Annotated in this window: 214 protein-coding genes, 4 tRNA genes, 6 pseudogenes and 2 riboswitches (2 of these 226 only partly in view); of the genes and pseudogenes, 143 read left to right on the top strand and 81 right to left on the bottom strand. The window is 41.4% G+C overall.

Features of this window, described 5'->3' with window-relative positions:
• Nucleotides 1–370: the 3' portion of an alpha/beta fold hydrolase gene (locus ABIS04_RS19400; RefSeq protein ID WP_350432144.1), read on the top strand. The gene continues 494 nt to the left of window position 1, outside the view; 370 of the gene's 864 nt are visible here — the last part of the coding sequence; the start codon falls outside the window, past its left edge; the stop codon is at nt 368–370.
• Nucleotides 371–433: 63 nt separating this feature from the next.
• Here the strand turns inward: ABIS04_RS19400 and ABIS04_RS19395 are convergent, their stop codons facing one another.
• Nucleotides 434–820 carry a VOC family protein gene (locus tag ABIS04_RS19395; protein ID WP_350432143.1) on the bottom strand — a complete coding sequence of 129 codons (387 nt, stop codon included), beginning with the start codon at nt 818–820 and terminating at the stop codon, nt 434–436.
• Nucleotides 821–1,041: 221 nt separating this feature from the next.
• Nucleotides 1,042–1,698: a 3,4-dihydroxy-2-butanone-4-phosphate synthase gene (ribB, locus tag ABIS04_RS19390; RefSeq protein ID WP_137224197.1), complete on the bottom strand. Its 657-nt coding sequence runs from the start codon at nt 1,696–1,698 to the stop codon at nt 1,042–1,044.
• Nucleotides 1,699–1,794: 96 nt separating this feature from the next.
• Nucleotides 1,795–1,969, bottom strand: a riboswitch (FMN riboswitch).
• Nucleotides 1,970–2,243: 274 nt separating this feature from the next.
• On the opposite strand from ribB, the pseudogene ABIS04_RS19385 reads away from it, so the two are divergent.
• Together ABIS04_RS19385 and ABIS04_RS19380 are read left to right on the top strand one after the other, a co-directional pair.
• A pseudogene (locus ABIS04_RS19385) lies at nt 2,244–2,779 on the top strand (thioesterase family protein).
• Between the two features lie 115 nt (nt 2,780–2,894).
• Nucleotides 2,895–3,584 carry a DNA-3-methyladenine glycosylase I gene (locus ABIS04_RS19380; protein ID WP_350432142.1) on the top strand — a complete coding sequence of 230 codons (690 nt, stop codon included), beginning with the start codon at nt 2,895–2,897 and terminating at the stop codon, nt 3,582–3,584.
• A gap of 10 nt (nt 3,585–3,594) precedes the next feature.
• Here the strand turns inward: ABIS04_RS19380 and ABIS04_RS19375 are convergent, their stop codons facing one another.
• Nucleotides 3,595–4,203: a TetR/AcrR family transcriptional regulator gene (locus ABIS04_RS19375; protein ID WP_350432140.1), complete on the bottom strand. Its 609-nt coding sequence runs from the start codon at nt 4,201–4,203 to the stop codon at nt 3,595–3,597.
• Nucleotides 4,204–4,308: 105 nt separating this feature from the next.
• On the opposite strand from ABIS04_RS19375, the gene ABIS04_RS19370 reads away from it, so the two are divergent.
• The 6 genes and pseudogenes from ABIS04_RS19370 (at nt 4,309) to ABIS04_RS19345 (ending at nt 13,457) form a co-directional block, all read left to right on the top strand.
• Entirely contained in the window at nt 4,309–5,412 is a 1,104-nt protein-coding gene (locus ABIS04_RS19370) for an MBL fold metallo-hydrolase (protein WP_350432139.1), read from the top strand.
• Between the two features lie 325 nt (nt 5,413–5,737).
• Nucleotides 5,738–6,886, top strand: coding sequence for an efflux RND transporter periplasmic adaptor subunit (locus tag ABIS04_RS19365; RefSeq protein ID WP_137224207.1), 1,149 nt, complete (start codon nt 5,738–5,740; stop codon nt 6,884–6,886).
• Nucleotides 6,887–6,895: 9 nt separating this feature from the next.
• Nucleotides 6,896–10,051, top strand: coding sequence for an efflux RND transporter permease subunit (locus ABIS04_RS19360; protein ID WP_350432138.1), 3,156 nt, complete (start codon nt 6,896–6,898; stop codon nt 10,049–10,051).
• Between the two features lie 416 nt (nt 10,052–10,467).
• Complete coding sequence (locus tag ABIS04_RS19355; RefSeq protein WP_140235452.1) at nt 10,468–11,007, top strand: hypothetical protein; 540 nt, start codon at nt 10,468–10,470, stop codon at nt 11,005–11,007.
• A gap of 379 nt (nt 11,008–11,386) precedes the next feature.
• Nucleotides 11,387–12,007, top strand: a pseudogene (locus tag ABIS04_RS19350) (lytic transglycosylase domain-containing protein); the annotation flags it as partial.
• A 91-nt stretch (nt 12,008–12,098) separates the two neighbouring features.
• Nucleotides 12,099–13,457 carry a M28 family peptidase gene (locus ABIS04_RS19345; protein WP_371833655.1) on the top strand — a complete coding sequence of 453 codons (1,359 nt, stop codon included), beginning with the start codon at nt 12,099–12,101 and terminating at the stop codon, nt 13,455–13,457.
• A gap of 359 nt (nt 13,458–13,816) precedes the next feature.
• Here the strand turns inward: ABIS04_RS19345 and ABIS04_RS19340 are convergent, their stop codons facing one another.
• Nucleotides 13,817–14,662: a 23S rRNA (adenine(2030)-N(6))-methyltransferase RlmJ gene (locus tag ABIS04_RS19340; RefSeq protein ID WP_140235450.1), complete on the bottom strand. Its 846-nt coding sequence runs from the start codon at nt 14,660–14,662 to the stop codon at nt 13,817–13,819.
• 128 nt (nt 14,663–14,790) lie between these two features.
• Between ABIS04_RS19340 and ABIS04_RS19335 the strand changes: the two genes are divergently transcribed.
• Together ABIS04_RS19335 and ABIS04_RS19330 are read left to right on the top strand one after the other, a co-directional pair.
• The gene (locus ABIS04_RS19335) at nt 14,791–15,567 is read left to right on the top strand and encodes a class I SAM-dependent methyltransferase (protein ID WP_350433479.1); all 777 of its coding nucleotides are present in this window, start codon (nt 14,791–14,793) and stop codon (nt 15,565–15,567) included.
• 690 nt (nt 15,568–16,257) lie between these two features.
• Nucleotides 16,258–18,204, top strand: coding sequence for a S9 family peptidase (locus ABIS04_RS19330; RefSeq protein ID WP_350432136.1), 1,947 nt, complete (start codon nt 16,258–16,260; stop codon nt 18,202–18,204).
• A 606-nt stretch (nt 18,205–18,810) separates the two neighbouring features.
• Here the strand turns inward: ABIS04_RS19330 and ABIS04_RS19325 are convergent.
• Nucleotides 18,811–19,071, bottom strand: coding sequence for a hypothetical protein (locus ABIS04_RS19325; protein ID WP_350432135.1), 261 nt, complete (start codon nt 19,069–19,071; stop codon nt 18,811–18,813).
• The gene (locus ABIS04_RS19320) at nt 19,037–19,297 is read right to left on the bottom strand and encodes a type II secretion system protein (RefSeq protein ID WP_350432134.1); all 261 of its coding nucleotides are present in this window, start codon (nt 19,295–19,297) and stop codon (nt 19,037–19,039) included. Before ABIS04_RS19320 ends, ABIS04_RS19325 begins: the two co-directional genes overlap by 35 nt.
• Before the next feature lie 335 nt (nt 19,298–19,632).
• Here ABIS04_RS19320 and mog point away from each other — a divergent pair, with 335 nt between their 5' ends.
• The gene (gene mog, locus ABIS04_RS19315; RefSeq protein WP_350432133.1) at nt 19,633–20,166 is read left to right on the top strand and encodes a molybdopterin adenylyltransferase; all 534 of its coding nucleotides are present in this window, start codon (nt 19,633–19,635) and stop codon (nt 20,164–20,166) included.
• Nucleotides 20,167–20,241: 75 nt separating this feature from the next.
• Here mog and ABIS04_RS19310 read toward each other — a convergent pair whose 3' ends face one another.
• From ABIS04_RS19310 to ABIS04_RS19295, 4 genes are all read right to left on the bottom strand, one after another.
• A complete protein-coding gene (locus ABIS04_RS19310) occupies nt 20,242–20,466 on the bottom strand; it encodes a hypothetical protein (RefSeq protein ID WP_350432132.1) in 225 nt (74 codons plus the stop codon).
• Nucleotides 20,467–20,570: 104 nt separating this feature from the next.
• Nucleotides 20,571–21,704 (bottom strand): ABC transporter permease, encoded by a 1,134-nt coding sequence (locus ABIS04_RS19305; RefSeq protein WP_140235447.1) that lies wholly within the window; start codon nt 21,702–21,704, stop codon nt 20,571–20,573.
• Nucleotides 21,704–22,438, bottom strand: coding sequence for an ATP-binding cassette domain-containing protein (locus tag ABIS04_RS19300; RefSeq protein WP_137224244.1), 735 nt, complete (start codon nt 22,436–22,438; stop codon nt 21,704–21,706). The genes ABIS04_RS19305 and ABIS04_RS19300 overlap by 1 nt, the downstream gene beginning before the upstream one ends.
• Before the next feature lie 2 nt (nt 22,439–22,440).
• Nucleotides 22,441–24,039 (bottom strand): alpha/beta fold hydrolase, encoded by a 1,599-nt coding sequence (locus tag ABIS04_RS19295; RefSeq protein WP_350432131.1) that lies wholly within the window; start codon nt 24,037–24,039, stop codon nt 22,441–22,443.
• 94 nt (nt 24,040–24,133) lie between these two features.
• Between ABIS04_RS19295 and ABIS04_RS19290 the strand changes: the two genes are divergently transcribed.
• The 6 genes from ABIS04_RS19290 (at nt 24,134) to ABIS04_RS19265 (ending at nt 30,099) form a co-directional block, all read left to right on the top strand.
• Nucleotides 24,134–24,511, top strand: a complete 378-nt coding sequence (locus ABIS04_RS19290) for a GntR family transcriptional regulator (protein WP_137224248.1) — start codon at nt 24,134–24,136, stop codon at nt 24,509–24,511.
• 44 nt (nt 24,512–24,555) lie between these two features.
• Entirely contained in the window at nt 24,556–25,425 is an 870-nt protein-coding gene (locus ABIS04_RS19285; protein ID WP_350432130.1) for an ABC transporter ATP-binding protein, read from the top strand.
• Nucleotides 25,422–26,714 (top strand): ABC transporter permease, encoded by a 1,293-nt coding sequence (locus tag ABIS04_RS19280; protein ID WP_350432129.1) that lies wholly within the window; start codon nt 25,422–25,424, stop codon nt 26,712–26,714. Before ABIS04_RS19285 ends, ABIS04_RS19280 begins: the two co-directional genes overlap by 4 nt.
• A gap of 163 nt (nt 26,715–26,877) precedes the next feature.
• The gene (locus ABIS04_RS19275; protein ID WP_350432127.1) at nt 26,878–28,671 is read left to right on the top strand and encodes a long-chain fatty acid--CoA ligase; all 1,794 of its coding nucleotides are present in this window, start codon (nt 26,878–26,880) and stop codon (nt 28,669–28,671) included.
• A 131-nt stretch (nt 28,672–28,802) separates the two neighbouring features.
• Nucleotides 28,803–29,591, top strand: coding sequence for an Mbeg1-like protein (locus ABIS04_RS19270; RefSeq protein ID WP_137224256.1), 789 nt, complete (start codon nt 28,803–28,805; stop codon nt 29,589–29,591).
• 121 nt (nt 29,592–29,712) lie between these two features.
• Nucleotides 29,713–30,099 (top strand): acyl-CoA thioesterase, encoded by a 387-nt coding sequence (locus ABIS04_RS19265; RefSeq protein ID WP_371833654.1) that lies wholly within the window; start codon nt 29,713–29,715, stop codon nt 30,097–30,099.
• A gap of 3 nt (nt 30,100–30,102) precedes the next feature.
• Here ABIS04_RS19265 and ABIS04_RS19260 read toward each other — a convergent pair whose 3' ends face one another.
• Both ABIS04_RS19260 and ABIS04_RS19255 read right to left on the bottom strand, forming a co-directional pair.
• On the bottom strand, nt 30,103–30,360 hold the full coding sequence (locus tag ABIS04_RS19260; protein ID WP_350432126.1) for a GNAT family N-acetyltransferase: 258 nt from the start codon (nt 30,358–30,360) through the stop codon (nt 30,103–30,105).
• 52 nt (nt 30,361–30,412) lie between these two features.
• Complete coding sequence (locus ABIS04_RS19255; protein ID WP_140235441.1) at nt 30,413–30,835, bottom strand: thioesterase family protein; 423 nt, start codon at nt 30,833–30,835, stop codon at nt 30,413–30,415.
• A 139-nt stretch (nt 30,836–30,974) separates the two neighbouring features.
• Here ABIS04_RS19255 and ABIS04_RS19250 point away from each other — a divergent pair, with 139 nt between their 5' ends.
• Nucleotides 30,975–32,021, top strand: coding sequence for a hypothetical protein (locus ABIS04_RS19250; protein WP_350432125.1), 1,047 nt, complete (start codon nt 30,975–30,977; stop codon nt 32,019–32,021).
• Nucleotides 32,022–32,084: 63 nt separating this feature from the next.
• Here ABIS04_RS19250 and mtnC read toward each other — a convergent pair whose 3' ends face one another.
• Nucleotides 32,085–32,765, bottom strand: coding sequence for an acireductone synthase (gene mtnC, locus ABIS04_RS19245; RefSeq protein ID WP_137224266.1), 681 nt, complete (start codon nt 32,763–32,765; stop codon nt 32,085–32,087).
• A gap of 213 nt (nt 32,766–32,978) precedes the next feature.
• Here mtnC and ABIS04_RS19240 point away from each other — a divergent pair, with 213 nt between their 5' ends.
• Nucleotides 32,979–34,178 (top strand): alpha/beta hydrolase-fold protein, encoded by a 1,200-nt coding sequence (locus ABIS04_RS19240; protein ID WP_350432124.1) that lies wholly within the window; start codon nt 32,979–32,981, stop codon nt 34,176–34,178.
• A gap of 162 nt (nt 34,179–34,340) precedes the next feature.
• Here the strand turns inward: ABIS04_RS19240 and ABIS04_RS19235 are convergent, their stop codons facing one another.
• The gene (locus ABIS04_RS19235) at nt 34,341–36,218 is read right to left on the bottom strand and encodes a DUF885 domain-containing protein (RefSeq protein WP_350432123.1); all 1,878 of its coding nucleotides are present in this window, start codon (nt 36,216–36,218) and stop codon (nt 34,341–34,343) included.
• Nucleotides 36,219–36,396: 178 nt separating this feature from the next.
• Between ABIS04_RS19235 and ABIS04_RS19230 the strand changes: the two genes are divergently transcribed.
• The 3 genes from ABIS04_RS19230 to ABIS04_RS19220 all read left to right on the top strand — a co-directional run bounded on the left by ABIS04_RS19230 (nt 36,397) and on the right by ABIS04_RS19220 (nt 38,005).
• Nucleotides 36,397–36,636 (top strand): YdcH family protein, encoded by a 240-nt coding sequence (locus ABIS04_RS19230; protein WP_350432122.1) that lies wholly within the window; start codon nt 36,397–36,399, stop codon nt 36,634–36,636.
• 562 nt (nt 36,637–37,198) lie between these two features.
• Nucleotides 37,199–37,483, top strand: a complete 285-nt coding sequence (locus tag ABIS04_RS19225; protein ID WP_350432121.1) for a hypothetical protein — start codon at nt 37,199–37,201, stop codon at nt 37,481–37,483.
• A gap of 138 nt (nt 37,484–37,621) precedes the next feature.
• Complete coding sequence (locus tag ABIS04_RS19220) at nt 37,622–38,005, top strand: hypothetical protein (RefSeq protein ID WP_137224274.1); 384 nt, start codon at nt 37,622–37,624, stop codon at nt 38,003–38,005.
• Nucleotides 38,006–38,117: 112 nt separating this feature from the next.
• Here the strand turns inward: ABIS04_RS19220 and ABIS04_RS19215 are convergent, their stop codons facing one another.
• From ABIS04_RS19215 to hutI, 3 genes are all read right to left on the bottom strand, one after another.
• A complete protein-coding gene (locus ABIS04_RS19215; protein WP_350432120.1) occupies nt 38,118–39,779 on the bottom strand; it encodes an amidohydrolase in 1,662 nt (553 codons plus the stop codon).
• A 184-nt stretch (nt 39,780–39,963) separates the two neighbouring features.
• Nucleotides 39,964–40,737 (bottom strand): haloacid dehalogenase type II, encoded by a 774-nt coding sequence (locus tag ABIS04_RS19210; protein WP_371833653.1) that lies wholly within the window; start codon nt 40,735–40,737, stop codon nt 39,964–39,966.
• 276 nt (nt 40,738–41,013) lie between these two features.
• On the bottom strand, nt 41,014–42,243 hold the full coding sequence (gene hutI, locus ABIS04_RS19205) for an imidazolonepropionase (RefSeq protein ID WP_350432118.1): 1,230 nt from the start codon (nt 42,241–42,243) through the stop codon (nt 41,014–41,016).
• A 693-nt stretch (nt 42,244–42,936) separates the two neighbouring features.
• Between hutI and ABIS04_RS19200 the strand changes: the two genes are divergently transcribed.
• Nucleotides 42,937–44,220 (top strand): mechanosensitive ion channel family protein, encoded by a 1,284-nt coding sequence (locus tag ABIS04_RS19200; RefSeq protein ID WP_137224283.1) that lies wholly within the window; start codon nt 42,937–42,939, stop codon nt 44,218–44,220.
• A 162-nt stretch (nt 44,221–44,382) separates the two neighbouring features.
• On the opposite strand, the gene ABIS04_RS19195 is transcribed toward ABIS04_RS19200, so the two are convergent.
• From ABIS04_RS19195 to ABIS04_RS19175, 5 genes are all read right to left on the bottom strand, one after another.
• Complete coding sequence (locus tag ABIS04_RS19195) at nt 44,383–44,958, bottom strand: lysophospholipid acyltransferase family protein (RefSeq protein ID WP_350432117.1); 576 nt, start codon at nt 44,956–44,958, stop codon at nt 44,383–44,385.
• Nucleotides 44,959–45,136: 178 nt separating this feature from the next.
• Nucleotides 45,137–45,604 carry a DUF2489 domain-containing protein gene (locus ABIS04_RS19190; RefSeq protein WP_350432116.1) on the bottom strand — a complete coding sequence of 156 codons (468 nt, stop codon included), beginning with the start codon at nt 45,602–45,604 and terminating at the stop codon, nt 45,137–45,139.
• 94 nt (nt 45,605–45,698) lie between these two features.
• Complete coding sequence (gene yihI / locus ABIS04_RS19185) at nt 45,699–46,247, bottom strand: Der GTPase-activating protein YihI (protein ID WP_137224289.1); 549 nt, start codon at nt 46,245–46,247, stop codon at nt 45,699–45,701.
• Between the two features lie 55 nt (nt 46,248–46,302).
• Entirely contained in the window at nt 46,303–46,965 is a 663-nt protein-coding gene (locus ABIS04_RS19180) for a class I SAM-dependent methyltransferase (protein ID WP_350433478.1), read from the bottom strand.
• Between the two features lie 831 nt (nt 46,966–47,796).
• Complete coding sequence (locus tag ABIS04_RS19175; RefSeq protein WP_137224295.1) at nt 47,797–48,420, bottom strand: cytochrome c; 624 nt, start codon at nt 48,418–48,420, stop codon at nt 47,797–47,799.
• Between the two features lie 263 nt (nt 48,421–48,683).
• On the opposite strand from ABIS04_RS19175, the gene yihA reads away from it, so the two are divergent.
• Nucleotides 48,684–49,346, top strand: coding sequence for a ribosome biogenesis GTP-binding protein YihA/YsxC (gene yihA, locus ABIS04_RS19170; protein WP_140235428.1), 663 nt, complete (start codon nt 48,684–48,686; stop codon nt 49,344–49,346).
• A gap of 658 nt (nt 49,347–50,004) precedes the next feature.
• Here the strand turns inward: yihA and polA are convergent.
• Nucleotides 50,005–52,761, bottom strand: coding sequence for a DNA polymerase I (gene polA / locus ABIS04_RS19165; protein WP_350432115.1), 2,757 nt, complete (start codon nt 52,759–52,761; stop codon nt 50,005–50,007).
• A gap of 531 nt (nt 52,762–53,292) precedes the next feature.
• On the opposite strand from polA, the gene elbB reads away from it, so the two are divergent.
• Nucleotides 53,293–53,946, top strand: coding sequence for an isoprenoid biosynthesis glyoxalase ElbB (elbB, locus tag ABIS04_RS19160; RefSeq protein ID WP_140235426.1), 654 nt, complete (start codon nt 53,293–53,295; stop codon nt 53,944–53,946).
• 113 nt (nt 53,947–54,059) lie between these two features.
• On the opposite strand, the gene glpG is transcribed toward elbB, so the two are convergent.
• The 5 genes from glpG to ABIS04_RS19135 form a co-directional block, all read right to left on the bottom strand.
• Complete coding sequence (gene glpG / locus ABIS04_RS19155; protein ID WP_350432114.1) at nt 54,060–54,911, bottom strand: rhomboid family intramembrane serine protease GlpG; 852 nt, start codon at nt 54,909–54,911, stop codon at nt 54,060–54,062.
• Nucleotides 54,908–55,216, bottom strand: coding sequence for a thiosulfate sulfurtransferase GlpE (glpE, locus tag ABIS04_RS19150; RefSeq protein WP_137224309.1), 309 nt, complete (start codon nt 55,214–55,216; stop codon nt 54,908–54,910). Before glpE ends, glpG begins: the two co-directional genes overlap by 4 nt.
• A 109-nt stretch (nt 55,217–55,325) precedes the next feature.
• On the bottom strand, nt 55,326–56,351 hold the full coding sequence (gene tdh / locus ABIS04_RS19145) for an L-threonine 3-dehydrogenase (RefSeq protein WP_137224311.1): 1,026 nt from the start codon (nt 56,349–56,351) through the stop codon (nt 55,326–55,328).
• 108 nt (nt 56,352–56,459) lie between these two features.
• The gene (locus ABIS04_RS19140) at nt 56,460–57,653 is read right to left on the bottom strand and encodes a glycine C-acetyltransferase (protein WP_350432113.1); all 1,194 of its coding nucleotides are present in this window, start codon (nt 57,651–57,653) and stop codon (nt 56,460–56,462) included.
• A gap of 334 nt (nt 57,654–57,987) precedes the next feature.
• Nucleotides 57,988–58,644: a TetR/AcrR family transcriptional regulator gene (locus ABIS04_RS19135; protein ID WP_137224315.1), complete on the bottom strand. Its 657-nt coding sequence runs from the start codon at nt 58,642–58,644 to the stop codon at nt 57,988–57,990.
• A 117-nt stretch (nt 58,645–58,761) separates the two neighbouring features.
• On the opposite strand from ABIS04_RS19135, the gene waaA reads away from it, so the two are divergent.
• On the top strand, nt 58,762–60,024 hold the full coding sequence (gene waaA, locus ABIS04_RS19130) for a lipid IV(A) 3-deoxy-D-manno-octulosonic acid transferase (protein ID WP_350432112.1): 1,263 nt from the start codon (nt 58,762–58,764) through the stop codon (nt 60,022–60,024).
• Between the two features lie 76 nt (nt 60,025–60,100).
• On the opposite strand, the gene ABIS04_RS19125 is transcribed toward waaA, so the two are convergent.
• The gene (locus ABIS04_RS19125) at nt 60,101–60,829 is read right to left on the bottom strand and encodes a 3-deoxy-D-manno-octulosonic acid kinase (protein ID WP_350432111.1); all 729 of its coding nucleotides are present in this window, start codon (nt 60,827–60,829) and stop codon (nt 60,101–60,103) included.
• A 109-nt stretch (nt 60,830–60,938) separates the two neighbouring features.
• Here ABIS04_RS19125 and ABIS04_RS19120 point away from each other — a divergent pair, with 109 nt between their 5' ends.
• Both ABIS04_RS19120 and ABIS04_RS19115 read left to right on the top strand, forming a co-directional pair.
• Nucleotides 60,939–61,973, top strand: a complete 1,035-nt coding sequence (locus ABIS04_RS19120) for a glycosyltransferase family 9 protein (RefSeq protein WP_350432109.1) — start codon at nt 60,939–60,941, stop codon at nt 61,971–61,973.
• Between the two features lie 77 nt (nt 61,974–62,050).
• Nucleotides 62,051–63,043 (top strand): glycosyltransferase family 4 protein, encoded by a 993-nt coding sequence (locus ABIS04_RS19115; RefSeq protein WP_350432108.1) that lies wholly within the window; start codon nt 62,051–62,053, stop codon nt 63,041–63,043.
• A gap of 64 nt (nt 63,044–63,107) precedes the next feature.
• Here the strand turns inward: ABIS04_RS19115 and ABIS04_RS19110 are convergent, their stop codons facing one another.
• The 5 genes from ABIS04_RS19110 to ABIS04_RS19090 form a co-directional block, all read right to left on the bottom strand.
• The gene (locus tag ABIS04_RS19110; protein WP_140235418.1) at nt 63,108–64,247 is read right to left on the bottom strand and encodes a glycosyltransferase family 9 protein; all 1,140 of its coding nucleotides are present in this window, start codon (nt 64,245–64,247) and stop codon (nt 63,108–63,110) included.
• 1 nt (nt 64,248) lies between these two features.
• On the bottom strand, nt 64,249–65,031 hold the full coding sequence (locus ABIS04_RS19105; protein ID WP_350432107.1) for a glycosyltransferase family 25 protein: 783 nt from the start codon (nt 65,029–65,031) through the stop codon (nt 64,249–64,251).
• A gap of 91 nt (nt 65,032–65,122) precedes the next feature.
• Entirely contained in the window at nt 65,123–65,971 is an 849-nt protein-coding gene (locus ABIS04_RS19100; RefSeq protein ID WP_350432106.1) for a glycosyltransferase, read from the bottom strand.
• 42 nt (nt 65,972–66,013) lie between these two features.
• Nucleotides 66,014–66,967: an ADP-glyceromanno-heptose 6-epimerase gene (gene rfaD / locus ABIS04_RS19095; protein WP_350432105.1), complete on the bottom strand. Its 954-nt coding sequence runs from the start codon at nt 66,965–66,967 to the stop codon at nt 66,014–66,016.
• A gap of 52 nt (nt 66,968–67,019) precedes the next feature.
• Nucleotides 67,020–68,021, bottom strand: a complete 1,002-nt coding sequence (locus tag ABIS04_RS19090) for a glycosyltransferase family 9 protein (RefSeq protein WP_350432104.1) — start codon at nt 68,019–68,021, stop codon at nt 67,020–67,022.
• A 508-nt stretch (nt 68,022–68,529) separates the two neighbouring features.
• Here ABIS04_RS19090 and ABIS04_RS19085 point away from each other — a divergent pair.
• The 3 genes from ABIS04_RS19085 to ABIS04_RS19075 all read left to right on the top strand — a co-directional run bounded on the left by ABIS04_RS19085 (nt 68,530) and on the right by ABIS04_RS19075 (nt 71,404).
• Nucleotides 68,530–69,282 (top strand): glycosyltransferase family 25 protein, encoded by a 753-nt coding sequence (locus tag ABIS04_RS19085; protein ID WP_140235414.1) that lies wholly within the window; start codon nt 68,530–68,532, stop codon nt 69,280–69,282.
• A 108-nt stretch (nt 69,283–69,390) separates the two neighbouring features.
• Complete coding sequence (gene coaD, locus ABIS04_RS19080) at nt 69,391–69,897, top strand: pantetheine-phosphate adenylyltransferase (RefSeq protein ID WP_140235413.1); 507 nt, start codon at nt 69,391–69,393, stop codon at nt 69,895–69,897.
• A gap of 61 nt (nt 69,898–69,958) precedes the next feature.
• Nucleotides 69,959–71,404 carry a capsule assembly Wzi family protein gene (locus ABIS04_RS19075; RefSeq protein ID WP_371833652.1) on the top strand — a complete coding sequence of 482 codons (1,446 nt, stop codon included), beginning with the start codon at nt 69,959–69,961 and terminating at the stop codon, nt 71,402–71,404.
• Nucleotides 71,405–71,508: 104 nt separating this feature from the next.
• On the opposite strand, the gene mutM is transcribed toward ABIS04_RS19075, so the two are convergent.
• The 8 genes from mutM to ABIS04_RS19035 form a co-directional block, all read right to left on the bottom strand.
• Nucleotides 71,509–72,324 (bottom strand): bifunctional DNA-formamidopyrimidine glycosylase/DNA-(apurinic or apyrimidinic site) lyase, encoded by an 816-nt coding sequence (mutM, locus tag ABIS04_RS19070; protein WP_350432103.1) that lies wholly within the window; start codon nt 72,322–72,324, stop codon nt 71,509–71,511.
• Nucleotides 72,325–72,332: 8 nt separating this feature from the next.
• On the bottom strand, nt 72,333–72,791 hold the full coding sequence (locus ABIS04_RS19065; protein ID WP_140235410.1) for a hypothetical protein: 459 nt from the start codon (nt 72,789–72,791) through the stop codon (nt 72,333–72,335).
• A 150-nt stretch (nt 72,792–72,941) separates the two neighbouring features.
• Nucleotides 72,942–73,928, bottom strand: coding sequence for a GTP 3',8-cyclase MoaA (gene moaA, locus ABIS04_RS19060; RefSeq protein ID WP_140235409.1), 987 nt, complete (start codon nt 73,926–73,928; stop codon nt 72,942–72,944).
• 8 nt (nt 73,929–73,936) lie between these two features.
• Nucleotides 73,937–75,751 carry a bifunctional molybdopterin-guanine dinucleotide biosynthesis adaptor protein MobB/molybdopterin molybdotransferase MoeA gene (locus tag ABIS04_RS19055; protein ID WP_350432102.1) on the bottom strand — a complete coding sequence of 605 codons (1,815 nt, stop codon included), beginning with the start codon at nt 75,749–75,751 and terminating at the stop codon, nt 73,937–73,939.
• A 17-nt stretch (nt 75,752–75,768) separates the two neighbouring features.
• The gene (gene mobA, locus ABIS04_RS19050) at nt 75,769–76,359 is read right to left on the bottom strand and encodes a molybdenum cofactor guanylyltransferase MobA (protein WP_137224358.1); all 591 of its coding nucleotides are present in this window, start codon (nt 76,357–76,359) and stop codon (nt 75,769–75,771) included.
• Nucleotides 76,343–77,092: an ATP-binding cassette domain-containing protein gene (locus ABIS04_RS19045; RefSeq protein WP_371833610.1), complete on the bottom strand. Its 750-nt coding sequence runs from the start codon at nt 77,090–77,092 to the stop codon at nt 76,343–76,345. Before ABIS04_RS19045 ends, mobA begins: the two co-directional genes overlap by 17 nt.
• Before the next feature lies 1 nt (nt 77,093).
• Complete coding sequence (locus ABIS04_RS19040) at nt 77,094–77,801, bottom strand: ABC transporter permease (protein ID WP_350432101.1); 708 nt, start codon at nt 77,799–77,801, stop codon at nt 77,094–77,096.
• A complete protein-coding gene (locus ABIS04_RS19035) occupies nt 77,798–78,562 on the bottom strand; it encodes a substrate-binding domain-containing protein (protein WP_371833651.1) in 765 nt (254 codons plus the stop codon). The genes ABIS04_RS19040 and ABIS04_RS19035 overlap by 4 nt, the downstream gene beginning before the upstream one ends.
• A gap of 354 nt (nt 78,563–78,916) precedes the next feature.
• Here ABIS04_RS19035 and ABIS04_RS19030 point away from each other — a divergent pair, with 354 nt between their 5' ends.
• Nucleotides 78,917–80,305 (top strand): sigma-54 dependent transcriptional regulator, encoded by a 1,389-nt coding sequence (locus ABIS04_RS19030; protein WP_137224369.1) that lies wholly within the window; start codon nt 78,917–78,919, stop codon nt 80,303–80,305.
• Nucleotides 80,306–80,325: 20 nt separating this feature from the next.
• Entirely contained in the window at nt 80,326–82,449 is a 2,124-nt protein-coding gene (locus tag ABIS04_RS19025) for a cache domain-containing protein (RefSeq protein WP_350433476.1), read from the top strand.
• A 573-nt stretch (nt 82,450–83,022) separates the two neighbouring features.
• On the opposite strand, the gene ABIS04_RS19020 is transcribed toward ABIS04_RS19025, so the two are convergent.
• Nucleotides 83,023–83,703: a 7-cyano-7-deazaguanine/7-aminomethyl-7-deazaguanine transporter gene (locus tag ABIS04_RS19020; RefSeq protein WP_350432100.1), complete on the bottom strand. Its 681-nt coding sequence runs from the start codon at nt 83,701–83,703 to the stop codon at nt 83,023–83,025.
• A 316-nt stretch (nt 83,704–84,019) separates the two neighbouring features.
• Nucleotides 84,020–85,378, bottom strand: a complete 1,359-nt coding sequence (locus ABIS04_RS19015; protein ID WP_350432099.1) for an isochorismate synthase — start codon at nt 85,376–85,378, stop codon at nt 84,020–84,022.
• A 350-nt stretch (nt 85,379–85,728) separates the two neighbouring features.
• Between ABIS04_RS19015 and ABIS04_RS19010 the strand changes: the two genes are divergently transcribed.
• Together ABIS04_RS19010 and ABIS04_RS19005 are read left to right on the top strand one after the other, a co-directional pair.
• Nucleotides 85,729–86,922, top strand: coding sequence for an HD-GYP domain-containing protein (locus ABIS04_RS19010; RefSeq protein WP_350432098.1), 1,194 nt, complete (start codon nt 85,729–85,731; stop codon nt 86,920–86,922).
• 260 nt (nt 86,923–87,182) lie between these two features.
• The gene (locus ABIS04_RS19005; protein ID WP_350432097.1) at nt 87,183–87,365 is read left to right on the top strand and encodes a hypothetical protein; all 183 of its coding nucleotides are present in this window, start codon (nt 87,183–87,185) and stop codon (nt 87,363–87,365) included.
• A gap of 68 nt (nt 87,366–87,433) precedes the next feature.
• On the opposite strand, the gene ABIS04_RS19000 is transcribed toward ABIS04_RS19005, so the two are convergent.
• Nucleotides 87,434–88,372, bottom strand: coding sequence for a putative sulfate exporter family transporter (locus ABIS04_RS19000; RefSeq protein WP_350432096.1), 939 nt, complete (start codon nt 88,370–88,372; stop codon nt 87,434–87,436).
• Nucleotides 88,373–88,518: 146 nt separating this feature from the next.
• On the opposite strand from ABIS04_RS19000, the gene ABIS04_RS18995 reads away from it, so the two are divergent.
• Nucleotides 88,519–89,952 carry a sigma 54-interacting transcriptional regulator gene (locus ABIS04_RS18995; RefSeq protein ID WP_350432094.1) on the top strand — a complete coding sequence of 478 codons (1,434 nt, stop codon included), beginning with the start codon at nt 88,519–88,521 and terminating at the stop codon, nt 89,950–89,952.
• A gap of 195 nt (nt 89,953–90,147) precedes the next feature.
• Complete coding sequence (ccoG, locus tag ABIS04_RS18990; protein ID WP_350432093.1) at nt 90,148–91,611, top strand: cytochrome c oxidase accessory protein CcoG; 1,464 nt, start codon at nt 90,148–90,150, stop codon at nt 91,609–91,611.
• 116 nt (nt 91,612–91,727) lie between these two features.
• Here the strand turns inward: ccoG and ABIS04_RS18985 are convergent, their stop codons facing one another.
• Complete coding sequence (locus ABIS04_RS18985; RefSeq protein ID WP_350432092.1) at nt 91,728–92,246, bottom strand: malate synthase; 519 nt, start codon at nt 92,244–92,246, stop codon at nt 91,728–91,730.
• Between the two features lie 147 nt (nt 92,247–92,393).
• On the opposite strand from ABIS04_RS18985, the gene ABIS04_RS18980 reads away from it, so the two are divergent.
• Nucleotides 92,394–93,929, top strand: coding sequence for a DUF3612 domain-containing protein (locus tag ABIS04_RS18980; protein WP_350432091.1), 1,536 nt, complete (start codon nt 92,394–92,396; stop codon nt 93,927–93,929).
• A 76-nt stretch (nt 93,930–94,005) separates the two neighbouring features.
• On the opposite strand, the gene ABIS04_RS18975 is transcribed toward ABIS04_RS18980, so the two are convergent.
• From ABIS04_RS18975 to ABIS04_RS18955, 5 genes and pseudogenes are all read right to left on the bottom strand, one after another.
• Entirely contained in the window at nt 94,006–95,346 is a 1,341-nt protein-coding gene (locus tag ABIS04_RS18975; protein WP_350432090.1) for a HAMP domain-containing sensor histidine kinase, read from the bottom strand.
• Complete coding sequence (locus ABIS04_RS18970) at nt 95,310–95,987, bottom strand: response regulator transcription factor (protein WP_350432089.1); 678 nt, start codon at nt 95,985–95,987, stop codon at nt 95,310–95,312. Before ABIS04_RS18970 ends, ABIS04_RS18975 begins: the two co-directional genes overlap by 37 nt.
• 43 nt (nt 95,988–96,030) lie before the next feature.
• Nucleotides 96,031–96,789, bottom strand: a pseudogene (locus tag ABIS04_RS18965) (hypothetical protein).
• Nucleotides 96,790–96,814: 25 nt separating this feature from the next.
• A complete protein-coding gene (locus ABIS04_RS18960) occupies nt 96,815–97,624 on the bottom strand; it encodes a hypothetical protein (RefSeq protein ID WP_350432087.1) in 810 nt (269 codons plus the stop codon).
• Between the two features lie 179 nt (nt 97,625–97,803).
• Complete coding sequence (locus ABIS04_RS18955; protein ID WP_350432085.1) at nt 97,804–98,661, bottom strand: hypothetical protein; 858 nt, start codon at nt 98,659–98,661, stop codon at nt 97,804–97,806.
• Nucleotides 98,662–98,993: 332 nt separating this feature from the next.
• Between ABIS04_RS18955 and ABIS04_RS18950 the strand changes: the two genes are divergently transcribed.
• The 5 genes from ABIS04_RS18950 to ABIS04_RS18930 all read left to right on the top strand — a co-directional run bounded on the left by ABIS04_RS18950 (nt 98,994) and on the right by ABIS04_RS18930 (nt 105,595).
• The gene (locus ABIS04_RS18950; RefSeq protein ID WP_350432084.1) at nt 98,994–100,514 is read left to right on the top strand and encodes a flavocytochrome c; all 1,521 of its coding nucleotides are present in this window, start codon (nt 98,994–98,996) and stop codon (nt 100,512–100,514) included.
• A 29-nt stretch (nt 100,515–100,543) separates the two neighbouring features.
• Nucleotides 100,544–100,903, top strand: a complete 360-nt coding sequence (locus ABIS04_RS18945; protein ID WP_350432083.1) for a cytochrome c3 family protein — start codon at nt 100,544–100,546, stop codon at nt 100,901–100,903.
• Nucleotides 100,904–101,346: 443 nt separating this feature from the next.
• Nucleotides 101,347–102,591, top strand: coding sequence for a hypothetical protein (locus tag ABIS04_RS18940; protein ID WP_350432082.1), 1,245 nt, complete (start codon nt 101,347–101,349; stop codon nt 102,589–102,591).
• Between the two features lie 121 nt (nt 102,592–102,712).
• The gene (locus ABIS04_RS18935; protein ID WP_350432081.1) at nt 102,713–103,837 is read left to right on the top strand and encodes a hypothetical protein; all 1,125 of its coding nucleotides are present in this window, start codon (nt 102,713–102,715) and stop codon (nt 103,835–103,837) included.
• Nucleotides 103,838–104,293: 456 nt separating this feature from the next.
• Nucleotides 104,294–105,595 carry an anaerobic C4-dicarboxylate transporter gene (locus ABIS04_RS18930; RefSeq protein ID WP_350432080.1) on the top strand — a complete coding sequence of 434 codons (1,302 nt, stop codon included), beginning with the start codon at nt 104,294–104,296 and terminating at the stop codon, nt 105,593–105,595.
• Nucleotides 105,596–105,628: 33 nt separating this feature from the next.
• Here the strand turns inward: ABIS04_RS18930 and ABIS04_RS18925 are convergent, their stop codons facing one another.
• Nucleotides 105,629–106,495, bottom strand: coding sequence for a LysR family transcriptional regulator (locus ABIS04_RS18925; protein WP_350432079.1), 867 nt, complete (start codon nt 106,493–106,495; stop codon nt 105,629–105,631).
• Between the two features lie 120 nt (nt 106,496–106,615).
• On the opposite strand from ABIS04_RS18925, the gene ABIS04_RS18920 reads away from it, so the two are divergent.
• Nucleotides 106,616–107,257 (top strand): TetR/AcrR family transcriptional regulator, encoded by a 642-nt coding sequence (locus tag ABIS04_RS18920; protein WP_350432077.1) that lies wholly within the window; start codon nt 106,616–106,618, stop codon nt 107,255–107,257.
• A 332-nt stretch (nt 107,258–107,589) separates the two neighbouring features.
• Here the strand turns inward: ABIS04_RS18920 and ABIS04_RS18915 are convergent, their stop codons facing one another.
• The 10 genes from ABIS04_RS18915 to ABIS04_RS18870 form a co-directional block, all read right to left on the bottom strand.
• Nucleotides 107,590–109,680, bottom strand: coding sequence for an EAL domain-containing protein (locus ABIS04_RS18915; RefSeq protein WP_350432076.1), 2,091 nt, complete (start codon nt 109,678–109,680; stop codon nt 107,590–107,592).
• Nucleotides 109,680–112,025 (bottom strand): ATP-binding protein, encoded by a 2,346-nt coding sequence (locus tag ABIS04_RS18910; protein ID WP_350432075.1) that lies wholly within the window; start codon nt 112,023–112,025, stop codon nt 109,680–109,682. The genes ABIS04_RS18915 and ABIS04_RS18910 overlap by 1 nt, the downstream gene beginning before the upstream one ends.
• On the bottom strand, nt 112,022–112,555 hold the full coding sequence (locus ABIS04_RS18905) for a YfiR family protein (protein WP_350432074.1): 534 nt from the start codon (nt 112,553–112,555) through the stop codon (nt 112,022–112,024). The genes ABIS04_RS18910 and ABIS04_RS18905 overlap by 4 nt, the downstream gene beginning before the upstream one ends.
• A 10-nt stretch (nt 112,556–112,565) precedes the next feature.
• Nucleotides 112,566–114,608, bottom strand: a complete 2,043-nt coding sequence (locus ABIS04_RS18900; RefSeq protein ID WP_350432073.1) for a TonB-dependent receptor — start codon at nt 114,606–114,608, stop codon at nt 112,566–112,568.
• A gap of 371 nt (nt 114,609–114,979) precedes the next feature.
• The gene (locus ABIS04_RS18895; RefSeq protein WP_350432071.1) at nt 114,980–115,516 is read right to left on the bottom strand and encodes a YfiR family protein; all 537 of its coding nucleotides are present in this window, start codon (nt 115,514–115,516) and stop codon (nt 114,980–114,982) included.
• 10 nt (nt 115,517–115,526) lie between these two features.
• A complete protein-coding gene (locus tag ABIS04_RS18890) occupies nt 115,527–117,563 on the bottom strand; it encodes a TonB-dependent receptor (protein WP_350432069.1) in 2,037 nt (678 codons plus the stop codon).
• Between the two features lie 503 nt (nt 117,564–118,066).
• Nucleotides 118,067–119,248 (bottom strand): NAD(P)/FAD-dependent oxidoreductase, encoded by a 1,182-nt coding sequence (locus ABIS04_RS18885; RefSeq protein WP_350432067.1) that lies wholly within the window; start codon nt 119,246–119,248, stop codon nt 118,067–118,069.
• Between the two features lie 125 nt (nt 119,249–119,373).
• Entirely contained in the window at nt 119,374–120,390 is a 1,017-nt protein-coding gene (gpsA, locus tag ABIS04_RS18880; protein WP_137224433.1) for an NAD(P)H-dependent glycerol-3-phosphate dehydrogenase, read from the bottom strand.
• A gap of 3 nt (nt 120,391–120,393) precedes the next feature.
• The gene (gene secB, locus ABIS04_RS18875) at nt 120,394–120,867 is read right to left on the bottom strand and encodes a protein-export chaperone SecB (RefSeq protein WP_140235392.1); all 474 of its coding nucleotides are present in this window, start codon (nt 120,865–120,867) and stop codon (nt 120,394–120,396) included.
• Nucleotides 120,868–121,072: 205 nt separating this feature from the next.
• Nucleotides 121,073–121,507, bottom strand: a complete 435-nt coding sequence (locus ABIS04_RS18870) for a rhodanese-like domain-containing protein (RefSeq protein WP_350432064.1) — start codon at nt 121,505–121,507, stop codon at nt 121,073–121,075.
• 253 nt (nt 121,508–121,760) lie between these two features.
• On the opposite strand from ABIS04_RS18870, the gene gpmM reads away from it, so the two are divergent.
• The 3 genes from gpmM to ABIS04_RS18855 all read left to right on the top strand — a co-directional run bounded on the left by gpmM (nt 121,761) and on the right by ABIS04_RS18855 (nt 125,440).
• Entirely contained in the window at nt 121,761–123,302 is a 1,542-nt protein-coding gene (gpmM, locus tag ABIS04_RS18865) for a 2,3-bisphosphoglycerate-independent phosphoglycerate mutase (RefSeq protein ID WP_350432062.1), read from the top strand.
• Nucleotides 123,303–123,312: 10 nt separating this feature from the next.
• Nucleotides 123,313–124,446, top strand: coding sequence for a peptidoglycan DD-metalloendopeptidase family protein (locus ABIS04_RS18860; protein ID WP_350432060.1), 1,134 nt, complete (start codon nt 123,313–123,315; stop codon nt 124,444–124,446).
• 277 nt (nt 124,447–124,723) lie between these two features.
• Nucleotides 124,724–125,440, top strand: a complete 717-nt coding sequence (locus ABIS04_RS18855) for a divergent polysaccharide deacetylase family protein (RefSeq protein WP_350433475.1) — start codon at nt 124,724–124,726, stop codon at nt 125,438–125,440.
• Here ABIS04_RS18855 and ABIS04_RS18850 read toward each other — a convergent pair.
• Together ABIS04_RS18850 and ABIS04_RS18845 are read right to left on the bottom strand one after the other, a co-directional pair.
• Nucleotides 125,415–125,870 (bottom strand): Rrf2 family transcriptional regulator, encoded by a 456-nt coding sequence (locus tag ABIS04_RS18850; RefSeq protein WP_350432058.1) that lies wholly within the window; start codon nt 125,868–125,870, stop codon nt 125,415–125,417. The two genes, ABIS04_RS18855 and ABIS04_RS18850, sit on opposite strands and share 26 nt — an antisense overlap.
• Before the next feature lie 35 nt (nt 125,871–125,905).
• Nucleotides 125,906–126,157, bottom strand: coding sequence for a YkgJ family cysteine cluster protein (locus tag ABIS04_RS18845; protein ID WP_350432056.1), 252 nt, complete (start codon nt 126,155–126,157; stop codon nt 125,906–125,908).
• Nucleotides 126,158–126,468: 311 nt separating this feature from the next.
• On the opposite strand from ABIS04_RS18845, the gene rihA reads away from it, so the two are divergent.
• The 9 genes from rihA to ABIS04_RS18800 all read left to right on the top strand — a co-directional run bounded on the left by rihA (nt 126,469) and on the right by ABIS04_RS18800 (nt 135,546).
• Nucleotides 126,469–127,410 carry a pyrimidine-specific ribonucleoside hydrolase RihA gene (gene rihA, locus ABIS04_RS18840; protein ID WP_350432054.1) on the top strand — a complete coding sequence of 314 codons (942 nt, stop codon included), beginning with the start codon at nt 126,469–126,471 and terminating at the stop codon, nt 127,408–127,410.
• 328 nt (nt 127,411–127,738) lie between these two features.
• Nucleotides 127,739–128,647 (top strand): ribokinase, encoded by a 909-nt coding sequence (gene rbsK / locus ABIS04_RS18835; protein ID WP_350432052.1) that lies wholly within the window; start codon nt 127,739–127,741, stop codon nt 128,645–128,647.
• 181 nt (nt 128,648–128,828) lie between these two features.
• A complete protein-coding gene (locus ABIS04_RS18830; RefSeq protein WP_350432050.1) occupies nt 128,829–129,692 on the top strand; it encodes an alpha/beta fold hydrolase in 864 nt (287 codons plus the stop codon).
• A gap of 120 nt (nt 129,693–129,812) precedes the next feature.
• A complete protein-coding gene (locus ABIS04_RS18825; protein ID WP_350432048.1) occupies nt 129,813–130,634 on the top strand; it encodes a metalloregulator ArsR/SmtB family transcription factor in 822 nt (273 codons plus the stop codon).
• Nucleotides 130,635–130,705: 71 nt separating this feature from the next.
• Nucleotides 130,706–131,716 carry an ArsJ-associated glyceraldehyde-3-phosphate dehydrogenase gene (locus ABIS04_RS18820; RefSeq protein WP_350432046.1) on the top strand — a complete coding sequence of 337 codons (1,011 nt, stop codon included), beginning with the start codon at nt 130,706–130,708 and terminating at the stop codon, nt 131,714–131,716.
• Nucleotides 131,717–131,722: 6 nt separating this feature from the next.
• On the top strand, nt 131,723–132,934 hold the full coding sequence (gene arsJ, locus ABIS04_RS18815) for an organoarsenical effux MFS transporter ArsJ (RefSeq protein WP_350432045.1): 1,212 nt from the start codon (nt 131,723–131,725) through the stop codon (nt 132,932–132,934).
• A gap of 391 nt (nt 132,935–133,325) precedes the next feature.
• Nucleotides 133,326–133,499 (top strand): DUF1328 domain-containing protein, encoded by a 174-nt coding sequence (locus tag ABIS04_RS18810; protein ID WP_350432044.1) that lies wholly within the window; start codon nt 133,326–133,328, stop codon nt 133,497–133,499.
• A gap of 141 nt (nt 133,500–133,640) precedes the next feature.
• Nucleotides 133,641–133,835: a hypothetical protein gene (locus tag ABIS04_RS18805; RefSeq protein ID WP_350432042.1), complete on the top strand. Its 195-nt coding sequence runs from the start codon at nt 133,641–133,643 to the stop codon at nt 133,833–133,835.
• Between the two features lie 67 nt (nt 133,836–133,902).
• Nucleotides 133,903–135,546: a diacylglycerol kinase family protein gene (locus ABIS04_RS18800; RefSeq protein ID WP_350432041.1), complete on the top strand. Its 1,644-nt coding sequence runs from the start codon at nt 133,903–133,905 to the stop codon at nt 135,544–135,546.
• Between the two features lie 551 nt (nt 135,547–136,097).
• On the opposite strand, the gene ABIS04_RS18795 is transcribed toward ABIS04_RS18800, so the two are convergent.
• Entirely contained in the window at nt 136,098–136,436 is a 339-nt protein-coding gene (locus tag ABIS04_RS18795) for a hypothetical protein (RefSeq protein ID WP_350432040.1), read from the bottom strand.
• 75 nt (nt 136,437–136,511) lie between these two features.
• Here ABIS04_RS18795 and ABIS04_RS18790 point away from each other — a divergent pair, with 75 nt between their 5' ends.
• Nucleotides 136,512–136,721, top strand: coding sequence for a hypothetical protein (locus ABIS04_RS18790; protein WP_350432039.1), 210 nt, complete (start codon nt 136,512–136,514; stop codon nt 136,719–136,721).
• Between the two features lie 36 nt (nt 136,722–136,757).
• On the opposite strand, the gene ABIS04_RS18785 is transcribed toward ABIS04_RS18790, so the two are convergent.
• Together ABIS04_RS18785 and ABIS04_RS18780 are read right to left on the bottom strand one after the other, a co-directional pair.
• Nucleotides 136,758–137,150 (bottom strand): hypothetical protein, encoded by a 393-nt coding sequence (locus ABIS04_RS18785; RefSeq protein ID WP_350432038.1) that lies wholly within the window; start codon nt 137,148–137,150, stop codon nt 136,758–136,760.
• Nucleotides 137,151–137,228: 78 nt separating this feature from the next.
• Nucleotides 137,229–137,810 carry a hypothetical protein gene (locus ABIS04_RS18780; RefSeq protein WP_350432037.1) on the bottom strand — a complete coding sequence of 194 codons (582 nt, stop codon included), beginning with the start codon at nt 137,808–137,810 and terminating at the stop codon, nt 137,229–137,231.
• 451 nt (nt 137,811–138,261) lie between these two features.
• Here ABIS04_RS18780 and ABIS04_RS18775 point away from each other — a divergent pair.
• Nucleotides 138,262–139,340, top strand: a pseudogene (locus ABIS04_RS18775) (IS110 family transposase).
• Between the two features lie 495 nt (nt 139,341–139,835).
• Here ABIS04_RS18775 and ABIS04_RS18770 read toward each other — a convergent pair.
• Both ABIS04_RS18770 and ABIS04_RS18765 read right to left on the bottom strand, forming a co-directional pair.
• Complete coding sequence (locus ABIS04_RS18770; protein WP_350432036.1) at nt 139,836–140,459, bottom strand: AbiV family abortive infection protein; 624 nt, start codon at nt 140,457–140,459, stop codon at nt 139,836–139,838.
• A 1,147-nt stretch (nt 140,460–141,606) separates the two neighbouring features.
• Nucleotides 141,607–142,968, bottom strand: coding sequence for a sigma-54 dependent transcriptional regulator (locus ABIS04_RS18765; protein ID WP_350432035.1), 1,362 nt, complete (start codon nt 142,966–142,968; stop codon nt 141,607–141,609).
• Nucleotides 142,969–143,221: 253 nt separating this feature from the next.
• On the opposite strand from ABIS04_RS18765, the gene ABIS04_RS18760 reads away from it, so the two are divergent.
• The 5 genes from ABIS04_RS18760 to ABIS04_RS18740 all read left to right on the top strand — a co-directional run bounded on the left by ABIS04_RS18760 (nt 143,222) and on the right by ABIS04_RS18740 (nt 146,172).
• Entirely contained in the window at nt 143,222–143,722 is a 501-nt protein-coding gene (locus ABIS04_RS18760) for a hypothetical protein (protein ID WP_350432034.1), read from the top strand.
• 172 nt (nt 143,723–143,894) lie between these two features.
• Entirely contained in the window at nt 143,895–144,455 is a 561-nt protein-coding gene (locus tag ABIS04_RS18755; protein ID WP_350432033.1) for a BON domain-containing protein, read from the top strand.
• A gap of 159 nt (nt 144,456–144,614) precedes the next feature.
• A complete protein-coding gene (locus ABIS04_RS18750; RefSeq protein WP_350432032.1) occupies nt 144,615–144,782 on the top strand; it encodes a hypothetical protein in 168 nt (55 codons plus the stop codon).
• 129 nt (nt 144,783–144,911) lie between these two features.
• The gene (locus tag ABIS04_RS18745; protein ID WP_350432031.1) at nt 144,912–145,496 is read left to right on the top strand and encodes a TetR/AcrR family transcriptional regulator; all 585 of its coding nucleotides are present in this window, start codon (nt 144,912–144,914) and stop codon (nt 145,494–145,496) included.
• Between the two features lie 151 nt (nt 145,497–145,647).
• Nucleotides 145,648–146,172 carry an NlpC/P60 family protein gene (locus tag ABIS04_RS18740; protein ID WP_350433474.1) on the top strand — a complete coding sequence of 175 codons (525 nt, stop codon included), beginning with the start codon at nt 145,648–145,650 and terminating at the stop codon, nt 146,170–146,172.
• Nucleotides 146,173–146,272: 100 nt separating this feature from the next.
• Here the strand turns inward: ABIS04_RS18740 and ABIS04_RS18735 are convergent, their stop codons facing one another.
• Nucleotides 146,273–149,410, bottom strand: a complete 3,138-nt coding sequence (locus ABIS04_RS18735) for a multidrug efflux RND transporter permease subunit (RefSeq protein WP_350432030.1) — start codon at nt 149,408–149,410, stop codon at nt 146,273–146,275.
• Between the two features lie 12 nt (nt 149,411–149,422).
• On the bottom strand, nt 149,423–150,658 hold the full coding sequence (locus tag ABIS04_RS18730) for an efflux RND transporter periplasmic adaptor subunit (protein ID WP_350432029.1): 1,236 nt from the start codon (nt 150,656–150,658) through the stop codon (nt 149,423–149,425).
• Between the two features lie 410 nt (nt 150,659–151,068).
• On the opposite strand from ABIS04_RS18730, the gene ABIS04_RS18725 reads away from it, so the two are divergent.
• The 3 genes from ABIS04_RS18725 to birA all read left to right on the top strand — a co-directional run bounded on the left by ABIS04_RS18725 (nt 151,069) and on the right by birA (nt 154,031).
• Nucleotides 151,069–151,689, top strand: a complete 621-nt coding sequence (locus ABIS04_RS18725; RefSeq protein ID WP_350432028.1) for a TetR/AcrR family transcriptional regulator — start codon at nt 151,069–151,071, stop codon at nt 151,687–151,689.
• Between the two features lie 366 nt (nt 151,690–152,055).
• Nucleotides 152,056–153,072, top strand: coding sequence for a UDP-N-acetylmuramate dehydrogenase (gene murB, locus ABIS04_RS18720; RefSeq protein ID WP_350432027.1), 1,017 nt, complete (start codon nt 152,056–152,058; stop codon nt 153,070–153,072).
• Nucleotides 153,069–154,031, top strand: coding sequence for a bifunctional biotin--[acetyl-CoA-carboxylase] ligase/biotin operon repressor BirA (gene birA, locus ABIS04_RS18715; RefSeq protein WP_137224519.1), 963 nt, complete (start codon nt 153,069–153,071; stop codon nt 154,029–154,031). The genes murB and birA overlap by 4 nt, the downstream gene beginning before the upstream one ends.
• A gap of 37 nt (nt 154,032–154,068) precedes the next feature.
• On the opposite strand, the gene coaA is transcribed toward birA, so the two are convergent.
• Nucleotides 154,069–155,019, bottom strand: a complete 951-nt coding sequence (gene coaA / locus ABIS04_RS18710) for a type I pantothenate kinase (protein ID WP_140235377.1) — start codon at nt 155,017–155,019, stop codon at nt 154,069–154,071.
• Between the two features lie 222 nt (nt 155,020–155,241).
• Here coaA and ABIS04_RS18705 point away from each other — a divergent pair.
• From ABIS04_RS18705 to rplQ, 45 genes and pseudogenes are all read left to right on the top strand, one after another.
• Nucleotides 155,242–155,317, top strand: a tRNA-Thr gene (locus ABIS04_RS18705).
• A gap of 6 nt (nt 155,318–155,323) precedes the next feature.
• A tRNA-Tyr gene (locus ABIS04_RS18700) sits at nt 155,324–155,408 on the top strand.
• Between the two features lie 34 nt (nt 155,409–155,442).
• A tRNA-Gly gene (locus tag ABIS04_RS18695) sits at nt 155,443–155,516 on the top strand.
• Nucleotides 155,517–155,525: 9 nt separating this feature from the next.
• Nucleotides 155,526–155,598 (top strand) — tRNA-Thr (locus tag ABIS04_RS18690).
• A 116-nt stretch (nt 155,599–155,714) separates the two neighbouring features.
• Nucleotides 155,715–156,899 carry an elongation factor Tu gene (gene tuf / locus ABIS04_RS18685; protein ID WP_137224523.1) on the top strand — a complete coding sequence of 395 codons (1,185 nt, stop codon included), beginning with the start codon at nt 155,715–155,717 and terminating at the stop codon, nt 156,897–156,899.
• A gap of 268 nt (nt 156,900–157,167) precedes the next feature.
• Nucleotides 157,168–157,539, top strand: coding sequence for a preprotein translocase subunit SecE (secE, locus tag ABIS04_RS18680; RefSeq protein WP_137224526.1), 372 nt, complete (start codon nt 157,168–157,170; stop codon nt 157,537–157,539).
• A gap of 10 nt (nt 157,540–157,549) precedes the next feature.
• Nucleotides 157,550–158,101, top strand: coding sequence for a transcription termination/antitermination protein NusG (gene nusG, locus ABIS04_RS18675; protein ID WP_137224529.1), 552 nt, complete (start codon nt 157,550–157,552; stop codon nt 158,099–158,101).
• A gap of 128 nt (nt 158,102–158,229) precedes the next feature.
• Nucleotides 158,230–158,658 (top strand): 50S ribosomal protein L11, encoded by a 429-nt coding sequence (gene rplK / locus ABIS04_RS18670; RefSeq protein ID WP_137224532.1) that lies wholly within the window; start codon nt 158,230–158,232, stop codon nt 158,656–158,658.
• A gap of 4 nt (nt 158,659–158,662) precedes the next feature.
• Nucleotides 158,663–159,364 carry a 50S ribosomal protein L1 gene (rplA, locus tag ABIS04_RS18665; RefSeq protein WP_137224534.1) on the top strand — a complete coding sequence of 234 codons (702 nt, stop codon included), beginning with the start codon at nt 158,663–158,665 and terminating at the stop codon, nt 159,362–159,364.
• 274 nt (nt 159,365–159,638) lie between these two features.
• Entirely contained in the window at nt 159,639–160,139 is a 501-nt protein-coding gene (rplJ, locus tag ABIS04_RS18660; RefSeq protein ID WP_137224537.1) for a 50S ribosomal protein L10, read from the top strand.
• 54 nt (nt 160,140–160,193) lie between these two features.
• On the top strand, nt 160,194–160,559 hold the full coding sequence (rplL, locus tag ABIS04_RS18655; RefSeq protein WP_137224540.1) for a 50S ribosomal protein L7/L12: 366 nt from the start codon (nt 160,194–160,196) through the stop codon (nt 160,557–160,559).
• A gap of 234 nt (nt 160,560–160,793) precedes the next feature.
• Nucleotides 160,794–164,825 (top strand): DNA-directed RNA polymerase subunit beta, encoded by a 4,032-nt coding sequence (gene rpoB / locus ABIS04_RS18650; RefSeq protein WP_137224542.1) that lies wholly within the window; start codon nt 160,794–160,796, stop codon nt 164,823–164,825.
• Nucleotides 164,826–164,907: 82 nt separating this feature from the next.
• The gene (gene rpoC / locus ABIS04_RS18645) at nt 164,908–169,134 is read left to right on the top strand and encodes a DNA-directed RNA polymerase subunit beta' (RefSeq protein WP_137224545.1); all 4,227 of its coding nucleotides are present in this window, start codon (nt 164,908–164,910) and stop codon (nt 169,132–169,134) included.
• 177 nt (nt 169,135–169,311) lie between these two features.
• The gene (gene rpsL, locus ABIS04_RS18640; RefSeq protein WP_137224548.1) at nt 169,312–169,686 is read left to right on the top strand and encodes a 30S ribosomal protein S12; all 375 of its coding nucleotides are present in this window, start codon (nt 169,312–169,314) and stop codon (nt 169,684–169,686) included.
• Between the two features lie 82 nt (nt 169,687–169,768).
• Nucleotides 169,769–170,239 (top strand): 30S ribosomal protein S7, encoded by a 471-nt coding sequence (rpsG, locus tag ABIS04_RS18635; RefSeq protein WP_124729270.1) that lies wholly within the window; start codon nt 169,769–169,771, stop codon nt 170,237–170,239.
• Between the two features lie 79 nt (nt 170,240–170,318).
• Nucleotides 170,319–172,415, top strand: a complete 2,097-nt coding sequence (fusA, locus tag ABIS04_RS18630) for an elongation factor G (RefSeq protein WP_137224551.1) — start codon at nt 170,319–170,321, stop codon at nt 172,413–172,415.
• Nucleotides 172,416–172,484: 69 nt separating this feature from the next.
• Nucleotides 172,485–173,670 (top strand): annotated as a pseudogene (tuf, locus tag ABIS04_RS18625) (elongation factor Tu).
• A 354-nt stretch (nt 173,671–174,024) separates the two neighbouring features.
• Entirely contained in the window at nt 174,025–174,336 is a 312-nt protein-coding gene (gene rpsJ, locus ABIS04_RS18620) for a 30S ribosomal protein S10 (RefSeq protein ID WP_124729273.1), read from the top strand.
• 27 nt (nt 174,337–174,363) lie between these two features.
• Nucleotides 174,364–175,002 (top strand): 50S ribosomal protein L3, encoded by a 639-nt coding sequence (gene rplC / locus ABIS04_RS18615; RefSeq protein ID WP_137224555.1) that lies wholly within the window; start codon nt 174,364–174,366, stop codon nt 175,000–175,002.
• A gap of 17 nt (nt 175,003–175,019) precedes the next feature.
• Nucleotides 175,020–175,625 carry a 50S ribosomal protein L4 gene (gene rplD, locus ABIS04_RS18610; protein ID WP_137224558.1) on the top strand — a complete coding sequence of 202 codons (606 nt, stop codon included), beginning with the start codon at nt 175,020–175,022 and terminating at the stop codon, nt 175,623–175,625.
• Complete coding sequence (gene rplW, locus ABIS04_RS18605; RefSeq protein WP_124729276.1) at nt 175,622–175,924, top strand: 50S ribosomal protein L23; 303 nt, start codon at nt 175,622–175,624, stop codon at nt 175,922–175,924. Before rplD ends, rplW begins: the two co-directional genes overlap by 4 nt.
• A 16-nt stretch (nt 175,925–175,940) precedes the next feature.
• Entirely contained in the window at nt 175,941–176,765 is an 825-nt protein-coding gene (rplB, locus tag ABIS04_RS18600; protein WP_137224560.1) for a 50S ribosomal protein L2, read from the top strand.
• Nucleotides 176,766–176,779: 14 nt separating this feature from the next.
• Nucleotides 176,780–177,058, top strand: coding sequence for a 30S ribosomal protein S19 (gene rpsS / locus ABIS04_RS18595; protein ID WP_006083596.1), 279 nt, complete (start codon nt 176,780–176,782; stop codon nt 177,056–177,058).
• Between the two features lie 15 nt (nt 177,059–177,073).
• Nucleotides 177,074–177,406, top strand: coding sequence for a 50S ribosomal protein L22 (rplV, locus tag ABIS04_RS18590; RefSeq protein WP_011635644.1), 333 nt, complete (start codon nt 177,074–177,076; stop codon nt 177,404–177,406).
• Nucleotides 177,407–177,418: 12 nt separating this feature from the next.
• Nucleotides 177,419–178,108: a 30S ribosomal protein S3 gene (gene rpsC, locus ABIS04_RS18585; protein WP_011635645.1), complete on the top strand. Its 690-nt coding sequence runs from the start codon at nt 177,419–177,421 to the stop codon at nt 178,106–178,108.
• Between the two features lie 11 nt (nt 178,109–178,119).
• Nucleotides 178,120–178,530 carry a 50S ribosomal protein L16 gene (rplP, locus tag ABIS04_RS18580; protein ID WP_137224563.1) on the top strand — a complete coding sequence of 137 codons (411 nt, stop codon included), beginning with the start codon at nt 178,120–178,122 and terminating at the stop codon, nt 178,528–178,530.
• Nucleotides 178,530–178,721 carry a 50S ribosomal protein L29 gene (rpmC, locus tag ABIS04_RS18575; protein WP_137224566.1) on the top strand — a complete coding sequence of 64 codons (192 nt, stop codon included), beginning with the start codon at nt 178,530–178,532 and terminating at the stop codon, nt 178,719–178,721. The genes rplP and rpmC overlap by 1 nt, the downstream gene beginning before the upstream one ends.
• Nucleotides 178,721–178,969: a 30S ribosomal protein S17 gene (gene rpsQ, locus ABIS04_RS18570; RefSeq protein WP_137224568.1), complete on the top strand. Its 249-nt coding sequence runs from the start codon at nt 178,721–178,723 to the stop codon at nt 178,967–178,969. The genes rpmC and rpsQ overlap by 1 nt, the downstream gene beginning before the upstream one ends.
• Nucleotides 178,970–179,146: 177 nt before the next feature.
• Nucleotides 179,147–179,515, top strand: coding sequence for a 50S ribosomal protein L14 (gene rplN / locus ABIS04_RS18565; RefSeq protein WP_011635649.1), 369 nt, complete (start codon nt 179,147–179,149; stop codon nt 179,513–179,515).
• A gap of 10 nt (nt 179,516–179,525) precedes the next feature.
• Nucleotides 179,526–179,840, top strand: a complete 315-nt coding sequence (gene rplX / locus ABIS04_RS18560) for a 50S ribosomal protein L24 (protein WP_124729279.1) — start codon at nt 179,526–179,528, stop codon at nt 179,838–179,840.
• Between the two features lie 13 nt (nt 179,841–179,853).
• Nucleotides 179,854–180,393 (top strand): 50S ribosomal protein L5, encoded by a 540-nt coding sequence (gene rplE / locus ABIS04_RS18555; RefSeq protein WP_137224571.1) that lies wholly within the window; start codon nt 179,854–179,856, stop codon nt 180,391–180,393.
• Nucleotides 180,394–180,403: 10 nt separating this feature from the next.
• Complete coding sequence (gene rpsN / locus ABIS04_RS18550) at nt 180,404–180,709, top strand: 30S ribosomal protein S14 (RefSeq protein ID WP_137224574.1); 306 nt, start codon at nt 180,404–180,406, stop codon at nt 180,707–180,709.
• 24 nt (nt 180,710–180,733) lie between these two features.
• Nucleotides 180,734–181,126: a 30S ribosomal protein S8 gene (gene rpsH, locus ABIS04_RS18545; RefSeq protein WP_137224577.1), complete on the top strand. Its 393-nt coding sequence runs from the start codon at nt 180,734–180,736 to the stop codon at nt 181,124–181,126.
• A gap of 10 nt (nt 181,127–181,136) precedes the next feature.
• Nucleotides 181,137–181,670, top strand: a complete 534-nt coding sequence (gene rplF, locus ABIS04_RS18540; RefSeq protein WP_137224580.1) for a 50S ribosomal protein L6 — start codon at nt 181,137–181,139, stop codon at nt 181,668–181,670.
• A gap of 10 nt (nt 181,671–181,680) precedes the next feature.
• The gene (gene rplR / locus ABIS04_RS18535; RefSeq protein ID WP_011635655.1) at nt 181,681–182,031 is read left to right on the top strand and encodes a 50S ribosomal protein L18; all 351 of its coding nucleotides are present in this window, start codon (nt 181,681–181,683) and stop codon (nt 182,029–182,031) included.
• A gap of 12 nt (nt 182,032–182,043) precedes the next feature.
• On the top strand, nt 182,044–182,547 hold the full coding sequence (gene rpsE, locus ABIS04_RS18530) for a 30S ribosomal protein S5 (RefSeq protein ID WP_137224583.1): 504 nt from the start codon (nt 182,044–182,046) through the stop codon (nt 182,545–182,547).
• Nucleotides 182,548–182,553: 6 nt separating this feature from the next.
• A complete protein-coding gene (rpmD, locus tag ABIS04_RS18525; protein WP_137224586.1) occupies nt 182,554–182,736 on the top strand; it encodes a 50S ribosomal protein L30 in 183 nt (60 codons plus the stop codon).
• Nucleotides 182,737–182,740: 4 nt separating this feature from the next.
• Nucleotides 182,741–183,175 carry a 50S ribosomal protein L15 gene (rplO, locus tag ABIS04_RS18520; protein ID WP_137224589.1) on the top strand — a complete coding sequence of 145 codons (435 nt, stop codon included), beginning with the start codon at nt 182,741–182,743 and terminating at the stop codon, nt 183,173–183,175.
• Between the two features lie 7 nt (nt 183,176–183,182).
• Entirely contained in the window at nt 183,183–184,523 is a 1,341-nt protein-coding gene (gene secY, locus ABIS04_RS18515) for a preprotein translocase subunit SecY (protein ID WP_137224592.1), read from the top strand.
• A gap of 23 nt (nt 184,524–184,546) precedes the next feature.
• On the top strand, nt 184,547–184,660 hold the full coding sequence (gene rpmJ, locus ABIS04_RS18510; RefSeq protein WP_011635659.1) for a 50S ribosomal protein L36: 114 nt from the start codon (nt 184,547–184,549) through the stop codon (nt 184,658–184,660).
• A gap of 116 nt (nt 184,661–184,776) precedes the next feature.
• Nucleotides 184,777–185,133, top strand: a complete 357-nt coding sequence (gene rpsM, locus ABIS04_RS18505; protein WP_011635660.1) for a 30S ribosomal protein S13 — start codon at nt 184,777–184,779, stop codon at nt 185,131–185,133.
• Nucleotides 185,134–185,150: 17 nt separating this feature from the next.
• Entirely contained in the window at nt 185,151–185,543 is a 393-nt protein-coding gene (rpsK, locus tag ABIS04_RS18500) for a 30S ribosomal protein S11 (protein WP_011635661.1), read from the top strand.
• 32 nt (nt 185,544–185,575) lie between these two features.
• A complete protein-coding gene (rpsD, locus tag ABIS04_RS18495) occupies nt 185,576–186,196 on the top strand; it encodes a 30S ribosomal protein S4 (protein WP_137224595.1) in 621 nt (206 codons plus the stop codon).
• A 24-nt stretch (nt 186,197–186,220) separates the two neighbouring features.
• Nucleotides 186,221–187,210 carry a DNA-directed RNA polymerase subunit alpha gene (locus ABIS04_RS18490; protein ID WP_101033750.1) on the top strand — a complete coding sequence of 330 codons (990 nt, stop codon included), beginning with the start codon at nt 186,221–186,223 and terminating at the stop codon, nt 187,208–187,210.
• 40 nt (nt 187,211–187,250) lie between these two features.
• Complete coding sequence (gene rplQ, locus ABIS04_RS18485; protein ID WP_011635664.1) at nt 187,251–187,646, top strand: 50S ribosomal protein L17; 396 nt, start codon at nt 187,251–187,253, stop codon at nt 187,644–187,646.
• 739 nt (nt 187,647–188,385) lie between these two features.
• Here the strand turns inward: rplQ and ABIS04_RS18480 are convergent.
• Both ABIS04_RS18480 and ABIS04_RS18475 read right to left on the bottom strand, forming a co-directional pair.
• A complete protein-coding gene (locus ABIS04_RS18480; protein ID WP_140235375.1) occupies nt 188,386–190,299 on the bottom strand; it encodes a methyl-accepting chemotaxis protein in 1,914 nt (637 codons plus the stop codon).
• A 232-nt stretch (nt 190,300–190,531) separates the two neighbouring features.
• A complete protein-coding gene (locus ABIS04_RS18475; RefSeq protein ID WP_140235374.1) occupies nt 190,532–192,181 on the bottom strand; it encodes an electron transfer flavoprotein-ubiquinone oxidoreductase in 1,650 nt (549 codons plus the stop codon).
• A gap of 232 nt (nt 192,182–192,413) precedes the next feature.
• A riboswitch (molybdenum cofactor riboswitch) is annotated at nt 192,414–192,546 on the top strand.
• Between ABIS04_RS18475 and moaA (ABIS04_RS18470) the strand changes: the two genes are divergently transcribed.
• The 13 genes from moaA (ABIS04_RS18470) (at nt 192,534) to ABIS04_RS18410 (ending at nt 201,768) form a co-directional block, all read left to right on the top strand.
• Nucleotides 192,534–193,514 carry a GTP 3',8-cyclase MoaA gene (gene moaA / locus ABIS04_RS18470; RefSeq protein ID WP_350432025.1) on the top strand — a complete coding sequence of 327 codons (981 nt, stop codon included), beginning with the start codon at nt 192,534–192,536 and terminating at the stop codon, nt 193,512–193,514. Its footprint overlaps the riboswitch before it by 13 nt.
• Nucleotides 193,515–193,605: 91 nt before the next feature.
• Complete coding sequence (moaC, locus tag ABIS04_RS18465; RefSeq protein WP_137224605.1) at nt 193,606–194,082, top strand: cyclic pyranopterin monophosphate synthase MoaC; 477 nt, start codon at nt 193,606–193,608, stop codon at nt 194,080–194,082.
• Nucleotides 194,083–194,146: 64 nt separating this feature from the next.
• A complete protein-coding gene (gene moaD / locus ABIS04_RS18460; RefSeq protein WP_137224607.1) occupies nt 194,147–194,395 on the top strand; it encodes a molybdopterin synthase sulfur carrier subunit in 249 nt (82 codons plus the stop codon).
• A 1-nt stretch (nt 194,396) separates the two neighbouring features.
• The gene (moaE, locus tag ABIS04_RS18455) at nt 194,397–194,867 is read left to right on the top strand and encodes a molybdopterin synthase catalytic subunit MoaE (protein ID WP_350432024.1); all 471 of its coding nucleotides are present in this window, start codon (nt 194,397–194,399) and stop codon (nt 194,865–194,867) included.
• A 39-nt stretch (nt 194,868–194,906) separates the two neighbouring features.
• Complete coding sequence (gene modA, locus ABIS04_RS18450) at nt 194,907–195,755, top strand: molybdate ABC transporter substrate-binding protein (RefSeq protein ID WP_350432023.1); 849 nt, start codon at nt 194,907–194,909, stop codon at nt 195,753–195,755.
• On the top strand, nt 195,755–196,435 hold the full coding sequence (gene modB / locus ABIS04_RS18445; RefSeq protein ID WP_137224613.1) for a molybdate ABC transporter permease subunit: 681 nt from the start codon (nt 195,755–195,757) through the stop codon (nt 196,433–196,435). The genes modA and modB overlap by 1 nt, the downstream gene beginning before the upstream one ends.
• On the top strand, nt 196,416–197,522 hold the full coding sequence (locus ABIS04_RS18440) for an ABC transporter ATP-binding protein (protein ID WP_140235370.1): 1,107 nt from the start codon (nt 196,416–196,418) through the stop codon (nt 197,520–197,522). The genes modB and ABIS04_RS18440 overlap by 20 nt, the downstream gene beginning before the upstream one ends.
• 170 nt (nt 197,523–197,692) lie before the next feature.
• On the top strand, nt 197,693–198,169 hold the full coding sequence (locus ABIS04_RS18435; protein WP_254693629.1) for a hypothetical protein: 477 nt from the start codon (nt 197,693–197,695) through the stop codon (nt 198,167–198,169).
• 13 nt (nt 198,170–198,182) lie between these two features.
• Nucleotides 198,183–198,860 carry a response regulator transcription factor gene (locus ABIS04_RS18430; RefSeq protein WP_140235651.1) on the top strand — a complete coding sequence of 226 codons (678 nt, stop codon included), beginning with the start codon at nt 198,183–198,185 and terminating at the stop codon, nt 198,858–198,860.
• A gap of 67 nt (nt 198,861–198,927) precedes the next feature.
• Nucleotides 198,928–200,169 (top strand): HAMP domain-containing sensor histidine kinase, encoded by a 1,242-nt coding sequence (locus tag ABIS04_RS18425; protein WP_137227387.1) that lies wholly within the window; start codon nt 198,928–198,930, stop codon nt 200,167–200,169.
• A gap of 38 nt (nt 200,170–200,207) precedes the next feature.
• Nucleotides 200,208–200,885, top strand: a complete 678-nt coding sequence (locus tag ABIS04_RS18420; protein WP_350432021.1) for a TIGR01621 family pseudouridine synthase — start codon at nt 200,208–200,210, stop codon at nt 200,883–200,885.
• Between the two features lie 452 nt (nt 200,886–201,337).
• Nucleotides 201,338–201,505 carry a YqaE/Pmp3 family membrane protein gene (locus ABIS04_RS18415; protein ID WP_137224622.1) on the top strand — a complete coding sequence of 56 codons (168 nt, stop codon included), beginning with the start codon at nt 201,338–201,340 and terminating at the stop codon, nt 201,503–201,505.
• Nucleotides 201,506–201,612: 107 nt separating this feature from the next.
• Nucleotides 201,613–201,768, top strand: a complete 156-nt coding sequence (locus ABIS04_RS18410; RefSeq protein WP_140235368.1) for a DUF2986 domain-containing protein — start codon at nt 201,613–201,615, stop codon at nt 201,766–201,768.
• An 84-nt stretch (nt 201,769–201,852) separates the two neighbouring features.
• Here the strand turns inward: ABIS04_RS18410 and moeB are convergent, their stop codons facing one another.
• Nucleotides 201,853–202,623, bottom strand: coding sequence for a molybdopterin-synthase adenylyltransferase MoeB (gene moeB / locus ABIS04_RS18405; RefSeq protein WP_350432020.1), 771 nt, complete (start codon nt 202,621–202,623; stop codon nt 201,853–201,855).
• Nucleotides 202,624–202,630: 7 nt separating this feature from the next.
• Nucleotides 202,631–203,887 carry a gephyrin-like molybdotransferase Glp gene (gene glp, locus ABIS04_RS18400; RefSeq protein WP_350432019.1) on the bottom strand — a complete coding sequence of 419 codons (1,257 nt, stop codon included), beginning with the start codon at nt 203,885–203,887 and terminating at the stop codon, nt 202,631–202,633.
• Between the two features lie 133 nt (nt 203,888–204,020).
• Between glp and ABIS04_RS18395 the strand changes: the two genes are divergently transcribed.
• A complete protein-coding gene (locus tag ABIS04_RS18395; RefSeq protein WP_140235365.1) occupies nt 204,021–204,317 on the top strand; it encodes a GIY-YIG nuclease family protein in 297 nt (98 codons plus the stop codon).
• A 98-nt stretch (nt 204,318–204,415) separates the two neighbouring features.
• A complete protein-coding gene (locus ABIS04_RS18390; RefSeq protein ID WP_350432018.1) occupies nt 204,416–205,306 on the top strand; it encodes a hypothetical protein in 891 nt (296 codons plus the stop codon).
• Between the two features lie 38 nt (nt 205,307–205,344).
• Here the strand turns inward: ABIS04_RS18390 and ABIS04_RS18385 are convergent, their stop codons facing one another.
• The 4 genes from ABIS04_RS18385 to hslR all read right to left on the bottom strand — a co-directional run bounded on the left by ABIS04_RS18385 (nt 205,345) and on the right by hslR (nt 210,489).
• Nucleotides 205,345–207,198 (bottom strand): M14 family metallopeptidase, encoded by a 1,854-nt coding sequence (locus ABIS04_RS18385; RefSeq protein WP_350432017.1) that lies wholly within the window; start codon nt 207,196–207,198, stop codon nt 205,345–205,347.
• Between the two features lie 196 nt (nt 207,199–207,394).
• A complete protein-coding gene (locus ABIS04_RS18380; protein WP_350432016.1) occupies nt 207,395–208,936 on the bottom strand; it encodes a phosphoenolpyruvate carboxykinase in 1,542 nt (513 codons plus the stop codon).
• Nucleotides 208,937–209,204: 268 nt separating this feature from the next.
• Nucleotides 209,205–210,065 carry an Hsp33 family molecular chaperone HslO gene (hslO, locus tag ABIS04_RS18375; RefSeq protein ID WP_137224641.1) on the bottom strand — a complete coding sequence of 287 codons (861 nt, stop codon included), beginning with the start codon at nt 210,063–210,065 and terminating at the stop codon, nt 209,205–209,207.
• A gap of 25 nt (nt 210,066–210,090) precedes the next feature.
• On the bottom strand, nt 210,091–210,489 hold the full coding sequence (hslR, locus tag ABIS04_RS18370) for a ribosome-associated heat shock protein Hsp15 (protein WP_137224643.1): 399 nt from the start codon (nt 210,487–210,489) through the stop codon (nt 210,091–210,093).
• Between the two features lie 262 nt (nt 210,490–210,751).
• On the opposite strand from hslR, the gene gspC reads away from it, so the two are divergent.
• The 12 genes from gspC to ABIS04_RS18310 all read left to right on the top strand — a co-directional run bounded on the left by gspC (nt 210,752) and on the right by ABIS04_RS18310 (nt 222,354).
• Nucleotides 210,752–211,666 carry a type II secretion system protein GspC gene (gene gspC / locus ABIS04_RS18365; protein WP_350432015.1) on the top strand — a complete coding sequence of 305 codons (915 nt, stop codon included), beginning with the start codon at nt 210,752–210,754 and terminating at the stop codon, nt 211,664–211,666.
• Between the two features lie 24 nt (nt 211,667–211,690).
• A complete protein-coding gene (gene gspD, locus ABIS04_RS18360) occupies nt 211,691–213,823 on the top strand; it encodes a type II secretion system secretin GspD (RefSeq protein ID WP_140235361.1) in 2,133 nt (710 codons plus the stop codon).
• Nucleotides 213,824–213,830: 7 nt separating this feature from the next.
• A complete protein-coding gene (gene gspE / locus ABIS04_RS18355; protein ID WP_371833650.1) occupies nt 213,831–215,375 on the top strand; it encodes a type II secretion system ATPase GspE in 1,545 nt (514 codons plus the stop codon).
• 3 nt (nt 215,376–215,378) lie between these two features.
• Nucleotides 215,379–216,611, top strand: coding sequence for a type II secretion system inner membrane protein GspF (gene gspF / locus ABIS04_RS18350; protein WP_137224651.1), 1,233 nt, complete (start codon nt 215,379–215,381; stop codon nt 216,609–216,611).
• Nucleotides 216,612–216,712: 101 nt separating this feature from the next.
• On the top strand, nt 216,713–217,147 hold the full coding sequence (gene gspG, locus ABIS04_RS18345) for a type II secretion system major pseudopilin GspG (RefSeq protein WP_137224653.1): 435 nt from the start codon (nt 216,713–216,715) through the stop codon (nt 217,145–217,147).
• Between the two features lies 1 nt (nt 217,148).
• Nucleotides 217,149–217,721 (top strand): type II secretion system minor pseudopilin GspH, encoded by a 573-nt coding sequence (gene gspH, locus ABIS04_RS18340; RefSeq protein WP_137227388.1) that lies wholly within the window; start codon nt 217,149–217,151, stop codon nt 217,719–217,721.
• Nucleotides 217,714–218,166 carry a type II secretion system minor pseudopilin GspI gene (gspI, locus tag ABIS04_RS18335; protein WP_140235358.1) on the top strand — a complete coding sequence of 151 codons (453 nt, stop codon included), beginning with the start codon at nt 217,714–217,716 and terminating at the stop codon, nt 218,164–218,166. Before gspH ends, gspI begins: the two co-directional genes overlap by 8 nt.
• On the top strand, nt 218,147–218,863 hold the full coding sequence (gspJ, locus tag ABIS04_RS18330; RefSeq protein WP_350432014.1) for a type II secretion system minor pseudopilin GspJ: 717 nt from the start codon (nt 218,147–218,149) through the stop codon (nt 218,861–218,863). Before gspI ends, gspJ begins: the two co-directional genes overlap by 20 nt.
• On the top strand, nt 218,863–219,849 hold the full coding sequence (gspK, locus tag ABIS04_RS18325) for a type II secretion system minor pseudopilin GspK (RefSeq protein ID WP_350432013.1): 987 nt from the start codon (nt 218,863–218,865) through the stop codon (nt 219,847–219,849). Before gspJ ends, gspK begins: the two co-directional genes overlap by 1 nt.
• A 50-nt stretch (nt 219,850–219,899) precedes the next feature.
• On the top strand, nt 219,900–221,105 hold the full coding sequence (gene gspL, locus ABIS04_RS18320) for a type II secretion system protein GspL (protein WP_350432012.1): 1,206 nt from the start codon (nt 219,900–219,902) through the stop codon (nt 221,103–221,105).
• A gap of 1 nt (nt 221,106) precedes the next feature.
• Nucleotides 221,107–221,583, top strand: a complete 477-nt coding sequence (locus ABIS04_RS18315; protein WP_137224663.1) for a type II secretion system protein M — start codon at nt 221,107–221,109, stop codon at nt 221,581–221,583.
• Between the two features lie 9 nt (nt 221,584–221,592).
• Nucleotides 221,593–222,354: a type II secretion system protein N gene (locus tag ABIS04_RS18310; RefSeq protein ID WP_137224665.1), complete on the top strand. Its 762-nt coding sequence runs from the start codon at nt 221,593–221,595 to the stop codon at nt 222,352–222,354.
• 156 nt (nt 222,355–222,510) lie between these two features.
• Here the strand turns inward: ABIS04_RS18310 and yrfG are convergent, their stop codons facing one another.
• Nucleotides 222,511–223,176, bottom strand: coding sequence for a GMP/IMP nucleotidase (gene yrfG / locus ABIS04_RS18305; RefSeq protein WP_350432011.1), 666 nt, complete (start codon nt 223,174–223,176; stop codon nt 222,511–222,513).
• Between the two features lie 249 nt (nt 223,177–223,425).
• Between yrfG and ABIS04_RS18300 the strand changes: the two genes are divergently transcribed.
• From ABIS04_RS18300 to ABIS04_RS19665, 4 genes and pseudogenes are all read left to right on the top strand, one after another.
• A complete protein-coding gene (locus tag ABIS04_RS18300; protein ID WP_350432010.1) occupies nt 223,426–223,920 on the top strand; it encodes a GNAT family N-acetyltransferase in 495 nt (164 codons plus the stop codon).
• Nucleotides 223,921–224,201: 281 nt separating this feature from the next.
• Nucleotides 224,202–224,840 carry a phage tail protein gene (locus ABIS04_RS18295; protein WP_140235352.1) on the top strand — a complete coding sequence of 213 codons (639 nt, stop codon included), beginning with the start codon at nt 224,202–224,204 and terminating at the stop codon, nt 224,838–224,840.
• Nucleotides 224,841–226,669: 1,829 nt separating this feature from the next.
• A pseudogene (locus ABIS04_RS19670) lies at nt 226,670–230,476 on the top strand (beta strand repeat-containing protein); the annotation flags it as partial.
• Between the two features lie 12 nt (nt 230,477–230,488).
• Nucleotides 230,489–230,686: the beginning of an Ig-like domain-containing protein gene (locus ABIS04_RS19665; protein WP_371833649.1), read on the top strand. 1,098 nt of this gene lie beyond the right edge of the window; 198 of the gene's 1,296 nt are visible here — the first part of the coding sequence; the start codon lies at nt 230,489–230,491; the stop codon falls past the right edge of the window.

Raw genomic sequence — 230,686 nt, 5'->3', positions numbered from 1 at the left:
TATTGCCGCTGATTTAGCAAAAAATAATAAAATAGATGCGCTGGTTTTACACGGTTCAGCAACTAATGCCGACGACTGGGTTGATGAAAAAACACCGTGGTATATGGCACCGTTTATGACTTTGGAAATGTCAGAAGATTTTCGTAAAACAGATAATAAGCAAGTGGTAGCGCAATATTATCAAGGGCCATTATTGGTGATTGCGGCAGAAGATGATGAAGAAGTCCCGCCTGAATTGTCTGAAAAACTGTTTGTAGCTAGTCAGTCAGCCAATAAGCAGTTAATTATGGTGCCCAACGTTGGCCATCAAGGCATGTTAGACGATGCCAATACCATGAGTCAGTATCAAACGTTTATTACTGCATTGTGATTTAGTTTGTCTCCAAGTTAATTTCACATGGATGTGAACAGATTCATTAAGCCACAATAGTTGCTATTGACCTAAAGGTGGCTGCCATAACTCCACTTTATTACCTTCAGGATCGATCACCCACGCAAACTTGCCGTATTCAGATTCGTCTATTTTATCGAGGACATTACAGCCTTCTGTTTTGAGGGCTACGACGACAGCGTGAAGGTCTTCAACGCGGTAGTTGATCATAAATGGGGCTTGGCTTGGGGAAAATTGGTCGCTTTTATCTGAACTTACCGCCCAGATAGTGGTTCCACCAGTGGGCTTGTCATTTGAGTCGCTCCAAGAAAAAGCCGCGCCGCCCCATTCCTGAACATCAATGCCGAGATGACGCTTGTACCAGGCTTGCAATGCAGGAGCATCTTTTGCTTTAAAAAATATGCCGCCGATACCAGTGACTCGTTTCATGTGAACCTCCGATGTTATCTTTTTAAAATTGATTTACTTATATTAAGATGTTGTTTTTTTTATTTGGATTAGTTAATTTCAAATCAAGTCTTTCGTTATTTTTTATAACCGCAACAATTTTAAACATAAAAAAAGAGGTGCTTTGCACCTCTTTTTTGTGTCATTCCATTTTCATTCGCAGCCGATAAATATCTCGCGATGAATGACGCCTTGGTAACACATTACGCCAATTTTAAATCGTACTGATTGCGGTACATCACCATGTCTTCTATGGTCAATACGGGCATATTATGTTTGCGACCAAAAGCGACAATTTCTGGCGCTTTGGCCATAGTGCCATCTTCGTTGGTTAATTCGCATAAAACACCAGCGGGCATTAATCCTGCCATTTGCATTAAATCAACCGTGCCTTCCGTATGTCCACGGCGAGTCATTACGCCGCCAGCGCGAGCTCGTAATGGGAATACATGCCCTGGATGAGCTAAGTCAGAAGCTTTAGCGTCGCGGTTTGCCGCTGTTTTAATCGTGGTAACACGATCTTGAGCTGAAACACCTGTTGTTACACCAAGCTTTGCTTCTATAGAGATGGTAAAGGCGGTTTGATTGGCACTGTTATTATTAACAACCATCGGTGGTAATTGCAGTTTATTCGCGTGCTCGTCGGTTAAACATAAACACACAATGCCGCTGCATTCGCGGATCATTAATGCCATTTGGACGTTGGTTAAATGCTCTACTGAATAAATAACGTCGCCTTCATTTTCGCGGTCTTCATCGTCTAGTAATAATACGCCTCGACCTTCTCTTAATGCGGCTAATGCGTTTTCTACACGAGTGATCGGTTCGCCAAATACGGCAAGTAGTGATAGCTGATTCATGGTTGTACTCCTAAAATGACCAGAATCAGGGCTTTAGTAAAGAGGGATATAAATCCAAAACAAATTGCACCTAAAAGCCGAAGCTTATCGATGTATCTCTATTCTCTCTCATCCGGACTATAACCGTCGGCTCTGGACTGTTAGGCTTTACCCGTTTAAGAGTTATAGCCTATGTCACCAGATCTGCTGACCTCGACGAATCGAGCGCTCGCGGGCTCACTTTTTCAAGTATACCGCCGGTGGGGAATTGCGCCCCGCCCTGAGAATTATAAACAATAAGTTTGTGTTAAATAATGGGAGCTTAAAGTGTGACTCCCCAAAATACACGCAACTATGGTAATCAGTTCAGATTAAGATGAAAAGGGGGATCGGTCGCATTAATGTAATAAAGCATTGCTAATGACTGTTTTATGAGAGGAACAATACTATTTCTCACTCACTTCAAGTATGACCTTGGCATATTATGTGTCGAATGAAGTGAACGTGCTTGCTCGCTGGTATGACCTTTGTTAGCCTGTTGCGCTTACATTAGGAGTAAATTGTTCATGAACCTGTATTTTCGTTTTATTTGGTTGTTTTTATGGCGAATAGGTCATTGTCAAAAAAAAAAGTAAGTTTTTTAGGTACTAGCCGCATTAATTATCGTGTGTTGCCGTTAGATTGTGATATCAATTTGCATTTAACCAACTCTCGTTATCCTGCTTTTTTTGATTTAGCACGAACCTATTTGATTGCCGAATTAGGCTTGATGAAACAGTTTTTAAAAAATAAATGGTTACCCATAGTCAATGCTGCAGAATTTACTTATATCCGCGATATCAAACCGTTTGAAAAATTTACCATCGAAACTAAAATGGTCGGGTGGGATGAAAAGTACTTTTATATTGAACACCGTATTCTTACTAAGCGTGGTCTGCATTGTATTGCCCACGTTCGCGGGGTATTTATGTGTCGAGGCAAGCAAGTTCCTGTTGAAACCTTAATTGCAGCAGCTGGATACACTGATGACATGCCTGAAATGCCACCAGAAGTCGTTAAGTGGAAACAGTTTTTACAACTTAAAAAAGAGCGTAATATTTAATCTCCGAAAGTTGAAATATATTCCAAAGTAAACTGAATTGCTGGCTGTAACGTATCTGTGGCTCAATGTTGATATATTATTTTGCCGTGTCGTTGATTTATTGTGAGGATATTGTGTGGCGAAGCTAGAAAAGTTTAATGATATATGGTCGCGCGCTTGTGAACGTAAAGGTGGTCCAGAAGCGGTAACGTCATTATTGCCAAAAACCTTAATGGCTGATGATATTCGCGAATATTCAGATGCCATTTTATTGTCAGCGCTCAGTAAGCAAGTCTTTCAAAGTGGCTTTGTTTGGCGGGTTGTTGTCAACAAATGGGCTGCTTATGAAAAAGCCTTTTTTGACTTTGAGCCGATGAAGGTTCTAATGTTATCACCTGATCAAATTCAACAACGTGCTAGCGATCCTGGATTAATTAGACATCAAAAGAAAACCCAAGCCATTGTTGATAATGCCTACATGATCCAACGTATTAGTGAAGAGTATGGTAGTTTTGCGGAGTTTATTGCTCAATGGCCAACGGATAATATTACCGGTTTATGGCAATCACTTAAAAAGCGTGGCACTCGTCTAGGCGGTAATACCGGGCCTTATTTTTTACGCACTATAGGCAAAGATACTTTTTTACTTACCCAAGATGTACAGGCATATTTAACAGGGCATAAGGTGGTAGACGCGGGTTTTACATCGCAAACCGCTTTGCGTCAGTCCCAAGCGGCGTTCAATCAATGGCAACAAGAATCGGGCATGAGCTTGGCGCATATTAGCCGAGTTATTTCGCTTGGTGTTGGTGATAATCGGGTATAGCTTAATGTACTTATGCTTGATATCGAGATAAGAACATAACAACGATGGACGAAGCTACCTCATCTTTTTGTTGGTCATTTAATGGTTTTTCTATTTGAAATATTAAAGGCCAAAAACATTGACCCTTAATCAAGCTTTGTAATTCTGCTTGGGCTTGTTCAACATTAGTTACATTTAATCGAGCATCTTGAATTGCCGCTTTTATCCAACGAAAAGTGGCCGTTTCTTCCTTGATTATTTTTTGTATTTCTTCTTGTATTTCAGTCGTATAAAATAAATTTCCAATCACCATTCGTGATACTTCAATGTGTTCTTCTGATTGAATGTAATCAATATCTATTCGCACCAACTGTTGCAGTTGATCCGCCAAAGATTGATGTGAATTGTATACTAAAGAAGGTTGAGCTAATGCTTGCTTCCATAGGTCGGTCATTAAGCTTATGACCAAAGATTCTTTTGTCGCAAAATGATTGTATACCGTACGTTTAGATACCTCAGCCACTTCGGCTAATTTATCCATACTAGTAGCTGTAACCCCTAATTCTTTAAAGGTTGTTCTGGCTGCTTCAATAATCGCGGCACGTTTAATTTGGCTACGAGTTTGTTTTTCTGTATTCATGATAATCACGACAAAGGATTTATTTGATATATTTTACACTGAGCAGTTTACTTTTCAATGGGAGATTATTAAACTACACCGTGTAGTATACTTGCTGGTGTCAAAATGAAGGTTTTATCAGGTGTTATCATTGTTTTTATGGTGCTCGCAGCCATTATTTGGTTAACAAAAATTGGGACGGCAAACAAAAATAATAAACCATTTACCAATAGCGAAAAAGCATACCAAGCTGGTTTAAGTAGTATATGGCCGATTGCCAAAGCTTATTGGAAAACGCAACGTCAGGCACCAGCCCCTAAAGATGCCGTTCCTTTGATAGCATTAACAGCAGATATATTGGCACAATCAACAGAAGATGCAGTATATCGCTTAGGCCATTCAACATTATTGATGCGTATAGACGGCGAATACTTATTAATTGATCCGGTATTCAGCGAACGAGCATCACCCGTACAGTGGGCTGGTCCAAAACGATTTCATCAATCACCCATTAGCATTGCTGATTTACCGGCGATAAAAACCGTTATTATCAGCCATGACCATTACGACCATCTTGATAAAGCTGCAATTGAACAATTGGCTGCTAACGTTCAGCATTTTGTGACGCCACTTAACGTCGGTGAATACTTAACCGCTTGGGGAGTTGACCCTATTCAAGTGACCGAACTGGAATGGTGGCAATCTGTTGAATTAAATGGCCTAAGTATTACTGCAACCCCGGCACAACACTTTTCTGGCCGCGGCCTATTCGATCGTAACCAAACGTTATGGGCGAGTTGGGTGATCCAAGGGATAAAACACAAAGTATTTTATAGTGGTGACAGTGGCTATTTTAACGGTTTTAAACAAATAGGTGAGCGTTTTGGCCCCTTTGATCTGAGCATGATTGAAACGGGGGCTTATAATGAATTATGGAGCGATATTCATATGTTGCCAGAGCAGAGCTTACAAGCGCATATTGATGTTAAAGCCAAAGCAATGATGCCCGTTCACAATGGCACGTTCGATTTAGCATTACATGATTGGTTTGAACCATTTGAGCGCATTAATCTGCTAGCCAAGCAGTATAATGTCACCTTACTAACACCAAAATTTGGTCAAGCAGTCATGTTGGCCGACCCACAAGCTAATGAGCTGTGGTGGCATGCCATTATGGTTGATCCTAAAAAGATGGATGAATTAAATGAGGTTGTCACGAGTAACCACTAAATTATTATATTCATAGTGCATACAATTAAGTTGTGTGAGTCAAAAACGATTTTACCAACATGTTATTAAACAGTGAATTTAATGAGGTGTTCGGTCTGGTTTGTTTGATTATTTATTCAGATATCACAATCAATTAACAAATTAACTATAGATAACGTAAACTTATTATTTATTTACAATTTAATATCTATTGTTAAGTTGTTTGAATTTTATACCTATGCGATAAAGAACCCAGAAATTTTTATAGATTAATAATTAGCTATTATCAAATAAGCAGCTCAAAATTAAGCATGCCATATTGATATAAATCGGAGTAGGAGCAACCATGCATAAAGCATTGAAAGTCGCTGCAGTAATATCTGCAGCATTATGGATTACCGCTTGTGGTCAAGGGGATGAAAATGCCCAGGCGCAACAACAACGTCCACCTACTCCAGTTGGTGTGATGACTGTTGAAGCAGTTTCACAAGCTATTAAGGTTGAATTACCTGGCCGTAGCCGCGCTTTTTTGGAAGCCGAGGTGCGCCCACAAGTATCAGGAATTATTACTAAACGTGCCTTTGTTGAAGGTACCGAAGTAACACAAGGTCAGTCACTTTATCAAATTGATTCTGCCACTTATAAAGCTGCATTAATCAGTGCCGAAGCCGATTTAGCCAGTGCCAAAGCTTCGTTAGCATCAGCTAAAGCTAAAGCTGCTCGTTATGCACAATTGATTAAAACTAATGCAGTGAGTAAGCAAGATTTTGACGAAACAGAAGCGGCTTACAAAGAAGCACAAGCAGCAGTGACTGTGGCTAAAGCAGCCATTAATACAGCAAAAATTAATCTTGAATATACAGAGGTAAAAGCACCGATTTCTGGTCATATTGGTAAGTCGTCTGTGACTGCTGGTGCGCTCGTTACCGCAAATCAAAGTACAACACTCGCGACCATTCAACAGCTTGATCCGATTAATATCGATATTGTTCAGTCAAGTGCGCAACTATTACGTTTAAAAGCCAATTTGCGTTCAGGCCAGTTATTGAAAAGTGACAATGCTAAAGTGACCTTAATGCTTGAAGATGGCAGTACTTATGAGCATGAAGGTATATTGCAGTTTGCCGAAGTTAATGTTGATGAAACCACTGGTTCAGTCACATTACGTGCCGAGTTCCCTAATCCTGATGGCACATTGTTACCTGGTATGTACGTTCGTGCGATATTAAATGCTGGCCAAGACCCTCAAGCTATTTTAGTACCACAGCGCGCTATTACGCGTAATAGTAAAGGTCAAGCCGTCGCGATGCTCGTTGATAAAGACAATAACGTTGAAATGCGCGTGGTAAAAACCGCCGAAGTAATTGGCAATCAATGGCGTATTGTTGATGGCTTAGCTGCGGGAGATAAATTAATTGTCGAAGGGTTACAAAAAATTCGCGCAGGCGCACCCGTTTCACCACAAACATTAACGGCTGACCAACCACAAAAGTAGGGATAAATTATGGCTCGCTTTTTTATTGATCGCCCTATCTTTGCTTGGGTGATTGCATTATTAATTATGCTCGCAGGTGTACTAGCCATTAAAGGCTTACCCATTGCACAGTATCCGAGTATTGCACCGCCAACCGTGGTGATCAGTGCTTACTATCCAGGTGCTTCGGCTAAAACCATGGAAGATACGGTCACTCAGGTGATTGAACAGCAAATGACTGGCTTGGATCACTTACGTTATATCTCCTCCACCAGTGATAGTTTTGGTAATACCAAGATTACCTTAACGTTTAATGCAGAGGCCGATCCTGATATTGCCCAAGTTCAAGTTCAGAACAAGCTACAAGCTGCTACACCATTGTTACCGACTGAAGTTCAACAACAAGGCGTAAAAGTTAACAAGTCCAGTTCTGGGTTTTTAATGGTATTAGGTTTTGTGTCTCAAGATGGTTCAATGGGAAAAAGTGACATTGCTGATTATGTTGCTGCCAACATTCAAGACCCAATGAGTCGCGTACCTGGAGTGGGTGAACTCACGCTTTTTGGTGCGCAATATGCTATGCGAATTTGGTTGGACCCGCTGAAATTAACCCAATACAACTTAACCAGTATTGATGTTACTACGGCGATTGGTGAGCAAAATGCGCAAATTTCAGCGGGTCAGTTAGGTGGTGCGCCATCGCTTGCTGGTCAAGAACTTAACGCGACAGTGACAGCTCAAAGTCGTTTACAAACACCTGAGCAATTTAAACGTATTATTCTTAAATCTGATTCGTCAGGGGCAAATGTTTATCTTGAAGATGTCGCTAAAGTTGAACTCGGTGCAGAAAGTTACGCGGTCACTTCTTATTATAATGGTAAACCCGCGTCAGGTTTAGCTGTTAAATTAGCTACCGGTGCCAATGCACTGGACACAGCTACAGGCGTTAAAACCAAAATTAATGAGATGAAAGCATTTTTCCCGCAAGGGCTAGAAGTCGTTTATCCCTATGATACTACCCCATTCGTAGAGCAATCAATTGAAGGTGTTGTGCATACATTGATAGAAGCCGTTATATTGGTATTCTTGATTATGTATCTGTTCTTGCAAAACTTTAGAGCAACGCTTATTCCTACTATTGCTGTACCTGTGGTATTGCTAGGTACGTTTGCTGTGTTATCAGCAGCAGGTTTTACCATTAACACGCTCACCATGTTTGCGATGGTATTAGCTATTGGCTTGCTGGTGGACGATGCCATTGTTGTCGTAGAAAACGTTGAACGAGTCATGTCTGAAGAGGGCTTAAGTCCTGTAGAGGCCACTCGGAAATCAATGGATCAAATTACCAGTGCCTTGGTTGGTATCGGATTAACCTTATCGGCGGTATTTGTTCCTATGGCCTTTATGTCGGGGTCCACAGGGGTAATTTATCGTCAGTTCTCCATTACTATTGTGGCCGCGATGGCTTTATCAGTATTTGTGGCAATTGTACTGACACCAGCATTATGTGCCACGATGTTGAAACCCGTTAAAAAAGGTCATACCTACGCTGAAACAGGCTTTTTTGGCTGGTTTAACCGTAAGTTTGATGCTCTTACTGTACGTTATGGGAATACTGTAGGCGGTATTATTAAGCGTTCATTCCGTGCCATGATGGTTTACGTTGTGTTGGTTATCGCAGTGGCTTGGATTTTCTTGCGTATGCCAACCGCTTTCTTACCCGATGAAGACCAAGGTATCTTGTTTACCCAAGCTATTCTACCTACTAACTCGACCCAAGAAAGTACTGAAAAAGTGTTGCGAAAGGTGTCTGACTATTACCTAAATGACGAGAAAGACATTGTTAGATCCGTGTTTACCGTATCCGGCTTTAGTTTTGCGGGTTCAGGTCAAAACATGGGTATCGCGTTTGTTGGCTTAAAAGATTGGTCTACCCGTGAAGCGCCTGGTGAAGATGTGAAATCGTTGGCAGGTCGAGCAATGGGACGCTTTATGCAAATTAAAGAAGCCCTAGTATTTGCTTTTGTACCGCCATCAGTTATTGAGCTGGGTACCGCAAATGGTTTTGACTTGTATTTAAAAGACTTGAGTGGCCAAGGTCATGAAAAGTTAATTGAAGCTCGTAATCAACTGTTTGGCTTAGCAGCGCAAAACCCGAACTTAGTTGGGGTAAGGCCTAACGGTCAAGAAGATGCGCCTATGTATCAAATTCATTTAGATCATGCCAAATTACGTGCATTAGATATTGATATTAGTAATGCAAACACAGTGTTGGCCACTGCGTGGGGTGGCTCTTACGTCAATGACTTTATTGATCGCGGCCGCGTGAAAAAAGTCTATGTGCAAGGCGAAGCCAAATACCGCATGCAGCCAAGTGACTTAGACTCTTGGTATGTGCGCAATAGTAATGGCGAAATGGTACCATTTTCGGCTTTTGCTACTGGTTCATGGGAGTATGGTTCACCACAGCTACAACGTTTTAACGGTGTTCCAGCGGTTAACATTCAAGGCGCAACGGCACCCGGTTACAGTACTGGTGATGCTATGGATTCACTTGAAGAAATGGCTAAACAACTTCCGCCTGGATATGCTTTAGAGTGGAATGGTTTATCCTATGAGGAACGTTTATCGGGTAACCAAGCGCCAAGTTTATATGCTTTATCGGTATTAATCGTGTTCTTGGTGTTAGCGGCACTGTATGAAAGTTGGGCAATACCATTATCCGTTATTTTAGTGGTTCCTGTTGGGGTTATCGGTGCGCTAGTGGCCATGAGTAGTCGCGGCTTATCTAACGATGTATTTTTCCAAGTGGGCTTGTTAACGACAGTGGGACTGGCAACTAAAAATGCTATCTTGATTGTTGAGTTTGCGAAGGAATACTACGAGAAAGGGTCTGGCTTATTTGAGGCAACCTTACATGCAGTTAGAGTGCGTTTACGTCCTATTTTAATGACCTCACTGGCATTTGGTTTAGGAGTTCTGCCGTTAGCGCTTAGTACGGGCGTCGGTTCTGGTAGCCAAAATGCCATTGGTACTGCTGTAGTGGGCGGTATGCTATCGTCGACATTCTTAGGTATTTTCTTTATTCCGGTGTTCTTTGTGGTCGTTGAAAGTATTTTCAGCAAGCGTAAAAAACCGACCGAGGAAGAAGAGGAAATTGTTGATAACGATAGAAAGTCGGTTTAATTTGTAAATTCGATTAAGAAAAAGCCCAGTTTTGCTGGGCTTTTTTGTGCCAATAATAACAATATTAACCTAAGCATTAATAAACTTATTAACAAGCATTAAGTGATCATTTCAAAAGAGTATTTTGTTCATTTATAGTAACGAAACTTAAATAGTGTTTAAAAAATACTCATGAAAAATTAGCATTAGGCATTTGAAAAAATTGACTATTAAAATTTTAACTGTGTATTTAATACCCTAATACTCATTATTATTTATGTTATGCTTAAAATCTTAATTAAAACAGGTTTTTAACATCTTTTTGAACATGGTAAGTACTTTTGTGGTTACTTTTTAGCGAAGATATCGCTGATAAAGATGAACTTTTAATTAAATTATGATTATTATAGTGAATAACAAGAATAAAGGATGACACCATGCCGGCGCTGTTTATTAGCCTTATTTTAGCCGCTATTCTGGCTTATCTTTGGTATGCCAGTTTACTTAAAAAACGCACTTCAGCCATTGAAGCGCTAAAAGTGATCGACTCAAAAATTGATAAAAGACTGACATTGTTTACCGAGCTATGTCAGGAAAAACCTTCTTATCCACGTCCTTTGACAGATGACCAACAAGCCCAATTACAGCACCTGAAACAGCTACAACCTCAGTATGATTGGGATCAGCCTATTGAAGAATCAAATGTGGCTGGTGGCTCCTTGTCTGTATCGATAGCAGCTTGGCAACAAATTGACCAAGGTTTAGAGGCATTGTTAACCACTGTGAACAAAGACAAATTGTGTGCCGACCAGCTTGCCGAGTATATCCAGTTAGAGCTCGACTTTGTGCATGCGGAAGACTTTTATCGCAAAGCTGTAGAGGAGCTAAACAGTGGTGTAAAAATTTTCCCTGGTTCGGCAGTTGCTAAATTTGCTCATATCGCGCCGATGCCGATATTTGATCAAGTGAAGGAATAACCTCATGAAATGGCGTAATCGACAGACGCTATGGGGTATCGCTACGTTGCTGGCTTGCGTTTTTGTACCTATGCATGTACGAGCCAAGCAAGTGATTTACCCTGCCGTGGAAGACGTTGAAAAGCCGCAAATCAAAGCTAAGTATATTCCTGAGCAAGCTGCAGTAAAGAAACAGTTGTCGTTACAGCAATCTCAAACTTCCACCGCTGAAAATCGCCTCGAGCCAACTATTGATACATATAACGTGTTGAGTCGCCGCAACACTGAGCCAATCGATGAGCAATCAATTAATGATCAGCTGTCGTTGAATGCTGGTTATGTGGGCGATAAACAGAAACCGCGTACCTTAACCAACAATTATTCGTTAATGAAAACAGGCACAGTATCGAGTAAGCCTCGTGTTAAGGCCAATTATTCTGAAAATGGTCTTGTCAGTGATTTAGGCGTTGAAAAGCGTAAAGTGTTTCAATACAAACAAACCAATGGGGTGATGGTGTTTAGCGATCAGCAACCGCTGGATGCAGACTATCAAGTGTTATTGTATGAATGTTTTGCTTGTCGAGTCGATTCTGTTATCGATTGGTATAAGATCCCACTATTTACCTCACATTTTGCTACCGACGTGGCTTTAGCTGCGCGGCAGTATCAGCTTGACCCTGCGCTCATTCGAGCTGTAATTCATGCAGAATCAGCATTTAAAATCGGCGCTTTATCCAAAGCTGGTGCCCAAGGGTTAATGCAATTAATGCCTGGTACTGCTAGTGATATGGACGTCGATGATCCTTTTAATGCTCAACAGAATATTCGTGGTGGCAGTCGTTATCTTGCGCAGTTATTAAGCCAATTTAACGGCGACATTGACCTTACTTGTGCGGCATACAATGCCGGCCCAACGACGGTTATGCAATACCGCGGTATACCTCCCTATCCTGAAACACAAGCTTATGTGAAGCGGGTGAAAATATTATTAAAACGCTACCAAAAAGCATTAGCCAGTTAATTTAAGGTATTTATTAATGAACCATTTAATTCATAAAGTACAACCTAAACGCGTTAAACTCAGTCGTAATAACGGTTATTGTTTAGCTGGTATGGCTGGGTTGCTGATATTGGGCGCTGTAACCGTGCCAGCATTTGCTGCAGACAAATCATCGTTTGTTGCCCCATCACAAGAAGATGTGCGTTTATACGACATTGCTACCGCACCACAAGCTAAGCGTATTGAACAAGATATTCGTACTTTAGTCGGTTTTGGTACTCGGCATACCTTGTCTGATACAAAATCTGACACCCAAGGTATTGGCGCCGCTAGACGTTGGATTGAAGCTGAGTTTAATCGTATATCCAAAGAGTGTGGTGGTTGTTTAGAAGTGGTGACGGTTGGTGACACCGTTCAAGGCAAGCGAATCGCGAACCCAACAGAAGTGGTTAACGTTATCGCTATTCAGCGCGGTAAAACGGATCCTAACCGTGTAGTGATGATGAGCGGCGACATTGATTCGCGTGTTAGTGATGTGCTGGATGCCACCTCAATTTCTCCTGGTGCTAACGACAATGCATCGGGTGTAGCTGGGGCATTAGAAGCTGCACGAATATTATCAAAATACCAATTTAACGGCACTATTGTTTATGCTGCATTGTCGGGTGAAGAACAAGGTTTGTATGGCGGCAATATTTTAGCTGACTATGCCAAAGCACAAAATTGGCAGGTTCAAGCAGTATTAAATAATGACATGATTGGCAATATATCTGGCATTAATGGCGTGATGAATAACAGTAGTGTACGGGTGTTTTCTGAAGGTGTACGTTTTACCGAAACGGCAGATGAAGCTAAACAAAGGTATTTTAGTGGCGGCGAAAATGATTCAGCTTCGCGCAATTTAGCCCGTAAAATTAAGTCGCTAGCCGACCAGTACATGACTAATTTAGAGGTGATGCTCGTGTATCGACTCGATCGTTTTGGTCGTGGTGGACATCATTTACCGTTTAATCAGGCTGGTTTACCTGCTGTGCGTATTATGGAAACCAACGAAAACTATAATCGTCAGCATCAAGATATTCGTGTCGAAAACGGCATTGCTTATGGCGATGTGATTGAAGGGGTGGATTTTGATTTTACTGCCAAATTGACCTCGCTTAATGCGATTAGTTTAGCGTCACAAGCATGGGCACCAGCACCACCAACTAAAGTAACTGTTGCAGGGCAAGTATCACCAAGTACCAAGTTAAGTTGGGCTGATAGTGACGATAAAACGGTCGTTGGTTATCGCGTATATTGGCGATTAACTACTGTACCGGAATGGACTCATAGTCGTTATGTCGGCAAGGTTAATCAGTTCACGCTAGATAATATGGTAATCGATAATTATTTGTATGGTGTCGCGAGTGTCGCCGCCAATGGCAATGTTAGCCCTGTGGTATTCCCTGGTGCGGCAGGCGCGTTTTTTTAAGTAATGCTCAGTCATACGTCAATAAATAACATCAAGGTCGTGGCGCTTCGCCCACACCCGACCAAGAAGGGAAAAACTGCTTCCCCCTCTTGGATCTCCCCCGCAGCTCCGACAAAGTGTTGATCCTCATAGCATAATAAAAATCGCCTAACGGCTCAGATGGTACATCCATGTACCCCTGAGCCTGTGCCATCATCCATGATGTCACTACGGCATTTTCATCACGCTATTTCGGACACTTCGGACGGAGAACCATTGAGCCTGCAGGTTAATTCCATTTGAAATTTGTGTGTTATTTCAATAAAGATAGTTAGGATCTGATACGACAATAAACTCACATCTTTTGCGGGTAGAAAGTCTTACTCGCCGACTTCCCACTTTACGCTAATGCTTCCGTCGGCACCGCCTAGTAAAGGCGCTAAATAATCCAATGTTTCTTTGGCGAGTTCATCCAATTGCCAAGGCGGATTAATTACCCATAAACCTGCTGCTGTCATACCAAACTCGTCACTGTCGGCGCTAATGCCTTGCTCAATACGCAGTTGTTTCTTAATGCCACTATTTTTAAGCAGGGTTAACATTGCTTCTGTTTGCTCACGTTTAACAACGGGATACCATAAAATAAATGTGCCTGTTGCAAAGCGTTTGTGGGCTTTTATGATAGCTTTAGCCACATCTTGATAGTCAGTTTTCATTTCATAGCTAGGGTCAATTAATATTACACCACGGCGCTCTAATGGCGGTACCGCGGCAATTAATCCCTGTAAACCATCACCTTTAATCACTTTGACTTGTTTGTCTTCAGCAAAATAGTCTGCTAACAACTCATGGTCAGTACCATGCAGTTCGTGTAACACCATACGATCTTGTGGACGAAGCTCAACATCTACAATAGCCGGTGAGCCAGGGTATACCGTTAACTCGCCATCAAACTCAGCGTTAAAGTGTTGCACTGTTTCAACATAGTTGGCCAATGCAGTGGGTAAATTAGTGTGGTCCCATAATTTGGCAACACCCTCTAAATACTCGCCAGTTTTTTGCGCAAACTCATCGGTTAATGAGTAGGCACCTGCACCTGCATGAGTATCGATATACACATAAGGTTTATCTTTTTTCTGCATCGCTTTTAATACTTGAATAAGCATTGAGTGCTTAAGCACATCGGCATAATTGCCTGCATGATAACCGTGACGATAACTGAGCATGGGTATTTCCATTAACTAATGAGACAGCAAAACTGTGTAATCGCCACATTATAAGTGGTCTAGCGCACGAGGTATAGGTGTTCACTGGTGATGGCTTTTGGCATAATGGCGTAGTTTCTTATATTGGCATGGTAATCATCTTGTTGCAGACACCTATCTTCTTTAATCAGCAGTATCCTTCATTAGTCGACATCGCCCAGCGTTGGCAGCTTGTGTGGGACAAAGACGCCGCGTTTGAATTGCGTTTTGAGAAAAACTGTTTAAGTTTGCATAAGCGAGATGAACCTAAGCTCGACGGTATTAGTGTTGACTTTGTGTTTGGAGCTGTGGCGCATCGTCGCAAATTTGGTGGTGGTCGAGGTCAGTCTATTGCCAAAGCGGTTGGGCTAAAGCAAGGTGTCACACCTACTGTAGTTGATGGCACAGCAGGGCTTGGTCGAGATGCTTTTGTATTGGCCAGTTTAGGTTGTAAGGTCATTATGGTTGAACGTCATCCCGTTGTGGCTGCATTGCTTGAAGATGGTTTACGCCGAGCTTACGAAGACGCCGAAATAGGCCATTGGATGCGCGATCTTATGAGCTTATTTCATGGCTCAAGTATTAGTGCATTAGCTGATGCCGCTCAGTCATCTGGCACCGAGATCGATGTCGTTTACCTCGACCCTATGTACCCGCACCGCGAAAAATCAGCCCTGGTTAAAAAAGAAATGCGCGTGTTTCAAACCTTAGTCGGAGCCGATCTTGATGCCGATGGGCTGTTAGCACCCGCTATGGCACTCGCCACTAAGCGCGTGGTGGTAAAACGCCCTGATTACGCTGAAGACTTAGACGGTGTTAAACCTAGTATGGTTATCGCAACCAAGAAAAACCGCTTTGATGTATATGTAAAATCCGCAATGAAATAGCTTTTTGTAAAGTAGACTCATTTTTATTCGTTATTACAGATTAAATTCAGATTTGTAGTAGCCGAGGCCGACCAACATACTTTGTTCCATTCTGAATTTGTGCTGTTTCTGCTAATAAGTTTTGATGCCCTTGACCAAGATTACCTAATGGGCGCATGTCCCATCATGCTGAAAAATAAACATTACTCGGCATAGCCGTTTCTAATCAATGTTTATCATTTTTTATGTTGTGAGTACTTTAGCTCTATAACAATGTCTATGGTGTTCTGTTAAATGACAATGTTGTCATATAGGTTGCGGGTGCGACACCTCAGATTAGATGCTTTTAAGCGTTTACCGCAAGAATAAAACTCAATGGAAGTGCTGCTTGTTGAAGATGAACAAAAAATTGCGGATTTTAGCTGTGAAGAACTGTGCACAAAAAATTCCTTATTTCTTCATTGTTTTAAATGTTATAAAATAGATGCGATTATGATGCGGTATTGATTCTTTGATAACCTATCTTGTTGTTAATATTAATATAACTCTATGGATGTATGATTATTGTAGTTATATGTAAAGGGTGTAGTGTTGACCTTAATTTTTCAGGTTATATCGTTATAAATATAAGTAATGGCTCAAAGTCATAAATTCAATACAAATTTATCTTGATCTTGCTACTTCGCTTTTAAGAATATAAATGGAGGTTTAATGATGTTTTGGAATAAAAATAATGGATTAATTTTGCGGAGTAACTTTAAAGATTTTCTTTTATATTTTGTCTTGTTGTTTGCATTTAGTTCAAGCAACGTTTTTGCGGTAAGTGTTAATGACTTTTCTCGTGCCCCTGAGTTTTATAATGTCAAAATATCGCCCGACGGTAAACACCTTGCTATTTTGGTTAACACTGAAGGACGTAAGACATTAGCTTTTTTAGATACTAAAACCTTTAACGTAACCTTTGCACTTAGTAGTGAAAAGCATGATCAAGTTGCTGATTATTATTGGGTGAACAATGAGCGAGTTGTGATCCAAGTTGAGCAGGTTCGTGGGGCGCTCGAAAAGCCACTTGATTATGGCGAAATTTATTCTGTAAATTTTGATGGTTCAAAAGGGTTAATGGTATTTGGCTACCGCAGTAAAAACCCAACCGCTCAAGGGGGGTTTCTGATTGATCTTCTTGAAGGTGATGATAAGCATGTATTGATTTCTAAACGTGCATTAAGTCGTAGAACCGACGTTTTTTCAGAAGTCACTAAGTTGAACATCTATAGTGGTAAAGCGCGTAAAGTGAAGCGTGCTCCCATCGTTTATAGTGAGTTTTTAATAGACCATGAAGGATATCCTCGTTTTGTATCTGGATTAGACAAAAATTACCGAACTCATCTTTATTACTCATCAGGTAAGGGAGATTCATGGAGCCAGTTTGGTGAAGACTTTGATGGAGAATTCCAGCCAATTGCATTTTCGTCCGATAATAATAGTATTTATGCGCTAAAAAGTGACGATGGTGGCCCGAAAGGACTTTATCACTATGACTTATTAACAAATAAGGAGACTGAGCTTTATCGCAGCACCATGGTCGATCCAACTTATGTCATAAGCTCCCAACTGAATGAAGTTTTTGGTCTGCGTTTGGATGAGGATTACCCTAATTATCTGTATCTGCAACCAAGCTCTGTTGAAGCTAAATTACATCAGTCACTTGTACAAGCTTTTAATGGTGACACTGTATTAGTGACCAGTGTCACGGCTGATGACAAACAAGCCATAGTACATGTGAGTAGTGATCGTAATCCTGGTGTGTTTTACCTTTTTGACACCGATACAATGAAAGCACGTCATTTACTAAATGCTCGAGGTTGGATAAAACCGAGTGAGATGGCGATGACAGAGCCTTTTAGAATTAAGACTAAAGACGGTTTAATTTTGAATGGGTTGATGACTTTACCAAAAGGGAAAGATAAAAATTTACCAACAGTTATCTTACCTCATGGCGGTCCACATGCTCGTGACTATTGGGGTTTTGACCCAATTGTACAGATGCTTGCAAGTAGAGGCTACGCAGTGGTACAAGTGAATTTTCGTGGTTCTACAGGGTATGGCAAGTCTTTTGAAAAGGCTGGTTATGGTAATTGGGGAACAAAAATTCAAGATGACATAATGCTAGCAACCCAATATGCAATTCAACAAGGCGTGGCAGATGAGAAACGAATGTGTATTTTTGGCATTAGTTTTGGTGGTTACAGCGCTTTGCAGAGTGGAGTTCGCTTTCCTGACACGTTTAAGTGTGTAATTGGTTATGCAGGTGTTTATGATTTGGAGATGCTTTATAACGAAGGTGATGTTACATCGATGACTTGGGGTGATGCTTTTTTAGATGAAACTCTGGGTAGCGATAAAGCCGTTCAGCGAGCACAATCACCGGTTTACTCTGTCAATAAACTTAAAGCTCCAGTGTTAATTATTCATGGTGAAGATGATGAACGAGCACCAATCGAACATGCAGAAGCGTTAAAAGCAGCGCTGGATAAAGCTAATCAACCATACGAGTGGCTGGTTAAGGATAATGAAGGGCACGGTTTTTACAAAGAGGAGAATATCCAGGAAGTCTATGAGACGATACTTGCTTTTGTAGATAAGTACATTGGCCATTAGTGCCTATTATATTTAAACATGAGGCATCATTTTAACGAAGTTGATTCGGTGCCTCTGTATAAAATATCCAGTCTAATAAACATTGTTAACTTCTATTTTCAAATGATGTCATAACGAATATAAGTTTCTTATCTCTATTTAAATTTATCTGATTTTATTGTTAATTTTAAATCACGATTCTTTCGTGATTTCTAGAACCTAGTTTTTGGGATCTAACATGTCTATGCGAAGTCATATAAAGTGCGATCTTCATCGTAAATAGGCGAGTGTTTTTTACTCTTGTTTGTAAGTAAAATCCGAATGTAACAAACCTTGAACCGATATTGAGTTCTACATAGTCGTGGCCCGATAAACTCACGCCAATTCGTTTGGATTAAATCAATAAAAGCTTCAGGTGATAAAGAGCCTGTTTACAACCTCTCTGAATGACACTTGTACAATATCTTTCTAACAAAGTGGTGTGCAAATAGATATCTCGCTAGTGAGGTATCTATTTTTTCTCTTTATGGTAAATCAAATGGCACAGATAATATTTGTCGCATAAATGGCAATGAGAATGGCTTTTTCACCGTTTACTATTGCCTCAATTACCTTATTTGATGAACTCTAACAACCGGTAGTGGTAAGACTATAAAATGTTGGTTCAGACGGATCCGATGAACTTGCCAAATAACGCAAGCTACAGTCAGCAAAAGATGTAAATCCCTTAGGATAAATAGATACAGATGGATTCGTTCCTGAATTATAATACACAGCCCAATCGGCAGTAATATCAGTCTTCGATGGGTCTACTACCACCTCAAACGAACCATCAAGCGCTTTTACAACATTATCAATAACCCAAGGTGGTACTAATCGTTTCCCCATTCAATGTCACCGAACCCGGATCGAGCTTTTCTTGACCAGACAACACGGCTTTTGAATACACTAAGGTATTGGCCGACTTCAATACGCCTTGTAAGCCATTCAAATTGGCAATAAGAGCATCGCTTTTCAGGTTAATAAACTTGGGCGCTGCCACTACAGCCAAAATCCCTAAAATAATAATCACTACCACTAATTCAATAAGGGTAAAACCGCGCTGTTTATTCATGCGTATGTTCTCTCATGTTATGCTGAAACCTAGCCAGTGAAAAATATTGTCGAATCAAGCGCAAATTTATGTGGCTCACCCTCTGGTGGGGCTAAGAGGTTAATAAAGTCCGTCGAACCCAGCTAATGAACTAAGTGACTGTTTGATAACCGCTTACTATCCTGAACAGAAAATACATTGTAATGCATAATCAGGCGTCATCGCTGTGCTAGAAAGCAATTTTTTGAACAGTTACCGATATATCAGTATACGATTTTGTGAACGTCGATTTTTTTGTTAGATTGTGCGCATATAATTGCATTACTGCATTTACCCCACATAAGGGAAAGTTAACCATGAGCAAAGCTAAAATCGGCATCGTAACGGTTAGTGATCGTGCCAGCGCTGGCGTATACGAAGACTTGTCTGGAAAGGCCATTATTGATGTACTGAATGAATATTTAACCTCGGAATGGGAACCTGTCTATAAGGTTATTCCTGACGAAGGTGATGTTATTGAAACCACATTGATTGATTTAGCCGACAACCAAGATTGCTGCTTAATCGTCACTACTGGCGGAACCGGCCCAGCAAAGCGCGATGTGACGCCAGAAGCGACCGAAGCGGTGTGCGATAGAATGATGCCCGGCTTTGGTGAGTTAATGCGTGCAGAGTCATTAAAATTTGTCCCTACGGCTATTTTGTCACGTCAAACTGCGGGTTTACGTGGAGATTCGCTGATTGTGAATTTACCGGGCAAACCTAAGTCTATCCGCGAATGTTTAGATGCCGTTTTCCCTGCAATTCCGTATTGTATCGACTTAATGGACGGACCATTTTTAGTCTGTGACGAAGCAGTGATAAAGCCATTTAGACCTAAAGCAAAATAATAACTAACTTGATTAAAAATGCCGTCTAAATTTGACGGCATTTTTATTCGAACTTATTGATCTTCCTCATTTATTCTATAGCCGTTTAAACTGCTGCTTTAAATCAAAATCACTGTCGGTAACCAGTTTCTCTAACACTTGCACTCGTTCAATCAGCGCTTGGTTTTGTGCTTGTAGATCGCTAACGCTACCCATGTCAGCTCGTTGCTTATTTTTCATATAATACTTAAACATTTCAGATGCCGTGGTGCCAACCACAATAATGAAGACCAGTGCGATGATGGCTAAATCGTTGTCCATAATGACTCCTTATTTATGCGTTTTATTAAATTTATTGTATTCATGATTTTGCTTGTGTTACTAACCCAACCTTATTTCAATGCGATAAGGTTGGGGTTCTATCGTTATAGCCCAAAGACGACTTTTTCACTCTTAAGTGATTTTTCTAAGCCTGCGGCTAATGCTATCGCAATGATCAGTGTGGTCACTGATGAAATAATTAACTGCATCATTGGAATTTCACGACCTTTAATAAAGTCCATTAATGCTTGCTGCTGGCCAGATACTGGTAACCACTGCAATACGTCTGGGGCAATGTTGTAACTGGCTGCCATTGACAATGCCAGTGGCACAAATAACACCATGGTTAAGTATGATTGCGCCTCTTTAAAGGTTTTGGCCATAAACGACACATACAATTGTAAAGTGGCGGCCATCAATGCGACGGGAATGCCTACGAGGAACATTAAGCCCATAAAGTCTTGGCTAATGTTGATGGTAAAGCCGATTTCTTGCCACGGTACAAAGGGATAAGCCACTTTTGATACCAGCAAAATCAAGATTAATCCGAGCAGAGCAAAACACGTAACAGCAATGATTTTACCGATGACTAATTCGCGGGTGCTCATTGGGTGGCTTAACAATAATGCTAGTGAATTACGCTCACGCTCACCGGCACTGGTGTCGATAGCGAGGTTCATGCCGGAAATAAATACCGAGTACATCATGGTGAAAATGGCGATGCCTAAAATCATTCCACCTTTAGAGTCTGGTGTGGCTTTATCTTCGATATTAACCTTCAACGGCTGGGTGATACGTGGATTAATACCGCGTGCAATTAAGCGAATACTGCCCATTTCTGCGCTATAGGCTTGCAGTTGACGCTCTAGTCGACGAATTGATTTTTGCAGCTTCTCATCTGAATTGTCGGCTATTAATATCACTTCAGCTTGTTTAGCTTTGGCCATGTTGGCGGCGTAATCGTCACTAATCGTTAAGATTATTTTATTCGCTTGTTCATCTTCACCATGGTTGATGCCGTTATTACTTAAGTAGCGCACTAAATCTGGAGCGTTATCGGCATTGTTAATATTGATATTTAAATCTTCTGGGCTAGACAGTTGGCCAATTAATACCATAAACATGCCGCACATGATCAGCGGCGTACCAATGGCATAATATAAACCAGCCATAACCGATCGTTTATCTCGTGCGGCGTCGATGAGTTCTTTGCGCACCATTGCGAGTATCATTTTCATTATGCTGCAATCCCTTCGTCAGTACCGATAAGTTCGATAAATGCATCTTCTAGCGAGTCTTTACCTGTTTGCTGACACAATTCGTCAGGGCTACCAATAGCAACAACTTTGCCATTAGCCATTACGATTACTCTGTCACATAAGGCGGCGACTTCTTGCATCACGTGGCTTGAAAACAACACACAATGACCTTCAGCTTTGAGTTGCAATAAAATGTCACGCAATAAACGGGTACTCATGACATCAAGTCCACGAGTGGGCTCGTCTAATATGATGTTACTTGGCTTGTGTACTATCGCTTGTGCTAATGCCGTTTTCATTCGTTGGCCTTGGGAAAAACCTTTGCAGCGACGGTCGCTAATGTCTTCAAGCTTGAGCTGTGCAATCACATCGGCAGTGGCTTCTTTAGCTTGTTTACGCGACATGCCGCTGAGTTCAGCAAAAAAGGTAATGTATTCACGTGGGGTAAGGCGCTCGTACAAACCAAAAGGGTCTGGGAATAAACCTAATTGCTTTTTGGCTCCTATTGGATCGACAGCCACATCAATATGATTGACGGTGGCAGTGCCAGAGTCTGGTTTAAGTAAGCCAAACAAGGTACGTAAACAGGTCGTTTTACCGGCACCATTGGGGCCGAGTAAACCCGTAATTTGACCATTTTCAGCGCTAAAGCTTAAATCATCTAGAGCCTGCACATCGCCAATTTTTTTAGTTAAGTTTGCAACAGTAATCATGACTATTCCTTATCCGCAGCGGTATTCGCTGATGCTGTTGTTTCTATGTCTGTGGCCGTGTCGACAACCGGCAGCACTTCTACGGTGTTAGCGTTGAGATAAAAGCTACGACGCACATCTTTTTGTAAGCATTCTGCATCGATATCTTTTACTGAACCTTGTTCGACTAACTGGGCCACTAAATCATTGCCACAGCTTTGTCCCGCTACACCGTGGGTTGCGTAAGGTGCGATGAAGTGTTTTGAGTTGGTGAGTTTCTCTTGTGCTAAAGCGCCCCAATTGGGTGGAGTAGCTGGGTCTAACTCGCCAGATAACAATAAAGTGGGTAGATCACTGTGAATGGGTTCACTAAAGTTGTCATCAACAGGCTGTATTGGCCAAACCTGGCAGGTTTTTTCTAACCCTTCTAACATGTTGCCACTGATGTACGATTCTTTCGCATCTTTACGCATTTGATCTGTAATGCGGTGAATGTCTTCGCCACACACCACGGATGCATGCATGCCCATAGCAATACCTGTGCTGTCAGCTGTTAAAGCGTAAATACCTAATATTGGTTGGTAATTACCTTGTGACGCTTGATGAATAGCATGGGGGATCAGTGCACGGATGTTTGCCATGTACATCGCCATTCTAATTGCGCCGCTAAACTTACCGCGGGTGAGTAGAAAGTCGCTGAGTTCATCTGTTTGGGGGTCACGTACTTGTTGGTTTATCGGTGCGGTGGCGAGCAGTTGGTCGACTTTATTGTATTCGTCAGCTAAATCAGGAAACTGTTGCTGGCAAGCGGGTGTGCTTTTACAGTCGCGCCATAACACATTTAAACCACGCTCTATTGAATCACCAATGGCTACAACACTTTGTTGCATCGGTACCACGCCATCTAATGTCACGGTTAGTAAGGCTTCTGGGTAATGACGCATATAAAGCTGTGCCATACGTGTTCCGTAGGAAATACCGTATAAATGTAGTTTTTGATAACCTAAATATTCGCGTACTGCTTCGAAATCTTTTAACGCGGTATTACTACCGTATTGACTTACATCTGCATCAATTTGACCTAAGCATTTTTCTGTCATGGCGATGATATCGAGGTCGTCATCATTAATGCTAAGCATCACAGAGGTATCATCGTCGCAAGATAAAATGTTCGACTGACCTGTACCGCGTTGGTCAATCAATAAAATATCACGCTGCTGGCGAACTTTGGTCAACATGCGATTAAAGCCTGCGGCATTTTCAATAGCAGATTGACCTGGACCACCAGCAATGGCGAGTAAAGCTTCATCTGGATGAGTATTTTTAATCGCAGGTAAAATAGCAAAATGAATATCAATTTGCTTACCGTCTGGTAGCTTAGGGTTTTCTGCTACCGTTATTTTACCGCATTGTAATTGCTCATCTAAACCGTCTAAGTAACAAGCGCTGGTTTTAGCCGGTTCGACCACATTGGCTTCCGATGTATCAGCAAAGCTATTGTTGGCAAGTAAAATAGCAATAGCAACCGCGAGCCATCGACTAGTATGCGTTGCCGATTGGCATAAATCTGGACGAACAATCCGCTTGGCTAAGTCGGTGTTGATAAACTTCCTGTTGATCATCGGAACGTTTCCTTTTTGCATTTCATGACGATTATGATACCTTAGCATCTAGTGTATGAGTGTATCAATGAATTAATACAGTTGTTAAAGGCTAATGTTAGAATTAATAAATGTCAACCCCAGCAGCGGCGAACCCATTTACCGACAGTTGCACGATCAAATCGTGCGCTTAATTGTCGGCGGGCAATTGCACCCCGAAGATGTTTTGCCATCAGTGCGCCAACTTGCCGAACATTTAGCGGTAAACCCAATGACGGTATCACGAGCCATGCAGCAACTTGTCGACCAAGGTTGGGTTGAGCGTCGTCGTGGTCAGCCGTCACGTGTGGCTGCTAGAACCGCAGCTAATAATGATTCTGGCAGCAGTTTACTGGCTCCACAATTAACTGCATTGGTTGAGCAAGCACGACAATTAGGGGTCGATTATGACCAGTTACAAGCATTGTTGGAACAATTTTGGAATAAAGAATAGCGATTGCTGAGCTAATTTTTAAAGACATCATTTAGGAAGTCGATATGGAAGCCGAAGATAAGCCCGTTTTATGTTTTAATCATGTGAGCAAAACCTTTGCCAGCAAAGATAAATCTGCAGCAGGCCAAACTGTGTTGGCTGAACTGTCGATGACACTTTATCCTGGCATGGTAGTCGGATTATTAGGTCAAAATGGTGCGGGTAAATCAACGTTAATGCGTTGTGCATTGGGTATTCTCGATATCGACAGCGGAGAAATCACCACGTTAGGTGAAACACCTGCAACCTTGTCAATACCAGCCAAAGAATGCATCGGTTATGTGCCACAACAGCCTTTTGGTTATGAAGGCTTCACTATAGATAAAGCGTTAGAATTGCACCGCAGCTTCTATCCAAACTGGGATATGGCACTCGAACAAGATTGGCTTAACCGTTTTGATTTGGATGTCACTCAAGCGGTGCAAAAATTATCAGTGGGTCAGCGTCAGTCGCTGGCATTGATTATGGCCATGGCGTATCGACCAACCTTATTATTACTCGACGAACCCGTTGCTAGCCTTGACCCTATTGCCCGGCGTCAGTTTATGAGTGACTTGTTCGATCTCGCACTCGATTCGGGTTCTGCTGTGTTATTTTCATCGCATATCACCTCAGATTTAGAGCGTGTTGCCAGCCATGTTGCCCTGATTAAAAAAGGCCAACTGGTACTGTTTAAAGAAATCGACGCCCTGCGTGAAGAGGTTAAATTACTCAACTTAACCGACAACGCCCAGTTACCGTCACATTATAAAATATTGAGCCAAACCGGACAAAGTGTGCTGGTGGATACTCAAGGCAACCCATCAAATATTACGGGTGTGCAGAGTGAAAAATCACTCAACCTAGAACAGTTATTTATGGAGCTGCATCGATGAATCAATCGCTGCAAAATAGCCAGCTTTCATCATGGCGTAAACCTTACCGTGGCATGTTGCGTTTATGGTTATATGACTTAGGCTGTGTCAGCTTTATTGCCACAGCAGGGCTTGGCCTTGCGCTGGGGATTCTGTGTTTAGTCATAGGTAAAACTGATATTGTCAGTTTAGTTTTTTCAATGGCCACAGTCTCTACAGCGGCAGCAATAGCGTGGCAATTAAATCGTTTAGCAGCATCCGAGTTGACCGGTCTAATACCTAGTTATCAACAGCTCGTACTCGTTCAGGCGGTTACCATCGCAGTGGGTATGTTATTGATACAGCTATTGGTCTGTATTGCTTTTGCTGCTTATGATGTCATCCCCAGATTGCTGCTAGGGATAGTTGTTAGTTTACTGTTTATATGGGCTTGTTTATGGCGCAGTAACAGTTTTCATTTATCGTTTTTACTCTTCGTTTCCGTGCCGTTTATCGATAATCTCGCGTTTCATATTCCAACCTGGCTAATGTTGGCAACGATTGCAGCTCTGTTGTTTAGGGTGATTCCCTTATGCCGCCAACTCAGCTGGAATAATGAGGCGCGCGTGGTGCACCTCAATGCAGTGCAAATGGGCTGGATGTGGCTGCCAAGTATAAAAGGATTCACTTGGATTACTCGTGTGGAGAGGCTGTTTCACCCAATGAACTTTTTTATCGGCCCAGTGTTAACGGTTATGTTGTTGTGTTTGCCATTAATCACCCTCGGATTAATGTTGCTGTCGTGGCTGTTTGATATTGATGTACCGTCATTATTTCTATTGGCGCAATTTAGCGTGATCAGTTGTGCCATTGTACATTGGAGCCGAATTCAACGTTGGCGAGCCGCTGAAACCCTGTTTTTATTGCCTAGTTATAGTGGTCTGAGTGGATTGCGCAATGCATTTTATCGTAGCCAATATCGTTTTATTGCTGTGTTAATGGTTATGGTAAGCGTGCTCTGTTTTATAAATAGCTTAATTGATCCTCAATATGATGGGGTATTTATACTGCATTTAGGGCTAAGCACTTTTTGGGGCTGTGCGATTATGTTGGGCATAGGTTCGGCAAGTCGTAATAGCCTGCAAGCCACAGCGGCAATGCTAATAGTGTTAGTTCATTCTGTTGTGGTGTCGCTGAGCTTTGCCGCTTTAAGAGATGGTAACAGTATTTTTGTGTGGCTAGTTATTGATGCGGCACTGGTACTTATTGGTATTGGCGTATTAGCGTGGGGCAAAAAACGTTTGTGGATAAATGGTATTACTACACCTTAATTCTGTTGGTTAATTTAGCGGTTTATGGATCTAGCAGCTTATCAGTTTAGTATATGAACGTGACCTTTAGCTCAAAAATAGAGCAAAAGCTCTTATGATTTGTCGCTGCTTAATGTAGAATACAAAAAGCGGAACACTTGTAAGCTAAAAAGGTCACTGTTATATGTCACTAAATCAATATCACGTCGTTAGACTTCTACAACAACAAAGCCAATCTTTAGGTGGTAATATTGCCCTTGAAGGCTTTGATATGCCTGCTCCTTGGCATACGGTGACGTGGGGTGCATTTAATACGATTACAGACTCTGTCGCACAGTTGTTAATTGAATTTGGTTTACAAGTGCAAGATAAAGTAGTTATTTTAGCCCAAAACTGCCCGCAATGGACTTGTGCCGATATCGGTGCCCTTAAGGCGCGTAACGTGGTGGTGCCTGTGTATCCTACTAGCTCGATTGATCAAGCCGTATTTATTGTTAACGATGCTCAGGCAAAATTAATTTTTGCTGATAACCAACAACAATATGACATGGCATGTGCCATTGCCGCACAAGCTGAATGTGTGCAACACATTGTTGTGTTTGACGCTAATGTGACCCTTAATGCCGATAATCATATGTATTTTGATCACGTATTAGCCGCGCAATTTAATCCCCTTATTACGGATGAACTCAATACCAGATTAGCGAATACCAGCTTAGATGATTTATTCACGCTGATTTACACCTCTGGTACTACAGGTAATCCTAAAGGTGTGATGCTCGACTACCGTAATTTTGCCTCCATGATTAACCAACATGACAGCGAGTTACCTTTCACTTCGGGTGATGTGTCATTAGCCTTTTTACCGCTAAGCCATGTATTTGAGCGCGGTTGGAGCATGTATGTGTTATGTCGTGGTGGCCATAATGTGTATTTAAATGATACTCATCGCATTAAAGAAGCTCTAATTGCGGTTAGACCACATAACTTATGTGCCGTGCCGCGATTCTTAGAAAAGATATACAGCGCCGTACACGATAAAGTCAGTAAAGCCTCTAAACCAAGGCAAGCACTTTTTGCTTGGGCGATGGCAGTAGGTAAACGTCAGTTCGAAGTTAACCAAGGCCGTGCCTCTGGAAGTTTATGGTTAAGTGCACAGTGGAAGTTGGCTAACAAGTTGGTTTTTAGCAAGCTACAACAAGTATTGGGTGGCCGTTTAAAGTTTATGCCTGTTGGTGGTGCTGCACTCGATGTTAATGTTGGCAGCTTTTTTCACAGTATTGGTGTACCAGTTTTGTGTGGTTATGGCATGACAGAAACCTGCGCTACGGTAACCTGTAATACTTTAGATAATCGTGTGCCAGGATCAAACGGTAAGCCGTTAGATGCCATGGAAATTAAGCTAGGCAAAGACGATGAAATATTGGTGCGTGGCGAAACGGTAATGCGCGGTTATTATAATCGCCCTGAAGATACCGCTGAGGCCTTTGAAGACGGCTGGTTAAAAACCGGTGATGCTGGTCGTATTGATGAACAAGGTAACTTATATATTACCGATCGCATTAAAGAATTAATGAAAACCTCTAACGGCAAATATATTGCCCCGCAACGAGTTGAAGGTAAGGTGGCGTGTTGTCCGTTTATCGAGCAAGTCGCCATTATTGCAGATGCACGTAATTATGTATCAGCACTTATTGTGCCCGCTTTTGAAGCCTTAGAAGCTTGGGCTCTGGCCCAAGGTATTCATGTTGAAAACCCAATTGATTTGTTGCGACACTCACAAGTGGTAGCACATTTTGAGCAGCGCTTAAAAGAGTTACAGCATGAATTAGCCGGTTTTGAACAAATCAAAAAATTCACCTTATTGCATGAAGCATTTTCGATGGAAGCAGGTTTAATCACGCCAACATTAAAGCTGCGCCGTAAAATGATTTACAGTAAATATCATACTGAAATTAACGCCATGTATGGTCATTGATATCGAGTGATTTAATCATAAAGGGATGCCACATGGCGTCCCTTTTGTTATTGAGAGATCGCTAGGATTCACAGAAATGTCATCTGTTTGTCTTATGCTCCAATCAGTCTTACCTGACCGATAACATCAATGTGAAAAAGCTCAAACGCTACCAATATGAACGTTATGCGGTGTTGTGCAAGGTAACGTATCAAACCGACTTTGATCCGCAATATTTAGGGTTCTCACGCGACAATTATGTCGAAATAGCCAATCGTTGGGGACATATCTGCGCGCGAGTGTTGTGGCGTGATGATCATCCTGAAGTGCTGGTGGTATTTCGTGGTTCGCAAACTGTACATGAATGGTTAATCAATCTGCTCTGCCTGCCTAAAGTGAAACAGTTTGACGACTGCTATTATCACGTCCATTACGGTTACGATTATTTATTGGAACAGCTTAGCAATCCTATATCACCAGAGTATCTGGATGATAAAAGTATTTTTCAGCAACTGTATACCATTGTTAATCCACTTATTTCATTGGGTAAACGCATTACATTGACTGGACATTCGTCTGGCGGCGCAATGGCTATTTTGGCGGCTGATAGATTAGAACGACAGTTTCCAAAATCGATTAAACGGGTCGTGACCTTTGGTCAACCGGCACCAGGATTTCGGAATTTCCAACGTCAATATTTATTACATCGGCGAACCTACCGTATTTGCTGCGGGGTAGATATTGTCACGTTTTTACCACCATTCCCGGGGCTTTTCTGCCATGTTGGGCGAATGCTGTGGCTGCATAATGAACGTATATACGACAATATTTCCCCACTAAAACGTTTTTTGCTCAGCTTTACTAGTTGGTTGTTGTCACCATTTGTATCGCACTACATGCATAAATATATCCGCGATAAAGATTTTTTTGATGACCTATAACAACTTGAGTCGTTAGAATGGGACAAAGGTGTTTTATCCATCAAGACTAACGTCAATGGACTTATAGTCATCATATTAAAATAATAATAAAGGAATTTTTGTGGCAGATACTCAATTTAGCATGAACTTGAAACCACGTTTTTGTGAAACCGATGCGTTAGGACACATTAATAACACAGTGATCCCTGTGTGGTTTGAAGCCGCTCGTGAGCCGATTTTTGAAATCGTTAACCCCGGGCAAGACCTAACCAAGTGGAACATGATTATTGCCGGTTTTACCATCGCCTTTACTGCGCCAACGTATTATGGCGAGGAGGTAATTGTAAAAACGCACATTAGCCGTTTAGGTAACAGCAGTTTTGATATATTACAAAGCTGTTGGCAGCACGGTAACAAAACCGCCGAAGCGACTACCACCATGGTGCATTACAATTATCAAACCGAAAAAAGTGAACCACTTGCTGACGATGTACGTCAACAATTGGCTGCATTAACAGGCACAGTTTAAGCGTTAACGTAAAAACTTGACCACATAACTGCAGCTTGCACTAATGTTAAGCTTTTGTGCTTTAGCCCAAGCCAATCCTGTGCGCACCAACTTTTCGGCAATGCCTTGGCCGCGTAACGTAGGTGGTACAAAGGTGCGGTGAAAATCGATATTTTGACCGTCTAAGCGATATTCAAGCATGGCTTCGACGCCTTGAGTGACAATCACAAAACGATGTTGGCTAGCTTGGTGTAGCACTGTCACGGTATTCTGGTCACTCATAGACGTGTCCTGCTATTTTCGCATGATTAATGTATGTATCGTATGTGCAGCGCTATTCATGTTGTTTTAGGGCTTCAAGTAATGCTGGGGTTAATTTGGCTTTTTGACCCGTTTTAAAATTAAACATCACCACTTTTGCCCAACCGATAGTGGTAACCGCTTGCTGTGCTTTGCTGAAAACGGTGTAATGCATAACAAAGCGGTCTTCACTGATATCGCTGATCTTAACACCAACAATGATGGCGTCCGGAAACGTTAGTGGACGCTTAAAGCGGGCATTGGTTTCGCTAAGTACTGGACCTACGCCAGTAGATTTAAGATCGCCAAGTAAGTTAATTTGATTAAAGAAATCGAGACGAGCGGTTTCAAAGTACTTAAAATATACAGAATTATTAACATGTTGCAGTGCATCCATTTCACCCCATGCAACTTGTATATCTGTGCTGATAGAATGTTGAGCTAAAAAGTCATTCATGGCGGTTCTCTGTTATGAATTAATAAATTAAACGCTTGTTTAAATCTTATCTGTTAATTTAACAGTCTGGCTGATGAACAGCAAGGGACAGTGGCTATTTGCCGTCGGTGTAGCCAGTAACCTCATAAGGATTTTCACCTTGGGAAAAGAGACTTTTTTAACAACATCAAGTTTATGGATATCCTCGTGTTGGGCGGTGTTTTGTTCACGGTTTACCGAGTTACAAACTAAACTGAGTTTTCCGCAAAAATTATACTTGGTGGCAATAATATTACTGTTCACCACAGACTCTGTCGTGTGGGTTGCGATGATAAGCGTGATGGCGATGTCGATTGAGTTTTGGCATTTGTTTGAGCGTATGTGGCACAGTTTGGCAGGCAAAGCAGTGTTATTACTGTTTTATGCCATTGTGGCCAATTTTGCCTTGGCTAGCTCAAGCTCAGTGGTTAACGATGTGGTTGGCGTTGCAGCCAGTAGTTTTAATTACACCCATAACTTCGCCATTTTGCTCTACATTCCTGCATGGAGTGTGGTAATGAGCTGTATTGTACTGTTATTACTACAGCTTGTTTTTCCGTTAATGTTTGGCATTTCTTTTATACTCCGTCCTTTTGGTGTGAAAAACTTTCGTCTGATTAATCACGTACATTTTCATCGTACAACCTTTTGGGTGCGAGTGATTCTTGCTGCGGTGGTGTTGTACCACCTTGCTATGTTGATGGACCTTTATGGCCAAGTTGAAAAAGCGTTGGATGACCCGCAGGTTGTGCAATTAGTTGAAGCAGAAACCGAAGAGGAAATACTTGCAGATGATGGTTCTGCTTTAGCGGTTAAAGGTCAAGACAAGGACAAAGATGAATCCATTGACAAAAAAGCTGAAGAACCACCAGTCATTAAAACGGCTGACGAGCTAGTTCGCGAGCAAGAACTTGAGGCAATTGATGAGATAGCAAAACAGCCTTATAACCATTTACGCAGCCAGTATTTTACCAGTGTACGTAAAGCTATTGCGTTGTTCGCCTTTCAATTAGAGGCTAATACCAAATCACGGTGTAAAAAATTACCTTTGTCGCATGTGGTTGAGCTTAATGATTATGAAATCCTGGAGATAACTCCCGATATCAATGCTGAATACGGTTATCATTTTGAAGTAAAAAAATGTATCTCACCTGCATTCCCCAGTTAATAGATTTGCTACAGACATAAAAAACGACCTGAAAGGTCGTTTTTTATGTTGAGTAGAAAAGTATTAATCGAAAGTTAATTCGCTAAAACTGCTGATTTTTCTACATTTAGCTTGGCGTTGATCTGCAAAACGGACCATTTGGCAAGTCGTCATTCCTGCGGCTTCTGCGGCTTTTAGCTCTTCAGCGACATCTGACACAAATAAAATTTGCTTTGGCTTCAAACTAATCGTATTACAAATATTACAATAGGCTTGTTTGTCTAATTTATTACCGGTGCGGGTATCAAAATGACCATTGAAAGACAGGGTTAAATCACCTGACTCGGTATGGCTAAAAAGCAGTTTTTGCGCTTCAACTGAGGCAGATGAAAAACTATAAATGCGAATACCTTTTTCTTTGATTCGTTCAATGCTGTCTATAAAGTCAGGATAAATGTGGCCAGTAAACTCTGCGCGGTTATAACCCTGTTTCCAGATGAGTCCTTGCAGTGTTTTTAAAGGAGTAATTTTACGGTCTTCATCGATCCATTGTTGCAGAATCTCAGTTACACGCTCGAGTGTGGCATCTGGCTCTAGGGCAATATCTTTAATATCGCTAATACAATAATCAACTATTACGTTATGTTGATTTTGTTCAAGAAAGTTAGCCATCTCTTTTCGTGAGTAAGGAAATAACACATCTTGAATAAAGTTAAGATCGGTAGTGGTACCGGCGGTATCAACGATAATAGCTCTAATACTCATATGATTTGTTACTCCGAAAACAATTAATTAGCTTATTGATGATCCTAAGCTTTATTGACGGCTAAGGCTAGTGCTATTCGTGATATAGCATCGATACAAGGTGACTTTTAGTGCAAGGTGTGAACTATATTAGATAATGTTAAATTGCCTTGTTTAGGAAGGTCTGTTAGGTTCGAATATTGCTCAACGCTTAAGTCTGACAAGGAAGCTAGTATGCTAAAAATTGGGATTGGTCATTTTTTCAAATGGCCAAAAGTATCGCGAAAAAGTATACCTATATACACGTTATTACTGAGTTTTTTTCACGTTAGTCTAGTGTTTGCTACAGATGTATTGCCGCAGCAGACTACCGAAACCCTGAGCGTGAAATCCATTTTATTTAGCGAGAAAGTCGATTTTTTGGTGACCTTGCCGAACGATTATTTAAAACAAACCGATAAGCACTATGTGGTGTTATTTGACTTACATCCGCGCAGCCATTTGTATTTAGCAGGCATGCACGATTGGATGAGCCATAACGGCGGCTGGCCGTGGTTAGAAACCATTATTGTTACCGCGCCCGACGGCCACCAAGGCTTGGGAAAGTTAAAACAGGGTGCGATAGAGCAGCAAGGCGATCAAGCACTATTGGACTTTTTTGAGCAAGATTTATTGCCCGCAATTGATAAACGTTATCGCACCAATGGCTTTCGTATTTTTAACGGCTTTACTGGCAATGCAGGTTTAGTGCTCTACAGCTTAATCAATCGTCCTAGTTTATTTAATGCCTATATTGCTGCCAGCCCGGTGTTATCAACAGACTTTGCCTATGTGCTCAATGATGCGTCTAAAAAGCTCAAAAACATGCAAGGCAAACCAAGATTTCTATTTATTAGCACCAGTGATAGCGGCTTTGAGCAAAGGCAGCTGGATTCGTTTGCTAAGCTTGAAGATATTATTCAAACCCATGCCAATCATAAATTGAACTATCAAATCAAACGTTTTGACGGCAGCTATTATATGACCCAACCTATTTTGGCGACGGCGTTGGGCATCGAGATGATATTTAACGATGTTCACACTGTTTTAGCGGCTGATTCAGAAGTATCTCAACAAGGAACGAAAGCAATTCTAGCCTACTATAAACGTTTGTCTGATGAGGTTTATGGCTTTGATGTGCCAGCAATTGATTCGCTGTTAGCCTTAGGTAATAGTTTAGTTAAAGCTGCACCACAGCAAGCGATTGGGGTTTATCAAGATACGCTGAAAGCCTATCCTAAAGCGCATTCGGCCTACCATGAGTTAGCCAGTGTTTATGCTGCTACAGGTAAAATGACTCAGGCTATCGAAGCTGAACAACAAGCGTTAGCGAGTACCGACCATCCGTTTTATCAAAACAAATACACTAAGCAATTAGCTGAGTTTCAAAAATAAGTATTTCAAAACTAAGCGTGTCAAAATCAAGCTAAACCAAACGATAAAAATGATAAATGACAATAAAGCCACAGTACGAGTGTTCGCCCTGTGGCTTTATTGTGTAACCTGCTCAAACACTATTATTCTGAGCTGAGGTTTAGTATTCCTAGTCGAGATTGATTACGCAGCAGTTTCGCTGGCTAACCACTGATTAATTTTTTGCTCCATTAAATCTAATGGCAAGGCGCCATTTTCTAATAAGCGATCGTGGAACACTTTAATATCAAACTTATCACCTAAAACTTGTTTGGCTTTTGCGCGTAGTTCGATAATTTTCAGCTCACCTAACTTATAGCCGAGTGCTTGGCCCGGCCAAACGGCATAGCGTTCAATTTCGCCTGTGGCTTCCGACAAATGAATACCTTCGGTAGCAACAGAATAATCAATGGCTTGTTCACGGCTCCAGCCTCTGGCATGTATGCCGGTATCAACCACAAGGCGAACCGCACGATGTAGCTCTGACTGCAAACGGCCAATGTTGTCGATAGGATAATTTGCATAAATGCCCATTTCGGCGGCTAAACGCTCGGCATATAAGGCCCAACCTTCGCCTGCAGCATTGGAATAAAATACTGTACTTAGTAGCGGCAGTTCATCAGATAAGCCAATAATGGTTTGTAAATGATGGCCTGGATTAGTCTCGTGGTAGGTCAAGGTTTGTAATGAATAAGATGGCAGTGATGCTGTGTCATACAAGCTGATCCAGAAGGTGCCTTTGCGTGAACCGTCTTGTGATGGTGCATCATAAAATGCGCCACTAGTCGAAGCGGCGCGACTTTCTGGTACAGCTTCAATGGCCACATCTTGATTAGGTAAACGCCCAAACCAGTCTGGTAATTTTGCATCAACTAAGGCTAAGTCGGCTTGAATATCGGCCATTAGCTGTTGCTTGCCTTCTGGAGTATTAGGGTAAAGATATTGTGGGTCGTTGAGTAACACTTGCATGCGCTCACCGACGGTACCGTCAACATAACCGACTTTTTTGAGTAACCCGTCCATTTCGGTAGTAATACGGGCCACTTCCGTTAATCCGAGTTGATGAATTTCATCGGCAGTTTTGGTCGAATTGCCTAAATGTTGGATCAGCGATTGATATAACTTCGCCCCTTGGGGTAAACGACCAACACCAGCTTCATGAGTTGCTTTTGGGCGCACCGCTTCTAACGCTGCAATCAGTTGGCGGGTGGCGGCATAGTATTTAGTGTCAACTAACTCGGCAGCAGACTTTACCAACGTATCGCTATTATCTACTTTGGCTGCGTTAAGTTTAGCGTTAAAGCTGGTCACTAAAGGATGGCTGTTTGCTGGGCCACTGATTTGAGCTTGTAACCCGCGTAGGGTGTTATCAATGACAAAGTCTGGTGGAATGACGCCCATCGATACATCGTGATTGAGTTTATCGACCAATGTGCCCATGGCGGCAGGGTACATGCTTAAGCGGGTTAAATAAGCCTCGGCTTCGGCAGTATTGGTGACGGCAAATTTGTCTTCCATATAACCGGGGAATTCAATTTGTAAACCAGATAAGTGGTTAACAGCATAAGGTAAAAACCATACGCCGTATTCACCTAACACGTTGCCATAATTAACCACTTGAGCTGGTAATAAAGCGCCTTTCACTTCAGACTTTATCGCGTTTAAGCTGATTGTTTCAGAGGGCGTTAAGCTTGCTTCATCAATATCGTTGAGTTGGCTCAGTATTGATTTAAGTCCTTTGCGACGGTGGGTTTCACCAGATGGACTGTAGTCGGTGAGTTTAGACATCACATTGGCGTTGATACTGGCATCACTCACGCCGTAGTAAGTGGCAACTTCGGGTCTGAGTACAAAATAGTCTTTAGTGATTGATGCGACTTGTTGTTTTAGACTGAGCTTGGTGGCTGTTTTGCTTGCAGTGTTATCTGTGGTTGTAGAGTTTGAATTATTGTCAGCGGTGGTGGAGTCAGTGCAAGCGCTGACGAGCAGGCTCAACATAATGACATGGATAATTTTTTTCATTAATTACTCATTAGGTTTACGTGGCATTCAGGTTGGAATATGGTTATATCCTAACAGTTCTTAAGATTAAGCTCTTACAGTTTTTATGAGCATGTATTGTGAAGTAGTAGTGTCAGTTTGACGATAGGGTTCAAATATGGTCTAACGGGCTTAAGTTTAGTATGAAAAGGAGAGGGTTATGTTAGGTGAAAACCATGCGTTATTAGTAGATTTTCCTGAGTATCAAGACAAAATTAAATCGTTAACTGCTAGTGATGCTGAGTTCGCAACTGATGCGAAGCGGTATCATGATTTAGATACTGAAATACGTAAGCTGGAGTTACAGAATACGCCAACAAGTGATGAGTTTATTGAAAAAGCAAAGCTTGACCGTTTGGTATTAAAAGACAAACTGTATCAGCAGTTTACTCAAGCTTAATTCGTTTATTTAGTCTTTTTTGGCCATGTGATCATCTAGGTGGTGACGTGGTCAATTTTTGCTGCTATCTCAGTAACTCTTGTTTGTTTTTTTATCTTTGATTTATGGCCTACGGCCACATCAGCTTTTTCAAACTTCGTTTGAATTAAGGTCGCAAGGTTCCACCCTACACGGACCAAAAGGGGATCAACCGCAATCCCCTCTTGGATCACCCCTGCCGTTCCGGCAACATTTTCGCTTTTTAACCAAACAACAGCAGCGAAAAAATTGCGACGGAAATTGATCCAGCTTTTAACTTCGTTTTAGTGTTCTTCCGCCTTATTCGAAAATGCTAACGCTTCCGATGGGGCGTCCCTTCCCCTCGAAAGCTAGCTGGCCGTCCATGGCCAGCTCACGTCATTTTCTTCAACGGCCTCAATGTAGTAGGAACATGAAGAGATATAACTGCTTTACATCGAAGACATAGCAAATGTAGGATGTATATTAATCAATAACTTAAATGTCCAACTTTATTTGGTTAGCAGTTCAATAAGTTGTTAACAGTAAAAGGAGTTTACATCTCGTGAAGTATGCAATTATACCTCTAGTTCTTGTTTTAGCTGGTTGCGCTCAAAACTCAGGTATCATTCCAATGGGCGGTGACACTTATATGGTTTCTCGTCAAGCCGCTACAGGTTTTACTGGTATGGGTACGCTAAAAGCAGAGGCTATGACAGAAGCGTATGCACAGTGTCAAAAGTCAAAAAAAATGGTTAAGGTTCTAGAAACTATTGATGCAAAACCGCCATTTATATTTGGTAACTTCCCTAAAACTGAAATTCGTTTTAAGTGTATTGAAGAATCATAATCTAGCAAATTACTGTTAACAATTTGATGAATCAGGACAAATAACAGTTGGATTTTGCTCCTACGTCGCTTATTTTAGCCAACATATTATTTTCCTCTTAATGAGGCGTTGGTATGTTCACTAATAAAGGAATATTTCGTGGAATCAGAATTTCAAAACCAATTTTGTTATGTATCTACGCTAGAACATCAAAGTACATTTTATGGAAAGTATATTTATCTATACACCGACAAAGGTCAGCTTTCGCTTACAGATGATGGTTTAGAATACCTAGGTAAAAAAATTAATTATTCCATTACTCGTAGCTCAATAAAAAATATTGAAATATCTCACTACTCTCGGGTTGCAAAACCTTTTAAGTTAAACTGTATTAAGATTAGTTATATAGTTGATTCAGTTGAAAATACTATTTATTTAACACCAACAGGTTCAGGTTTTACTCCTATTTATAAAACCAATCAGTTAGTAAAAAATTGGTTCTCTAAATTAATGGAAATTATGCCTGAGTTACAAAATACCTAACAAATATGAGCTCCCGCAAGTCTTTAGGTATTAGCCTTAACGCGTTTCCCCTTAAAACGCGTTAGACCAATTCTACTTGTCTTACTTATCAACCAACCATTCTCAATGTTGCTTACTCTTGTGCAAATACCTTGCGGCCGTTTACCCAGGTGGCGATGACTTTGTTTTGCCAGATCTGTGGTGAGTCGACTGTAAAATAGTCATCTTCAACTAGGATAAAGTCTGCTTTTTTGCCGGGTTCTAATGAGCCTAATAACTGCTCTTGATGGCCTGCGTAGGCGGCGTCGATGGTGAAGCTTTTGAGCGCTTCGATGCGCGAGAGTTTTTCAGTGGCGAGCCAGCCGTCTAGTGGTTGGTTTACATGATCTTGGCGAGTGACTGAAGCGTGCAATCCAAAAAATGGGTTGGGTGATTCTATCGGAAAGTCTGAACCATTGGCGATGACAGCATTGGCGTTTAACAGTTTGCGCCACGCATAAGCACCAGCTAGACGGGCTTTACCTAAACGGTTTTCGGCCATATTTTTGTCGCTGGTGGCGTGGGTTGCTTGAATCGATGCGATAACCCCAAGTTTGGAAAAACGCGGTATGTCGGCTAAATCGAGAATTTGTGCATGTTCAATACGATGGCGTAATGCTTTTGAGTCTGTTGCTGCAATGGCAGTTTGGTATTTATCGAGTACCACTTGATTAGCATTGTCGCCAATGGCGTGGGTGTTGACCTGAAATCCCGCTTTCATCGACAGTAAAATCAGTTTGCCGAGTTGATCGTCTGAATACAGCATTAATCCTTTATGGCCGGGTTGATCTGAATATTCTTTGATTAACGCTGCGCCGCGGCTGCCAAGCGCGCCATCTGCCGATATTTTTACACTGTCGACTTTAAACATGTTATCGGCAGTGGTGATGTGGCCTTGTTTTAAAATGGTTGTAAAGCGAGGGTCTTCAACAGACAGCATGCCATTTACGCGTACGCTCATGGCATTGTTAGCTGCTAATTGTTGGTATGCTTTGATGTTGTCGATGCTGATACCAGCATCGTGCACACTGGTGAGTCCGTATGACGCTAGGCTGTCCATTGCGAGGGTTAAAGTGGATTGTAGTTGCTGCTGGTTAAGATCGGGGATGATGTTAAATACCAAGTTCATCGCATTGTCGATTAACACGCCGGTAGGATTACCTTGCTCGTCTTTAACAATTTCACCACCTTCAGGTGCCATAGTTGTTGAGGAAATTCCCGCGAGTGCTAACGCCTTGCTGTTAACCCAAATGGCATGACCGTCAACTCGGCCAAATGACACTGGGTTAGCACTAAAGGCTTTATCTAGGCTTTCTTTCGTTGGGAATTGTTTGCTGTTCCATAACTCTTGGTTCCAGCCACGGCCCATTAGCCAACCGTCAGTCGGGTTGTTTTTACTAAATGCTTGTGCTCGTTCTACGGCTTGTTGTTCGCTACTGGTGTTGGTTAAGTCTGCGGTTAACAAACTCAAACCATAACTCAGCACATGGCCATGAGCATCGATTAATCCGGGCAGCAGGGTTTTACCTTTGCCATCAATTGAGGTGATATCAGTTGCACTAGGTAAGGCTTGGTTTAAGGTAAATAGTCGATCAATTTTGTCGTCAGTAAATTGGATAGCATTAAAGGTTTGCAGTTTCCCGTCAACGAGCGTGTAACCATTAACGTGATGCACCAGTGTGGTTTGTGCCATGGTGTTTGCGCTTACACTAGCAAAACATAATGCCACTGATAGCGCTAAATATGCCTTTCTCATTTGTTTTCCCTTTTAATGCGATGATTAATCTACATTCATTAAATGTTAATTAATCGTTAATGGCAAGGGGCAGTGCAAGTGGTCTTGAGGGGGAATATTGATACAGCAGTGGAGGAGGCCATATACAGGCCCTAATTCTGTTTACATTTATCGCCCAGCATTGGCTGGGCGATAATCGTTAAGACTACTTAAATTTAGCTAAAGTGCTGGCCAGTTCATTCACATCCAGTACGTTGTAGTCTGGTTGTGCTGCTAGCGGGAACAACACCTTGCCTGGGCGACGAATAAAAGCGGTTTGTAAGCCTGCTTTATTAGCACCATCAATATCCCAACCGTGTGCGGCAACCATTAATGCTTCACTTGCATTAACGCCTAAATCTTTAATGGCCCACTGATATGTTTTTAAATGCGGCTTAAATACCCCAACAGATTCTATGCTTAAGTTGGCATCAAAATACTGGCTTAAATTAGCATTTTTAAGCTGTAAGGTTACACCCTCTAATGATGAGTTAGTTAAGGTCACGAGTTTGTAACCTTGAGCTTTTAATTTAGCTAAACCTTCCGCAACATCTGGGTGAGCCGGTAATGAACGAAGTGGCGTTAGAATGGCGGTTTTAGCTTGTTCTGGTGTGATGGCAATACCGTTGATTTCGGCAACCATTTGCAGTGAGGCAACGCCAATGCTGCCAAATGTTTGGTAATCACCAGTGGCAGACACAACTAACGAGTGGTGTAACATAGTTGAGAACCATAAAGGCAGTAAATCTTCACGGCCATTAAGCGCTGCGCCAACTGATTTGCGCATATTTTCAAGATCTAACAAGGTTTCATTTACATCAAAAATGATCACTTTAGGCTTAGTTAGCTGTGGTGTTTCGGAGTTAACAGATTCATTAGCGAACACAGTGCTGCTGTGGAGCAGAACAAATGCAGTAGCAAGCGACATTAAAGTACGGATTTTCATAATACCTCTGACAATTTGGGTTAGGTCGAAATGGAGAAGATAAACTTGAGCAATACGACTACTCAAACAATAATCAATAACAAAAAACATTTTGAACGTTCGTTCATAATCAGTATAGCCTAAATGAAATTGATCTTAAAATCACCATATTATTGGTTAATTTATTATTGAAGAGGATTTAACAAGACTGTTGAGTGGTAATTTTATGGCTACAATCTCGTCGTTAGCATGTGTATAGCGCTAACAACGAGTAGCCGTTAATCGAGCGGATTAATGTGGTAATGCAACCACTTGACCGCTTTTTACTACGGTTTGACACGGGTTCACCCCGTAAGCATAGGCCAGTTGCGCCGGTGTGGTGATGTCCCATAAACAAAAATCTGCTTGCATGCCTGTGGCAAGATGACCCACATGATTATCAATACCTAAGGCCTTGGCGGCATTTATAGTCACACCTTGTAAGGCTTCTTCTGGGGTTAATCTAAATAACGTGCAGGCCATATTGAGCATTAATAAGGTGGAGCAAATAGGGGATGAAACAGGATTAAAATCGCTGGCAATTACCATTGGTACCTTATATTGACGCAACAAATCTATTGGCAGTAATTGGTTTTTTCGTAAAAAGTAATACGTTCCTGGTAACAAGGTTGCGCAGGTACCACTTTCGCTAATGGCTTTAACACCTGCTTCGTCTAGACACTCAGCATGATCGACCGATTTAGCCCCAAGCTTGGCCGCTAATGTGCTGTCACCCATATTGGTTAATTGCTCTGAATGCAGTTTAATATGCAGGCCAGCCCGTTTAACCGCCGTTAATACTTGCTCAGTTTGCTCAAGATTAAAGGCGATATTGTCACTAAATACATCAATCGCATCCGCAAGGTTTTCGGCAATTACCGCGGGGAGCATGTCGTTGATGACCAAGTCGATATAGGCGTCAGCATTGTCTTTATATTCTGGCGGAATCACATGTGCACCCATAAAGGTGGTGCAGACATCAATATGATGATGCTCGCCTAATTCGCGTGCGACCCGCAGTAGCTTAAGCTCGGTTTCGGTGTTTAATCCGTAGCCGGATTTAATTTCAACCGTGGTGACGCCTTCTCTGGCTAAGGCGTTTAAGCGTTGTCGTCCCAGTTCAAACAATTCGATTTCGTCTGCATCACGACAAGCGTTGACGATCGAGATAATGCTGCCCGCACAAGCTATTTCGGTATCTGTCGCGCCTTGTAAACGCTGTTCAAATTCGTTAGCGCAATTACCGGCAAACACCAAGTGGGTTTGTGAGTCGATAAGCCCTGGCGTTATCCAGCCGCCTTTGCCTCTGTAAATTGGTGTTGCCAGTACATCAAATTCAGGCAGATCACTGCGTGGGCCAATCCAAGCAATTTTTCCGTCTTGGATTGCAATAGCCGCTTGAGATATTACGCCGTAAGCCCCTTCGATATTGGCATCCATGGTCGCCACATTTACATCAATCCACACTTGATCCCACGACATAACATTCCTTACAAATCGGTTAATGTAAAACAATACTGGTATATTCAAGCTAGGATGAATGATGTGTTTTTAAACAGCAATGTTTTGTTATTTAAAAAACGAGAGTGGCTAGGGCCTGTTGATCTTTGCTGGTTGAATTTTGTTCGAGTTAAAAACGTTTTAATCGAGGCGAATGGATTGATGCCTAGTCATCTAAGCAAAATCTATTCAACAAAGAGTAAAACGTTTTTAGCAGAACCCTTCGGGCAGCGTTTGTTGGCCATTTTTACGGCGTTATCGACTTTTTATGTAGAATAACTACACCTCAAAGTCTCTGCCGCGCAATTATAAATGTGAGTAATGGCCAGAAATTCGCTGCAAAAACAACCTTGAAAGATCAACAGACCCTAATAAGTTGATGATAAATTCGATAATGGACTACAAGATTGTTTTTATTATTTTGTCTCATCCATGAGTAAAATGAAGGTTTGTATTATCTGTTATGGGTATCATCCCACAGCGCCTAACAGTTAACATCATAGTGAAAATAGAGGCTTGGATTTATATTTAGCCTATCGGCGGATAGTGTTGAGGTTTAGTTAACGTTCTCTATCAACACAGGGCATAATGAGCTACGAGTGTTTGATTATTTTTATGCGGTTTAATTTAAGTCTCTTGATTGTGTAAGAGGCAAAAGTGGCTAAGGATTTGTTTGTGAATACAGAAGTGCGGATTGAAATTGCAGCTTGGTTAACCCGATTAGGTGTTAATAGCCAGCCAACAGATGGATTGGCGACCTCAATATTGATTTTTGCCTGTTTACTGGTTGCGGGTATTAGTTATTTCATTGCACATCGATTTGTGGCACATGGGATTAATATGATGATCCGTCGGTCCTCGGTGAAGTGGGACGATATCTTTATGCACTTTAATGTGTTTGAGCGAGTCGCCTTACTTGTGCCTATTGGGATTCTTGATTTACTGCTACCTATCGTACTTACCTCACATGATGTTGCCAGTATGGTTATTGATCGCTTGCTGAGCTCATTATTGGTGTTGTTTATTTTACGAGCGATTTATAGCGCACTCAATGCTGCTGATAAAATCGCTGATATGAATCATATTAATCGACGTTTACCGGTAACTAGCTTTGTTCAATTAATTAAGTTATTTCTATTTTTTATCGGCTTAATTATTGTATTTTCAATTCTAGCCGACCGGTCACCCATATATTTCTTTAGTGGCTTAGGTGTGGCTACTGGTTTGGTCATGTTGGTGTTTCGTGACACTATTTTGGGCTTTGTCGCTGGAATTCAACTTGCCGCCAACCGCATGGTGAGCAAGGGGGACTGGATCCAAATGGATAAATATGAAGCAGATGGAACAGTGGAAGATGTTACTTTAACGACGGTCAAAGTTCGTAATTGGGACAATACGCTTACCATGATCCCCGCTTACGCCTTAGTGTCGGATGCCTTTAAAAACTGGCGTGGTATGTCTGAATCAGGTGGTCGACGGATAAAGCGTTCTATAAATATTGATGTAAATAGCATCCAGTTTTTAAATGATGCTGAACGTATTCGCTTAGGTAAAGTGAATTATTTAAAAGAATATTTACCACAAATATTTAGTGAGATCAGCGCTGCTAATGCCAATATTAGCGATATTGATATGAAGGTAAATGGTCGTCATTTGACTAATATCGGGACATTCAGGGCGTATTTACAAGAGTACCTACGTCGGCATGATAAAATACACAAAGACATGACATTGATGGTGAGGCAACTAGCCCCCACTACGGAAGGTCTACCGATTGAATTGTATATTTTTACTAATGATATTCGTTGGACTTTTTACGAAGCGATTCAAGCAGATATTTTTGATCATATTTTTGCGATATTACCTGAGTTTGGTTTACGGGCATTTCAAATCCCGACAGGCACAGATATTCGCAGCATTAAGCACTGCGAAGAGCAACACGCTGAAGAGCAACATTGATAAACCATTGGCGCTGATGTCGTTGTTTGGGCGATATCAGCGTACGTTAATCGATTAATGGTATCGAATAGCAAATCAGCATTACGTCTATCTAAACACCAACCTTAGGTGATAACAATTTGTTAGCTTATAAAGGCTCGATAGTACACTTAACGAATCAAATCATCCGTTTCGTTCTGGTGTGGATTTTAGCTGATACATAGGAATCGCTTTTGGATGGCAGCCTTCAATCGTTCTATAAAAATCCATTAATTGATTTATGTCGATTTCGATATTGCCCGTGGGTGTCATCGGTGCTGATAGCACTATGGTTTTTCGGCCAAAATCTAAACCAACAGGCACAATATTCACATCTGATTTCACTGCAATATGATAAAAACCGCTTTTCCAACGATTGACCGGGCTGCGGGTTCCTTCGGGTGCTAATGCTAATTTGTAATTCGAATTTTGTTGAAAAAGTTGAGCCGCGGCATCGACCAAATTGTTGTGTTTTCGTCGATCAACAGGGCTTCCACCCATGGCTCGAAACAACCATCCCCAAGGGGCGATAAACAATTGGTGTTTACCTAAAAAATGGATTTTAGTGTTTAAGGCACTGCGGGCAAGGATCCCGATGACAAAATCCCAGTTACTCGTGTGTGGTCCAACAATCATTACGCAGGGTTGAGTTGTATCAAGTTGGCCTTCAAATTTCCAACCCATAACGTGAAGTAATCCTGAACAAAGTGTATAGAACATATTGTGCTCCCAATCATTGAGCGTTAACGCTTGTTATTTTGATACAGAAAAAGGCAGAAGATAATCTAGCCATTATTTAACCGCATTAGCAAACGGTCAGGAGATGATTTGGTTTAGACCTTTTACAGTATAACGTGCCATGTTGCTCTTTGCTTATGACTTGTGGATAACGTCAGCGTTAATGGGTCATTGGTTTGTCGAATTCAGCAATGTGTTTTGTCTCGTCTAAAATAAGTTGTTCTAATGCTGCTTCAGATTTCATACGTTCTAAATCAAACTTCATCCGTTGTTGTTTAGGCAAGTCTGTTCGCGCTTCCATGATGGGGTGATTTCGAATTAATTCATAATGGGTAAACAGATTAGGAAAGTCTCCCATAACTTGTTCCGACATAGATAATACGTCAAATAACTTCCCTATGCGCATAACGCCTTCTGACAGCTCACAGCGCTCTTCTAACATCGCAGCGGCAATGTAACGGATATCTGTCAGTATTTGTTGTCTACGCTCGTCGGCTTTAGCCTTACGCTCTGCCAGTGCTTGTTGATTAGCTTGTGTTTGACGTTTAAGTGTTAACAGCAAGTGTGTTGCATAGCTTGCAAGAGCAATAATAATGAGTAGCGCAATAATGATGACAGTTGTAGACACAATTTATCCTTTTTTGAATACAAAACTGGCGCCATATGCGCCAGTTTTTAAACATCAAACCAAGAAATAGCTTGGTATTACTTTATCGAGAAGATTAATCTTTCTGCTGATAATCTTTGAGCAAATCTGCACCTGACTCAAAACGATTTAATAGTTCATCATCAGTCTGTTGCTTTTTAGGGCTTTGAGTTGGCGTGTCATCACCTTCACTAAGGCCTAAATTCAGCATCAGTTGTTCAATCTTGTCTAATTGAGTATTTAACCATTTTTGGTCGGTATCAGACAAGTCACGACCTTCTTCAAGTTGGTCAAGTAATTGATTCAATCTTGGGTCTTCTTCAAGTTTTAACAACTTTTGTTCGTCAGTCAATTTAGGCTGTTTAGGCTTAACTACCAACGGTTTGGTAATAGATGTCGGTAATGTTAACGCTACAGGCTTTTTACTGCCATGACGTGCATCTTTACTCTTAACCGATGTAGTACCTGAAGCTTGTTTAAGCAAAGCTTCATTATGACGGCTGCCAGATTTATGGCCAGCTTCTGATTTTTTACCATCAACCGCGTTACGATCAACTTTTTTTACTCTTGGGGCAAATTTAGCGCCGTTTTCGCCGCCTTTGCGAGTTTTTTTACTGCGAGCCATGATGTTCTCATTAGGTTTTCTAAACACGTCCTTGCAGAGTAATTTCTACAAGGCACTAAATAAGGATGCGCTTTATATCAGATTTTGATGCTTTTTGCATCAAAACTAGATCTTTCGATGCAAATAATAGCTCAAAATCACTATTAAATGCTAAATATTCGAATGTTGCCTGCTGATAAAAGCTGACATGAGTTGGATTATTCTTGTAATGCCATTTAGCAAAGTGGTCTTTATCTGTTAATAAGGGAGTGCTTATGGCTAACCAACCGCCGGGTTTAATCAGTTGATTGAGTAACATCCATTCTCGGTGAGGATGACGAAAGTGTTCAAAAACACGGTAGCAACAAACAAAGTCATAATGTTGCTTTAGCACCGACTGATCTGCTGCAAAAAAAGGATCGTACTGATTAACTAAGTTACCAGTGTTTAAAATAGTTTGTTGGCTTTGCTCATCGAGCACTCGGCCAAAGTTCAAGCCCTTTAGCGTGCCGGTTTGTTGCAAAGAGATTTGATCGAGTAAAGGCAAAATAAATTGTGTTAATTGTTTTTGTTTGGATTTTTTTTGTGCTCGACCATAATGTTGACGCTCTAGGTTAGGCATAAGATATGATTTGGAGTCAGCAAAAATTAAGCCGCATTGCGGGCAGGCATAGAAGGCTCTTTTTTTGTCTTGAACAAAAAAATCAGCACAATGATTACAAAGCGGGCATACGTTCATCAAATACAGCGGTACCTAGGTATTACTTGATTAACGATTATATAGCGAATGCGGTTAAATAATACCAAGTATTTGAAAAATACCAATATTGGTATGATTTAGACATAAAAAAAGGTGGCAGTATAAACTGCCACCTTGTAAAACAGTGCTTAACGCACCTTATTCTGATTCCAAGTATCCGTACTTGCTATGTGACTATCCCGGTCAGATCGTTACTTTTTTGCTATCCGTGCCGTTTTTAGTTGTTATTGGTCATCAATGACGCTTTTTTATATTCTGTTGCCGTCCTGACTACAGCTTCCGTAGATGGTCTTCAATGACTCATCGATATCTTAATTGTCTTCAATGACAATAGTTAACCATCCTTGTTACATTGTACCTTCGAGTGGTAAAAACTTCCTGTGGATGCATCCTCAACAATATGTTGGTTTTGCTGTTATTTGAATCATTCAAATAACACCTAAGGGTCACTCTGTTGTGTAAGGTAGTGCTAAATAGCATGTCGACCAATCGGTCTATTCCTTACAAATTTTACGACCAGTATTTCAAACTGAAATATCGACTCATGTTGTTATTATTAGTGAGCGGTCTCAAATTATTATTGTTATTAATTTGCTTTATTCTTATATCTTAAATGTATTCGTCCGAAATCTGCTTGATGTTGTTAGATTTATGTTCCAAACAGTTGGGTTCATCTCGGTACGGGGTGTATTTAACGATAAAAGTGTGAACCTTGTCAAGTAAAACATAAGAAGTTGACGTAAACGTCAACTTGGTAAGCAAAAAAATGGGCTCGAAAGCCCACTCTTTAATAAATAATATTCAGTACTATTATTTATTAAGACTTGAAATATATTTAGATAATACTTCTATATCAGCATCAGATAGCTTTTTCGCTACATCTTGCATCATGCCATTTAAATCATTGTGACGGCTAGCATCACGGAATTTGTTTAGCTGAATTTTGATATAGTTAGCGTGTTGGCCTGCGACAGCAGGGAAACCTGCAGCAGCTGCGCCATGACCTTCAGGTCCGTGACACGCAACACATGCTGTAATACCACGAGCGGCATCACCGCCTTTATACAAACTTTCGCCAGCAGCGGGTACGTCAGCAACATCGGCGACAACTTTGACTTGGCTAGCAAAGAATGCAGATATGTCAGCGATGTCTTCATCACTTAGACCCATAGACATACCGATCATGATTGGGTCCATACGACCCTCTTTACCGCCGGTTTTAGCGGCTAATCTGAATTCAGTTAATTGCTTTTCAAGATATTCAGGGTGCTGGCCTGCTAATTTAGGATACATATCAATCATGCTATTGCCGTCAACACCGTGACAGGCAGAACATACGATTGCTTTAGTTTTGCCTACTTCAGCATTACCTTCAGCCATAACTGATGATGACATTAAGGCGACTACAGACAGCGCAAGAGCTAACTTTTTCATGGCGTTCCAACTTCTAGTTAATTTATTGTCCTGAGCTTACTAGGAAGACCCGCAAGCGTGGTAAAATGTTTTTCCAAGCGCTTTAATGCTGTTTGTCATGCTCGAATAGAGCAAAATCATTTATAACGACATCACACATATCAGCGTTGCTTGGGTATATAATGTGATCAAGCTAATATTTTACACGAAAATGTGCAAAAGTAAGCAATTGTTAAAAATTTATGGTAATGCGTTGTCTAGAAGTAATTTAATTGGAGTGTAGAGTGACTGAATCTCGTATCGATTTCCGTAGGGCTAAGTTTTTAATTAGTGCGCCAGATATTGCGCATTTAGATCAGTATCTTCCTGGGGATATCGGGATTGAGATTGCGTTCGCAGGGCGTTCTAATGCCGGTAAGTCTAGTGCATTAAATGCGCTTACAGAACAAAAAAGTTTAGCCAGAACTAGTAAAACACCAGGTCGAACCCAATTGATCAACGTTTTTGAATTAGATGATGATCGTCGTCTAGTCGATTTGCCGGGTTATGGTTTTGCACAAGTGCCATTAGCGTTAAAAAATAAATGGCAAGAAGCGCTTGGTGAATACTTACAAAAGCGTGCTTGTTTAAGTGGCGTCGTAGTATTAATGGATATTCGTCATCCATTGAAAGATCTTGATATGCAGATGATTGAATGGGCTGTATTAAGCAATATTCCTGTCTTAGCGTTATTAACGAAATCTGATAAATTGACTCAAAGCGTCAAAATGAAGACGGTTAATGATGTGCGTGCAGCCTTATCGAATTTTGGTGATAAAGTGCAAGTAGAGACGTTGTCGTCGCTAAAAGGCACTGGTAAACCAAAAGTGCTGAGCATTTTAAATGACTGGTGCCATCCTGAGTGGTTAGCAGAACAGAAGGCTGAGCAAGCTTTAGACTCAGAATAACCGTTAGGGTGATATAGCAGATTACTAATAAGCACTAATAGCCGACATTTATGTCGGTTTTTTTCGTCTGTGATAAGCAGTGGTGATTTTTAAACAAAAAAAACCGATAACCAAACGGCCATCGGTACAAATAAATTAGCTCTTTTGGGGAGAAGCTAAATTCAACAAGACTCAAGCGTCATCAACTCAATTTGATGACTCTCAATGGCCCTATAATAACCGTTTTTTTTTAAACATTAAAGTATTTACTCTAAATATTTTTAATGGTCAAAAAAAACCAAAAAAAAAGCCCCAGCAACCTAAGTTGCTGGGGCGCCGAATTTGGCTAGTCACTATCGCTAGTGAAATAAAGGTTTGAAAGATTGAACATCTTAACCTCTGTACCCTACGAAAATTATAATAGCTCATACGCCTTAAAATGAAAAACTGTTTTTCATATAAAGATACAATAACTGTGATATTTGAAACAAATTGGTACTTATTTGTTAACTCGATCGATAAATATGTTGTGGTATTTGAGTCGTATTGTTTATCGATTGCTATGTTTAAGGGGCTCTCGCGGTAAAAAAGAAGACCCGCAAATAAAAACGCCGTATTCCAATGAATACGGCGTTTCGTGACTGACACTAAGTCAATTCAACGTAGCATAAACCAATGATTAGTGGGCTTGATCCCAATTGTCGCCAATTCCAGCCTCTGCCAATAAGGTTACGTCTAATGATGCCGCTTGTGCCATTAAATCGCACATTTTGATTTTGAGCGCTTCAGCTTGAGCTTCATCCACTTCAAACACTAATTCATCGTGTACCTGCATTATCATTGTAATTTCACCTTGAGTCTCTTGGGTGATCCACTGATGAATGAGTATCATGGCTTTTTTAATGATGTCAGCCGCCGTACCTTGCATTGGTGCGTTAATTGCCGCTCGTTCGGCCGCTTGGCGACGCATTGCATTACGATCGCGGATTTCTGGTAAGTATAAACGTCGTCCGAATAATGTAGAGACATAACCTAACTCAGCTGCGATGGCTCGAGTTTCTTCCATGTATTTTAGGACACCGGGATAGCGTGCAAAATAAGTATCTATGTAGGTTTGCGCTTCGTTACGTGGAATATCCAATTGCTTAGCTAAACCAAACGCAGACATACCATAAATTAAACCAAAGTTAACTGCTTTGGCGCGACGACGTTGTTCTGTGGTCACTTCTTCAAAATGTACCCCAAAGACTTCGGCTGCTGTGGCTTTATGAATGTCTTTACCTTCAGCAAAGGCTTTAAGTAAACCTGCATCTTGAGACAAATGAGCCATGATCCGCAGTTCAATTTGTGAGTAATCGGCTGCTAAAATCTTACGTCCTGCCGGAGCGATAAAGGCTTGGCGAATACGGCGACCTTCTTCAGTACGGATTGGAATATTTTGTAAGTTTGGATCGCTTGATGATAAACGCCCGGTGGCAGCATTAGCTTGGTGGTAACTGGTATGAACTCGACCCGTCGTAGCATTGACCATAAGCGGTAGCTTATCGGTATAAGTGCTTTTTAGTTTGGCTAAACTACGGTGTTGTAGGATGATTTTAGGTAAAGGGTAATCTAGTGCTAGTTCAACTAACACTTCTTCTGATGTTGATGGTGCCCCTTTTGGGGTTTTCTTCTTTACTGGATAACCTAGTTTTTCAAAAAATAGGGTTTGCAACTGTTTAGGTGAAGCTAAATTAAACTTCTCTTCCGCTATTTCATAGGCTTTGTTTTCAAGATCATCCAGCTTTTTGGCTAATTCAACACTTTGTTGGCTCAGTAACATTGAGTCGATTAATACACCTTGGCGCTCAACGTCGGATAATATTTGAATTAATGGTAGTTCTAACTCATTAAATACACTGGCTAACTCAGGTTCTTTTTCAAGCCTTGGCCATAGATGTTGATGTAAACGCAGAGTGATATCGGCATCTTCAGCGGCATAAGGTCCGGCGACATCAAGGTGAACTTGGTTGAAAGTGAGTTGTTTTGCGCCTTTGCCAGCAACATCTTCGAAGCTAATGTTTTTGTGTCCAAGGTATTTGAGGGCTAAACCATCCATATCGTGACGTGATGCCACTGAATTAAACACATAGGATTCGAGCATGGTATCAAAACGGACGCCTTTTAGGGTGATACCTGCGTTGGCTAAAATACTGATATCGTATTTTAAGTTTTGTCCCACTTTTTGTGGAGTATCGCTTTCAAGGATCGGGCGCAGTTTTTCAAGAGCAATGGCTTTATCAATTTGCTTTGGTGCATCTAGGTAATCATGCGCTAACGGTAAATAGGCCGCTTTGCCAACTTCGGTTGTAAATGATATGCCGACAAGTTCAGCTTCCATGTAATTGAGACTGGTGGTTTCAGTATCAACAGAAATAAGTTCGGCGCTACTGAGTTTTTCAATCCATTTATCGAGTGCTTCTACAGTCAGGATTGTTTCGTATTCAGCTTCAATGATAGGTGATACTGTGATCTCTTCATCGCTATCTGTACTGATGGTGCCGTGAGGTTGTTTATTATCTAATACTTCAGCTAACCAACGTTTGAACTCCATTTCAGAATAACATTTAATCAGTTCATCTCGATCTTGGGGCTTAACGTTAAGCTCATGCCAATCTTGTTCTAATTCAACATCGGTTTTGATGGTGGCGAGTTTGTAAGATAGTTTTAGCATGTCGGCGTTGTCGATAATTTTAGCCGGCATGGTTTTTGAGCCTCTAAAGCCGACATCAATGACGCTTTGCGGATCCGCTAAGATATTTTCTACACTTCCCATGCCGGTGAGCATGGCTAATGCGGTTTTTTCACCGACGCCAGGTAACCCTGGAATATTGTCTGATTTATCACCCATTAGTGCTAAAAAGTCGATTATTCTATCTGGGCTGACACCGTACTTCGTTTTGACCTCTTCAGGGCCCATAATGGTGTCAGTCATAGTATTGATTAATGTGACATGCTCATTCACTAGTTGAGCCATGTCTTTATCGCCAGTACTGATTAGTGTCGCACGGCCTTCTTTACTCGCTTGAAGGGCGATGGTGCCGATCACATCATCCGCTTCAACACCCGAAATGCAGATCAAAGGCAAACCCATTGCGTGAATGATTCTGTGTAATGGTTCTATTTGAGTACGCAAATCATCAGGCATCGGTGGGCGCTGGGCTTTGTACTCACCATACATATCGTTGCGAAAGGTTTTGCCTTTCGCATCAAAAACGACAGCAATATGACTAGGACTATAACGGCTTAATAAGCTACGAAGCATATTAACAACACCATAAACCGCGCCTGTTGCTTCACCTTTTGAATTAGTTAAATGAGGCGGCGCATAATAAGCGCGATAAAGATAAGATGAGCCATCAACAAGGATGAGCGGGTTATTAGGAATAATTGGCATAATTAATATTCGTATTCAGTATTTTGCGAGACTAATAGAATGACATTATACCCACAGCACCTCAAGATGCTTGTGAGATTGCCAATTATTTACTCAAGATAGTGTTTAATTACTGTAAATTCTGACTAGTGATGGATTGAGTGAGGTTTAGTGGGTGTTTTTATGGAGAAAAGCCAACAATCAACCACAGTAATATGCTCTCAGCCTGTGGATAAGTCTGTGAGTTAATTAATCAACGTTGCGGGATAGATTTTCTTACGACTGGAAACGAAAATTATAACCTGTTGAATTATATGTTTTATTTTTATTTTTGTGAGCTGAATATTAATTCTAATAAATATTATTAATTTGTGGACTTTTTTATTGATGTCAGTTAAGCCACAATGGAATTTAGTGATGATTTATGGAGAAAAAACATGCAACTCCTAAATTCGACGTTCTAAGTTAGCACGATTTTTAATCAGATCAACCGTTTTGTTGGTTTTTTGTTGTAAATTTTACATTAGCAATTAAAAGTTAAAGGTGGATGTCATGAAAAAGATTGCTGTTTTATTAAGTGGCTGTGGAGTTTTTGATGGAACTGAGATTCATGAAGCTGTATTAACCTTGTTGGCGATAACGCGGGCGGGTGCACAATATCAATGCTTTGCTCCGGATATTGCCCAAATGCATGTGGTGAATCACTTAACTGGAGAGGTCAATACGGACGAAACTCGTAATGTATTAGTTGAGTCTGCTCGGATAGCTCGAGGTGAAGTCCTTAATGCCAGTATGTTAGATGTTAGTCAATTTGATGGTTTAGTGATCCCTGGTGGTTTTGGCGCCGCTAAAAATTTATCTAACTTCGCTACCACAGGTAGCAATTGCGACATTCAGCCTATTGTAGAGAGCTTTATTCGTGATTTTGCGTTAGCCCATAAACCTGTCGGTTTTGTGTGTATTTCACCTGTAATGATCCCTAATATTTATGGTAAAGGAGCCATTGGTACCATTGGGACTGATGCTGAAACTGCTCATGCATTTAATGAAATGGGCGGTAAACATAAAAATGCCCAAGTAGAAGATATAGTTGTTGATGAAGTGAACAAAATCGTCAGCACGCCAGCTTATATGTTAGCGACATCGATTTTAGAGGCGCATATTGGTATTGAAAAACTAGTCAATAAAGTACTTGAAATGGCTTAAGTTCAGTTTATAAGCATCATAAATATAAGTCGGTCAGTGTTCAAAACGAGGGTGAATAATGGTGCCAAATAGAGTGGCACCATTATCGGATGTCGGCTAAGTGGAATATGTTATTAGTGGGTTTTAACCCGTTGTGACTTTCTGCTATCAAACAACGCTTGAGCTAGACCGATACAAAGCCCGCCAATATGGGCTCCATTTGCAATAGGCATTCCCAGCACATCGGTAAAACCAAGTACTAGCCAAATGAGCATAAATCCCATGTAAGATTGCGGTAAATTAATACCACAACTGGGTTTTCGAATACCCATTAACCAAGTGTAACCAACCACAGCATAAACGACACCTGATAGCCCTCCAAAATTAGGCCCGCTTATGTAAAATTGCACGATATTAGGTATCGTGCCAGCGACGAGTAATAAGAATAGCAAGGGGCGAGTGCCTAAATTAGTTTCAACTTTACCGCCTAAATACCACCACCACAGTAAATTAAAGATGATATGCATAGCAGAAAAGTGCATTAGGCTTGGCGTGAATACCCGCCATACTTGGCTGAAGTCACTATCAGGGACTGCACTAAAAAAAGATAATTTACTGTAGATGGCATCGGCAAAACCTAGGTTCATACCTGCGAAAACGGCAACACAAGCAAAAAAGCACATCAATGTAAGTGGGCCTGCTCCTGTCATAAATTGTTGAAATAACCCCTTGGTTCCAGGACCATAGTCAAATTTGGTATCTGTCGCACCGTTATCCCAAGATGCCTGTAAATACTTATGATGATATGGGTCTTTAGCAAACTCAATTAACTCGGCTCTAGCTTGGCTTTCATCGGTTGGGTTAACAATGACTAGGCTAACACCTTGAGCATGAGTCACGGCATGACATTGAATATTTAATCCTTTGAGGTAATCAATAAATGCTTGTGCAGCGCGTGCATTAGGTAGTTGGCCAATTTCTATCATGAGTTAGCTAAGCTCCAGGCACTATAACCACCATCGAGACTGTAGATGTCATCAAAGCCTTGTTCATTTAAGTAGCTAGCTGCACTTTGACTGCTCATGCCGTGATAACACACCACAACAAGCGGTTTATCCATATCGGCATCAGCAATAAAGTGGGCTAAGTTTTCATTATTCAAGTTAACAGCGTGCTCAATATGACCTGCAGCAAAACTGGCGGCATCACGAATATCGACAATTTGTATATCGCTTGATTCGCTGGACATATGGATAAGCTCATTAATAGACAGATGTTTAAAACCAGACATGATATTACCTATAAAAGTGTTCTAATAGCGATTGGCTAAACGCCAGTTTGCAACAAGGGGTTGTATAAATACAACCCCTTGTTGGTGTGCATAAGCTAGATCTTAATGATTAATCCCAGTTTAAGATGACCTTTCCAGATTGACCTGAGCGCATAGCATCAAAACCTTGCTGGAATTCATCAATACTAAAATGATGAGTAATGATAGGAGACAAATCTAGACCCGATTGGATTAAGCTTGCCATTTTATACCAGGTTTCGAACATCTCACGGCCATAAATACCTTTGATGATTAAACCTTTAAAAATGATTTTACTCCAGTCAATGGCCATTTCACCGCCAGGAATACCTAACATCGCAATTTTACCGCCGTGGTTCATGGTATCTAACATGGCGTGGAATGCCGAAGGCACGCCTGACATTTCTAAACCGACGTCAAAGCCTTCTGTCATGCCAAGTTCTTTCATGACATCTTTAAGATTTTCTGTTGCAACGTTAACGGCACGGGTTGCGCCCATTTTACGGGCCAGATCGAGTCTATATTCATTTACATCAGTAATCACAACATGACGAGCACCGACGTGCTTACATACTGCTGCGGCCATAATACCAATAGGACCTGCGCCAGTAATCAATACATCTTCGCCGACTAAATCAAACGATAATGCAGTATGAACAGCGTTGCCGAATGGATCAAATATCGCGGCTAAATCATCTGAAATATCTGCAGGAATTTTAAAAGCGTTAAAAGCGGGTATTACTAGGTATTCTGCAAAAGCACCATCACGGTTCACGCCAACACCCGAAGTGTTACGGCACAAGTGAGTTCGGCCTGCACGACAGTTACGACAATGACCGCAGGTGATATGACCTTCACCTGAAACTCGATCACCAACGCTGAAGCCACGAACTTCTTGGCCAAGATCGACAACTTCGCCAACATATTCATGACCTGCAATCATAGGAACAGGAATGGTTTTTTGTGACCATTCATCCCAGTTATAAATATGGACGTCAGTACCACAAATAGCCGTTTTACGAATTTTAATGAGTAGATCGTTATGACCCATTTCTGGTTTTGGTGCATCGACCATCCAGATACCTTCTTCAGGCTTTAACTTACTTAATGCTTTCATGTTGATGACCTATTTTTAGTCTGAGCAATCTTTAGTCTGAGCTAGCTTTAACCGAACTATAGTTACGCGAAGCTTAATTTATCTATGGTTCAATGAACCTAAGATAGATTAGATAATGCCCATTTCTTTACCAATACGAGTAAAGGCATCAATAGCATGATCAAGTTGTTCGCGAGTATGTGCCGCAGACATTTGGGTACGAATACGCGCTTGGCCTTTAGGTACTACTGGGAATGAGAAACCAACCACATATATGTGTTCTTGCAATAAACGATTAGCAAAATCGCCAGCCAATTTAGCATCACCAATCATAACGGGAATAATGGCATGGTCTGCACCGCCTAAGGTAAAACCAACGGCAGACATTTGCTCACGGAAATAACGGCTGTTTTCCCAAACTGCTTCACGTAAGTCTTGACCAGTTTTGAGCATTTCAAGCACACGGATAGAGGCGCTAACAATCGAAGGTGCTAATGAGTTTGAAAATAGGTAAGGGCGAGAGCGTTGACGTAACCATTCAACAACTTCTTTTTTTGCCGCGGTAAATCCGCCTGATGCACCGCCTAAAGCTTTACCTAGGGTACCAGTAATGATATCGACTCTGTCCATCACGTCACAATATTCGTGGGTTCCACGACCATTTTGCCCGATAAAGCCTACAGCATGAGAGTCATCGACCATCACCAATGCATCGTATTTATCCGCTAAGTCACATACGCCTTTAAGGTTGGCTATTACGCCGTCCATTGAAAATACACCGTCAGTGGCGATTAAAATATTACGTGCACCAGCAGCTTGAGCAGCAATAAGCTGAGTTTCTAAGTCGGCCATGTTGTTATTGGCGTAACGGAAGCGCTTAGCTTTACATAAACGCACGCCATCAATGATTGATGCATGGTTAAGGGCGTCGGACACAATAGCATCTTCAGCATCTAATAGGGTTTCAAATAAACCAGCATTAGCATCGAAGCAAGACGAGTACAAAATGGTGTCTTCCATGCCTAAAAATTCACTTAGGCTGGCTTCTAATTGCTTATGAATGTCTTGAGTACCACAGATGAATCGTACTGATGCCATACCAAAACCGTGACTGTCTAAACCGGCTTTTGCTGCTTTGATAAGTTCAGGATGATTGGCTAAACCTAAGTAGTTATTAGCACAAAAGTTAATCACTTCTTCACTGTTAACCTGAATGGCAGTTTGTTGAGCTGACGCTATGACTCGCTCACTTTTGTATAAGCCATCGGCTTTTACATCGGTAATTTGCTGGTTAATTCTGTCGTAAAAAGAGGTAGATGCCACCGGTGTTCTCCTAAATATGGTTATTATGCTTATCCAAATCACGCAGTAAAACACCGCTATAAGTGACAGGGTGCTTTGGAGTTGTTGGCATTCTAACCTTTATTTTTGCTGCTCTACAGCGTTTTTTTAAGTCGTCAGACCAACATGAATTAGTTTAGGGCTATTGGCTTATTCACATAATAAAAACTAATCGTTAACATAGTCGGTAGCTGGATTTGGGTTGTGGGAGGAAACCCTAAAAAAATCCGCTAATAACCGATTCAATAGTAGTGGGTTATTAGCGAGTTTAAAAATGTGTTACTTGAGCGCAATTAACAGTATTGGCAGCATTTACTTACTCAGCTAGATGACGTTCTTTACTGGCTATGTCTAAATAATGTTGTTCTAAACGGGAGAAGGTTTCGCTTGACGTAGGAGTCTCATAAGCCTGAAAAATCATCAATATTCTTAATAAACCATCATATAAGGTGGCTTTAGTAATCGTTGATGTGCTTGATTGAGTTAATTGATAGCTAATCCAAAAGCTGACCATCATTTTAATAGTGTCAGCAAGCGCAGTGACTTTATTGTCATTTACATCAAGAAAACCGTCTTTTTTTAGTTTGCGTAAAATATTGCTTGAACGGTTAAGAACTTGTTGTTGAGCATGTAAGTAGCGAGTTTTTAGCGCATCATCACGGCTTAAAATATCTGCTAGATTGGAATACATAAATCTAAACTGCCATAAGGTATAGAACATGGCATCAAAGTAACCCATTAATAATTCAATGGTGATCGGGACATCATCATAAGGATTAAAGCCTGATTCTAAATGACTTTCATATAGGCTGAAAATGGAGTTGATAATGTCTTCTTTATTACGAAAGTGATAATACAAATTACCCGGACTAATGCCTAAATGTGCTGCAATATGGTTAGTGGTAATATTTCGTTCACCACGTTCATTGAATAGCTCTAAGCTGGCAAAAATGATTTTATCTCGGGTTTTCATGTGATTTCCATATTCATTATTGACTTATTGTCGCTCAAATAATTCCTTAAGCTGACTTAATACGAGTATGTTAACATTGTGCTTATCTGACAAGCAAAAATCGATGACTCTTCTTACATGAACCGTATTGTTTATTCTTTCTTTCTATATTTAATGTTTCCGCTGGTTATCCTCTATTTAGCATTTCGGGCGATAAAAAGTGTCGACTATCGTCATCGTTGGTCTGAACGCTTTGGTTTTACCAAGTTAATGCCAACAGATGTGTTGATCCACTGTGTTTCTATGGGTGAAACGCTAGCGGCTATTCCGTTGATTAAGCAACTTATGACTGCACACCCTGATGATACATTTACGATTACAACAACCAGCCCGACAGGGTCGGCTGAAGTGCTAAAAGCATTTGGCGATACGGTGCAACATTGCTATCTACCATTTGATTTCTCTTATGCTATCAAAGGCTTTTTACGTCAAATACAGCCTAAAGTGTGCATTATTATGGAGACTGAATTGTGGCCAAATTTAGTCTACTTTGCCGCGCGACAACAAGTGACATTGATTTTGGCTAATGCGCGCTTGTCACAAAAGTCAGCAAATAAATACGCTAAAAAACGTCGTTTGGCTGTGCCAATGCTAAACAAGCTCAACTTGATTACTGTACAAACTCAGCGTGAAGCAGAACGGTTTATTGATTTAGGTGTGGAAGCTCAACGTATACATGTGTGTGGTAGTGTAAAGTTCGATCTTACTATTGATCCTATAAAGAAACAGCAAGCAATAGCACTTCGTGCAGAGTGGCATCGCGTTAACTCTCCTATTTGGGTTGCGGGTAGTGTTCATCCCGGTGAGTTTGAGGCGATTTTGACCGCCCATAAGCAACTATTAAGTCATTTTCCTGATGCATTATTAATTATGGCACCACGACACCCAGAGCAATTTAATTTAGCCGCTATTACCGTCACCCAGTCAGGGTTGACGTTAGCTAGGCGCAGTATGAATGATGAGGTGAATGCGAAAACTCAAGTATTGCTTGGCGATACTATGGGAGAGCTAGTGATGTTATATGGCGCTGCAGATCAGGCATTTATTGGCGGCACATTAATTAATAATGGTGGTCATAATCCACTTGAACCTGCCGCGATGGGGCTGCCTGTGTATGTTGGTCCCAATCATTGGGACTTTGCTGAAATCACACAATTACTTGCTGATGCGGGTGCATTAACCTGTATTAGTTCTGCAGATGAATTAGCGCAAGAATTACAGAATAAGTTTACCGATAACAATATGTACCAATCAGCATCTACAGCGGCTCTGGCTGTGGTTGAACAAAATCGTGGTGCATTATTAAAGCAATTCACACTGATTAATAAGCTTATTGTTTAACATTTTGCTGCCAGCTATCTAAAAATAGACGCAGATTAGCGTCTATTTTTATAACCCCTCAATACAAAAGTTCGCCTTAGATTGGGTTTACGCTTTGGTAACCGGCAAGTAATTGCTGCCAATGCTGTTGACTAAATTGCAGCGTAGTCAGTTTAGCGTGTTCCTTTTTAAACGAACGTAGCAAACGATCTAAATTGGCTTGCTGCCATGTAGGGTGTGGCGTACGTAACTCACCTCTATCAAAGTCAATTAAATAGAATTGTCCGTGCGCAAGTAAGATGTTTTTTGCATTTAAATCGGCGTGATATACCCCACGTTGATGGAATTTGGCAATGGTTTCGCCTAATAAATACCATTGTGACTCAGTCATTGGGTTATGGCTTAAGTAAGCTACTAAATCATTTGCACCTGCAACATGTTCAATAATAATGTCGGCACGATACCATAAACCAAATCGTTCAACGTTAGCTGCTATGGGACGAGGAACGGCAAACCCTTCTTGATACAAGGTTTCGAGTATCGTTAATTCAGCCACCGCGCGAGTTCGTTTTAGGCCTGTATAGAGATAGGCATCTCGGCTGAATTTTTCCATCATCCCACCTCGCCAATAATGACGTAACACCCATGTTTGCGATGAGTCCGAGTTAGCAGTTTTGACAAACCATGTGGTGTAACGGCCCTTAGACTGACCCACAACGGCATTGTTGTCCCGCCAACCATCGACCGCAAAATCTTGTGGTGCTAATTGCTGGGCAGTGGTTTCACACCATGCGACATGGCCAAGTTGAGTGATTTTTATTTGCATCTAATTATCAATAGCATTGGTTAGATTGTGGATCGAAATAACATTATACCTTAAGATCACTAACTTGCCTTAATCGCCTTATTCTTCACTCAAACATATTGGATTATCAATGAAAGCTGACTTTAGTTCGATAGGTTCATTATGTTTACTGCGTTTGTCTGCCATTGGTGATGTTTGCCATGCGGTGGCGATGGTGCAGGCTATTCAAAAACAATATCCAAACCTTAATATTACTTGGGTGATTGGTAAGGTTGAATATCAATTACTCAAGCACTTACCTGGCATTCAATTTGTTATTTTCGATAAGTCTAAAGGCTGGCGTAGCTATGTTCAGTTGCGCCGTGATTTACAAGGTCAACATTTTGATGTGTTGCTGCATATGCAAGTAGCACTTCGTGCAACCATAGCCTCATTAATGATTAACGCACGAGTGCGAGTAGGATTTGATAAGGCTAGAGCCAAAGAGGGTCAGTGGCTGGTGACAAATAATGCTGTAGAACCCTTGGCGACGCCCCATGTATTAGATGGCTTTATGGGCTTTGCTAAAGCCATTGGTGTAGAAGATTTAACGCCAAGCTGGAACATTCCTGTACCACAAGCCGATACTGACTTTGCCAAACAATTAGTGGGTGATGATAAGGTATTAGTGATTTGTGCTGCGGCCAGTAAAGCTGAACGCAATTGGCTACCAGAGCGTTACGCTGCAGTGGCTGATTATGCTGTTGATCAAGGTTATCGGGTAATGTTGTGCGGCGGTCCAACCGCGTTAGAAAAAACCTTAGCCGATGTGATTCAATCCCATAGCCAGCAACCATTAGATAATCAAGTAGGCAAGACATCTTTGACTCAGCTACTTGCAGTGTTAAAACAAGCCAAGCTAGTGCTCGCACCTGACACCGGGCCTTTGCATATGGCCGTCACTCAAGGAACACCGGTTATTGGCTTGTATGCTCATTCAAATCCCGGACGAACGGGGCCTTATTTTTATCGAGATTATACCGTGTCGGTTTATGACCAAGTCATAAAGCAACAGGTTGAAGGTGATGTAAAATGGGGAACGCGAGCCAAAGGTGAGCATTTAATGGCGATGATAGAGGTTGATGAGGTTATTTCGGCGTTTAAATTACTTTGCACAGATCAATAAATATTTTCAGTTGCTAATTTATGGTGAAATATTATCAATTATTTTGTTCAGTGGCACATTCAATACGGAAAGGTTAAATGAAAATCTTACATGTACTACTTTGCCGAGGACCGTTTCCGGCGTTTAAGTTTGGCGGTACTGAACGGGTGGTATGGTCTCTGGCCACTGCACAAAAGCAGCAAGGGCACGAAGTAAAGTTTTTGATGCGTCCCCATGATGTTAGGCCTGAAGGAACGCTGTTTTACGATAAACGAAAGACATTTAATCAACAGATTACCGATTGGCCTGATGTGGTGCATTTTCATTGTGCTTTTACTGGCGAATTAGATAAGCCGTTTGTGTGTACCGAACATGCTAATGCTGATGAAGCCAAACAATACGCTCGTAACACCATATTTATTTCCCAGCGTCATGCCAATAATCATCACAGCGACTGCTATGTTTACAATGGTCTTGACTGGTCTGAGTATGGTCAGCCTAGTCTTGAATCCAACAGTAATTATGTGCACTTTTTGGGTAAAGCGACGGTTCGTCATAAAAATCTAACTGGCGCTGCTAAAATTGCTAAAAAAGCAGGTGAAAAATTAGCTGTCTTAGGCGGCAAACGATTTGAGCTTGGTACAAAAGGCTACCTTAACTTTGATATGAATATCGACTTTAAAGGCATGGTTGGTGGCAATGAGAAGTTTACGATTATCAGACAATCAAAGGCGCTACTATTTCCAGTTAGATGGCATGAACCCTTTGGTTTAGCGATTACCGAAAGTTTATTTTTAGGTACTCCGGTTATTGGTACACCATTTGGCTCATTACCAGAGATTATCACCCAACCTGAAATAGGGCTGCTGACGACAGATTATAATGAAATGGTTGATGCGTTGAAGCACCTTGATCGTTTTGACCGTAAAGTGTGTCATCAAGTGGCAAGAGATGTGTTTAATGCTGATGTGATGGCCCAGCAGTATCAAGGTATGTATGAAAAGGTACTCAACGGTGAGTATTTAAATAAGGTTGCACCTTATTCAACCGAAAGTTTATTGGATTTGCTGCCAGTAACTGAATTGACGTAGCTAATCGTCGTGTTTGTCAGCACCCATAAAAAAGGCCTTATTGGCCTTTTTTATTATCTTCTGTTTATGGGCGCTTATCTAATTTGCTTGTTCCACTAAAATGTTGATTCAGTTGTTGGGTAAATGCATCTACGATTTGCTGAGGCGTAATCGATTTAGCTTGACCGCTACCCGTTAAAATAATGCAGTCGCCTTTAGGCTGCCACAGGGTTAAATCATTCGACATTATGGTCACTTGTGGTTTACCCATGCATACTGCAAGGTGAGCCGTTGCCGTTTCGGCACTTATAACAATATCGCTTTCAGCAATTAAGGCTGGTAATTGGAAGAAGTTTTGCTTGGCAGTAAAGGTGGTTACGGCTAAGCAGTTTAAGTCGCTATCTTCAGCAACTTGGGTGGTTACTTCATTCAATTTATCGGGCGGACAGTTGAAAATGTATACCAGGTTTTGGTATTTCTTTTCTAACGTTAAAATTACCTTTTTAAGTTGAGCAAAAGGATAATCACGCTTATCGGCTGTGGATAAATGATTGACAAAAACTATGAGCTTATTGTTATCATTAGTGGTTAATTTTTCGATAAGTGTGCGGGCTTGTTGTTGATAAATCGCATCAACATTAAAGGCCAATTGTTTTTTACCATCGACTAAATCATCACAAGTAAGACCCAATGCTCGCTCAAAACATTGTGAGTATAAATCGGTAATATGCTCACTGTGCTTGGCTATGTCATCGTAACTGAAGTGTGCATCTATATTCTTGAAATATAGCCATTTTGCAATCGGGTTATTCAATGGTTTACTTTTTGAGGCTACTATATAAGCTGAAGATGATATTTTTCGGGCTATTTTTGCAAATTGCTCACTGCGATTTTTACCAATAAATACGATTAAATCATAATTGAGCTCTTTGGCCTGACTGATATAGCCTTGTCTTTGGGCAAGGTTGCCAACAATTGGATAAGTATTGTCGATAATGCCGAGTGCATCTATCCATTCGTTGAGCACTTTATTGCGACCTGTTGCCCACGATTGCGGACGACTGCGACAATCATCAAACCACACATCAATAACCAAATGCGGATATTTTGCTTTAAGTGCTTTTAACCAAACACTTTGGTAAACAAAATCACCAATGGCTAAGTGTGTCATATACAAAATACGCTGTGCACTCTGTAATTGTGTATGGCTTATTAATGAAGACACATTAATCCTTTTTTAACGCTTGAGTGAATTGACGAAATCTTTTTTCAAGCTGAGGTGTTGCGATAAATCGCATCAAGGCTCTACTCCAGTTTAGCATTAACTTAGTGACACGACGTTGAGGTGCTCTTTCTAGATTCCCGTCAGGATTGATATCTGACGGACCTTCTATGTCGACAGAAATACAGTAAGGGAGCAAGCCAAAAGGCGTTATTCCTAGACTCCACCAAGACTTTAAATGACCATCAACTGGCTGGACAATATAAGGCATATGGCTAATCAACGACTCTGCACCTCGGCGACTAATGGCTTGGGCCATTGCCCCTAGTGGAAATTTTTTATAGGTTACAAATTCAAACTCGCCATATTGCATTGACGACTGAATATTTTTACGGCTTTTTCGCGTCAGTGGATACAACTTGATAAAGTCCCAATTCATGGTGGGTAGATTGAGGATCATATTAATTGTGTCGGCAAAATTAGCTTCAAGATGAATATCATCTTCAAATACAAATGCTAAGTCTAAATCGTCATCGATAATTTTTTGCCAAGCTCTTTTATGACTTAAGCTGCAGCCGATTTCCCCTTTGCTGAGATCGCGATAATAATGTTGTTTGGCTAAACGAGCAGGTGACACCGCTTCGATTTCATCTGCAGATAGCAGTTTTCCTTCAACAGCATCAATGCGTTCGAATGGAATATTAACCTCTGCGAGTTGTGCTGCAATTTGTGCTAGCCTTTCTTGCGAACGGGCCAAATTAATAACAAACACTTTGTATTTCAACATGAATAATTAAGCCTTTTCACTAAATGCTTTGCTGCTAAATACGTTAAATCTTAATACTTATTTAGCTAGATATACGGTAAATAACGTTTGGTTAAATCGTCACGAAGCGCTTGGCTATCGCATTGATTATAGGCTTAGGCAATTTGTAGCGTTGCTGGACCTTGTTGATAAAGAGGTCCCAGCCACTTTGTTTTATATCAGCTAATACCTTGTCATCAATATGACCTTTGAACAGTTCGCAAAAGTCATTTACAAATCTCACTTCACGCTTAAGTGATGAATTACTGTAGCCTCGCCCCGCATAGTGAATAAAATTGGCATCGCGATAATTTTCTGGCCCCATAAAATCCATGCGATTAAATTTAGGCGAAATACTCTGATGTGCTAAGCCGTCACGGTGCAGCAAGTAGTTTACATATGTTTGTTCGTAATACTTGATGTGGTTGCATAGCTGCTGCAGGTCTTCAAGTTTAGCAATATCAAACAATTGGCTTTGCTTTGAAATAAGCATGCAACCAAGGTTGTAGTAAACTGGACGATTGTTGACGACCGGCCAATTATCAAGAGGTCCCATAATCGCGGTTATTTTATCAATCACATTTTGACGTTCTAAGTGTTCGCCCTCATTAAATAAATAAACCGTGTTGACATCATCATAAACGTCAAAGATATTCTCCGCATCTGGCTGGATGATAATGTCAGCATCGACATATAACACCCTGTCATATTGTTTAAGGAGCTCTTTAATGTACAGTTTTTCTGTCCATGCTGGGCTGGCAGTATGTTGAGGGTCTTTAATGGTGATAGGATAGTGAAATTCTTTAGATACAATAAGATCCGCTCCGACTTTCTGTGCATATTGCTCAAAGCTGAGTAATGCAGCGCGGTACATCGGATTTTCATCACCAATTGCAAGAGTGAAAATAGCTTTCTTCATCATTGTATCCAAGTAAAGTAAAATTGGGCTGATCGTTTTGGGTCATTATTGACCAATAAAGTGTTGGTTTTTAATCCAATCTAAATATTCTGGTACAGCTTGTTCAACCGTTTTAAACTCAGCTTGATAACCAGCAGTTCTTAATTGGGTCAAGTCTGCTTGAGTATAACTCTGATAAGCACCTTTAAGCTTCTCAGGGAAAGGAATGTACTCAATGTGCCCTTTACCATGATACGCAATGACAGCATTGGCAACATCATTGAAGCTTTGTGCTTGACCAGTACCGCAGTTATATATTCCCGATACGGATGGGTTCTGCCATAGCCATAAATTGACTTTAACCACATCTTCAACAAACACAAAGTCACGAAGTTGCTGACCATTTTCATAACCATCAACACCTTCAAACAAACGACACACACCATTGGCGTTAATTTGGTTATTAAAGTGGAAAGCCACACTGGCCATGCCGCCTTTATGTTGTTCCCGTGGACCATAGACGTTGAAATACCGTAACCCAGCCACTTGGCCAGTGAGTTTTTGCTGTCTTACATATTGATCAAATAAGAACTTAGAGTAAGCGTAGACATTGAGTGGCTTTTCAAGTTCACGTCGCTCAATAAACTTTTCGCTGCCACCATAAACAGATGCAGAAGAAGCATAAATAAATTGGCAGTTATTGGCTTGGCTGTAATGCAATAATATCTTTGAATACTCGTAGTTATTGGCCATCATGAACTTGCCATCCCACTCAGTGGTTGATGAGCAAGCGCCTTGATGGAAAATGACTTCAAGTTTGTTATCAAAATCGCCCGCTTGAATTTGCCTGATGAAATCATCTTTATCGAGATAATCGGCAATTTCACAATCGGCTAAATTGAACATCTGAGTGCCGTCGGTTAAATCGTCAACGGCGATAATGTCATTTCGGCCCATGGCATTAAGTTGTTTAACTAAATTACTACCAATAAACCCTGCTGCGCCTGTAACCACTATCATAATATTACTTCCAATAATTGTGCTCTAGATGAGCTGGCTGAATCCATTGCACTTAAGATGACTTATTTAAAAAGTCTGCAATTTCTTGGGACACTTGATCAAAATCGATTAAAGACATATTACGGCCCGTTTTCTTACCAATCGGTGGCGTAAAAGTGAGTCGCTTGCTCGATTCGGTTAACGTTTGCCATCTTATATGCGGTGCTGATCGTCTACCTGCATAAAAACCTACCGTGGGAACATTGTGTAATCCAGCAATGTGCAATGGGCCTGTTGAACCAGCAATAAACATGTCTGCTGCCACTAACGACTCTGCAAAATCGCGCAAACTGCCTAATGGTTTCGCCAATGAAACACGAATAGGTTGGTCTGCCAGTAATGCTTGAATATTTTTGGCTAAAATCAGTTCATCACCATTATATGTTAATACAAAATGACAATCGCTCTTTGTAAGACGATTGATATGACTAATCATCTTGGCCAGATCCGCTTCAGCAACACTGCCAGATGAACCTCCTGTACCGGGATGAATAAAAATCAGTTTTTCATCTGCTTGTTGGCCATAATATTGTTGCCACTTAGGCTTGTGCTCACTCATATCCCAATATTGCTTAGGTAAACTCGGGATCGGATAACCATGGTGCGATAAAAAATACTCAATCAACATACAACTGCCACGCCAGCAACCTTCACCTTTCTTATAATCGGTGCTTGCACGGTGCTTGTAAAGATATTGATACCAATTATGTTTGGGCACTAGCTTATATGGAATGTCGATATTTTTTAAGATCTTATACATTCTCATTTCAGAATGAGCCACAATCACCGCATCGTAATGTTGTTGGGCAATATGCTCTGCGATGGCGGTGTCATCACCAGAATCTGCAATGGCATTATCAATATAGGGACATGCTTCAGCAAAAGGTGTAATCACCTTGGCAACAAATACGTCAATGATTGCATCTGGCATGGCTTTTTTTAATAGATAGAATGCAGGCCATGTCAGCACAAAATCACCAATTTTATCGTGTTTAATGACTAAGATTTTTTTCATATGATTGTCTGAAAGATAAAATATTAACTCAATTCCATCGGATGATGGGGCTCATTGTATTGTGACGTTTAACTATTTTTCAACTAGCATGATAATTGGCGTAAGAGTTGCCACTGAGTATATCAACTCAAGACTGTTTGTTCACCGTTTTGCATTAGGAATTGTATCAAGGGTCAACAAATGAAGATTATTCTTGTTTAGCCACCTGGTGATTAATAAGAACTTTTTTGACAACAAGCTAAAGCGAGATTATTAGTGATATACTCTTGAACCTCTCGCTGTTAAAAGTGGTGAAACGGATGTTCGTCGTGATGTGTGAAGCAGTGATTGTGATAATTATAAGCTGTTTTTGATTTATTCAATGGATTAAATAAAATGTCACTAATAAAAGTAACCTAACTATAGCTTCGAGCATTTTATTCGGTAGATTATTAATAGAGCTGAATATTCTAAGATTAAGTCTCAATAGTTACACATGACTGGAAATAGGTGTTTAGGTTAGTAATATATGAATTTTAAAGTTTTCCTCATTAATTTAGATAGTAGCACTGAACGATTTACGTTCATGGATGAGCAGCTAAAACAGTTAGGTATTGAATACCAGCGTATCTCTGCCGTTTATGGTAAAGAGTTATGCGATGCCGATATTGCTAAAGTGTATGATCCACAAAAAAACCTCCAAAAGTATGATAAAAAGCTCAATCTTGGCGAAATTGGCTGTTACCTCAGCCATGTCCAATGTTGGCAAATGATTGTTGAACAACAGTTAGATTACGCCTTAATTCTTGAAGATGATTCCGTTTTAGATCCCACATTAATAAATGTGCTACAACATATCAATAATCTTTCTGCTGATTGGGATTACATCAAGCTGTGTCATGGGCGTAAGCAAAAAGGTATTGTTAAATCGATAATGCTTGATGATCGCTTTAGCTTATCGACGTGTTTAAAATTGCCGGCTTCTACTCGTGGCCAATGTGTGTCATTGGCTGGAGCACAAAAATTATTGGCGACGGCATATCCTATTACTCGTCCAGTGGATATTGATATTCAGTACTGGTACGAAAAACAGTTGCGGTGTTTTGTAGTCAGGCCTTTTCCAGTCATTGGGACCGATTTAGACAGTGATATTAATCGACAAGGTAGACGTAATAACGCTGAGCGTCATCATTTACTGCGTATTTGGCAAAAAGTGAAATTCGAGTTTGATTTATTGAAATATAAACAACAACTGCCACCACTTCCGAAAATACAAAAATAGTAATGTAGGCATGTAACATTACCCAATGTTTAAACCAGATGATGATTTATTCTGGTGATAGAAGTAGCTAAACTAACGACTATAAAGATGATGTAAAGGCGATATATTATGCACAGAAGAGCAATTTATCCAGGTACCTTTGACCCTGTGACAAACGGTCATGCCGATTTAATCGAACGTGCAGCACGCTTATTCAAACACGTGATTATTGGCATCGCATCAAACCCTTCTAAGCAACCTCTGTTCTCTCTTGAAGAGCGAGTCGCTCAAGTTAATTTGGTGACTGCACATTTAGACAATGTTGAAGTCGTCGGTTTTACTGGCCTGCTGGTTGATTTCGCCAAAGAACAGCATGCGAGTGTACTCGTGCGCGGATTGCGGGCAGTATCCGATTTTGAATATGAATTTCAGCTGGCAAACATGAATCGGCGTTTAAGTCCTGATCTTGAGAGTGTTTTTTTGACACCTGCGGAAGAGAATTCATTTATTTCTTCTACACTGGTGAAAGAAGTTGCTTTACATGGAGGAGATGTAAGTCAATTTGTTCACCCACAGGTAGCCGCTGCATTAAAGAAAAAAGTAGCGCAAAATCAAGCTAATAAAAAGGTAAAGTAATTTCATGACAAATGGATTTAGTTGGTTAACTAAGGTAGCCACGGCACTAGGTTTTAGTGCAATGATGATCTGTAGCAGTGTTCAAGCCGCGCCATGGGTTGACACTTCAGATATTTATTTACGAGCAGATATTCAAGCTTTAGCGGATGCGGGAGTGATTAGCGGCCCTATTAATACTTTTCCATTGATGTGGTCAGGTATTGGAGCTGATTTAGCTCAAGCTGAGCCTGCATTACTCACACCTGATTTAGTGGATGCTTTTGCACGAGTTAATTTTTACTACCAAAATGCCGTTGGTAATCGTGGTAACACCAGTATAAAGGTGGCAGCGGCAACAGATGCGGCACGTTTCCAGCATTTTGGTTCAGACTATCGTGAAAAAGGTGAGCTACAAGGTTCACATGAATACACAGGTGAGCGTTTTTCTTATAAAATTTCAGCCTCAGCAAACTATGATCCATCTGACGACAAAGAAATTCGCTTAGATGATTCATATGTCGCAATGGTACTAGGCAATTGGGTTGTGACAGCCGGGAGTGTGGGGCAATGGTGGGGACCAGGGTTTGACTCTTCTCTGCATAAATCAAACAATGCCCGACCAATGCCATCTTTAATGATCAGCCGCAATAATTCACAAGCGTTTGAAACGCCTTGGTTGTCATGGGTTGGTGATTGGAGTTTAACAGGTGGCATTAGTATGACAGAAGAAGAGCGTTATGCTCCTCATACACTGTTATGGAACCTTCGTGGTGCTATTAAACCATTCAAGCAGTTAGAGATAGGGTTGTCTTGGACAACCCAGTTTTGTGGTGAAGGGCAAGAATGTAGCTTTAATACCGCAATTAAATCAATTACTGGTCAGCGAGACTGTAGAGCAGATAATGTTGATGAAGTAGGCTGTTCAAACTATGGCAATCAGATGGCGGGTTTCGATGTTAGATATGCTGATACATGGTTTAATGTGCCTGTGGGCTTGTATCTAGAACGTACCTGTGAAGATTCAAAAGGCGATCCATGGCAAATTGTTGATTGCGGTAAAATGGTAGGTGCAGATACCCGTTTTAGTATTGCTAAACAACAATATAAGTTATTTATCGAGTACACCGATACTATGGTGTATTGCGGTGAAGACAAAGATCAATTTAACTGTTTTTACGAGCATTCAACATACCAAAGCGGCTCACGTTACTATGGTCGTGCTTTTGGCAGTACCTATGATAGTGATGCCAATGTTTATGCACTTGGTTTAATTGGTCAATTCGATAATAGTCATGGTTTTACTTCTATTATTCGCTATGCTCAACTGAATAAAGATGGTGCTAATACTAATAATGAATGGGCACCGCAACCTTTAAAAGAAGATCTCATGATGCTTGAGCTGTCATATCGTTTGCCAATGTTTAATGGCATGTTAACGTTAGGTGGCAGTGTATCTAATTCTGAATTCGAAGTGCTAGACGATGATACTCAAGGTACTGCTTTCTCTACTTATGAATATCGATTTTAAGCGTTATAGTTGATTAACCCGAGTTGAGGTTGATGATATGAGGGAGCCAAATGGCTCCCTTTTTATGGGTAAATTGAAATGCGATTTAGGCGTTATTTATCCGACTAACGCTGTTGGCACACACCACAAAATACCGTAGTGCGTTGGCCCAACTTTATCTCACTTAATAAATTGCCGCAGGCGGTACAGGTTTCGCCACCACGGCCGTAAACATGCAGCTTTTGGGCAAAATAACCTGGTTTACCATCGGCATTAGTAAAATCTTTTAAGGTAGTACCACCTTGCTTAATAGCGAGAGCCAAAATTTGTTTTACTTCACTGACGAGAATTGTTAACCGTTCTATATCAATACTACCAGCTGCTGCCTGTGGGTGTATTCCTGCAGCAAAAAGCGCTTCATTAGCATAAATATTACCGACACCCACCACAATGTGATTATCCATTAAGCACTGCTTGATGGTCTTTTTTTTGCCAGTCAGTGTTGCTTGTAATTGTAATGGCGTGAAATGAGGGCTTAATGGCTCCGGGCCGAGCTTTGACAATAACGGATGGGCTTCTTCTGGTAATTCGTACCATAACCAAGCACCAAAGCGTCGAGGGTCGTTAAAACGCAACATACGACCATTTTCGAGTACTAAATCAATATGGTCATGTTTTTCAATTGGGGTATTACACGGTAAAATACGTAAGCTGCCTGACATGCCTAGATGCACTATTGTCATTCCGGCATCAGTATCAATTAATAAGTACTTAGCTCGCCTGCGGACATTGGTAATACGCTGACCAACAATATTTTGAGCAATAGCTGGTACAGGCCAACGGAGTGAGCCATTACGGACAATTAATTCACTAACAGTTTGGTCAATGAGATAAGGACTGATCCCTTGTCGGGTCACTTCAACTTCTGGTAATTCAGGCATAAAAACTCTTATTTTGATTGAGAAGGTACAGCAAGAATAGGTTGTAACTCGGCGCGTAAACTTGGTGGTACTTGGTACCAATTGTTATTAGATGATTGCAAGAGGCCTTCGTTTGGAAAGTAACGCCATTTTTGTGCCGTTTGCATATTGTTGATAGCAATGGTTAGTGTTTGCACCTTATTATCGTGTGAAGGTTCTGTGCTTAGCGGTGAGACCTTAATGGTTTGCCATGCTTGGGCCCATTTCTGGCAATTGAGGACTTGTGGCTGGCACTGCCATTGGTCATTGTGCAGCGTTAACCAATGACCATCAAGTAGTAATTGCTTCAACGGTAATTGCTGATCAAATAAGGGGACGGCGTCACTGGGTACCTTGGCGGTTTTGTCATTAATTAAAGACAGCACCGCAATCATAAATAGGCTGGCACCCATAATGATGTAGTTCCATTTTTTACGTGATAGGGCCATAAACCACCTTAACTTGAATAATTATATCGCCTCAACTATTGAGGAACGCGAGCAAACATTGACTGACAAGACGAATAATTAATACGTTATGTTGTCAGTCAGCATCTGTAAATTATGATTCAAGTGTATCATTGACGATACCAAAAAGATTTAGCCGCCAGTGGCATTCATAAAGCGTAGAATTTGTGTGCCATTGTCGATGTTAAAATCATGAGATTGAGGTTTGTGTTGCATTCCATCAGTAATGGCTCGTTTTAGGCGTTCTATGTCGGCGGGGAATTCACGAACAATTGCTTTTAAATCAATGGAATTTTCGTTGCCTAAACACAAGAGTAATTGACCTTCTACCGTCACTCTAACGCGATTACATTCATGACAAAAATCATGGCTGTGTGGCGAAATAAATCCGATGCGAATAGAGCTATCGGCCATTTTTACATATCGAGATGGTCCGCCAGTACGCTTAGTCGACGCGATTAAAGGATAGCGCGTTTCGATAATGCGACGGACTTCATCACTTGAACAATGACGCTTGCGTTGACGTTCATCCATATAACCGATAGGCATTTCTTCAATGAAAGCGATATCGAGATGACGTTGACGGCAGAACTCCACTAAATCTAATACTTCATGGTCGTTTTGACCGCGTAAAATCACCGCATTAATTTTGATGTTATGAAAGCCAGCCGCTATTGCTGCATCGATCCCAGCAATGACACGATCTAATTTTCCATTACGTGTTAGCTGTGCAAAAACGTCTGGGTTTAACGTATCTAGGCTGATATTCAATCGATTAAGGCCATTTTCAAACAATGGCTGAGCCAGCTTAGATAGTCGTGACCCATTAGTGGTCATTGATAGCTCTTCAAGACCAGGTAATTGCTTTAACAATTTGACCAGTTTGTCACAATCGGTGCGCACTAATGGTTCACCGCCAGTTAAGCGTATTTTTTTTACTCCAAGCTCAGTAAACGCTTGGGCAATCCACGACAGCTCTTCCAAACTCAGAACATGTGATTTCGGTAAAAAAGTAGGATTTTCACTCATACAATACACACAGCGAAAATCGCAACGATCGGTGACCGATAAGCGTAAGTAATCTATTTTTCGTTGAAAGCCGTCGATAAGTTGGGTCATATTAGCCTTTACAGTAAACTAGCAAATGGCTGAATAAAAACAGATTCGCCTGCTGGTATCGTGGCAGTATCATCACCAATGACAATAAGGCAATTTGCATTGACCATAGAACTCAGCATTCCAGAGCCTTGTGCGCCTGTGGTACTAACGTGTATTTTGCCATCAGACCTAATCGTATAAATACCGCGTAAAAACTCAGTGCGACCTGTTTTACTGCGTAATGCATGTTGTGCAATTGCAGGCATAAACTGTGGTTGCCAATGAGATTCGCCAGCCAGTTTACGAATAGCAGGTTGCACAAACTGTAAAAATGCCACCATGACCGCGACAGGATTACCTGGTAATCCAAAAAATAAGCTTTGATCAATTTTTCCGACAGCGAGTGGGCGACCGGGACGCATATTAATGCGCCAAAAATGAGTGTCGCCGACATTGGCTAAGGCCGTTTTAATGTAATCTGCGTTGCCCACTGATACGCCACCAGAGCTAATCACCACATCTGCTTGTTTTGCAGCACTGCGCAATGTGTCTGTGAGCGTTTGTTCATTGTCTTCAATAATGCCTAAATCAATAACCTGACAACCAAGTTTCTTTGCCATTGATAATATGGTGTAACGATTGGAGTCATAAATGCAGTTTGGTTTCAGTGGTTGCCCTGGTTGGCTTACTTCATCACCCGTTGAGAATACCGCAACGACAGGACGTTCTATAAGGGGCAATTGGTTAAACCCAAGAGAGGCCAACAAACCGAGTTCAGCGGCGCCCAAGCGTGAACCAGCAGCGAGTGCAACGTCACCTTCAGCAATGTCTTCTCCAGCCAAACGAACGTGTTGACCTTCTACAACTTGTCCAGGTTCAAGTATGGTAATAATACTATCTTGTTCAGTGACCAATTCTCGCGCTTGAATGGTATCGGCACCTTGAGGAACCGTTGCCCCAGTCATAATGCGAACGGCTTCTCCTGCTTGTAATGTGGCAGAATAATGATGACCCGCAAGGACTTCACCTACAACTTTAAAAGATTGTGATTTTTTGAGATCTTGGAAAATAAAAGCATAACCGTCCATTGCCGAATTAGTTTGTTGTGGCACATTTACGGTAGAAATAATGTCATGCGCCAATACTCGGTTATCAACATCAATTAGGTTAAGTGACTCATTGCGGTTAATCGGAACAACTTGAGCTAATACGTTGGTAATACCTTGTGAAACAGAAAGACCATGTTGATCGTTAGGTGTTGCAGCTTGTTGTTCGCTACTGTTTATCGGTAACTGCACCGCAGCTGGCTGCCATGTCTGTTGGTAATTTTGTACAAAATCGGCAATCTGCGCCACGTTGTTCAAATCGAGGCGAGTTAATGAACTTGGCACTTTGGTCTCATCACAACACGCGATAGCGACAATGTTGTCATCGTGAATGTGGATTAGCGGTTTATTCTGTGCAGCGCGATGTAATTCTATTTTAGGTAATGCCAGTTTTTTAAAACCTTCTACCAGTACAATATCTACTTTATCGGCTTCAATTTGACGCAGTAAGTGTTGCAATTGCGGGTCATCTTCAACGAGATCTTCAGTCATTAACGCCCAACGTACATGGGACGCCACTAATACTTGTCTTGCTCCAGCTTTACGCATTTCAAAGCTGTCTTTACCGGGAATATCCACATCAAAATTATGGTGGGCATGTTTAATGACCGCCAAGCGTAAACCACGTTGGTTCAATAACGGGATCAATTGTTTCAGTAAAGTAGTTTTGCCGGTGCCACTGTATGCACAAAAGCCTAAAACCGGGATCGGCAATGGATTGGTAAATAATGTTGTCATGAAGTACCTCTACTGAATTACTTAGCGATTTTTTCTGCTATCCGGTGTTTCTGTTCTAACGTATTGATATTCACGAATGCATTGGGTTGATCGGCAAAACTCTCTACCACCACTTTATGTTGGCTATACCATAAAAATACTTTGCGATCGCCTCCATCCAAGAAAGCTTGCATCGATGGCGCTAGATGGGGTTTTAACAGTAATACTACCGGTTGTTCATATTCACCATCACTTGCAATAGCAAGGTCGGCCTGCTCTCGCTCTAAAGCAGCTAATAATCTTGCTACTAAGTCATCCGGTAACATAGGACAATCACAAGGTACAACAAGAAGATAATCTGCTTTAGTTTGCTTTAAAGCTGTAACCATTCCAGCTAAGGGTCCTAAATAACCACTATCTAGATCGCTAAGAACAGTATATCCCCATTGTTCATACTGTTCTTGGTTACGGTTGGCATTTATCATAATTCCATCGACTTGGCTTGTTAGCTTATCGATAGTGTGGCAAATCATGGCTTGGCCATTAAGATCCACTAACCCTTTGTCATTGCCGCCCATTCGCCTTGCCATGCCGCCAGCTAAAATTACTGCATCAATTTGTGGTGCCATAATGAAATTCCGTTGTATTAGTCTGATGCACTGCCTCTACTGTAGGAACATGCATGCTGGTGTGAATGGTATTTTGTTGAATGTGCCAGCGTTGTTGGCATAACGCTGTTAAGCCACAGGTTTGATGGCTACTGATCAATAATCCTGTGCCGTCTTGCTTTAATTGATTAATCATCGCAACAACTAAACTCTGTGATTGTTTATCCATATTCGAAATGGGTTCATCAAGCATTAAGAGTTTTGGTTGCGCAATCCAAGCCCTTGCAATAGCAAGCCTTTGTCGCTCTCCGCCAGACAAATCACTGGCGAGGTGGCTAAGTAAGTCTGTTAATTGGGCCATATTAATCGCTTGGTCAATACGTTTTTTTCGTTGTTCTGGCAATAACGACCGTTGATCTAAAGCATAAGTTAAGTTGTACTTTACCGAACCTTCAAAAAGATAAGGGTGCTGATGCAAATAAACTGCCTTACCAAGAAGTGATTGAGTTCGCCACCAAGGGGCCTGCTTAAAACCATGACTATGAATTTGGCCCTTGCTTGGTGAAAGCAACCCTGCAAGGAGTTTCATTAAGGTGGATTTACCTGAGCCGTTGTCACCCTGTAGATAAATAACATCACCCTGACTAAAGCTAAGTTCATCAGCGTGAAATAAAATATTTTGATTAAACTGCATCAGGATATTCTTAGCCTGAATACTGACTGGCGATTTAACTGAATGATTAGCTAATGGCATCTTAATGACTCCTTGGGAGGGCCTTGCCTCGCAATGAACCCAAGATGAAGTTTAACACTAAGGCTAATATTAGTAACACTAGTCCTAAGGCAATTGCTTGAGCAAAATCACCTTTACTGGTTTCAAGTGCTATTGCAGTAGGGATATTACGAGTGACATTCATAATATTGCCACCTACCATCATAGAGCAACCCACTTCAGTCAAAATTCGACTAAACCCAGCAACAATTGCTAATAAAAGTGGTACCCGTAATTCACGGCATAATGTCCAAACCGCGCGTAACCAAGAGGCGCCTAAGGTTCGTGATGTTTCCCACGCTCGGCGATCGACACTGGAAAAAGCCGCTTGTGATAATGCTATCAATACTGGAGCACAGATTAACATTTGGCCTAAAATCATTCCTTTTTGGGTAAATAGCCATTTTAAATCACCGAAAGCACCATTACGAGTCAGCAATAAATATACTAATAAACCGATCACTACAGTAGGAATAGATTGTAACGTTTGTACTAAGTTTGTGACTACCCAACGGCCTCGGAAATGGCTAAAGGCAAGGATGAAACCTAAGATAATCGACGGAATAATAGTGATCAATAACGCGACAAAAGACACCGAAAATGAGATGTTAATAATCGCCCATACATGAGGGTCAAAAGAGAGCAGCAAGCTAAATGCTTGCTGCAATAGGACTAACCAACCGTCACTCATTTTTTATAAGTTGCCTTAAACAATTGTTCTCCTTGTACTTTGTAATTATTAATCATAGTTTGTGTAGCTGGACTGATAAACCAATCGCTTAATGCTCTTGCACCTTTATGATTTAATTCTGGGTATTTTGCTGGGTTGATCAACATTATTTGGTAAGGGTTGGCTAATTTAGCGCCGCCTTCAAAATCAATATTCAGGTCTAGTTTAGCTTTATAGGCAATATATGTTCCGCGATCCGTTAATGTATAAGCTTGTAATTCATTTGCCATTAACAAGGTTTTACCCATGCCTTGGCCTACTGAAGTATAGCCTGCAAAATCAGGTGTAATTCCTGCCGCTTTCCAAATGATCAACTCTTTCATGTTGGTGCCAGAGTTATCACCACGAGAAACAAATTTACTTGGCTTATTAGCTATTTTACTGAATGCTTCTGTCACGTTTTTGCTAGACTTTATTGCTGCAGGATCATTTTTGGGTCCTAATACAACAAAATCATTTTCCATAATACCACGAGGTTCAATGCCGAAACCGTCAGCGATGAACTTTGCTTCTGCGTCTGGAGCATGAGTCATGACTACATCAACATCTCCCTGACTTGCCAGCTTTAATGCTTTACCAGTACCAGTAGCGATTACCTGTACAGTATAGCCTGATTCGGCTTCAAATTTAGGTAAAAGTGCACCGAGTAATCCTGAGTTTTCAGTACTGGTTGTCGTTGCTAATTTGATGACTTCATTTGCGAGTGTAACAGGGCTAAACATTGCTCCACTAAGTACTGAGGCCGCTAGCAGAATACTGACGCTTGTTTTTAGTTTTAACATTACCGCTCCTTGAGATATTAATAATCATGATGTTCATATTTAATCAATGTATAAAACTTAAGCTTGCTTTGCTTAATTGTTAATGCAATAAGCAAGTTAAATGCCAAACCGTTTTATTGCAAATACTGTTCACGCATAAAATCGAAACTGTGAACTTGCTCCCAAGCTGTGATAATTTATTCGAGACAAATTGTCCCACGATCACTTTTCTATGGTTCATAGTGACCTAGTCATAGATATTCGGTGATAGAGTGTTAACAAAGTACGTCAAAATGTCCAAATAAGAGTCCCGTTATGAGTCAAGATGAACATATTAACCCAGTAACTAAAACCACAATGTCAGTGCTTATTGTTGATGATGAACCTGGTATGCGGAGTTTTTTGATGAAAGCCTTGGCAAAGAAATTTGCACTGGTTGAAACCGCCTCCACAATTGCTCAGGCCGAAGAGTTACGCAGCCATGGTCATTTTGATTTATTGATTGTGGATATTCGTCTGCCAGATCGCTCTGGTATCGAATGGCATGAAGCACTTAATGAGCCGGACAGACAGTCTGATATTATTTTTATGACCGGCTACGCGGATATGGATGTGGCAATCAGAGCATTACGTGCTGGTGCATCTGATTTTATTATGAAACCGTTTCATTTAGAGCAAATGATAACCGCAGTTGATCGTTGTATTGAAAAACGTTTGCTTAAGCGCGAAAACTTTATGTTGAGGCGTGAATTATTGCATGGGCAATCATCCACTATTATCGGCAACAGCGAAGCCATTCGTGATGTCAAAGAAGTTATCGAGCGTATTGCACCCACAAACGCTGTCGTATTAATTGAAGGCGAATCTGGTACTGGCAAAGAGCTGGTGGCCAGACAATTACATCAGCTAAGTGGTCGAAGTGGTGCTTTTGTACCAGTGAACTGTGGCGCTATTGCCCCAGAATTACTGGCCAGTGAGCTGTTTGGTCATACCGCGGGTGCATTTACTGGCGCAAAAGGTAATCGTGAGGGATTATTTAGTTATGCCTCTGGCGGCACTATCTTTTTGGATGAAATTGGCGAAATGCCGATGAATATGCAAACTGCCTTATTAAGGGTGCTTGAACAACGGGCTATTCGTCCTGTGGGAAGTGAAAAAGAAATCGATATTAATGTGCGAGTTGTAGCAGCAACCAATCGATTATTAATTGATGAAGTAGAAGCTGGCCGCTTTAGGCGTGATTTATTTTACCGACTGAATGTGTTGAATATTGTTATACCTTCATTGCGATCGCGTCCAGAAGATGTCGTTGAGCTTACTCATTTTTTTACATTGCAATTGTCGCAAGAGCTGGGTATTAAAGATGTTATTTGGAGCCACGAAGACCTACAAGTACTGCAACAGTATGATTGGCCCGGTAATATTCGTGAACTACGCAATATGATTGAACGTTGTATTTTATTGGGAAAACCTCCTGCAGAATATTGGAAAAAGCCCGCATCCGTTGCTGTAAGCGATATTATGGGATACCCGTTAGATTGGCCGTTAAAAAAAGTAGAGAAGCAACATGTGACCCAAGTTGTTGATGGTCATAATGGTAATAAATCTGCCGCAGCACGTGATTTAGGCGTGTCTCGAAAAACGTTAGATCGTAAATATAAAGATTGGTTTAATACTGTAGAAGAACACTACGAGGATCAATAAACGTGGTGAATTCTACCAGTATGTTCACACGTGTTTTTGGTATTAGTTGGCAGCAAATGCAAGCCAAAGTGCGCTATCGAATTTTATTCTTAACCTTGTTGCCGATATTATTAACCTTAGTGAGTCTAGTGTTTATTACTATTTATTGGAATGTAATATACACAGGCAACCAATTATTTATGAAGGTAAAGGCAGACTTAGTTGTTGCTAACAGTACTTTGTTGCAAGTGCAAAAACAGCAACAATATCAATTAGCGTCAATAAGCGAGTCATGGGACTTTCAACATGCATTTCGGATATTAAAAAACAGCGAGCAGCAACCAAATCCTGATGCGGTTAATACGATAAATATTCTATTATTACAACAGCAACAAGCGTTAGGATTAGATTTTTTACGCTTAATTAGTGTTGCAGATGCCGCAGGCGATCCAGACTTACGAGGAATGCTACATCAAAGCCAAAAGAAGGCATTTTCAGGGCTAATGGTATTGCCTGCAAAACGCCTTGAACGGATCAATGCCAATTTAGTTAAACAAGCCCAAATTACAATCATCCCAACACCGCATGCGCAACAGCCCAGTAAAAAGCTTGAAACGCGTGGTTTGCTCAGCCGAACCTTAGTACCAATAGCTGACCTGTCTGGAAATGTGTTTTGGTATTTAGATGGTGGAATATTATTTAATCATAATACTGTCATCGTCGACCATATTCGTGACTTAGTGTACGGAAAAGGCACATTACCTGAACGTTCAATCGGAACAGTGACAGTGTTTTTGGATAAAATCCGCATCAGTACTAATGTGCTGATGGAGCCATTTCCTAAGAATACTCAAAAACCTAACAGGGCGCTTGGTACATTAGTATCCGATAACGTTTATCAGCAAGTGCTCGTTGAAGGCCAAACGTGGATAAATCGTGCTTTCGTACTTAATGATTGGTATATATCCGGTTATCTGCCTTTACTCGATGTACATGGAAAAAGGATTGGGATGGTTTATGCGGGTTTTTCAGAGTCTCCTTTTTTGCATAATTATTTACTCAATATTATCGAGCTAGGTACCATTTTAGTTTTCGTGTTGCTAATTTCAGGTTTACTGGTTTATCGTGGCGCCAATAGTTTACTCCAACCTATTGAATATATTCACCAAGTTGTTACCGCAGTACAATCTGGGCGTAATATCAGAATTGGTAAGTTAGGCTTAAATAGAGATAACGAACTGACCAAATTAGCAGAACAATTTGACAGTATGCTTGATCAGTTACAACGACGTAATGCCCAAATTCAAGCGGCAGCAGAGCAACTTGAAATTAAAGTCGAACAGCGAACCCGCAGCTTACAAGATAAAACCGAAGAACTCGAACGCAATGTGGCCTTGTTACACGCGACAAGACAGCAACTGGTTACGAATGAGAAATTGACTGCGTTGGGAGAGCTTATAGCGGGTATTGCTCATGAAATAAATAATCCTACCGCCGTTATTTTGGGAAATATGGAGCTGCTTAAATATGAACTTGGTGACAATGTTGCGGTAGTTGAAGAAGAAATTGAATTGGTTATCCAACAAGTGGGCAGGATCACCACAATTATTCGTAGTTTGCTGCAGTACAGTCGCCCAGGGGAATTTAATGCACCGATAAAATCACAACCCGTGACGCCGATTGTAGAAGAAATGTTGTTGTTAGCACGCCATTCTATTGAGCAACAAGAAGTTAAGTTGATTAAGGAATTTACCGCGACAGGCTCTGTTGAAGTCAATCGACCTCAATTATTACAAGTACTGATTAACCTAATGGTTAACGCTGCCCATGCGATTGAAAATAAAGGTCGAATTTGGTTACGAACTTACGACTGGCTGGAAGATGGCAAAACTATTGGGGTAAAAATTGAAGTTGAAGATGAAGGTATTGGGATTACTAAAGACGATTTGAGCCGTATCTTTGATCCATTTTATACCACACGTAAAGATGGTACTGGCTTAGGCCTGTCTTTGAGTTATGGAATTATTAAACGACTTGGTGGCACGATTGAAGTGAATTCTACCGTCGGAAAAGGCACCATATTTACTATTGGGCTTTATTCTAAAGCTAAAGATGATCAGCAGCTTGGGCCTTATGAAGGGTTACACTTTGGAGATAAACAGTAATCACTAAAAAATAGGCAAAAAAAAGCCGGGTGATTAACCCGGCCACAAAGAGTGTGTGAGCAATGTCGTGCTTGCGAACTCTGAAAACCAATTAAAGGTGATGAAGTCTTTAATTACTAAACCGAGCTTTGGAACGCAAGGTAATAATAATCATTCTCATTTGTATTTGCAAGTGTTTCTCGACATTAATTTAATCTTTACATTAAACAGACTGTGAATGAATTTCTCTAACTGATTTTAAAGGAAAATATAATATATTGTTTGATATTTTTTGTGGAATGTTGGTTTAAGAATGTAGAATGTCAGTTTTTACGGCCATCATAATTATGTCAAATATTGAATTGTAACAGGCAACAAATCTCATCATTTCAATGGTTACCACAATTCTCGGAATGAGTGTTGGATTTAAAAGCAGAATCCTATTTTAGCTGGTTAACACGCTCAAGCTATAGAGCTAAGTCATCAATCGAGTTCTAGTCCTCATGGTATAAACATCGAATGAGCAAAACGCTGCTACAACATACTTACTGAAGCCAGCAGTTGCTTTGCTCATCCATAAATCATCAAACCGTATTATTTAGATACTTGAATGACAACATTGTTATTATCAGTGGTGGCATTTAATAAAATTTTGTCTTGCAGAACTTTCAATAGCACACCATACGCAGGTAAAAATAGCCCTAAACTAACGATAAGCTTAAAGGTGTAATCAACGCTGGCTATTTCTGGCCAGTGAGTCGCCATAAACGCATCATTTGAGGCATAAAATGCCACACTGAAAAACACTAAGGTATCGACCAAGTTGCCTAGTAGCGTTGATGCTGCGGGCGCTACCCACCACGCTTTTGCTTGGCGTAATTTGGCAAATACCGTGATATCCATTAACTGGCCAATTAAATAAGCCACAAAGCTGGCAAATGCGATACGAAATACAAAGCTGTTCCAGTCTGCTAAGGCAGAAAAAGATTGTAATTGACCTTGATGAAACAATACTCCCACTAGATATGACACAACAAGGGCTGGCACCATGGCTTTGAGAATGATGCCTCTAGCAGCTTGTTGACCAAAAATTCTAACGGTTAAGTCAGTAGCTAAATAGACAAACGGGAAGCTAAATGCGCCCCACGTTGTATGAAGGCTAAAAATTTGGAAAGGAAGTTGAACAAGGTAGTTACTTGCGCAAATAATTAAGATATGGAAACTGACTAATAGCATCAGTGCACGGCGATACTTCGCCTGGGTTAACATCAACATATTGTGGCCTTTTTAATTGGGTTAGCACGGGGTGAGGGAACCCGCTATTGATTGAGCGAACTGCCTTAGATGATATTAAGCAAACTGTTTAGTGCGCTAAAACATTCTAATGACTGCTACAGAGAATATTATTATTAGTCGAGCTAATTTATCGACAGCGCTTACCTAAAATGCACCTTCAAGGGTTATTTTAGTCAGTAATGTTTAACCTGGGCAAACGCGGGGCAGGATGATAACACTTGTGTTGCTCAAGCGAAAGCGGTACTCGATGTTTTGATATGACCTTAAAGGGCAACGCCTATAAGCTGGGATGATGTTAAAAATCGATTAAAATAGATAATACTGTCGCGAGTTTATTTTCCAACTCTTGCCATTCTTCTTCAGGGTTCGAACCTGCAACAATACCTGCACCTGCAAATAAGTTGATCCTTCTTGGCTCAATTAGCGCACTACGGATTGCCACTGAGAATTCTGATTCATGGTGATTTAAATAACCGCACGCTCCAGCATACCAACCCCTAGCATAACCTTCGCGTTGACGGATAAAGCTTAATGCTGCTTCGCGCGGTAATCCACCAACAGCGGGTGTGGGGTGTAAGGCTCGTAATAACTCAAAGTCACTAACGCCAGGGTTTAACTGTGCACGGATAGAGCGATGCAAATGTTGTATATGATTCAATTTGAAGATTTTAGGTTGTTCATCAGCACCAACATATTGGCTTAACGGTGTAAGAGCATTAACAATGTGTTTTCTTACCAATTGATTTTCATGACTATTCTTAATGTCATCTAAAAGTGCCTGAGCGAACAAAGTATCTTCATCAGGATTCATACCGCGTATTGTTGTACCGGCAAGGGCTTCGGTAAACAATTCTTGTTGGCGGCGCAAATATAATCGTTCGGGTGAGCAAGAAATAAATGCGCGTTCTGGACTAAATTGGAAACCAAACTGAAAACTGTTAGGGTTTCGACCTTGCCAGCAGGCTAGAACAGTCCAAGGATCTATATCGTCATTTACATCAATTTGGGTATGACGTGATAACACCACTTTAGGCGTTGAGCGGTTAAAAGTAGCTTGAGTGACCTGCTCAACTAGCTCTTTCCAGCGTTCAAAATTAGGTAAATCACTGCGGCCCATTAAGCTCATTTTATTGGGTGGAGATAAAGGCTGTGGTTTTTGTACTTGTTCAATGGCATTTATTGCCGCTTTAATTTCTTGTTGCGGGTCTACGCCATCAAAGTTTAAATTAACTAGAATTCTGAGTGTATTACCATTTCGGCGTAATTCGATACGCGGTAAAACAAAGTGGGCACGGCCAAATTCAGGCCAACATTCTACCGTTCGGTCAAATGCAAGTCCGCCATAGTAACGAATGTCTTGTTGGCTAGTTTTATTACGCTGTTGCTGATAAATATTTGCCAGGACATTGTCGTCAACTTGGTCGGCAAAATAAAATGACTTGCATGAGCCTATGGCAGCAATATCTTCATCTCTATCACGTCCGTGCCAATAGATTTTTGGGTACAAGGTTTGAGCGCTTAGCCAAGATATTAAAGGCAGTGCTGGCCCCTCAACAGACAGTTGCACTATGGGTTCACAGATCGGTACTACGCGAAGTTGCTCAAGCTTAGCAATTAGATCGCTAAATTGTGATGAAAAAAAATGATCTGTCAATCTGAACCTCTCGTATAACAGCTGAGGGCTAACGTTAATAAACCAGTGAAATGGTGTCAATTGGTAAGATTAAAGCGTGTGATCTTAATTGCTAATATAGCTTACTCTTTACTTACATGGATGTATTACAAATAACGTAATTATAAACCATCCTATTAAATCAATAAAAGAGAAATAATAATAGTGATTATTTATGTTTAAAGTTTCATCAAACATATTGAGTAAAAATGTGATTATATGGCCGTATTCAGGTAAAAAACATAGATGAATTGCTTAAAATAGTACAAAATATGACGAGTTGTATATGACAAATATCCCATTTCTGATTCTAACGTAGAGTAGTTTATATAATGAGTGATTCTGTAGAATCAAGCCATTTAATTAAAATTCCCATAGATAAACTTGCGTTAGGCATGTTTGTGACAGCGATAGATCATCAACAAAGTAAAGTGGCTATTCGCAACCCAGGACAAATCAAACATCGTGATGCCATTGCAAAACTGAAACAAAACAATGTTCAGCTTGTTTGGGTTGATATTGAACGTTCTTCAGATACCTGTGGATTAAAAAATTCCGCAAGATCGAGCTCTGCGACTAGCCGACTAGTGCGCAAACCGACAGTCACTCGAGATGGTCGGCAAACTCAGGCCAAAAAGCTGCTTGCTGAAGCCAAAGGGTTAATCAAAAAAGTGATGTCTGAAACTTTCGGCGGAAAAGCTATCGAAGTGAGTCAGTTTGAAGATATTGCAGATAAAATGATTGAGTCAGTTATGGACGATGCTGATGCATTTAAGTGTATTTCTGCATTGCGCACCAAAGATGCGTATTTACTTGAACATTCTATAAATGTGGCCTTTTTGCTGGTTACCTTTGGCAAGCACCTTAATCTTGAGCGAGAATTACTAAAGCAAATGGCCGTTGGTGGCATTTTGCATGATATTGGTAAAATTCAAGTCGATAACGAAATATTGCACAAGCCGGGCAAGCTTACCCCTGATGAGTTTGAAAAAATGAAATTGCATCAAGTGTATGCAGTTGAAATAATGAATGAAACAAAAGGGTTATCGCAGGTCAGTAAAGACGTGTGCTTAATGCATCATGAAAAGCTTGATGGTCGTGGCTACCCCAATGGACTTAAGGATGAGCAACTTCCGTTACATGGGCGCATGAGTTGTATTGTTGATATTTTCGATGCATTAACTGCGGCCCGTTGTTACAAAGAAGCGATGAGTCCGGCAGCAGCATTTAAAATTTTGATTAGTTTGACGCCATTTCATCTTGATCAAAAATTGGTTTATGAATTCATTCGCTGTGTCGGTATTTACCCTGTTGGTTCCATTGTACAGTTATCGGATCAACGAGTAGGGATTGTCTGGGACTCAAAAGGGCGTGATGCACTTAATCCTATTGTAAAATGTTTTTATTCTATTAAACATAAGCGCTATACCGAAGTTACAATGGTTGATTTGCTTAAATCTGAATTACATATTGAGAGAGGCGTATCGCCAGGCTCGCTCGATGTCGATCCTAGCCCATTTTACTAAGCAATCTATTTGATCATATTAAGATGTGCCGAATGGGTAAAGTCACACGGCTTGCTCAATCCCATTTACCATTACGACTCCATCATATTTTATGTATCAGTGTAAATGTCGGTAGCACAGGCGTGGGCTAACGCTAACTATAGTACTGTGAGCGCGCGTATTTTATCGTTCTGTTATTTCATAGTTAAATTTAATATTGGCGTAAGAGATCACTTTTCTTGAATAATATAATAGATTTTTATGATTATATTGGAGGGGAAATGACAGAGCATTTATTGTTACGTCGACTTAAAATAGCGGTTATGATCACTTTATGTATTATAGCAGTGATCGCATCGACTCAAACCGTCGGACTCACACGAGCATTGATTGAGTTGCTCGCATTTGGTGGATTAATTTGGTTGGCGTTAACCAAACCCGAGATGCCGCAAAATGACGCTTAAGCATTTTTCTAATCCAAGCACTCGCAATGCTTCTAGTAAATAAACCCCGTAGTCTGTCTCTCTTCATATTAGCTAAAATTGACGATATAAGTTAACGAGGCCCCACCAATAGCAAGCCAAAGCAACACACCTAACAATAGTGGCTTAGGTCCATTAGCGCGTATTTTTTTCACTGTAATTGCCGCACCAATTAAGAATAAACACAACACTAACATTTGTTTAGACACAGTAAATAGAAGGCTATAAATCGGCTGACCTTGTGGTACAAAATAAGCGATGAGAATTGCGATGCAATAAAACACGATAAACAATGGAATAGTAATTTTTCTTTTATCACCACCAAAGGCAATGGCACTGATTAATGCAACAGGAACTATCCATAACGCTCTTGCCAACTTGATCGTTGTGGCGGTTTTAAGCGCTTCATCCCCATAAGAGGCCGCAGCCCCAACAACAGATGAAGTATCATGGATGGCAATTGCACTCCAAACACCAAAATCATATTGTGAAAGCTGCAATGCATGCCCGATGGTAGGGAATACAAATAACGCGATTGAATTAAGAATAAACACACAAGCTAAAGAGACTGCTATTTGGTCGTTTCTCGCATTAATAGCTGGCGCTACCGCAGCGATGGCACTACCACCACATATCGCAGTACCACAACTGATTAAATGACCTGTTTTGATTTCTAAGCCCACTAAGCGTGTTAATACAAAGCCTAAGGTTAACGTGAAAAAGATTGATCCGATAATAAGTCCGAGATTATGGCTACTGGCTGCAATGGCTTCAGGTAAATTGATACCAAATCCCAAACCGACAATAGAATAAGCTAATAGCTTTTTAGTCCATTTACTTAAATCGATACTCTCAGGAACCAACCCAATACTCGCTAGGGTAAAGCCCATAAGCAAAGCCACGGGAGAAGAGATTAATGGAGTAAGACAAACTAAACCGATGGCAACAAATAACCATAATTTAACTGTTGTAGTTGATGGATTGGGCATGAGAGAGCACATCTAAATAACAATGCGGCATTATACCAAGTACCAATATTGTAAACGATATATAGAGCAAGTTTTTTAGTCGCGAAATATCGTGACCTGGTTATAATGAGACAATAAATGACAATTGATTTGATAATGTGTCCATCATGACAATAGAAAACGATTTAACCACTGACTATTTTTTACCTCAAAATTCCTTATTGCTAAATGCCATGGCTGAAGGTGTTTACGGCTTTGACTTAAAAGGTCACGCTGTATTTATCAACCCAGCAGCTGAAAAAATGACCGGGTGGAAAAGTGCAGAATTGATTGGCAAAAATATTCACGATTGTCATCATCATAGTCATGCCGACGGTAGCCATTATCCCCAGCACGATTGTCCCATTTATCGCACTTTACATGATGCAATTCCTCGGCAAGTGACCGACGATGTTTTTTGGCGTAAGGACGGCAGCAGTTTTCCGGTGTATTACAGCTCCACCCCTGTATATGACCAGCAAAAACTTGTTGGTGTAATCGCGATATTTCGCGATGTCAGTATGCAAAAACATACTGAACAATCATTGAGACAAGCATTGGCACAAGTGCAGGCCTTGTCAGAACGCTTAGCATCCGAGAATCAATATTTACTCACTGAGCTGCAAGGTCAGCAAGGCGCATCTGGTATATCTGGCAATAGCCCAGCGATTAATCTGCTTATCCAACAAATTAACCTAGTGGCCAACACTGACAGTACGGTATTAATTTGTGGTGAAAATGGTACCGGTAAAGAGCTGGTTGCGCGTAACTTACATCGTTTAAGCCATCGTAAAGATCAACCTATGGTGAGCGTTAACTGCGCCGCATTTTCAACTGAACTGTTAGAAAGTGAACTTTTCGGGCATGAGAAAGGTGCTTTTACTGGCGCGACGGTAAGGCGAAAAGGCCGTTTTGAATTGGCCCATAATGGCACCTTATTTTTAGATGAAATTGCCGAATTAAGTTTATCGGCGCAATCTAAATTGTTGCGGGTGATCCAAGAACAAAGCTTTGAACGTGTAGGGAGCAGCGAAACCATTAAGGTCAATATTCGCTTAGTTGCTGCCACCCATCACGATTTAGCCGCGCGAGTTGAGCAAGGCTTGTTTCGGATGGATTTATATTATCGTTTGAACGTGTTTCCTATTAACGTGCCTCCTTTGCGGGAGCGTCGTGAAGATATTCCCTCGTTAGTTAACGATTTAGTTGCTTCACTAAGTAAAAAACTCGGCAAGAAAATAACTAAAGTCAGTCGTAAAGGGCTTAAAAACTTACAGCAATATGCTTGGCCCGGTAATGTGCGTGAGTTACAAAATTTAATTGAGCGAGAAATGATTTTATCGCAAACCGGCCAACTGTTATTTAATACCTTGCCAGCCTCTATCGTAGCGCCATTAGCAACCAGTACATTAACCATGGCGCAAGCCGAAGCAGAACATATTATAGCGGTATTAAATACTACTCACTGGCGAATTTCTGGTCCGCATGGTGCGGCAGCCGTGTTAGATATGCCGGCCAGCACCTTACGCTCTCGGATGAAAAAACTGGCTATCAAGCGTTAATGGCGTTCTATTGAGGGATAATCTAAAAATATAAAATGCTACTAAGTCACGACATATCATTAAAAACGCGATATATCGTGACTTTTAATAGGGTGAGTGTTTATTTAATTGTTTATAATTAATGCGTTATGAGTTTTTTTAAGTTGGCTTGGTCTTTGCTAAAGCAATGCAATACAGTGTTTTAGGAATACCTTTATGCCCAAGTCATCAACTCAAACGCCTTTAGCGATCGTGCCGGCTGATAAAATTGCCGTTTCACAACGCATTCCTGTGGTACAGATTGCGACACCGCAGAAAAAAATTCATGTTCGAGAACAAAAAGGGGTATTTCAACGACTTCGTCAGAATTTTAATAGCTTTCTTATCGCTATTTTTTTCTTGATCCCGTTTATCAATTATCAAGGGCGACAAGCCATTCTGTTTGATGTCACCGAACAGCAATTCTATTTTTTCAATATTACTCTTTGGCCGCAGGATTTTACCGTATTAGCATGGTTTTTTATGGCGGCTGCTTTCGGGTTGTTTTTTGTCACGGTTTATTGGGGGCGGGTGTGGTGTGGCTTTTTGTGTCCGCAAACGGCTTGGACATTTATTTACATGTGGGTCGAAGCTAAAGTTGAGGGCAATCATCATCATCGTGCGGCGTTAGACAAAGCACCATGGTCGTTGAGTAAAGTGCGCAAGCGAGTCACTAAGCATGTGGTGTGGATATTTTTTGCCTTACTCACAGGTTGCGGTTTTATTGGTTACTTTATGCCTGCTCGTGAGTTGTATATTGATATTTTTACCGCCAGTAGTGGTTTTTGGACCGGCACTTGGGTGTGGTTTTTTGCTATATGTACCTATTTAAATGCTGGTTGGATGCGTGAAATGATGTGCTTACATTGCTGCCCTTACTCGCGATTTCAAGCGGTGATGTTTGACGCAAATACTAAAACAGTGAGTTATGATGCTGCGCGTGGTGAGTCTCGAGGCCCTCGAAAACGTTCACAACAAACCGAATTAGGCGACTGTGTCGATTGTAATTTATGTGTAGATGTTTGCCCAACCGGGATTGATATACGCAATGGGTTGCAATATGAATGTATAAACTGCGGTGCCTGTGTTGATGCATGTAATCAGACTATGGATAAATTTGGCTATGCACCCAATTTAATTAGCTTTACTAGCGAAAACACCTTAAATAAAAAGCCGAAAACGAATCTTTTGTCACTAAAATCGCTGGGTTATGCCAGTGCATTATTGATTATGGTTGCACTCATTATTGGTGATTTAAGTCACTTAAAGAATATTCAACTCAATGTTATCCGCGACCGACAAGCTTTGTACCGTGAAGTAGGCTTAGATAACGTTGAAAATAGCTATCAGCTTAAAATTCGCAATAAAACGCAACAAATGGCTTTTTATCAAATCAGTATCCGCAGTGACGATGCTCAAGACCAAGCATTGCAAATAGTCACCGATAGCTTGGTAGCGATAAAGCCGGCAGAACAATTGGATTACCCGTTGACCGTCAGTGGCCGCCTGAGTAATCGCTCGAGTGATAGTAGCCAACAAACTGTGCAATTTAGGGTGACCCAAATTCAAAGCTTGGATAATCCAATCCCAATTCAGCCTATTAATGAGATATCCCAAAATTCACGTTTCTTTTGGCCATAACTATCGCTTCGTCATAACGTTTTAAATTCAGATAGGACACAAAGCAAAAGGCTTGTCGCATTATTAATGGGACAAGCTTTTTTGCTAAACGGTTGCAGTGTTGTCGCGATAAGCCATTAACGCTGATGTAATGCGTAGTCACTACCATCTTTAGCGGTAAATACCTTACAGCTGCCTTCAGTTGGCTGACAACCGCTATGAATTAAGCTAATCCATTGCTTATAAGGGGTCGGCAAATTCTTAATTGGAATCGCCACCTGAATGTCTTCGATATGGGCTTGGTCTGTGCTGCCCATTTTGCCTTGGCGGTCAAAACAAATCTCTACATGAGTGTCGTTGTTTTTAAATACCACTGAGGTCGGTTCACTTTTATGGCCAGTTAATGCCACAAATTGACACGGATTTTGTAAACCACACTGGGTACCATCATTTAAAAATGCGAGTAAGTGGGTGTAATAAACCACATAGCTACAGACATCTTGGTGTGAGCCATTCGTTAATGGAAATTGTGCATCCAAAAAGTCTTTTGCGTTTGCGGTGCGATCCTGTTGATTGGTCGTTGCCACAAATTGCTCACCAATGAAGCGGTTAAGGTTTTGGGTTGCGGTATTGCTTGCTTGAGTAGACATATTCATAGCCTTATTCCTCTTCGTATTGTCGTAGGTCAGAAAACATTTTTAATTATTGTTTATCATTAAGTCTTGTTCGCAGCTTGATTTTTAGTCTATGCTATTTTTACAAACAATTTCACAATAAAAATTTTACAGTGTGAATTATACAAAATGAGAAATGAAAAAAGCTTAATGCGAAAGACCCATTTTTTGGGCACAAAGATAAGAAACTTGCGTAAACGCAATAACTTAACCATGGAAGACTTGTCTGCCCGTTGTGTACGTGTCGACTCAGGAAATGCACCGTCTGTGTCATACCTGTCGATGATCGAACGCGGAAAACGAGTCCCAAGCGCCGCTATGTTGGCGGTAATCGCGGCTGTATTTCAAAAAGAAGTGGACTGGTTTCTGGATGATGTGCCAGACGATGAAGCGATTACCCCCGAAAAAGGCAACAAAGGTGGCATTAGTGGTATGCCGCTTGAGCCGAGTTTTTTGTTTTCTAATGACATACTTCAAATTGCTATTCCTGAAATGCTGTCGCAAACAGGGACCAGCGGGCGTCAATTTGCCCATTTGCTTATTCGCGCCCACCAAGAACACCATCAAAATCATTTTCCTGATTTAGAACGCGCCGCAGAAGAAGTCGGCTTAAAACGGATGCCACTTGCTACCGAAGATATTTTGGATATAGCCAAAGGCGTGGGCTTAAAAATTAAATGGATCGACCGTGTTCCGCAAGAAGTTATCAACGAAATGGGCATCAACTCTAAGCAATTGGTGACCTCATTTTTTGAACCTCCAGGCACTATCTATATCAGTAAAGTCTTGAAAAATAGACCCAGCAGATTGAAATACGATTTAGCTGTGCACATAGGCCATTGCGTTTTGCATAATAAAGATGGCTTAAAAAGTGTGATGATGTCAGGTCGTCGCGATGACTTTGATGACGCACTTATTCCTCAATCCAACACCTTGAATGCACAAGATATTTTGCATGCTTGGCGAGACTTTGAATCGAGCTTTTTTGCGGGTGCCTTACTTTGCCCTAAAGTACCGTTCCGGCAATTACTCGACCGTCATGGTTATGAAATTAGCGTGCATAAACAATTGCAAGTGTCGGCATCAGTAGCCATGCGCCGTATGACGGTAGTGTCACCTTATCCACACTGGCATTATTTTGATGCTTACGCACCGGGTAAGTTAAAAGCGGTTTATCGAGGCAATGGTATTCCGTTGCCTTGGGGCAACATGCGTTTAGTAGAAGATCCGTGTCAACATTGGGCCGTGTTTAGGATGATCAACGAGCCAGTTGAAGGTACCTCTGCACAAATATCGATTTTAAATGTCGGTAATGAACCGCGGATTTATTGTTGCGAATCAATAAAGGTTGATGATTCAGCAGGTAATCCGCATGTGTTATGTGCCGGAATAGATTTAAACCCAGCTATCGAAGCGCAAGGAAAAGATGCCCAATCAATTGCTAACGATCTTAAGCAAGCTTGTGTTACCGGTGGTGGTGCCGTCGCTATTCCTAAGCATATTCAAAAAGATCTCACCAGCGTTGCAAAAATTCTTAATATTAACTGGATTGAGCGAGGCATTAAAAAAGATGCCCAGTTAATTTGCTCGCGAGGAGCAGTGTGTCCGCGGCAACCAAGTTGTTATGCCGCTGGGCGTAACTTATGTGAGGGAGATCAAGGCTAATTTGACCTTTGTTGATGCCGCATCTGCATAAGTTGATGCGGTATAACAGGCGTGATTAAACGGCACCTCAGTCCTGTTAAAGAGCAAACCGCACTGTAATGCAAAGCCCGCAGTTATTGACGGCATCGGTTGGCGCTAAGCTAATTTTTGCGTCCATTTGCTGCACAATACTCGCCACAATCGCTAATCCCAAACCTGAGCCATATTCGTTACTGCCCAAGACTCGATAAAAGGGTTCAAACACTTTTAGAGCTTCATCTGTGGCGATACCTGGACCTGTGTCTTTGATGGTCATCTCAATGTATTGATCTGTTTTAGTAATGCTTAAATCAATTTTACCGCCATTTGGGGTATAGCGAATCGCATTGTCGATAAGGTTGTGAATTAAGGTTTTTAAACGAACAGGATTGGCATTGAGTTCGGCGTCGTTATCTTGGCTAAAGCCCAAATCAATCTCTTTCGCTTCTACCAGTGGGTATAGATCTTCAATCACCTCAACGAACACCATTTTTAATGATATTTTTTGAGGTTGTTGGACGCTGTTATCTTGTTGACGCGCCATCGACAATAGTTGTTCTAGTAGGTGAATACTGCGACCTATTCCGGCTTGTAGTGCATTAAGCTTTTGGCGCGCATCGTCTGTTAACTCTGTCTGCTGAAGACGTTGTGCCTGTAATGACAGTGCAGTTATGGGCGATCTTAATTCATGAGCTGCATCGGCAATAAAACGCTTTTGGCTAGCAATAACCTGGCTATTTTTGCTGAGTAAACGATTAATTGCCTCAACAAAGGGCACAATTTCACTCGGCAATTGAGTGGTGGGAATTAGCTGTAGGTCGTGCTCAGTTTGACGGTCAACTTCGTGGGCTAAAATACTAATCGGGCCAAGAATTTTACCTAGAATATACCCCAGTAATAACAGTAAAAGCGGAATTAATACTAACAATGGCATCAGAGTATGCAGCGCGGTTTCAAACGCAATATCGTCACGAATAGCAGTATCTTGGGCGATGGCGATACGTTGAGTGGATGACAATGTGCGTACAAACACTCGCCAAGATTGGGTGGCTAAATTCACCGTATGAAATCCATCGGTTAAATTGCTCGGCAAGGCTAGGGTATTTTGGGCTAAGGCATTACTTGCTGGGTTGCTACCCAATAACTGCACTGAAACCTGAAACTCCAACTGATCTTGGCTTAACGGGGTGAGTGTTCCGTCGTTTAGCGTAAGCGAGTAATGGTCAAATAACACTGCCATTTGTTGCAATACATCATCTTGGAGCTCATGGGCTTCTTCAAAGGCACTGCTAAAGGTAAAGCTGGCGGCTATGACCGCAACAGACAAAATGGCCGCTGAAATCCAATAAGATAAGCGTGTTTTTAACGAGTTACTGGGGCGTTTTTTGACACCATCCATCCTACACCTCTGACATTTTTTATGGTTTCTGTACCCAATTTCTTACGCAAACAATGAATTAAAAACTCTACCGCATTACTTTCTACCTCTTCACCCCAGCCATAAATTCGTTCTTCTAAATCACTTTTTGAATGAATCGAGCCGGGTCGAATAAGCAATGTTTGCAGTAAGGCGAACTCGCGGTTAGAAAGTAAAATATTATCTTGAGTGAGGGTTTTGGCTTCATGTGTGGCTGGGTTTAGCCAAACAATATTATTGGTTAACTCAGATGTATGTTGGTTGGCACTGCGCCTTGTTACTGCACGAATACGTGCCAGTAGTTCGGTTATATCGAAGGGCTTAACGAGATAATCATCGGCACCTAAATCGAGCCCTTTGACTCGGTCTTCTAGGCTGTCTCTGGCGGTAATAATGATCACCGCCAGTGCGGGATGCTGAGCTCGAATATATTGCATTACTTGCAAACCATCCAGTTTCGGTAAGCCAAGGTCGAGCAACACCACATCATATTGCTGGCAACGTAAACTGTGTAAGGCCGCTTCGCCGTCGCATATCCAATCGACCGCGTAGGCGACATCTTTTAAGGCGCTTTGCATGGCATCGCCAATCATTTTATCGTCTTCTACTAATAAAATACGCATAGCACCTCAATCGGACATAATGACATAAAATGAAAAGTCTTTATTAATGATGTGTTGTCGCGGCTTGCTGCTTAAATAGCATTAAACACAACACCATACCAAAGAGTAATGCGGCCGACGCACTAAAGCGACTAAATTCTAATCCACCATGGCTAATGGGTTTATCTAAAAAGTCACCCACCACGGCACCTAAAGGTCTGGTTAAAATAAAGCTTAGCCAAAACAACAGAGTGCGAGATATTGAGCTCCAAAGATAGGCAGCTAATAACACTAATAACAGGCTACCAAATATTAACGCACTGGCATCATAACCAAGGCCTGCACTATCTACTGTCCAGTCGCCTAACGCTGTACCCAAGGTTTGCGACAGTAAAATTGTCACCCAATAAAAGCATTCGGTTTTGGTATTGTTTATCGACTGATTAGACAGGCTACCTGCAGAAGCGTACCAAATTGAAAATGATACGCACAATAAGCTCACCAGTAACAATGTGCCACCGGTATAACCTATGCCTAATGAGCGGTCGGCAAAATCAGCCATCGTTGTGCCAGCCGTTGTTGTAGCGATAATGGTGGCCCAATAAATACTCGAAGAATAATGTTTACTGCGAATTTGTATTGCTACCGCTATCGCGAATAAACCGATAAAAATAACTGAGCTAACTAAGTAGCCGAGGTTAAGCTACATTGATAAAGCATCTCCTGCCGTTTCGCCTAAGGTGGTGGCCAGTATTTTTACCAACCAAAATATTAAGGTGACTTGTGGCACTTTAGTCAGCGCCTGCTTTTGTAGTGTGTCCATATCGATGCTCACTTATGTTGATAGATTATTGGCTTTTTTGCTGTTTGGTGCGAACGGTTAGGTATGCCACAAGTGCAATAATAATCACTAAAAACACAATGCTGGTGCTGGTGGTACCAAACCCTAGGCCGCCTTTACGAATGGGTTGTGACAGTAAGTCGCCGATAGATGCACCCAGTGGACGAGTTAATATATAAGCTAGCCAAAAGCACAATACGGCATTCGCCTTGAAGCGATAAAAGACTAAGCTTATCAGCGTAATTAACCCACCAAATACGATTGCCGACATGCCATAACCTACATTCATATCTTCCGATACCCAATCGCCCACAGCAGTACCAAGTGCGAAGGTAAATAGAATGGCCAACCAATAAAATAGCTCACGTTTAAGAGTGACAATGGAGTGGATGGATAAGGTGCGTTCTTTACTGAACCAGTATGCAAATGTTGCCGCTAATAATGCGCTAAACACCGCTGTCGATACCGGTAGAGGCACATCGAGTTTGTCTGTGAGAATGTCGGTGACTAAGGTGCCAAAAATACTGATAAGCACCACAACACTCCAATATGCACCTGGGCGATATTGGCTTTGTTTAAGCTGCACCCATAAGGCGAAAAGTAAAAATACTCCCATGATGATGCTGGTATTAATCATGCCTACGTGAAGATGGAAGCTAAGATAATCTGCTGCGGTTTCACCTACAGTAGTTGACATCATTTTTATGACCCAAAAAATCAATGTTATTTCGGGCACTTTATTGAGCCAACCGTGTTGCGGTGCATTGCTGCTATTTGGGGTATTGCTGGTTACTGGTGTTATGACTATTGGTTTCATGTGGACTCCTGATCCAGTAGTGAAACATGCTGTAGTCATATAGTGCCGAGCAATACTTAGCCCAAACATAGGGCTAAGTATTAAGTGACTTTTTACTTATTTTGTAGAGTTAATCCCCAGTGCAATTCTGCCAATGCCTTCAGAAAGGTGATGCTGGAAAACCGCAATCGTTTTGTAGATCATTTTAGTTCATCCAACTCTATATACACTCTTGAAACCGTAGTCATTGGACTAGTGGTTTTTAGCTTTGTGCTTGCGGCTGATAAAGTCGTGTTTTTAGGTGCAGTATCAGGCAAAGCTGCATGCAGTTGTGCTTCATCATTAAATAAGTTTGCCGCATCAATAGGAATTACAATTTCTGCGGGTAAGCTATTGCCGACATTATCGAGGCGTACAATGTGATCGGCATCAGGTCGAGTCGTCAGGCGTTTAACGAGAAACTGTACCTTATCGTCAGGGGTATTATTAATCTTAAGGTAAGTATTGTTGTTGGCTTTTTGTAGCTCAAACTGGGTATCTAATTCATTGAATACTAACACCCTCGCCACGGTTAGCCCTTGGTTCTTCCATTGCATTTCTCCGCCACGTTCAAAATGGCCTTTAACAATATCGACGCTTAAATGATTGATATGGTTTGGGTGAGCGGGAGATAACATTGATAGGTCAAATTGTTGCGGCACTATGGTCCAAATCGGATATCCGCTAGCTGCTGATAACGTTAAGCCGTTGATTACTGCTGTGTTGATTTGAGGATCATCAAAGGTTAGCTGTAACACGACTTGGGCATTATGTGGAGTGTGAAACATCGGTAAATGCGAGGCAAATAAACCATATTCACTGCCAAACAACAGCATGCCGTGCAGTCCAACCCGAACTTGTGGCGTTACCGGGCTATTCGATGAGGTATCAATTTGTGTCGCATTGGCGGTGATCGGCAGTAGTATCAAGATGGCCAGTAAACCCCGATACACATCATGGTAAAAGCGACGCATGAATAATGGCGTAACCAGTGTGGTGTTATAGCTATTTAGAAACATATTTAGCGGCTCTTCTGTGTAGATGGCAGATGGGGCCGTCCCCGATGTGAATACCTGTCGATGAAATGTGGTGCATGTCAGGCTGAGGTCGTCCTCAAAGGGTTAATCATATCGATTAAATAAATATTTAACCAGTTGTTATGCAGGGTAACTCACAATATGGATTCAGTTCCAAAAGTAACCCTATGCAGTAATTTTATTGAAAGTCCTACCTATAATTGATTAGTCGATATTCGTTGTTCTTTTCACCAAACATTAACAATAGTTCCCGTTTTGGAATTGATTCCAAAGATATGATGAATCGTCAATTATATAAAAAGGGGTGATAACCTATGAGCAATATAGATCTATTAGGGCGCCGTAAGTTTATTGCAGGTCTAGGTATTGCTGCAGGTGCAGCAATGGTAGCACCAGCAATGGCAATGTCTGAAAAGGCTGACGGTGTTAAGTGGGACAAAGAAGTTGAAATACTCATTATTGGTTCTGGTTTTGCTGGCTTAGCAGCTGCAATTGAAGCGACCAGACTGGGTGCAAAAGACGTTCATATTTTTGAAAAAATGTCATATTTTGGTGGTAACTCGGCTATTAACGGTGGGCTTTTTGCCGCACCAGGCACGCCGATGCAAAAGAAAGAAGGCGTTAAAGATTCGGTAGACCGTATGGTTGCTGACCAGATTTTATCTGGCCGTGGTGTCGCTGATGAAGTTTTATTACGCCATATTGCATCTCACGCACTTGAAGCATTACAAATGACCTTAGATGTTGGTGCTGAGTATCATCCATATTTACAACAATTAGGCGGTCATTCGGTTGCGCGTACCTATCAAACAGCTGTTAGTTGTGGCGCAGGTATTACTCAACCTTTGTATAAAGAGTGTAAACGTATTGGCGTTAATACCCATAACCGTTCAAAATTTGAAGGGTTCCTCATCGGTGATAAAGGTGAAGTCGTTGGTGTTAAAATGCGTACCAATTATCACTTTGAAGAAAATCAACCTGGTAAGGTGTTGAACATTCGCGCTAAACGCGGTGTGATTATGGCTACTGGCGGTTTTGGGCAAAATGTTGATTTACGTATGGCACAAGACCCAACCTTAACTTCAGAAGTGGGTTGTACCAATGCACCCGGTGCAACCGGTGAGGGTATGCTTGAAATGTTCCGCTTAGGGGCTATTCCTGTGCATTTGGCATATATTCAGTCAGGTCCTTGGGCTTCACCTGACGAAGGTGGCTTTGGTTACGTATCTAACTACTCTATTTTCAACTTCCCACATTCAATTGCGGTTAACCGTTTAACCGGTAAGCGTTTCATGAATGAAATTGCCGATCGTAAAACCCGTGCTGATGCTGAATTAAGCTGCCGTGATGAAAAAGGTAATGCATTACCACCGATTTTGATCACCAGCTATAACGATTCAAAAGTACATCCAAATACCGAAAAAGTGATTAAGTACAATGTCGGTTGGAAGTTTGATTCAATCGAAGAGTTGGCAAAACACTTTGATGTACCTTTAGAAGCCTTGAAAGCACAGATTGCTGAATACAATGGCTTTGTTAAAAGCGGCGAAGACAAGCAGTTTGCTAAAGATATGACTATGGCGAAAAACAAATTGATCGAAGCGCCATTTACAGTGGTGCGTTTATGGCCAAAAGTACATTACTGCCAAGGTGGCGTAAAAATTAATACTAAAGCCGAAGTGAAAGATAGTTTGACTGGTCAATCGATTCCGGGTCTTTATGCTGCTGGTGAAGTCAGTGGTGGTATTCATGGCGTGAGTCGTTTAGGTAGTTGTTCTATCCCAGAATGTATGGTGATGGGCATGACAGCAGCCCGTAGTATGATGAAAGCTTAGTAAAGACCAGTATACAAGAGGAGTTATTGATGAAAACATTAAAAATTATGCTTGCACTGGCCTTACTTAGCCTAGCCAGTTTATCAGTTCAAGCCACAGAAATAAGAGATTACCATAAAGATGTTATCGGTAATGACTGTAAAACTTGTCATGATAATGGCATCAAGCAGTTCCCATCAGACGAAGCCTGTTTGCAGTGCCATGATGTTGATGACTTAGCTAAGCAAACGATGCCAGCTAATGAAGAAGACAAGTGGCAAAACCCACATAACAATCTTCACTATGGAAAAGATGTACCTTGCCAAGAATGTCATGGCGAGCATACACCTAAAAAACAACCATTGTGTAATAGCTGCCATACGTTTAAATTTGAAGGCTATAAGGGGTAAGCTAATTTAATAAGATATTAATTTAGTAAAAAAACTGTATGTTAAATAATTAACATGCAGCTTTTTATTAGTTTATTTTTAATTACTTTAAGATTAATTTTAAAGTTCTTTTTTAAGGCTAATTTAAAAAGTTAAATTAGTTTTTTATTGTTTATAATATTCTTGTTAATCGTGGCGTTAATTAGGCTTTTGTTTATAAACTTCGTTTAATATTTGTTTTAAAGTTTATGTGTTTATATTAATTAATCTGTCGTTGCTTTCTATTAATTACATATTTTAATTGTGATTTAATATTTAATATTTAATATTTAATATTTAATATTTAATATTAAATATTTAATATTTAATATTTAATATTTAATAAGTATGTTGAATGTAAGTTTTTGGAATCAATTCCATCGTTAATATCTTGCTAACGTTAATAATAAAGCAAGAGAGATGTTATGAGATATAATGCGCTGTTCGTTATGATGATGTTGTCTAGCTCTGCTATGGCAAGTGACTTACCAAATTTTTTAGATTCCAATGATATTAATAATGCTGAGTTCACCTGTTTAGGTGATGAACCACAGTATGATAAAAAAGATCAGAAATATGTTGATATATTATGGAATGAAACACTGCAATATTTAGAATCATATGCAGTAGCATTAACTAATAGTGAAAACAGTGAGTGCTTAAATTCCGACGAAGCTATGTATGATTCTACCGACGGCGGTAAAAACATGTGCATCATGGATCGTCGAGATATGAAGTTAATGGTTAAAAACATTTACCAAGTTATCAATAACCCAAATAAAGCTAAAAAGTGTTTTGGTGCCCGTGAAGATGTTAATTGGATATACAGTCCTGGTGGAGAATTAGAACAAAACTCTCCGGTTGCTAAATGGCTTAAACGTACAACATTTGAGAGCTTTTTTGATACAAAAGTCACTAATAAAGATGTCCGTAAAATTGGCCAAGAGTTCACTAAAAACTTTGCAAAAATGGTCACCGGTGACGAGGTGAAAATGCCTTCAGCCTTCCCAACCGATATCAGTGCTAATGCATTGCCTAACTTATGGGCTGCAGCGGGTTGGTTCCCAATGTATGCAGAAGAAAGTAAACGCAATGATAAAAATTTCAATAATATACGTGGCGGTTATGCCTATGCGGAAATTTTTGGTCATTGGGGCTTACTTCGTATAGATGAAATTAATAAACAAAAAGTTGGTGCGGAAGTTGGCATGACGGTTCAGTCGGTCGACACCCTATATCCATACCATAATCATGCAATATCAGAAATTTATTACAACATGCGACTTCCTGCTTGTACTAATGAATTTACAACTTTCGCAGTGCGTGAAGATTCTAAGCTTGTCACTACAGTGCGTGAAGACGATAAAGTAAGAACTGTACAATTTGATGCTGATCAATTTAATGCTCAAAGCCAGTGGAAATCAGGCAGTGCAGAACAAGATCCTCTCGTGTATTTACACCAAAATACCATCCATGCTTTCCATGTCGATGGTAGTTGCGAAGCCAAACCAGAAGAGCGCGCGCTAGTGTCTGTCTGGGCAAGAAGTAATGCTAATGACAAACGTAATGACTATGGCACCACATTGCTTTGTGAGTCAGCTAAAAACCCTGGAACTCCTGCTCACAGTAATGAAGTTATCCAGTGTGATTTGACCAAAATGAAATGGTAATAGTGTAATCATTTTTTGGCGATGAACATGTTAACCATCGCCTGTTAAATGGATAAATATTATAAATTTAATATTTATCCATACAAGAATTCTAAGAAATAAATAAAAGTTTGAGGGTGTTATGAAAAAGAAATATTTAGGTTTAGCGATTGGTGCTGCTATTTTAGCCTCTGGTCTAAATCCAGTTATTGCCGCTGAAGATGGATTGAATATAAGTGGTTCTGTAAGAGCTAATTATAGTTACAAACAATATAGTGATGCATCTGAAGATAAAAGTGGTGATTTCGACTTTAATTTATTTGGTATAAAAGTCGAAGATAAGTTTGAAAATATAGGCGTCGTTGCAGAATATCGCTTTATGAAAGGCTATGACTTTTTAAAGTATGGTTATGCATATTGGGAAGCGAACGAAGACGTTACTGTCAAAGGTGGTTTAATTAGTAAGCCATTTGGTAATAAAAACTATACTTCGCATAACTGGTGGTACAGCCTTAATTACTATATGGGCTTTGAAGATGATTATGGCATGGGCCTTAGTGCTGAATATGAAAATAATGGTTGGCTAACTGAAGCATCATTTATTCAAAAATCCGCTTATGGCGGAAATGATTATCGAGACTTTGCTGGTACCATAGCTTCTGGAACAATTAATGGTACAACGTATAATAATGAAGAAAACAATACCTTCGATTTAAGACAGAGTTACACAATGACAAGCGGTGACTTAACGACTGTGTTGGGTGTTTCTTTAGAATATGGCGAATTATATAATTCTGATGCTGGCGAAAGTGGTGATACGTTTAACTATGCTGCTCATGCAGATTTTACATATAGTGATTGGAATGTACAGTTACAGTATTTAGATTTTGATTTTGATCAGTATGATGATGGCGCAGTTGATACCAATAAAATTGGTGTTGGTATGTTGTCATACTCTTTTGAAGTTGCCAGCAAAGGCCAAATCTATACAGCTAATATTGCGAAGAATTTCAAAACATCATGGGGGAGTTTTAAGGTTTATAATGACTTCAGTATGATAACGCCTGACACTGATGATAATAGTTTCGATGATTCATTGCTCAACACAATAGGCGTCGCAATTTCATATAAAAAATTATATACATATGTAGACTACTATACGGCTAAAAATGTTGTTTGGTTAGGTGGTAGTAATAGTTTAGGTCTAAAACAGGCTAATGATGATTGGGAACATCGGTTTAATATTAACGTGGCATATTATTTCTAATCAAAAAATAGCAATATGACTTTAAGAGTTGCCAATGCCCCCCTCTGGCAGCTCACCTTTAAAGTCAGTCAACATTGATCTGTTTTTGCTGTCACCCGCTAGTAACATGTAGCGGGTGTTTTCAGTCTTTCCGCTGCATTGTGAAGTGCGATGGAATATGACTCAATATAAATGTAGTTCGACTTCTATGAGTTTAACAAGCGAGTCTGCTTGGTTAAACAGACCCATAGGAAAGCATTAACGCCCTCTAGATATCAACATATTTAATACTTTTTAATCATACTTATATGAGTGAAATTTGACCTTGATAATCAATTAATCTGTGCAGTATTCAGTAAATTGATCCATATCTATATTCCCTAAAGCTTAACAAGCTAGTATTCCGCTCTGGCACTGTGCTGATCTATATTCTGCAATTTAAATGCAGCGAATAATGTTTAATATTGAGTTTATTTTATGATGATTTTAGAGTTAATAATTGTGCTTGGGGCCATTTATCTTGGTGCAAGAATGGGCAGCATGGGGATTGGTTTTGCTGGTGGTGTTGGGGTGTTAATTCTCACCGCAGGCTTAGGGTTAACACCTGGCGCAATACCCATCGACGTGATGTTGATTATTATGTCGGTTATTACTGCTATTGCTGCAATGCAAGAAGCTGGGGGCATGGAATATTTGGTGTCGATAGCCGAAAAGTTTCTGCGAAAACATCCGAAACACATTACCTTTTTAGCACCAATTGTTACTTATTTAATGACCTTGTTTGCCGGTACAGGCCATACGGCTTTTTCTACTTTACCCGTGATAGCCGAAGTCGCCAAAGAACAAGGGATACGCCCTTCGAGGCCTTTGTCTATTGCCGTTGTTGCTTCACAAGTTGCTATAACGGCCTCACCTATTTCGGCGGCCGTAGTGTTTTTATCGGGTATATTGGAACCCTATGGTGTGGATTATTTGGTGCTGTTAGCCGTGTGTATCCCATCAACATTTATTGCCTGTTTAATTGGCGCGGCTGTGGCGTCAATGTTTGGTAAACCTCTGGAACAAGATCCTATTTATCAACAACGTTTAGCCAATGGATTAGTCAAAATCCGAGGCAAGACTCAAGTAACACTTCAGCCTAGAGCTAAACAGTCGGTAGTGATTTTTTTGGTGGCGATTGTGGCTGTGATGTCTTATGCCACCGCAATATCGGATAAAGTGGGTTTGATTACCCATCCTGTATTGTCGAGAGATGTGGCCATTATGCTGTTTATGTTATCAGCCGCAGCAGCCATAACCTGGTTTTGTCGTATCGACGCCAGTAAGATTTCTAATGCATCGACATTTAAATCTGGTATGTCGGCGTGTATTTGTGTGTTGGGTGTGGCATGGCTAGGCGACACCTTTGTGTCTAACCATATTGATGAAATAAAAGACGTTGCAGGCACCTTACTTCAAAACCAACCTTGGTTGTTATCTGTGGCGTTATTTTTTGCTTCAATGTTGTTGTATTCACAAGGTGCGACAACCAAAGCGTTAATGCCTGCGGCGTTAGCTATTGGCGTGAGCCCATTAACCGCTGTCGCATCGTTTGCTGCGGTGAGTGCATTATTTGTATTACCGACTTACCCAACTTTATTGGCAGCGGTCGAAATGGATGACACGGGGTCAACTCGAATAGGTAAAGCGGTATTTAATCACCCATTCTTGGTCCCAGGCGTAGTGACTATTGTATCGAGTGTGTTGTTGGCATTTTTGTTCGGCAGTTTTATGCTGTAAGGCATTATTGAACGTATAGGTTTTGAGGCTGGGCTAGTAGAGCTTATAGCCTTTGCGTTCGACATTGGCTTTAATTAAATTAATTAATTGTATCGTTGCAGGTGTTTGAGTGTCTGGATTGAGGTAAAGCGACTCGTTAAATACAGGCAGTGGTGGTAAGCCGTACTCAATAGGATCTAAAATCTGCATTTGATCGTTAATTCTAAATTCGGCTACAGGTGCAACCACTAAATCATTTTCTACTGCCATGCATAACGCTTCTGGTGATGGTGTGGACAGTAAGACTTTGATAGGACGCATAGACAGTTGATGATTAGCAAATACTTGGGCTCGAATAGGGCAGTTTTCTGGGTATAATCCTACGGGAAAGGTTTTTCTCTGGTGAGCATTTCCTTTAGCCGCAGCAACCCAATGAAAGCGACGGGTAAATAGCAATTCACCGTTTGTTGGTAATTGCCAGTGAGTCGCTACAATAACGTCAAATTCACCTTGATGCAGCCGTTTGAATAAATTGCCACTCACGTCGGTATCAATAACTAACTCTATAGTTGTAAACTCACGGATAAATTCTAATAAGAAGCTGTTTAGGTAGCATTTTATAAAATCGGTAGGCACACCAAGGCGGATCACCTCATGGTTTTGACCTTCCTTTAACTCATCGAGTGCTTGCGAGTTAAGTTGCATCATTTTATAAGCATAGATAAGCAGCGTTTCACCTGACTCGGTCAAGGTGACGCCTTTGTTGTCCCTTATCAGTAAAGACTTACCGACACTTTCTTCAAGTTTTTTAACTTGTAGGCTTAATGCCGATTGGGTACGACAAATTTTATCGGCTGCTTTAGACAAGTTGCCACATTCAGCGATAGCGATAAAACTTTCAAGTAATTCAATTTTTAACATGGGCTATTGAATAAGTTCATAGTGGTATCAGTATTACTCAATTTGCGCTATCCACAAAGCTTGCTATGGTGTAAATGTGAAGTTGAAAAGATTTCATCTATATCTTAATAGGGGGGGGATATGAGCAGCTGGGAAAAACGTGGTAATTACTTAATTGAAGTGTCGCAACGGTGCCTTAAAGGCCACAAAACCTTTGATTTATGTCGCTCGCATTTAGTCCAAGCAAGCCAGATATCTAAAGGCACTATTTATAATCATTTTTCCTCAGAGGCCGACTTAATTGTAGCTGTTGCCTGTGCCGATTATCGCCATTGGTTAACGCAAGCTGAACTCGATACGCAGCAATATAGTGATCCCTATTTACGGTATATTTTTCATCATTGCCAACGTTTGTACCACATCTTACTTGAACAATCTTTTGTCATTGCTAGAGTGATTCCTAATGAGTCAATATTAATACAAGCTGGTGATTATTACCGTGACCGTTTTGAGTGCTTGAGTTCACAATATAAGCAATGGAATACCCAAACGCTAACCGAGATTGGTGACGTTGGGGGGTTTAATCGTAATGAGTTGCTTTGTGACTATTTGCGTGGCGCTATGATTAATAGTGACGATGCACAAAAACACCCCGACGATGCAGAAATGTACTATCAGTTTAGTTATGCCATGACCCAGCTTATGGGCCATTCAAGTAAACGTATGCCAACTATTAAAATGTTTGTACAGTGGTTAGCCGATAAGCAGGAACAGAAGAGCTAAGGTTATTCTAAAATAGAGATATGGGTTCTAATTATTAAATATTAATATAACGTTGAGGTTTAATAGGTTACGTCATCAAATCTAGATTTTGTCATTGGTATTATTCTATTTTATCTAAATTTGAACAAGGATAGCGTGGGATGTCCCCGCCCAATCGGTGGTTGTTACTTTTAACGCTTAAACTCCATGGTTCTATCTTGTGTAGACACCAAATATTCCCGAGTCTGATAAATCAGGGCTAGTACTAAATTGCGATAGGCATTAACGCGCTTATTGTAAATTGGGTGCTTTACTGCCATTAACCTATATTAAACACCGCATACCAAACTATGCTATTCCTGAGGTAAGGGTTTACCAAATAAGTAACCTTGGAAGTTACTACACCCCATAGTCTTAAGTAGTTCATGTTGTTCTATATATTCGACACCTTCAGCGATAGTACTGAGACCTAAATTAAGCGCGAGTTGAATAATTGTACGAGCGATAGCCGCATCTTTTTGATTATTGACAATTCCATCTACAAACGATTTATCAATCTTCAATGTATCTATGGGAAAATTCTTCAAGTAGCTTAATGAAGAGTAACCCGTTCCAAAATCATCAATCGCTAACTTTAAACCTAATTCTTTGAGTTTAAACAGTAAAGGGATAGCTTCTTCTATATTACTGATAATGGCAGATTCAGTAATTTCAAGCTCGAGTAGGTTGGGTGCTAAATCAGTCTCAAGCAGTGCGTTTGTGACATGTTCTAATATGTTTGCATGATTGAATTGTAAGGCAGATAGGTTGACGGCCATACGCTCAAAATTCACATTTGTAGCATGCATTGTTTTTGCTTTTTTACATGCTTCAAGTAAAGCCCATTCACCGATGGGAATAATTAAGCCGCTACTTTCAGCAATAGCAATGAAATCAATAGGTGCTAACAAGCCTCTTGTGGGATGGTTCCAACGTAATAATGCTTCGTATCCAACAATTTTCCCATCAATTGAATTAACTTGTGGCTGATAATAAAGAACTAGCTGGTTACCTAAGGTTACGGCTTCTCGAAGTTCGGCTTCAAGTTGAAGTCGGTCCATTAATGCTTTATGCATCTCATGTGAGAACAGTTGGTAACTATTTTTTCCATTATTTTTGACTTGATACATGGCTGTATCTGCATGTTGCAATAATACATCGCCAGTAGCACCGTCATCTGGATAAAAGGATATACCTATGCTTGCCGAAATAAACGTTTTCTGACCCTGAATAAAGAAGGGCTTGGAGAGTGAATCAAGAATTCGCTGAGCAATAATAGCAACATTTTCAAGCTGCTCTAATTGACATAACAGTAGCGTGAATTCGTCACCACCCAAGCGGGCAAGATGATCATTTTCATTTTCATATTCAAGCCTAGTTCCCACACTAATTTGATCCGATATACGTACAGAATCTTTAATACGTTGGGCTGCTTCACATAATAATTGATCGCCAGCTTGATGCCCCAAGCTATCATTTATTCTTTTGAAGTGATCTAAATCGATAAACAGTAATGATAATTTGGTTGTTTGCCGCTTTGCTAAAGCAATAGCTGAGTCCAATTGCATAAGAAACTTACGTCTATTGGGCAGATCTGTTAACGTATCATAAAATGCATAATAGGCTATTTCTTGCTCTGATTTTTTTCTATTGGAGATATCATGTAATGTGCCGTTAAGGCGTGGTTCACCAAAATGATAAGTGATATCTGTTCTGTCATGCAGAGTAATCACTTCGCCACTGCTATGTAAAATACGATACTCTATATCATACGGTTTTTTGGCCTTTAAGGCCCCCATGACGGTTGTCTTTAAGAAACTCCGATCATCAGGGTGAACAACTTCTAGCAAATAAGGCAGCGTAATTTTAACTTCTTGAGGCTTCAAACCAACCATACGATAAACTTCATCAGAACAGTCTAATGCATCGGATTTAAAATCCCACTCCCATGAGCCCAAGTGGGCAATACTTTGTGCTTTGGCAAGCTTGTTTTTACTGTTAGTTAATTCCTTTATCGTCTTATTGGCTTTAAGAACATAATGGATTCGATGGCTAAGCAGCGGCCACTGAACGGGTTTTGTCATAAAGTCTGTAGCACCAACATCGAAGGCTTTTTTAATGTCTTGAGGCTGATCTAAGGCGGTAATCATAATAATGGCGACATTATCCCCTCCGGGTAATGAGCGAATGACAGAACAGCATTCAAAACCATTCATCATATCCATCGATACATCGAGTAGTATTAGATCTGGTAAATGCTTGGAAAACTGCTCTATGGCTTCTTCTCCACTACAGGCTTCAATAATCTTACCCACAGACTGACTCAGTGTCCGACGCATTAGCAGTCGAATGACGGGATCATCGTCAACAATTAACACCACATCTTGAAGAGTATTTAATTCCATTAGATATACCCCTCCAATTTTAGTAACAATGCTGCAGTTGTTTGTTCAAATGCCGGTAACAAGGAATCCGAGAGATTATTAGCATCACTTAAGTGGTCATTACGTGCAAATAACTCTATTTGACTCGCTAATGTCTGAATCTTTATCGCCCCTAAATTGGCCGAGCTGGACTTTAGTGAATGTGCAGATTTAAATACCTGATCAGTATTTTTGTCTTCTAATCCTCTAATAATACTAGTAATTAATTCTGGCGTGTTTTGTAAATACATATCCACGATACTCTTCACCAAATCCGTTGAGCCATCAGGAGAGATTTGATAGATGTCGTTAAGAGGGCCATCAATTAACACCAAGGGTTCCTGGTCATCAATTGCATCGACATTTTCGGGGAGACTTGCTGGTTCAAATACCCATTTATTTAAGCATTCTGATAAATTCTGGCGGGTAAAAGGCTTTAAAAGTGTATCTTTGGCACCAACTTGACGAAATAATCTTTTAACATTGGGTTGAATATCTGCTGTAAGGGCTATGATAGGTGTTTGATGATTAATACAACTCTCACCTAGCTTAGTGATCGCTTCCGTGGCAACTATTCCGTCAACTAACGGCATATGGTAATCCATAAAGATTATATCAAATTTTTGCTCTTTCGCTCGAGTGATAGCTTCTTGGCCATTATTGACAATTTCACACTGATGTCCCAAAGATTCTAACAAACTTTTTACTACCAATTGATTGACCGCATTATCTTCTGCAACAAGCACTGTCGACTTCCTGTACACCCCTTCTACGCTATCATTAGTGATAAACACTTCTTTAGCAGGGAGTGCATTGTCTACAGGCACAAGCGGGATGCTAAACCAAAAGTCACTGCCTTCATTTAGAGTGCTTTCGACACCATAACGCCCATTCATTAATACAACTAATTGCTGGCAGATGGCTAAACCAAGGCCCGTTCCGCCAAACTCTCGTGTGATAGAGTTATCCGCCTGCATAAAGGGAGTAAAAATCGTATCTAATTTAGTTGTCGCTATGCCAATCCCAGTATCTTTAATCGTAAATGTAATGAAAGTATCTGATGCTTCAACGTGTTCGCTCACCTGTATAACAATAGAGCCTTGACGAGTGAATTTTATTGCGTTTGAGATAAGATTATTAATAATTTGCCGTATTCTGAGAGAGTCTCCTAAGTAATTTATGTGCTTTAATGGCGATATGACAACATCAAAATCAAGATTCTTTTTCTGTGCGGTAACTTTATGAGATTGGCATGTAAAGGTGACAAGATCAGCTAAATTAAACTCTCTGATGTCTAAATCCATTTTATTGGCATCAATCTTAGAAAAATCCAGTACCTCATTTAATAACACCAGTAATGTTTGGGCTGAATCGTTGATCATTTGAACCGTATTGGAAACCTCTTTAGTTAATTCAAAAGACGTCAATAAATCTGAAAATCCAATAATGCCATTTAGCGGTGTTCTGATCTCATGACTCATTACGGCTAAAAATTCAGATTTTGCATGATTCGCTTTTTTGGCAAGCTCGAGTGTCTGTTGTAATTCAAAGGTGCGCTCTGAAACACGATTTTCTAAATCATGATTGATGGCTTCCAGTTGTCTACCTCGAGCATCCACTTCGGCGATCATTACGTTAAAACTTTGCGCCAGTTGAGCGAACTCATCATGAGACTTGATGCTCACGCGCTGGCTATAGTCTTTTTTATTTGAGATTTGCTCGATGACATGTAAAAGCGTATTGAGCGGTTTGGTGAATAAAGACTGTAACCAAAACATAACCAATAAACTTGCAAAAAAAGCAAATACACTTGTGGAAACAACCAGAATTAAATAATCATCCAGTTGCTGGGATTGTGATTTCATATTATCGGTGATTTGTAACACGCCCACGATCTCGCCTTCAGAGATCAAAGGGGTATAAGAATAAGCACTATCACGGTTAAATTTAATCAACTTTTTCTTAGAAGATACAATGTTGATTAATTCCTGCCGATCCGTTTCTACTTGGTAAGCATCACTACCTTGATATAAAGCAAATTCGTTACCTGTAATATCATAGATAGCCGCATGGACGATATCGGGTTGTGCAATGAGTGCCGATAAGGTTTTTTCAGCTGAAACTGGATCGTTAAAAATAACCGCTGAGAGGCTATTGCTCGCGACAATATCACTTAACACCGCTAAGCTTTGTTCTGCCTTTTCTTTAGTAATGGCATATTGCTTAGTGATTAAGGATGTAGAGATGATGACAATGACAAGAATAGCGATCGCTAGCATTGAAACAATTAACTTGGTTCGAATTGATGCAAAATTCATTAAATTCATCGCTTAACCTCGAGTGCTAGTTTCAATACCTGTGAACTGATGTTTAAGCCTGATTCCTCTAACACCTTACTATTAATATTGAAATATAATCGCTTATCCTGCTCGACGATTTCAATCATGCCTCCTTGCACTGCAAAACCGGAAATATCTGACACCGTTAAAATAGGTTTATTCTCGACAGCCAAAAACAAACGACGAATTAACTCTCTAGAATTCGCATCTATAAATACCACATCACACTGTTCTATTTGGCTTGTTTCTAGTAACGGAATAGCCGTGATTGACTTATTCGCCAATGTTTTATCGGACAGTTTCATAAAACTGTCGTGAAATTGATTGCCAAAGAAACAAATTTTCCATGGAGATTTTTCATTAAGCCGCGATTCTGGCCACTGAGTAAATTTAGCAAAGTTATAGGTAAACGCTGCTTTTAAATCAAACGAGTCCTGGGCTATAGATGCATGCGGAAGCAGAGCAAATATAACTAATAATAAATAAAGTAACTGTCGACTCGAGTTAGCTTTTTTCATGGTTTCGGCCTTAAAAAGTTAAGGTCGCTTTAACGTAGTAACTGGGGCCTACTCGATAAGGAAACTGTAAACTTTCTCCTTCATACTCAAGGTGGGTTGGATGAAGTAAATTTTTCCCGTAGGCCGACAGTGTAACATCTGGTATAATTCCCCAACTCAGTCCAATATCGACGCTGTTGTAACTATCGATTGTCTTTTCGCTTGTGTTGTTTTCGCTGATAACAATCGTGTCATCGACAAAACGCCATACAAAGTTAACGTCAATATCGTCAGTAATATTCCAATCGATTATGGTCGATAACATATGCTCTGGTGCATCAGTATTCTGCGCTGAGTTGTCACCAAACTCGCTTTTAATGAAGCTGTAGTTAACCCTTAACTGAAGTGTATCGGAGGCAATCCACAATGAAGACAACTCGATCCCATAATTATACCCATCGTAGTTATTCTCAAATACGGTATCTTGCGAAATATAATTAGGAAATGTACTGAAATCGGTTTCACCAATTGAGGTGCTGCGCAGTTTGTCATAATCGTTATAAAACACAGTAGTATCAAAAGACCATTGGCTTACAGGAATAAAACGATAACCCACCTCGTATGAGATGATTTCTTCTGATTCAAAATTGTCGCTACCTGACACCCATACTTTTACCAATGGAGATACATCAGAAGGCGGAACATTCAGCGCATTTACTGAAATATTATCTTCTAATCTTGAGGGGGTTCTTATTGCGCGAGCGATAGAGGTCCATACATTATTTTTTGCGTCTAACTGCCACATAAGACGAATGTTGGGCTGAACTTCAAATCCAGTGTAATCGTTGTGCTCAAAGCGCGAAGATAGAGTAAGCCACAACTCGTCTTTAATAAGCATTATCTCATCACTGAGGAATGCACTCCATAAATCAGTATTCGTTTGGTTTGGCTCGCTGCTGGTTAAAAAAGTGCGCAAACGAGAGTCTACTTCATCTTGTATATAACGGTATCCTAATTCCCAAACAATATTATGATTCTGCCCAACAATTAATTGATGCTGAAAATCAATATCAAAGGTATCACTGCGTATATCATACCTATCTTCTTTTCTACTTGCGTAATCGTAATAAGTTTGCACACTATATTCAGAGGTTGCTGAGAGCGCTTTAGTGTATTTTGATAACAGGTTAAAGCCATCGCTGCTAACTTCGTCAGAATAAAACTCGCGGTATAACGGCGCCTCTGGAGATGCGATATTCGATGCTTGTTGCATTTGAGTGGTGTAATAATCACTGCTGAAAAACAGGCTGGTATCGGTTTCTAATTGTATATCAACACGTCCCCCAAATTGCAGGTGCTGCCAACTATTATCTTTACTCACACTGTCTAATACACTGTGCAAACTACTATCTACATCACTTTGGTAAAACTCAAATGAATCTCTTTCATGACCCTTTAAATATATTCTCGAGGTCACTTTGTCGGATAATGTAGAACCATAACGAAATCCTGCAAATCCTTGCTCATAATCTCCAGCTCCAAGTTCAGCATAGCCACCTAGGGTATCCGCAGTGTGTTTGGTAATAATGTTAATGACCCCGTTAACCGCATTGGCGCCCCACATCGCAGCGCTTGGCCCCCGAATAACTTCGATGCGTTCAATATCGGCCATGAGTGTGTCTTGTACCTCCCAGTAGACACCTGAAAATGCTGGAGAATACAAGGTTCTGCCATCCATCAACACCAATAATTTGTTGTTATAGCGACCATTAAAACCTCGACTACCAATGGCCCATTTTTGTGAGTCAATTTGCGCAACATGTAGCCCAGGAACATCGCGAAGAGCCTGGGGGATTGAGGTCGCCCCAGAGCGACGAATACTCTCGCTTGTGACGACATAGATTGCAGCAGGCGAGTTAGACAAGGGCTGCTTTTGTTTTGATACTGAGGTAACTTCAACATTCATCAACTCTTGCAGACTGAGATCCAGAGAGTTTGACTCGGTTGCGATGGCAGTGAAACTGACTATAAAAACAAATAGTGTAGCCAAAAAAGTAACTTTCAACTTTAACATTTCTTAATGGTTCCTTCACAAATCTAAGGGGATACATGTCAATTGATTAACGTATCAAAAGTTACACAATGAATTTTTGCTTTAAAGTTAAAAGGGTATGCCATATGGTAAGATTATGTACTATTTTTAGGTGATTCAACATTAAAACAATCACCAAATTGATCCGTTTGTAAACTTATATTCATTTTTGAGAACATGAGCATGAATATTGGCACCATTGAGCTGTGTACGTTCTCATCATTTAAGCCTAAAGGTTAGCTACTTCCGTGAGTATTGTTCTTTTGGGTATAAAATTGTAACGTTATTGAGGGAGATTTAGATGGCTAGAATGAGCGGATAAATAATAATGTTATTAGGAAAATAACGTTTCATCATCGTTTAACTTCGAGTGCTAATTTTAATACTTGTGAACTGATTTTTAATCCTGATGCCTCTAACACTTGCATATTAACCTTGAAATATAACCGCTTATCTTGTTCGACAATTTCAATCATCCCGCCCTGCATTTCAAAGCCCGAGATATCTGAAACCGTTAAAATCGCTTTGTTCTCTACTGCTAATAACAAACGATGTGTTAATCCTCTAGAATTAGCATCAATAAATACCACATCACACTGTTCTATTTTACTGATGTCTGATAATTGAATAACGGTGACAGGCTGAGTGGTCAATTTTTTATTAGCAAGCCCCATAAAACTATCGTGATATTGATTATCGAAGTAACAGATTTTCCATGTAGACATTCCATTGAGTCGTGATTCAGGCCACTGGGTAAACTTAGCAAAGTTATAAGTCAACGCGGCCTTTAATTCGAACGCATCCTCCGCCATAGAGGTACGCGGAAGCAAGACGATTCCCATCATCCATAATGAATACAATAACTTTCGGTTAAAGCAGGTTTTTTTCATGATTGTAAGCTTAAAAAGTTAAGCTTGCTTTAACGTAATAACTCGGCCCAACTCTATAAGGGAATTGATAGTTCTCGCCTTCATACTCAAGGTGAGCAGGATGAAGTAAATTCTTTCCGAATGCCGATAACAATACATCAGGAGTAACTGCCCAGTGCAACCCAATATCTACACCATGGTAGCTATCAATGGTCTTAGTGCTAAGGTCATTGGTATTGATAACATAAGCGTCACCCATATATCGCCACACTAGATTAAGATCGATATCATCAGTAATGCTCCAGTCCATCATTGTCGACAACATATGTTCTGGAGCATCAGTATTTTGACTTTGATTTTCACCAAACTCATTTTGAATAAAGTTATAATTCAGTTTGAATTGGATAGCATCGGTTGCAACCCACATAGAAGAGAACTCGAAGCCATAATTATGTCCTTTGAGATCATTACCAAATGTTAAGTATTGCGAAATATAATTAGGAAAAGTGCTGAAATCTGTTGTGCTGGTGAGAGCACTGCGGAGTTGACTATAATCGTTATAAAATACTGTTGAGTCAAATGACCATTTTTTTGCAGGTGTAACACGGTAACCCAATTCATAGGAAATGATTTCTTCAGATTGATAATCCTCGTTACCAGCCACCCATATACTGACCAATGGAGACTCAACCGAAGGCGGTATATTTTGTGCGTTAACCGATAGATTATTTTCTACCCTAGATGGTGTTCTGATTGCGCGAGATACAGAGGCCCACAAATTATTTTTTTTATTCAACTGCCACATTAATCGAATATTGGGTTGAACTTCAAAGCCTGTGTAATCAAAGTGTTCAACACGCGCAGCTAAAGTAAGCCACAATTCATCATCTATTAACGTCATCTCATCACGAACAAATGTGCTCCATAAATTAGTTCGAGTTGATGCTGACTTACTGCTAACAATAATCGTACTTTTGTCAAAATCGTCATTTATGAAGCGGTAACCTAGTCCCCAGACAATATTATGATTTTGCCCTAAAAGCAGTTGATGCTGGAAATCAATATCAAGGGTTTCACTACTAAAACCATACCAATCATCGTCTCTTTTTGCATAATCGTAGTAAGTTTGCAGACTATATTGAGAAGTTGGCGATAGCGCTTTGGTGAACTTTGATAACAGATTAAAGCCATCGCTGTTTACTTCATCATTATTATATTCAATATATGATGGGCCAACTAATGTTGGATAATAAGATGTCTGCTGCATTTGAGTGCGATACCAATCACTGCTCAACATTAGGCTTGTGCCGGTCTCAAGCTCTATATCAACGCGGCCCCCGACTTGCAGGTGCGTCCAGTCGTTATCTTTATCAACACTTGCAGAAGGCCCCACAAGATAGTCACCGAGATCCTGCTGATCATGCTCAAGAGAGTCTTTACTATGACCTTTTACATACACCCTTGATGTTGCATTATCTGATAATGTCGAACCATAACGAAAACCTGCAAATCCTTGTTCATAATCACCGGCGCCTAGTTCTGCATAACCGCCAGAAGTGTCCGCACTGTGTTTGGTGATAATATTAATAACACCATTTACAGCATTCGCTCCCCACATAGCCGCACTAGGGCCCCGTATCACTTCAATACGTTCAATATCGGCCATCAGTGTATCTTGCACTTCCCAATAGACGCCTGAAAATACGGGTGAATAGAGGGTTCTGCCATCCATCAATACCAATAATTTATTGTTGTAGCGGCCGTTAAACCCACGGCTACTGATAGCCCACTTTTGCGAATCAATCTGTGCTACATGAAGTCCGGGCACATCGCGAAGAGCTTGCGGGATTGAGGTTGCCCCAGAATGACGAATATGTTCACTCGTTACTACATAGATAGCAGCGGGTGAGTTAGATAAAGGCTGCTTTTGTTTTGATACAGAGGTCACTTCAACATTCAGCAACTCTTGTAGACTTAGATCCAGAGAGGTCGACTCGGCAGCGATGGCTGTGGAGCTCGTGAACAAGCCCAATAATGCAGCATAAGAAGTAACTTTTAGCTTTAACATTCTTCAATAATTCCTTCACGGATCTAAGAGCAGGCGTGTGAATCTAATGATTAAAGCATCAAAAATTACACTATGAATTAACACTATAAAGTTAAAATGGTATGGCGTAGGGTAATATTATGTACTATTTTTGGGCAATTCAACATTAAAGGAACCAACAAATCGATCCGTTTGTAAACTTATGTTCATTTTTGAGATCATAAGCATGAATATTAGCCCCATCAAGCTCGGCATTTTTTCGTGATTGATATATCGGCAGAAGGCGGGCAGTAAATAACGTCATTGAAGATGACTTAATTACTATTGACGGTAAAATATCATTGTATTTATTGTTGTGGTAAGTAATTACTCATTTTTAGACAATCTTTTAGGGTTAAATAACAATAAACAAATTAGCTATTGAATCTTAAATGATTGTCTTTGTTTAATTCCATCATTTTTATTAAACAATACTATGTAAGCCGCCCACCGCAATTGTCTTCGCTCCAATTCCACGCTTACAACTAAACCGCCAGCCCAGCAGCAACACCAGAACTCCAAGCCCACTGGAAATTAAATCCACCTAACCAACCACTTACGTCCATGACTTCACCAATAAAGTATAATCCAGAGACCTTGTTCGCTTGCATGGTTTTAGATGACAGTTCATTGGTATCTACACCACCTAATGTTACTTCTGCGGTGCGATAACCTTCGGTGCCGTTCATTACTATTGACCAGTTATTGAGTTCATCAGCCAATTTTTCACGTTCGCCGTGTCCTAATTGATTGAGGGCTTTATCCAGTTGAGACTCTTCAAATAGGGCTTCAACCAAGCGTTTTGGCAACCACTGACTTAGGGTATTGCGTAGGCTTTGTTTTGGATGATGTTTAAGCGCAAATTCAATTTTATCTAATGCATTTTCACCGGGTAGTAAATTGATTGAAATCGCTTCACCGGGATGCCAGTAATTTGAAATTTGTAACACCGCAGGGCCTGACAAGCCGCGATGAGTAAACAATAAGGCTTCACTAAACTGGGTGCCATCTTGTGCCGTGATAGTGGTTGGCACTGCAATGCCTGACAATGGCTCAAACCGGATTTTTTGATCTGCATGCCAAGTAAAAGGCACTAAGCCAGCGCTGGTAGGTAATACTTTTAAGCCAAATTGCTCAGCAAGCTTGTAGCCATAAGGCGTAGCACCTAATTTGGGCATGGACAAACCGCCAGTAGCAATCACTAACGACTCACAACTAAAGTCACCATTTGAACTGGTTAAAATAAATCCTGTGTCGGTTTTATTTACCGATAATATCTCGGTGCGTAGCTTAATTTTAACGCCTGCCCATTCGCACTCGGTCGTCAACATGGTAACGATCTCTTTCGCGGAGTCATTACAGAATAACTGTCCATGATCACGTTCATGGTATTCAATACCATGACGTTCAACCAATTCAATAAAATCGCTTGAACGATAGCGCGCCAATGCCGATTTTACAAAGTGTGAATTACCACAAATAAACTGCTGTGGTTCAACTTTTTGGTTGGTGAAGTTACAACGGCCACCACCACTGATAATAATTTTCTTACCCGCTTGTTTGGCGTTATCTAATACCAACACATCACGACCTCGGTAGCCCGCTGTAACAGCACACATTAATCCTGCCGCACCGGCGCCGATAATGATTACATCATGATGTTCCACGCTATACTCCACACGTTAAAATTGGTTGTTTTGGGTTTAATTGATAAACATTAAATGCAAAAAAGGATGCTATTTTAGCATCCTTTTTGGTATCTACTCACGGTTAAGTTAGCCGATCAGTTGCACTATTTTTTGAGTGTTTCAGACTTTTTGTCTCGGCTAAGTAACTCTTTTGCTGCTTCAACGGGTGCTTTGCCTTGATACAACACTTGATAAATTTGCTCTGTAATCGGCATTTCTACTCCGAGGCGTTTAGCTAGGGTAAACACTTCTTTAGTGTTGCGGTAACCTTCGACTACTTGACCAATTTCTTCTTGCGCGGTTATGACATCTTTACCTTGGCCCAATGCCAAGCCAAAACGACGGTTACGCGATTGATTGTCGGTACAAGTTAATACCAAATCACCTAAACCAGCCATACCGATAAAGGTTGAGGCATCGGCGCCGAGGGCGACGCCTAAACGGCTAAGTTCGACTAAACCTCGGGTAATTAATGCTGTACGTGCATTAGCACCAAAGCCAATGCCATCGGACATGCCGGCACCAATCGCAATCACGTTTTTAACCGCGCCACCGAGTTGAAGGCCGGTAAAATCGTCATTAGCATAAACGCGCAATCGTTTTGGGCTGTGGAGTAACTCAACCAAATCATTAGTAAACTGCGGGCAAGTCCCTGCAATAGAAATGGCGGTAGGCAAACCGGCAGCTAACTCTTTAGCAAACGTAGGGCCAGACAATACCGCTAACGGATATTGTTCTCCAAGTTGCTCGCGTGCAACATCTTGTAATAAACGACCTGTTTCAGGCTCTAACCCTTTGGTCGCCCACACAATCCGGGCATCTTTGCGTAATAATGGCTTAGCTTGTTTGAGTACATCACCAAATACATGGCTTGGAACGACCACTAAGATATTTTGGCTTGCTGCGAGAGCTTTACCTAAATCCGGTTCGATTGCTAAACAATCAGGAAACTGAATACCAGGTAAAAAACGCTCGTTACAGCGACTATCTGCTAAGACTTTCATGCTTTTTGGATCGTGACCCCAAAGCAACGTTTTATGGCCGTTACTGGCTAAAGAAATAGCAAGGGCGGTGCCATAAGACCCCGCCCCTAATACCGTAATTTCGGCAGCGTTATTCATAAATTACGCAGTAGCTTCTTCAGTTGCTGCAGTTTGACGCTGTTGAACGTACTGAGCAAATAGAGCATCAAAGTTAACTGGAGCAAGGTTTAGTTGTGGGAAAGTACCACGACCAACTAAGTTACCCACTAATTCACGTGCGTATGGGAACAATACGTTAGGGCAATATGCGCCTAAAGAATGTGCAAGTTGTTGTTCAGTTAAACCAACAATTGAGAAAATACCCGCTTGCTGAACTTCACATAAAAAAGCAGTATCTTCGCCATTTTTAGCCGTAACCGTTAACGATAAGATGACTTCATATGTGTCGTCAGACAGCTTGTTGCTGCGAGTATCTAAATCTAATTTTACTTCTGGGTTCCATTCTTTCTGGAAAACAGCAGGGCTGTTTGGTGTTTCAAAAGACAAATCCTTTGTATAAATACGCTGAATGTTAAACTGTGGTGCTTGTGCTTCGTTGTTTGCTACTTCAGCCATAATTTCCTACCTATCAATGTTATTTAGCTTTTCTGTGAAGCTAATTGTGTTGGGCTATCACACCTAATGAAAACGTTAATCTAACATTAGTGTTATCCCGTAAAGTTGATCCAGCTCGAGAAATGATAACGAACAAAATCTTGATAATAAACCGTCTTAACCTATAACCAAATTGGTTAACACTGAATATCATAAATCAATAATATTAACGTTTACTTTTAACCACGGGTAAATTTGCACCTTGCCATTCGCCCATGCCACCTTTTAGATTAAACACGGCTTCAAACCCTTGTTTAGTCAGTAGCTGAGCTGCTTGTCCAGATGTCATACCAGAGTTACATACTAATATAATGGGGCTAGTTTTGAGGTTTTCAAGACTAGTGAGTTGATTATTTTTGATTTCTGTTAGGGTCACATTAAGCGCATCAACAATATGGCCTTTTTTAAATTCTTCTTTACTACGTACATCAACAACTTTGGCATCTTGCTTATTCACCATGAGTGTTAGCTCTTGATGGCTGACGTTTTTCACTTTTGATGTACCAGATTTAATGACACTAACAACAAGTGCTACAAACAAGCCGACCCACGCTAAACTTAACATTGGGTTAGCTTTAAAAAATTCCATATATTCTTGCATAATTATTGATTTCTCTGACGATGACTAAGATGAGATGGCCCCGAGTATATCGTTTTGCTCGGCAGTTTTCATTAAAGAAACACCTAAAATAAACGGTTTAAGTCGAGTTATTGGCAACTGACCTATTGTTATTCGTTGCTTTAGTTATATCTTCAAACCTATATGCCTTTTGCACACTATCGATAAGTAGTAATATTAATTCAATTAAAATTTTCTAACACTTCTATTTTTAACTTAAAAAGGTACTTGCAAAATGACAAAGAAACGTCCACTCGCATTACTTATTCTTGATGGCTGGGGTTACAGTGAAGATACGCAATATAACGCAGTTTTCAGTGCCAAGACTCCTGTTTTAGATAAACTTAATGCAAAATATGCTCATAGTCTTATTTCAGGTTCTGGGATTGATGTGGGATTACCCGATGGTCAAATGGGTAACTCTGAAGTGGGTCATATCAATATTGGCTCGGGCCGAATTGTGTATCAAGAGCTCACTCGAATCAGTAAAGCAATTGCTGACCATGAGTTTGAAAAAAATCCAGTGCTTTGTGACGCCGTAGATAAAGCCATCGCCGCCAATGGTGCGGTTCACATTATGGGATTATTGTCCCCTGGTGGTGTACACAGTCATGAAGACCACATTGAAGCTATGTGCCGTATGGCCGTTGAGCGTGGTGCAACTAAAGTGTATTTACATGCTTTTCTAGATGGCCGCGATACACCGCCTCGTAGTGCTAAAAAAAGCTTGGAACATTTTGATAAGCTATTTGCCTCATTAGGTCATGGCCGCATTGCATCTATGATTGGCCGTTATTTTGCGATGGACCGTGACAATCGTTGGGATCGCGTATCACAAGCCTACGAATTAATTACCGAAGGTAAAAGCCAATTCACTTACACATCGGCGCCAGAAGCATTGGATGCAGCTTATGCTCGTGATGAAAATGATGAGTTTGTTAAAGCTTCTGCAATTGTTGATGCTCAAGGTGAGGCTGCGGTATTAAACGATAACGATTCACTGATTTTTATGAATTTCCGCGCTGATCGTGCTCGTCAAATTACTCGCAGTTTTGTCAATCCTGATTTTGACGGTTTTGTACGTAATAAAATGCCAAAAATCAACTTTGTGATGCTAACAGACTACGCTGCAGACATTAATGCACCGGTAGCTTATCCATCGAGTGATTTAGTCAATACCTTGGGGGAGACCCTGCAAAACCTGCATAAGACTCAGCTGCGTATTTCGGAAACTGAAAAATATGCTCATGTGACTTTCTTTTTCAATGGCGGCAAAGAAGAGCCATTCGAAGGTGAAGATCGTATTTTAATTCAGTCACCTAAGGTTGCTACATATGATCTGCAACCGGAAATGAGCTCAGCAGAATTAACCGATAAATTGGTCGCTGCGATAGAATCTACAAAATATGATGTGATCATTTGTAACTATCCAAATGGTGATATGGTCGGCCATAGCGGTAACTTTGATGCCGCAGTTAAAGCTTGTGAAGCAGTTGATGCCTGCATTGGTCGGGTCGTCGAAGCGTTAGCAAAAGTGGATGGCGAATGCTTGATTACGGCTGATCATGGTAATGCCGAAAAAATGGAAGATCTCACTACAGGGCAACCATTTACGGCGCATACCAGTAACTTAGTACCCTTCCTTTATGTCGGCCGTGATGCGGTAATAAAAGATGGTGGACGCTTAAGCGATATTGCGCCAACTATGTTAACCTTGATGGGCCAAAGCATCCCGAAAGAAATGACTGGACGCTGTATCATTGACCTTAAAGAGTAAAGATTAACTCGTGATAACTCGTTTATTTGTTAAAGCCAGCATTATCGCTGGCTTTCTAATCTGTTCACTTACAGCTAATAGTGCTGATTTGTCTTCACGCCAATCGGCTTTGAAGTCTATTCAAGTACAAATAAACCAACAGCAAAATTCACTCAAAGATACAGCTAAGCAACGCGAGAAGCTTATTGCATTACTTAAAAGTGATGAACAAGCGATTGCCAAAGCGGCGCAAAAAGTGAATCAATCACAAATATCTCTCGCGACCGTTAATACCAAACTTCGCGAACTCGACAAGCAACAAATCGAACTCGCCAGCCTCAAAACTAGCCAACAAGAAACTTTATCAAATCAGTTGTCGAGTGCTTATTTAGCCGGTAATCATGATTACACCAAAATGATGCTTAACCAGCAAAAACCTGCCGCCGTTGAACGTATGCTAGCTTATTATCAATTTTTGAATAATGCCCGAATTAAGGCCATTAAGCAGCTCAAGCAAACCAGTATCGATTTAGATACCGTTAAGCAACAGCAAGTCACGGCTCAACAAAAACTCAATGCGTTAGTCATAGACCAAAAACAACAAGCACTGCAATTAACTAAAGAGCAAGGTCAACGCCAACAAACATTGACTCAATTACAACGAACCTTATCCAGTAAAGGTGCGGAATTAGAACAACTGCAAATAGAAGAGGCGAGTTTAAAACGTATTGTGCAGCAAGCCATGCTGGCCGCAAAGGCCAACCCAACAATGGACGGAATAGCAAGCCAGAAAGGCAAATTGAAATGGCCAACTAACGGCAGAATAAGTAAACGCTTTGGTAGTAGCCGCTCTGGACAAATTGTTTGGAAAGGTGCGGTACTTGCTGCACCAGAAGGGCAAAATATCAATGCTGTGGCATCAGGGAAAGTGATTTATGCAGACTGGTTACGTGGTTTTGGTATGGTATTAGTGATTGACCACGGCAAAGGCTATATGAGCCTCTACGGTCACGCCCAAACGCTTTTAAAGCAACCTGGTGATATGGTGAAAAACGGTGAGTCTATTGCACTTGTTGGTCGCTCTGGTGGACAACAAGAGCCGGGATTATATTTTGAAATCCGCAATAAGGGTAAGGCGGTCGACCCCGCATATTATTGCCGTTAAACATCAGCAGTCAGCTTTACTTAGCAAGTAGATAGACTTACTTAGCAAGTGGAAAGATTATAAATTAGCTGATTATTTGTCATTTTTTAGCATGTTACAATTTCTGTCACCAAGTCATTCTGTCAATTAGCACTATATCAACGCTTATAACTGTGCTTATAATACTGATATTAAAACAACAATTACTCCCTTAACCAAATAAGTTAAATTTGTGCTAAAGTCATTATTAATCCTATTATTAATCCTATTATTAATCCCATTGTTACTCAGTAGTATCATGCCTGTTAGCGCCGCTAAACTGGCCATTATCATTGACGATATTGGTTACAGATTAACTGATGAAGCCGCATTATCTTTGCCACAAAATATTACCCTTTCAGTGCTTCCTCATACTCCCTTAGGCCAAAAACTGGCATCAGATGGCCACAAAAAAGGTCATGAAATTATGCTACACCTGCCAATGCAAGCCTTAAATGGTAAAGCATTAGGGCCGGGTGGGTTAACTAATGATATGAGCGAAGCGCAAATTAAACAGCAATTACAAAGTGCACTTTCTAGCATTCCGTTTGCTAAAGGGGCAAATAACCACATGGGTAGTTTACTGACTCAGATGGATGAACCTATGCGATGGGTAATGGAGAGTTTAAAGCAACACAAGTTGTTTTTTGTCGACAGTGTTACCACTAAATACACCCGAGCTAGCAACCAAGCGATTAAACTGGGCGTGCCATTACTCAGAAGGGAAGTGTTTTTAGACAACGATATTAATGATGACGCGCTGGAGAAGCAATTTCAGCAAATCATTACCCGTTCGAAACAGCAGGGGCAGCTTGTTGCTATTGCTCATCCTTATCCTGAAACCATTCGTTTTTTAAACGCTAACTTAATGCGACTAAAAGAAAATGGCATCATATTAGTGCCAACATCTCAATTATTCGATGAAGTTGGTATGGCAACCGCTGGCCAACCTAATCCAACTGCAACACTGAAATAGATAAGTCCGGTAAAGTAGACAATATGTCGGTTTTATTCGCGACAATATCGGTTAGAGTATATTGATCTAGTACATTCAAATAGGCTGCAACAGCTTGGCCTAAAATACCTTTCAATCTACAGACCGGCGTAAAGCGGCAATATGGTGATTCACAATCTATTGGTGCTAATGAGTGCTCTAAATCACGAACCAGTTGCCCAAGTAACACATCTTCAGCCGCTTTGGCTAATTTAAAGCCACCGCTTTTACCTCTAACAGTGTGTAAATAACCTAATTTCCCTAATTGATGAATAATTTTGGCCACATGATTTGAGGAAAGATCAAATACACTGGTCACTTCAGCAATGCGGAACAAGCTTTCACGCTCGGGTTGTACCGCAAGATACATTAAAATGCGGATACCAAAATCTGTATATCGGGTTAGTTGCATGAGCAAAAATATCCAAGGTAAATTAAACTAGCACGTTAGCACGTTGAAGATTCTAAATCAGTGATCAACCATAAAGCTTGTTGATTCGTCGTGCCACATACATCAATGCTTGCACTAAAATCAGCGCAGACATCTGGACGGTCGGAACGACCGAAAATCATACATAAATTATCATCATTTAACTGAATACAGCGTACTCCAGCAGGTTTACCCTTTGGCATACCTGGAATGGGACTTGTAATAGAAGGTGCAATACAACAAGCACCACAACCTAAACGACAATCCATACTTCTCTCCACGCTTATAAAACAATCATTATATATAAGTCAGATAAGCGCTATTGAAAAAGAGGCAATAAAGTCGCACTGTAAATGTTATATCACTGATAATATGTAATTTTATGTATATTACTATTTATTATACCATTTGAAACATGCGTTAAACTTCAATTGTCTCAAATGAGTTTATCTTAATAGCATTAAATGTTGATGACTTGTCTGCGTAATCTTGATATTAGATCACATTTTTATCGTTTAAGCATGAATGCTCAGCTAAGCAAGTGATACATTACCCCTACATTTGAATAAGGAAATTACCCATGAAACGTCCTGTTATTCTTGATTGCGATCCCGGCCATGATGATGCCATCTCACTTATCCTTGCACTCAGTTCATCTAAACTTGATGTACTCGCTGTAACCACAAGTGCTGGCAATCAAACCCCTGAAAAAACCCTCAATAATGCGCTACGCGTATTAACCTTGCTCGGACGACATGATATTCCTGTTGCGGGGGGCGCGCCTAAGCCTTTAGCTCGAGAGTTAATCATTGCTGACAACGTACATGGTGAAACTGGCCTTGATGGTCCAAAACTGCCAGATCCTGCATTCGCACCAGTGGCACAAAATGCCATTGAATTAATGGCCGATAAAGTTCGCAACAGCCAACAAGCTGTTACGCTTGTGCCTACTGGCCCATTAACGAATATTGCGCTGTTTCTTGCCGCACATCCTGAGCTTCATAGCAATATAGACAGTATTGTCTTAATGGGTGGTGCAGCAGGCGTTGGCAATTGGACTCCTGCTGCAGAGTTCAATATTTTTGTCGATCCAGAAGCTGCTGATATGGTGTTTAAATCAGGTATTCCCATTGTTATGTGTGGTCTAGATGTTACTCATGAAGCGCAAATTATGGATGAGGATATTGAGCGAATTAGAGCAATTAACAATCCGATAGCGAAATGCGTGGCCGAACTACTCGACTTTTTTATGATTTACCATCGCGATCCCAAATGGGGTTTCACTGGGGCACCATTACATGATCCTTGTACTATAGCGTGGCTGCTCAATCCGTCGCTATTTACTGCCATCGATTGCTGGGTAGGTATCGAAACCAAAGGTGAGCATACCCAAGGTATGACTGTGGTTGATCGTTATCAATTAACCGGAAAACCACATAATGCCAAAGTATTGTTTAATATTAATCGCTCTGGTTTTGTTGATTTCATCGTTGAGCGTTTAAACGATTATTCGGATCTGTAGATCTTTGCCGGTTAAATTTTGTTCGAGATAAAAGCGATTTAATCGAGGCGAGTGGATTGCTGCCTAGTCATCTAAGCACCGCTCGCTAATCAAAGAATCGCTTAACAAAGAGTAAACCGCTTTAGCTGAATCCTTCGGGCAGCATTTGTTGGCCGTTTCTACTGTGTTGTCAGCTTTTTATGTAGAATAACGACACCACAAAGCCTCTGTCTTGTAACTCATAATTTCAGTTATGGACCAACAAATTCGCTGCAAAAAAAACTTAAAAGATCAGCAGCCCCTAGTTAACTCATGCCATGCAGTTCTTGCATGGCAACTAAGGATATCCATGAGTACTTTATTAGTTGTTGGTAGTGCCAATGCCGACCATGTTTTAACATTTGATGAATTACCCCAAGCAGGGCAAACCTTAATCAGTCAGCAATATCGACTAGAATTGGGCGGAAAAGGCGCAAATCAAGCCGTTGCAGCGGCACGATTACGTGATGCTAACCAAAATATCTATTTTATCAGTGCTCTTGGTGATGATAGCAATGCAGCAACAATGCGAAAAACTTGGGCCGCTGATGGCATCGATTTAAGCGGCTGTTACGAGATTACCAATCAGAGCACTGGCACTGCGGTTATTTTTGTCAATCAACATGGCGAAAACAGTATAGGGGTGGTTCCTGGCGCTAATGCCTATTTGTCTGCACAACATATTCAGCAACAACAAGCATTATTTGCTCAAGCTGATTACATGTTGATTCAGTTAGAAACACCTATTGATAGTGTGCAGCAGGCGTTAACACTGGCAAAACAATCCCAATGTACAACGATTTTAAACCCAGCTCCCGCAGCGACACTGAGCAATGATTTATTGTGCTTAATCGATATCATCACGCCTAATGAAACCGAGGCTTTAGCGCTAACTGGGATTGAGGTTATTGATCAACAAAGTGCATCAAAAGCTGCGGAGTATCTTCATAAGCAAGGGATTGATATTGTTATTATTACACTTGGCAGTAAAGGCGCTTACTTAAGTGAACAAGGCCAAGGGCAAATTATTCCCGCGTCGCTAGTCAGTGCAATTGATACAGTAGCAGCAGGAGATACTTTTAATGGCGCATTGATGGTGGCATTAGATGAAGGGCAAAATATAAAAGATGCTGTCGAATTTGCTAATAAAGCATCATCTATTGCTGTCACACGTCATGGAGCACAAAGCAGTATTCCTTATAGAAAAGAATTAATGTAATCACTATTTGTAGATTGACGGCAACACACTTGTTGCTATGTTTATTGCAAATCAAACATAGCATTCCCGTTTAATATTTTAGTTTGGTATGAATGGACTGTTTATTGCCTCTATGGTGATATCTGTTACTTTGGCACATAAGTAATATTGATTACCCCTTCAATAGATGTGACTAAAGACCATGAATCAGCAGAATATAAAGCAAATAACAATAACATGCAGCGACGGTGAATCACTGGCTGCAACCGTTTATGTGCCTACCACCGCATTAAAAGGTGCGGTAATGATCGCACCTGCTACGGGGATTAAAAGACAGTTTTACGCAAATTTTGCTACCTACCTTGCCGATAATGGTTACGGGGTTATCACGTTTGATAACCGAGGTATTGGTGAGTCATTAATAGGGCCCGTCGCGCAAAGTACTGCATCGTTACAGTGTTGGGGCGAAAAAGACATGCCTGCGGTGTTGGAATGTTTACAAGAGACTTTTGTGCAAACCAAATATCATCTTGTGGGGCACAGTGCTGGTGGTCAACTCATTGGCTTAATGCATAACGCTGCAGATATTAGTTCTATGTTTAACTTTGCGTGTTCATCTGGACAGCTAAAAAATATGAAGTTGAGCTATCTCGTGCAAGCGCATTTTTTCATGAATTTTTTTATTCCTGTCAGTAATACGATGTTTAACCATACCAAGTCTCAATGGGTGGGAATGGGAGAGCCGTTACCAAAGGCCGTCGCTAAGCAATGGCAGCAATGGTGTAATGGCCAAGGGTATGTCAAAACGGCTTTTGGTAAAACCGTACACCAACATTGTTACGATGAGTTGGCATTACCGTCGTTGTGGGTTAATGCTGTTGATGACAAGATTGCTAACAACGTCAATGTAGCAGACATGATGTCGGTGTTCCCTAAGCTTAATGGTCAAACGTTAACCCTAACGCCAAGTGAGCATGGTTTAGCTGAAATTGGCCATATGAAATTTTTTAGCAGCAAGTCGCAAATCTTATGGCCACTGGCACTGAACTGGCTAGATAAACACTAACGTTGAGTTCAGGCCCTAGCCTATTCATTAGTTTGAATAGGCTTTTTTATTATCTCAGTCTTGTATATATAAAAAATCATATATACAATGTTTTTAAGATTCCAGCTGAGCTAATCATCTATGAAAAAGAAAAGCGTATTGTTTTTATGTACTGGAAATTCTGCCCGTTCACAAATGGCAGAGGCGTTATTAAGGAGCAAAGCGGCTGAACAATTTGAGGTATTCAGTGCGGGTACTGAGCCGGAGCAAGTTGACCCAAGAGCGATTGACGCAATCCAAAAATTTGGTGTCGACGCCAGTCATTTATTGTCTAAAAACGTACAAACTTTTGCAGGGCAAGCCTTTGACTACGTGATTACGCTTTGCGATAAAGCCAACAGCGAATGCCGTAGTTTTCCTGGGGCTGGCAAGCAACTCGCCTGGGATTTTCCTGATCCTAAAACACGCAAGGGTAGCCATCCTTTCTCCAGCACCTTAACCGAGCTTAACAATCGCTTATCAATGTTTTTGCTGGTGGAAAGTAAGACGTCTGCAACAGCAACGATTGAAGCTCCAGCCGAAGTTGAACCGCTCGACGTAGAGGCGCTAACCGATGTTGAGCCCATCGTATTTTATAAATGCTTAACCGACGATATCCGTCTAAAAACCTTAATGTTGACTCATTATCATGGTGAGCTGTGTGTGTGTGAATTAATGGCAGCGCTAGATGAAGATAGCCAACCTAAAGTGTCACGTAATTTAGCCTTACTGAAAAAGGCCAATATTCTAAGCGACAGAAAACACGGTCAGTGGGTATTTTATCGGATTAATTCAGCATTACCGTTATGGATTAAGTCGGTGATTGCGCAAACGACCGAAAATAACATTGCGTTAATCTTGCCGCATCTTGATCGTCTAGACAGCATGAAAAACCGCCCTGATAAAGTCAGTTTTTGCCGTTAACTCTGCAATGCTTAGGTGCTTAAATTTAGTTTAGTTCAGCTTAATTTACTTTAAATTTAGTGGGAAATATTATGAAAATTAAAATCGGAATTAATGGCTTTGGCCGTATGGGACGTTTATCAATGCGCGCAGCGTACGATTGGGACGACGTCGAAATTGTACACATTAACGATCCAGCAGGCGACGCGGCAACATTGGCGCACTTAATGACCTTTGATTCTGTTCATGGTCGTTGGCATCACGAGGCGACTCATCAAGGCGATGCTATTGTGATTAACGGTAAGGCCATTCCATGTACTCAAAACAAAGCCACTCAAGATACCGATTGGTCACAATGCGATGTGGTGATTGAAGCGTCGGGTAAAATCAAAACCAAAGCTTTACTGCGAGCCTATTTAGAGCAAGGTGTTAAGCGTGTGGTAGTTACTGCACCAGTGAAAGAAGAGGGCGTGCTCAATATTGTGATGGGCGTAAATGATGACCTTTATGATAAAGCCATTCATCCGATTGTGACCGCAGCGTCTTGTACCACCAACTGTTTAGCGCCAGTGGTAAAAGTGATCCACGAAAAAATCGGCATTAAGCATGGCTCGATGACCACTATTCACGATATTACCAATACCCAAACCATTCTGGATGCCCCGCACGCTGATTTACGCCGTGCTCGTGCATGTGGTATCAGTTTAATCCCGACAACAACCGGTTCCGCTACTGCCATTACTCACATTTTTCCAGAGCTTAAAGGCAAGTTAAATGGTCATGCGATTAGGGTTCCACTGGCCAATGCATCGATTACCGATTGTGTGTTTGAAGTGGCTCGCGGCACCACAGTAGCAGAAGTGAATCAATTGCTTAAACAAGCTGCTGACAATGAGCTTAAAGACATTATGGGTTATGAAGAGCGTCCATTAGTGTCTGTTGATTATAAAACTGATCCACGTTCAAGCATTATTGATGCCTTGTCGACCATGGTAGTCAACGACACCCAAGTGAAATTATACGTGTGGTATGACAATGAGTGGGGATACGCTAACCGTACCGCAGAGCTTGCCCGCAAAGTTGGTTTAGCAGATAAGGAATAACCCAGCATGGGGCTGTTATCACTGAGCGCATTGCCGCCGCAGATTAAACAATACCTGATTATTACCGGTAATTATTGGGCGTTCACCTTAACCGATGGCGCACTTCGTATGCTGGTGGTGTTGTATTTTCATCAGCTTGGTTACAGTCCGTTAAATATTGCCATGTTGTTTTTGTTTTATGAAATTTTTGGCGTAGTGACCAACTTGGTAGGTGGCTGGTTAGGCGCAAGGCTTGGCCTTAATAACACTATGAACATCGGCCTTGGGCTACAAATTGTCGCGCTTGCCATGTTAACTGTGCCAGCCGATATGCTTACCGTAATGTATGTTATGGCGGCGCAGGCCTTATCTGGTATTGCCAAAGATCTCAATAAAATGAGTGCCAAAAGCGCGATTAAAATGCTGGTGCCTGGTGATGCTCAGGGGAAGTTGTATCAATGGGTGGCGATTCTCACTGGTTCTAAAAACACCTTAAAAGGGGTGGGTTTCTTTTTAGGTGGTTTATTACTGACGTTACTTGAGTTTCGCGGCGCAGTGATACTCATGGCGGCTATGTTAGTAGTTGTATGGGTGATGAGTTTATTCACCTTAAAAGCTGATTTAGGTAAAGCCAAAAACAAGCCTAAATTTACTGATATGTTCTCAAAAAGCCCGGCGATTAATATGCTATCGGCGGCGCGGATGTTTTTGTTTGGTGCTCGCGACGTGTGGTTTGTGGTGGCATTGCCGGTATTTTTAGCGGTAACCTTTCAATGGGACCATTGGTGGGTCGGCGGCTTTATGGCCAGCTGGGTGATTGGTTACGGCATAGTGCAATCTTTTGCACCGTATTTTACCGGTAAAAAACAAGGCAAAGTGCCAACAGGGCGCTCGGCCTTTTTATGGGCTACTTACTTACTACTTATTCCAGCAGCGATTGCATTAATGCTGCATTTTGACTTTTATATTCATGTGACATTAATTGCTGGATTGATGTTATTGGGGGCGGTGTTTGCGATTAATTCATCGCTGCACAGCTACCTTATTGTCAGCTATGCCGGACATGATGGTGTATCACTCGATGTAGGCTTTTATTATATGGCCAATGCTATAGGGCGCTTAATTGGTACGGTATTGTCGGGCTGGGTCTACCAACAATATGGTTTAGAAGCCTGTTTGTGGATCTCGAGTGCATTTGTCGCTTTAGCGGCGGTGATATCACTTAAATTGCCAAGATAAAGATGCTGTAAATAACGTTAATTATCATTGCGCCTTCGAGTACTCAATAGTAAATCATCTTGATAAAAATAAGGTTGCCGTAATGGGCAGCCCTTTTTTACATCCTATTATCTCCATCAGGCTTTGGGCCTGAAACTCTTACCGAATTGTCGGTAAAAATTTCTCATGCAGCATTAATCTCATTCCTTCATCGCCAAGCCCGTAAAATAAATAAAGCATTTAAATCAATTGCTTATTTTTATATTGTAAAGTTGGCACGATGCTGGCTTTAGTTAATATACGAACGATGAGAAGTATATGAAACACAGACATACAGAGTTCATCGCATGTACTGATATCGTTTATGTATACTCAGTACATTTAAAACAAACCGTATACCAAGGAGGTTTTTATGTTGGGCTGGACAATCATGTTTTTAGTAATAGCCGTTATAGCAGGTCTATTGGGTTTTAGCGGTATTGCAGGGGCGGCAGCGGGGATCGCTAAAATAATTTTCTTTATATTTGTAGTGTTGTTGTTAATTTCGCTCGTGTCGAATGCGCTACGTGGTAAATCACCTCGATAGCAGTCATTTAAATAGCAGGCATCCAAACAACAGCTATCTAAATAATAAACATGGCTTAATTGTTAATTAAGCATATCTTAATGTAGCTAGTAGAAGCATCTGCCAGCAATTAAGTCTTTACCATCATCAAGGAGATGAAATATGAAATTATTAAAATTAATCACAATGGCAAGTTTTATGGTGTTATTAACTGCTGGTTTATCAGCATGTTCAGATAACAAAGCCGAAAATGCTGGTGAGAAGGTCGATGAGATGATTCAAGATGCTGGTAATGCAGTTGAGGATGCTTGTGAAGATGTAAAAGAAGGCATGAAAGCCGAAGATTCAGACTGTTAATAATATAACGGCACTCATGCATTAGGCATGAGTGCCGCTTTTGTTATTTACTCCAAGAGGACCGATTATGCCAACCCAAATCCACATTAAATATTATTACACCCTTGGTACTTTTATTGCGTTGTGTTTATGCATCGCATTACCAAATGTAGTGCTGCAAGTGGCGTTTGGCTGGGTGGCATTGTCTTTAGGTTTAGTCAGCTCTGCGTATTGGTTTAATAGCGCAGGGATTTTTCGTAAAAACCAGGACGGCAGTATTCCCTGGTATATCAGCTGGAGTTTTATCCCGTTTTTAATGGGCAGTCAGGTGTATAACGCGTGGGCTCGAAAGCACGATAAAGTGCCGGCAATTCAAAAAATTGATAAGCAATTGTATTTAGCTTGCCGGTTATTTCCAAGCGACGTTGAGCAACTAAAACGTGAAAATATTGGCGCTATTTTAGATGTAACCGCCGAGTTTGATGCACTTGAATGGACCTTAGTTGATGAAAATATCGAATATTTAAATATTCCGGTGTTAGACCATAGCGTGCCTACCGTGGCGCAATTAAATCAAGCCGTAAACTGGTTACATACTCAGGTTCGCAAAGGTAATAATGTGGTAGTACATTGTGCATTAGGTCGAGGCCGCTCAGTATTAGTGTTAGCCGCGTATTTAGTGTGCCGCGATAAAAACCGTCAGTTTACCGAAGTGCTCAAAAGTATTAATGATATTCGTCAAACGGCACGCTTGAACAAGTGGCAGTTAGCTGGCGTTGAAAAAATGCATCAAAAGCAGCAAATTAATATCCATAAACAAGCCTGGTTAATTGTTAATCCTGTATCAGGCGGCGGTAAATGGCACGATGAAGCCGATAATATTAAACAAACCCTATCGCGCTATTTTCAGCTTAATGTGTTGTACACCGCTAAAGATAAATCGGCGGTGCAATTAGCCGAACAAGCTAAAGCAAAAGGTGCTGATATTGTCATAGCCTGTGGCGGCGATGGCACGGTTAACGAGGTCGCCTCGGTGTTGGTCGACAGTGATATTTATTTAGGCATTATCCCAATGGGCACCACTAATGCGTTAAGCCACACCTTATTTGGTGCCACGAGTAAGTTAATACCCGTGTCGCAGGCGTTAGATATTTTAATTCAAGGCCATCACCAACGTATTGATACCGCAGTGTGTAACGACACCATTATGTTACTGCTGGTGGGGTTAGGGTTTGAGCATAAAATGATTCAAAAAGCCGACCGCGAAACCAAGAACGACATGGGCCAATTAGCGTATTTAAATGGTTTATGGGAAGCCATTGATGAAAATCAATCGTTATCGCTACGCTTACAGCTCGATGATGGTGAAACCCACACTATCGATACCACCAGTTTAGTGGTTGCCAATGCCGCGCCATTTTCCAGCGTATTAGCTCAGGGTAATGGCGAACCGATTATTAATGATGGTTTACTCGATATCACTTGGATTGAGGCAAGTGACACTTCACCGCAGCAATTGCTCAGCATGACCGAGTTATTGTTTGCAGGCTTAACAGGCAGTCGAGACCAAAACGATGCAAATAGTGCGATTCATCATCAGCAGGCGAAGAAAATCTATTTAACAACTGATACTCAGTTTAAGTACGTGATTGATGGCGAGTTGTTTGAGGCTGATGATATGCGTATTGAGGTGAAACCTAAGTCGTTGTCTGTGATGATTCCACAGAGGTAATTTTCATTTTATGGCCTACGGCCACACCAATTTTTCAAACTCCGTTTGAATCAAGATCGCAAGGTTCCACCCTGCACGGGCCAAAAGGGGATCAACAGCAATCCCCTCTTGGATCACCCCTGCCGTTCCGGCAACATTTTCGCTTTTTAACCAAACAACAGTAGCGAAAAGATTGCGACGGAAAATTATCGAGCTTTTAACTTCGTCCGAGTGTTCTTCGGCCTTATTCGAAAATGCTAACGCTTCAGATGGGGCGTCCCTTCCCCTCTAAAGCTAGCTGGCCGTCCATGGCCAGCTCACGTCATTTTCTTCAACGGCCTCAAGTTCAGAGTTGAATTTGGGCATTTAAAAGCTAAGACCAACTCGTTTTTGGACAGAAATGAGTCAGTGGTTTCGCTAAATTAGTATTTAAAGAATTACTTCAGGTTTTGCAAAACCTCTAGTTGAGTGACCAAACCCACTATGCCACTACATTAAGAGATGGCGTTTTATGGGACGCGCCAAAAGTATAAAATTAACTATTGACGCCATAGTCTCTTGTTATAAGTCGTTTACTCTGGCACTATTTTACTAATTAATTTTGATATATTGCTCATACCAAGCTCCATTTCGTCACTTAAAATACCACTTTTACAGTATGATGGGATCACAATATTTAAGTTTTGAAATTCATTATGCTGAGAGATTACTTCCAAGTACGAATTTAGCAATTCTGGTTTAGTAGTTTTTCTCATAAGGTCTTTTTTAACTTTTTCTTCATACTGTCTAATCTCATCATCATCGTCATAATCGTGCTTAGCAATATAAAACTCGCGACCAAGCCTTTTTTGAGACCATTTTAATTTAGCTAAAATGCGTTTTATCTCATTTTGTAATTCAACTGTCCCCATTTGTCCCTAACGCCTTTGTTACTTTGTGAATGTCCCAGCGGGGACAATAAATTTAACTTAAAAAAAGGAAATATCATGTCTAAAAATTCAATGTCTAAAGCCGCGGCTGCTCGTATCCAATCAGCAAGTGCGAAGTCAAATGGCGGAGCAGTAGCAAAAGGATCATTTGCGGCAAGAGCACAATCTAGCGCAAGTAAGTCTGGAACAACTCCTCCAAACGGACCAAGTAAAACAGGCAACCCATCTGGTCCTGGTCGAGGTAACAATCCAGCAAAAGGTAAATAAGTAATAAAGCCTTTGTATAGCGTAGCTATACAAAGGCTATTTACATGATTTAGCATTACTTTCAAACGCTTTTAAAAAGCCTTTTTGGTTTACTTTATATCTAACATATGAAATTTCATTCATTGTATCTTCTAAGGCACAAAGGCATAATTTTTTCTTTGAACCATATGAACTATAAGATAATGGCTGTTTATGTGAACTAGCGCATGCTTCTAAAACTGCATATTCAACATCTAGCGGATATCTATTATCTGTTATTGCATAATCAACAAACTGACTTCCACCATATGCAAGTATCGCAGCTAATCCAGCTGCCTTTAATGGCTTTTTGACTGTGAACTTTTCAATAACACTTCCGCAGGTTTTACAATGAAATTTAACTGTTGCACCAATTTCGGCTTTCTCGCCACAACTACATGATTCGGACATTAGCACTCCATGCTAGGTTTAGACTTATAACGCCCAAAGCAGCGAGCGCCGCTTTTTGGCGTCCGCTGCCTTTGTTTGTTATGCATTTTCACCAACTGACTCTACTTGTGTATTAAGTATCTGGCGCATCATTATGAGTGAAAATTTCACTCCGTCTTTTTCTTCGATCATATCCTTAAGATATATCTTGTTGTCGCCGTATTTTTCGGGAAAACTAATACTCATATAAGTCATGCGTTTTTTATCTGCTTCCCAGAAGCGATACTTCACTTCATCGTGGCCTGTATACTTCTTTAGGAAACGGTCAATCGTCAGGCCTTCTCTCTGCCAATTAACTAGCTCCTTACTCACCCACACCTCATCCCATGTTTCAAATACGGGAAAATGAGCGAGTATGTTACGCACGAACTTAAACAGAGGGCCTCCAATCTCAGATTCCATCGGAGGACGCTGTGTCTTTAGCGCTTCAAGTACATGCTTGAATGGCTCATAAGCTAAAAGCTCGGCATAAACTGCAAAGATGCTCGACACTTTACCAAACCTATAGCAATCCTCTTTGGCCCAGAAATCATCCATCATGATCTCATCGAACAAGTCGTAAAACCGGTTGTACCCAAGACTGAGGAATAACTCTTCGGATTTATTAGGTCTCGCTTCCATTGCTCAATCTACCTAGATGCATAACGTTTTAGTATTTATGCGTTGCGCTGTTTGCAAGGCATAAATCGCTTGTTGGACTTGGCCGATGCCTAGTCCATATTAACTGGCATACTTCATGCTATAGGAATTTGCTTTTTTTGATGCTGGCTATGGGATACAGAGCAGTTTTAGTCTGTTGATATTGAATAGCAGGTAAGTTTTTCATTGAAATTCCTTTTCATCATATTTTTCTATCTTACATCTTTAAGCCTAACGGTTTCAATGAGGATTATGTACTCAATTGAAGCCTCATTTGGCTCCGCGCAGCGGCTTAGTTCAACGCCCAAATAACAGGCTAAGTAATGGTTGGCTAAAATTGTGTAGCGAAGCGAAACGTAGCCAACTGTTACGTGTCCTTGTTGATTTTCTTGATACTTATTGAGCCCTCTCCCTAGCAAGCCGCATCAGCGGTATGCTTAAGGTGACTAAACCAACAGGAGAAAGCTCAATGAGATTTTATAATAACTCACATCCATACTACTGTGGTATTGATTTACATGCACGTTTACTTTACGTCTGCATCATTGATTCTAAAGGGGAAGTTGTTGCTCACAAAAAGATAGGTGCCAGCAAAGATGACTTATTACTCATTCTAGAACCCTATATCGGCAATGTAATTGTCGGGGTTGAGTGTATGCATTGCTGGTACTGGGTGTCAGATTGGTGTGCTGAACTGGGAATTGATTTTATCTTAGGCCATGCGCTTTATATGAAGGCGATCCACGGTGGTAAAACTAAAAATGATAAAGTCGATTCCTTTAAAATTGCCACATTACTGCGTGGTGGCAACTTCCCCATAGCGTACGATTATCCGAGTGAAATGCGCGCAGCACGCGACTTGTTACGTCGACGAATGAAGATTGTCCGTCACGGTGCGATGCTCAAAGGCCACGTGGTTAACACCAACAGTCAATACAACTTGCCTGCGACAGAGTTAAATCTTAAAAATATTTCAGCAAGACAAAAACTACGCGAGCAATATCAAGATCCTATCGTACAACGAAATATCGATTTAGACATGGCACTCCTTGATTGTTATGCAAAGGAACTCGCACAGGTTGAATGGTTCATCGAAAAACAAGCCAAAAACCATAATCCCGTCTATTTAGAATTACTGAAAACGGTACCTGGTATTGGTAAGATTTTATCGCTGACTATCCTGTATGAAATCGGCGATATTAGCAGATTGAGTCAGTACAAAAGTTTGCGTCATACTCTCGATTAGTCAAATGTAAAGCGGAGTCAGCCGGTAAAACCTACGGTACTAACGGTAATAAAATCGGTAATGCTCATTTGAAATGGGCGTTCTCAGAAGCTGCGGTACTTTATCTGCGAGGCAATGACAAAGCACGTAACTACCTTAATCGATTACAAAAACGAATGAGTAAAGCTAAAGCATTATCTGCACTGGCACATAAGCTTGGCCGCTGTGTTTATTTCATGTTAAAGAACAAAACGGTGTTTGATGAACAACGATTCTTAAAAGGATAAGTCGCGCAATAAGGTGAGCTGAACGTCTAACTAGATACTCTTTGAAAAAGAGAAGCGAGCATGACCGTGAATGATGTGGCTAATGAAGCAATGACTTCTCACCATCATCACTATGCCAAATGCTATTTAAGCTACATCGCCTTGATTAGACACCTTATTGGCGCGCATTAATGAATGCAATCAACAAAGTCGTTTACACCTTAAATGAGCCTGAAACTAACTGTGCATAAAGCACCTGAGACTTGAATAGTGCCATCTTAGGGTTAACCGATAAATGTCTAGTGCCCCTGATATTTCAAAGGAATGAAAAGCGTCAGGCAGCGATAAGATCGCACTAAGAGAGCCTCTATATGTGTTTGCTGTAAACGACGATTTGACAGCTAAATGACAGACGAAGTAGATGAATTTGTTGATTGATTTTAATTTGACTGCAAAAGCAGTCAAATAAGTTAGGCTCGCCTATTGACTGGCGGAAGGCTCATATGTGTTATGTTTCTACGACACCGTAGCAAGCATTTTATCAATAAACTCAGCAGGGTTTTGAACTAACTCATCTGGATAAGAAGCACGAACCTTCTCCTTGGTTTCTTCTTTAAGTGACTGTAAGTCCAACAAGTAAGGACTAAGCCTAGCAACTCTAAAGATAGCTAAATCTAGATTTCTTTCAGATTGCTTTTGAGTAATTACATCTGATGGTAATGTAAAAGAACCGTTATCCCAATCTGCGTACAAGCATGTGTTCTTTTTATCATTTTGTCCGTCAGCCATATGAAATAGCATTTCGATTGGAAAATTTTGTTTTTTAAACTCCGCACCAAACAAAAATATAGAAATGGCTGCATCATTTAATAGTTTTTGCTTATGATCCCTAAAGCGCCTATTTAGTTTCTTCCAATCAACTTTTATACCAGCAGACACTTCTATTAAGGCTCGAAATAGCATAAAACTTTTACCGAGCTCTTCTCTAGCAAAATGACTTAAAGCATAAGATCTTGCATACATTTCATTTTTATGAAGAAGTTCAGACTCGTCACAAAGTTCTTGAGCATTACGTAAGCACTTTATTGCACCATCAAATGCTGTATCAAATTTAAGATTATTAATTTTAGTTTGACTCACAATACTCCCTGAAACATAACGTTTTAGTATTTATGCGTTGCGCTGTTTGCAAGGCATAAATCGCTTGTTGGACTTGGCCGATGCCTAGTCCATATTAATTGGCATGCTTCATGCTATAGGAATTTGCTTTTTTTGATGCTGGCTATGGGATACAGAGCAGTTTTAGTCTGTTGATATTGAGTAGCAGGTAAGTTTTTCATTGAAATTCCTTTTCATCATATTTTTCTATCTTACATCTTTAAGCCTAACGGTTTCAATGAGGATTATGTACTCAATTGAAGCCTCATTGGGCTCCGCGCAGCGGCTTAGTTCAACAGCTTATTGAACGGCTCACCCGATAAAGTCGGCTGTTCAAGTTATTGATTTATATCATCCTACATTCTCTATGTCTTTGATGTAAAGCGATAAAATACTCTCAACATCCTAAAATAAAACGAGCTTGCGCGTTAATGTCGTTAAAAAAATAAACGATAAAATTTATTTTCAATATTATCAACCAATTATAGTTTTCTAATTAAGCCTACGCTACGACTTTAGGCTTACTTAATGAGTTGTTTGATTTAAATTAAGCCAAATCTCATTATACCTGTATATAAAACAAGTTCATTAAATTATGTAATCTAGGCAGTAAAAATGACATCTGTAAAAGAGCAATATCAATTAAATTTTGTATGGAAAACGAAGGTAAGAATTGTTAAATAGAGCTTTGGTTCTAAGTAACTTTGGGGCATAAATGAGTTACTTATATTGCTTGCAACAGTACAAATTCAACTCTGAACTTGAGGCCGTTGAAGAAAATGACGTGAGTCCAGACATGGATGTCTGGCTAGCTTTAGAGGGGAAGGGACGCCCCATCTGAAGCGTTAGCATTTTCGAATAAGGCCGAAGCAGACTACAAACGCGGTTAAAAGCTCGATAATTTTCCGTCGCAATTTTTTCGCTGCTGTTGTTTGGTTAAAAAGCGAAAATGTTGCCGGAACGGCAGGGGTGATCCAAGAGGGGATAGCTGTTGATCCCCTTTTGGCCCGTGCAAGGTGGAACCTTGCGATCTTAATCTGGTGTGGGCGAAGCGCCACGACGTTGGTGGCCGCAGGCCATAAGAACAACCACTGGCTAAGAAAATTGGCCATCACAATTGACCATAGACTTAATCTTCTGAGCTGGTTTGGTCTTCGTATTTACTCAGTTTGTTGTACAAGGTTTTGACACTAATGCCGAGTTGCTTGGCGGTGTCATTTTTATTGCCGGCGGTTTGATCTAGTGCTTGATAAATTGCGACTTTTTCAAGTTCATCTAAACGCATGCCAGCGGGGATTTGTACATCGTCTTCCGCTGATTCGGCAGACGGTTCTAGCGGGTTAATATTGATATGGCTGACATCAATAATATCGTCGGCAAGAATATAAGCGCGCTCGATTGCATGCTTTAACTCTCGCACATTGCCTGGCCATTTTTGTTGTTGAATAAGAGCTAAGGCATCGTCGGTAAAGACTTTGCAGAGCTTTTCTGCAGCATTGCGGTAGGCTAAAAAGTGCTGGGCGAGTCCGCTAATGTCGTTGCCTCGGTCACGCAACGGCGGTACGTGAATAGGAAAATGCGCTAAGCGAAAATACAAATCTTCACGAAAATGTCCGTTTTCAATGGCTTTAGCGGGATCGCGATTGGTTGCTGCCACAATACGCACATTAGCTTTTTTAACATTAGGGCTGCCGACTTGTCTATATTCGTTATTTTCGAGTACCCGCAACAATTTAACCTGATGCTCTAGTGGCATTTCGGTGACTTCGTCTAAAAATAACGTGCCACCCTCAGCTTGTTCAAATACCCCAGAATGATCTCGATGTGCGCCTGTAAACGCACCTTTAACATGGCCAAATAATTCACTGTCGACTAACTCTGGGCTTAATGCGCCGCAGTTAATGGCAATAAATGGCTCGTTAACTCGGTTGCTGGCTAAGTGAATCGTATTGGCAACCAACTCTTTACCTGCTCCACTTTCACCAATAATCAATACGTTACTGTCTGTTACCGCAACCTTACGCGAAGTTCTGTACAGCTTATGCATGGCTCGTGATGAACCCACTAATAAACCGTATTGATCAAGCTCGCTTGAAAAAGGTTGGTGTTTTTTAGCCGATTTAGTCACTAAGTCTTGGGCGAAATCTTCTAAGGTATCGTCAATTAACGTCATATCGTAGGGCTGACGAAAATGATAACCCGCCCCAGTAGCCATTAGTTTGTCTAGATTGGGGTTTGGTTTGCCTTCGCTTAAAAAGATAAATTCGATATCAGCCATTAATTCACTGTTGGCGATATCGAGATAGTCTTGTTGGCTTAGGTTGGCGAGTTCGATAATGGCCACATCTACGGCATTATCTTCAAGTTGAGCCAGCCAAGGTCGTTCGATGCTACTGGCGATTTTATTGAAATGTTGGCAACCCGGAACTTGTAAGAGCTGAGTTTGTGTTTGCGGCTGGCGCAAATGGTAAAAAAGTACTGGACGACCCATGCCGATATCACTCCCTGTCTGTTAATAACCACTGTATGTCGGAGGTGTAGATTTGACAATTACAGGCGGTAAGTTTTTCCTGTTCGGCGTTTGTCCTGAGACGAGCGTAATAGCATAACAATTTAAAATCAGTAGGTTAATTAAACTTTGTCAATGTGCATGAATTATGCAAGTCATCATAATGACTCAATATTACATTTATTAGCAAGTCATAAGCATGTTCACGATAACCGTTAATTGATGATAAGGAGATATGACGTTGAATCTAAAGCAATCAAAAGAGGTTATGCACGACGGCACCGATTTATGGCTATTAAACGAAGCCATTGATTTATGCCAAGCGGGGCAGCAATTTTATGCCCAGGCCACTAAAGGGATAGATGATTACAATATCAAACGTATTTTTGGCCATATGGCAGAGGTCCGAAAAGGTATTTTGCGCCGCCTAACGGCATTGTTTAAACAGGTTGAACCGCGATATCCACAAACGATTGAGAGTATCGAAACCTTAAGGCCGTCACTAAGGCCTTATTATGCCGAGGCAGAAAAAGCCATAGAACAAAAGCGTGTTGCTAAAGCCATTAAGGTGCTGATTACCGCAGAACAATATGTGTTAAGCAGGCTTAAGCTTGCCGCCAAGCGTGCCAGTAGCCAGCAAGTGATTCGGCAATTAGCTGAAGGTATCGCATGGCTGCAAATAAGTTGCGACAGCATGAAAAACTTACCGCTTAATGAGTCGAGTCAATCGTCTTGAAAATTTTACATAAGGTCGGTAAAAAAGTCCGATGTTTAGCAACGATTATCAACTGACTTTTAACGAAATAAAGTAATAATATCATTCTAAACAGATGGTTATAAAGCTTGGCACAGTTCGCGCATTACCTAATATGTAAAACGCATTAACACTAACAATGGAGAATATCTTTATGAAAAAGACTACATTATCAGTATTAACAAGCATCGTTCTTGGTTCAATGGCATTTACTGCAAACGCAGCTCAAGATTGGCAGGATGATGCAAAAGATGCATGGATTGATGGTAAAGCTGAAACCACGTTATTGTTAAACACTAACCTTAACTCTTTTGATATTAATACTGACGTAACAGACGGTAATGTGACCTTAACGGGTAAAGTAAACAGCAGTGTTGATAAAGCGCTGGCCGCCGAATTAGTTAAAAGTGTCGATGGCGTTAACGAAGTTAATAACGAATTAACCGTGATGAAGCAGCATCACAGCGACAAAAATCATGACAGTGATACTTTAGCCGACACCTTAACTGACTCGAAAGTGGCTACCGTGGTGAAAACACGCTTATTATTTTCAACTGATGTCTCGGGAACCGACATTGATGTTGATGTAGAAAACGGTGTCGTGACCTTAGAAGGTACAGTGTCGAGCGATGCAGAGCGTGATTTGGCCGTTACCATTGCCAAAAATACCGATGACGTGAAAGATGTCGTGAGTGAGATCCGTGTAGCAGGGTAATTTATTCGGTTATACTACTAACCAGCCTCCGGGCTGGTTTTTTATGTTCAAACCACGGGATAACGCTAACTATGCCGAACTTTCTATTACAAAAAAGAGTGTGTTTGTCTATGGTATTGGCCGCTACTTTTGGGCTGTTTTTTGGGTGGTTGCAGTAGCATGTTATGCCAAGCCCAAACAGATAAAGCCACTGATCCGCTAATGAAATATGAGCAACAAAAGCAGTGTGAAGAATTAGTTGATCAACATATTGATAATGAAATAATCAAGAAACGCGCTGAAAATCAGCAGTTGCTAGATGAGTCAATTAAGCAAAATACTCATTAGCTTTCCCACCAATAATCGTCATCTAATATTGTTTTATCATTAAAATCAGCCGTTACAGGCGTAATCGACTAGAAATATATAGGCGACTGGTCTAATTTTGTTTATGGTAGCGCCAAAATTGGAGAACCTATGAACAAAAATACCACCAGTAAACAGTCAATTTGTGCTGTTGGTGAAAAGCTATTTGCTTTGCATGGTTACAGCGCCGTTGGCATTAAACTCATTTTGGATGAAGTGGGTATTCCAAAAGGATCGTTCTACCATTATTTTGCCAGTAAAGAGGCCTTTGCTGCAGAAGTGGCGGAATATTATTTTCAGCAACGTATTGCGCCGATTTCAATGGATCCGAATGCCAATTTTAAAGCTAATGTCACCTCCATGTTGGCTGGGTATCATCAACTGATCGACTTTTTATTTAGCGACGATAAGCCGCGCGGTTGCTTAATGGGTAACCTCATGGTTGAAGTCACTCCGCAAACGAGTTTGTTACATCAAACTCTTAACGGACTTTATGATCAATGGTTGGGCTTGCTTTGTGGATTAATCGAGCAAGGTCAGCAACAAGGTTTTATTCGTAAGGACTTAACCTCAACGGTATTATCGAGCATTTTTTGGTCAAATTGGCAGGGCACTATGTTACGCTGTCAAATTAAAGCTGACAAAATGGCTGCAAAACGATCAATCGTTCAGTGCATGCAACTTATTACGCGTTAATTTTTTTAGATGTTAATAAATTTACAATAAATTACAGCATATTTTAATAGCGTATTGCGATAGTTAGCTTGTATAAACGTATTTATATTTTGGTGATGTACCGGGTCTGGAGTGGGTCGAATTGGTTAAAGGATTATTATTTGCTTGTTTAATGGTGCTGTTGTCTGCGTGCGCGTCGAACCCGCCAGTCGTTGTCGCCCATAAGCCCGTGGTGGTTCCTCCCATGCTTAAGCCTGCGCCACCAACATGGAGTGAGTCAAACTTATTAAGTTTTCACGATCAATGGAAAGGGACTCCGTATCGTTTGGGCGGTTTAAGTCGAAAAGGCATTGATTGTTCTGGTTTTGTGTATTTAGCTTATCTTGATATTGTCGGTGACAAATTACCTCGTACTGTAAATGCACAGCGCATTTTGGGTAAAGAAGTTCCCCGCAATCAGCTTATCATCGGTGATTTGGTCTTTTTCAAAACAGGCAGAACTACTCGTCATGTAGGCATTTACATGGGCAATGATCGCTTTTTACATGCCTCGACTAAGAAAGGGGTAAAAATTTCCAGTTTGAATAATATCTATTGGAAGCCACGTTTTTGGTTTGCCAAACGCTTAAATTATTCTTCATCACAACAAAACATGTCGATAGCCAGTTTAGTTGATTACGCGCAGCATCAGGATTAACCCGTAAACCTTAGCTTGACCTGCGTTTGAGATAGATAATAAAAAAGAGATAAACCGTAAGGTTTATCTCTTTTTTATTTTACACTAATGACATCGTTGGTTATTCAACTTCTATAGGCTTACTGCGTTTTGCTAATGCATAGTAAAACAGCGGTGTCAGTAACAAACCAAATATGGTCACCCCAATCATACCGGCAAACACTGCTACACCAATCGCTTGACGCATTTCTGATCCAGGTCCGCTCGAGAACACCATAGGCACTACACCCATAATGAAGGCGATAGACGTCATTAGAATGGGGCGTAAACGTAAGCGGCCCGCTTCAAGAATTGCCTCTAATGGTGTTAGCCCAGAGTCTTGTAAATCTTTAGCAAATTCAACAATCAAGATGGCGTTTTTGGTCGCCAACCCCACCAGAACAATCAGTCCTATTTGGGTAAAGATGTTGTTGTCGCCACCGAAAAGTAATACCCCGCTTAATGCCGACAATAAGGTCATCGGAATAATTAAGATAATCGCCAATGGTAAACTTAAGCTTTCATACTGAGCCGCCAACACCATAAAGACTAATAGGATGATCAGCGGGAAAATATATGCACCTGCATTACCTGCCAAAATCTGTTGATAAGTAATATCAGTCCACTCGTAACTCATGCCATTAGGCAAGGTTTCAGCCAAAATCTTCTCAATTGCAGCTTGCGCTTCACCACTGCTAAAGCCTGGGGCTGCACCGCCATTTATCTCTGCTGTTGTGAAACCGTTATAGTGCATAACGCGATCTGGACCTGCAACATTGGCAACGTTAATAAATGAACCAATAGGTACCATTTCACCATTATTGTTACGTACTTTTAATTGAGATATTTGTTCAGGTGTTTGTCTAAACTGCTCATCTGCTTGCACTTTTACTTGATAAGTACGACCAAATTGATTGAAGTCGTTAGCGTACACAGAACCTAAATAGCCCTCTAATGTTGAAAATAGTTCGTCCAATGACACCGATTGCTGTTTAGCTTTAGTACGGTCTATGTCAACTTCAAGTTGCGGTACATTGACTTGATATCCAGAGAAAATCCCCGCAAGCTCAGGTGTTGCTCTGGCTTTTTGTACCACTTGCATGGTGACTTTATACAATTCTTCATAGCCATAGTTTGCTCTATCTTGAATTTGTAATTTAAAGCCGCCAATAGTACCTAAACCGCGTACAGGTGGTGGTGGGAAAATGGCAATAAATGCGCCATCAATAGCGGCAAACTTTTGGTTTAATGCCGCTGCAATGGCTCCTGCTGATAACGATGGATCTTTACGGTCAGCAAAGCTTTCTAATGGAGTAAACAAAATCGCACTGTTGGTGCTGTTGGTTAACCCATTAATGCTGAGGCCTGGGAAGGCAACTGCATGAGCCACACCGGGTTGATCTAAAGCGATACGTGACATTTCCTTCACGATAGCGTCAGTACGATCCAACGATGCTGCGTCTGGCAGTTGGGCAAAAGCGATTAAGTATTGTTTGTCTTGCCCTGGTACGTAACCAGTTGGGGTATTGGAAAATTGTAAGCCCGTTAAGCCAACTAAGCCGATATACAACACGCCGGCAACCACACCAAAACGAATGACTTTTTTTACTACCCAACCATAACCGTCTGATAAGTGCGCAAAGAAACGGTTAAAAGGAGTAAATAACCAACCGCCAAGCATTTTATCCATGCCGCGGGTAAGGAAGTCTTGTTTATCGTCATGGCTTTTAAGCAATAATGCCGATAATGCAGGGCTTAAGGTTAGTGAGTTTATTGCTGAAATAAAGGTAGATATGGTAATGGTTAAGGCAAACTGTTTATAGAATTGACCTGTTAAGCCTGACATAAATGCCGTAGGAATAAATACTGCTGCTAGCACTAATGTGGTGGCGATAATCGGACCGGTGACCTCTTTCATTGCTTTTTGGGTCGCAGCAACAGGAGATAAACCGTCAGAAATATTTCGCTCAACGTTTTCTACAACAACAATGGCATCATCGACCACAATACCGATGGCAAGCACTAAACCAAACAGCGATAAAGCATTAAGTGAAAAGCCCATTAAGTGCATAAAGGCAAAAGTACCTACAAGCGATACCGGTACTGCAACTAAAGGAATGATGGATGCACGCCATGTTTGTAAAAACAGCACTACAACCAATACCACCAGTAAAATGGCTTCAATTAAGGTTTTAACTACAGCTTCAATTGAGCCTCGTACGAACACGGTAGGGTCGTATACGATGTCATAAGTTAGGCCTTCAGGAAAAGCAGCTGATAGCTCCTTCATTTTGGCTCGTACATCATCAGAAATTTGAATTGCATTCGAACCTGATGCTTGGAATACAGGTAATGCTGCAGCGTCTTTATTGTCTAACATGGAACGTAATGCGTAACTTGCTGCGCCTAATTCAACACGGGCGACATCTTTTAAACGGGTAATTTGTCCCTGCTCACCCACGTTAATGATAATTTGTTCAAATTCTTCAACTTCAGTTAAACGTCCTTTAATATTGATCAGTAATTGAAAGTCACTAGTGCCACTTGGTTGAGCACCTAAACTGCCTGCTGCAGCTTGTTGGTTTTGCTCGCGAATGGCTGCAACGACATTATTAGGAGACATTCCAAGTGTTGCCAATTTATTCGGGTCTAACCACACTCGCATACTGTAGTCACCAGCGCCAAATACGCGCACAGCACCAACACCATTAATTCGCGCAAGTTCATCTTTGACTTTTAACACCGCATAGTTGGACAAATACAACATGTCATAACGGTTATCTGGTGAGGTTAAATGCACTACCATCGTTAAGTCTGGAGACGATTTCTCGGTGACAATCCCCAAGCGCTGTACTTCTTCAGGTAAGCGGGGTTTTGCTCGTTCAACACGGCTTTGTACTTGGGTTTGTGCTAAATCAACATTTGAGCCAATAGCGAAAGTGATGGTTAATGTCATGCGGCCATCTGAAGTGGCTTGAGATGACATGTAAAGCATGTTTTCAACGCCGTTAATTTCTTGTTCCAGCGGTGATGCAACCGTTTCGGCAATGACTTTCGGATTTGCGCCAGGGTAGTTAGCGGTAACAACAATCGTTGGCGGCACAACTTCAGGGTATTCGGTGATCGGTAATTGCCAAACTGCTATAGCGCCACATATAAAAAATAATAACGACAAAACCGCAGCAAAAATCGGTCTTTTAATGAAAAATTGAGACAACATTGTGTGTATTCCTTAGCCTTGACTAGCGTCATCAGTAACTTGTGCTGTAAGTGGCTGGTTTTCGAATAGAAGTTGCGCTTGTTGTATCGCTTCTATTTGACTGCGTTCAGCCATTTCGATCAATTTAGGGGAGATAGTTACGCTAGGGCGTACTTTTTGTAAGCTGTTAACCACAATGGTTTCGTTTGGTTGTAAACCCGCAGTAATAATACGCAAACCTTGAATTTTCTCGCCTAAGGTTACGCCGCGATATTCAAGGGTGTTTTGAGCGTTGACTATTAATACATACTTGTTGTTTAGGTCAGTAAAAATGGCTTTGTCATCAATTAAAATGCCTTGATATGAGGCACTACCGGCAATGCTGACACGAGCAAATAGACCAGGTATTAATAGATTGTCAGGGTTAGAAAATGTGGCGCGTACCCGGATAGTACCTGTTTGCTGATTGACTGTATTATCAACAAAATCGATCACACCTTGATAAGTAAATTCCGTTTCATTTGCTAAGGCCATCAATACGGTGTTGTTACCTGAACGTGGGTCTTGGCGTTTTGTTTCACCTGATAGCATTGCATATTTAAGGTAAGTTTGTTCATCAATATCAAAATACGCATGCATATTTTCTATCGATACTAATTTCGTTAATTGAGTTTGACCTGCTGTAACATAATTGCCCGCAGTTTCATTAGCAAAAGATACCCGTCCAGTAATCGGCGCGGTAACTTGGGTGTATTCGAGATTAAGTTTAGCGCTGGTTAATGCCGCTTTTACTGAGGCCACTGCCGCTGCGGTTTGATGCATGTTGCTTCGACGAGTATCAATTAACTCTTCTGATACTGCTTGTTGATTAAACAACTTGTTAGCACGCTCAAAGTCATTTCTCGCTAATTGATTAGCCGACATCGCACTGGTTAATTCTGCTTCAAGACGTTCCGCTTCAGCTGCAAATACCTTTGAGTCAATAGTGAATAACACATCTCCTTTATTCACTAAAGCACCTTCTTTAAAGTTAACAGACTCAATATATCCAGATACGCGCGGGACTAAGATCACTTTTTCAGGTGCTTGTAGGCGTCCAGTAAATTGATCCCATTCGGTAATGCGTTCATTGATTACGGTAGCAACACTCACTTCAGGGGCAGCAGGCGCACTTGCTTGTTGCTGTGGGGGTTGTTGCCCACAAGCGACGAGTAGTAATGCCGTTAGGCTTACTAGCAAAGTGGATTGAATTGATTTATACGTATTCATGTTGCTGTCCTCTAATCAATAGCTTTTATATTATTTAACCGGCTATTGGGTGCGTTATTCTTGTCTTTGGCTACATTTCTATACCGATTGGTATAAATTGTTCTGTACCAAACGGTAATATATAGATTAAAATAACCCTGTCAATGCATTTTGTACCGTTAGGTATGAAATTAATTTGACCAGACGTTCAATTAGTGGGTTGATAAATTAATATCACAGTGAAATAGGGTGATTAATTACAATTAAATAGCGTTAATTAATGCTTGAACATTAGTCTAAGTTACGACTAATCTGCATGTTCTTAACCCTATATGGCTTAATAATATGCTAAAATATGCGGATTATTCATCATGAAACTTATATTTAAGATTATGATAAATAAAGGTTCGTTAATATAAGAGGTACTATTTATGACAATAACAAAAGCAGCTTGTGTTGGTCGCCCTCGAGGGTTCGATATCGACTTAGCATTAGAGCAAGCGCTTAATGTATTTTGGCGTAATGGATATGAAGGTACTTCGATAAACGAATTAACTGAGGTCATGGGAATTAAAAAACCCAGCCTGTATGCTGCATTTGGCAATAAAGAGCAGCTATTTTTAAAAGCCATTGAGTTATACGAAAACCGTCCAGATGCTTTATTTAACAGTGCATGTAAACATGAACATGTAGCGGATGTTGTTCGCGGCTTATTGTTAGGCGCTGCAGCCAAATTTACTGACTGTAGCCACCCGCAAGGTTGCGCATTAATTAACAGCACCTTATCTTGTGGTGAAGCGAGTGGGTCGATTAAGCAGGCTGTTTTAGAGCGTAAAGTTATCAATAAACAAAAGTTGATAACACGATTAGATCAAGCCAAACAGCAAGGTGAGTTAAATGAGAACTGTCAACCAGAAGTATTGGCTAGATTTATCAGCACATTGCTTTTAGGTATGTCGGTACAAGCTTCAGAAGGGGCAACTCTTGAAGAAGTGCAACAAGTCGCCAATATGGCGGTTGAAGGCGTGTTAACTTTGTACGTTAATCAATAAGTTGGTTTTTATTGGTCTTTGCAGGAATATTTTGTTTGAAATAAAAACGTGTACTCGTTGTTGGCGTACCGTTGTCTAGCAATATGAATTACTTTTACTTAGCAAAGAGTTATTTAACAAAGAATCTTTTACAGGGTCTATCACACGTTTTGTAGCCGAATACTACGGGCTGAGTTTGTTCGATTTTTCAACTGCGTTATCGGTTCTTTATCCAGAATAACAATTCAACAAAGTCTTGCCTTCAGTTTATATTTCAACAATAACCAACAGTTCATTGTAAAAAAAGCCTTGAAAAATCAACAGGCCTTATTTTAAAGCTATTTTCCCTGTTACAATAACGCCATTATTTTCAAATGTAACCTTCTTATGTCTATCTCCCTAGCTGGATTGAACACCCTTGGGCTTCAGCAGTATTGTAGCTCGCTTGTGGAAGTCACTCATAAAGCAGAATTAATAAAAACTTGTAGAAATTTGTATCAGCAACAGTTACCCATGTTAATTTTGGGCGGTGGAAGTAACGTCGTATTTACTGATGACTTCGATGGCACTGTGGTAAAAGTTGCAACAAAAGGCATACAGGTTACTGAAGACACTGATTATTATTATCTCAGTGTTCAAGCGGGTGAAAATTGGCATAACCTTGTTGAATTCTGTTTGAATAAGCAGATTTATGGTCTAGAGAATCTTGCGCTTATACCGGGTACGGTAGGCGCAGCTCCGATACAGAATATTGGTGCATATGGCGTTGAGTTTAATCGCTTTTGTTATCAAGTTGAATTTTTGCAGCTCGACACTGGAACATTGAATCATTTTGATAAAGATCAGTGTCATTTTGGTTATCGAGATTCTATATTTAAACAACAGCTTAAAAATTTAGTGGTCATTACTGAAGTGACTCTACGACTAAATAAACAGTGGCAACCAATAATTAATTATGGACCATTACAGCATTTTGATCCGGCACAGGTCACCGCAAAACAGATATTTGATAGTGTGTGTAAAGTTCGCCAAGTAAAATTACCCGATCCAAAAGTATTAGGTAATGTGGGCAGTTTTTTTAAGAACCCTATTGTGAGTTCAACTTGTTATGAGTTACTGAAGAGTCGTTATGCGGAATTGGTCGGTTATCAACAAATTGATGGACGTTTTAAAATTGCTGCAGGTTGGTTGATAGATACAGCGGGTTTAAAAGGTTTTAATATTGGCAATGCTGGCGTGCATAAGGATCAAGCATTGGTATTAGTCAATCTAGGGAATGCGACTGGTGCAGAAATATGTCAATTAGCGCGACATATTATCCAAGAGGTCTATGACACATTTGCTGTCATATTAGAACCCGAGCCTAGGATTATGGGCTCAGTTGAGGAGATAGAAATACAATGAATGGACATTGGCTACGCAAGCGACAAATTTTAGCGTGTTTAAGTCATCAACACTTTGTTTCTGGCGAAGTTATAGCTCAACAGTTATCTCTTACTCGTGCAGCAATTAATCAGCATATTGATGCGTTGAAAGACTATGGTATTGAAATATACAGTGTAAAAGGGAGAGGTTATAAGTTAGCAAATCCCATTTCCTTAGTTAATGAATCTGACCTTCTTAACGGTATTGATGGACGCTGCTTTTATTTTGATGAAACGGCCAGCACTAATGCATTTATGCTGGGTCATGCCACGGAACTGAAGTCGGGTGATATTTGTATTGCCGAATATCAATCAGCGGGTCGGGGGAGAAGAGGAAGGCAATGGCTCTCTCCTTATGGACATCATATTTATGCTTCAATGTTTTGGCGTTTAAATAACGATATTAGCCATGCAAGTGGATTAAGTTTAGTTATTGGCTGCTCTATTGTTAAAACATTAGCAGATTTTGGTGTCGAGGGATTGGGACTAAAATGGCCAAATGACATTTACCTCGATCATAGTAAATTAGCTGGAATTTTAGTTGAAATATCGCAGTCCTCTGCGAACCAAACTGAGCTGGTTATTGGTTTTGGTATTAATATGAGTATGTCTGTGGAACAAGGTGAGTTAATCGATCAACCTTGGAGTGATCTCTCTAGCTTAAAAGAAATACCCGATAAAACGGAACTATTGATTAAACTGCATAAAACGCTTAAGGCTGATTTACAACTATTCGAACTGAAAGGTTTGGGGGCTTTTTTAGAACGCTGGAATGAGTATGATTTATTTGTAAATCGTGAAGTTTCACTCCTAATGGCACCGAATTCTGTTAGTGGCATTTGTCGTGGAATTGATCAGCAAGGGGCTTTACTGCTTGAAACTGAGCAAGGTATTAAGCCCTATATCGGTGGTGAGATTAGTCTTAGAGCGGCAATCTAGGAAGTAACAATGAGCCTAGCAATAGGCTCATATAATGTTATTTTCTAAGTAAAACTCGGTCCATTAAGTGGTTTGGACCCTTTTGTAAAATGAGGTTTGCCCGCTCACGAGTGGGTTGAATATTAAGTGATAAATTGGGGCCATTAATCGTATCCCAAATATTTGCTGCAATAGTATTAGCCTCATCATCAGTTAGACATGAATAATGATGAAAGAATGATTTCGGGTCACTAAATGCACCTTTCCTAAATTGTAAAAACCGCTTTTTATACCAATCTTTTAATAATGACTCATCAGCATCAACATAAATCGAGAAATCAACGAAATCGGATACAAACGGTCTTCTAGTATCGATAGGTGAATCTAAACCTGTTTGAAGTACATTTAAGCCTTCTAAAATTAAAATATCGGGTTGATGTATGACTTGATGTTCATCGTGACATCTATCATAGGTAACATGGGAATAAATTGGTGCAAGAATTTCTTTATTACCTGCTTTAACAGCTGAGATAAATTCGACCAACATTTTCATATCATAACTTTCAGGAAAACCTTTACGTTGCAGTAACCCTTTGCGCTTAAGGTCAGCTAGTGGAAATAAAAAACCATCAGTGGTGACCAAATCTACTTTAGGGTGCTCAGGCCAGCGCTGTAGTAATGTTTGCAATATACGAGCAGTGGTGCTTTTACCCACGGCGACGCTTCCTGCTATACTAATAATGTAGGGACTAGGGGAAGGTTTTTGTTCGAGAAAATTGTCTAGAACGAGCCCACGTTGTTGTTTTGAGCCGACAAATAAATTCAGTAAACGACTGAGAGGAAGGTAAATGTCGGTGACTTCGTCTAAAGACAGCTTCTCATTCATACCACGCAGGTTTTCTAATTCTGCCTGACTCAATGTAAGTGGCACTGATTTTCGTAATTCAGCCCAATGCTCGCGCTGAAAAGCAAAGTAGAGTGCATCTTGTATTGAGTTAATTGGATTCATAACCATTCCTCTAAGTTGGTCAGGCACATTACACTATCGAATAAATGGCGACAATAGTTTGGTCTTCATTTGTCAGCATCGCAATTACATTCGTCTAGAAATCACACTTTCCGGCTAAAATGAGTGCAAAAAAGCGTCATTTGAGACTTTTTTTAGGTTTTTTATCATTTGCCTATTGCACTCGGCTCCACATTTACCTAATATCCGAACCCGAAATGACACGCCGGCATAGCTCAGTTGGTAGAGCAACTGACTTGTAATCAGTAGGTCCCGAGTTCGACTCTTGGTGCCGGCACCATTTTCTGGAGGGGTTCCCGAGTGGCCAAAGGGATCAGACTGTAAATCTGACGGCTCAGCCTTCGAAGGTTCGAATCCTTCTCCCTCCACCATTTTCTAGGTAGTTAGGTAGCCTAAATAGGTTGCGCGGATGTCGTATAATGGTATTACTCCAGCCTTCCAAGCTGATAACGCGGGTTCGATTCCCGCCATCCGCTCCAAATTTGTTCGCTGATATGGCTCAGTTTGTAGAGCACATCCCTCGTAAGGGTGAGGTCGGCAGTTCGAATCTGCCTACCATCAACAGCACTTCATGAATGAATTACCTAACCCTAAATAATCTATTCGATGTCATTTTATGCATCGGATTTTTACTATACGTGTTTTCATCACCAAGATACTTGGACTGAGGCTATACCATGGCAAAAGCTAAATTTGAACGTAACAAGCCCCATGTAAACGTGGGCACCATCGGTCACGTTGACCATGGCAAAACAACCTTAACAGCAGCAATTTCAGCTGTTTTGTCTAAGACATATGGTGGTGAAGCTCGTAACTTCGCTCAAATCGATAATGCTCCAGAAGAGCGTGAGCGCGGTATTACAATTAATACTTCTCACATCGAATATGACACGCCAATTCGTCACTATGCGCACGTAGACTGTCCAGGTCACGCGGATTATGTTAAAAACATGATTACTGGTGCTGCACAGATGGACGGCGCAATCTTAGTTGTTGCTGCAACAGATGGCCCAATGCCACAGACACGTGAGCACATCTTGCTTTCACGTCAAGTAGGCGTACCTTTCATCATCGTATTCATGAACAAGTGTGACATGGTAGATGACGAAGAATTACTAGAATTAGTAGAAATGGAAGTGCGCGAGCTTCTTTCAGAATACGACTTCCCAGGTGATGATTTACCAGTAATTCAAGGTTCAGCTCTTAAAGCCCTAGAAGGCCAGCCAGAGTGGGAAGCTAAAATTCTTGAGCTTGCAGAAGCACTAGATACTTATATTCCTGAGCCAGAGCGTGACATCGATAAACCATTCCTACTTCCAATTGAAGATGTATTCTCAATTTCAGGTCGTGGTACAGTGGTAACAGGTCGTGTTGAACGTGGTATCGTTCGCGTATCAGACGAAGTTGAAATTGTTGGTGTTCGTCCAACAACTAAAACAACTTGTACTGGTGTAGAAATGTTCCGCAAGCTACTTGACGAAGGTCGTGCTGGCGAAAACTGTGGTGTGTTATTACGTGGTACTAAGCGTGATGATGTTGAACGTGGCCAAGTACTAGCTAAGCCTGGTTCAATTAACCCACACACAACTTTCGAATCAGAAGTTTACGTGTTGTCAAAAGAAGAAGGCGGACGTCATACTCCATTCTTCAAAGGCTACCGTCCACAATTCTTCTTCCGTACAACAGACGTAACAGGCACAATTGAGTTACCAGAAGGCGTAGAAATGGTTATGCCTGGTGATAACATCAAGATGGTCGTTACTCTGATTTACCCAATCGCGATGGACGACGGTTTACGTTTCGCTATCCGTGAAGGTGGCCGTACAGTTGGTGCAGGTGTTGTAGCTAAAATTATCGCGTAATAGCGAGTTTAGTGAACACTAAAAAAGGAAGCCTAGGCTTCCTTTTTTATTTTTAAAGCAAAATTGGTACTAAAAATTGATTTTTTAGTTAATTTGTTAACCTTACTTTACCTGTATTGTTGCGAACAAAGCTGAATAAGAATACAATCTATGGCCGATTTTTGACCCTGTGCTTATGCATTTTCTGGGAATGTTCGGAAATGCGGATTTGGTAAATATGTTGTTTACCAAGCTAAGCCCAGGTCGTAGTGAGTAACGGAATTAACCGATGACAACAAATACTGAAAACCAGAGTAATTCTTTGGATATCGTTAAGTGGGGCGTAGCAGCAGTGCTAGTTGCTGCCGCTGTTATAGCCAATCAATTTTATGCAGATGCTAATGTAGTCGCTCGTGTTGCTGGGGTAATTATTGCCTTCGCTATAGCTGGTATCATTGCGCTGCAGACAAGCAAGGGTAAGCTAGCGCAATCTTTTGCTAGAGAAGCACATATTGAAGTGCGTAAAGTCGTTTGGCCAACTCGCCAAGAGGCGTTAAATACGACCTTTATTGTACTTGCAGCTACTGCAGTTATGGCATTAATCCTTTGGGGATTTGATGCTGTATTGTTAAGAGTTGTCAATTTAATTACTGGCGTATAGGCATCTGAAAATGACTGAAGTTACAGAAGCGAAAAAAAAATGGTATGTTATCCAAGCCTTTTCGGGCTATGAAGGCCGTGTTCTTAAAACACTGCTTGAACATATCAAAATGCACAATATGGAAGAATACTTCGGTGAGATCTTAGTTCCTACCGAAGAAGTTGTTGAAATGCGTGCAGGTCAACGTCGCAAAAGCGAACGTAAGTTTTTCCCTGGTTATGTATTAGTCCAGATGGAAATGAATGACGATAGCTGGCATTTAGTCAAAAGTATCCCACGTGTAATGGGCTTTATTGGTGGTACATCAGATCGTCCAGCACCTATTTCTGACAAAGAAGCTAATGCTATTCTTCAGCGTCTTCAAGATACTGTCGAGTCTCCAACTCATCGTGTCATGTATGAACCAGGTGAAGTTGTTCGTGTGTGTGACGGTCCATTTGCTGACTTTAATGGCACCATCGAAGAAGTTGATTACGAAAAAGATCGCATCAAAGTATCAGTGATGATATTTGGTCGTTCTACACCAGTAGAATTAGATTTTAATCAAGTTGAAAAGAGCTGATTAAAATAACTACAAATAAACATTGTTTGCGGGTGCGGATTTTTATATAATTCGCACCCGTTGTTTTCAGGGGAGCGTATTGGCATGTCGCCAACATGCGTTTGAACCCAAATTGAGGAAATGTCGACATGGCAAAGAAAATTGAAGCTTATATTAAGCTACAAGTAGCAGCCGGTGCTGCAAACCCGTCTCCACCAGTTGGTCCTGCTTTAGGTCAAAAGGGTGTGAACATCATGGAATTCTGTAAAGCATTCAATGCTCGTACTGAAAAGTTCGAAAAAGGCATGCCAATTCCTGTTGTTATCACGGTATTTAACGACCGTTCTTTCACTTTCGAAACTAAGACTCCACCTGCATCTTTCCTACTGCTTAAAGCAGCAGGTCTGAAATCAGGTTCTGGACGTCCTAATACTGAAAAAGTAGGAACAATAAAGCGTAGCGCTGTTCAGGAAATTGCTGAAACTAAAGCCGCTGATATGACTGGTGCTGATATTGAAGCGATGACTCGTTCAATTGAAGGTACTGCACGTTCAATGGGTTTGGTAGTAGAGGATTAATATAATGGCAAAGCTAACTAAGCGTGCTCGCGTTATCCGCGAAAAAGTTGATGTAACAAAAATGTATGACATCAACGAAGCTGTAACACTTTTACAAGAATTAGCGACAGCTAAATTTGTAGAGAGTGTTGACGTTGCTGTTAATCTAGGTATCGATCCTCGTAAATCAGATCAAAACGTGCGTGGTGCAACTGTACTGCCACATGGTACTGGTCGTGACGTTCGTGTTGCTGTATTCACTCAAGGTGCAAACGCTGAAGCTGCTAAAGCTGCTGGCGCTGAACTTGTGGGTATGGAAGATTTAGCTGCACAAGTTAAAGCTGGTGAAATGAACTTTGACGTTGTTATCGCATCTCCTGATGCTATGCGCGTTGTTGGTATGTTAGGTCAAATTTTAGGCCCTCGTGGTTTAATGCCTAACCCTAAAACTGGTACAGTAACGCCTAACGTTGCTGAAGCAGTTAAAAATGCCAAAGCGGGTCAAGTTCGTTACAGAAATGACAAGAATGGTATTATTCATACAACTATTGGCAAAGTAACTTTCACTGCTGAACAGTTAAAAGAAAACTTAGAATCGTTGATATCTGCACTGAAAAAGGCTAAGCCTGCAGTTGCAAAAGGTATTTACATTAAGAAAGTCAGCATCTCTACCACTATGGGTGCAGGTGTTGCTATCGACCAGAGTTCTCTGGAAGAAGCTAAGTAATATACAAAGCGCGCGTATTAGTCTATAATGCGCGCACTTTGTGGGTTGAAGCCGCTTTTATGTAATCGTTTTCGAACTTTTACATATTAGAGTCGGTTTCCGTCCAAGACCGCAGGTGTTAATCGCGAGATTAACTTAATTTCCAGCGTAGACGGTGTCAGGCCCCAGCTAAATTTTTTTACTGGAAAATCTGCACCGTAAGTAATTAAACACATAAGTGTTTAATTTGGTAAATACTAGGGAATTCCCTAGGTAGAATCCAGGAGTAAAGCCAATGGCATTAAGACTCGAAGACAAACAGGCAATTGTTGCTGAAGTCAACGAAGCTGCCAAAGGTGCACTTTCTGCAGTTGTTGCCGATTCACGTGGCGTAACTGTAGGTGCTATGACCGGTCTGCGTAAAGCTGCTCGCGAAAATGGTGTGTTTGTACGTGTAGTACGTAACACTCTTGCTCGTCGTGCAGTTCAAGGTACAGCTTTTGAGTGCCTAGCAGAAACGTTCACTGGCCCAACTTTAATTGCTTTCTCTAACGAGCACCCAGGTGCTGCAGCGCGTCTATTAAAAGACTTCGCTAAGGGACAAGATAAATTTGAAGTTAAAGGTGCAGCTTTCGAAGGGATGTTTATCCCTGCAGCTGACATTGATCGTTTAGCGAAACTACCAACATACGAAGAAGCACTAGCTCAGTTGATGATGACTATGAAAGAAGCATCTGCTGGCAAGTTCGTTCGTACATTGGCCGCCCTTCGCGATCAAAAACAAGATGCCGCTTAATTTTAAGCAGGCAGCTTAATAAAATTGAATTCAGAACAATAGGAAAAATTTCTAATGTCTATCACTAAAGACCAAATGTTAGAAGCTTTCGCAGCAATGTCTGTAATGGAAGTTGTTGAACTAATCGAAGCTATGGAAGAAAAATTCGGCGTTTCTGCTGCTGCTGCAGTAGTTTCTGGCGGTGGCGATGCTGTTGCTGCTGAAGAGCAAACAGAATTTGACGTAGTACTTACTTCATTCGGCGAAAACAAAGTTGCCGTGATTAAAGCACTACGTAGCGCTACTGGTCTTGGCTTGAAAGAAGCTAAGACTATGGCTGAATCTTCGCCAATCGCTGTTAAAGAAGGCGTAAGCAAAGAAGAAGCTGCTACTCTTAAAACTGATTTAGAAGCTGCAGGTGCTTCTGTTGAAGTTAAGTAAGCTGTAATTTAGCTTGCATCACCCAAGTAATTGGGTGAAGGCTGGCGGTTTTTTAACCGTCGGCCTTTTTTGCGCTCTATGCGCAGGCGATTTTTTTTCACCGTTTGTCGCCAGTTTTAGCAGTCCCTAGCAGAGATTACTGGTTAGGTTCTTGCCATCAACGGTGATAGGCAAACGTGCTGATTTAATTATATTATTTCAGTCTTGGTCACATCTCGTAAGCAGAGGAAACCCATGGTTTACTCCTATTCTGAAAAGAAGCGTATTCGCAAAGACTTTGGTAAGCGTCCAAAAGTTTTGGATATCCCTTATTTATTGTCTATCCAGTTAGACTCTTTTAAGAAGTTCACCGATCAAGACCCTACGGGTGAGCGTGGCTTAGAAGCCGCATTCCGTAGCGTTTTTCCTATCAAGAGCTTTTCTGGCTACTCTGAGCTGCAATATGTCAGCTACAAGCTAGGTGAGCCAGTTTTTGATGTGAAAGAATGTCAGATCCGCGGTGTAACTTATTCTGCACCACTTCGCGTTAAATTACGCATGGTGTTGTTTGACCGTGAAGCTGCTGCTGGCACTGTTAAAGACATTAAAGAGCAAGAAGTCTACATGGGTGATATACCTATGATGACGAATAACGGTACTTTCGTTATTAACGGTACTGAGCGTGTAATCGTGTCTCAGTTACACCGTTCTCCAGGTGTGTTCTTTGATCATGACCGTGGTAAAACCCACTCTTCTGGTAAGGTGCTGTATAACGCACGTATTATTCCTTACCGTGGTTCATGGCTTGACTTTGAATTCGATCCTAAAGATGCTTTATTCGTACGTATTGACCGTCGTCGTAAATTACCGGCAACGATTATTTTACGTGCACTTGAATACTCTACTCAGGACATCTTAGATTTATTCTTTGAGCGTATTCAATTTAAGATCAAGAAAGATTCGTTAGTTATGGCACTTGTGCCTGATCGTTTACGTGGTGAAACTGCAGGCTATGACATTAAAGATGCTGAAGGCACTTTATTAGTCGAAGCTGGCCGTCGCATTACGGCGCGTCATATTAAGCAACTTGAAAAAACCAACACTACTGAGCTAGAAGTACCAGTAGATTATATTGTTGGTAAGTATGCTGCTCAAGACTACATCGATGAAGATACCGGTGAAGTTTTAGTGACAGCAAACAGTGAGATTACCTTAGAAGATTTAGCTAAGTTATCACTTGCTGGTATTAAGGATATTGATACGTTATTTATCAATGACCTTGATCATGGTGCTTATATTGCGGATACATTACGTATTGATTCAACAACTAACCGCTTAGAAGCGTTAGTTGAAATCTACCGTATGATGCGTCCTGGCGAGCCACCAACCAAAGATGCTGCTGAAGGTTTATTCCAAAACCTATTCTTCAGTGAAGAACGTTATGACTTATCTAAAGTAGGTCGTATGAAGTTCAACCGTCGTCTTGAGATTGCTGAAGATGAAGGTCGTGGCGTGTTGTCTAAAGATGACATCGTTTGCGTTATGAAGAAAATCATTGAAATCCGTAACGGTTATGATGAAGTCGATGATATTGACCACTTAGGCAACCGTCGTATTCGTAGTGTCGGTGAGATGGCTGAAAACCAGTTCCGTGTTGGTTTAGTCCGTGTTGAGCGTGCTGTTCGTGAACGTCTATCTTTAGGCGATTTAAACGAGCTTATGCCACAAGATTTAATTAATGCGAAGCCAATTTCAGCAGCAGTGAAAGAATTCTTTGGTTCTTCACAGTTGTCACAGTTTATGGATCAAAACAACCCGCTATCAGAAGTGACGCATAAGCGTCGTATTTCTGCGCTTGGCCCTGGTGGTTTGACTCGTGAACGTGCAGGCTTCGAAGTCCGTGACGTACATCCAACTCACTACGGTCGTTTATGTCCAATTGAAACCCCTGAGGGTCCAAACATTGGTCTAATCAACTCATTAGCAAGTTTTGCACGTACTAACTCGTATGGTTTCTTAGAAACACCTTACCGCAAAGTGGTTGATGGTGTGATTACTGATGAAGTTGAATACTTATCAGCAATCGAAGAAGGCCGTTATGTTATTGCACAGGCAAACATCGAAGTTGATGCTAATGGCCGTATGGTTGAAGAACAAATTGCTTGTCGTCATAAAGGTGAATCTACCTTTATGCGTGCTGCTGATGTTCAATATATGGATGTATCACCACAGCAGATTATTTCTGTTGCGGCATCATTAATTCCGTTCTTAGAACACGATGATGCTAACCGCGCATTGATGGGTGCAAACATGCAACGTCAAGCAGTACCTACTTTACGTGCTGATAAGCCGTTAGTCGGAACGGGTATCGAACGTACTCTTGCTGTTGACTCTGGTGTAGTTGTAGCTGCAAAACGTGGCGGTGTGGTTGATTATGTTGACGCTAGCCGTATCGTAGTTAAAGTAAATGAAGATGAGCTACACGCAGGTGAAGCTGGTATCGACATTTATAACTTAACTAAATATACCCGTTCAAACCAAAACACTTGTATTAACCAACGTCCTTGTTGTTCTGTTGGTGAGCCAGTGGTTCGTGGTGACGTATTGGCAGATGGTCCATCAACCGATTTAGGTGATTTGGCTCTTGGTCAAAACATGCGTATCGCGTTCATGCCTTGGAACGGTTATAACTTCGAAGATTCGATCTTGATTTCTGAGCGCGTAGCGCAAGAAGATCGTTTCACGACTATCCATATTCAAGAGCTTTCTTGTATTGCTCGTGATACTAAATTGGGTAGTGAAGAAATCACTGCTGACATTCCAAACGTAGGTGAGTCTGCTTTATCTAAATTAGATGAGTCAGGTATCGTTTACATTGGTGCAGAAGTGAAGGGTGGCGACATTCTTGTGGGTAAAGTGACACCTAAGGGTGAAACACAGTTAACTCCAGAAGAGAAACTACTCCGAGCAATTTTTGGTGAAAAAGCTTCTGATGTTAAGGACAGCTCGTTACGTGTTCCTAACTCAGTGAAAGGCACCATCATCGACGTCCAGGTATTTACCCGTGACGGCGTTGAGAAAGACAAGCGCGCGCTTGAAATCGAAGAATTGCATGTTCGCCAAGCTCGTAAAGACTTAGGTGAAGAGTTCAAGATCCTTGAAGAAGGTGTATTGGGCCGTGCACGTAACTTGTTACTGTCTGTTGGTTACTCAGAAGCTAAGTTAGCTGAGATCCCACGTAAAGATGTGTTAATACAAGTTATCGATGACGAAGCAAAACAAACTGAATTAGAACAGTTGGCTGAACAGCACGAAGAGCTAAAAGCTGATTTTGATAAGACGTTTGAAATCAAGCGACGTAAGATCACCCAAGGTGATGACTTGGCACCTGGTGTATTGAAGATTGTTAAGGTTTACCTTGCAGTTAAACGTACTATCCAGCCTGGTGACAAGATGGCGGGTCGTCATGGTAACAAAGGTGTTATCTCGAAGATTTGTCCAGTTGAAGACATGCCATACGATGAAGAAGGTAATCCTGTAGACATCGTACTTAACCCATTGGGCGTACCATCGCGTATGAACATCGGTCAGGTACTTGAAGTCCACATGGGCGCAGCGGCGAAGGGTATCGGTAATAAGATTACCGCTATGCTTGAAGAGCAGCGTGAAATTGCCGAACTTCGTGGTTACATCAAACAGGTTTATGAATTAGGTGATGACGTGCTTCAGCGCGTTGATATCGATTCATTCACTGATGATGAAGTTGTACGATTGGCAACTAACCTTAAAGGTGGTATTCCAATTGCAACACCAGCATTCGATGGTGCTAAAGAGAAAGAGATCAAGCAAATGCTTGCTCTTGCAGGCTTGCCTGAGTCTGGTCAGTTGACATTATGTGACGGCCGTACCGGTAACGAATTTGAGCGTAAAGTAACTGTTGGTTACATGTATATGCTTAAATTGAACCACTTAGTTGATGACAAGATGCATGCCCGTTCTACAGGTTCATACAGCTTAGTTACACAACAACCATTGGGCGGTAAAGCTCAGTTTGGTGGTCAACGTTTCGGTGAGATGGAAGTGTGGGCACTTGAAGCATACGGTGCAGCTTATACTCTACAAGAAATGCTAACAGTTAAGTCAGATGACGTTAACGGTCGTACTCAGATGTATAAGAGTATTGTAGACGGTAACTATCAGATGCAACCTGGCATGCCTGAGTCTTTCAACGTATTGTTGAAGGAAATTCGTTCACTCGGTATTAATATCGAGTTGGATCAAGAGTAAGCATCGCACTTAAGCAATGTTTGGTAACCAAGGGTGCTTTGCATCAGCAAAGCACCTGGTTTAACTCCTTCAGGAGAGAAACGTGAAAGACTTATTAAAGTTTCTTAAGCAGCAAAGTAAGACTGAAGAATTTAACGGTATAAAAATTGGTTTGGCCTCGCCAGATCTAATCCGTTCTTGGTCTTTTGGTGAAGTAAAGAAGCCAGAAACCATTAACTACCGTACATTCAAGCCTGAACGTGAAGGTTTGTTCTGTGCGCGTATCTTCGGTCCGGTTAAAGATTACGAATGTTTGTGTGGTAAATACAAGCGTTTGAAGCACCGTGGTGTTATTTGTGAAAAGTGTGGCGTAGAAGTTACCCAGACTAAAGTGCGTCGTGAACGCATGGGTCACATTGATTTGGCAAGCCCAGTCGCCCACATTTGGTTCTTAAAATCACTTCCGTCTCGTATCGGCTTAATGCTGGACATGACGTTACGTGATATTGAACGCGTACTGTATTTCGAATCATTTGTTGTTATCGAGCCTGGCATGACCACGCTTGAGCGCGGCCAAATGCTAACCGAAGAAACGTATCTCGATGCGTTAGAAGAATACGGTGATGAGTTTGAAGCTAAGATGGGTGCAGAAGCAGTTCTTGAATTGCTACGTGCTATCAACTTAGAAGAACAGATCGAGCAAATGCGTGAAGAGTTGCCATCAATTAACTCTGAAACCCGTCGTAAGAAGGTCACTAAGCGCCTTAAGCTGATGGAAGCATTTTTCACTTCTGGCAACAAGCCAGAGTGGATGATCTTAAAAGTATTACCGGTTCTTCCACCTGATCTACGTCCATTAGTGCCGTTAGATGGTGGTCGTTTCGCGACATCAGATCTTAACGATCTTTATCGTCGTGTTATTAACCGTAACAACCGCTTAAAGCGCCTGTTAGATTTAGCTGCGCCTGACATTATCGTACGTAACGAAAAGCGTATGTTGCAAGAGTCAGTTGATGCGCTATTAGATAACGGTCGTCGCGGTCGTGCTATTACCGGTTCTAACAAGCGTCCGCTTAAATCTCTTGCTGATATGATCAAGGGTAAGCAAGGTCGTTTCCGTCAGAACTTACTTGGTAAGCGTGTTGACTATTCAGGCCGTTCGGTAATTACCGTTGGACCTACTTTACGTCTGCATCAGTGTGGTCTTCCTAAGAAGATGGCACTTGAGTTATTCAAGCCATTCATTTACGGTAAGTTAGAAGGTCGTGGTTTAGCGACTACTATTAAAGCTGCTAAGAAAATGGTTGAACGCGAACAGGCTGAAGTATGGGATGTGTTAGACGAAGTGATTCGTGAACATCCAGTAATGCTTAACCGTGCACCAACACTTCACAGACTAGGTATTCAAGCATTTGAACCTGTTCTGATTGAAGGTAAAGCAATTCAATTGCACCCGTTAGTTTGTGCGGCATATAACGCCGACTTCGACGGTGACCAAATGGCGGTTCACGTACCATTAACGCTTGAAGCTCAGTTAGAAGCTCGTGCGCTAATGATGTCAACCAACAACATTTTGTCACCAGCTAACGGTGAGCCTGTTATTACACCGTCTCAAGACGTTGTATTAGGTTTGTATTACACTAGCCGTGAATGTATTAATGGTCTCGGTGAAGGCATGGCTTTCTCTGATGTATCAGAAGTAGAGAAAGCATACGCCACAGGTGTTGCTGAATTACATGCTCGCGTTAAAGTGCGTATTACTGAGACTCATATAGCTGAAGATGGCGAAAGAACGAAAGCAACTCGTATCATTGATACTACAGTTGGTCGTGCTCTTTTATCATTAATTCTGCCTGAAGGCTTATCGTATGATTTGGTTAACCAAAACATGGGTAAGAAGCAGATTTCTAAGTTGTTGAACACCTGTTACCGTCAACTAGGTCTTAAAGATACTGTTATCTTTGCTGACCAATTGATGTATACCGGTTTCCGTTTTGCAACCATTTCTGGTGCCTCTGTTGGTATCGATGACATGGTTATTCCAGACGAGAAATACACCTTAGTTGCAGAAGCTGAAGCTGAAGTGCTTGAAATTCAAGAGCAGTTCCAATCAGGTCTTGTTACTGCCGGTGAGCGTTACAACAAAGTCATCGATATTTGGGCAAGTGCTAACGAAAAAGTCTCTAAGGCTATGATGGAAAACCTGTCTACTGAGACAGTGATTAACCGTGATGGTGTACCAGAGCAACAAGCATCGTTTAACAGCATCTATATGATGGCTGACTCGGGCGCTCGTGGTAGTGCAGCTCAGATCCGTCAGTTAGCGGGTATGCGTGGTTTGATGGCTAAGCCTGATGGCTCAATCATCGAAACCCCAATTACAGCAAACTTCCGTGAAGGTCTAAACGTACTACAGTACTTTATTTCTACTCACGGTGCGCGTAAAGGTCTTGCCGATACCGCATTGAAGACAGCTAACTCGGGTTACTTAACTCGTCGTTTAGTAGACGTTGCACAAGACTTAGTCGTTATTGAAGATGACTGTGGTGTTGAACATGGTCTAACAATGAAACCACTTATTGAAGGTGGAGATGTTGTTGAGCCATTACGTGAACGTGTTCTAGGTCGTGTTGTTGCTCTTGACGTTATGAAGCCTGGTACAAATGAAGTGCTTGCTCCACGCAACACACTTCTTGATGAAGCCTGGTGTAATACGTTAGAAGACCACAGTATTGATGAAGTGATAGTACGTTCTGTAATTACCTGTGAAACAGACTTCGGTGTGTGTGCAGCGTGTTACGGTCGTGACTTGGCTCGTGGTCATATTATCAACCACGGTGAAGCTATTGGTGTGGTTGCGGCGCAGTCAATTGGTGAACCAGGTACACAGTTAACCATGCGTACGTTCCACATTGGTGGTGCGGCATCTCGAGCTTCTGCAGAAAACAACGTTCAAGTTAAGAACGCGGGTTCTCTGAAGTTACATAATGCTAAGCATGTTTCAAACATCGACGGTAAACTTGTTATCGTATCTCGTTCTTCTGAATTAGCCGTCATCGATGAGCTAGGTCGCGAGAAAGAACGTTATAAAGTACCTTACGGTACTGTATTAGAGGTATTGGAAGATTGTGACGTTGCAGCTGGGCAAATTATTGCTAACTGGGATCCACATACTCACCCAATTATTTCTGAAGTTGCAGGTAGTGTTAAATTCGTTGATATGATTGACGGTGTCACCATGACACGTCAAACAGATGAATTAACAGGTTTATCTTCAGTCGTTGTACTTGAGGTTGGTGCGCGTACTTCAGCAGGTAAAGAACTACGGCCTGCAATACGCTTAGTTGATGCTGATGGTAATGACTTAAAGATCCCTGGCACAGAAGTACCAGCTCAATATTTCTTACCTGGCCACGCGATTGTGTCAAAAGACGATAACGCGAAAATCAACGTTGGTGACGCATTAGCACGTATTCCACAAGAATCGTCTAAAACACGCGACATCACCGGTGGTCTTCCACGTGTTGCTGACTTATTTGAAGCGCGTAAGCCAAAAGAGCCTGCAATTCTTGCAGAAATCTCTGGTACTATCTCGTTCGGTAAGGAAACTAAAGGTAAGCGTCGTCTAGTGATCACTCCAGCTGATGGCAGTGAACATTATGAAGAGATGATCCCTAAGTGGCGTAACTTGAACGTGTTCGAAGGTGAAAAAGTCGAACGTGGTGAAGTTATTGCAGACGGCCCAGAAGCGGCTCATGACATTCTTCGTCTTCGTGGTATACACAACGTAGCAAACTACATTGTGAACGAAGTACAAGATGTTTACCGTCTACAGGGCGTTAAGATCAACGACAAACACATCGAAGTTATCATTCGTCAAATGCTACGTAAGTGTTTAATCACTTCAACAGGCGACACTGATTTCTTAGAAGGTGAGCAAGCAGAAGTTGCACGCGTGAAGATTGCTAACCGTGAGTTAATCGCTCAAGGTAAGACTCCTGCAACGTTTGAGCGTGAATTACTTGGTATTACCAAAGCATCTTTGGCTACTGAATCATTCATCTCAGCAGCATCGTTCCAGGAAACCACTCGTGTGTTAACTGAAGCGGCCGTTGGTGGTAAGAGCGATCCATTACGTGGTCTTAAAGAAAACGTAATCGTAGGTCGTTTGATCCCTGCTGGTACAGGTTATGCTTATCACATTGCCCGTAACGAAGAACGCGCCAAAGCGGCAAGTTCTCGTGGCAAAGTGGCAACGACAACTGTGACTGCAAGCGAAGCTGAACAGAACCTAGCAGATCTCTTAAACTTGGCTGGTAGCCAAGATTAAGTTAATGTTATGTTAACAAAAGGCGCCATTGGCGCCTTTTTTATTGGAATTTGCATGAAAAGTTGGCTATTTCTTGACAGATAGCGATTACCTTTCTAAAATTCCGCGTCCCACCATTGTGGGATATAGATTTTTCACACCTAATTGTTGAGTTTAAATCAACTGTCGGAGCTATACATGGCAACTGTTAACCAGTTGGTACGTAAGCCACGCGCGCCAAAAGTCGAAAAGACTAATGTGCCTGCGTTGAACGCGTGCCCACAAAAACGTGGTGTTTGTACTCGTGTGTACACTACAACACCTAAAAAACCTAACTCTGCACTACGTAAAGTAGCTCGTGTGCGCCTAACTAACGGTTTCGAAGTAACTTCGTATATCGGTGGTGAAGGCCATAACTTGCAAGAACACAGTGTAATCCTAATCCGTGGTGGTCGTGTTAAAGACTTACCTGGTGTGCGTTACCACACTATTCGTGGCGCATTAGACTGTGCTGGCGTGACTTCACGTCGCCAAGGCCGTTCTAAGTACGGTGCTAAGCGTCCTAAGTCTTAACGTATCCCGTTTAAGTAAGGCCAAGCTAGTATTTATTTGACATTCCAGTTTTGGAAATACCTGAAGCATACGGAGAATTAATATGCCAAGACGTCGCGTTGTAGGACAACGTAAAATCCTACCAGATCCAAAGTTTCACAGTGAGTTGTTGGCTAAGTTCATCAACGTCATCATGCAGGACGGCAAAAAGTCGACTGCAGAAAAAATTATTTACAAGGCACTAGATGTTGTCGCTGAAAAGAAAAGCGAAAATCATTTAAGTATCCTTGAAGCAGCTCTTGATAACGTTCGCCCATCAGTCGAAGTTAAATCTCGTCGTGTTGGTGGTTCTACTTATCAAGTACCATGTGAAGTTCGTCCTGTGCGTCGTAACGCACTAGCGATGCGCTGGTTAGTTGAAGCTGCTCGCAAACGTGGTGAAAAATCTATGGCTTTACGTCTAGCAGGTGAAATGCTAGATGCGTCTGACAACAAAGGTACTGCGGTTAAGAAGCGTGAAGACGTGCATCGCATGGCTGAAGCTAACAAAGCCTTCGCCCATTACCGTTGGTAATATGATGGAGTGGGCTTCGGCCCGCTCCATATTGTTGATATTGCTAAAACTAATCGTTTTAGTTGAGAGGGTATAAATAGTGGCTCGTACAACCCCAATTGAGCATTATCGAAATATCGGTATCGTTGCTCATGTGGATGCAGGTAAAACTACCACAACAGAACGTGTTCTGTTCTATACCGGTATGTCTCATAAAATCGGTGAGGTGCATGACGGCGCCGCCACGACAGATTGGATGGTACAAGAGCAAGAGCGTGGTATTACTATCACATCTGCTGCAGTAACAGCATTCTGGCGCGGAATGGATGCCCAATTCGCTCTACACCGAATTAATATCATCGATACTCCTGGTCACGTAGACTTTACTATTGAAGTCGAGCGTTCATTACGCGTTCTCGATGGAGCTGTAGTTGTATTCTGCGGTTCGTCAGGCGTTGAACCACAATCTGAAACAGTATGGCGTCAAGCAGACAAATACCACGTCCCGCGTATCGTGTTTGTTAACAAGATGGACCGTGCTGGGGCAGATTTCGACCGCGTTATAAAACAAATTCGTAACCGCCTTGGTGCAACTTGTGTCCCTATTCACTTGAATATTGGCGCAGAAGAAAGCTTCAAGGGTGTTATTGATTTAATTAAGATGAAAGCCATTAACTGGTCTGAAAACGATCAGGGAATGACGTTCTCTTATGAAGACATTCCTGCACATCTGGCAGCAAAAGCTGCAGAAATGCATGAGTATCTCGTGGAAGCAGCAGCTGAAGCCTCTGATGAACTGATGAATAAATACCTTGAAGAAGGTGAGTTATCTGAAGCAGAGATTAAAACAGCGTTGCGTCAGCGCACAATTAACAATGAGATCGTGCTCGCTACCTGTGGTTCTGCCTTTAAGAACAAAGGTGTGCAAGCGGTTCTTGATGCGGTAATCGATTTTTTACCCGCGCCTATTGATGTCCCTGCAATTAAGGGTCTTGATGAAAACGATAAAGAAGTTGAACGCCCATCAGATGATAAAGCCCCTTTTGCGGCTCTAGCATTTAAAATTGCGACTGATCCATTTGTTGGTACATTGACCTTTATCCGTGTGTATTCAGGTGTACTAGAATCAGGTGCTGCTGTTTATAATTCTGTTAAGCAGAAACGTGAACGAGTTGGTCGAATTGTGCAAATGCACGCAAATGACCGAACAGAACTGAAAGAAGTACGTGCTGGTGATATAGCGGCTGCTATTGGTCTTAAAGATGTAACAACTGGTGATACTCTTTGCGATAACGATCACAGAGTGATTCTTGAGCGCATGGAGTTCCCAGAACCCGTAATTACCATTGCCGTTGAGCCTCGTTCAAAAGCTGACCAAGATAAAATGGGTATTGCGCTGCAAAAATTAGCAGCAGAAGATCCATCTTTCAAAGTCGAAACTGATGAAGAGTCGGCACAAACACTCATATCTGGTATGGGCGAATTACATTTAGACATTATCGTTGACCGTATGCGTCGCGAGTTTGGTGTAGAGTGTAACGTAGGTAAACCACAAGTTGCCTATCGTGAAACCATTCGTTCTAAAGTGGAAGTGGAAGGTAAGTTCGTACGTCAATCTGGCGGACGTGGTCAATTTGGCCATGTTTGGTTAAGGATTGAGCCACTCGAAGAGGGTGCGGGCTACGAATTTGTTAACGAAATTGTGGGTGGTGCGGTTCCTCGTGAATTCATTCCTGCCGTTGACAAAGGTATTCAAGAACAGATGAAGAATGGTGTATTAGCCGGCTATCCTGTTCTTGACGTGAAAGTCAGTTTGTTTGACGGTTCATATCATGATGTGGACTCAAACGAAATGGCCTTCAAAATTGCAGGTTCTATGGGCTTCAAAACGGGTGCGCTTGAAGCAACCCCGGTGTTGCTCGAACCTTGTATGAAAGTAGAAGTAACTACGCCTGAAAATTATATGGGCGACGTTGTTGGTGATTTAAACCGACGTCGTGGCATAATTGAAGGTATGGATGATGGCATCGCAGGTGTTAAACTTGTCCACGCAGTAGTACCTCTATCTGAAATGTTTGGTTATGCGACTGATTTGCGCTCTGCATCTCAGGGTCGTGCTTCATACTCTATGGAGTTTTTGAAGTATGCAGATGCACCGCAAAACATTGCAAAAGCGATTATAGACTCTCGTAACTAATATTGGTTACGGCATCAATGTTATATTGCTCGAACTAATCGAGCACTTCTGAAAAGAAAGGAATATATCGTGGCAAAAGCTAAATTTGAACGTAACAAGCCCCATGTAAACGTGGGCACCATCGGTCACGTTGACCATGGCAAAACAACCTTAACAGCAGCAATTTCAGCTGTTTTGTCTAAGACATATGGTGGTGAAGCTCGTAACTTCGCTCAAATCGATAATGCTCCAGAAGAGCGTGAGCGCGGTATTACAATTAATACTTCTCACATCGAATATGACACGCCAATTCGTCACTATGCGCACGTAGACTGTCCAGGTCACGCGGATTATGTTAAAAACATGATTACTGGTGCTGCACAGATGGACGGCGCAATCTTAGTTGTTGCTGCAACAGATGGCCCAATGCCACAGACACGTGAGCACATCTTGCTTTCACGTCAAGTAGGCGTACCTTTCATCATCGTATTCATGAACAAGTGTGACATGGTAGATGACGAAGAATTACTAGAATTAGTAGAAATGGAAGTGCGCGAGCTTCTTTCAGAATATAGACTTCCCAGGTGATGATTTACCAGTAATTCAAGGTTCAGCTCTTAAAGCCCTAGAAGGCCAGCCAGAGTGGGAAGCTAAAATTCTTGAGCTTGCAGAAGCACTAGATACTTATATTCCTGAGCCAGAGCGTGACATCGATAAACCATTCCTACTTCCAATTGAAGATGTATTCTCAATTTCAGGTCGTGGTACAGTGGTAACAGGTCGTGTTGAACGTGGTATCGTTCGCGTATCAGACGAAGTTGAAATTGTTGGTGTTCGTCCAACAACTAAAACAACTTGTACTGGTGTAGAAATGTTCCGCAAGCTACTTGACGAAGGTCGTGCTGGCGAAAACTGTGGTGTGTTATTACGTGGTACTAAGCGTGATGATGTTGAACGTGGCCAAGTACTAGCTAAGCCTGGTTCAATTAACCCACACACAACTTTCGAATCAGAAGTTTACGTGTTGTCAAAAGAAGAAGGCGGACGTCATACTCCATTCTTCAAAGGCTACCGTCCACAATTCTTCTTCCGTACAACAGACGTAACAGGCACAATTGAGTTACCAGAAGGCGTAGAAATGGTTATGCCTGGTGATAACATCAAGATGGTCGTTACTCTGATTTACCCAATCGCGATGGACGACGGTTTACGTTTCGCTATCCGTGAAGGTGGCCGTACAGTTGGTGCAGGTGTTGTAGCTAAAATTATCGCGTAATAGCGAGTTTAGTGAACACTAAAAAAGGAAGCCTAGGCTTCCTTTTTTATTTTCTGAAAACTGACAATCTATACAGGAATGAACATCTGCATGCTGAGAAATCAACAGCAATTGATTGTAGAAAGACTTTATGAAGACTATTTACACAATAGGCTTGATCTACGAAAGAAGATCTGTATAATTGCCCTCTCGCTGACTAGTGCAGCGTAAATTATAATGTTTAGCCTGTTAGGTTACTCATTTACATAGCGACTCCGATTGGGAGTCGAACGGTTAAATCATCTCGCTCTGCGTTCCTATAAGGAAGATGCTAGAGGGTGATTTTTTATATGTCCATTTTAGGAGCTCTGGTCAATGCAGAACCAAAGAATCCGTATCCGCTTGAAAGGCTTTGATCATCGTTTGATTGATCAGTCTACAGCGGAAATCGTTGAAACTGCTAAGCGTACTGGCGCGCAGGTACGTGGTCCTATTCCACTACCAACTCGCAAAGAGCGTTTTACCATTTTGATCTCTCCGCACGTTAATAAAGATGCACGTGACCAGTACGAAATTCGTACCCACAAGCGTTTAGTTGACATCGTAGAGCCAACAGAAAAGACAGTAGACGCATTAATGCGTTTAGATCTTGCGGCTGGTGTCGACGTTCAGATTAGCTTAGGTTAATTGAGATCCTTAGAAGAGGTTTGAGAGATGGCTATCGGTCTTATCGGTCGTAAAGTGGGTATGACCCGCATCTTCACTGAAGATGGTGTGTCAATCCCAGTAACAGTAATTGAAGTTGCTGGCAACCGTGTTACTCAAGTGAAAACTTTAGAAACTGACGGTTACCGTGCACTTCAAGTGACTACTGGTACCAAAAAAGCCAATCGCATCACTAAAGCTGAAGCAGGTCACTTTGCCAAGGGCGGCGTAGAAGCTGGTCGTGGTTTGTGGGAAATGCGTTTAGCAGATGGCGAAGGCGAAGGCATTGTAGTTGGTGCCGAACTTAATGTTGATATTTTCGCAGAAACTGTGAAAGTAGACGTTACCGGTCAATCAAAAGGTAAGGGCTTCCAAGGCGGTGTTAAGCGTTGGAATTTCCGTACTCAAGATATGACTCATGGTAACTCTTTGTCACACCGTTCGAATGGTTCTATCGGTCAGAACCAAACGCCTGGTCGTGTATTCAAAGGCAAGAAGATGTCAGGCCATATGGGTGCTGTACAAGTAACAACTCAAAATCTACACGTTGTACGTGTTGATGCAGAGCGTAACTTGTTATTAGTACGCGGCGCTGTTCCAGGCGCTACCAATGGTGACTTGATTATCAAGCCAGCAGTTAAAGCTTAAGGTCTGAGGAGATAGTAATGGAATTGGTATTGAAAGACGCGCAGAGCGCTCTTGAAGTTTCCGAAACTACCTTCGGCCGTGACTTTAACGAGGCATTGGTTCATCAGGTAGTTGTAGCTTACGCTGCAAACGCACGTCAAGGCACTCGTGCCCAAAAGACGCGCGCGGAAGTAATTGGCTCAGGCAAAAAGCCTTGGCGCCAAAAAGGCACAGGCCGTGCTCGTGCCGGTAGTGTTAAAGGCCCGATCTGGCGTGGCGGTGGCGTAACATTCGCTGCTAAACCACAAGATCACAGCCAAAAAGTTAACAAGAAGATGTACCGTGGTGCTCTTAAGAGCATTCTTTCTGAATTGGTACGTCAAGAACGTTTAGTTGTCGTCGAATCTTTTGGTGTTGAAGCTCCTAAAACTAAAGAGCTGAAAGCTAAATTGAAAGAAATGCAACTAGAAGACGTTCTAATTGTTACTGCAGAAGTTGATGAGAATTTATTCTTAGCAGCTCGCAACTTATACAAGGTTGATGTACGTGACGTAGCGGGTCTTGACCCAGTAAGTCTAATTGCATTCAACACTGTTCTTGTTACTGCTGATGCAGTGAAGCAAATCGAGGAGATGCTAGCATGATCCGCGAAGAACGTTTGCTAAAAGTGATTCTTGCTCCACATATCTCTGAAAAGAGTACTGTGGTTGCTGAGAAAAACAACACTGTAGTTTTCCGCGTAGCTATCGATGCGACTAAAGCAGAGATTAAAGCTGCAGTAGCGAAGCTATTTGAAGTTGAAGTCGATTCAGTTCGCACTTTAGTTAACAAAGGCAAAACCAAACGTACCGGTGGCCGTGTAGGTCGTCGTAGCGATTGGAAAAAAGCTTATGTTACTTTAGCGGCTGGTGCTGATATTGATTTCGTCGGCGGCGCTGAATAAGCAAAGGAGAATTATCATGGCAGTTATTAAGTGTAAGCCAACCTCTCCAGGTCGTCGCCACGTAGTTAAAGTGGTGAATACGGACCTGCATAAGGGTAAACCTTTTGCTGGCCTGTTGGCGAAAAAATCTAAAAGTGGTGGCCGTAATAATACTGGCCGTATCACTGTACGCCACATTGGTGGTGGACATAAGCAGCACTATCGTATTGTTGACTTTAAACGCAACAAAGATGGTATCCCTGCGAAAGTTGAACGTCTTGAATATGATCCAAACCGTACAGCGCACATTGCGTTAGTATTGTATGCCGATGGTGAACGTCGTTACATTCTTGCTGCAAAAGGCATGAAAGCTGGCGACCCAATCCAATCTGGCTTGGATGCAGAAATCAAGACTGGTAACGCTATGCCGTTACGCAACATTCCAGTAGGTAGTGTTGTACACGCTGTTGAGATGAAGCCTGGTAAAGGCGCTCAGATCGCACGTTCAGCTGGTGCTTATGTACAAGTTGTTGCTCGTGATGGTGCTTATGCAACTTTACGTCTTCGCTCTGGCGAAATGCGTAAAGTTCCAGTAGATTGCCGCGCGACATTTGGTGAAGTTGGTAACGCCGAGCATATGCTACGCCAGTTAGGCAAAGCAGGTGCTAAGCGCTGGAGAGGCGTACGCCCTACAGTTCGTGGTGTTGCAATGAACCCAGTAGACCATCCACATGGTGGTGGTGAAGGCCGTACTTCTGGTGGACGTCATCCAGTGAGTCCATGGGGTGTGCCGACTAAGGGTTATAAAACTCGTAGCAACAAGCGCACTGACAAGTACATCGTACGTCGTCGTAATAAATAGTAAGAGGATTCGCCATGCCACGTTCTCTCAAGAAAGGTCCCTTCATTGACCTGCACTTGCTGAAGAAGGTAGAGAAAGCGATGGAAGCGGGAGACAAAAAGCCTATTAAGACTTGGTCTCGTCGCTCAATGATCATCCCTAATATGATTGGGTTGACCATCGCTGTCCATAATGGTCGTCAGCACGTACCTGTGTTCGTAACTGACGAAATGATCGGTCATAAGCTTGGTGAATTTTCACCAACTCGCACTTATCGCGGCCATGCTGCAGATAAGAAAGCGAAGAAGCGTTAATACGGGAGGAATAAGATGGAAGTTTTAGCTAAACATCGTTTTGCTCGTACGTCTGCGCAGAAGGCCCGTCTAGTTGCTGATCAAATTCGTGGGTTGCCTGTTTCTAAGGCTCTCGAGATTTTGACATTCAGCCCCAAGAAAGCCGCCGTACTAGTTAAAAAAGTACTTGACTCAGCTATCGCAAACGCCGAACACAACGAAGGTGCTGACATTGATGAGCTTAAAGTTGGAGCCGTCTTCGTAGATGAAGGCCCAACAATGAAGCGTATCATGCCACGTGCTAAAGGCCGCGCTGATCGTATCATGAAGCGTACCAGCCACATTACTGTGGTTGTAGCAGATCGCTAGGAGAAGAGAGCAATGGGACAGAAAGTACATCCTAATGGTATCCGTTTGGGTATCACTAAGCCTTGGATCTCTACCTGGTACGCAGATAAGTCAGACTATGCAAATAATCTGAACAGCGACTGGGAAGTGCGTCAATATTTAACTGAAAAGTTAAAAGCCGCATCAGTATCTAAGATTGTCATTGAACGCCCAGCGAAAAGCATCCGCGTTACTATTCACACTGCCCGTCCAGGTATTGTGATTGGTAAGAAAGGTGAAGACGTTGAAGTATTACGTGCATATGTGTCTAAAATCACTGGCACTACTGCTCAAATCAACATCGCTGAGATCCGTAAACCTGAATTAGACGCTAAGCTCGTCGCTGACTCTATTGCTCAGCAATTAGAGCGCCGTGTTATGTTCCGTCGTGCTATGAAGCGCGCAGTTCAAAACGCAATGCGAATTGGTGCTCAAGGTATCAAAGTTCAAGTCAGCGGCCGTTTAGGTGGCGCAGAAATCGCACGTGCAGAATGGTATCGTGAAGGTCGTGTACCTTTGCATACTTTGCGTGCTGATATCGACTATTCAACTGCAGAAAGTCACACTCAATATGGTGTGATTGGTATTAAAGTTTGGATCTTCAAAGGCGAAGTTCTAGACGGTTTGGTACCTGCTATTGAAGAGCCTAAGCAGCAACCTAAGCGTAAGCCTCGTGGTAAATAGGAGAAACTTTTATGCTGCAACCTAAACGTATGAAGTTTCGCAAGATGTTCAAGGGCCGCAACCGTGGTCTAGCGAACGGTACTGAAGTTAGCTTTGGTACTTTCGGTTTGAAAGCAGTCGGCCGTGGCCGTTTAACTGCTCGTCAAATCGAATCTGCACGTCGTGCCATGACACGTCATGTTAAACGTCAAGGACAAATTTGGATTCGAGTTTTCCCTGACAAGCCAATTACCTCTAAGCCTCTTGAAGTGCGTATGGGTAAAGGTAAAGGTAACGTTGAATACTGGGTATGTCAGATTCAACCTGGTAAGGTTCTTTATGAGATGGGTGGTGTTCCTGAAGCGTTGGCTCGTGAAGCCTTTGCTTTGGCAGCTGCCAAGCTACCTCTGAAGACTACCTTCGTAACTAAGACGGTGATGTAATGAAAGCGAGCGAACTAAGAGAAAAGAGCGTTGAAGATCTTAACGCTGAATTACTTGGTCTGCTGCGTGAGCAGTTTAACTTGCGTATGCAACACGCTACTGGTCAGTTGAGCCAAACACATCAATTGAAACTAGTGCGTCGTAACATTGCACGTGTTAAGACCATTATTACTTCTAAGGCAGGTGCCTAATGTCTGATAAAGCCCGTACTTTGCAAGGTAAAGTGATTAGCAATAAAATGGACAAGTCTATTACTGTTGCTATTGAGCGCCAAGTGAAACATCCTATTTATGGGAAGTACATTAAGCGTACAACTAAGATCCATGCACATGACGAAACTAATCAGTGTAATGAAGGGGATTATGTGGCTATTAGCCAGTGTCGTCCTCTATCTAAGACTAAGTCTTGGACACTAGCTGAAGTAGTGACAAAAGCCTAATTTTTATTAGGTTAACGTAAACGGCTCCAGTAATTGGGGCCGTTTGTTTTTTTTGCTATGCATTCTAAATATGTGGTGTTATACTTGCGCGCCAATTTTAGGTAAAGTATTACTTAAATTTGGTTCAAATATAGTCCCATAGTGGGATTGTGTAGTAACGATAGCGGAGCACTTGAAATGATCCAAATGCAATCGACTCTAGACGTCGCATGTAACAGCGGCGCACGCAGAGTTCAGTGTATTAAGGTCTTGGGTGGCTCTCATCGTCGTTATGCCGGTATCGGCGACATCATCAAAGTTTCTGTTAAAGAAGCAATTCCTCGCGCTAAAGCGAAGAAAGGTGATGTATATAACGCGGTGGTAGTCCGTACTAAGAAAGGCGTACGTCGTCCAGACGGTTCTGTCATTCGCTTCGATCGGAATGCTGCGGTTTTGCTTAACGCAAACCTTGCACCGATTGGTACTCGTATCTTTGGCCCAGTGACACGTGAATTGCGTAATGATAAATTCATGAAAATTGTCTCGCTGGCACCAGAAGTACTGTAAGGAGCTTCAAATGGCAGCTAAAATCCGTCGTGAAGACGAAGTAATTATATTAGCAGGTAAAGACAAGGGTAGCCGCGGTAAGGTTTCTCAAGTTCTACCTACTGGTAAGTTAATTGTTGAAGGCCTAAACCTTGTTAAAAAGCACCAGAAACCAAACCCTCAATTGGGCGTGACTGGCGGCGTTATCGAGAAAGAAGCACCGATACAAACATCAAACGTTGCGATCTTTAACCAAGCCACAGGCAAGGCAGATCGTGTTGGTTTCCGATTTGAAGACGGCAAAAAAGTCCGTTTCTTTAAATCGAACAGCGAACTCGTTAAGTAATTTGGAGTAAACGATGGCGAAACTGCATGATAAATATCAAGAGACTGTAATCGCTGAACTAGCTAAAAAGTTCGGTTATAGCAGTGTCATGCAAGTCCCTCGGATTGAAAAAATCACCCTAAACATGGGTGTGGGCGAAGCTGTTGCAGATAAGAAAGTTATGGAGCATGCGCTCCGTGACATGACTGCAATCGCTGGCCAGAAGCCAATTGTAACTGTTGCTCGTAAATCAGTTGCTGGTTTTAAAATCCGTGAAGGCTACCCTATTGGCTGTAAAGTGACCCTACGCGGTGAGCGTATGTGGGAATTTTTAGAGCGTTTAGTTGACATTGCAATACCACGTATTCGTGATTTTCGTGGCTTAAGCGCTAAAGCGTTTGACGGCCGTGGTAATTACGCAATGGGCGTGCGTGAGCAGATCATCTTCCCAGAAATCGATTATGATAAAATCGATAAAATTCGTGGTATGGATATTGTTATCACTACTACTGCGAAGAATGATGAAGAAGGTCGTGCTTTGTTAGACGCTTTTAACTTCCCATTCAAGAAATAAGGGTAGCATAATGGCAAAAACATCTATGAAAGCACGTGAAGCAAAGCGTGCACAGCTCGTAGCTAAATATGCTGAAAAGCGTTTAGCACTTAAGGCTATTATCAGCAGCCCTGCAACTTCGGAAGAAGATCGCTGGGAAGCTGTACTTAAGTTACAAGCTCTACCACGTGATTCTAGCGCTGCGCGTCAACGCAACCGCTGTAATCAAACTGGTCGCCCACATGGTTTTCTACGTAAATTCGGCTTAAGCCGTATTAAATTACGTGAAGCTACCATGCGTGGTGAAGTTCCTGGTCTGCGTAAGGCCAGCTGGTAAGCACTTGTCACGGAGTAAGCTAATATGAGCATGCAAGATCCTATTGCGGATATGTTAACCCGTATTCGTAACGGCCAAGCTGCTAACCACGTATCTGTAAAGATGCCTTCAGCTAAGTTAAAAGTAGCAATAGCGAAATTACTTAAAGATGAAGGTTTCATTACCGACTACGCCGTAGCAGATGAAGCTAAGCCTGAATTAGAAATTACGTTAAAGTATTTTCAAGGCAAACCAGTCGTTGAGACTATCCAGCGTGTAAGTCGCCCTGGTCTTCGTATTTACAAAGGTAAAGACGAACTTCCAAAGGTGATGGGCGGGTTGGGTATCGCAATTGTGTCCACTTCTAAAGGCTTGATGACTGATCGTGCTGCCCGCCAAAATGGCTCGGGTGGCGAGGTTATCTGCTACGTAGCGTAAGGAGCTATAAATGTCTCGTGTTGCAAAAGCACCAGTCACTGTTCCTGCTGGCGTAGAGGTGACTTTAAACGAACAGACTCTTACTGTGAAAGGCAGTAAGGGAAGTCTGACTCGAGTAATCAACAATGCGGTAAATGTTGTTATTGAAGATGCGCAAGTTAAGTTTCTTCCTGTCGAAGGCGTTGCTAACGCTTGGGCACAGGCTGGTACTGCACGTGCATTAGTAAACAACATGGTTGTTGGTGTATCTCAAGGTTTTGTGAAAAAACTTAAATTAGTTGGTGTAGGTTACCGTGCAAAAATTGCTGGTAGTGACTTAGATTTAACGTTGGGTTTCTCACATCCATTAGTACACAAACTGCCCGCAGGCGTTACTGCAGAGTGTCCTAGCCAAACTGAAATCGTGCTTTCGGGCGTTGATAAACAAGTTGTTGGCCAGGTTGCTGCTGAAATTCGCGGATATCGTCCACCAGAGCCTTATAAAGGCAAGGGTGTTCGCTATGACGACGAAGTAGTACGCCGTAAAGAGGCTAAGAAGAAGTAGGTAACGCGATATGGATAAGAAAACATCTCGCTTACGTCGCGCGTTACGTGCACGTAAGAAGATCCAAGAGCTGGGCGTGAATCGTCTGGTTGTACATCGTACACCGCGTCACATTTATGCTCAGGTAATCAATCCTGAAGCTCAGGTGTTGGCAGTTGCTTCAACCGTTGAAAAAGCGGTTAAAGAACTACTAAAGAGTACCGGTAACGTTGACGCGGCTAAAGCAGTAGGTAAAATTGTTGCTGAGCGTGCGATCGAGAAGGGCGTAGCAACAGTTGCGTTCGACCGTTCTGGATTCAAGTATCATGGTCGTGTTGCTGCATTAGCAGATGCCGCTCGTGAAGCTGGCCTGAAGTTCTAAGGGGTTATAAAAATGGCTAAATTAGAAGCTCAGCAAAAAGACGATCTGCAAGAGAAATTAATTGCAGTTAATCGTGTTTCTAAAGTAGTTAAGGGCGGTCGTATCTTTAGCTTCACAGCACTAACAGTAGTGGGTGACGGTAATGGTAAGATCGGCTATGGCTATGGTAAAGCGCGTGAAGTTCCAGCTGCTATTCAAAAAGCAATGGAAAAAGCCCGTCGTAATATGGTAACCGTGGAGTTGAATGCAGGTACTTTGCATCACCCAGTTAAAGGTCGCCATACTGGTTCTAAAGTTTATATGCAACCAGCATCAGAGGGTACCGGTATTATTGCCGGTGGCGCAATGCGTGCCGTATTGGAAGTAGCAGGCGTTCATAACGTTCTGTCAAAAGCATACGGTTCTACTAACCCGATCAACATCGTTCGCGCAACTGTCGATGCGTTGGTGCACATGAAGTCACCAGCTCAAATCGCAGCAAAACGTGGCCTGAATGTTGATGAAATTCGGGGGTAATGCACCATGGCTACTAAAACTTTAAAAGTCACACAGACTAAAAGCAGCATTGGTCGTTTACCAAAACACCGTGCAACCTTAACCGGTTTAGGCTTACGCCGTATTGGTCATACTGTTGAAGTTGAAGATACACCTTCAGTTCGCGGTATGATTAATAAAGTGTACTACATGGTTTCGGTGGAGGAATAAGATAATGCGTCTAAATACTCTATCTCCAGCAGCAGGTTCTAAATCTGCTCCTAAGCGTGTAGGCCGTGGTATTGGTTCAGGTTTAGGTAAGACAGCGGGTCGTGGCCATAAAGGTCAGAAGTCTCGTTCAGGCGGCGGCGTTCGCGTCGGTTTCGAAGGTGGTCAAATGCCACTTAAGATCCGTCTACCTAAGTTTGGCTTTACCTCGCGTCGCGCTTTGGTAACAGCTGAAGTTCGTTTACTCGAACTAGCAAAAGTTAACGGTGATGTTGTCGATTTGAATGCACTGAGAGATGCGAACGTTATTACTCGCAACATCCAGTTTGCGAAAATCGTTCTTTCAGGTACCATTGACCGCCCAGTGACTGTAAAAGGTCTCAAGGTAACCAAAGGTGCTCGTGCAGCTATTGAAGCTGCCGGTGGCAAGATCGAGGAATAATACGTCGATGGCAAAACCAGGACTTGATTTAAAAAGCGCGAAAGGCGGTTTATCAGAATTGAAAACACGCCTTCTGTTCGTGATTGGTGCGATTATCGTCTTTAGAGCCGGTTCGTTTGTGCCAATTCCTGGTATTGACGCAGCTGTATTGGCAGATTTGTTTGCCCAGCAAAAAGATACCATCCTTGGCATGTTTAACATGTTCTCGGGTGGTGCCTTAGAGCGTGCTTCTATCTTCGCATTAGGTATCATGCCGTATATTTCGGCATCGATCATAATGCAGTTATTGACTGTTGTGCATCCTGCACTCGCTGAATTGAAAAAGGAAGGCGAATCAGGACGTAAGAAAATCAGTCAATACACTAGATATGGTACACTCGTGTTGGGGACGCTTCAATCTGTCGGTATTGCAACCGGTTTACCAAATCTTATGCCTGGCCTTGTGGCCAATCCAGGATTTGGTTTCTACTTCGTTGCAGTTGTGAGCTTAGTGACAGGAACTATGTTCCTTATGTGGCTAGGTGAACAAATTACCGAACGTGGTATTGGTAATGGTATCTCGATTTTGATTTTCGCAGGTATTGTTGCTGGTTTACCATCGGCCATCGGCTCAACAGCCGAGCAGGCGCGCCAAGGTGACATGAATGTATTAGTACTACTGTTGCTCGCAGTTATCGTATTTGCTGTAACTTATTTAGTGGTATTTGTGGAACGTGGTCAACGTCGTATAGTCGTTAACTACGCTAAGCGCCAACAAGGCCGCAAGGTTTTTGCAGCGCAAAGCACCCATTTACCTCTAAAAATTAATATGGCAGGTGTGATTCCACCAATTTTTGCATCCAGCATAATTTTGTTCCCAGGCACACTGGCTCAGTGGTTTGGTCAAAATGAGTCTATGTCATGGTTAAGCGATTTCGCTTTAGCTGTGTCTCCAGGACAACCGCTGTATTCATTATTGTACGCGACAGCAATTATCTTTTTCTGTTTCTTCTATACTGCGTTGGTATTTAACCCTCGCGAAACAGCAGACAACTTGAAAAAGAGTGGTGCATTCATTCCTGGGATCCGTCCCGGAGAACAGACTTCGCGTTACATTGATAAAGTCATGACACGTTTAACCTTAGCGGGTGCGTTGTACATTACCTTTATCTGCTTAATTCCGGAGTTCATGTTAATTGCGTGGAAAGTACAGTTCTATTTTGGCGGTACTTCACTACTTATTATAGTAGTCGTAATCATGGACTTCATGGCTCAGGTTCAGACCCATATGATGTCTCATCAGTATGAGTCTGTGATGAAGAAAGCCAATCTTGTTAACAAAGCGAATTTAGATCGTTTTGGTAAATAAGATTTGTTTTACGGAGTGATGAAATGAAAGTTCGAGCTTCCGTTAAGAAGATCTGCCGTAATTGCAAGATCGTCAAGCGTAGTGGTGTTGTTCGTGTTATTTGTATTGAACCTAAACACAAACAGCGTCAAGGCTAGAAAGAAGTTTGGTCAGCTCAATAATGGGCTGACCAAAATATTGTTTGCAAATTTGTTGTCTGTCGAGTATCCTTTCGGGCTTTTCGCAGATAGCCTTTAACTTTAAGGAGTGCATAGTGGCCCGTATCGCTGGCATTAACATTCCTGATCAAAAGCATACAGTCATTGCTTTGACTGCTATTTTTGGTATTGGACGTACACGCGCTAGAGCAATCTGCGCATCTACTTCAATTGCTGAAGATGCTAAGATCAAGGAATTGAGCGAAGCTCAAATAGATATCCTACGCGAAGAAGTCGCCAAATACACCGTAGAAGGTGACTTGCGTCGTGAGATTTCAATGAACATCAAGCGTCTTATGGATCTTGGTTGTTATCGTGGTCTCCGCCATCGTCGTAGCCTGCCCCTTCGTGGGCAACGTACTAAGACCAATGCGCGCACGCGTAAAGGTCCACGTAAGCCAATCAGAAAGTAACGGGAAGGTAAACCAAAATGGCTAAAGTTCCGTCACGTTCTCCGCGTAAGCGCGTACGTAAACAGGTTGCAGATGGCATGGCTCATATCCATGCGTCTTTCAACAACACAATTGTCACCATTACAGATCGTCAAGGTAATGCGTTGTCATGGGCTACCTCAGGTGGTTCTGGTTTCCGTGGTTCACGTAAATCAACACCATTCGCTGCGCAGGTTGCTGCTGAGCGTGCAGGTATTGCTGCTCAAGACTACGGTGTTAAAAACCTTGAAGTTTTCGTGAAGGGTCCTGGTCCAGGTCGTGAATCAGCCATTCGTGCGCTGAACGCTGTTGGTTATAAAATTACCAACATTACCGATGTGACACCTATCCCTCATAATGGCTGTCGTCCACCTAAAAAGCGTCGTGTATAACACTGCGTATATAGGATAGTTGGAGAAAGATCATGGCAAGATACTTGGGTCCCAAGCTCAAGCTCAGTCGCAGAGAAGGTACAGACCTTTTCTTAAAAAGCGGTGTGAGAGCAATCGATTCGAAGTGTAAGCTAGAAACTGCACCTGGACAACATGGCGCACGTAAGCCACGTTTGTCTGAGTACGGTGTACAGCTACGCGAGAAACAAAAAGTTCGTCGTATTTATGGAGTGCTTGAAAAGCAATTCCGTAATTATTACAAAGAAGCTGCACGTCTTAAGGGCAATACCGGTGAAAACCTATTGCAACTTTTAGAAGTCCGCCTAGATAACGTTGTTTATCGTATGGGTTTCGGTTCTACTCGTGCAGAATCACGTCAGCTAGTAAGCCATAAAACTGTTATGGTTAACGGTCGTGTTGTTAACATTCCGTCATTCAAAGTGTCTGCGAATGATGTTGTAAGCATCCGTGAAAAGTCACGCACTCAAGCTCGTATTAAAGCGGCTTTAGAAGTGTCTGGCCAACGCGAAAAGCCTACATGGGTAGAAGTCGACAATGCGAAAATGGAAGGTGCTTTTAAGCGTATTCCAGAACGTAGCGATTTGTCTGCGGATATTAACGAACAGCTGATCGTCGAGCTTTACTCTAAGTAAAGCTAACAAACAAGAGAGGACACAATGCAGGGTTCTGTTACAGAATTTCTTAAACCGCGTCTCGTTGATATTGAGCAGGTTAATTCAACTCGCGCCAAAGTTACACTAGAGCCACTAGAACGTGGTTTTGGCCATACCTTAGGTAACGCGTTGCGTCGCATCCTATTGTCGTCTATGCCCGGCTGTGCAGTTACTGAAGTCGAAATTGACGGCGTACTGCATGAATACAGCAGTAAGGAAGGCGTACAAGAAGATATCCTTGAGATATTGCTCAATCTTAAAGGATTAGCAGTGACCATCGAGGGTAAAGACGAGGCTTTGCTTACATTAAGCAAGTCCGGCACAGGCCCTGTTACAGCAGCAGATATCACGCATGATGGTGATGTTACCATCGTGAATCCTGATCATGTTATCTGTCACTTGACAGGTAATAATGATATCAGTATGCGTATCCGCGTTGAGCGTGGTCGTGGTTATGTGCCAGCTTCGGCTCGTGCACAGACTGAAGACGATGACCGCCCAATCGGCCGTTTATTGATTGATGCTTCATTCTCACCTGTAGCTCGCATTGCTTATAATGTTGAAGCTGCTCGTGTTGAACAGCGCACTGACTTAGATAAACTTGTGATTGATATGACCACAAACGGTACTATCGATCCTGAGGAAGCAATTCGTCGTTCTGCAACAATTTTAGCTGAACAGCTAGATGCGTTTGTTGAATTACGTGATGTGACTGAGCAGGCTGTTGTAGAAGAGAAACCGGAGTTTGATCCGATTTTGCTGCGTCCTGTCGACGATTTAGAGCTAACTGTACGTTCGGCTAACTGTTTAAAAGCCGAAGCGATTCATTACATCGGAGATCTGGTACAACGCACTGAAGTTGAGTTGCTTAAGACCCCTAACTTAGGTAAGAAATCTCTTACTGAAATTAAGGATGTTTTAGCATCACGCGGACTGTCGTTAGGTATGCGTCTAGAAAACTGGCCACCAGCTAGTTTGGCAGACGACCTATAAGTCTCAGGTTAGTACAGATTTAGGTTATAAGGATTAGGTCATGCGCCATCGTAAGAGTGGTCGTCAACTAAACCGCAACAGCAGTCATCGCCAAGCTATGTTCCGTAACATGGCTTGCTCAATAGTTCGTCATGAGATTATCAAGACAACTGTAGCTAAAGCGAAAGAACTGCGTCGCGTTGTTGAACCTCTAATAACACTTGCTAAAGTTGACAGCGTTGCAAATCGCCGTTTAGCTTTCGCTCGTACCCGCGACGCTGAAGTTGTAGGTAAGTTATTTACTGAATTGGGTCCACGCTTCCAGGAACGTCCTGGTGGTTACACTCGTATTCTTAAGTGCGGTCTACGTACCGGTGATAAAGCCCCAATGGCTTACATCGAGTTAGTAGGTCGTCCTGAAGCTGCTGAAGCTGTTGAAGTAGAAGCTGCTGAGTAATTAATTACTCACCGAAAAACCGAGCCTAGGCTCGGTTTTTTTTTAACTTTAATATTCGCATTTTCAATATGATCTTAAACTTTTGAGCTTTCACCTATGTAATATTAAGTCGTTGCCATTGATTTCATATTGCTTTTTTCCCTATAGTTTAAAACATCTTATATCCCTCTTTTGGAAACCTTATCTATCTAACACTCTTTACTCCCCATAACCATGAAACTATCAATCACATAATAATTATTCTTTGCAGTTTCTTTTAAGGTTCTCTTGCTTGAAGCAAGCTGTGTATTAAATAACAACAGTGGCCTAATGGATAAATGGCACAGGTTTAAAGTCTCTTTCGAGTACATAAACTTGATTGTATTCCTGTATCAAAGGCATTGGTCAAAGTGCAGACAACCGTCGCACGTTCGTCATATGAGCAAATACCTACGTACAACCTACGTACAACCTAACGTTATAACCCTTATGATCAATCTGGCTCTCATGCACGTCATGGCAGATAGTATCTGGCATTCTAATTATAAAAACCTACAGCCATGAAAACATCAAGATGGGTAATTACCATGTAAGGTACTGTAATTCGTCACCGATATTGTCCTGTTCTCATATTCATTATGTTTAAGTGATGTATGTTTTATTTTATTATTCGGATTTATCGGTAAGTTAAAAAATAATTATAGCCAAATAAAAAACCACTCAAAGGAGTGGTTTTTTAATCATGCTGAATATTAACTCTTTACACTTTAAAGCGGGCGACAAGCGTATCAAGTCGAGTTGCTAACTCATTCAATGATTTACTTGCATTGGCTGCCGCATGTGCGGTATTTGCTGTACGCTGAGTAATATCGTTGATGTCGGTTACATTGCGGTTAATGTCTTCGACTACTGTTGACTGCTCTTCTGTAGCCGTTGCTATTTGAATGTTCATGTCGCTAATCTCAGCAATTCGTTCGCTAATACCACTCAACGAATGGCTGGCTTCATCTACTGCTGTAACCCCCTCATGTGAGCGACTACGAGATTGTTCCATTGCACTCACTGCACGAGTGGTTTCTGACTGAAGCTTATCTATCATAGTTTGTACTTCGTTGGTAGAAACTGCCGTACGAGATGCTAAGTTACGTACTTCATCAGCAACAACCGCAAATCCTCGTCCCGCTTCACCTGCTCTAGCCGCTTCAATTGCCGCGTTAAGTGCTAAAAGGTTAGTTTGTTCTGAAATAGCACGAATTACATCTAAAATACTACCAATTGATTTAGTGTGCGTAGCGAGTGATTCAATCACTTCTCCAACCTGTTCGACGTCTTTAGACAATAGGTTAATGGTTGAACGTGCGCGCGTAACGACTTTCTGACCTTCCATTGATTCGGTATCAGCATCACGGGCTGTGACAGCGGCTTGCGCTGCATTGGAGGCAATCTCATTAACCGTAGCACCCATTTCGTTAATCGCGGTCACAACCTGGATTGTGCGATCTTTTTGTAACTGGCTATCACTTAACGTTTGATTAGCTTGGTTTGAAACATCAACGGCTGATAGACCTAGTTGTTCGCTGGTGTTGGCAACTTCGACGACCGTATCTTGAATTTTGCTAATGAAACTATTAAAACCACGAGCAAGCTGAGCTATTTCGTCATTACCATTAACGGGTAGTCTTTGACGTAAATCGCCTTCGCCTTCACCAATATTACGAAATAACTCTGCAATATGGGCAATAGGACGACTGACAGACCCTGCAACAGCAATCGAAATGGCAATAAATACCACAGCAATGAGTATTGTCCACATTAATATTTGATAAGCGGATTCTTGTAATAGGGCAAATACTTCTGCTTCAGGAACTTGCGCAATCAAGTACCAATCCATCGACTTGATGTAGCTACTGGCTATCAACATTTTCTGGCCATCTACTTCTGCTTTAACTAAGTTAAAATCGCTTTTATTCAGTAATTGGTTGGTCTTTGCATTAGGATATAAAGTGCTGAGCTTGGCTTTACCCACCTTTGTAGTGTCTTGATGCAGTTTGACATCACCGTTAGTATCAACTAAATAGACAAATCCAGTGTCTTCTATTTTAAATGAAGCCAGTAAATTAACCATATCATCTAACGATTTAGCTAGCCCGACCAAGCCTCTGCCATCAGGTTGTTGATAATTGATATAAAGCTTAACATCCCCATTACTAGGCTCTGTGAACACATTTAGCATTTGTTCTTGCTTGCTATTGCGATAGTCAAAAAACCAAGCGTCTTGTTCCGGGGTTAATATTCGTAAAAAACCATCCTGGTTATAGTAGGCTGCGGTTTCACGGTCGGCGTATGATGCTTGAGCTAAGTCATATTGATTTTTTATGTCATTGAGTTCTGCTATAACTAGACTTTCTTGGTTCGCAGGGCGGTCATTTTGAAGCCATTCAAGCAACATTCTACTGTCAGCTAGTTGTTTTGCTGCATTCAGTAAACTACTAATTTCAAGGTCGATTTCATTACGGATTTGCATCACTAAGCTCGGCATTTCCGAATTTAACATCCGTTGTTCGACAATTTGCTTGGCACTTCGTTGACTCAATAATCCGACTAAGATCGTTGATAGCAGTACTGCAATGGTCACGGTCAGTAATATTTTTTGTTTAATGGTAAGAGTATTCATCTACAACAGCCTCTAGGGAGTATCTTTAAGATATATCGGAAATAATGGTAATAAATTGATAATTATTTTGCGTTTAAGTTAATTTAATAAGCAAAATAGTCTTTTAGCGTAGGTTGTTTTTGATTTTATGTAGATAATGATAGTCGATAAAACAAAAAAAACGCACCATTATTTTATGTGCGTTTTTTAAGGTTAGCTAATAAATCAACTATTTAGTGACTATGTGGTTAGCTTACATATTAGGGTAGTTTGGTCCACCGCCACCTTCTGGTGTTACCCAGGTAATATTCTGGCTTGGGTCTTTGATGTCACAAGTTTTACAGTGAATACAATTTTGACCATTAATCACAAATTTTTTGTCACCCGCGTCTTCAACTACTTCATAAACACCCGCTGGACAATAACGTTGTGCTGGTTCATCAAATTTAACTAAATTGACCGAAATGGGAATGCTTTGGTCTTTTAAACGCAAATGACAAAGCTGATCTTCTTCGTGGAAAGTATTCGATAGATATACTGAAGATAACTTATCAAAACTTAATTTACCGTCAGGTTTAGGATAATCAATTTTATTATAGTCGCTGGCTAATCCCATTGTGGCGTAATCAGGTGTGTTATCTCTGAACGTTACCGGAAATTTACCACCGAACCAATTTTGATCTATAAAGTTGAATGCACCACCTAATAATGTGCCAAATTTGTGCAATGCAGAACCAAAATTGCGCGAGCTATGAAGTTCTTCATGTAACCAGCTTTCTTCGAAACGCTCTTGGAAGCAATCAAGGTCTTTGCCACCTTCCAAGCCTGCAATTAAGCCTTCGCCTAAGGTTTTGGCAGCAATAATGCCGCTTTTTATTGCAGTATGAGTGCCCTTAATTTTAGCAAAATTAAGGGTGCCGGCATTGCAACCAATAATTAAACCACCAGGGAAACTCATTTTAGGTAATGAATTTAAACCGCCCTTAGCGATGGCTCTAGCACCGTAAACTAAGCGTTCTCCGCCTGCTAATGTGTTGGCTATAACGGTATGAGTTTTATAGCGTTGAAACTCATCAAATGGGCTGAGGTGAGGGTTTTTATAATTTAAATCGATAATTAATCCAACAGCGACTTGGTTGTCTTCCATGTGGTATAGGAAACCACCACCAGATGAGCCATTGACAAGTGGCCAACCGCCAGTGTGAACAACTTTACCTTCTTGATGTTGTTCTGCAGGTATTTTCCAAATTTCTTTAAAACCTAAGCCGTAGTGTTGTGGCGTTTTACCATTATCTAAATGGTATTTTTGGATCAGTTGTTTACCTAGGTGACCTCGACAACCTTCTGAAAAAACAGTGTATTTGGCATGTAATTCCATACCTGGCATATAACTATCTTTGTGTTGACCATTTTCGCTAACACCCATGTCACCGATTAGAATGCCTTTAACACTGTTGTCCTCATTAAACAGTAATTCACTTGCAGCAAAACCAGGGAAAATTTCTACTCCCATCGCTTCTGCTCTGTTGGCTAACCAGCGTGATAAATTGCCGACACTAATAATATAATTACCATCATTGTGCATTGTTTTTGGCACTAAACTGTTTGGCATTAAGCGAGATTTTGTCTCTGAATTTAATAAATAGATTTCGTCATGAGTGACTTTAGTATTCAGAGGAATATCGGAGTCACGCCAATCATTAAATAATTCGTCCAGAACATCAGGTTCAAATACCGCCCCCGATAATATATGCGCACCAACCTCAGAGCCTTTTTCTACCACACAAACAGTGATTTCTTTATCTGCATCTTTAGATATTTGCATTAAACGACAAGCCGTTGCTAAGCCTGCAGGGCCTGCACCGACAATTACAACGTCGAACTCCATTGACTCGCGTTCCATGTTCTCACCTTTCAAAGTATCCCGTTCATCGCGGGTTTATTGTTTTTTTATAACGATATGTAAACGATCGTTTATCCTTTTACTTACCTTACCGCAAAATTTGCTTTTGTCACAGTAGCAAACACAATCTTGTCAGCGTGAGTCGAGTCACAAATAGTAAACGATATAATCTTTTTAGCTAAGATATTAACCTAAAGGGGTATTTGTATAATGGTATTTAGGCCTATAATCAGATCTGACGGTTCTCCGAGCTTTTTGTCCTACGTCGATGATATGGACAGTTAGCCGTGGTAATTTTGCCACCGGGGTGAGTAAAGAAATGCACTTACCTCCCACACTTGGAAAGGTTAACATGTCCCAATTACAAGATAGTTTTGGTCGACGTTTTCATTATTTACGAATGTCAGTGACTGACGTTTGTAACTTCAAATGTACTTATTGCTTGCCCGACGGCTATCGCCCAGACGGTAAGCCTACATTTTTAACTCTCAACGAGATTGAAAATTTAGTTGCCGGTTTTGGTGAAGTCGGTACGCAAAAAATTCGTATCACTGGTGGCGAACCTACACTTCGTAAAGACTTTACCGACATAGTGCGGATTGTTGCCGATAACCCTAATATTAATACTGTAGCCATGACAACTAATGGCTATCGCTTACAGCAACATGCCAAAGAATGGTATGACGCCGGACTGCGCCGCATTAATGTGTCAGTTGATAGCTTAGATCCTAAAATGTTTTATCAAATTACGGGTGAGAATAAATTCGATCAAGTGATGCGTGGTATTGATGCCGCACTTGAAGCTGGATTTGAGCGAGTAAAAATTAATGCGGTATTATTGAAAGGCTTAAATGATAAAGATTTACCGCGTTTTTTACATTGGATTAAAAATACACCCATTGATTTACGTTTTATTGAGTTGATGGAGACGGGTTTAGGTCGCGATTATTTTAATGCACACCATTTAGCTGGAGTGGACATTAAAAAACAACTTGAACGAGAAGGCTGGTTATATGATCTGCCTGATGTTGATGATGGTCCAGCACAAAACTTCAGTCATACAGATTACAAAGGCCGTATTGGGTTAATCATGCCTTATGCAAAAAACTTTTGTGCCAGTTGCAACCGTTTACGTGTCTCTGCAAAAGGTAAGTTACACCTATGTTTGTTTACTGAAAATGGTGTGGACTTACGTGATTTACTCCAAGATGCTTCTCAACGAGATGAATTAATTAGCCGTTTACACGGTCAATTAGCTCAGAAAAAAGAAACCCATTTTTTACACCAAGGTATTACTGGCGTGACTCAACATCTTGCCTCAATTGGTGGTTAAGCTATTTTAAGACTAATCAAACTGATACGACACCCACAATGTCAGTGACGCTCAGTCGATAGACATTGAATTTTAATAAGGCTGTAAAAGTATGAGCAATCGTTTTACCCATATTAACGCCGATGGCAATGCCCATATGGTCGATGTTACTGAAAAAGCGGTCACCGAGCGTGAAGCTCGTGCTGAAGCCTTTATTGATATGGCACCAGATACCTTAACCATGATCATGAGTGGTAGCCATCACAAAGGTGATGTGTTCGCTACAGCACGTATCGCGGGTATTCAAGCCGCAAAAAAAACCTCAGATTTAATTCCTTTATGTCATCCACTAATGCTCACTAAAGTAGAAGTAGATCTAGAGGCTCAACCTGAAAATAATCGTGTTCGCATTACCAGTTTGTGTAAGCTGTCTGGTAAAACCGGTGTCGAAATGGAAGCCTTAACCGCAGCGTCAGTGGCGGCATTAACGATATACGATATGTGTAAGGCTGTGCAAAAGGACATGATTATTTCTCAAGTCCGCTTGCTTGAAAAACGCGGTGGTAAGTCTGGGCATTTTAAAGCCTAATCAGTTAATTATCACTAGCGTAAATTTAAATACGTTTTATGAATAAATACGTTGAGAGACTACTATGATCCAAGTGTTATTTTTTGCCCAAATCCGTGAACTATTAGGTACCGCTAAAGTTGAACATTGTGCCGACAATATAGATACCGCCGAAACGTTACGCGTAGCGCTTGCTGCCACAGATGATAAGTGGGCAAAAGTGTTGGCATCGGATAAATTATTGGTCGCGATTAATCAAACTATGAGCCAGTGGGATTCGCCTGTAAACGATGGTGATGAAGTCGCCTTTTTCCCTCCAGTTACGGGAGGTTAATATGCAGCAACAGATCAATCAAATTATCATACGAGTTCACACTGAAGACTTTAGTGTCGCCGATGAATATGCATTACTGGCTTGCGATAATCAGGATGGTGCAGTAGTCAATTTTGTCGGTAAAGTACGAGACTTCAATGATGGCAGTGCAGTAACTGATTTAACCCTAGAGCATTATCCTGGGATGACAGAATCAGTATTAATGCAGATTAGCCAACAAGCTTGTGAACGCTGGCCATTAAACAAAGTGACCATTATTCACCGTTTTGGTACATTGGCACTTGGCGAACAAATTGTATTTATTGGCGTGACCAGTGCCCATCGTAAAGCCGCTTTTGCTGCCTGTGAATTTTTAATCGACTTTTTAAAAACCAAAGCGCCTTTCTGGAAGCTTGAAGCTGGTGACGCTGGTACTAAATGGGTTGAAGCGCGTGATAGCGATCAACAAGCAGCTAAAATGTGGCAAAAGTAATTTTCCATATTGCTCGTAAATAGCGAGGGTAAATCTTCAATGTATTTCATCAATACCATGATTCATTTTTTTAATCGGCTTTCGTTGAAGTTTTATACTGGCGGTATCTCGGCGTTACTTGCGATTATTAGTTTAGTTGGATTTAGTTCAGCAAGCATAGCCAGTGACACACCAGCTATTGCCGCCGCTGCAAATATTCAGTTTGCTGTGGCTGAAATTGCCACACGCTTTCAGCAGCAAACGGGGCTATCTGTAAGACTCAGTTATGGTTCATCAGGCAATTTTGTCACTCAGATTAAGCATGGTGCTCCTTTTGAATTAATGCTCAGTGCTGATGAAGATTATATTGATATTCTGCATCAAGCTGGCTTGACTCAAAATAAAGGCATTATTTATGCCATTGGGCGATTAGCATTGGCTGCGCCTAAATCATCACCACTCATTTTGGACCCTGAATTAGTTGGATTAACGCAATTAATCAACGATGGTAAATTGTCGCGGTTTGCGATTGCCAATCCTGATCATGCTCCTTATGGTGAGCGTGCCCGAGAAGTCCTTAAAGCGAAAGGTTTATGGGATGCGGTGCAGCCTAAATTAATTTTAGGCGAAAATGCCTCACAAGCCGCCCAGTTTACCATCAGTGGATCAACCCAAGGAGGAATCGTACCATTATCATTGGCGCTAACGCCTGAGTTTATTAAGCGTGGTAACTATGTCGTGATCCCCGATGCTCTGTATCAACCGATTAATCAACGTATGGCATTAATGCCCAATGCTTCTGAAACGGCAGAACGTTTTTATCAATATATGCAATCACCTGATGCACAGGAAGTTCTCTCTCAATTTGGGTTTAATTTACCCGTACATGTTGTTAGTAAGGTGGATTAATGGATTGGCAAGCTCTGTGGTTGTCGGTCAAATTGAGCTGTTTTACGGTGATTTTACTCATTCCACTGGCCATTTTTGTCGGCCGCGAATTAGCTTATCGCCAGTTTAAAGGTAAATCATGGCTCGAAGCCTTAATCATGGTGCCATTAGTGTTGCCACCTACGGTCATAGGTTATTACTTATTGGTAGGTTTAGGTAACCAGAGCATTATTGGTCAATGGGTTGAGCAGTTAACTGGGCAACAACTGGTATTTCATTTTTCTGGCTTAGTGATAGCCTCTATTATCGTCAATATTCCCTTTGCCGTTCAGCCGATTCAGCGTGCGTTTGAAACCATTCCTATCGATATTCGCGATGCAGCTGCGTGTTGCGGCATGAGCCGATTGCGTATCTTTTTCCGAGTAGAACTACCCATGGTTTGGCCTGGTGTATTAACGGCCGTGGTGCTATGTTTTTCCCATGTTTTGGGTGAATTTGGTGTAGTGTTAATGTTGGGTGGAAACATTGCAGGTGAAACCAAAACCATCTCAATATCGATTTATGATAGTGTGCAGGCATTCGATTTTGATTCGGCTGGAATGATGTCTCTGGTTTTATTAGTGTTTGCAGTGAGTGCGTTGGCACTGACCACCAGTATGTCGAGGCGTTTAGGAGGGCATCATGGCGCCTCACAACGCTGATCTTACATGTGATATTTCACAAACATTTCCCATCCCACTTGAAGCGCACTTCAGTTGTCGGGCTGGTGAAGTGTTAGCTGTCGTTGGCCCATCTGGTGGAGGTAAAACGACCTTGCTTAGAATGATTGCCGGTTTAACCTTACCTCAGCATGGTCAGATTCATTGTGGTGATGCGGTGTGGTTTGATGAACAACAATCTATTTCTTTGACCCCTCAGCAAAGGCATATTGGCTATTTGCCGCAGCACTTTGGTTTGTTCCCGCATTTATCAGCGTTAGATAATGTCATTTCTGGGCTTGACCATATACCCAAAGCATTGCGTAAACCGCGTGCGCTAGATTGGTTAGATCGTGTCAACTTACATGGTTTTCCTAATCGTTTACCTGCTCAATTGTCTGGTGGACAACGCCAACGTGTAGCACTCGCTCGCGCCCTAGCTCGAGAGCCTGCTATCTTGCTGCTTGATGAACCTTTTTCAGCAGTAGATAAAGAAACTCGTGAACGCTTATATATTGAGCTCGCTCGCTTAAAACAACAATTATCTATTCCCGTAGTTATGGTCACGCACGACACCCATGAGGCCTTGTTATTGGCCGATAAGATGATATTGATTAGTCAGGGAAAAATGCTCCAGCACGGCGAGCCGTTTGAGGTGATCTCTCATCCAAATGACGAAGCGGTGGCAAGGCAAATGGGCTTGAGAAATATTTTTGACGGTCAAGTGATCGAGCAAGATTTTGAACGTAACATGACTACGTTTACACTGGGTCATGAATTGATTGTTAGCGACAGTGCCCCAAAATTAACTATTGGGCAAACTATTCGCTGGGTTATTCCAAATCAAGGCATCCGCTTTAATACCATTAGCAGTGGCCGTTTATGTAAAAGCATAAATAAGTTAGAAGTGCTGATTGAGTCGGTGCTGATAATGGGTGAGTCTTCGAGAGTAATGGCGTCGGTGATCGATGTCGGATCAATCATCAATGCCGATGTGCCTACACATCTAGTCCGTAAGTTAGCGCTCGAGGCCGGAGTGAAAACGACTATTGCACTAAAGTCCGATCAAATTCATATTCTGAACCCGTAATATCGAACGATCACATCATAAAATGGTATTTATGATCAATTATTAATCTTAGATTTCTTGGGACTTTGGCTGCTCTTAGGTAGAGTAGGCGTGTGATAACGTTTTCAATTATATAGAGGCTTGTGATGGTTCGGTTGCTGCTAGCAATATGCTTTCTTCCTTGTGCCGTGATGGCCACACCATCTATGCGCACTTTATTGACCAATGGCGACTTTTTGAAGCCAATAACCGTCATGGAACAATTAGAACAACAAGACGAAGGCACAATAAGTGACTTTGATGTTGACGTTGAAGAAGGTTTGTTAGTATATAAAATTTCAATGGTTAACGTAGATAAACACCAGATCAGTAAATACCAATATCGCGCTTTAGACGGTGCTTTGTTAGCTGAAAAGTCGTCTGCTTATGTCTCTGATGACATTGGCCAAGTGAATGCAGCAAAATTGCTCCAAGCTAAGCATATGAAGTTTTCTGAACTTGTGACTCTGGCGATTAAAAATCAACAAGGATATTTAACGCAGGCGGAATTGGATCACGATTTATCAATTAGTTATCTCGAATTAAAATTACTCAATCAAGATAGTAAAAATACCATTGCTTTCGATATTGAAACTCTCCGTCCACTACCACTGCTCAAATGGGATTAAAGACTCTATGACTATGCGTATTTTATTGGTTGAAGATGATGCTACTACATTAAAGTATGTAGCCGATGGATTTACTGCTCAGAATTATCAAGTTGATAGCGCGACGGATGGCCAAGAAGGTCTCACGTTAGCGAAGCATAACCAATATGATTTACTGATCCTTGACCGCATGTTGCCAAAACTTGATGGCTTAACATTATTGTCAGCTCTGCGGACCAGCGGTAACAAAACACCAGTGCTAATTTTGTCGGCTTTAAGCCACGTTGATGAACGTGTAAAAGGTTTGCGCGCTGGTGGTGATGACTATATGACTAAGCCATTTGCCTTTACTGAATTATTAGTGCGTGCGGAGAAGCTTGCACAACGTAATGTCGTTGAACCTGCAGCCACTGATATTGAAGTGGGCAGTTTAAAGATGGAGTTATTAACGCGTAAAGTCACCCTTGATGATAGCGAGTTAATGCTACAACCTAAAGAATTTCAATTGCTTAAATATTTAATGGAACATCCTAATCAAGTGGTTAGCCGAACATTATTATTTGAAGCGGTATGGGACTATCATTTTGATCCTCGTACCAACGTGATTGATGTACACATTGCCAAGTTACGTCGCAAGTTTGAAGAACTTGGCCATGGTGAATTAATTGAAACGGTTAGAGGGGCAGGATATCGCCTTTGTAAAAGGCATTAAGCCTTACCAAAGTAGTGCGTGGCGTATCACGCTGATCTTCTCGACATTAGTAACAATACTGATTGTTATGTTGGTGCTTAGTCTCTATCGACAGTTAGTTATTGAGCAACAAAATCAAGTAGACAAACACCTTGCTGCAGAAATGCAGCGCTATCAACAGTTAGCATTAACGGTAAACCGTCGCAGTTTTGCGGCTCAAATTCGTGCGGCCGATCCAAAAACGGCACTGATTGCCTGGCGTAATAGTGTCGATATGGTGGGCGCGTTGACATTTTTACCCGAAAACATGCCGCAACTGCCTGAAACTAAAGATTTTCCTATTTTCACGGGCGGCCCAGATAAGCTGCATATTCTGACCGGCGGTCTGGTTATTACCCGTTATGGCCCTGTGCTGATCGCCACCCGAACCGATCAGCTTGCAACCTTAATTGAGAAATTTATTAATGCGGCATTTTGGGCGGTGGCGTTTACCTTGGGGCTTACACTCGCGTTGGGTTATATTTTCTCAAAAGCAATTCTTAGACGATTGGTCGAATATAACCGCTTAAGTGAACAAATTGAAGCCGGACATTATGAAACGCGTTTACCTGTCAGTGAAAGCCAAGACGAATTTGATATGCTTGCACGGCAATTTAATTTGGTACTGGACACTTTAGAGCTAAACCTTCGTGCTGTTCGTGGTGTGACCGATAACATTGCTCATGATTTACGTACGCCATTATCGCATTTACGTATTGGTATTGAGCTATTGTCGCAAAAGCCAGCCTCTGAGCTTGCTGACGCCACAGCTGAGTTACTCGAAGAGTTAGATCATTGTCTTGGGACTTTTGATGCCATGTTATCGTTAACACGCATTGAAGAAGGCCAGCAAACACTTGATTTGCAGCCTGTGAGCTTACAACAGATTTGCCAAGATTTATTTGAAATGGCTGAGGTGATTGCAGAGAGTCGCGATCAAGTGTTGAATATTAGTCTAGAAGATGATGTTTACGTGAATGGCGATAAATATTTGCTATTCCAAGCACTGTTCAATCTAGTGGATAACGCGATTAAATATTCCCCTGACGGTGCAACAATCAGTATTAAACAGCAGGGTAAGCATATTCAAATTAGTGATAACGGGCCAGGTATTATTGACGAAGATAAAGAGCGGGTATTCGATCGTTTAGTCCGCTTAGATCCTAGCCGTCATTATAAAGGAACCGGTTTAGGGTTATCTATGGTTAAAGCTATTTTATCTCGTCATAAAGCGACCATTTCATTACACGATAATCACCCCGGTTTGTTGGTGAGTATTCACTTTAAATAATCTTGAGAAGCTCCCCTATACTCTTTGCCGGATAAGCTATGTATCAAGTGATCAGCGATCAACCCGATTTTATTATCATTAGCAAGTCAGCTTATGTTCATTTTCATAGTCAAGATGGCAGTGCGGGCGTGATAGCGCAAGCTGAAGCTGATTTAGGTTATAAGCTTTACCCGGTCCATCGGCTTGATACCCCTACATCTGGTTTGTTGATTGTGGCAAAATCTTCTCAAGCAGCAAATGTGTTTACCAAAATGTTTACTGAGCATAAAGTACAAAAATATTATTTGGCGATTGCTTGCGGTAAACCTAAAAAGAAACAGGGCTGGATTATTGGCGACATGGCTAAGTCGCGTCGCAGTATGTATAAATTATTGCGAACCACTGAAAACCCAGCAGTAACTCTGTTTTTTAGTCACAATATCAGCCAAGGTATGCGGATGTATTTACTTAAACCGCTCAGTGGCAAAACTCATCAACTCAGAGTGGCTTTGGCCAGTATCGGCGTGCCTATTTTAGGCGATCAACTTTATGGCGGTGAGTTGAGTGATAGGTGTTATTTACATGCTTACAGTTTGCATTTTACTTACTTAGAACAAGACTATATTTTCCAGACTCCGTCGTTATTTGGACGCCAGTTTATGTTGCCAGAATGCCAACAATTGCTCGTTAATCAATGGCAATTACCCGATGATTTACCATGGCCTAGTAAACGCTAACTGACTATTTGGCTGCCATCCTATCGCACCAGCGATAAACCCAACAAGATAGTCATCCCGGCAATAAAAATGTGCGAATAGCTAAATCTCAGCATGTTGAGTGTGAGTTAATATGCTGTGAGAAATGTTGGTTTAAGAAAGTATCACCTTAAGTTTTCAGCACTATGGATTAAGAGAATCAATGATTGTGAAGCTCCACACCATTTAGCTAAAAAATGGTGCGGTAATAATACCTATTCCAATAATTATCTGATCAGTTCAGAGGCTCTCTGGCTTGGCACGATTTGGCTCACTTTATGGTTGATGGGTATCGTGCTCGGAGAAACCGTTTCGTGTATGGTATTAAAAATCACAACAGAATCACAATGTGTTTATTATGTTAACAAATTGTATAGTATACTGTTTGTATAATAACGCGGGCTAAATTAATCAACTTATAGAAGGTAACTAAAATGGATTCTAATAAATTATTACTAGTGATTCTTGCAATTTTACTTCCACCAGTGGCAGTGTTGCTCAAAAAAGGTATGGGTAAAGACTTATTAATTAACATCCTATTATGTATTTTCTTTTTTATACCAGGGCTTATCCATGCTTTGTGGGTAGTATTACAAGAATAACGCTATACGCGATTGATGTTATTTGGTCACAGAGAGGCTGGAATTAATAGGGTTTTAGCCACTTTGATATTATAATTATTGGGTATAAATAATTTCAAGTGACCAATATGAATCGCAAAAAGAAAATTAACCAAACCCTTAAAGCAAAAGCAAAAAAAGCCAACGCTAAGCTCCATGCTGCCAATAAATCACCTTATATTGCTAAAGCGGAACGAGAAAAGCTTGCTCAAGCGGCTTTGGTTGTTGCGCCAACAGCTGATTGAGCTGTCAGTGCATTAAGCGACTCTGGCGCTACACACTCGCCAGCACATTAGCACCATAACTATGACATTAGGGATGTGTTTTATCTACGGATTAACACTGCAAATTTTGCAGTGAGGTTGTTTAGGTAAATACATTTGCCTAAACTCCATTGTCATCGCATCAATCATTAACAATTTACCCGTTAAAGCTTGACCAATACCAGTGATGACTTTTATTGCTTCAGTTGCCTGAATACAACCAATCATGCCGACCACTGGTGCAAGAATACCCGCTTCGACACACGTTAATTGTTGCTCACCAAATAAAGCACTAAAACATTGATAGCAAGGGCTGTCTTGTAAGTAGTCAAATACTGTTACAGTGCCTTCCATTCGAATTGCCGCTGCCGACACTAAGGGCACTTTGTGTTCAAAACAACTCTTGTTAAGTTGTTCTCGCACTATCATGTTATCTGTGCAATCAAGAATTAAACTATGTTGGCTCACCAGCTCATTAATCTCATCATCATCTAACAGAGCGTCAATGGTATTGATGGTGACTAAGGGATTAAGCTGTATAAGCGACTGTTTAGCTGATTCTACTTTTGGATGGCCAATATTGACATCATAGTGCAATACTTGACGCTGTAAATTAGACAGTTCTACAGTATCAAAATCAACTAAGGTAATTTCACCCACTCCCGCAACAGTAAGGTATTGGCTTGCTGCACAGCCTAAGCCGCCAGCACCGATAATTAATACTTTGGCAAGCTTAAGCTTTTCTTGGCCATCAATATCGATAGCTTTAATGGAGATCTGACGGCTATAACGCAGCATTTCATTGTCAGTGAGTATCTCTTGATCGAGTGAGTCCATAATATTCCTAACACAATACGTTGTTAAATGGCTCTACGGTGACTTGAGTGCCCTTGGGGGTGTTGCCTTGGGCTTGGTCTAATATCACAAAGCAATTCGCTAAACTCATTGATGTGAGCATGCCTGAACCTTGGCTGCCTGTAATGGCAACTTCAAGTTCGCCGGCCTCATTACGACTGAGTATGCCGCGTTGATATTCGACTCTACCAGGATATTTGTGTATGTCGCTCAGTAACCTTGCTTGGCAACTTAATGGTGTGACAGGTTTGAGTCCCTGCATTTTATTTAAAATAGGTAACACCAGCTTATAAAATGTCACCATCGAAGAGACTGGATTTCCTGGTAGGCCGCAAAAAATAGCATTCCCTATTTTGCCAAAGGCGAAAGGTTTACCTGGTTTAATTGCAAGTTTCCAAAAGGTAATCTGGCCTTCTTCAGATAAAATCTGTTTGGTGTAATCAGCATCACCAACCGATACTCCGCCAGATGTTAGCACCATATCAGCTTGATCCGCAGCTTCTCTAAACGCGCCGCGAATGGCTTCCTTATCGTCTGCTATGACACCTAAATCAATCCATTCAACGTGGCTTTTACTGAGTAACCCTTGAATTGAATAACGATTTGAATCATAAATCTGCCCTAAAGCCAGTTCACTTCCTACTGGGCGTAATTCATCACCAGTGGAAAAGAAAGCCACTTTCAATTTACGTGTCACTTTCACTTGGCTGATGCCGATGGTGGCAAGTACGCCCATTTCAGCTGCGCGGATAATAATGCCACTATGCAATACTTTGGTGCCAGCAAGGAGTTCTTCACCACGTTTACGTACATTTGCACCTAATCGATGTGGGTGTTCAATGCTAATGTGGTTTTCATCTATTACTTTGGCTTTTTCTTGCATTTGCACCGTGTCAAAACCACTAGGCAATGGGGCACCCGTCATAATACGAATACAACTATTGGGTACCGCTTGGCCATTAAAAGTGTGCCCCGCAAAAGAACTACCCACTAAGGTGAAGGTTGTTTTATCCTGTGAAGTCGCTAAATCAGCAAAACGGAATGCATAACCATCCATTGATGAGTTATCAAATGGGGGTAAATCAATACTCGATGCGAGATCTTCTGCGAGTACTCTATCGATAGCTTGGGTTAATGCTACTATATCGGTATCTTGGGTTGCTTCAACTTGAGCTAACAGTTGCTCGATCGCTTGATCGGGATGAAGCAATGCTGGTTGAGCGCAATGGTCTTGAGTATTGGACATCAGAACTTCCTTAATGAATAACGAAAATACATTAGCAGTATTTTAGCTGAAATAGGTTTTCACTTTTTAATGGTGCTTAGTATGCCATGATGGCACGAAAAATTTATGATCACATTTAAGGTTTTTATATTTTATGTCGCAAAAAAACACATGTTCCGCTTGGTATTTGTACATTATTCGCTGCGCTAATTCACATTTATACACTGGTATCACTACGGATATTTCTCGCCGTTTTGCTGAGCATCAAGCTGGTGGTGCCAAATCGGCTAAATATTTAAAAGGTAAAGGTCCACTCACCTTGGTTTATACAGAACAATTAACTGATAGAAGTGCGGCGTTAAAGCGCGAAATAGTTATAAAGAAACATTCTCGTCAGCAAAAGTTATTGTTAATCGAACAATATCAATTAAATTGTTATTCGGAACGATAAGTTGCCTATTTTTATAAACTTTTTTTCTATCTAGTATTTGGTCTATCTGCCTTTTGCAAATAAACTGAATTAATAAAGTTTCAATGGTGGTTGTTAAGATGGTTAAGTCGTTAATTTCTGTTGTGCTAATTATTTCCTGCTCTATATTCCCTTTGGCAGCGCAGCAAGTACGCATTCAACCAGCTCAATCCTCAGAAAATGCAAGTTACCAATATTACTACGATTTATTACAGCTGTTATTAACCCAAACCGCTGACGATTATGGTGAGGCTAATATAGTTGTAATTGATTCACCTATGTCACAGTTACGTGGTTTTAGTATGTTAAAAGCTGACATATTAGATGTATTTTGGGCAGGGACTTCCATTGAGCGAGAACAAGAGTTTCACGCAATTCGTATCCCATTGGTAGGCGGCTTATTAGGCTCTAGAGTACCGGTTATTTCTCGTGACCGATTAGCTGAATTTGAAACGATAAATACCGCTAAGCAGTTGCAACAATTGGTTGCTTGCCAAGGATCGCAATGGCCTGATTCGGATATTTTACAATATAACGGTTATCGGATTGAGCGGGTCATTACTTTCCAATTGATTTATAGTATGTTGAAGCAACAACGTTGTGACTATTTTCCTCGTGGTTTATATGAAGCCTATGCGGAGGTAAGCAGCAGAGGTAATGAGAGTTTGATGGTGTACGATAAATTAATTTTGCGTTACCCACTACCAATGTATTTTTTTGTCAGTAATAACAACCCTCGTTTAGCGCAACGTATAACTCAAGGTTTAGAGAGGCTAATTGCTACAAACAAGTTGCATGAGTTTATTCAGCAACATGACATAACTCGCCAGATGTTCCCATTGAGTCAATATCGTAATAGTCGTATCTTTGATTTAACCAATCCACAGTTACCGCCGCAAACACCGTTGCAACGTCAAGAATTATGGATAGATTTACCGCAACACTCTATAAGCGCTGATGCTGTAGAGTGATGTCATTATTTAACCTCATGGCGTATTCAGCGTTGAAGTTATTTCGCTGCGCGCAATACCGGATACTTCATGTATTCATTATCGAAATATGGGCTGCGTTGATAAAACCAACGTAGTCGTGCTTTGCTATCATTGGCAAAAGCCTGATCCTTCAACGCTAGATCAAATTCAGCTTGTAGGGCTGGATTTTCGAGTAACATTTTTGCTGCTAAAGGTTCTACTGCGTAGTCCTCAATATATTCTGTGCGGGTAAAAATAGTGTTGAACATCCCCCAGTAAAACAAAGAATCTTCTGCTTGAGGTTCAAGCAACAGCATGGCTAAATCCCCTAGAGGCTGGTCGGTTGGAATACGTACAGTACCCGCAGGAAGTATGGCGTTTATTTTATGGATGGAGGTTGCCGCTGTTACGGTTTGATGACCTTCATAATCAGCACTTGAGAATAATGGGTCACTGAATTTATATTGCTGAGCTGTTATCGTCCTTGTTTTTTTCAATCTCGCCATTCTAATGCCATGTAAAGATAAGCGTTCAATAACGTCAGACCATTGTGGTGGAATATAATAGGCTACAGGTCGTGTTACTGTGATATCTGCTTTTGTGTTAGCCACAATGGGTAAGTTTTTATATAACTTAGGTTCACCTGTCCAGCGGACTACTTTGCCACCACTAATTGGGCTTTGCTCAATATGGTAATCAATACCTTTAAAGTCTCTACCTTCTGCTAAGGTTTCACTTTGCCAGCTAATGGTTAATTTACTTGGGTTACGGTATTTGTCTTCATTAATCGCAGACTTTAGCTTAGTGCTATTTTTTGCCACCGTTTTAAGGGTTTGTTCAAGCATCACATAAGTGCCAAGTACTCGTTGTTTATAGGGTTTAAGGCTGTGGTTTTCAATTAAAATAGTCGGTAAATGACGAGCATCGCCATAGCCATTGGAAAACCGTGGGCTAGGGTTCCAAAGAGACAAGCCTTTGGTCATATCGGTATTATCGTTAGCAAATACCAACTGACCCGGAATATGGCCTTGCTCGGTTAATGCATGTTCAACCGCGGGACGGTAAATAGACTCTAACCATGTAAAAATACTTGGGCTATAGCCTTGTGCAACGTTGTAGCCAAAGGTCACGTCATATTGGTAGTCAATACCGTCGGTTACATGGATATCAATGTATAAATCTGGCTGCCAAATATTAATCGCACGGATAAGGTGCTGCATTTCTAATGCATCTGCCTTAGCATAGTCACGGTTTAAATTAAGGTTGTTGGCCGTGGTGCGCCACCCCATATTGACCGGTCCTCGCTGATTGACTCGGTTAAATTGGCTGCGGCGTTCGTGGGCGTCGACACTGAAAATAGGGATAAACAGTAAGTTAACATTTTCAAGTAACTCGCGTTTGTTACTATGACTGATGTCACGCAGCAGCATCATGCCTGCATCTTTGCCGTCTATTTCACCAGAATGAATACCCGCTTGCACCAGTACTGTCGCTTTACCATTATCACTCAATGCTTGTGCCGTAGATTCTCCGTCTTGTGATGCAATAATCATCCATATATCGCGTCCTTGGGGACTTTTACCAATACTGATTTTTTGTAACACGTCGCTGCTGTCGACAAGTTTGTCTAACCATTCCATGGTGTCGTGATAGTTTGGGCTTGAAACATAGCCTTGTTGCTCAAATGGGGTTGCCCAAGGCTGCTCCGCACTTAACAGTAATGCTTCACTTGCGCCAGACCAGGGATGAATTGGAGGCAATATGCTGTCGTTTTCAAATAGTGCTATTTGTTCTGTTGCGACGATGAGCGGCGAAGGTTCAGTTGCGTGAGCGAAAGTGGAATTGATGAGCAACGTACTAGCCATTAAACCTGTGAGCAAAAAGCGGCGCATGAATACCTCTAGAATGATTTGGAAACGATAACAGTAATAACATCATAGCATTGCCTCGCAACAGTTTCAGAGGCTTTTATATGATGAATATTGACATGAAGACGAGCGGAATACCCAACAATGAAAAATCCCAACCGAAGTTGGGATTTTAGAGGCGACATCATATTAAGTGAATAGCCAAGAGTTGCTAGATTATTTATACGTTAGGGCCGGCACTTTTAATAGCGTCAGACACTTGGTATTTTGCAAAATTATCACTGAATTCTTGTGCTAGCTGTTGAGCATATTTGTCATACTCTGATTTATCTGCCCAGGTGTTGACTGGGTTTAATAACGCGGTGTCTACACCAGAGACACTAACGGGGACTTTTAAATTCAGTTTGTCGATATAAACCGTTTCAACATCTCTTAGTTCACCACTTACAATCGCATCAACAATGGCGCGAGTAGTTGGGATATCAAAACGTTTACCCACACCATGCGGACCACCAGTCCAGCCTGTATTAACAAGGTAAACTTGGCTACCAAATGACTCAATGCGTTTCATCAATAGCTCAGCATACACGCCAGCAGGACGTGGGAAGAATGGTGCACCAAAACAAGTAGAGAAGGTTGACTGGATTGCAGACGTCGAGCCCATTTCAGTTGAGCCCACTTTAGCGGTGTAACCCGATAAGAAGTGATATGCTGCTTGTTCTTTACTCAGTACCGATACCGGTGGTAACACGCCTGATACGTCGCAAGTTAAAAACACTACGGCATGAGGTTCTGCACCGCGATTATCTTCTTTACGTTGAGCGATATGCTCTAAAGGATAAGCTGCACGACTGTTTTCAGTCAAACTGGTATCGTTATAATTCGGAATTAGGTGTTCATCAAGTACGACATTCTCTAATACTGTGCCAAAACGAATGGCATCCCAAATAACCGGTTCATTTTTCTGGCTTAGGTCGATACATTTAGCATAGCAACCGCCTTCAATATTAAATACACCACCGGGTGCCCAACCATGTTCATCATCACCAATTAACAAACGCTTTGGATCGGCAGAAAGCGTGGTTTTACCGGTACCCGATAAGCCAAAGAATAACGTAGTATCACCATCGTGACCTACATTGGCAGAACAATGCATTGGTAACACACCTTTAGCAGGTAATAAGAAGTTCTGTACTGAGAACATCGACTTCTTCATTTCACCTGCGTACTTCATGCCAGCAAGCAGTACTTTTCGTTCGGCAAAGTTAATAATAACGGCCGCTTCAGAATTAGTACCATCGCGTTGTGGTTCACACACAAATCCAGGTGCATTGATAATTTGCCATGTTTGTTTGTCACCGCGATTAAAGGTTTCTGGATTGATAAATAAATTACGTGCAAAAATTTGATGCCAAGCATATTCAGTCGTGACTTTCACTGGAATGTAATGTTCGTCATCAGCGCCAACTTCTAGTTCAGATATAAATAATTCTTTGTCAGCAAGATAAGCTTCTACACGGCCCCATAGCGCATCAAATTGACCCGCATCAAATGGTCGATTTACTTTCCCCCATTCAATATCGGCTTCTGTATTTTTCTCTTTGACGATAAACCGGTCATTGGGTGAACGACCCGTTCTTTCTCCTGTTTTGGCCACTAAGGCACCATTTGCAGTGAGTTGACCTTCTCCACGAAATAGTGCGATTTCTACAAGCTTTGCGGTTGTGGGGTTAAGGTGAACTGGGTGTGATAAATCCGCCATAGTGTTGATCTCCGTCTCTTTTAGGTCGTATTTTGCTATGAACTGCTATTGGGTTTATTTATTAAAAATTAGCTTGATATTATTGTTGCGCGATGGCTATAAACTAATGTAGGCGATTGTAACGTAAGTTGGCACGAGGGTAACGAACAGTTTGGTAATTTTTGTGAAAGCTTGTAATGGTGGGGAGTTTATTGTGATGGTAAAGGTACAAAAAAAGCGCCTTATGCGCTTATTTTTGTAACTGTGTTCGTAATTATTACATTTTTGGTTACTGTTTCGATTGGCTACTGTGACTTCCTGAATATAGCGCTGCAATATCTATCGCGTCAAAAGGGTATTTTGCGGTGCAGTATTCACAATCCATTTCAATCTTTCCTTCCTCAGCTAAAATGGCTTCAACTTCAGCTTGTGGTAAGGTTTTGATCGCTGCCGCACTGCGTTCACGTGAGCAGCTACATTTGAATGTAACATCCACAGGATCAAATAATCGCACTTCTTCTTGGTGATACAATCGATGTAATACTTGTTCAGCATCAAGGGTGAATAACTCTTCTGCTTTAATGGTCGCAGTAAGTGTTGATAAATGTTCAAAATCATCATTTTGTTCAGACTTTGATGGCAACACTTGTAGCAGCATACCTGCAGCTTGTTTACCGTTAGCAAATAACTGAATTTGAGTCGGTAACTGTTCTGATTGATTAAAGTATTCTTCTAAACAGGCGGCTAGGTTCATATGATCTAATGACACAACACCTTGATATCGCTCGCCCTCATCAGGTGTTAACGTGATCACCATGTAACCTTTACCCAGCATTTCTTGCAAGCTTGCATCAGCCGTAATATCGCCATTCCAACGAGCAACGCCACGTAATACTTGTTTATTGTTGCCATTAATGACGGCTAAAGAAACTGGGCCATCGCCCTGCAACTGTACGCTAATGTCGCCCGTAAACTTGATGGTTGCTGTTAACAGTGATGTTGCGGCCATTAACTCACCGATTAAGTTCTGTAATGCAATCGGGTAAGCATGTGCAGAAAGCACTTCTTGGTAACAATTTTCTAATTGAACTAGCTCTCCACGCACATCGGCATTATCAAAAATGTAGCGATGTAAAATATCATTTTTCATTTGTATTCTCTTACTATCTGGGCGCCTAGTAATCTTTTAAGCGCATAATCTGTCGTCTTTGTTTTTTATCCGGTTTATGATCGGGTGACGGGTTATTCAAAATATTTAGCCGTCGTGCTTCAACGTTAATAATCCGTTTGTTAATACTCTCAGGTGTTTCTTGGTATAGGGTTTGTGCTACATTTGCGCTTTGTCTATGACCTGATAATTGAAGGACAATAATTTCTTTATCATCATTGCCTTGGCGAAGACGGATAGTTGCACCGACTTCTGCATTCTTACTGGATTTAGTTCGTTGGCCGTTGTAATGTACTTTGCCGCCATTGATCATGTCTTTTGCGATAGCGCGAGTTTTATAAAATCGTGCTGCCCATAACCATTTGTCAAGCCGGATAACGCTTTTTTCGGACTGAGTTTGAGACAAAAGACCTCCAAAACAGGGATGATTTCACAGACTGGGTAACTTAACTGCCATACAATACGAGTATTATTGCGGTAAAGGGCAACATTATGACTGTTTTTAGGGTGCAAATTTAGCATATTCGGTGAAGATTCGCCAATCAATATACTCTGGGGTTGTTGCTTTATCCTCAGTGGGTTAGCATGATGCCTACGCATATTTTAACGTATTTATTCACAACTAGAACAGAGACCTGTACCAAGACGTATAGAGGGTCCAATATTATATGGTTTTATTAGATAAATTGATCATCAGTTCAACAAAAATACCACACAAGCTATTGAGTGCTATTGTATTTTGGCTTGGGTTGATTATTGTGCTGCTATTAGCTGCGCAGATTACATGGAAGTTAATGCCTGTATCATCGCAATCTGCTGTGTGGCAGCCAACCCCAATCTCAGCAAGCACTGCCAAGCGTATCGAGCTTGCTGGTGTTCGTAACCTATTGCTTTTTGGCAGGTTAGATAATAATAACAATAAGCCCAAAGCTGAAGTCGTAGAGCAAATCACTGATGCGCCCAAAACAAACTTGTCTATTCAATTAACCGGTGTAGTTGCGTCAACTGACGAAGCTCAAGGTCTAGCTATTATTGAGTCTAGCGGTGAACAAGCAACCTATAGCTTAGGCGATAAAATTAAAGGCACTTCTGCTTCTTTAAAAGAGGTTTATGCCGACCGAATTATTATCAGTAACAGTGGTCGTTATGAAACCCTAATGCTTGATGGGCTTAAATACAGCACCCAAAGTGAAGTTAACTCGCAACTACAACAAGCAAAAGTAGACCGACAGGTCACTCGAGTTGATCGCCGTGAGAATGAACGTTTTTCTGAAGAGTTGTCTGATTCTCGAGATGAGATGTTAGCTGACCCAAGCAAAATCACTGATTATTTAGCTATTTCACCAGTACGCAATGAAGATGAATTAGCCGGTTACCGTTTAAATCCGGGTAAAGATGCTGCATTGTTTAAACAAGCAGGTTTTCAAGCTAATGATTTAGCTAAATCAATAAATGGATATGATCTGACCGATATGGGTCAGGCATTAGAAGTGATGGCACAACTGCCTGAGCTCACTGAAATGGCTGTCATGGTTGAGCGTGAAGGACAGTTGGTCGAAATCATGTTTAGTTTGCCAGAATAATTTGGCGTTAGAGGATTGAGTATAATGAAAAATAAAGGGATCCGACATAAGATTATTGCTGGGATGCTGGTGGGGGCTGCGATGATAGCGGCGCCGAGTGCGTGGTCGGAACAATATGCCGCCAATTTTAAAGGCACAGACATTCAAGAGTTTATTAATATTGTCGGTAAAAACCTCAATAAAACCATTATTGTAGATCCAACGGTACGTGGCAAAATTAATGTCCGTAGTTATGATTTGCTAAATGATGATCAATATTACCAATTCTTTCTTAACGTACTCCAAGTCTATGGCTATGCCGTAGTTGAAATGGAAAACCACGTTATTAAAGTGATTAAAGACAAAGATGCCAAAACCTCAGCTATTCGTGTTGCGGATGATAAATCTCCTGGTTTAGGCGATGAAATGGTGACCAGAGTGGTGCCATTATATAATTCTGAAGCTAAACAGCTCGCGCCGCTATTACGCCAGTTAAATGATAATGCTGGTGGCGGTAACGTGGTTAACTATGACCAAGCTAACGTATTAATGATTTCTGGCCGTGCGGCGGTAGTGAACAAACTGGTAGAAATTGTTCGCCGAGTTGATAAACAAGGTGATACCGCAATACAGGTAGTGTCCTTAAACTATGCCTCTGCAGGTGAAATAGTACGTATTGTTGACACGTTATATCGTTCAAGTGCCAACCAATCGCAGTTGCCAGGACAATCACCGAAAGTCGTAGCCGATGAGCGTATGAATTCGGTTATTGTCAGTGGCGATGAAAAAAGCCGTCAACGGGTGGTTGAGCTAATTAAACGTCTTGATGCGGAACAAGCAAGTACTGGCAACACGAAAGTGCGCTATTTGCGTTATGCCAAAGCAGAAGACTTAGTTGAAGTGTTAACTGGGTTCGCAAAAAACTTAGAAGACAGTAAAGACGGTACTAGCACCAAGCAAAGCGGCTCAACTCAACGTCGCAGTGATATCAATATTATGGCTCACAACGATACCAACTCGCTGGTAATTAGTGCTGAACCTGATCAACTTAGAACCATTGAAAGCGTTATTAATCAACTGGATATTCGTCGAGCTCAAGTATTAGTTGAAGCTATTATTGTTGAGATTTCCGAAGGCGATGACGTTGGCTTTGGTGTGCAATGGGGTAGCACCGATGGTGGCTTAACTCAGTTTAACAACATCGGCCCGTCGATCAGTGAAGTTGGCGCAGGTGTACTTGCTGCACAGGAAGAAGAGGGTACTACCGTTACCGTGACTAACTCTGATGGTGGATATACTACAACCACTAATCCAACATCAGATGGTGATTACACCTTAATTGCTGAAGCATTAGGTAAAGTCAATGGTATGGCATGGGGTGTTACGACAGGTAACTTTGCCGCGTTAATTCAAGCTGTATCAAGTGATACTAATTCAAATATTTTAGCCACACCGTCAATCACCACCTTAGATAATCAAGAAGCATCATTTATTGTCGGTGATGAGGTTCCTATCCTTACCGGTTCAACTTCCAGTTCAAGCAATGACAATCCTTTTCAGACTGTTGAACGTAAAGAGGTGGGTGTTAAGTTAAAAGTTGTGCCACAAATTAACGAAGGTTCTTCGGTTAAATTAACTATCGAACAAGAAGTCTCAGGAGTTAATGGCAATACTGGTGTAGACATCAGTTTCTCAACACGCCGTTTAACCACAACTGTGATGGCCGACTCTGGTCAAATAGTCGTATTAGGCGGGTTAATTAGCGAAGATGTACAGGAAAGTGTGCAAAAGGTCCCTATCTTGGGTGACATTCCTTATTTAGGTTGGTTATTTAAATCTTCTTCAAGCAGTACGACCAAGAAAAATCTGATGATTTTCATTAAGCCAACCATCATCCGAGACGGAATGACAATGGAAGGTATTGCGGGTCGTAAATATAATTACTTCAGAGCATTACAGCTTGAACAACAAGACCGTGGTATTAACTTAATGCCCAATACTGAAGTTCCTGTGCTTGAAGAATGGGATCAAGAAGCTTACTTGCCAGATGAAGTGAATGACATGCTTGACCGCTATAAAAGTCGCAAACGCTTGAGTACTGATGTGCGTGATTCTGATGCGGCTTTAAGCATCATTAATGAAAGTATGCAAAAGGACAAGGCTGAAAACAATGACTGATAGCGTTATGGCAGAGCCATTAGCCCAAGTTTCTAGTGATGTCGCTATGGAAGTTGTCGAAGGAGATGAAGTTTTCCACTCGAACAGTAAAGAGCGCCTGCCATTTGCGTTTTCACATCGTTTTGAATTGGTGTTGGCCAAGGAGAATGAGCAACTGTGTTTATTCTATACTGATAACACCCCGCTAGATGCCATGCTTGAAGTAAGGCGTTATGCAGGTGTCGAGTTGGCCGTTATCAAGCTTGACGTGACTAAGTTTGAAGCTAAATTAACTCAAGCCTATCAAGCTAACTCTTCAGAAGCACAGCAGCTTATGGAAGACATTGGTAATGAAATGGACTTGTTTACCCTTGCTGAAGAATTACCACAGACAGAAGACTTACTTGAAGGCGATGATGATGCACCAATCATTAAATTAATTAATGCATTATTATCAGAAGCCATTAAAGAAGAAGCATCAGATATCCACATCGAAACCTATGAGAAACAGTTAATTGTTCGTTTCCGTATTGATGGGGTATTAAAAGAAGTATTGAAGCCAAATCGTAAATTATCGTCATTATTAGTATCGCGTATTAAAGTGATGGCGCGTTTAGATATTGCCGAAAAACGTCTACCACAAGATGGTCGTATTTCGTTACGTATTGCGGGTCGTGCTGTCGATGTGCGGGTTTCAACCATGCCATCAAGTCATGGCGAACGTGTAGTAATGCGTTTATTGGACAAAAATACCGGTAACTTAGACTTGCAACAACTGGGTATGACACCTGGTATTCGTGAAAAATTTGATGAGTTAATTCGTAAACCTCATGGGATTATTTTGGTGACTGGTCCTACAGGGTCAGGTAAAAGTACCACCTTATATGCTGGTCTAACTGAAATTAACTCTAAAGATACCAATATTTTAACGGTAGAAGATCCAATTGAATATGAGTTAGAAGGCATTGGCCAAACTCAGGTTAATACTAAAGTCGACATGACCTTCGCGCGTGGATTACGCGCAATTTTACGTCAAGATCCCGATGTGGTGATGATTGGTGAAATTCGCGATTTAGAAACCGCTCATATTGCTGTCCAAGCTTCATTAACTGGTCACTTAGTAATTTCAACGTTACATACCAACACCGCCTCTGGTGCGATTACTCGTTTACAAGATATGGGTGTGGAGCCATTTTTAGTCTCTTCAAGTTTACTTGGAGTACTGGCTCAGCGTCTTATTCGGACATTATGCCCAAGCTGTAAAGAAGCGCATGAACCCGATGAGCGCGAACGTGAATTGCTAGGCATTACCGCAAACGACCCCCGTATTATTTATCGTGCCAAAGGATGTAAAGCATGCGGCCAGAATGGCTATCGTGGTCGAACCGGCATACACGAATTACTGATTGTTGATGACAATGTTCGTGAACTTATTCATGGCGGTAGAGGCGAATTGGCCATTGAAAAATATGTGCGAAAATGGATCCCCAGTATTCGCCATGACGGTATGAGTAAAGTGCTTGCTGGTGTGACAACGCTAGAAGAAGTATTACGCGTTACACGCGAGGAGTAATCAATGGCGGCGTTTGAATACAAAGCCCTTGATAGTAAAGGCAAACAACAAAAAGGTGTGATTGAAGCCGATACCGCTCGTCACGCTCGAAGTCAACTGCGAGAACAGCGTCTTATGCCGCTGGAGCTTCAACCCGTCAATGAAAAGGAAGCTCGTTCACAACGAGGTGGATTTAATCTAGCTAATTTGTTTAAGGGACATATCTCTGTCGCTGAACTGGCATTGATTACTCGCCAAATCGCGACTCTGGTAGCGGCGGGATTACCCATTGAAGAAGCGCTAAAAGCGGTAGGGCAACAATCAGAAAAAGACCGCTTAGGCAGTATGATTATGGCTGTGCGTTCTCGGGTTGTTGAAGGTTATAGTTTGGCAGATTCGATGGCCGAATTCCCGCATGTGTTTGATGATTTATACCGTTCAATGGTGGCTTCTGGTGAGAAGTCGGGCCATTTAGAAGTGGTGCTTAATCGACTAGCCGATTACACAGAACGTCGCCAACAACTCAAGTCAAAGCTAACTCAAGCGATGATTTATCCAATTGTTTTAACCGTAGTGGCCATTGGCGTTATTGCCGTGTTGCTTGCTGCTGTGGTGCCAAAAGTGGTCGGGCAATTTGAACACATGGGTCAAGAATTGCCAGGCACAACCCAGTTTTTGATTCTTGCTTCTGATTTTGTACAGCATTGGGGCATTGTGGTCGTTATGCTTATTTTTGCTGGCATAGTGATGTTTCAGCGTATGTTAAAGAATCCTGCTACGCGGATGAAATATGATACTGCTTTATTGAAAATGCCTGTAATTGGTAAAGTGAGTAAAGGCCTCAATACCGCAAGATTTGCACGAACCTTGAGTATTTTATCTGCCAGTGCTGTGCCATTACTTGATGGTATGCGTATTGCGAGCGAAGTGTTACAAAATGTCAAAGTGCGTGCCGCTGTAGATGAAGCAACTGCCCGAGTCCGTGAAGGAACTAGTTTAGGCACTGCGTTGACTAATACTAAGTTATTCCCAGCGATGATGTTGTATATGATTGCATCGGGTGAAAAAAGTGGTCAGTTAGAAAATATGCTTGAACGTGCGGCAGATAACCAAGACCGAGAGTTTGAATCGAATGTCAATATTGCCTTGGGGGTATTTGAGCCCATGTTAGTTGTGAGTATGGCATCGATTGTATTGTTTATCGTGATGGCAATTTTACAGCCTATATTAGAGTTAAATAATTTGATCAGCGGTTAAGTTTACACTTACGCTTATATAAACTTGAAAGACCAAAAGTATTAATCAAGAATGACACCTGTTTTGTGTGATTCTATAAGATTTTTTAGAGGAAATAATCAATGCAACATAATAATAAACAACGTGGTTTCACCTTACTCGAAGTAATGGTGGTGATTGTTATTTTAGGTATTTTAGCGTCAATGGTAGTACCCAATCTTATGGGTAATAAAGACAAAGCTGACCAACAAAAAGCCATATCAGATATTGTAGCCTTAGAAAATGCATTGGATATGTATAAATTAGATAACAGTATTTATCCCACTACAGAGCAAGGTCTCGATGCGTTAGTGCAAAAGCCTAATTCGTCTCCAGAACCAAGAAATTACCGTGAAGGCGGTTATGTAAAGCGTTTACCGCAGGACCCATGGCGCAGCGATTATTTACTACTCAGCCCTGGTGAAAATGGAAAACTTGATATTTTCAGTGCAGGTCCTGACGGCCAAGCTGGTTCAGAAGATGATATCGGTAACTGGAATTTACAAGATTACCAGTAATATGACCCAACATCGCCAAGCCGGTTTCACCTTACTTGAGGTGTTAATTGTAGCATTGCTAATGGGATTGGTTGCCTCAGCGGTAACCTTATCCGTTAGTGTTGCGGGGCCAGAACAAGAGCTCAAGAAGCAGGCACAACGCTTTATTACTGCCACCGAAATGGTGCTGGATGAAAGTGTATTAAGTGGCCAGTTTATTGGCATTGTGATTGACGAAGATCAATATCAGTTTGTGTTTTATAAAGAAGGCCAATGGCTGCCTGTAGATCACGACCGGTTATTATCGGCAAAAAAAATGGACGAGGGCATAACCTTAGATATTGTGATCGATGGCATGCCATTGGTGCAAGAAGACGAGCAAGATGAGTCTTGGTTTGACGAGCCTTTTATTGACGAACAAACTGAAGAAGACAAAAAGAAACACCCCGAGCCACAAATATTGTTGTTTCCCAGCGGGGAAATGACACCATTTGAACTGAACTTTAATACGATTAATGACGACAGTCAGCCAGTCAATGTGCTGGTTGTTGGTAATGCATTAGGTCGCTTAACAATAGGGCGTGTAGATGAATAAACAGACATCATTTAAACGCCCTAATGACTTAAGCGTTAAAAGTTCCACGTTTAACCGCTTAGGTATAAAAAGCTTTCGCGGTAAAAACGCTGGCATGACCTTACTAGAGGTGATGGTTGCTTTGATGGTATTTTCAATTGCTGCGGTATCGGTTACCAAAAGTTTGGGTGAGCAAATGGCGAATATGCCCATTTTAGAAGAGCGAACCTTAGCCCAATGGGTAGCAAGTAACCAAATGGTCGATGTGCGTCTACCTGATGCGTTTCCTGATATAGGCCAAAAAACCGGTCAGGAAGAACTCGCGGGTCGTGAATGGTATTGGCGTCAAGATGTTATTAAGACCACAGATGATAAATTTAGAATGATCCGTATTAGCGTCAGCGATGATGATAAATTTAAACGTATTGTTGCTCAGGTAAGTAGTTATGTGCATAACAAAGCCTAAATATTTTAGCGGCTTTACGTTACTGGAAATGCTTATCGCGATTGCGATTTTTGCCATGTTGGGGATAGCGGCTAACTCGGTATTATCGACGGTGATGAAAAATGATGAAGTGACTAAAGAGTTTTCCGATCGGCTTAAATCATTGCAACAAGGTTTTGGTGCCTTAGAACGCGATTTAGGTCAAATGGTTGCGCGGACTCCTCGGTTGTTTGACGGAAGTCGCAGTAGTCAATTTTTTCAAGTGGGCGATAATATTCTCGATTCAGAAACCGAAGCATTGATGTTTTACCGTTTAGGTTGGCTAAACCCAGATGGTATGCTGCCTCGGGGCAGCTTACAGTCGGTTGCTTATGTTGTCCAAAATGGCCGCTTAGAACGCTGGTATTATCCTTACCCTGAGCCAATATCGGGTGCTGAACCACTAAAAAGTATGGTTATAGACCATGTGCTATCAATTGAATATTCGTTTTACATTGACGGAAAATGGCAAAAAGAAGCAGATGGAACCGTGATGCCTAGAGGGATTGCGATGGAGATAGAATTAGAAGGTTTGGGTAAAATTCAACGTCGTTTTTTGTTGCCTAAAGGTGCTCCGGCAACTAAGTCTAGCTCAGACAGCTCAGACAGCTCAGATAGTTCAGACAGCTCAGACAGTTCAGACAGTTCAGATAGTTCAGACGATGATGGGAAGTCATAATGGGTGGCCAAAAGCAGCGTGGTGTAGCACTTATTGTGGTGATGTTGATTGTTGCCATGGTAGTGGTTATTGCGACCAATATTAGCAGTCGTAATCAGCTTTCCATGCGGCGAACGCTTAATTTAGCCCAATATGATCAAGCCTATTGGTATGCGCTTTCTGCAGAAGAGCTTGCAATGAAAGTGCTCAAGCAAGACTTTGAAGATTCAGACGGAACGGTACATTTACAGCAATACTGGGCTTTAGCTGATGTCGTTTTCCCAGCTGAATATGGTCAGATTGTTGGTGAAATACAAGATATGCGGGCATGTTTTAATGTTAATGCTGTTGGCCAAGAATCAACAGAAACTGAAAATGGCCAACCTAAATTGACCGTTTCAGCACAACAGTTTCAATCGTTACTTATCAGTTTAGGTGTTGATGAGTTTGGCGCAGAGCAGTTTACCTATATGCTTAAAGATTATATTGACGAAGATACCTTGGCTGGTTCTTATGGTGCTGAAGATGCCGAATATGAATCGCGTAATGTGCCGTATCGTGCCGCTAATACCTTGATGCAGCATCGCAGTGAATTACGGGCCGTACTAGGATTTAGCCAAGATGTATATTTAAATATATCACCTTATGTGTGTGCGATACCCGGTGAAAATAGCCAGTTATTAAATGTGAATACCATTAAGGTTGAGCAAGCAGCTTTACTTGCTGGAATGCTAGAAAATAAGATTTCAGTCAGCGAAGCTGAAAGTATTATTAACAGTCGGCCTGGTGATGGATACGAAAAAATTGAAGAGTTTTGGGAAAGTTCGTCACTCAGTGGTGTAACACTGGACGCGGATGTAAAGTCGAGTTTTGTAGTAGACAGTCAGTATTTCTCATTAAAGGCTGGCGCCAAAGTCGATAATGCAATATTTCGAATGGAAAGTGTACTTAAGCGCAATGGTAACAATTTAGATGTACTCACCCGTCAGTATGGTGGTCAACAATAATAACAAATTCATTACGTAACAATACGTATTGAGATTGGTGGAGAATAACAGTGTCTGAACGGCTATTTATCCGGTTAGGAAAAACATCAGAACACCCATGTTCATGGCTAGTATGGTCAGAACAAGAGCAAGAAATCATCGCTTCTGGTGAGTTATCTGATGCCGCGAGTCTCAGCAGTTTAACTGAGCGGGCGGGTAATCGTCCTGTTGATGTACTTGTGCCAGCGGCCAATATGACATTGACACAAATTATGTTACCCGAAAAAGGCCAACGCCAAGCACTAATGGCATTGCCATACATGCTAGAGGAGTCATTAGCGACAGATGTAGATAAAATGCATTTTGTTGTCGGGCCTCGTGAAGGTGAGCGACTCAATGTGGCAGCTGTGGCGCATGAACAAATGCAAATATGGCTAGAATGGCTACATCATGCTGGCTTAAAAGTTAAACGTATTGTACCTGATTGTTTAGCCTTGCCTTTAGAGCAATGCCGTTGGGCGGCAATGAGTGTCGGCAGCGAATATTTAATTAGAACCTCAGAAGGTGGCGGCGTTAGTTTACCTAAAGCATGGTCTGCATTTGCACTACCGCAGTTACTCTCGGCGGCACAACCCAGTGACAATGAGTCTATTAGCATAGCAAGTTATAGTGACGATATTGCATTTGAAGGTGTGGAGATTAATAACAAGCCGCTAGATTTACCTATGATGGTTTTAGCAAAAGGCATTTTGAATGCCCCAATCAATTTGCTCAGTGGCATTTATAAACCTAAGCATGAATACAGTAAACAGTTATTCATCTGGAAAAACACTGCTATTGTCTTGGTGATTGCGATTGTTTTAGCCTTGGCGAATAAAGGCTTATCCATTCATCAACTTAATAACCACACCGCAGAGCTGCAAGCTCAAAGTGAATTGATTTTTAAGCAAGCCGTTCCGGGTGTAAACCGCATTGTTAATATGCGCTCACAGATGGGCAGTCAATTGCGCAGCATGCAAGGTCAAGGTGGTGGCGCGGTATTTTTTGAAATGTTAGACGGTTTAAAACCAGCGTTTAGTAAAGTACCAGAACTCAAACCGAACTCATTGCGTTATGAAGCAAATCGTAATGAATTACGTATGCAAGTGACAGCAAAAACCTATGGTCAAATCGATAAGTTTAAAGAACTTGTTGGCAAAGACTACCTGCTCGACGGCGGCGCCATGAACAGTAACGAAGACAGTGTTACCAGTACACTGACGTTAAGGATTAAATAACATGGAAAACATGCGTAGTTGGTGGCAAAGTCTAGCCATTAGAGAACAACAACTTGTTGGATTTTGTGCTGCAATATTGGTTATTGGCATTGTTTATTGGGGCATTTGGACACCGATTTCGAATGCTCAAGAAACTGCAGAGCGTGATAACAGTGCAGCGCAGCAAACGTTAAATTATGTTAAACAAACCGCCAATAAAATCGCCGGTCTTAAACAGGCGGGTGCGCAAGCTAAAGTTCGTGGAAGTTTAAGTTCTGTGGTAAATCAAACGGCTGGTCAATATAAATTAGAGATCACTCGTATGCAGCCGCAAGGCGATAAAATACAACTATGGATGGATGACGTGCCATTTGATGCGTTATTAGGTTACTTACATGACTTAGTAGAGCAAAAAGGCTTAACGTTGGACAGCGTAGATCTAACCGAATCAGACGTTGCTGGTTTTGTAAAAGTAAGACGTATTCAGCTTTCTCAGTAAGGATTTTTTGTGAGCTTATTTTCAAAAATAGTCATTGGCGTCATTATTTACCTAGTGTTTTTATTGGTTTATTTACCGGCAAACTGGTTAGTCAGTATTGCTCCATTGCCGAGTAATGTGGCTATCAGCGGTGCTGAGGGTACGCTTTGGCAAGGAAAAGCGGCATTAATCACCATTGATAAAAAACAGATTGAACAGGTTAGCTGGAAATTAAGCCCGTGGGGACTATTAGCTGGTAAAGCTAATATCGATATTAACGTCGGCAGTCGTGCTACACCTGTAAATGGTAAAGGCAGTATTAGTTGGTCATTATCAGGGCTGAGTGCGAAAAATATCCGTATTGATCTACCCGACAGCTTTTTATTAGCGGATGCTCGCTTACCTTTTAAAACTAAAATTGATGGTGACGTGAGCTTAATGGTTGAAGCCTTAAAGCAAGGCGAGCCATGGTGTGAGCAATTAAACGGTAAATTATTTTTAAATAATACAAATGTTAAAAATCAATATGGTGTGTACCCATTGGGCAATATCGCATTGGGGCTCAGTTGTCTTGATGGCCAATTACAAATCGCCACTGATGAAACCCAAAACGTATTAGGCTTAACGGGAACCGCGACTCTAGGCGAGTCAAACTTGGTTAAGGTCAGTGCTAAAATTAAACCGACCGATGCTCAGCCTAAAGATTTACGAGACTCGTTATCATTCTTAGGTCGACAAGACAGCCAAGGGTATTACCCTATCAACTATCAAGGTGTTGTGCCTGGACTGTAATCAATAAGTCTCCTTGAATAATTAACGCCTTGATATCACTATCAAGGCGTTTTATATTCGTGACCATGTATTTGTATTCTTGGTATTAGTTAAGATAATGTCCCTTGTTTACCGTAGTTTCAAATACCCTAGTCGTTTCTATTGCTTCAATAATGGCTATACAGATTGAAGTGCCAGTGATAGTGGCTGGTAATCGGTAATTGCTGGGAAGTCGGCAAATTCAATATGAGGTTTTTGGCTATCTGGGTTTTTAATTCCGAGCTGATAACCTACGCCTGCCTTTTTTGATGCTGCTAAAATTACTTCGCTGTCGTCTATAAATAAGCATCGAGCAGGATCTAACTTAAATTTATCAAATGCATATAGCCAAAACTGCGGATGTTCTTTAGGGTAACCGCTCTCATGACTCGATAACATATCGTCTAATCCATGGGCTAAATTGGTATGAGTTAGCTTAAGCGCTAAACTTTGCGGATGGGCATTGGTAAACAAAATACGTTGCTTACTTGCTCCAGCCAAAGCCTGTAAAAAAGGCATGCTGTCTTGGCGAAGTTTAATTCTGTCTGCGGATGTATGATGTAAAGCCAAAATGTCGAGTTGTAAGTAGCGTTGCCAGTAATCAAGACAATACCAATCTAAGGTGCCGACCACATCGTAATAAGCTTGTTTGACGAGTGTATTGGCTTCATCCAAGCTTATTTGGCGTTGAATGCTTAATTGTTGTGGCACGAGATGTAACCAAAAGTGGTTATCAAAGTGCAAATCTAACAGCGTACCATCCATATCTAGTAACACTGTGTCTATGGTATTCCAGTCAAACATCAATTAATCCTTTGCAGAAAAAAGCTTTGCAATCACTTGTGGTTATCTCTATTTATACTAGCCTTGAAGTTAGTTTTTAACATTTATGGCACCATTTTGATACTGCAAAGATCATGGCCTAAATGTATAACTCATGTTAACCATGGTTATTAAAATATTTGCTTGTGGCTAAATTCAAACGAGTTGCATCGTGGCATTATCAGCCAGCTACAATCAATTGCTAACCTTGTCTTCTGTTGGTAGGTATTAATGTTAAGTCAGCTAAACCCACTATTGAACCTCAGTGTACGCCCCGCTAGTGACGATGACGTATTTATCATGGCAGAGCTGTTTTATGCTACCCGCAGCGATTTCTATCAGCTTGGTTTACCCCAAGCTGCAGTGGATTTGATTTTGCAACAGCAATATCAACTGCAACAAATGTCCTACAAAAACCAATTCCCTAGTTCAAGGGATTATATCCTATGCTGCCAAGCTCAAGTGATTGGTAAGCTGACCTTAGCGATTAATCCAGAATGTTTGCACCTTGTTGATTTGGTGCTCGCTCCAGAGGCGCGCAGTAAAGGCTTTGGTTCAGCTGTGTTAGATGCTCTTAAACATGATGCCAAGGTGCAGAAAGTGCCTATTCGTTTGGCTGTCGCGAGGGACAATTCAATAGCGAAAGCGCTTTACCTTCAACAAGGTTTTACGCTTCAAGATATTACGGAAACCCATGAAAGTATGCAGTGGCAATGCGGCATTTAAATGAAATTATTGTTAAGAGTGACAAATAGAAGATTAAAAGAAGGTTTTTGATCTAGATCAACTTTGTTGTAAGTATAATCTAATGTATATTCATGTTTCTTGAAGGTTGCAATATTGTTTTGCGATGTTAATTGTATTTCCAGGTGGTAGGCAATAAACCGCAAGGGACTCATTATTGATAACTCTAGCTAACTATTTTCGCTTGAAGCATCAGAAATACTGATGTTTGAAATAAGCAAAGTTAACTAGACTTAATCATAAATAATCTAAGGAGAGACGCAATGTCAGAACCATTTATTGGTGAAATCCGTATGTTTGCGGGTAATTTTGCTCCCCGTGGTTGGGCTTTTTGTGATGGACACCTGATGTCTATTACGGACAATACAGCGTTGTTTGCAATATTAGGCACTATTTATGGTGGTAATGGTTCCACTACCTTTGGAGTTCCAGATTTGCGCGGTCGTAGCCCTGTAGGTGTGGGGCATGGTCCTGGCTTATCACTTATTGATCGAGCGGAGGGGGGGGGCTCTGAAGCTATTAATATGACTCAAGCTCACTTGCCAAGCCATTCACATACCTCCACTTTTACAGGTACACCCGCTCCAGTCAGTATTACTGCAGATGTTGCCACTTCAACAGCTAATGCAATGGTGCCACCTACATCTGGCAGTACTGCTTATTTGTCGGCAACAATGGCAACTGCTGGCCCTTCTAATGTAGTTTTTAATGGCTTGTTTACTGAGACGCCTCCTGGAACAACAAAAGCACAGCTTGGTGGCTTTAACGGTGGGCCGGTGACTTCTGCGGGCACTGTAAATATTGAACCTACTGGCATTGGTAATCCTATCCCCGTAAGAAACCCTTACCTAGGAATTAATTTTATTATTGCTTTAGAGGGAGAGTACCCTGCGCATAATTAATATTTATTGGCAGTATAAATATTAATTTTTTCATATAAATTATATAGTTAAATTAAATGTGTTAAATATAAGTCTAAATCTGTTCTATTCGAATTTATGTAAAAGACTCAAGTGCTTGTTAAGGAAATATCATGTCACGGTGTAAAAATGATTTTCAGATTATTTATTTAAATACTTGCCTGTTAGGAATGCTGAAAGCACTCAAAAAATATTGGCTATTTTTGTGTGCTGTGATAGTGACAACGATAAACTCCTCTGGTTATGCAGCCTCTATTCCAAGCGATATTACAATAGATTTCGAAGGTTTAGGTTTTGTTGAAGTTGATAATGGTTCCCCATGGTTTACTGATGGGGATATTGTCATTATATACAGTGGTGGTAATTGGTGGCAAAATACTGATGATGGTGAAAGTGACTCTGCTGCCTTGGCTGCATTATCTTCTAGCGGAGTAGAAACTGTTACTTTAGAAACCTCATCTGGTAACGAATTTGATTTTGTGAGCTTCTACTATGGCCAATATAGCTCGTCAATAGTAAATATTGAGGGGTTCCGTGATGGACTGTCTTTAGGCAGCCTTTCGCCGAGTGTAGGCAGTGGCACTAAAATCATGGACAGCAACTTTGATGCTGTTGATCAGATTGTTATTACTTCTGATGCTATTGGCTTTTACGATACCTTTGATAGTTTTGTGTTACATACAGCTACAGCTATTACTAGCGCAACTTATAACGCTTCTACAGGTGACTTAACCGTCATAGGTACTAATTTCAATGCCACAACTGGTGCGCTTAATGATGTTATAGCCAGTAAATTCACTTTTACAGGGGAAGGTGGCAACACTTATACATTGACAGATACCGCCGATGTTGAAATATCTTCAGCAACGGGTTTTACCTTGTCACTTAGCACCACAGATAGCGCTGCCATTAATGTTATTAGTAATAAAAATGGTAACAGTTCAACAGATGCAACGACTTATAACCTTGCGGGGGCGGCAGGTTTCATTGCTGATTCCTCCTCAACAGACGATATTACGGCTAATGGTATTACGGTTTTAGGTGTGCCAGTACCCACCATTAGCAGTGCAACTTATGATGCGAGTAGCGGTGTGCTCACAGCGATAGGGTCTGGATTCACTAAGCGTGCAGGCGCCTCCAATGACATAATAGCCAATAAATTTACCTTATACGGTGAAGGTGGAGCCAGCTACACCTTAACTGATACCAGTAATGTAGAAATAACATCCAACACTAGCATTTCACTCACCTTAAGTGCTACAGATAAAGCGGCTTATAATTTAATTGCCAATCAGAATGGTCAACAATCTACTGATCTATCAGCTTATTATCTTGATGCGGCAGAAGATTGGGCTGCAGGTGCAGATCCAGCCTTGAATGTAGAAGACTCTTCAGAAAATAAAATAACAGTCAGTAATGTGGCTGTACCTACTGTAACCAGCGCAACCTATGACTATACTAGTGGCGTGCTGGTGGTGACTGGCAGTGGTTATTTAAGTCAACAAGGTGCGACTAATGACGTAGTCGCCAATAAATTCACTTTTACTGGTGAGGGCGGTGGGACTTACAGCCTTACGGATACCGCCAATGTGGAAGTGACTTCCGGTACCGCTTTTACTCTGACATTGAGTACAACTGATAAAAGCGGAGTCAACGTACTATTAAATAAAAATGGTTCCAGCGCAAATGATGTAACAACCTATAATCTTGCCGCTGCTGATGATTGGGCCGCAGGTGCCGATGCGGCAATTAATGTGGCCGACTTAACTGGTAATGGTATTATTGCCAGCAATGTACTGACGATATCTAGCGCGCCAATAATAGGTACGGCAACAGCAGGAAACGGCCAGGTATCAGTTACTTTTAGTGCACCGGCTAGTAATGGCGGCTCTGCGATTAGCGCTTATACTGTGACCTCAAGTCCTGGCGGTAATACTGCCAGTGGTACTGGCTCGCCATTAATGATAATGGGTCTAACCAATGGTGTTGCTTATACCTTTAAGGTTACGGCAATCAACTCGACAGGCACTAGCTCAGCATCAAGTGCTTCCAACAGTGTGACTCCCCAAGCATCACAAGCCATAACATTTGCTAACCCTGGGGCGCAAAACTTTGGCACTACCCCTATATTATCAGCAAGCTCAACTTCTGGGCTTACACCTACTTTTACCTCATCCACTACTGGCATATGTACTATCACCAGTGGCGGCGCGTTAACGTTTGTCACAACTGGTACGTGTACCATTGATGCAGATCAGCCTGGTAATAGTAGTTATTCGGCAGCGGCAACCGTCAGTCGTTAATTCAGTGTTAATGCGGTAGTATCAGGAGCGCCTACAGCGGCGAGTGCAAGTGCGGGTGATACTCAGGCATCCGTTAGTTTTACTGCTCCAGCTTTCACTGGTGGCTCTGCAATTACAAGTTATACCGTGACTTCTAGCCCTGGTGGTCTCACGGGTTCTGGTATGGGTTCGCCTATCACTGTGGCTGGATTAACCAATGGTGTGGATTATTCTTTTACCATTACGGCTACTAACTCTACGGGCACTAGTGTGGCTTCTAGCGCATCCAACAGCGTCACGCCCAAGGCGTCGCAAACCATCACGTTTAGCAATCCTGGTGCACAAAGTTTTGGTTCCAGCCCAACATTAACGGCGACTGCCAGTTCAGGGTTAACACCGGTGTTTACGTCATCAACCACCGGTGTGTGTACAGTGAGCAGTGGCGGAGCCTTGGCTTTAGTTACCACTGGTACTTGTATTATTAATGCAGATCAGACGGGGAGTACAGCTTACTCTCCAGCGACTCAAGTGAGTCAGAGCTTCTCTGTTAATGCCGTGGTTGCGGGCGCGCCGAGTATTGGAACCGCTACTGCGGGCGATACCCAAGTGAGTGTTAGCTTCAGCGCCCCAGCGAGTAATGGCGGCGCGGCGATAACGGCTTATACGGTAACATCAAGCCCGAGTGGAATAACGTCTTCAGGCGTTGGATCACCATTGACTGTGACGGGACTCTCTAATGGCACAGCGTATACTTTTAGTGTCACTGCCACAAACTCCGCAGGTATCAGTGCAGCATCAAGTAGCTCCAACAGCGTGACGCCTAAATCGGCACAAACTATTACGTTTACGGATCCCGGCGCACAAAGCATTGGTTCTACGCCAACGTTAACCGCAAGTGCAAGCTCAGGCTTAACCCCTGTATTTACATCATCGACTTCGAGTGTCTGTACCGTTACCTCTGGCGGTAGCCTTACCTTTATTACCGCGGGAAACTGTACCATTAATGCTAATCAAGCGGGTAACGGCGCATATTTACCAGCAGCCCAAGTGAGCCAGACTTTTACTGTGAATGCCTTAGTGGCAGATGCACCTAGTATCGGTATAGCAACGGCGGGCGATACCCAAGCAACCGTAAGCTTCAGTGCCCCTGCTAATAACGGTGGGGCAGCGATAACGGCTTATACTGTGACATCAAGTCCCAGTGGAATCACATCTTCAGGCGCTGGGTCACCATTAACTGTTATTGGGCTCACCAATGGAACTCCCTACACATTTAGTGTTACCGCCACAAACTCTGCAGGTACCAGTGCTGCATCAAGTGCGTCTAACAGTGTAACGCCAATAAATGCTAATAGTGCTCCAGTAGCAACGAATACTAATGTCAGTTTGGATGAAGATGGCTCGGTATCGTTTAGTTTTACTGCAACAGATGCAGAAAATGATGTTCTGAGTTTTGAGGTATTAACTCAACCAACATCAGGAAAATTAGATAAACATGGCTCAGTTTGGCTATATACCCCAGATGCAGACTTTAATGGAGAAGACAGCGTTAGCTTTATTGCTAAAGATGCCGAGCTAAGTTCACAACCTGGTTTGGTGAGCATCAACGTTAACCCAGTGAATGATGAACCTCAGGCTATGGATGATAGTTATAGTAAAAGCCTGTCGGTAGACAATAGCTATACCATTGCTGTACTTGATAATGATACCGACGTTGATGACGATACTTTGACCATTGACGGTGCTGCGGCCGATGTGGGCAGCATACAAGTTGAGGCGTCGCAGCTTAAATATCAAGCGCCTACTGATTTTGTCGGCCCTGTAACCTTACGCTATACCATTTCCGATGGTCAAAAAGGTCGCAGTAATGCCAAGGTACAATTACTTATCACAGGTGAAAATTCAGAAGATGCGCCTGTAATTACCGCACCTGACGATATTACGGCTAACGCAACGGGGCTGTTCACTAAGCTTAAGCTAGGTGTCGCAACGGCTGTTGATAAGGCGGGTAATAAACTCGCGGTATCTTTAGTGAATACTCAACAATTATTTGCACCAGGCGAACATTTAGCCTACTGGCAAGCGACTGATAGTGAAGGCCTCAGCTCAATTAAATCCCAGAAAGTGACTGTGAATCCTTTGATTTCGATTAGTCGAAACCAAGTGGTTGCAGAAGGGAGTGAAGTGCAATTTAGCGTCTTCTTAAACGGTCCTTCACCGCAATATCCAGTGAGTATTCCTTATACTGTTTCTGGTAGTAGTGATGCTAATGATCATGACTTAGTCGACGGTGTGTTTGAGATCACTTCAGGCTTGAGCGAAAGTTTTAGCGTCAATGTATTCGATGACGGGGTAACAGAAGCGGATGAAGAGCTGATTATCAGTTTGGACCCTAGCCTGAATCTCAGCGGACAAGATGAAACACAGTTATTAATTACTGAAGCCAATATTGCCCCACAAGCCAGTATTCAAGTGATGCAATCTAATGAACTGCGCAGTCAAGTGAGTAAGGTTGGCGGTAAGGTGTACATTAGCGCGAAAAGCCGTGATATGAACCTGCAGGACAGCCTCACTGAAGTCTGGTCGACAGGTGTTTTAGTGTTAGAAAGTGATGCCGATGGCAGTTACTTTGACCCTAGAACCCTAGATTCGGGAAATTACCCTATTAGTGTGGTGGTTACAGATGATGGTGTTCCTGAATTATCGACAACAGTGAAATTAACCTTGTTGGTAAAAGAGAGCTTACCAATACTTACAGGTGCAGATAGCGATGGTGATTTAATTCCTGATGATCAAGAAGGTTTTACTGACGCTGATAACGATGGCATTGCCGATTATCTTGATGCCATTCTCGAGTGTAATGTGTTGCAAGAAAAAAGCATTGAACAAGTAAGCTTTCTTGCAGAAAGTCAGTCTGGCGTGTGTTTGCGCTTAGGTAACACGGCGCAACTCAATGGAAATAATGGTATTGAAGTTCAAGAAGCTGATTTAAGCGACGATCTACAAGCGAGTAATTTGGGTGGCCTGTTTGACTTTGAACTCACTGATTTACCTAAGCTAGGTGACAGTGTGAGCATCGTTATTCCTCAAACATTACCAGTGCCGACCAATGCAGTGTATCGCAAGTTTGTCAGCGGCAGTTGGCAAGACTTTGTGTCCAACGATAATAACTCGGTTATGTCGACAGAAGGTAATTCAGGTTATTGCCCTCCACCAAGTGCCGTTGAATGGCAAACTGGATTAAATGAAGGTCACTGGTGTGTACAGCTAACCATAGAAGATGGTGGCCCGAACGATGACGATGGTCTAGCCAACGGTACCATCGTTGACCCTGGTGGGGTCGCAGTGATGCTCACTGGTAATACTCTGCCCCTAGCTGTGGCCGATGCGGTTACAGTGTCAGTTAATCAGGAGGTTGATATTGACGTACTGGCAAACGACAGTGACGCCGATGGAGATACCTTGACGGTTAAGCAAGTCATCAGTCAGTTTGGTACAGCAGAGGTGTTAGATAACCAACAAGTAAGTTACTTGCCAGCGGACGAT

Origin of the sequence: Shewanella sp. H8 (assembly GCF_040285065.1) — a bacterium.
Classification (GTDB): domain Bacteria; phylum Pseudomonadota; class Gammaproteobacteria; order Enterobacterales; family Shewanellaceae; genus Shewanella; species Shewanella polaris.
The sequence above is the reverse complement of the archived record's forward strand: the minus strand, read 5'-3'. Positions and strand labels throughout refer to the sequence as shown.

What these genes read in the sequence shown, in the direction of transcription:
- ABIS04_RS19120 (WP_350432109.1), top strand. Translation starts at nt 60,939, where the DNA reads ATGAAAGCTGACTTTAGTTCGATAGGTTCATTATGTTTACTGCGTTTG.
- ABIS04_RS18895 (WP_350432071.1), bottom strand. Translation starts at nt 115,516, where the DNA reads ATGAAAAAAACCTGCTTTAACCGAAAGTTATTGTATTCATTATGGATG.
- ABIS04_RS19235 (WP_350432123.1), bottom strand. Translation starts at nt 36,218, where the DNA reads ATGAAAAAAATTATCCATGTCATTATGTTGAGCCTGCTCGTCAGCGCT.
- ABIS04_RS19055 (WP_350432102.1), bottom strand. Translation starts at nt 75,751, where the DNA reads ATGACAACATTATTTACCAATCCATTGCCGATCCCGGTTTTAGGCTTT.
- ABIS04_RS19305 (WP_140235447.1), bottom strand. Translation starts at nt 21,704, where the DNA reads ATGAAAATGATACTCGCAATGGTGCGCAAAGAACTCATCGACGCCGCA.
- mutM (WP_350432103.1), bottom strand. Translation starts at nt 72,324, where the DNA reads ATGCCTGAATTACCAGAAGTTGAAGTGACCCGACAAGGGATCAGTCCT.
- rplD (WP_137224558.1), top strand. Translation starts at nt 175,020, where the DNA reads ATGGAATTGGTATTGAAAGACGCGCAGAGCGCTCTTGAAGTTTCCGAA.
- ABIS04_RS18420 (WP_350432021.1), top strand. Translation starts at nt 200,208, where the DNA reads ATGTATCAAGTGATCAGCGATCAACCCGATTTTATTATCATTAGCAAG.
- rihA (WP_350432054.1), top strand. Translation starts at nt 126,469, where the DNA reads ATGAAACGTCCTGTTATTCTTGATTGCGATCCCGGCCATGATGATGCC.
- secB (WP_140235392.1), bottom strand. Translation starts at nt 120,867, where the DNA reads ATGGCTGAAGTAGCAAACAACGAAGCACAAGCACCACAGTTTAACATT.
- ABIS04_RS18940 (WP_350432082.1), top strand. Translation starts at nt 101,347, where the DNA reads ATGAGATATAATGCGCTGTTCGTTATGATGATGTTGTCTAGCTCTGCT.
- rplX (WP_124729279.1), top strand. Translation starts at nt 179,526, where the DNA reads ATGGCAGCTAAAATCCGTCGTGAAGACGAAGTAATTATATTAGCAGGT.
- rpsG (WP_124729270.1), top strand. Translation starts at nt 169,769, where the DNA reads ATGCCAAGACGTCGCGTTGTAGGACAACGTAAAATCCTACCAGATCCA.
- ABIS04_RS19370 (WP_350432139.1), top strand. Translation starts at nt 4,309, where the DNA reads ATGAAGGTTTTATCAGGTGTTATCATTGTTTTTATGGTGCTCGCAGCC.
- ABIS04_RS18440 (WP_140235370.1), top strand. Translation starts at nt 196,416, where the DNA reads ATGGCGCCTCACAACGCTGATCTTACATGTGATATTTCACAAACATTT.
- moaE (WP_350432024.1), top strand. Translation starts at nt 194,397, where the DNA reads ATGCAGCAACAGATCAATCAAATTATCATACGAGTTCACACTGAAGAC.
- ABIS04_RS18760 (WP_350432034.1), top strand. Translation starts at nt 143,222, where the DNA reads ATGACGTTGAATCTAAAGCAATCAAAAGAGGTTATGCACGACGGCACC.
- rpsE (WP_137224583.1), top strand. Translation starts at nt 182,044, where the DNA reads ATGGCTAAATTAGAAGCTCAGCAAAAAGACGATCTGCAAGAGAAATTA.
- rpmC (WP_137224566.1), top strand. Translation starts at nt 178,530, where the DNA reads ATGAAAGCGAGCGAACTAAGAGAAAAGAGCGTTGAAGATCTTAACGCT.
- ABIS04_RS18425 (WP_137227387.1), top strand. Translation starts at nt 198,928, where the DNA reads ATGTTGGTGCTTAGTCTCTATCGACAGTTAGTTATTGAGCAACAAAAT.
- ABIS04_RS18960 (WP_350432087.1), bottom strand. Translation starts at nt 97,624, where the DNA reads ATGAAACCAATAGTCATAACACCAGTAACCAGCAATACCCCAAATAGC.
- ABIS04_RS18385 (WP_350432017.1), bottom strand. Translation starts at nt 207,198, where the DNA reads ATGCGCCGCTTTTTGCTCACAGGTTTAATGGCTAGTACGTTGCTCATC.
- ABIS04_RS19345 (WP_371833655.1), top strand. Translation starts at nt 12,099, where the DNA reads ATGGCTGGGTTGCTGATATTGGGCGCTGTAACCGTGCCAGCATTTGCT.
- ABIS04_RS18725 (WP_350432028.1), top strand. Translation starts at nt 151,069, where the DNA reads ATGACAATAACAAAAGCAGCTTGTGTTGGTCGCCCTCGAGGGTTCGAT.
- ABIS04_RS18820 (WP_350432046.1), top strand. Translation starts at nt 130,706, where the DNA reads ATGAAAATTAAAATCGGAATTAATGGCTTTGGCCGTATGGGACGTTTA.
- gspG (WP_137224653.1), top strand. Translation starts at nt 216,713, where the DNA reads ATGCAACATAATAATAAACAACGTGGTTTCACCTTACTCGAAGTAATG.
- ribB (WP_137224197.1), bottom strand. Translation starts at nt 1,698, where the DNA reads ATGAATCAGCTATCACTACTTGCCGTATTTGGCGAACCGATCACTCGT.
- moaA (WP_140235409.1), bottom strand. Translation starts at nt 73,928, where the DNA reads ATGACCCAACTTATCGACGGCTTTCAACGAAAAATAGATTACTTACGC.
- moaC (WP_137224605.1), top strand. Translation starts at nt 193,606, where the DNA reads ATGAGCAATCGTTTTACCCATATTAACGCCGATGGCAATGCCCATATG.
- ABIS04_RS18410 (WP_140235368.1), top strand. Translation starts at nt 201,613, where the DNA reads ATGAATCGCAAAAAGAAAATTAACCAAACCCTTAAAGCAAAAGCAAAA.
- ABIS04_RS19025 (WP_350433476.1), top strand. Translation starts at nt 80,326, where the DNA reads ATGTTCACACGTGTTTTTGGTATTAGTTGGCAGCAAATGCAAGCCAAA.
- ABIS04_RS19125 (WP_350432111.1), bottom strand. Translation starts at nt 60,829, where the DNA reads ATGCAAATAAAAATCACTCAACTTGGCCATGTCGCATGGTGTGAAACC.
- rpsQ (WP_137224568.1), top strand. Translation starts at nt 178,721, where the DNA reads ATGTCTGATAAAGCCCGTACTTTGCAAGGTAAAGTGATTAGCAATAAA.
- ABIS04_RS19260 (WP_350432126.1), bottom strand. Translation starts at nt 30,360, where the DNA reads ATGAGTGACCAGAATACCGTGACAGTGCTACACCAAGCTAGCCAACAT.
- rplE (WP_137224571.1), top strand. Translation starts at nt 179,854, where the DNA reads ATGGCGAAACTGCATGATAAATATCAAGAGACTGTAATCGCTGAACTA.
- mog (WP_350432133.1), top strand. Translation starts at nt 19,633, where the DNA reads ATGAGCAAAGCTAAAATCGGCATCGTAACGGTTAGTGATCGTGCCAGC.
- ABIS04_RS18490 (WP_101033750.1), top strand. Translation starts at nt 186,221, where the DNA reads ATGCAGGGTTCTGTTACAGAATTTCTTAAACCGCGTCTCGTTGATATT.
- gspH (WP_137227388.1), top strand. Translation starts at nt 217,149, where the DNA reads ATGACCCAACATCGCCAAGCCGGTTTCACCTTACTTGAGGTGTTAATT.
- gspC (WP_350432015.1), top strand. Translation starts at nt 210,752, where the DNA reads ATGGTTTTATTAGATAAATTGATCATCAGTTCAACAAAAATACCACAC.
- rpmJ (WP_011635659.1), top strand. Translation starts at nt 184,547, where the DNA reads ATGAAAGTTCGAGCTTCCGTTAAGAAGATCTGCCGTAATTGCAAGATC.
- secY (WP_137224592.1), top strand. Translation starts at nt 183,183, where the DNA reads ATGGCAAAACCAGGACTTGATTTAAAAAGCGCGAAAGGCGGTTTATCA.
- ABIS04_RS19230 (WP_350432122.1), top strand. Translation starts at nt 36,397, where the DNA reads ATGTTAGGTGAAAACCATGCGTTATTAGTAGATTTTCCTGAGTATCAA.
- ABIS04_RS18980 (WP_350432091.1), top strand. Translation starts at nt 92,394, where the DNA reads ATGAGAAATGAAAAAAGCTTAATGCGAAAGACCCATTTTTTGGGCACA.
- ABIS04_RS18785 (WP_350432038.1), bottom strand. Translation starts at nt 137,150, where the DNA reads ATGTCCGAATCATGTAGTTGTGGCGAGAAAGCCGAAATTGGTGCAACA.
- ABIS04_RS18435 (WP_254693629.1), top strand. Translation starts at nt 197,693, where the DNA reads ATGGCCACACCATCTATGCGCACTTTATTGACCAATGGCGACTTTTTG.
- rpsK (WP_011635661.1), top strand. Translation starts at nt 185,151, where the DNA reads ATGGCTAAAGTTCCGTCACGTTCTCCGCGTAAGCGCGTACGTAAACAG.
- ABIS04_RS18985 (WP_350432092.1), bottom strand. Translation starts at nt 92,246, where the DNA reads ATGAATATGTCTACTCAAGCAAGCAATACCGCAACCCAAAACCTTAAC.
- ABIS04_RS19310 (WP_350432132.1), bottom strand. Translation starts at nt 20,466, where the DNA reads ATGGACAACGATTTAGCCATCATCGCACTGGTCTTCATTATTGTGGTT.
- hslO (WP_137224641.1), bottom strand. Translation starts at nt 210,065, where the DNA reads ATGAAAAATGATATTTTACATCGCTACATTTTTGATAATGCCGATGTG.
- ABIS04_RS19065 (WP_140235410.1), bottom strand. Translation starts at nt 72,791, where the DNA reads ATGGCCCTATCACGTAAAAAATGGAACTACATCATTATGGGTGCCAGC.
- ABIS04_RS19045 (WP_371833610.1), bottom strand. Translation starts at nt 77,092, where the DNA reads ATGCCATTAGCTAATCATTCAGTTAAATCGCCAGTCAGTATTCAGGCT.
- ABIS04_RS18300 (WP_350432010.1), top strand. Translation starts at nt 223,426, where the DNA reads ATGTTAAGTCAGCTAAACCCACTATTGAACCTCAGTGTACGCCCCGCT.
- rplK (WP_137224532.1), top strand. Translation starts at nt 158,230, where the DNA reads ATGGCAAAGAAAATTGAAGCTTATATTAAGCTACAAGTAGCAGCCGGT.
- gspF (WP_137224651.1), top strand. Translation starts at nt 215,379, where the DNA reads ATGGCGGCGTTTGAATACAAAGCCCTTGATAGTAAAGGCAAACAACAA.
- ABIS04_RS19255 (WP_140235441.1), bottom strand. Translation starts at nt 30,835, where the DNA reads ATGAATGACTTTTTAGCTCAACATTCTATCAGCACAGATATACAAGTT.
- ABIS04_RS18910 (WP_350432075.1), bottom strand. Translation starts at nt 112,025, where the DNA reads ATGAATTTAATGAATTTTGCATCAATTCGAACCAAGTTAATTGTTTCA.
- ABIS04_RS18765 (WP_350432035.1), bottom strand. Translation starts at nt 142,968, where the DNA reads ATGGGTCGTCCAGTACTTTTTTACCATTTGCGCCAGCCGCAAACACAA.
- gspJ (WP_350432014.1), top strand. Translation starts at nt 218,147, where the DNA reads ATGTGCATAACAAAGCCTAAATATTTTAGCGGCTTTACGTTACTGGAA.
- ABIS04_RS19365 (WP_137224207.1), top strand. Translation starts at nt 5,738, where the DNA reads ATGCATAAAGCATTGAAAGTCGCTGCAGTAATATCTGCAGCATTATGG.
- ABIS04_RS18845 (WP_350432056.1), bottom strand. Translation starts at nt 126,157, where the DNA reads ATGGATTGTCGTTTAGGTTGTGGTGCTTGTTGTATTGCACCTTCTATT.
- ABIS04_RS19395 (WP_350432143.1), bottom strand. Translation starts at nt 820, where the DNA reads ATGAAACGAGTCACTGGTATCGGCGGCATATTTTTTAAAGCAAAAGAT.
- ABIS04_RS19115 (WP_350432108.1), top strand. Translation starts at nt 62,051, where the DNA reads ATGAAAATCTTACATGTACTACTTTGCCGAGGACCGTTTCCGGCGTTT.
- ABIS04_RS18735 (WP_350432030.1), bottom strand. Translation starts at nt 149,410, where the DNA reads ATGTTGTCTCAATTTTTCATTAAAAGACCGATTTTTGCTGCGGTTTTG.
- rplP (WP_137224563.1), top strand. Translation starts at nt 178,120, where the DNA reads ATGCTGCAACCTAAACGTATGAAGTTTCGCAAGATGTTCAAGGGCCGC.
- ABIS04_RS19040 (WP_350432101.1), bottom strand. Translation starts at nt 77,801, where the DNA reads ATGAGTGACGGTTGGTTAGTCCTATTGCAGCAAGCATTTAGCTTGCTG.
- ABIS04_RS19320 (WP_350432134.1), bottom strand. Translation starts at nt 19,297, where the DNA reads ATGAATAAACAGCGCGGTTTTACCCTTATTGAATTAGTGGTAGTGATT.
- ABIS04_RS19275 (WP_350432127.1), top strand. Translation starts at nt 26,878, where the DNA reads ATGTCACTAAATCAATATCACGTCGTTAGACTTCTACAACAACAAAGC.
- ABIS04_RS18950 (WP_350432084.1), top strand. Translation starts at nt 98,994, where the DNA reads ATGAGCAATATAGATCTATTAGGGCGCCGTAAGTTTATTGCAGGTCTA.
- ABIS04_RS18755 (WP_350432033.1), top strand. Translation starts at nt 143,895, where the DNA reads ATGAAAAAGACTACATTATCAGTATTAACAAGCATCGTTCTTGGTTCA.
- moeB (WP_350432020.1), bottom strand. Translation starts at nt 202,623, where the DNA reads ATGGACTCACTCGATCAAGAGATACTCACTGACAATGAAATGCTGCGT.
- rpsN (WP_137224574.1), top strand. Translation starts at nt 180,404, where the DNA reads ATGGCAAAAACATCTATGAAAGCACGTGAAGCAAAGCGTGCACAGCTC.
- ABIS04_RS18905 (WP_350432074.1), bottom strand. Translation starts at nt 112,555, where the DNA reads ATGAAAAAAGCTAACTCGAGTCGACAGTTACTTTATTTATTATTAGTT.
- ABIS04_RS19265 (WP_371833654.1), top strand. Translation starts at nt 29,713, where the DNA reads ATGAACTTGAAACCACGTTTTTGTGAAACCGATGCGTTAGGACACATT.
- rplN (WP_011635649.1), top strand. Translation starts at nt 179,147, where the DNA reads ATGATCCAAATGCAATCGACTCTAGACGTCGCATGTAACAGCGGCGCA.
- mobA (WP_137224358.1), bottom strand. Translation starts at nt 76,359, where the DNA reads ATGGCACCACAAATTGATGCAGTAATTTTAGCTGGCGGCATGGCAAGG.
- ABIS04_RS18955 (WP_350432085.1), bottom strand. Translation starts at nt 98,661, where the DNA reads ATGTTTCTAAATAGCTATAACACCACACTGGTTACGCCATTATTCATG.
- ABIS04_RS18830 (WP_350432050.1), top strand. Translation starts at nt 128,829, where the DNA reads ATGAATCAGCAGAATATAAAGCAAATAACAATAACATGCAGCGACGGT.
- ABIS04_RS18920 (WP_350432077.1), top strand. Translation starts at nt 106,616, where the DNA reads ATGAGCAGCTGGGAAAAACGTGGTAATTACTTAATTGAAGTGTCGCAA.
- ABIS04_RS18850 (WP_350432058.1), bottom strand. Translation starts at nt 125,870, where the DNA reads ATGCAACTAACCCGATATACAGATTTTGGTATCCGCATTTTAATGTAT.
- ABIS04_RS18800 (WP_350432041.1), top strand. Translation starts at nt 133,903, where the DNA reads ATGCCAACCCAAATCCACATTAAATATTATTACACCCTTGGTACTTTT.
- ABIS04_RS19000 (WP_350432096.1), bottom strand. Translation starts at nt 88,372, where the DNA reads ATGCCCAATCCATCAACTACAACAGTTAAATTATGGTTATTTGTTGCC.
- ABIS04_RS18810 (WP_350432044.1), top strand. Translation starts at nt 133,326, where the DNA reads ATGTTGGGCTGGACAATCATGTTTTTAGTAATAGCCGTTATAGCAGGT.
- glp (WP_350432019.1), bottom strand. Translation starts at nt 203,887, where the DNA reads ATGTCCAATACTCAAGACCATTGCGCTCAACCAGCATTGCTTCATCCC.
- ABIS04_RS18870 (WP_350432064.1), bottom strand. Translation starts at nt 121,507, where the DNA reads ATGCAAGAATATATGGAATTTTTTAAAGCTAACCCAATGTTAAGTTTA.
- rplW (WP_124729276.1), top strand. Translation starts at nt 175,622, where the DNA reads ATGATCCGCGAAGAACGTTTGCTAAAAGTGATTCTTGCTCCACATATC.
- rplB (WP_137224560.1), top strand. Translation starts at nt 175,941, where the DNA reads ATGGCAGTTATTAAGTGTAAGCCAACCTCTCCAGGTCGTCGCCACGTA.
- rpoB (WP_137224542.1), top strand. Translation starts at nt 160,794, where the DNA reads ATGGTTTACTCCTATTCTGAAAAGAAGCGTATTCGCAAAGACTTTGGT.
- arsJ (WP_350432045.1), top strand. Translation starts at nt 131,723, where the DNA reads ATGGGGCTGTTATCACTGAGCGCATTGCCGCCGCAGATTAAACAATAC.
- rpsD (WP_137224595.1), top strand. Translation starts at nt 185,576, where the DNA reads ATGGCAAGATACTTGGGTCCCAAGCTCAAGCTCAGTCGCAGAGAAGGT.
- nusG (WP_137224529.1), top strand. Translation starts at nt 157,550, where the DNA reads ATGACTGAAGTTACAGAAGCGAAAAAAAAATGGTATGTTATCCAAGCC.
- yihI (WP_137224289.1), bottom strand. Translation starts at nt 46,247, where the DNA reads ATGGCTCGCAGTAAAAAAACTCGCAAAGGCGGCGAAAACGGCGCTAAA.
- ABIS04_RS18475 (WP_140235374.1), bottom strand. Translation starts at nt 192,181, where the DNA reads ATGGAACGCGAGTCAATGGAGTTCGACGTTGTAATTGTCGGTGCAGGC.
- ABIS04_RS19355 (WP_140235452.1), top strand. Translation starts at nt 10,468, where the DNA reads ATGCCGGCGCTGTTTATTAGCCTTATTTTAGCCGCTATTCTGGCTTAT.
- rpsC (WP_011635645.1), top strand. Translation starts at nt 177,419, where the DNA reads ATGGGACAGAAAGTACATCCTAATGGTATCCGTTTGGGTATCACTAAG.
- ABIS04_RS18430 (WP_140235651.1), top strand. Translation starts at nt 198,183, where the DNA reads ATGCGTATTTTATTGGTTGAAGATGATGCTACTACATTAAAGTATGTA.
- yrfG (WP_350432011.1), bottom strand. Translation starts at nt 223,176, where the DNA reads ATGTTTGACTGGAATACCATAGACACAGTGTTACTAGATATGGATGGT.
- rplL (WP_137224540.1), top strand. Translation starts at nt 160,194, where the DNA reads ATGTCTATCACTAAAGACCAAATGTTAGAAGCTTTCGCAGCAATGTCT.
- ABIS04_RS18480 (WP_140235375.1), bottom strand. Translation starts at nt 190,299, where the DNA reads ATGAATACTCTTACCATTAAACAAAAAATATTACTGACCGTGACCATT.
- rpsS (WP_006083596.1), top strand. Translation starts at nt 176,780, where the DNA reads ATGCCACGTTCTCTCAAGAAAGGTCCCTTCATTGACCTGCACTTGCTG.
- ABIS04_RS19360 (WP_350432138.1), top strand. Translation starts at nt 6,896, where the DNA reads ATGGCTCGCTTTTTTATTGATCGCCCTATCTTTGCTTGGGTGATTGCA.
- ABIS04_RS18995 (WP_350432094.1), top strand. Translation starts at nt 88,519, where the DNA reads ATGACAATAGAAAACGATTTAACCACTGACTATTTTTTACCTCAAAAT.
- ABIS04_RS19290 (WP_137224248.1), top strand. Translation starts at nt 24,134, where the DNA reads ATGTTAGAATTAATAAATGTCAACCCCAGCAGCGGCGAACCCATTTAC.
- rpsL (WP_137224548.1), top strand. Translation starts at nt 169,312, where the DNA reads ATGGCAACTGTTAACCAGTTGGTACGTAAGCCACGCGCGCCAAAAGTC.
- ABIS04_RS19240 (WP_350432124.1), top strand. Translation starts at nt 32,979, where the DNA reads ATGCTAAAAATTGGGATTGGTCATTTTTTCAAATGGCCAAAAGTATCG.
- ABIS04_RS19020 (WP_350432100.1), bottom strand. Translation starts at nt 83,703, where the DNA reads ATGTTGATGTTAACCCAGGCGAAGTATCGCCGTGCACTGATGCTATTA.
- rplO (WP_137224589.1), top strand. Translation starts at nt 182,741, where the DNA reads ATGCGTCTAAATACTCTATCTCCAGCAGCAGGTTCTAAATCTGCTCCT.
- ABIS04_RS19105 (WP_350432107.1), bottom strand. Translation starts at nt 65,031, where the DNA reads ATGTTGAAATACAAAGTGTTTGTTATTAATTTGGCCCGTTCGCAAGAA.
- ABIS04_RS18900 (WP_350432073.1), bottom strand. Translation starts at nt 114,608, where the DNA reads ATGTTAAAGTTGAAAGTTACTTTTTTGGCTACACTATTTGTTTTTATA.
- moaD (WP_137224607.1), top strand. Translation starts at nt 194,147, where the DNA reads ATGATCCAAGTGTTATTTTTTGCCCAAATCCGTGAACTATTAGGTACC.
- gspK (WP_350432013.1), top strand. Translation starts at nt 218,863, where the DNA reads ATGGGTGGCCAAAAGCAGCGTGGTGTAGCACTTATTGTGGTGATGTTG.
- rplR (WP_011635655.1), top strand. Translation starts at nt 181,681, where the DNA reads ATGGATAAGAAAACATCTCGCTTACGTCGCGCGTTACGTGCACGTAAG.
- ABIS04_RS19280 (WP_350432129.1), top strand. Translation starts at nt 25,422, where the DNA reads ATGAATCAATCGCTGCAAAATAGCCAGCTTTCATCATGGCGTAAACCT.
- rfaD (WP_350432105.1), bottom strand. Translation starts at nt 66,967, where the DNA reads ATGATAGTGGTTACAGGCGCAGCAGGGTTTATTGGTAGTAATTTAGTT.
- ABIS04_RS18740 (WP_350433474.1), top strand. Translation starts at nt 145,648, where the DNA reads ATGGTGCTGTTGTCTGCGTGCGCGTCGAACCCGCCAGTCGTTGTCGCC.
- ABIS04_RS19035 (WP_371833651.1), bottom strand. Translation starts at nt 78,562, where the DNA reads ATGTTTAGCCCTGTTACACTCGCAAATGAAGTCATCAAATTAGCAACG.
- ABIS04_RS18390 (WP_350432018.1), top strand. Translation starts at nt 204,416, where the DNA reads ATGGTTAAGTCGTTAATTTCTGTTGTGCTAATTATTTCCTGCTCTATA.
- secE (WP_137224526.1), top strand. Translation starts at nt 157,168, where the DNA reads ATGACAACAAATACTGAAAACCAGAGTAATTCTTTGGATATCGTTAAG.
- ABIS04_RS18380 (WP_350432016.1), bottom strand. Translation starts at nt 208,936, where the DNA reads ATGGCGGATTTATCACACCCAGTTCACCTTAACCCCACAACCGCAAAG.
- ABIS04_RS18975 (WP_350432090.1), bottom strand. Translation starts at nt 95,346, where the DNA reads ATGGATGGTGTCAAAAAACGCCCCAGTAACTCGTTAAAAACACGCTTA.
- rplQ (WP_011635664.1), top strand. Translation starts at nt 187,251, where the DNA reads ATGCGCCATCGTAAGAGTGGTCGTCAACTAAACCGCAACAGCAGTCAT.
- rbsK (WP_350432052.1), top strand. Translation starts at nt 127,739, where the DNA reads ATGAGTACTTTATTAGTTGTTGGTAGTGCCAATGCCGACCATGTTTTA.
- rplA (WP_137224534.1), top strand. Translation starts at nt 158,663, where the DNA reads ATGGCAAAGCTAACTAAGCGTGCTCGCGTTATCCGCGAAAAAGTTGAT.
- ABIS04_RS18935 (WP_350432081.1), top strand. Translation starts at nt 102,713, where the DNA reads ATGAAAAAGAAATATTTAGGTTTAGCGATTGGTGCTGCTATTTTAGCC.
- glpG (WP_350432114.1), bottom strand. Translation starts at nt 54,911, where the DNA reads ATGATAGAAATTGGCCAACTACCTAATGCACGCGCTGCACAAGCATTT.
- ABIS04_RS19135 (WP_137224315.1), bottom strand. Translation starts at nt 58,644, where the DNA reads ATGAAAACCCGAGATAAAATCATTTTTGCCAGCTTAGAGCTATTCAAT.
- ABIS04_RS18295 (WP_140235352.1), top strand. Translation starts at nt 224,202, where the DNA reads ATGTCAGAACCATTTATTGGTGAAATCCGTATGTTTGCGGGTAATTTT.
- gspE (WP_371833650.1), top strand. Translation starts at nt 213,831, where the DNA reads ATGGCAGAGCCATTAGCCCAAGTTTCTAGTGATGTCGCTATGGAAGTT.
- rpsH (WP_137224577.1), top strand. Translation starts at nt 180,734, where the DNA reads ATGAGCATGCAAGATCCTATTGCGGATATGTTAACCCGTATTCGTAAC.
- ABIS04_RS19300 (WP_137224244.1), bottom strand. Translation starts at nt 22,438, where the DNA reads ATGATTACTGTTGCAAACTTAACTAAAAAAATTGGCGATGTGCAGGCT.
- hutI (WP_350432118.1), bottom strand. Translation starts at nt 42,243, where the DNA reads ATGTCGTGGGATCAAGTGTGGATTGATGTAAATGTGGCGACCATGGAT.
- ABIS04_RS18890 (WP_350432069.1), bottom strand. Translation starts at nt 117,563, where the DNA reads ATGTTAAAGCTAAAAGTTACTTCTTATGCTGCATTATTGGGCTTGTTC.
- rplF (WP_137224580.1), top strand. Translation starts at nt 181,137, where the DNA reads ATGTCTCGTGTTGCAAAAGCACCAGTCACTGTTCCTGCTGGCGTAGAG.
- ABIS04_RS18915 (WP_350432076.1), bottom strand. Translation starts at nt 109,680, where the DNA reads ATGGAATTAAATACTCTTCAAGATGTGGTGTTAATTGTTGACGATGAT.
- birA (WP_137224519.1), top strand. Translation starts at nt 153,069, where the DNA reads ATGAATGGACATTGGCTACGCAAGCGACAAATTTTAGCGTGTTTAAGT.
- modA (WP_350432023.1), top strand. Translation starts at nt 194,907, where the DNA reads ATGTATTTCATCAATACCATGATTCATTTTTTTAATCGGCTTTCGTTG.
- gspD (WP_140235361.1), top strand. Translation starts at nt 211,691, where the DNA reads ATGAAAAATAAAGGGATCCGACATAAGATTATTGCTGGGATGCTGGTG.
- ABIS04_RS19010 (WP_350432098.1), top strand. Translation starts at nt 85,729, where the DNA reads ATGAGTGATTCTGTAGAATCAAGCCATTTAATTAAAATTCCCATAGAT.
- ABIS04_RS18825 (WP_350432048.1), top strand. Translation starts at nt 129,813, where the DNA reads ATGAAAAAGAAAAGCGTATTGTTTTTATGTACTGGAAATTCTGCCCGT.
- elbB (WP_140235426.1), top strand. Translation starts at nt 53,293, where the DNA reads ATGAAAAAGATTGCTGTTTTATTAAGTGGCTGTGGAGTTTTTGATGGA.
- ABIS04_RS19335 (WP_350433479.1), top strand. Translation starts at nt 14,791, where the DNA reads ATGGTAATCATCTTGTTGCAGACACCTATCTTCTTTAATCAGCAGTAT.
- glpE (WP_137224309.1), bottom strand. Translation starts at nt 55,216, where the DNA reads ATGTCTGGTTTTAAACATCTGTCTATTAATGAGCTTATCCATATGTCC.
- ABIS04_RS18795 (WP_350432040.1), bottom strand. Translation starts at nt 136,436, where the DNA reads ATGGGGACAGTTGAATTACAAAATGAGATAAAACGCATTTTAGCTAAA.
- gpsA (WP_137224433.1), bottom strand. Translation starts at nt 120,390, where the DNA reads ATGAATAACGCTGCCGAAATTACGGTATTAGGGGCGGGGTCTTATGGC.
- rplV (WP_011635644.1), top strand. Translation starts at nt 177,074, where the DNA reads ATGGAAGTTTTAGCTAAACATCGTTTTGCTCGTACGTCTGCGCAGAAG.
- ABIS04_RS18745 (WP_350432031.1), top strand. Translation starts at nt 144,912, where the DNA reads ATGAACAAAAATACCACCAGTAAACAGTCAATTTGTGCTGTTGGTGAA.
- ABIS04_RS19075 (WP_371833652.1), top strand. Translation starts at nt 69,959, where the DNA reads ATGATGATCTGTAGCAGTGTTCAAGCCGCGCCATGGGTTGACACTTCA.
- rplJ (WP_137224537.1), top strand. Translation starts at nt 159,639, where the DNA reads ATGGCATTAAGACTCGAAGACAAACAGGCAATTGTTGCTGAAGTCAAC.
- waaA (WP_350432112.1), top strand. Translation starts at nt 58,762, where the DNA reads ATGAACCGTATTGTTTATTCTTTCTTTCTATATTTAATGTTTCCGCTG.
- moaA (WP_350432025.1), top strand. Translation starts at nt 192,534, where the DNA reads ATGTCCCAATTACAAGATAGTTTTGGTCGACGTTTTCATTATTTACGA.
- tdh (WP_137224311.1), bottom strand. Translation starts at nt 56,351, where the DNA reads ATGAAAGCATTAAGTAAGTTAAAGCCTGAAGAAGGTATCTGGATGGTC.
- rpsJ (WP_124729273.1), top strand. Translation starts at nt 174,025, where the DNA reads ATGCAGAACCAAAGAATCCGTATCCGCTTGAAAGGCTTTGATCATCGT.
- rplC (WP_137224555.1), top strand. Translation starts at nt 174,364, where the DNA reads ATGGCTATCGGTCTTATCGGTCGTAAAGTGGGTATGACCCGCATCTTC.
- tuf (WP_137224523.1), top strand. Translation starts at nt 155,715, where the DNA reads ATGGCAAAAGCTAAATTTGAACGTAACAAGCCCCATGTAAACGTGGGC.
- ABIS04_RS19195 (WP_350432117.1), bottom strand. Translation starts at nt 44,958, where the DNA reads ATGTTCTATACACTTTGTTCAGGATTACTTCACGTTATGGGTTGGAAA.
- ABIS04_RS18930 (WP_350432080.1), top strand. Translation starts at nt 104,294, where the DNA reads ATGATGATTTTAGAGTTAATAATTGTGCTTGGGGCCATTTATCTTGGT.
- modB (WP_137224613.1), top strand. Translation starts at nt 195,755, where the DNA reads ATGGATTGGCAAGCTCTGTGGTTGTCGGTCAAATTGAGCTGTTTTACG.
- ABIS04_RS19215 (WP_350432120.1), bottom strand. Translation starts at nt 39,779, where the DNA reads ATGAGAAAGGCATATTTAGCGCTATCAGTGGCATTATGTTTTGCTAGT.
- ccoG (WP_350432093.1), top strand. Translation starts at nt 90,148, where the DNA reads ATGCCCAAGTCATCAACTCAAACGCCTTTAGCGATCGTGCCGGCTGAT.
- gpmM (WP_350432062.1), top strand. Translation starts at nt 121,761, where the DNA reads ATGACAAAGAAACGTCCACTCGCATTACTTATTCTTGATGGCTGGGGT.
- ABIS04_RS19090 (WP_350432104.1), bottom strand. Translation starts at nt 68,021, where the DNA reads ATGAAAAAAATCTTAGTCATTAAACACGATAAAATTGGTGATTTTGTG.
- murB (WP_350432027.1), top strand. Translation starts at nt 152,056, where the DNA reads ATGTCTATCTCCCTAGCTGGATTGAACACCCTTGGGCTTCAGCAGTAT.
- ABIS04_RS18415 (WP_137224622.1), top strand. Translation starts at nt 201,338, where the DNA reads ATGGATTCTAATAAATTATTACTAGTGATTCTTGCAATTTTACTTCCA.
- ABIS04_RS19175 (WP_137224295.1), bottom strand. Translation starts at nt 48,420, where the DNA reads ATGAAAAAGTTAGCTCTTGCGCTGTCTGTAGTCGCCTTAATGTCATCA.
- ABIS04_RS19180 (WP_350433478.1), bottom strand. Translation starts at nt 46,965, where the DNA reads ATGAACGTATGCCCGCTTTGTAATCATTGTGCTGATTTTTTTGTTCAA.
- ABIS04_RS19085 (WP_140235414.1), top strand. Translation starts at nt 68,530, where the DNA reads ATGAATTTTAAAGTTTTCCTCATTAATTTAGATAGTAGCACTGAACGA.
- ABIS04_RS19330 (WP_350432136.1), top strand. Translation starts at nt 16,258, where the DNA reads ATGATGTTTTGGAATAAAAATAATGGATTAATTTTGCGGAGTAACTTT.
- ABIS04_RS19340 (WP_140235450.1), bottom strand. Translation starts at nt 14,662, where the DNA reads ATGCTCAGTTATCGTCACGGTTATCATGCAGGCAATTATGCCGATGTG.
- mtnC (WP_137224266.1), bottom strand. Translation starts at nt 32,765, where the DNA reads ATGAGTATTAGAGCTATTATCGTTGATACCGCCGGTACCACTACCGAT.
- ABIS04_RS18855 (WP_350433475.1), top strand. Translation starts at nt 124,724, where the DNA reads ATGCCTGTTAGCGCCGCTAAACTGGCCATTATCATTGACGATATTGGT.
- ABIS04_RS18750 (WP_350432032.1), top strand. Translation starts at nt 144,615, where the DNA reads ATGTTATGCCAAGCCCAAACAGATAAAGCCACTGATCCGCTAATGAAA.
- rpmD (WP_137224586.1), top strand. Translation starts at nt 182,554, where the DNA reads ATGGCTACTAAAACTTTAAAAGTCACACAGACTAAAAGCAGCATTGGT.
- ABIS04_RS19295 (WP_350432131.1), bottom strand. Translation starts at nt 24,039, where the DNA reads ATGATCAACAGGAAGTTTATCAACACCGACTTAGCCAAGCGGATTGTT.
- ABIS04_RS19285 (WP_350432130.1), top strand. Translation starts at nt 24,556, where the DNA reads ATGGAAGCCGAAGATAAGCCCGTTTTATGTTTTAATCATGTGAGCAAA.
- polA (WP_350432115.1), bottom strand. Translation starts at nt 52,761, where the DNA reads ATGCCAATTATTCCTAATAACCCGCTCATCCTTGTTGATGGCTCATCT.
- ABIS04_RS18805 (WP_350432042.1), top strand. Translation starts at nt 133,641, where the DNA reads ATGAAATTATTAAAATTAATCACAATGGCAAGTTTTATGGTGTTATTA.
- gspI (WP_140235358.1), top strand. Translation starts at nt 217,714, where the DNA reads ATGAATAAACAGACATCATTTAAACGCCCTAATGACTTAAGCGTTAAA.
- ABIS04_RS18730 (WP_350432029.1), bottom strand. Translation starts at nt 150,658, where the DNA reads ATGAATACGTATAAATCAATTCAATCCACTTTGCTAGTAAGCCTAACG.
- coaD (WP_140235413.1), top strand. Translation starts at nt 69,391, where the DNA reads ATGCACAGAAGAGCAATTTATCCAGGTACCTTTGACCCTGTGACAAAC.
- ABIS04_RS18395 (WP_140235365.1), top strand. Translation starts at nt 204,021, where the DNA reads ATGTCGCAAAAAAACACATGTTCCGCTTGGTATTTGTACATTATTCGC.
- ABIS04_RS19325 (WP_350432135.1), bottom strand. Translation starts at nt 19,071, where the DNA reads ATGGGGAAACGATTAGTACCACCTTGGGTTATTGATAATGTTGTAAAA.
- ABIS04_RS19100 (WP_350432106.1), bottom strand. Translation starts at nt 65,971, where the DNA reads ATGATGAAGAAAGCTATTTTCACTCTTGCAATTGGTGATGAAAATCCG.
- ABIS04_RS19005 (WP_350432097.1), top strand. Translation starts at nt 87,183, where the DNA reads ATGACAGAGCATTTATTGTTACGTCGACTTAAAATAGCGGTTATGATC.
- ABIS04_RS18315 (WP_137224663.1), top strand. Translation starts at nt 221,107, where the DNA reads ATGGAAAACATGCGTAGTTGGTGGCAAAGTCTAGCCATTAGAGAACAA.
- ABIS04_RS18780 (WP_350432037.1), bottom strand. Translation starts at nt 137,810, where the DNA reads ATGGAAGCGAGACCTAATAAATCCGAAGAGTTATTCCTCAGTCTTGGG.
- ABIS04_RS19375 (WP_350432140.1), bottom strand. Translation starts at nt 4,203, where the DNA reads ATGAATACAGAAAAACAAACTCGTAGCCAAATTAAACGTGCCGCGATT.
- ABIS04_RS18970 (WP_350432089.1), bottom strand. Translation starts at nt 95,987, where the DNA reads ATGCGTATTTTATTAGTAGAAGACGATAAAATGATTGGCGATGCCATG.
- coaA (WP_140235377.1), bottom strand. Translation starts at nt 155,019, where the DNA reads ATGAATCCAATTAACTCAATACAAGATGCACTCTACTTTGCTTTTCAG.
- ABIS04_RS18925 (WP_350432079.1), bottom strand. Translation starts at nt 106,495, where the DNA reads ATGTTAAAAATTGAATTACTTGAAAGTTTTATCGCTATCGCTGAATGT.
- ABIS04_RS18790 (WP_350432039.1), top strand. Translation starts at nt 136,512, where the DNA reads ATGTCTAAAAATTCAATGTCTAAAGCCGCGGCTGCTCGTATCCAATCA.
- ABIS04_RS18945 (WP_350432083.1), top strand. Translation starts at nt 100,544, where the DNA reads ATGAAAACATTAAAAATTATGCTTGCACTGGCCTTACTTAGCCTAGCC.
- ABIS04_RS19030 (WP_137224369.1), top strand. Translation starts at nt 78,917, where the DNA reads ATGAGTCAAGATGAACATATTAACCCAGTAACTAAAACCACAATGTCA.